The sequence below is a fragment of the Paenibacillus sp. FSL K6-2859 genome (assembly GCF_038008265.1).
Classification (GTDB): domain Bacteria; phylum Bacillota; class Bacilli; order Paenibacillales; family Paenibacillaceae; genus Paenibacillus_AQ; species Paenibacillus_AQ nitricinens.
Genome location: NZ_JBBOYU010000001.1, coordinates 4,781,852 through 5,012,537, shown reverse-complemented (window position 1 = coordinate 5,012,537; position 230,686 = coordinate 4,781,852). Strand labels below are relative to the sequence as shown.

213 protein-coding genes, 4 pseudogenes, 3 riboswitches and 1 other annotated feature (2 of these 221 cut by a window edge) are annotated in these 230,686 nt (G+C 42.8%); of the genes and pseudogenes, 178 read left to right on the top strand and 39 right to left on the bottom strand.

The annotated features are described in order from the left end of the window. Positions 1–1,188, top strand: partial view of a 5-methyltetrahydropteroyltriglutamate--homocysteine S-methyltransferase gene (gene metE / locus MHB64_RS22525; RefSeq protein ID WP_341135410.1) — the 3' portion only. 1,113 nt of this gene lie to the left of the window's left edge; 1,188 of the gene's 2,301 nt are visible here — the last part of the coding sequence; its start codon lies beyond the left edge, outside the window; its stop codon occupies positions 1,186–1,188. A 138-nt stretch (positions 1,189–1,326) separates the two neighbouring features. Here metE and MHB64_RS22520 read toward each other — a convergent pair whose 3' ends face one another. Beyond that, a complete protein-coding gene (locus MHB64_RS22520; RefSeq protein WP_076120659.1) occupies positions 1,327–1,479 on the bottom strand; it encodes a DUF1540 domain-containing protein in 153 nt (50 codons plus the stop codon). 374 nt (positions 1,480–1,853) lie between these two features. On the opposite strand from MHB64_RS22520, the gene MHB64_RS22515 reads away from it, so the two are divergent. Continuing rightward, complete coding sequence (locus tag MHB64_RS22515; protein WP_094878978.1) at positions 1,854–2,630, top strand: hypothetical protein; 777 nt, start codon at positions 1,854–1,856, stop codon at positions 2,628–2,630. A gap of 236 nt (positions 2,631–2,866) precedes the next feature. After that, positions 2,867–3,997, top strand: coding sequence for a DUF4349 domain-containing protein (locus tag MHB64_RS22510; RefSeq protein WP_179281774.1), 1,131 nt, complete (start codon positions 2,867–2,869; stop codon positions 3,995–3,997). Positions 3,998–4,169: 172 nt separating this feature from the next. Here MHB64_RS22510 and msrA read toward each other — a convergent pair whose 3' ends face one another. Both msrA and MHB64_RS22500 read right to left on the bottom strand, forming a co-directional pair. Continuing rightward, on the bottom strand, positions 4,170–5,156 hold the full coding sequence (gene msrA, locus MHB64_RS22505) for a peptide-methionine (S)-S-oxide reductase MsrA (protein WP_094873758.1): 987 nt from the start codon (positions 5,154–5,156) through the stop codon (positions 4,170–4,172). A 99-nt stretch (positions 5,157–5,255) separates the two neighbouring features. Then, on the bottom strand, positions 5,256–5,876 hold the full coding sequence (locus tag MHB64_RS22500; RefSeq protein WP_179281721.1) for a TVP38/TMEM64 family protein: 621 nt from the start codon (positions 5,874–5,876) through the stop codon (positions 5,256–5,258). Positions 5,877–6,040: 164 nt separating this feature from the next. Here MHB64_RS22500 and MHB64_RS22495 point away from each other — a divergent pair, with 164 nt between their 5' ends. The 9 genes from MHB64_RS22495 to MHB64_RS22455 all read left to right on the top strand — a co-directional run bounded on the left by MHB64_RS22495 (position 6,041) and on the right by MHB64_RS22455 (position 14,391). After that, complete coding sequence (locus MHB64_RS22495) at positions 6,041–6,976, top strand: Gfo/Idh/MocA family protein (RefSeq protein ID WP_341135409.1); 936 nt, start codon at positions 6,041–6,043, stop codon at positions 6,974–6,976. Positions 6,977–7,001: 25 nt separating this feature from the next. Beyond that, a complete protein-coding gene (locus MHB64_RS22490) occupies positions 7,002–7,325 on the top strand; it encodes a hypothetical protein (RefSeq protein WP_094873764.1) in 324 nt (107 codons plus the stop codon). 124 nt (positions 7,326–7,449) lie between these two features. Beyond that, entirely contained in the window at positions 7,450–7,767 is a 318-nt protein-coding gene (locus MHB64_RS22485; RefSeq protein WP_042129916.1) for a winged helix-turn-helix transcriptional regulator, read from the top strand. Between the two features lie 250 nt (positions 7,768–8,017). Beyond that, entirely contained in the window at positions 8,018–8,749 is a 732-nt protein-coding gene (locus tag MHB64_RS22480) for a hypothetical protein (protein ID WP_094873752.1), read from the top strand. Between the two features lie 197 nt (positions 8,750–8,946). Continuing rightward, entirely contained in the window at positions 8,947–9,696 is a 750-nt protein-coding gene (gene ric, locus MHB64_RS22475; protein WP_094873750.1) for an iron-sulfur cluster repair di-iron protein, read from the top strand. Positions 9,697–9,842: 146 nt separating this feature from the next. Beyond that, positions 9,843–10,553: a hypothetical protein gene (locus MHB64_RS22470; protein ID WP_341135408.1), complete on the top strand. Its 711-nt coding sequence runs from the start codon at positions 9,843–9,845 to the stop codon at positions 10,551–10,553. Positions 10,554–10,770: 217 nt separating this feature from the next. Next, positions 10,771–13,194 carry a nitrite reductase large subunit NirB gene (nirB, locus tag MHB64_RS22465; protein WP_341135407.1) on the top strand — a complete coding sequence of 808 codons (2,424 nt, stop codon included), beginning with the start codon at positions 10,771–10,773 and terminating at the stop codon, positions 13,192–13,194. A 32-nt stretch (positions 13,195–13,226) separates the two neighbouring features. Further along, positions 13,227–13,547 carry a nitrite reductase small subunit NirD gene (gene nirD / locus MHB64_RS22460; RefSeq protein WP_280786675.1) on the top strand — a complete coding sequence of 107 codons (321 nt, stop codon included), beginning with the start codon at positions 13,227–13,229 and terminating at the stop codon, positions 13,545–13,547. A 52-nt stretch (positions 13,548–13,599) separates the two neighbouring features. After that, the gene (locus tag MHB64_RS22455; protein WP_341135406.1) at positions 13,600–14,391 is read left to right on the top strand and encodes a formate/nitrite transporter family protein; all 792 of its coding nucleotides are present in this window, start codon (positions 13,600–13,602) and stop codon (positions 14,389–14,391) included. A 182-nt stretch (positions 14,392–14,573) separates the two neighbouring features. Here the strand turns inward: MHB64_RS22455 and MHB64_RS22450 are convergent, their stop codons facing one another. Next, positions 14,574–15,299 (bottom strand): Crp/Fnr family transcriptional regulator, encoded by a 726-nt coding sequence (locus MHB64_RS22450; protein ID WP_341135405.1) that lies wholly within the window; start codon positions 15,297–15,299, stop codon positions 14,574–14,576. Between the two features lie 418 nt (positions 15,300–15,717). Between MHB64_RS22450 and MHB64_RS22445 the strand changes: the two genes are divergently transcribed. The 26 genes from MHB64_RS22445 to MHB64_RS22320 all read left to right on the top strand — a co-directional run bounded on the left by MHB64_RS22445 (position 15,718) and on the right by MHB64_RS22320 (position 51,479). Then, on the top strand, positions 15,718–18,024 hold the full coding sequence (locus tag MHB64_RS22445; RefSeq protein WP_341135404.1) for a glycoside hydrolase family 65 protein: 2,307 nt from the start codon (positions 15,718–15,720) through the stop codon (positions 18,022–18,024). Beyond that, positions 18,021–20,297, top strand: coding sequence for a glycosyl hydrolase family 65 protein (locus MHB64_RS22440; RefSeq protein ID WP_341135403.1), 2,277 nt, complete (start codon positions 18,021–18,023; stop codon positions 20,295–20,297). The genes MHB64_RS22445 and MHB64_RS22440 overlap by 4 nt, the downstream gene beginning before the upstream one ends. Before the next feature lie 21 nt (positions 20,298–20,318). Continuing rightward, positions 20,319–20,957 (top strand): beta-phosphoglucomutase, encoded by a 639-nt coding sequence (pgmB, locus tag MHB64_RS22435; protein WP_094873738.1) that lies wholly within the window; start codon positions 20,319–20,321, stop codon positions 20,955–20,957. Between the two features lie 171 nt (positions 20,958–21,128). Further along, positions 21,129–21,356, top strand: a complete 228-nt coding sequence (locus MHB64_RS22430) for a hypothetical protein (protein WP_341135402.1) — start codon at positions 21,129–21,131, stop codon at positions 21,354–21,356. A gap of 191 nt (positions 21,357–21,547) precedes the next feature. After that, positions 21,548–23,341 carry a cache domain-containing sensor histidine kinase gene (locus tag MHB64_RS22425; protein ID WP_373455904.1) on the top strand — a complete coding sequence of 598 codons (1,794 nt, stop codon included), beginning with the start codon at positions 21,548–21,550 and terminating at the stop codon, positions 23,339–23,341. 19 nt (positions 23,342–23,360) lie between these two features. Continuing rightward, positions 23,361–24,689, top strand: coding sequence for a response regulator (locus MHB64_RS22420; protein WP_094873731.1), 1,329 nt, complete (start codon positions 23,361–23,363; stop codon positions 24,687–24,689). Positions 24,690–24,806: 117 nt separating this feature from the next. Next, complete coding sequence (locus tag MHB64_RS22415; RefSeq protein WP_094877975.1) at positions 24,807–25,727, top strand: carbohydrate ABC transporter permease; 921 nt, start codon at positions 24,807–24,809, stop codon at positions 25,725–25,727. 1 nt (position 25,728) lies between these two features. Beyond that, positions 25,729–26,601 carry a carbohydrate ABC transporter permease gene (locus tag MHB64_RS22410; protein ID WP_094873727.1) on the top strand — a complete coding sequence of 291 codons (873 nt, stop codon included), beginning with the start codon at positions 25,729–25,731 and terminating at the stop codon, positions 26,599–26,601. A gap of 132 nt (positions 26,602–26,733) precedes the next feature. Continuing rightward, positions 26,734–28,197 (top strand): ABC transporter substrate-binding protein, encoded by a 1,464-nt coding sequence (locus MHB64_RS22405; RefSeq protein ID WP_094877976.1) that lies wholly within the window; start codon positions 26,734–26,736, stop codon positions 28,195–28,197. Between the two features lie 401 nt (positions 28,198–28,598). Further along, positions 28,599–31,220: a bifunctional acetaldehyde-CoA/alcohol dehydrogenase gene (adhE, locus tag MHB64_RS22400; RefSeq protein WP_042129885.1), complete on the top strand. Its 2,622-nt coding sequence runs from the start codon at positions 28,599–28,601 to the stop codon at positions 31,218–31,220. A 252-nt stretch (positions 31,221–31,472) separates the two neighbouring features. Further along, positions 31,473–33,734 (top strand): formate C-acetyltransferase, encoded by a 2,262-nt coding sequence (gene pflB / locus MHB64_RS22395; RefSeq protein WP_094873721.1) that lies wholly within the window; start codon positions 31,473–31,475, stop codon positions 33,732–33,734. A 215-nt stretch (positions 33,735–33,949) separates the two neighbouring features. Continuing rightward, positions 33,950–34,687 (top strand): pyruvate formate-lyase-activating protein, encoded by a 738-nt coding sequence (pflA, locus tag MHB64_RS22390; RefSeq protein ID WP_042190523.1) that lies wholly within the window; start codon positions 33,950–33,952, stop codon positions 34,685–34,687. Between the two features lie 421 nt (positions 34,688–35,108). Then, positions 35,109–36,518 carry an extracellular solute-binding protein gene (locus MHB64_RS22385; protein WP_094873719.1) on the top strand — a complete coding sequence of 470 codons (1,410 nt, stop codon included), beginning with the start codon at positions 35,109–35,111 and terminating at the stop codon, positions 36,516–36,518. A 127-nt stretch (positions 36,519–36,645) separates the two neighbouring features. Further along, entirely contained in the window at positions 36,646–37,530 is an 885-nt protein-coding gene (locus MHB64_RS22380) for a carbohydrate ABC transporter permease (protein ID WP_094873717.1), read from the top strand. Continuing rightward, on the top strand, positions 37,530–38,360 hold the full coding sequence (locus MHB64_RS22375) for a carbohydrate ABC transporter permease (RefSeq protein WP_094873715.1): 831 nt from the start codon (positions 37,530–37,532) through the stop codon (positions 38,358–38,360). Before MHB64_RS22380 ends, MHB64_RS22375 begins: the two co-directional genes overlap by 1 nt. 28 nt (positions 38,361–38,388) lie before the next feature. Next, positions 38,389–40,245 (top strand): cache domain-containing sensor histidine kinase, encoded by a 1,857-nt coding sequence (locus tag MHB64_RS22370; protein ID WP_341135401.1) that lies wholly within the window; start codon positions 38,389–38,391, stop codon positions 40,243–40,245. Continuing rightward, positions 40,220–41,005 (top strand): response regulator transcription factor, encoded by a 786-nt coding sequence (locus tag MHB64_RS22365; protein WP_094873711.1) that lies wholly within the window; start codon positions 40,220–40,222, stop codon positions 41,003–41,005. Before MHB64_RS22370 ends, MHB64_RS22365 begins: the two co-directional genes overlap by 26 nt. Positions 41,006–41,106: 101 nt before the next feature. Continuing rightward, positions 41,107–41,334: a hypothetical protein gene (locus MHB64_RS22360; protein ID WP_341135400.1), complete on the top strand. Its 228-nt coding sequence runs from the start codon at positions 41,107–41,109 to the stop codon at positions 41,332–41,334. A 663-nt stretch (positions 41,335–41,997) separates the two neighbouring features. After that, a complete protein-coding gene (locus tag MHB64_RS22355; protein WP_341135399.1) occupies positions 41,998–44,235 on the top strand; it encodes a stalk domain-containing protein in 2,238 nt (745 codons plus the stop codon). Between the two features lie 203 nt (positions 44,236–44,438). Continuing rightward, entirely contained in the window at positions 44,439–44,900 is a 462-nt protein-coding gene (locus tag MHB64_RS22350) for a Fur family transcriptional regulator (protein WP_094874053.1), read from the top strand. A gap of 2 nt (positions 44,901–44,902) precedes the next feature. Next, positions 44,903–45,166, top strand: a complete 264-nt coding sequence (gene yidD / locus MHB64_RS22345; RefSeq protein WP_094874054.1) for a membrane protein insertion efficiency factor YidD — start codon at positions 44,903–44,905, stop codon at positions 45,164–45,166. A gap of 350 nt (positions 45,167–45,516) precedes the next feature. After that, positions 45,517–47,529 (top strand): methionine--tRNA ligase, encoded by a 2,013-nt coding sequence (gene metG, locus MHB64_RS22340; RefSeq protein WP_341135398.1) that lies wholly within the window; start codon positions 45,517–45,519, stop codon positions 47,527–47,529. Positions 47,530–47,748: 219 nt separating this feature from the next. Further along, positions 47,749–48,732, top strand: coding sequence for a metal ABC transporter substrate-binding protein (locus tag MHB64_RS22335; RefSeq protein ID WP_341135397.1), 984 nt, complete (start codon positions 47,749–47,751; stop codon positions 48,730–48,732). A 34-nt stretch (positions 48,733–48,766) separates the two neighbouring features. Next, the gene (locus MHB64_RS22330) at positions 48,767–49,516 is read left to right on the top strand and encodes a metal ABC transporter ATP-binding protein (RefSeq protein WP_094874056.1); all 750 of its coding nucleotides are present in this window, start codon (positions 48,767–48,769) and stop codon (positions 49,514–49,516) included. 356 nt (positions 49,517–49,872) lie between these two features. Then, a complete protein-coding gene (locus tag MHB64_RS22325; protein WP_179281736.1) occupies positions 49,873–50,676 on the top strand; it encodes a metal ABC transporter permease in 804 nt (267 codons plus the stop codon). An 89-nt stretch (positions 50,677–50,765) separates the two neighbouring features. Continuing rightward, positions 50,766–51,479: a cytochrome c biogenesis CcdA family protein gene (locus MHB64_RS22320; RefSeq protein ID WP_341135396.1), complete on the top strand. Its 714-nt coding sequence runs from the start codon at positions 50,766–50,768 to the stop codon at positions 51,477–51,479. Here the strand turns inward: MHB64_RS22320 and splB are convergent. Next, on the bottom strand, positions 51,476–52,552 hold the full coding sequence (gene splB, locus MHB64_RS22315) for a spore photoproduct lyase (protein WP_094874059.1): 1,077 nt from the start codon (positions 52,550–52,552) through the stop codon (positions 51,476–51,478). The two genes, MHB64_RS22320 and splB, sit on opposite strands and share 4 nt — an antisense overlap. Positions 52,553–52,745: 193 nt before the next feature. Here splB and mntR point away from each other — a divergent pair, with 193 nt between their 5' ends. The 3 genes from mntR to MHB64_RS22300 all read left to right on the top strand — a co-directional run bounded on the left by mntR (position 52,746) and on the right by MHB64_RS22300 (position 56,130). Next, complete coding sequence (gene mntR / locus MHB64_RS22310) at positions 52,746–53,171, top strand: transcriptional regulator MntR (RefSeq protein WP_094874060.1); 426 nt, start codon at positions 52,746–52,748, stop codon at positions 53,169–53,171. A 306-nt stretch (positions 53,172–53,477) separates the two neighbouring features. Next, on the top strand, positions 53,478–55,109 hold the full coding sequence (locus MHB64_RS22305) for a family 10 glycosylhydrolase (RefSeq protein WP_341135395.1): 1,632 nt from the start codon (positions 53,478–53,480) through the stop codon (positions 55,107–55,109). A gap of 91 nt (positions 55,110–55,200) precedes the next feature. Beyond that, positions 55,201–56,130, top strand: coding sequence for a patatin-like phospholipase family protein (locus tag MHB64_RS22300; protein WP_341135394.1), 930 nt, complete (start codon positions 55,201–55,203; stop codon positions 56,128–56,130). 80 nt (positions 56,131–56,210) lie between these two features. On the opposite strand, the gene MHB64_RS22295 is transcribed toward MHB64_RS22300, so the two are convergent. Together MHB64_RS22295 and MHB64_RS22290 are read right to left on the bottom strand one after the other, a co-directional pair. Then, positions 56,211–56,552: a hypothetical protein gene (locus MHB64_RS22295; protein WP_042190481.1), complete on the bottom strand. Its 342-nt coding sequence runs from the start codon at positions 56,550–56,552 to the stop codon at positions 56,211–56,213. A 7-nt stretch (positions 56,553–56,559) separates the two neighbouring features. Then, positions 56,560–57,507: a DUF1385 domain-containing protein gene (locus MHB64_RS22290; protein WP_373455847.1), complete on the bottom strand. Its 948-nt coding sequence runs from the start codon at positions 57,505–57,507 to the stop codon at positions 56,560–56,562. A gap of 207 nt (positions 57,508–57,714) precedes the next feature. Here MHB64_RS22290 and MHB64_RS22285 point away from each other — a divergent pair, with 207 nt between their 5' ends. The 4 genes from MHB64_RS22285 to MHB64_RS22270 all read left to right on the top strand — a co-directional run bounded on the left by MHB64_RS22285 (position 57,715) and on the right by MHB64_RS22270 (position 61,529). Beyond that, entirely contained in the window at positions 57,715–58,206 is a 492-nt protein-coding gene (locus tag MHB64_RS22285; protein ID WP_094878364.1) for a YqhR family membrane protein, read from the top strand. Positions 58,207–58,280: 74 nt separating this feature from the next. Further along, complete coding sequence (locus MHB64_RS22280; protein ID WP_094874066.1) at positions 58,281–59,351, top strand: M24 family metallopeptidase; 1,071 nt, start codon at positions 58,281–58,283, stop codon at positions 59,349–59,351. 45 nt (positions 59,352–59,396) lie between these two features. Beyond that, positions 59,397–59,954, top strand: coding sequence for an elongation factor P (gene efp, locus MHB64_RS22275; protein WP_042190473.1), 558 nt, complete (start codon positions 59,397–59,399; stop codon positions 59,952–59,954). A gap of 321 nt (positions 59,955–60,275) precedes the next feature. Then, positions 60,276–61,529, top strand: a complete 1,254-nt coding sequence (locus MHB64_RS22270) for an aspartate kinase (protein WP_094874067.1) — start codon at positions 60,276–60,278, stop codon at positions 61,527–61,529. A gap of 288 nt (positions 61,530–61,817) precedes the next feature. On the opposite strand, the gene MHB64_RS22265 is transcribed toward MHB64_RS22270, so the two are convergent. Continuing rightward, a complete protein-coding gene (locus MHB64_RS22265) occupies positions 61,818–62,684 on the bottom strand; it encodes a YitT family protein (RefSeq protein WP_081382878.1) in 867 nt (288 codons plus the stop codon). Positions 62,685–62,986: 302 nt separating this feature from the next. Between MHB64_RS22265 and MHB64_RS22260 the strand changes: the two genes are divergently transcribed. The 34 genes from MHB64_RS22260 (at position 62,987) to MHB64_RS22095 (ending at position 91,926) form a co-directional block, all read left to right on the top strand. Beyond that, entirely contained in the window at positions 62,987–63,250 is a 264-nt protein-coding gene (locus tag MHB64_RS22260) for a YqhV family protein (RefSeq protein ID WP_371915730.1), read from the top strand. 82 nt (positions 63,251–63,332) lie between these two features. After that, entirely contained in the window at positions 63,333–64,334 is a 1,002-nt protein-coding gene (spoIIIAA, locus tag MHB64_RS22255) for a stage III sporulation protein AA (RefSeq protein ID WP_094874068.1), read from the top strand. Then, a complete protein-coding gene (gene spoIIIAB, locus MHB64_RS22250) occupies positions 64,327–64,845 on the top strand; it encodes a stage III sporulation protein SpoIIIAB (RefSeq protein WP_341135393.1) in 519 nt (172 codons plus the stop codon). The genes spoIIIAA and spoIIIAB overlap by 8 nt, the downstream gene beginning before the upstream one ends. A 13-nt stretch (positions 64,846–64,858) precedes the next feature. Beyond that, on the top strand, positions 64,859–65,062 hold the full coding sequence (spoIIIAC, locus tag MHB64_RS22245) for a stage III sporulation protein AC (RefSeq protein ID WP_036682849.1): 204 nt from the start codon (positions 64,859–64,861) through the stop codon (positions 65,060–65,062). Positions 65,063–65,069: 7 nt separating this feature from the next. Next, the gene (gene spoIIIAD / locus MHB64_RS22240; protein ID WP_042129828.1) at positions 65,070–65,459 is read left to right on the top strand and encodes a stage III sporulation protein AD; all 390 of its coding nucleotides are present in this window, start codon (positions 65,070–65,072) and stop codon (positions 65,457–65,459) included. 42 nt (positions 65,460–65,501) lie between these two features. Continuing rightward, entirely contained in the window at positions 65,502–66,737 is a 1,236-nt protein-coding gene (gene spoIIIAE / locus MHB64_RS22235; RefSeq protein WP_094874070.1) for a stage III sporulation protein AE, read from the top strand. Positions 66,738–66,896: 159 nt separating this feature from the next. Continuing rightward, positions 66,897–67,658, top strand: coding sequence for a stage III sporulation protein AF (gene spoIIIAF, locus MHB64_RS22230; protein ID WP_341135392.1), 762 nt, complete (start codon positions 66,897–66,899; stop codon positions 67,656–67,658). A gap of 40 nt (positions 67,659–67,698) precedes the next feature. Then, entirely contained in the window at positions 67,699–68,340 is a 642-nt protein-coding gene (gene spoIIIAG, locus MHB64_RS22225; RefSeq protein ID WP_341135391.1) for a stage III sporulation protein AG, read from the top strand. A gap of 67 nt (positions 68,341–68,407) precedes the next feature. Continuing rightward, on the top strand, positions 68,408–69,304 hold the full coding sequence (locus MHB64_RS22220) for a SpoIIIAH-like family protein (RefSeq protein ID WP_341135390.1): 897 nt from the start codon (positions 68,408–68,410) through the stop codon (positions 69,302–69,304). A gap of 147 nt (positions 69,305–69,451) precedes the next feature. Continuing rightward, positions 69,452–69,961, top strand: a complete 510-nt coding sequence (gene accB, locus MHB64_RS22215) for an acetyl-CoA carboxylase biotin carboxyl carrier protein (protein ID WP_094878591.1) — start codon at positions 69,452–69,454, stop codon at positions 69,959–69,961. Between the two features lie 54 nt (positions 69,962–70,015). Further along, positions 70,016–71,359, top strand: a complete 1,344-nt coding sequence (gene accC / locus MHB64_RS22210; RefSeq protein ID WP_094874075.1) for an acetyl-CoA carboxylase biotin carboxylase subunit — start codon at positions 70,016–70,018, stop codon at positions 71,357–71,359. 114 nt (positions 71,360–71,473) lie between these two features. Then, complete coding sequence (locus tag MHB64_RS22205) at positions 71,474–71,890, top strand: Asp23/Gls24 family envelope stress response protein (RefSeq protein ID WP_036682829.1); 417 nt, start codon at positions 71,474–71,476, stop codon at positions 71,888–71,890. A gap of 74 nt (positions 71,891–71,964) precedes the next feature. Further along, positions 71,965–72,504 carry an alkaline shock response membrane anchor protein AmaP gene (gene amaP / locus MHB64_RS22200; protein WP_042129814.1) on the top strand — a complete coding sequence of 180 codons (540 nt, stop codon included), beginning with the start codon at positions 71,965–71,967 and terminating at the stop codon, positions 72,502–72,504. A 15-nt stretch (positions 72,505–72,519) separates the two neighbouring features. Beyond that, entirely contained in the window at positions 72,520–72,753 is a 234-nt protein-coding gene (locus tag MHB64_RS22195) for a DUF2273 domain-containing protein (RefSeq protein WP_042190453.1), read from the top strand. Between the two features lie 298 nt (positions 72,754–73,051). Then, entirely contained in the window at positions 73,052–73,504 is a 453-nt protein-coding gene (gene nusB, locus MHB64_RS22190) for a transcription antitermination factor NusB (RefSeq protein WP_042190451.1), read from the top strand. A 144-nt stretch (positions 73,505–73,648) separates the two neighbouring features. Continuing rightward, a complete protein-coding gene (gene folD / locus MHB64_RS22185) occupies positions 73,649–74,506 on the top strand; it encodes a bifunctional methylenetetrahydrofolate dehydrogenase/methenyltetrahydrofolate cyclohydrolase FolD (RefSeq protein WP_094873655.1) in 858 nt (285 codons plus the stop codon). A gap of 12 nt (positions 74,507–74,518) precedes the next feature. Next, positions 74,519–75,898: an exodeoxyribonuclease VII large subunit gene (gene xseA, locus MHB64_RS22180; protein WP_094873653.1), complete on the top strand. Its 1,380-nt coding sequence runs from the start codon at positions 74,519–74,521 to the stop codon at positions 75,896–75,898. Next, the gene (xseB, locus tag MHB64_RS22175) at positions 75,876–76,133 is read left to right on the top strand and encodes an exodeoxyribonuclease VII small subunit (RefSeq protein ID WP_042129807.1); all 258 of its coding nucleotides are present in this window, start codon (positions 75,876–75,878) and stop codon (positions 76,131–76,133) included. Before xseA ends, xseB begins: the two co-directional genes overlap by 23 nt. Further along, positions 76,120–77,067 (top strand): polyprenyl synthetase family protein, encoded by a 948-nt coding sequence (locus MHB64_RS22170; protein WP_341135389.1) that lies wholly within the window; start codon positions 76,120–76,122, stop codon positions 77,065–77,067. Before xseB ends, MHB64_RS22170 begins: the two co-directional genes overlap by 14 nt. A 99-nt stretch (positions 77,068–77,166) precedes the next feature. Next, positions 77,167–79,071 carry a 1-deoxy-D-xylulose-5-phosphate synthase gene (dxs, locus tag MHB64_RS22165; RefSeq protein WP_094873649.1) on the top strand — a complete coding sequence of 635 codons (1,905 nt, stop codon included), beginning with the start codon at positions 77,167–77,169 and terminating at the stop codon, positions 79,069–79,071. Between the two features lie 46 nt (positions 79,072–79,117). Further along, positions 79,118–80,020, top strand: a complete 903-nt coding sequence (locus MHB64_RS22160; RefSeq protein WP_094873647.1) for a TlyA family RNA methyltransferase — start codon at positions 79,118–79,120, stop codon at positions 80,018–80,020. A 138-nt stretch (positions 80,021–80,158) separates the two neighbouring features. After that, on the top strand, positions 80,159–80,605 hold the full coding sequence (locus tag MHB64_RS22155; RefSeq protein ID WP_094873657.1) for a hypothetical protein: 447 nt from the start codon (positions 80,159–80,161) through the stop codon (positions 80,603–80,605). 148 nt (positions 80,606–80,753) lie between these two features. Continuing rightward, positions 80,754–81,203: a transcriptional regulator AhrC/ArgR gene (gene ahrC, locus MHB64_RS22150; RefSeq protein ID WP_094873645.1), complete on the top strand. Its 450-nt coding sequence runs from the start codon at positions 80,754–80,756 to the stop codon at positions 81,201–81,203. Positions 81,204–81,251: 48 nt separating this feature from the next. After that, the gene (recN, locus tag MHB64_RS22145; RefSeq protein WP_094873642.1) at positions 81,252–82,979 is read left to right on the top strand and encodes a DNA repair protein RecN; all 1,728 of its coding nucleotides are present in this window, start codon (positions 81,252–81,254) and stop codon (positions 82,977–82,979) included. 138 nt (positions 82,980–83,117) lie between these two features. Continuing rightward, positions 83,118–84,230 carry a SpoIVB peptidase gene (gene spoIVB, locus MHB64_RS22140; RefSeq protein WP_445671644.1) on the top strand — a complete coding sequence of 371 codons (1,113 nt, stop codon included), beginning with the start codon at positions 83,118–83,120 and terminating at the stop codon, positions 84,228–84,230. Between the two features lie 199 nt (positions 84,231–84,429). Further along, a complete protein-coding gene (spo0A, locus tag MHB64_RS22135; RefSeq protein WP_042129795.1) occupies positions 84,430–85,245 on the top strand; it encodes a sporulation transcription factor Spo0A in 816 nt (271 codons plus the stop codon). A gap of 182 nt (positions 85,246–85,427) precedes the next feature. Then, positions 85,428–86,402, top strand: coding sequence for a tyrosine-type recombinase/integrase (locus MHB64_RS22130; protein ID WP_341136111.1), 975 nt, complete (start codon positions 85,428–85,430; stop codon positions 86,400–86,402). 459 nt (positions 86,403–86,861) lie between these two features. Then, positions 86,862–87,548 (top strand): YdaS family helix-turn-helix protein, encoded by a 687-nt coding sequence (locus MHB64_RS22125; protein WP_340392481.1) that lies wholly within the window; start codon positions 86,862–86,864, stop codon positions 87,546–87,548. Between the two features lie 51 nt (positions 87,549–87,599). Beyond that, the gene (locus tag MHB64_RS22120; protein WP_340392480.1) at positions 87,600–88,169 is read left to right on the top strand and encodes a hypothetical protein; all 570 of its coding nucleotides are present in this window, start codon (positions 87,600–87,602) and stop codon (positions 88,167–88,169) included. A gap of 382 nt (positions 88,170–88,551) precedes the next feature. Continuing rightward, positions 88,552–89,169 carry a hypothetical protein gene (locus MHB64_RS22115; protein ID WP_341135387.1) on the top strand — a complete coding sequence of 206 codons (618 nt, stop codon included), beginning with the start codon at positions 88,552–88,554 and terminating at the stop codon, positions 89,167–89,169. Further along, the gene (locus tag MHB64_RS22110; protein ID WP_340392478.1) at positions 89,166–89,900 is read left to right on the top strand and encodes a hypothetical protein; all 735 of its coding nucleotides are present in this window, start codon (positions 89,166–89,168) and stop codon (positions 89,898–89,900) included. Before MHB64_RS22115 ends, MHB64_RS22110 begins: the two co-directional genes overlap by 4 nt. Beyond that, positions 89,875–90,393, top strand: a complete 519-nt coding sequence (locus MHB64_RS22105; protein ID WP_340392477.1) for a hypothetical protein — start codon at positions 89,875–89,877, stop codon at positions 90,391–90,393. The genes MHB64_RS22110 and MHB64_RS22105 overlap by 26 nt, the downstream gene beginning before the upstream one ends. Before the next feature lie 112 nt (positions 90,394–90,505). Then, entirely contained in the window at positions 90,506–90,706 is a 201-nt protein-coding gene (locus MHB64_RS22100) for a hypothetical protein (protein WP_076193349.1), read from the top strand. A 59-nt stretch (positions 90,707–90,765) separates the two neighbouring features. Then, entirely contained in the window at positions 90,766–91,926 is a 1,161-nt protein-coding gene (locus MHB64_RS22095; RefSeq protein ID WP_341135386.1) for a hypothetical protein, read from the top strand. A gap of 505 nt (positions 91,927–92,431) precedes the next feature. Here MHB64_RS22095 and MHB64_RS22090 read toward each other — a convergent pair. Further along, positions 92,432–93,139, bottom strand: a complete 708-nt coding sequence (locus MHB64_RS22090; protein ID WP_341135385.1) for a hypothetical protein — start codon at positions 93,137–93,139, stop codon at positions 92,432–92,434. Between the two features lie 275 nt (positions 93,140–93,414). On the opposite strand from MHB64_RS22090, the gene MHB64_RS22085 reads away from it, so the two are divergent. Then, on the top strand, positions 93,415–93,807 hold the full coding sequence (locus MHB64_RS22085) for a DUF6979 family protein (RefSeq protein WP_341135384.1): 393 nt from the start codon (positions 93,415–93,417) through the stop codon (positions 93,805–93,807). 93 nt (positions 93,808–93,900) lie between these two features. Beyond that, the gene (locus MHB64_RS22080) at positions 93,901–94,632 is read left to right on the top strand and encodes a hypothetical protein (RefSeq protein WP_341136143.1); all 732 of its coding nucleotides are present in this window, start codon (positions 93,901–93,903) and stop codon (positions 94,630–94,632) included. A gap of 32 nt (positions 94,633–94,664) precedes the next feature. Here MHB64_RS22080 and MHB64_RS22075 read toward each other — a convergent pair. After that, positions 94,665–94,967 (bottom strand): annotated as a pseudogene (locus MHB64_RS22075) (BRO-N domain-containing protein); the annotation flags it as partial. Positions 94,968–95,002: 35 nt separating this feature from the next. On the opposite strand from MHB64_RS22075, the gene MHB64_RS22070 reads away from it, so the two are divergent. The 3 genes and pseudogenes from MHB64_RS22070 to MHB64_RS22060 all read left to right on the top strand — a co-directional run bounded on the left by MHB64_RS22070 (position 95,003) and on the right by MHB64_RS22060 (position 96,553). Continuing rightward, positions 95,003–95,641 (top strand): DUF1643 domain-containing protein, encoded by a 639-nt coding sequence (locus MHB64_RS22070; RefSeq protein WP_341135383.1) that lies wholly within the window; start codon positions 95,003–95,005, stop codon positions 95,639–95,641. 60 nt (positions 95,642–95,701) lie between these two features. Next, positions 95,702–95,968 (top strand): annotated as a pseudogene (locus tag MHB64_RS22065) (Rha family transcriptional regulator); the annotation flags it as partial. 45 nt (positions 95,969–96,013) lie between these two features. Beyond that, positions 96,014–96,553 carry a type II toxin-antitoxin system PemK/MazF family toxin gene (locus MHB64_RS22060; RefSeq protein WP_341135382.1) on the top strand — a complete coding sequence of 180 codons (540 nt, stop codon included), beginning with the start codon at positions 96,014–96,016 and terminating at the stop codon, positions 96,551–96,553. Between the two features lie 55 nt (positions 96,554–96,608). On the opposite strand, the gene MHB64_RS22055 is transcribed toward MHB64_RS22060, so the two are convergent. Next, complete coding sequence (locus MHB64_RS22055; protein WP_341135381.1) at positions 96,609–96,923, bottom strand: hypothetical protein; 315 nt, start codon at positions 96,921–96,923, stop codon at positions 96,609–96,611. Between the two features lie 161 nt (positions 96,924–97,084). Here MHB64_RS22055 and MHB64_RS22050 point away from each other — a divergent pair, with 161 nt between their 5' ends. The 7 genes from MHB64_RS22050 (at position 97,085) to MHB64_RS22020 (ending at position 104,902) form a co-directional block, all read left to right on the top strand. Beyond that, positions 97,085–97,291: a helix-turn-helix domain-containing protein gene (locus MHB64_RS22050; protein ID WP_341135380.1), complete on the top strand. Its 207-nt coding sequence runs from the start codon at positions 97,085–97,087 to the stop codon at positions 97,289–97,291. A 460-nt stretch (positions 97,292–97,751) separates the two neighbouring features. Further along, entirely contained in the window at positions 97,752–99,584 is a 1,833-nt protein-coding gene (locus MHB64_RS22045; RefSeq protein WP_341135379.1) for an AAA family ATPase, read from the top strand. A 50-nt stretch (positions 99,585–99,634) separates the two neighbouring features. Next, positions 99,635–99,991 (top strand): hypothetical protein, encoded by a 357-nt coding sequence (locus tag MHB64_RS22040; RefSeq protein WP_076193142.1) that lies wholly within the window; start codon positions 99,635–99,637, stop codon positions 99,989–99,991. A gap of 29 nt (positions 99,992–100,020) precedes the next feature. Further along, positions 100,021–103,011 carry a metallophosphoesterase gene (locus MHB64_RS22035; protein ID WP_341135378.1) on the top strand — a complete coding sequence of 997 codons (2,991 nt, stop codon included), beginning with the start codon at positions 100,021–100,023 and terminating at the stop codon, positions 103,009–103,011. Then, positions 103,008–104,027 carry a hypothetical protein gene (locus MHB64_RS22030; protein ID WP_341135377.1) on the top strand — a complete coding sequence of 340 codons (1,020 nt, stop codon included), beginning with the start codon at positions 103,008–103,010 and terminating at the stop codon, positions 104,025–104,027. Before MHB64_RS22035 ends, MHB64_RS22030 begins: the two co-directional genes overlap by 4 nt. 285 nt (positions 104,028–104,312) lie before the next feature. Then, positions 104,313–104,531, top strand: coding sequence for a hypothetical protein (locus tag MHB64_RS22025; RefSeq protein WP_341135376.1), 219 nt, complete (start codon positions 104,313–104,315; stop codon positions 104,529–104,531). Between the two features lie 218 nt (positions 104,532–104,749). After that, positions 104,750–104,902, top strand: coding sequence for a hypothetical protein (locus MHB64_RS22020; protein WP_341135375.1), 153 nt, complete (start codon positions 104,750–104,752; stop codon positions 104,900–104,902). A gap of 49 nt (positions 104,903–104,951) precedes the next feature. Here MHB64_RS22020 and MHB64_RS22015 read toward each other — a convergent pair whose 3' ends face one another. Continuing rightward, positions 104,952–105,206, bottom strand: coding sequence for a helix-turn-helix domain-containing protein (locus MHB64_RS22015; protein WP_341135374.1), 255 nt, complete (start codon positions 105,204–105,206; stop codon positions 104,952–104,954). A 156-nt stretch (positions 105,207–105,362) separates the two neighbouring features. Between MHB64_RS22015 and MHB64_RS22010 the strand changes: the two genes are divergently transcribed. From MHB64_RS22010 to MHB64_RS22000, 3 genes and pseudogenes are all read left to right on the top strand, one after another. Beyond that, positions 105,363–105,779 (top strand): hypothetical protein, encoded by a 417-nt coding sequence (locus MHB64_RS22010; protein ID WP_341135373.1) that lies wholly within the window; start codon positions 105,363–105,365, stop codon positions 105,777–105,779. A 331-nt stretch (positions 105,780–106,110) separates the two neighbouring features. Then, positions 106,111–106,335, top strand: a pseudogene (locus tag MHB64_RS22005) (sporulation initiation factor Spo0A C-terminal domain-containing protein); the annotation flags it as partial. A gap of 339 nt (positions 106,336–106,674) precedes the next feature. Next, positions 106,675–107,268: a hypothetical protein gene (locus MHB64_RS22000; RefSeq protein WP_094873638.1), complete on the top strand. Its 594-nt coding sequence runs from the start codon at positions 106,675–106,677 to the stop codon at positions 107,266–107,268. A gap of 206 nt (positions 107,269–107,474) precedes the next feature. Here MHB64_RS22000 and MHB64_RS21995 read toward each other — a convergent pair whose 3' ends face one another. Beyond that, on the bottom strand, positions 107,475–109,217 hold the full coding sequence (locus MHB64_RS21995; RefSeq protein ID WP_341135372.1) for an ABC-F family ATP-binding cassette domain-containing protein: 1,743 nt from the start codon (positions 109,215–109,217) through the stop codon (positions 107,475–107,477). A 310-nt stretch (positions 109,218–109,527) separates the two neighbouring features. On the opposite strand from MHB64_RS21995, the gene MHB64_RS21990 reads away from it, so the two are divergent. The 3 genes from MHB64_RS21990 to MHB64_RS21980 all read left to right on the top strand — a co-directional run bounded on the left by MHB64_RS21990 (position 109,528) and on the right by MHB64_RS21980 (position 110,565). Continuing rightward, complete coding sequence (locus MHB64_RS21990; protein WP_094873634.1) at positions 109,528–110,016, top strand: hypothetical protein; 489 nt, start codon at positions 109,528–109,530, stop codon at positions 110,014–110,016. Positions 110,017–110,019: 3 nt separating this feature from the next. Beyond that, complete coding sequence (locus MHB64_RS21985) at positions 110,020–110,145, top strand: hypothetical protein (protein ID WP_341135371.1); 126 nt, start codon at positions 110,020–110,022, stop codon at positions 110,143–110,145. Positions 110,146–110,274: 129 nt separating this feature from the next. Continuing rightward, positions 110,275–110,565, top strand: coding sequence for a MazG nucleotide pyrophosphohydrolase domain-containing protein (locus MHB64_RS21980; protein ID WP_094873632.1), 291 nt, complete (start codon positions 110,275–110,277; stop codon positions 110,563–110,565). 68 nt (positions 110,566–110,633) lie between these two features. Here MHB64_RS21980 and MHB64_RS21975 read toward each other — a convergent pair whose 3' ends face one another. Further along, positions 110,634–111,383: an SDR family NAD(P)-dependent oxidoreductase gene (locus MHB64_RS21975; protein WP_341135370.1), complete on the bottom strand. Its 750-nt coding sequence runs from the start codon at positions 111,381–111,383 to the stop codon at positions 110,634–110,636. 163 nt (positions 111,384–111,546) lie between these two features. On the opposite strand from MHB64_RS21975, the gene MHB64_RS21970 reads away from it, so the two are divergent. The 5 genes from MHB64_RS21970 (at position 111,547) to MHB64_RS21950 (ending at position 120,604) form a co-directional block, all read left to right on the top strand. Then, positions 111,547–112,458 carry a LysR family transcriptional regulator gene (locus MHB64_RS21970; RefSeq protein ID WP_341135369.1) on the top strand — a complete coding sequence of 304 codons (912 nt, stop codon included), beginning with the start codon at positions 111,547–111,549 and terminating at the stop codon, positions 112,456–112,458. Between the two features lie 118 nt (positions 112,459–112,576). Continuing rightward, positions 112,577–119,032, top strand: coding sequence for a phosphodiester glycosidase family protein (locus MHB64_RS21965; protein WP_341135368.1), 6,456 nt, complete (start codon positions 112,577–112,579; stop codon positions 119,030–119,032). A gap of 5 nt (positions 119,033–119,037) precedes the next feature. Beyond that, positions 119,038–119,199 carry a hypothetical protein gene (locus MHB64_RS21960; RefSeq protein ID WP_341135367.1) on the top strand — a complete coding sequence of 54 codons (162 nt, stop codon included), beginning with the start codon at positions 119,038–119,040 and terminating at the stop codon, positions 119,197–119,199. 317 nt (positions 119,200–119,516) lie between these two features. Continuing rightward, positions 119,517–120,176: a helix-turn-helix domain-containing protein gene (locus MHB64_RS21955; RefSeq protein ID WP_042190416.1), complete on the top strand. Its 660-nt coding sequence runs from the start codon at positions 119,517–119,519 to the stop codon at positions 120,174–120,176. Positions 120,177–120,295: 119 nt separating this feature from the next. Further along, on the top strand, positions 120,296–120,604 hold the full coding sequence (locus MHB64_RS21950; RefSeq protein WP_060622608.1) for a hypothetical protein: 309 nt from the start codon (positions 120,296–120,298) through the stop codon (positions 120,602–120,604). Between the two features lie 183 nt (positions 120,605–120,787). On the opposite strand, the gene MHB64_RS21945 is transcribed toward MHB64_RS21950, so the two are convergent. The 5 genes from MHB64_RS21945 to MHB64_RS21930 form a co-directional block, all read right to left on the bottom strand. After that, positions 120,788–120,961, bottom strand: a complete 174-nt coding sequence (locus MHB64_RS21945) for a sporulation histidine kinase inhibitor Sda (RefSeq protein ID WP_094873622.1) — start codon at positions 120,959–120,961, stop codon at positions 120,788–120,790. 220 nt (positions 120,962–121,181) lie between these two features. Then, positions 121,182–121,514, bottom strand: a complete 333-nt coding sequence (locus MHB64_RS21940) for a LytTR family DNA-binding domain-containing protein (RefSeq protein ID WP_094876428.1) — start codon at positions 121,512–121,514, stop codon at positions 121,182–121,184. A 21-nt stretch (positions 121,515–121,535) separates the two neighbouring features. Beyond that, positions 121,536–121,655: a cyclic lactone autoinducer peptide gene (locus MHB64_RS21935; RefSeq protein WP_341135366.1), complete on the bottom strand. Its 120-nt coding sequence runs from the start codon at positions 121,653–121,655 to the stop codon at positions 121,536–121,538. Beyond that, the gene (locus tag MHB64_RS33930) at positions 121,652–122,179 is read right to left on the bottom strand and encodes an accessory gene regulator ArgB-like protein (RefSeq protein ID WP_179283635.1); all 528 of its coding nucleotides are present in this window, start codon (positions 122,177–122,179) and stop codon (positions 121,652–121,654) included. The genes MHB64_RS21935 and MHB64_RS33930 overlap by 4 nt, the downstream gene beginning before the upstream one ends. Then, on the bottom strand, positions 122,160–122,825 hold the full coding sequence (locus tag MHB64_RS21930; RefSeq protein WP_094876426.1) for a hypothetical protein: 666 nt from the start codon (positions 122,823–122,825) through the stop codon (positions 122,160–122,162). Before MHB64_RS21930 ends, MHB64_RS33930 begins: the two co-directional genes overlap by 20 nt. 137 nt (positions 122,826–122,962) lie before the next feature. Between MHB64_RS21930 and MHB64_RS21925 the strand changes: the two genes are divergently transcribed. After that, entirely contained in the window at positions 122,963–123,481 is a 519-nt protein-coding gene (locus MHB64_RS21925; RefSeq protein ID WP_341135365.1) for a DinB family protein, read from the top strand. A 136-nt stretch (positions 123,482–123,617) separates the two neighbouring features. Here the strand turns inward: MHB64_RS21925 and MHB64_RS21920 are convergent, their stop codons facing one another. Beyond that, the gene (locus MHB64_RS21920; protein WP_341052618.1) at positions 123,618–124,187 is read right to left on the bottom strand and encodes a thymidine kinase; all 570 of its coding nucleotides are present in this window, start codon (positions 124,185–124,187) and stop codon (positions 123,618–123,620) included. Between the two features lie 158 nt (positions 124,188–124,345). Here MHB64_RS21920 and MHB64_RS21915 point away from each other — a divergent pair, with 158 nt between their 5' ends. The 3 genes from MHB64_RS21915 to MHB64_RS21905 are packed head-to-tail and all read left to right on the top strand — an operon-like array spanning position 124,346 to position 128,146. After that, positions 124,346–124,555 carry a hypothetical protein gene (locus tag MHB64_RS21915; protein WP_341135364.1) on the top strand — a complete coding sequence of 70 codons (210 nt, stop codon included), beginning with the start codon at positions 124,346–124,348 and terminating at the stop codon, positions 124,553–124,555. Positions 124,556–124,572: 17 nt separating this feature from the next. Next, complete coding sequence (locus tag MHB64_RS21910; protein ID WP_341135363.1) at positions 124,573–126,306, top strand: ABC transporter ATP-binding protein; 1,734 nt, start codon at positions 124,573–124,575, stop codon at positions 126,304–126,306. Beyond that, positions 126,287–128,146 (top strand): ABC transporter ATP-binding protein, encoded by a 1,860-nt coding sequence (locus MHB64_RS21905; RefSeq protein ID WP_341135362.1) that lies wholly within the window; start codon positions 126,287–126,289, stop codon positions 128,144–128,146. The genes MHB64_RS21910 and MHB64_RS21905 overlap by 20 nt, the downstream gene beginning before the upstream one ends. A gap of 173 nt (positions 128,147–128,319) precedes the next feature. Here MHB64_RS21905 and MHB64_RS21900 read toward each other — a convergent pair whose 3' ends face one another. Beyond that, on the bottom strand, positions 128,320–128,625 hold the full coding sequence (locus MHB64_RS21900; protein ID WP_042190393.1) for a DUF2627 domain-containing protein: 306 nt from the start codon (positions 128,623–128,625) through the stop codon (positions 128,320–128,322). A 167-nt stretch (positions 128,626–128,792) separates the two neighbouring features. On the opposite strand from MHB64_RS21900, the gene lpdA reads away from it, so the two are divergent. The 5 genes from lpdA (at position 128,793) to lipB (ending at position 134,652) form a co-directional block, all read left to right on the top strand. Continuing rightward, entirely contained in the window at positions 128,793–130,214 is a 1,422-nt protein-coding gene (gene lpdA, locus MHB64_RS21895; protein ID WP_341135361.1) for a dihydrolipoyl dehydrogenase, read from the top strand. A 130-nt stretch (positions 130,215–130,344) separates the two neighbouring features. Further along, a complete protein-coding gene (locus tag MHB64_RS21890) occupies positions 130,345–131,376 on the top strand; it encodes a thiamine pyrophosphate-dependent dehydrogenase E1 component subunit alpha (RefSeq protein ID WP_042190387.1) in 1,032 nt (343 codons plus the stop codon). A gap of 3 nt (positions 131,377–131,379) precedes the next feature. Beyond that, complete coding sequence (locus MHB64_RS21885; protein WP_042129758.1) at positions 131,380–132,366, top strand: alpha-ketoacid dehydrogenase subunit beta; 987 nt, start codon at positions 131,380–131,382, stop codon at positions 132,364–132,366. Between the two features lie 156 nt (positions 132,367–132,522). Beyond that, positions 132,523–133,884, top strand: coding sequence for a dihydrolipoamide acetyltransferase family protein (locus MHB64_RS21880; RefSeq protein WP_094872109.1), 1,362 nt, complete (start codon positions 132,523–132,525; stop codon positions 133,882–133,884). A 57-nt stretch (positions 133,885–133,941) separates the two neighbouring features. After that, on the top strand, positions 133,942–134,652 hold the full coding sequence (gene lipB / locus MHB64_RS21875) for a lipoyl(octanoyl) transferase LipB (RefSeq protein WP_094872111.1): 711 nt from the start codon (positions 133,942–133,944) through the stop codon (positions 134,650–134,652). An 82-nt stretch (positions 134,653–134,734) separates the two neighbouring features. Here the strand turns inward: lipB and prli42 are convergent, their stop codons facing one another. Then, complete coding sequence (gene prli42, locus MHB64_RS21870) at positions 134,735–134,836, bottom strand: stressosome-associated protein Prli42 (protein ID WP_094872112.1); 102 nt, start codon at positions 134,834–134,836, stop codon at positions 134,735–134,737. Positions 134,837–134,930: 94 nt separating this feature from the next. Here prli42 and MHB64_RS21865 point away from each other — a divergent pair, with 94 nt between their 5' ends. Continuing rightward, entirely contained in the window at positions 134,931–136,058 is a 1,128-nt protein-coding gene (locus MHB64_RS21865; RefSeq protein ID WP_094872114.1) for a tripeptidase T, read from the top strand. Between the two features lie 232 nt (positions 136,059–136,290). Here MHB64_RS21865 and MHB64_RS21860 read toward each other — a convergent pair whose 3' ends face one another. Continuing rightward, complete coding sequence (locus MHB64_RS21860) at positions 136,291–136,464, bottom strand: hypothetical protein (protein ID WP_179281665.1); 174 nt, start codon at positions 136,462–136,464, stop codon at positions 136,291–136,293. Between the two features lie 77 nt (positions 136,465–136,541). Here MHB64_RS21860 and MHB64_RS21855 point away from each other — a divergent pair, with 77 nt between their 5' ends. The 9 genes and pseudogenes from MHB64_RS21855 to MHB64_RS21815 all read left to right on the top strand — a co-directional run bounded on the left by MHB64_RS21855 (position 136,542) and on the right by MHB64_RS21815 (position 144,804). After that, positions 136,542–137,114, top strand: a complete 573-nt coding sequence (locus MHB64_RS21855) for an NUDIX hydrolase (protein WP_341135360.1) — start codon at positions 136,542–136,544, stop codon at positions 137,112–137,114. Beyond that, entirely contained in the window at positions 137,105–138,304 is a 1,200-nt protein-coding gene (locus MHB64_RS21850) for an endonuclease Q family protein (RefSeq protein ID WP_280786812.1), read from the top strand. Before MHB64_RS21855 ends, MHB64_RS21850 begins: the two co-directional genes overlap by 10 nt. A gap of 81 nt (positions 138,305–138,385) precedes the next feature. Next, the gene (spoIIM, locus tag MHB64_RS21845; RefSeq protein ID WP_094872118.1) at positions 138,386–139,036 is read left to right on the top strand and encodes a stage II sporulation protein M; all 651 of its coding nucleotides are present in this window, start codon (positions 138,386–138,388) and stop codon (positions 139,034–139,036) included. An 89-nt stretch (positions 139,037–139,125) separates the two neighbouring features. Then, the gene (gene fur, locus MHB64_RS21840; RefSeq protein ID WP_094872120.1) at positions 139,126–139,590 is read left to right on the top strand and encodes a ferric iron uptake transcriptional regulator; all 465 of its coding nucleotides are present in this window, start codon (positions 139,126–139,128) and stop codon (positions 139,588–139,590) included. A gap of 161 nt (positions 139,591–139,751) precedes the next feature. Further along, the gene (locus MHB64_RS21835; protein ID WP_042129742.1) at positions 139,752–139,985 is read left to right on the top strand and encodes a DUF4227 family protein; all 234 of its coding nucleotides are present in this window, start codon (positions 139,752–139,754) and stop codon (positions 139,983–139,985) included. Positions 139,986–140,143: 158 nt separating this feature from the next. Continuing rightward, the gene (gene xerD / locus MHB64_RS21830; RefSeq protein ID WP_094872123.1) at positions 140,144–141,037 is read left to right on the top strand and encodes a site-specific tyrosine recombinase XerD; all 894 of its coding nucleotides are present in this window, start codon (positions 140,144–140,146) and stop codon (positions 141,035–141,037) included. A gap of 227 nt (positions 141,038–141,264) precedes the next feature. Continuing rightward, positions 141,265–142,443, top strand: coding sequence for a phosphopentomutase (gene deoB / locus MHB64_RS21825; RefSeq protein ID WP_341135359.1), 1,179 nt, complete (start codon positions 141,265–141,267; stop codon positions 142,441–142,443). Positions 142,444–142,488: 45 nt separating this feature from the next. Further along, a pseudogene (locus MHB64_RS21820) lies at positions 142,489–143,312 on the top strand (purine-nucleoside phosphorylase). Between the two features lie 160 nt (positions 143,313–143,472). Then, positions 143,473–144,804, top strand: a complete 1,332-nt coding sequence (locus MHB64_RS21815) for a pyrimidine-nucleoside phosphorylase (protein ID WP_094872127.1) — start codon at positions 143,473–143,475, stop codon at positions 144,802–144,804. Between the two features lie 84 nt (positions 144,805–144,888). Here MHB64_RS21815 and MHB64_RS21810 read toward each other — a convergent pair whose 3' ends face one another. Next, complete coding sequence (locus tag MHB64_RS21810; RefSeq protein ID WP_094872128.1) at positions 144,889–145,923, bottom strand: serine hydrolase domain-containing protein; 1,035 nt, start codon at positions 145,921–145,923, stop codon at positions 144,889–144,891. A 373-nt stretch (positions 145,924–146,296) separates the two neighbouring features. On the opposite strand from MHB64_RS21810, the gene MHB64_RS21805 reads away from it, so the two are divergent. From MHB64_RS21805 to MHB64_RS21755, 11 genes are all read left to right on the top strand, one after another. Next, a complete protein-coding gene (locus MHB64_RS21805; RefSeq protein ID WP_256989916.1) occupies positions 146,297–147,433 on the top strand; it encodes a D-alanyl-D-alanine carboxypeptidase family protein in 1,137 nt (378 codons plus the stop codon). 175 nt (positions 147,434–147,608) lie between these two features. Further along, entirely contained in the window at positions 147,609–147,962 is a 354-nt protein-coding gene (gene spoIIAA, locus MHB64_RS21800; RefSeq protein ID WP_094872130.1) for an anti-sigma F factor antagonist, read from the top strand. After that, positions 147,959–148,414 carry an anti-sigma F factor gene (gene spoIIAB / locus MHB64_RS21795; RefSeq protein WP_042129726.1) on the top strand — a complete coding sequence of 152 codons (456 nt, stop codon included), beginning with the start codon at positions 147,959–147,961 and terminating at the stop codon, positions 148,412–148,414. Before spoIIAA ends, spoIIAB begins: the two co-directional genes overlap by 4 nt. A gap of 11 nt (positions 148,415–148,425) precedes the next feature. Continuing rightward, the gene (sigF, locus tag MHB64_RS21790; protein ID WP_042129724.1) at positions 148,426–149,181 is read left to right on the top strand and encodes an RNA polymerase sporulation sigma factor SigF; all 756 of its coding nucleotides are present in this window, start codon (positions 148,426–148,428) and stop codon (positions 149,179–149,181) included. Between the two features lie 100 nt (positions 149,182–149,281). Next, on the top strand, positions 149,282–152,215 hold the full coding sequence (locus MHB64_RS21785) for a PAS domain S-box protein (RefSeq protein WP_341135357.1): 2,934 nt from the start codon (positions 149,282–149,284) through the stop codon (positions 152,213–152,215). A gap of 40 nt (positions 152,216–152,255) precedes the next feature. Further along, complete coding sequence (locus MHB64_RS21780; protein WP_094872133.1) at positions 152,256–152,918, top strand: response regulator transcription factor; 663 nt, start codon at positions 152,256–152,258, stop codon at positions 152,916–152,918. 204 nt (positions 152,919–153,122) lie between these two features. Further along, on the top strand, positions 153,123–154,721 hold the full coding sequence (locus MHB64_RS21775) for a HAMP domain-containing methyl-accepting chemotaxis protein (RefSeq protein WP_341135356.1): 1,599 nt from the start codon (positions 153,123–153,125) through the stop codon (positions 154,719–154,721). 41 nt (positions 154,722–154,762) lie between these two features. Further along, positions 154,763–155,848 carry a chemotaxis-specific protein-glutamate methyltransferase CheB gene (cheB, locus tag MHB64_RS21770; RefSeq protein ID WP_179281666.1) on the top strand — a complete coding sequence of 362 codons (1,086 nt, stop codon included), beginning with the start codon at positions 154,763–154,765 and terminating at the stop codon, positions 155,846–155,848. A 372-nt stretch (positions 155,849–156,220) separates the two neighbouring features. After that, complete coding sequence (locus MHB64_RS21765) at positions 156,221–156,988, top strand: ABC transporter ATP-binding protein (protein ID WP_341135355.1); 768 nt, start codon at positions 156,221–156,223, stop codon at positions 156,986–156,988. Then, positions 156,978–158,981, top strand: a complete 2,004-nt coding sequence (locus MHB64_RS21760; protein WP_341135354.1) for an ABC transporter permease — start codon at positions 156,978–156,980, stop codon at positions 158,979–158,981. The genes MHB64_RS21765 and MHB64_RS21760 overlap by 11 nt, the downstream gene beginning before the upstream one ends. Positions 158,982–159,001: 20 nt before the next feature. After that, positions 159,002–159,223, top strand: a complete 222-nt coding sequence (locus tag MHB64_RS21755; RefSeq protein ID WP_341135353.1) for a hypothetical protein — start codon at positions 159,002–159,004, stop codon at positions 159,221–159,223. Between the two features lie 91 nt (positions 159,224–159,314). Here the strand turns inward: MHB64_RS21755 and MHB64_RS21750 are convergent, their stop codons facing one another. After that, positions 159,315–160,322, bottom strand: coding sequence for an ABC transporter substrate-binding protein (locus MHB64_RS21750; protein ID WP_341135352.1), 1,008 nt, complete (start codon positions 160,320–160,322; stop codon positions 159,315–159,317). Positions 160,323–160,523: 201 nt separating this feature from the next. Here MHB64_RS21750 and MHB64_RS21745 point away from each other — a divergent pair, with 201 nt between their 5' ends. The 6 genes from MHB64_RS21745 (at position 160,524) to MHB64_RS21720 (ending at position 168,387) form a co-directional block, all read left to right on the top strand. Continuing rightward, entirely contained in the window at positions 160,524–161,582 is a 1,059-nt protein-coding gene (locus MHB64_RS21745; RefSeq protein ID WP_094872147.1) for a FecCD family ABC transporter permease, read from the top strand. A gap of 2 nt (positions 161,583–161,584) precedes the next feature. Further along, on the top strand, positions 161,585–162,619 hold the full coding sequence (locus MHB64_RS21740) for a FecCD family ABC transporter permease (RefSeq protein WP_373455895.1): 1,035 nt from the start codon (positions 161,585–161,587) through the stop codon (positions 162,617–162,619). Positions 162,620–162,662: 43 nt separating this feature from the next. Further along, on the top strand, positions 162,663–164,378 hold the full coding sequence (locus tag MHB64_RS21735) for an ABC transporter ATP-binding protein (RefSeq protein ID WP_341135351.1): 1,716 nt from the start codon (positions 162,663–162,665) through the stop codon (positions 164,376–164,378). 42 nt (positions 164,379–164,420) lie between these two features. Then, on the top strand, positions 164,421–165,461 hold the full coding sequence (locus MHB64_RS21730) for an NAD(P)/FAD-dependent oxidoreductase (RefSeq protein WP_094872152.1): 1,041 nt from the start codon (positions 164,421–164,423) through the stop codon (positions 165,459–165,461). Positions 165,462–165,603: 142 nt separating this feature from the next. After that, complete coding sequence (locus MHB64_RS21725; protein WP_341135350.1) at positions 165,604–167,229, top strand: helix-turn-helix domain-containing protein; 1,626 nt, start codon at positions 165,604–165,606, stop codon at positions 167,227–167,229. 132 nt (positions 167,230–167,361) lie between these two features. Further along, on the top strand, positions 167,362–168,387 hold the full coding sequence (locus MHB64_RS21720) for an iron-hydroxamate ABC transporter substrate-binding protein (RefSeq protein ID WP_256990446.1): 1,026 nt from the start codon (positions 167,362–167,364) through the stop codon (positions 168,385–168,387). A gap of 71 nt (positions 168,388–168,458) precedes the next feature. Here MHB64_RS21720 and MHB64_RS21715 read toward each other — a convergent pair whose 3' ends face one another. Together MHB64_RS21715 and MHB64_RS21710 are read right to left on the bottom strand one after the other, a co-directional pair. Further along, positions 168,459–169,487 (bottom strand): ABC transporter substrate-binding protein, encoded by a 1,029-nt coding sequence (locus tag MHB64_RS21715; RefSeq protein ID WP_256989913.1) that lies wholly within the window; start codon positions 169,485–169,487, stop codon positions 168,459–168,461. A 103-nt stretch (positions 169,488–169,590) separates the two neighbouring features. After that, complete coding sequence (locus MHB64_RS21710) at positions 169,591–171,207, bottom strand: AraC family transcriptional regulator (protein ID WP_341135349.1); 1,617 nt, start codon at positions 171,205–171,207, stop codon at positions 169,591–169,593. A 112-nt stretch (positions 171,208–171,319) separates the two neighbouring features. On the opposite strand from MHB64_RS21710, the gene MHB64_RS21705 reads away from it, so the two are divergent. From MHB64_RS21705 to MHB64_RS21685, 5 genes are all read left to right on the top strand, one after another. Then, positions 171,320–171,679, top strand: coding sequence for a (2Fe-2S) ferredoxin domain-containing protein (locus MHB64_RS21705; protein WP_094872157.1), 360 nt, complete (start codon positions 171,320–171,322; stop codon positions 171,677–171,679). A gap of 168 nt (positions 171,680–171,847) precedes the next feature. Next, a complete protein-coding gene (locus tag MHB64_RS21700) occupies positions 171,848–172,057 on the top strand; it encodes a hypothetical protein (protein WP_094872158.1) in 210 nt (69 codons plus the stop codon). Between the two features lie 169 nt (positions 172,058–172,226). Continuing rightward, on the top strand, positions 172,227–173,381 hold the full coding sequence (locus tag MHB64_RS21695) for an AI-2E family transporter (protein ID WP_094872160.1): 1,155 nt from the start codon (positions 172,227–172,229) through the stop codon (positions 173,379–173,381). A gap of 19 nt (positions 173,382–173,400) precedes the next feature. Then, positions 173,401–174,873 carry a carboxylesterase/lipase family protein gene (locus MHB64_RS21690; protein WP_341135348.1) on the top strand — a complete coding sequence of 491 codons (1,473 nt, stop codon included), beginning with the start codon at positions 173,401–173,403 and terminating at the stop codon, positions 174,871–174,873. Between the two features lie 23 nt (positions 174,874–174,896). After that, on the top strand, positions 174,897–175,301 hold the full coding sequence (locus MHB64_RS21685) for a VOC family protein (protein ID WP_094872162.1): 405 nt from the start codon (positions 174,897–174,899) through the stop codon (positions 175,299–175,301). A 52-nt stretch (positions 175,302–175,353) separates the two neighbouring features. Here MHB64_RS21685 and MHB64_RS21680 read toward each other — a convergent pair whose 3' ends face one another. Both MHB64_RS21680 and MHB64_RS21675 read right to left on the bottom strand, forming a co-directional pair. After that, positions 175,354–176,850: an N-acetylmuramoyl-L-alanine amidase family protein gene (locus MHB64_RS21680; protein ID WP_341135347.1), complete on the bottom strand. Its 1,497-nt coding sequence runs from the start codon at positions 176,848–176,850 to the stop codon at positions 175,354–175,356. 207 nt (positions 176,851–177,057) lie between these two features. Next, the gene (locus tag MHB64_RS21675; protein ID WP_280786627.1) at positions 177,058–178,248 is read right to left on the bottom strand and encodes a substrate-binding domain-containing protein; all 1,191 of its coding nucleotides are present in this window, start codon (positions 178,246–178,248) and stop codon (positions 177,058–177,060) included. Between the two features lie 209 nt (positions 178,249–178,457). Further along, positions 178,458–178,606: riboswitch (FMN riboswitch) on the top strand. A gap of 126 nt (positions 178,607–178,732) precedes the next feature. On the opposite strand from MHB64_RS21675, the gene MHB64_RS21670 reads away from it, so the two are divergent. From MHB64_RS21670 to MHB64_RS21640, 7 genes are all read left to right on the top strand, one after another. Continuing rightward, complete coding sequence (locus tag MHB64_RS21670) at positions 178,733–179,692, top strand: DMT family transporter (protein ID WP_341135346.1); 960 nt, start codon at positions 178,733–178,735, stop codon at positions 179,690–179,692. Between the two features lie 302 nt (positions 179,693–179,994). Further along, positions 179,995–181,746 (top strand): sensor histidine kinase, encoded by a 1,752-nt coding sequence (locus MHB64_RS21665; RefSeq protein WP_094872166.1) that lies wholly within the window; start codon positions 179,995–179,997, stop codon positions 181,744–181,746. An 11-nt stretch (positions 181,747–181,757) separates the two neighbouring features. After that, a complete protein-coding gene (locus MHB64_RS21660) occupies positions 181,758–183,398 on the top strand; it encodes a response regulator transcription factor (RefSeq protein WP_280786810.1) in 1,641 nt (546 codons plus the stop codon). 109 nt (positions 183,399–183,507) lie between these two features. After that, entirely contained in the window at positions 183,508–185,211 is a 1,704-nt protein-coding gene (locus tag MHB64_RS21655; protein WP_280786626.1) for an extracellular solute-binding protein, read from the top strand. 237 nt (positions 185,212–185,448) lie between these two features. Next, positions 185,449–186,339, top strand: coding sequence for an ABC transporter permease (locus tag MHB64_RS21650; protein ID WP_042129685.1), 891 nt, complete (start codon positions 185,449–185,451; stop codon positions 186,337–186,339). Between the two features lie 24 nt (positions 186,340–186,363). Further along, positions 186,364–187,242, top strand: a complete 879-nt coding sequence (locus MHB64_RS21645) for a carbohydrate ABC transporter permease (protein WP_094872170.1) — start codon at positions 186,364–186,366, stop codon at positions 187,240–187,242. Between the two features lie 5 nt (positions 187,243–187,247). Further along, the gene (locus tag MHB64_RS21640) at positions 187,248–188,291 is read left to right on the top strand and encodes a glycoside hydrolase family 53 protein (protein ID WP_094876400.1); all 1,044 of its coding nucleotides are present in this window, start codon (positions 187,248–187,250) and stop codon (positions 188,289–188,291) included. 59 nt (positions 188,292–188,350) lie between these two features. Here MHB64_RS21640 and MHB64_RS21635 read toward each other — a convergent pair whose 3' ends face one another. Continuing rightward, on the bottom strand, positions 188,351–189,385 hold the full coding sequence (locus MHB64_RS21635) for a glycoside hydrolase family 53 protein (protein ID WP_094876399.1): 1,035 nt from the start codon (positions 189,383–189,385) through the stop codon (positions 188,351–188,353). A gap of 262 nt (positions 189,386–189,647) precedes the next feature. Here MHB64_RS21635 and MHB64_RS21630 point away from each other — a divergent pair, with 262 nt between their 5' ends. The 5 genes from MHB64_RS21630 (at position 189,648) to MHB64_RS21610 (ending at position 195,017) form a co-directional block, all read left to right on the top strand. After that, positions 189,648–190,310, top strand: coding sequence for a stage V sporulation protein AA (locus MHB64_RS21630; protein WP_094876398.1), 663 nt, complete (start codon positions 189,648–189,650; stop codon positions 190,308–190,310). Then, positions 190,307–190,732, top strand: a complete 426-nt coding sequence (locus MHB64_RS21625) for a stage V sporulation protein AB (RefSeq protein ID WP_042129676.1) — start codon at positions 190,307–190,309, stop codon at positions 190,730–190,732. Before MHB64_RS21630 ends, MHB64_RS21625 begins: the two co-directional genes overlap by 4 nt. 593 nt (positions 190,733–191,325) lie before the next feature. Beyond that, positions 191,326–192,978 carry a spore germination protein gene (locus MHB64_RS21620; RefSeq protein WP_341136110.1) on the top strand — a complete coding sequence of 551 codons (1,653 nt, stop codon included), beginning with the start codon at positions 191,326–191,328 and terminating at the stop codon, positions 192,976–192,978. Positions 192,979–193,105: 127 nt separating this feature from the next. Next, the gene (gene lysA, locus MHB64_RS21615) at positions 193,106–194,440 is read left to right on the top strand and encodes a diaminopimelate decarboxylase (RefSeq protein WP_341135345.1); all 1,335 of its coding nucleotides are present in this window, start codon (positions 193,106–193,108) and stop codon (positions 194,438–194,440) included. A 145-nt stretch (positions 194,441–194,585) separates the two neighbouring features. Further along, complete coding sequence (locus MHB64_RS21610) at positions 194,586–195,017, top strand: peptidylprolyl isomerase (RefSeq protein ID WP_042190291.1); 432 nt, start codon at positions 194,586–194,588, stop codon at positions 195,015–195,017. 58 nt (positions 195,018–195,075) lie between these two features. Here MHB64_RS21610 and MHB64_RS21605 read toward each other — a convergent pair whose 3' ends face one another. Beyond that, on the bottom strand, positions 195,076–195,834 hold the full coding sequence (locus MHB64_RS21605; protein WP_094870106.1) for a YwaF family protein: 759 nt from the start codon (positions 195,832–195,834) through the stop codon (positions 195,076–195,078). A 278-nt stretch (positions 195,835–196,112) separates the two neighbouring features. Between MHB64_RS21605 and MHB64_RS21600 the strand changes: the two genes are divergently transcribed. Further along, entirely contained in the window at positions 196,113–199,565 is a 3,453-nt protein-coding gene (locus MHB64_RS21600) for a collagen binding domain-containing protein (protein ID WP_341135344.1), read from the top strand. A gap of 109 nt (positions 199,566–199,674) precedes the next feature. Here MHB64_RS21600 and MHB64_RS21595 read toward each other — a convergent pair whose 3' ends face one another. Together MHB64_RS21595 and MHB64_RS21590 are read right to left on the bottom strand one after the other, a co-directional pair. Next, positions 199,675–200,778, bottom strand: a complete 1,104-nt coding sequence (locus MHB64_RS21595; protein WP_341135343.1) for a sensor histidine kinase — start codon at positions 200,776–200,778, stop codon at positions 199,675–199,677. After that, positions 200,775–201,485: a response regulator transcription factor gene (locus MHB64_RS21590; protein ID WP_094876362.1), complete on the bottom strand. Its 711-nt coding sequence runs from the start codon at positions 201,483–201,485 to the stop codon at positions 200,775–200,777. The genes MHB64_RS21595 and MHB64_RS21590 overlap by 4 nt, the downstream gene beginning before the upstream one ends. A gap of 523 nt (positions 201,486–202,008) precedes the next feature. Between MHB64_RS21590 and mscL the strand changes: the two genes are divergently transcribed. The 20 genes from mscL to glpK all read left to right on the top strand — a co-directional run bounded on the left by mscL (position 202,009) and on the right by glpK (position 221,032). Beyond that, a complete protein-coding gene (gene mscL / locus MHB64_RS21585; RefSeq protein WP_076284542.1) occupies positions 202,009–202,413 on the top strand; it encodes a large-conductance mechanosensitive channel protein MscL in 405 nt (134 codons plus the stop codon). A 318-nt stretch (positions 202,414–202,731) separates the two neighbouring features. After that, positions 202,732–202,907, top strand: a riboswitch (FMN riboswitch). 216 nt (positions 202,908–203,123) lie between these two features. Then, a complete protein-coding gene (ribD, locus tag MHB64_RS21580; protein ID WP_341135342.1) occupies positions 203,124–204,224 on the top strand; it encodes a bifunctional diaminohydroxyphosphoribosylaminopyrimidine deaminase/5-amino-6-(5-phosphoribosylamino)uracil reductase RibD in 1,101 nt (366 codons plus the stop codon). A 101-nt stretch (positions 204,225–204,325) separates the two neighbouring features. Next, positions 204,326–204,994 carry a riboflavin synthase gene (gene ribE / locus MHB64_RS21575; RefSeq protein WP_094870101.1) on the top strand — a complete coding sequence of 223 codons (669 nt, stop codon included), beginning with the start codon at positions 204,326–204,328 and terminating at the stop codon, positions 204,992–204,994. Between the two features lie 62 nt (positions 204,995–205,056). Then, a complete protein-coding gene (locus MHB64_RS21570) occupies positions 205,057–206,310 on the top strand; it encodes a bifunctional 3,4-dihydroxy-2-butanone-4-phosphate synthase/GTP cyclohydrolase II (RefSeq protein ID WP_094870100.1) in 1,254 nt (417 codons plus the stop codon). Positions 206,311–206,346: 36 nt separating this feature from the next. Continuing rightward, a complete protein-coding gene (ribH, locus tag MHB64_RS21565; RefSeq protein ID WP_036676377.1) occupies positions 206,347–206,814 on the top strand; it encodes a 6,7-dimethyl-8-ribityllumazine synthase in 468 nt (155 codons plus the stop codon). A gap of 135 nt (positions 206,815–206,949) precedes the next feature. Beyond that, positions 206,950–207,741, top strand: a complete 792-nt coding sequence (locus MHB64_RS21560) for a segregation and condensation protein A (protein WP_094876365.1) — start codon at positions 206,950–206,952, stop codon at positions 207,739–207,741. Then, positions 207,710–208,312: an SMC-Scp complex subunit ScpB gene (gene scpB, locus MHB64_RS21555; RefSeq protein ID WP_094870098.1), complete on the top strand. Its 603-nt coding sequence runs from the start codon at positions 207,710–207,712 to the stop codon at positions 208,310–208,312. Before MHB64_RS21560 ends, scpB begins: the two co-directional genes overlap by 32 nt. A 185-nt stretch (positions 208,313–208,497) precedes the next feature. Further along, positions 208,498–209,211 (top strand): DUF2953 domain-containing protein, encoded by a 714-nt coding sequence (locus MHB64_RS21550; protein ID WP_341135341.1) that lies wholly within the window; start codon positions 208,498–208,500, stop codon positions 209,209–209,211. Positions 209,212–209,295: 84 nt separating this feature from the next. Further along, positions 209,296–209,805: a GerW family sporulation protein gene (ytfJ, locus tag MHB64_RS21545; RefSeq protein WP_094876366.1), complete on the top strand. Its 510-nt coding sequence runs from the start codon at positions 209,296–209,298 to the stop codon at positions 209,803–209,805. A gap of 166 nt (positions 209,806–209,971) precedes the next feature. Next, complete coding sequence (locus MHB64_RS21540; RefSeq protein WP_094876367.1) at positions 209,972–211,171, top strand: D-alanyl-D-alanine carboxypeptidase family protein; 1,200 nt, start codon at positions 209,972–209,974, stop codon at positions 211,169–211,171. A gap of 35 nt (positions 211,172–211,206) precedes the next feature. After that, positions 211,207–211,872 carry a nucleoside recognition domain-containing protein gene (locus tag MHB64_RS21535; RefSeq protein WP_341135340.1) on the top strand — a complete coding sequence of 222 codons (666 nt, stop codon included), beginning with the start codon at positions 211,207–211,209 and terminating at the stop codon, positions 211,870–211,872. A gap of 52 nt (positions 211,873–211,924) precedes the next feature. After that, positions 211,925–212,413 (top strand): spore maturation protein, encoded by a 489-nt coding sequence (locus MHB64_RS21530; protein ID WP_042190265.1) that lies wholly within the window; start codon positions 211,925–211,927, stop codon positions 212,411–212,413. A 66-nt stretch (positions 212,414–212,479) separates the two neighbouring features. Beyond that, a complete protein-coding gene (locus MHB64_RS21525) occupies positions 212,480–212,824 on the top strand; it encodes a peptidoglycan recognition protein family protein (RefSeq protein WP_094870092.1) in 345 nt (114 codons plus the stop codon). A 20-nt stretch (positions 212,825–212,844) separates the two neighbouring features. Beyond that, entirely contained in the window at positions 212,845–213,603 is a 759-nt protein-coding gene (locus MHB64_RS21520; RefSeq protein ID WP_094870091.1) for a pseudouridine synthase, read from the top strand. A gap of 120 nt (positions 213,604–213,723) precedes the next feature. Then, a complete protein-coding gene (locus MHB64_RS21515; RefSeq protein ID WP_094870090.1) occupies positions 213,724–214,245 on the top strand; it encodes a redoxin domain-containing protein in 522 nt (173 codons plus the stop codon). Continuing rightward, positions 214,245–215,930, top strand: a complete 1,686-nt coding sequence (gene resB, locus MHB64_RS21510) for a cytochrome c biogenesis protein ResB (RefSeq protein WP_341135339.1) — start codon at positions 214,245–214,247, stop codon at positions 215,928–215,930. Before MHB64_RS21515 ends, resB begins: the two co-directional genes overlap by 1 nt. Next, positions 215,927–217,189, top strand: a complete 1,263-nt coding sequence (ccsA, locus tag MHB64_RS21505) for a cytochrome c biogenesis protein CcsA (RefSeq protein WP_094870088.1) — start codon at positions 215,927–215,929, stop codon at positions 217,187–217,189. The genes resB and ccsA overlap by 4 nt, the downstream gene beginning before the upstream one ends. A 77-nt stretch (positions 217,190–217,266) precedes the next feature. After that, the gene (locus tag MHB64_RS21500) at positions 217,267–217,983 is read left to right on the top strand and encodes a response regulator transcription factor (RefSeq protein ID WP_036676174.1); all 717 of its coding nucleotides are present in this window, start codon (positions 217,267–217,269) and stop codon (positions 217,981–217,983) included. Next, positions 217,984–219,420: an ATP-binding protein gene (locus MHB64_RS21495; RefSeq protein ID WP_094870087.1), complete on the top strand. Its 1,437-nt coding sequence runs from the start codon at positions 217,984–217,986 to the stop codon at positions 219,418–219,420. A gap of 118 nt (positions 219,421–219,538) precedes the next feature. Further along, positions 219,539–221,032 carry a glycerol kinase GlpK gene (gene glpK, locus MHB64_RS21490; protein WP_341135338.1) on the top strand — a complete coding sequence of 498 codons (1,494 nt, stop codon included), beginning with the start codon at positions 219,539–219,541 and terminating at the stop codon, positions 221,030–221,032. Between the two features lie 386 nt (positions 221,033–221,418). Here glpK and MHB64_RS21485 read toward each other — a convergent pair whose 3' ends face one another. From MHB64_RS21485 to MHB64_RS21470, 4 genes are all read right to left on the bottom strand, one after another. Beyond that, on the bottom strand, positions 221,419–221,787 hold the full coding sequence (locus MHB64_RS21485; protein ID WP_094870084.1) for a carboxymuconolactone decarboxylase family protein: 369 nt from the start codon (positions 221,785–221,787) through the stop codon (positions 221,419–221,421). Positions 221,788–221,797: 10 nt separating this feature from the next. Next, complete coding sequence (locus MHB64_RS21480) at positions 221,798–223,438, bottom strand: thiamine pyrophosphate-binding protein (RefSeq protein WP_341135337.1); 1,641 nt, start codon at positions 223,436–223,438, stop codon at positions 221,798–221,800. Between the two features lie 157 nt (positions 223,439–223,595). Further along, positions 223,596–223,691, bottom strand: a riboswitch (cyclic di-GMP riboswitch). Positions 223,692–223,881: 190 nt separating this feature from the next. Continuing rightward, positions 223,882–225,132, bottom strand: a complete 1,251-nt coding sequence (locus MHB64_RS21475; RefSeq protein WP_094870082.1) for a methyl-accepting chemotaxis protein — start codon at positions 225,130–225,132, stop codon at positions 223,882–223,884. Between the two features lie 122 nt (positions 225,133–225,254). Next, positions 225,255–226,211, bottom strand: a complete 957-nt coding sequence (locus tag MHB64_RS21470; protein WP_341135336.1) for a helix-turn-helix transcriptional regulator — start codon at positions 226,209–226,211, stop codon at positions 225,255–225,257. A 173-nt stretch (positions 226,212–226,384) separates the two neighbouring features. Between MHB64_RS21470 and MHB64_RS21465 the strand changes: the two genes are divergently transcribed. Then, on the top strand, positions 226,385–227,218 hold the full coding sequence (locus MHB64_RS21465) for an SDR family NAD(P)-dependent oxidoreductase (RefSeq protein ID WP_341135335.1): 834 nt from the start codon (positions 226,385–226,387) through the stop codon (positions 227,216–227,218). A gap of 72 nt (positions 227,219–227,290) precedes the next feature. On the opposite strand, the gene serA is transcribed toward MHB64_RS21465, so the two are convergent. Beyond that, entirely contained in the window at positions 227,291–228,883 is a 1,593-nt protein-coding gene (gene serA / locus MHB64_RS21460) for a phosphoglycerate dehydrogenase (protein WP_042190237.1), read from the bottom strand. A gap of 246 nt (positions 228,884–229,129) precedes the next feature. Further along, positions 229,130–229,360 (bottom strand) — a binding site (T-box leader). A 110-nt stretch (positions 229,361–229,470) separates the two neighbouring features. Continuing rightward, on the bottom strand, positions 229,471–230,382 hold the full coding sequence (locus MHB64_RS21455; protein ID WP_094870079.1) for a hypothetical protein: 912 nt from the start codon (positions 230,380–230,382) through the stop codon (positions 229,471–229,473). 115 nt (positions 230,383–230,497) lie between these two features. Between MHB64_RS21455 and MHB64_RS21450 the strand changes: the two genes are divergently transcribed. Beyond that, positions 230,498–230,686 carry the 5' end (the start) of a CPBP family intramembrane glutamic endopeptidase gene (locus MHB64_RS21450; RefSeq protein WP_042190233.1) on the top strand. The gene runs 405 nt beyond the window's last position, so 189 of the gene's 594 nt are visible here — the first part of the coding sequence; its start codon is at positions 230,498–230,500; its stop codon lies beyond the right edge, outside the window.

Below are 230,686 nucleotides of genomic sequence, written 5' to 3'. Positions count from 1 at the left end.
GAAGCTGCTGCTGCGTTGACAGCCAGTCGCGAAGCCCTTACTGCCTTCCGTTCGCTTCCTGAACGCGGCCGTAAGGATGTTGCGGAGCAAGTTCTTGGACTTGCAGATTTACCGGACCAACGCAGTCTACCGTTTGCTGAGCGCCTAAAGGCGCAGCAGGAGAAATGGCAGCTGCCACTTCTGCCAACGACAACGATCGGAAGCTTTCCACAGACCGTAGAAGTACGTCAGGCAAGGTTGAAATGGCGTAAAGGGGTATGGAATCAAGAGCGCTATGATGGGTTCGTACGTGAGCAGATCGCGGATGCAATTACCTTCCAAGAAAAACTGGGTCTGGATGTACTCGTGCACGGTGAGTTTGAAAGAACGGATATGGTGGAGTTTTTCGGGGAGAAGCTAGATGGTTACTTATTTACTAGTAATGGCTGGGTTCAATCCTATGGATCTCGCTGCGTGAAGCCACCGGTTATTTATGCGGATATAGCTTTTATTCAGCCTATGACTGTGAAAGAGAGCGTTTATGCTCAGTCGTTAACTGCCCTTCCTGTTAAAGGCATGTTGACTGGTCCTGTTACAATCCTCAATTGGTCTTTCGTACGTGATGACCTTAGTCGGGAAGCAGTAGCTAATCAAATTGCCTTAGCGCTCCGTCATGAAGTTAAAGCTTTGGAGGATGCAGGCATAGAGATGATTCAAGTAGATGAACCGGCTATCCGTGAAGGGCTTCCTTTGAAGGCTGAAGATCATGAGGCATACTTGAATTGGGCGGTGAAGTCGTTCCGTATCGCAACGAATCATGTGAAGGCTACAACACAAATTCATACCCACATGTGCTATAGCGAATTCAATGACATGATCGACTCCATTTCCGCGATGGATGCAGATGTCATCTCTATAGAAACTTCCCGTAGCCATGGGGAATTGATCGTTAGCTTTGAAGAACAGGAATATGATAAGGGAATCGGTCTTGGTGTATATGACATCCATAGTCCACGGGTTCCTGCTGTAGAAGAAATGACAGCTGCTATTGATCGTGCGCTGCGGGTGCTCGACCCTGAACAGTTCTGGATTAATCCGGATTGCGGTCTTAAGACACGTGGCTGGCAGGAGACGGAAGATGCACTTCGTAACATGGTAAAGGCTGCCGCTATTGCAAGAGAAAAGGCAGGAGTTAGTGCCTCCAAATAGCATTAGAGATATACAATAAATCATAGCCGGGGAATTTCTCCCTGGCTTTTTATTTCAGCCACTTGATAATAATTCTCATTCTTGATAGAATGAGAAAAGAAAAGAAGGAACCGTGGAGGGTCCCTTCAAATTATCACCTTATTTGCTTTCGAAAGTCTTGCAATCTGTTTCTTCTGCACGTGTAGGTTCTTGGGAGCTGTGGAAAGCTACAAAGATAGAATCAGCACTGCATTTGTTCTCTTCTGCCCAGTGGGTGCAGGAGTTAACTTCGCAAATTACGTCTTTTGCCATGAGGGTTCACCTCCCCTTCTTAGTAATAGACAGCATTATTAACAAAGAACTACTCTGTTCAACAAGGTGGAGCTTGTCCGAACAGAACCGCGCCCTACCCTCATTCATTATGAATTGAGGGTATTTGGTATTTTCTGTGTAGCTAGACGAGGTTATTGTACCAAATAAAGCGTTTGTAAGCAAATGGGTTATTCAATCACAGAAATATGACAAAGTTATACAAATAAATATAAAAAATTACAAAATACATTTCTCATTAACATACCAAAAAATACAAAATAATCCTAATTATCTATATAATTTTAAAAAATATCTGGTAATATTTTCGATAGGGAACGGCCGATCCTAATCTGAAATATTGGAGGATGAAATTGATGAAAAAGTTCTTACTATTCCCTTTTGCCTTAATGCTAATCTTGTGTTTACCTATTTATGCAGGTGCAGAAGGTGTACATAATGACGAAGCCCCTCAAAATAGTGAACCCGAAATCATAAAAGTCTACAAAACCTCACCTACGGGATTGTCAGAAATCTCAATAGAAGAGTACAATGATATTCTTGCGCAAGGACAAGCTTTAGAGGCTGCTAAAGAGGGATTGTTGCCAAGTGTGCCCCTGTTTAATACAGATTCTTCTTTTGAGAAAGCCTCTGTTATAGCTCCTAGAGATGCTTTCCAAACAACGATCTACTCTTACCAACAAAATGGTTATGTCTCCTATGTTACTAGAAGTGGCTTGACTAGAAAAATCTCTCAGGCTGTTTATAACAGTGCTTCTGGAAATTCGTTGTTAAACATCAGCTATTCGGTTTCTCAAGGTTATATTGCGAACACTAGCTTTGGTGTAACCGCAAAACAAACAGCTGTTAGTGCTGGCATTACGGGTGGCTCGTCGTGGTCCAATACTTATGGTGGCAGTAACACGACAACTGCATTAGTGAATCCTTACAATTATGCTTGGATGGAATATACGCCTATTATGAATAACTCATTTGGTGTGATCACAGAGAAGACTTATGCCAATGTTCAAGGGAATTCAGTTCTTGTAGGCACCACTAGTTATGATGTTGATATTTACATGGCAAGATTATTAAGCGGTTCGCTACCAGATGGCATTTATGTCATTAAACAAAGTTCTTCTAACCCAGGTTAGTGTTTGCACAAAAAATGATAGTTCGAAACCCCAAAGTCGCAGAAATGCGGCTTTTTTTCTTTTGAATATGTATGATTTAAAAGAAACTATTCATCATTCCATTTTTAAGTGCAACCTTCCAAGTTTTGGAACGTCATAGTAAAGAGTGACGGAAGAGATCTGCTTAGAACAAGACATTCCGTTACGATATGATGATCCGTGCAAGCGGTATCTACTACATTTTTGGAGGAATGAGAATGCGCAAATGGGGTCTGCATTACTTATGTTTATTAATTCTTGCGGTAGTCTTGGCGGGTTGTGGTTCAGCGGATAGGAATTCAGCGGCAGATAGCTCGGCAAAAGAAAATGGTAGTACGAGTAACAACGCAGCAGTAGAGGTACAATCGCAGAGCTCGCTGGCCTCAACAGCGGATAAAAGCACTTCGGCAGCCCCTGAGGCAGAAGCAACAGGCAGCGAGAACTTGGCTGTAAAGGGCTCCACATCAGAAAATACAGTTCAAGCAAGTGCAGGGTTTACTGGTAGCGATGTAGTAGCGGGCTTGAACAAGAAGCTGATCTATAAAGCGAATCTTAACATGGAAGTAGAAGACTATGGAAAAGCACAGACTGAAATACGTAATTTAGTAACCATGGCCAATGGATATATTATTGAGTTTAATGAAAATATGTCACAGTACGAGCAAGGTGGGACGTTTATCCTTAAGGTACCTGCCTCCGGATTCTCACCTTTTCTGAATAAATTAGAACAAGTAAAACACGAATCTCTACAGCGCAGCATTCAAGGTCAGGATGTCTCTGAAGAGTACGTTGATCTGGAGTCACGTTTGAAGGCAAAGCAGCTAATGGAAGCACAATATACAGAGTTTATGAAAAAAGCGACGAAATCCACGGATCTGGTCGCCTTCGCGAACGAGCTTGGCTCGATTCAAGAAAGCATTGAACAGATTAAAGGTAGAATGCGTTATATCAATCAGAATGTATCCTTCTCTACGGTAGAATTGAGAGTGTATCAGACGGATGAAAGCATTGCTGTCAAAGAGAAGAAGGAGCAAGGGCCGTTACTGGAACGCGCTTCAGATGCTCTAAATGGCAGCTTAAATGCGCTATCTGTGATGTTTCAGTGGCTTGTAGTTATCCTTGCAGGAGCGTTACCGATACTTATCGGGGCTGCCATTATATTAGCTATTGTATTAGTTTCCCGTAAAAATATCCGCGAGCGTCGGGAGCAGCAGACCGAGAGGATCCGTCAGCGCAATAAGGAGCTGAAGAGAGAGCAAATCATCCCTGCGGCAACAGAACCTAAGGAGGCAGTTTCAGAGGATGAGCCGAAGGCTAATAAGGACTCAGAGGACTCAAAGAAAGAATAGCCCCTCTAAGCATAAACGACCTCGGCGTCCTTATAAAGACGGTAAGCGTTTAAGCGAGAAATATAAGGATAATGTATAACGTGAAACTTATACTTTCTTATATTTTAAGAGAAAAAACGGTTGTCATCCTAAAAGGACGACAACCGTTTCTTTGTGTACTGAGGATTGATGTTTAGGCAGGCTGGAAGAGTACGCGGTACTCCCCGTATCCTTCCTTCTCCAAATCCTCTTTCGGGACAAATCTTAGCGCCGCCGAATTTATGCAGTAGCGCAAACCGTTTTCTCCGGGACCATCGTCGAAGACGTGGCCTAGATGGGAATCCGCTACTTTGCTGCGAACTTCAGTGCGGACCATCAAATGACTGAGATCCGTCTTTTCCTTCACAGCATAGTCCCGGATGGGACGAGTAAAGCTTGGCCAGCCGCAACCGGAATCGTATTTATCCTGCGAGCTGAATAACGGTTCGCCAGATACGATGTCTACATAAATACCATCTCCATGGTGATCCCAAAAATCATTCCGGAAAGGAGATTCTGTAGCACTGTTCTGAGTGACTTCATATTGAAGAGGCGTTAACCGTTCTTTCAAACTTTGTTTGTCCTCTTTATGTGTCCAGTGGGTTTCTATAAAATCCTCTCGTCCAGAACCTTTGCGATAACGTTTGTAGTGGCCTGGATTCTTATGATGGTAGCCTTGATGATATTCTTCGGCTGGATAGAAGGTGGATGCCGGGAGAATCGGGGTTACGATAGGACTTGAGAACCGACCGCTTGCTTGAAGAGCTGCCTTGGAAGCTTCTGCTTGTTCTTTTTGTTCCTCCGAATGGGTAAAGATTGCTGTACCGTAAGAAGTCCCGCGATCATGGAATTGTCCACCTGCATCGGTAGGGTCAATTTGCTGCCAGAACAGCTCAAGTAACTTGCTATAAGGGAAAATATCTGGGTTAAACGTAATTTGTACAGCTTCAACATGTCCTGTCGTTTCAGAACAAACCTCTTCATAGGTTGGGTTCACTGTATGTCCGCCGGTATAGCCAGAGACGACACTAATGATTCCTGGCAATTCTTCGAACGGCGAGACCATGCACCAGAAGCATCCACCTGCAAAGGTTGCTTTTTCCGTCTTGGTATTTATATGGTTAGTCTGATGTTCACTCATTGATATCCCTCCATTCACATAATGCAATTAAATAGATCACAATTTAATTATAAAGCAAATACTAACTGCCTGCCAGTTTGTAACCGATAAGTTCTTTCGCTATCTGTTATTCTTCGCTTCTTGAGCGCGCGGACGCAAGCTCAGTCCGGTAATAATTAGCACAGCGGCATAGGCGATGATGGCAATAATCGCACTTACAGGGTCCTGGAACAGATGATCCCCGAGGAAAGCGTATAATGCAATCCCTGGTATTTTTCCAATGCCGGAAGCTGCAATATAGCTCCAAAAAGGCAGTCCAGCAGCTCCAGCGTAGATGTTAACCGCTGTTTGGGGAATGATTGGCACGAGTCGTGCTAGGACAATCGAAGCGAAAGGTCGCCGCTCAATGCCTACTGTGAACTTTTCGAGTGCGGGAATGGAGGCTAAATAAGCTCTAGCTTGGCTTTGAAATAAGTACTTCACAATTCCAAACAGGATTGCGGCAGCCAAATTAGTAGCTAGCCAGCAAATCAAGGCTCCTACTAAACTTCCGTATGCATAACCGAAGAATCCGATGACAGCTTTATAAGGGACAACTGGAAACAAGGCCAGTAAAGTTGCAATCCCTATGGAACTGAAAAGATTATGATCCTCTTTCATCCAGCTTAGGATGTCATATCTGTAGATAAACGCAAGGATTGTACCCGAAACATAAAGAACAATCGAGAACCATTTCTTCATAGATAATATGCCCCTTCTTCCACTCATTCATCTCATCATACGGGATATGAAGTAAATATTGAAGCAAAGATCAATTGTCAGAGAATGAGAAGCAGGTATAATAGCATTTGTAGAGAACAAAGAGAAAAGATCGAGATATTGAAATGTTAGAGGGGGATGGATCAGTGATTGTACCTGAACGTAAAAGAGTCGCCATAATAGGAATCGGCAATATCGCCCGTAAAGTATATTTGCCACTGCTCTCTCAGCATGATTATGCCGAGGTAGTTGGTGTTCTCAGCCATTCATCGACAACGGTGGAGCAGGCTGTTCATACCTATCGTTTTCCTAAAGGGACGACGAATCTGGAAGAGCTGTTATCTTGGGATCTGGATGCAGTATTTGTACATAGCCCAACAACTACTCATTATGATATAGTAACAAAATGTCTCGGACGTGGGATTTCGGTATATGTAGATAAACCACTTTCTTATGATCTTGAAGAGTCCAGAAGGATGGCAGAGCTAGCACAAGATAAAGGGCTTTTGCTGGGAGTGGGCTTTAACCGCCGGTTTGCCCCTATGTATGTCACCGCCAAGCAATGGCTGGAGGAAGTCGGTGGAATTAGCCACTGCAGTGCGATTAAACATCGAACGAAGCTACAGACAAGCACCAGCCGCGAAACCGTGCATGATGATCTTATCCATATGCTTGATTTGCTGTTGTGGTTATGTGGAGATCAGTATGAACTGCTTCGTAGTCATCTTCAATCTAGTGGAGATGGTCGTCTGCTACAGGCATCTGGAATGCTAGCCTGGAAACATAGTGCAGTAGGGATGTACAGTATGGTTCGTGAAGCCGGTATGGATTTGGAGAAGCTTGAGCTGCACGGAAATGGTAGATCGGTGGAAGTAGTGGATCTAGACAAGGCCATTCTTTTTGAAAAAGATACCTTACCGCATATTCAAGGCTTTGGAAGCTGGGATACTGTACTGGATAGAAGAGGTTTTAGTGGAGTGGTGAATAATTTTCTTTGCAACATAAATACACCGGAGCTATGCAGCATTGCTGCTTCAGCGGTACTGCCTAGTCATATGCTGGCGGCACAGCTTGCTGAATGAGGTCTCTGAGAAAGGAGAAGAATATATGGAGGATAACCGTAAATTAGTGGAGGAACAGATCATCGAAAGCTATAAGCGCGAAGAAGAGATGATGATTCTTGTATTCGCTCAGTGGTGTGTGAATAATGGACTTGATCCACATGCGCTATACTTGCAGGCTTATCCGCAGCAGGAAGGGAATGAAGCCTTGCGTCAGGCACTTGCCCTCACGGTTTCCGCAGAGGAAGCGGGAGACATTTCTGATGACACCGTTCTGGGTGTACTTTCACTTTTTGGAAATGATGACTTGGCACAAATCGTAACTGAAGCGATTGCTCAAAGGGGATCTAAAGGACCTGTGGGGGATTGACATTGGGGATATAATAATAGAGTCAGATGAACTTTTTTCGGTAAACGATGTTCATCATGGTTAAAATGTGTTAATATTATATATACTAACTAATAGTAAGTTTCGCAAGTGAGAGGTGAGAACAATGGAAGAACATCAATTTGCGATGTGTCCCAGATTTGAAACAGCCTTCTCTTTCTTAGGCAAACGTTGGAATGGACTTATTATTCAGACATTGATGAGTGGACCGAAGCGGTTTAAAGATATCTCCGGCCTCATTCCTTCAATGAGCGATAAGATGCTGTCCGAGCGGATGAAGGATTTGGAAGGTGAGGGTATCCTGGTTAGGCATGTATACCCAGAAACACCCGTACGTATTGAGTACGAATTAACAGACAAAGGCCGTGCGTTGCAGCCTGTTATGCAGCAGATTCAGTCTTGGGCTGAGAGCTGGGTTGACTAAAATTCACAGTAATGTTGTGGCCCTTTTTCCGAAATGGTGGAAAAGGGGCTTTTCAATTTCTAAATATTAGACAGTGACAGTTGTGTTCCAATCCTTTATGCTTGAAAAAAACTTGCACAGTTTAAAAATAATTGTAATATAATAGAAAAACATTGTATGATCCTTGAATGGAAGCGCTCGCGTATTGGTTTTTGCTCAAATCTACTCAGCTGGAGTACAGGCATAGCAAAACTGTTAGGAGGCGAGGGAGATGAAGACGAAGACGACCCTATTTTCCCGGGAAATAACGTATGGAAAAAAGGATGTTGCTGAGCTAGAGAATGCTTCTATCAAAGTACAGCTCATCTATGACAAGACGTTGTTCATGCTGCATAGCCATCTTCCTGATTCCTTATGGGATGCGTGGATTGGCGTGCCTTACAGCATTATCTCTTCACTCTACAAAGGAAACAATGATAGTGGGACTATTTTTCAAAAATGGATTCAAAGTCCGACCGGCTGGAAGTGTATTGGTTGTGAACGGCACTGTCTGGAGTCCACGGAACCTCCACAAGATGTGAATGCGGCGAATCATGGGCGACAATATAAGTTTCATAACGGCATTCGCCAGAGTATGGTACTTCAAGCCTTAATTTGGTCCATGTACGAGAATATCGTATTATTCAAACCCTTTTTAGGCGATGAGCCTTTTTTTGACGATGATGATTTGCATACGATATCCTCTTATTTCGTTCCAACTTATCTGAATGAGTTCCACCTTATTGAGCGGTCTAAGCCATGTAAAGAATACAAAGATCAGAATATACGAGTCTTTCAGGAATGGATTTCCGCACCAGATCTTGTCCTCAAATGGAATGGTGGCTTGACGGAAGGCAGATGGATGACCGGTGTTTATATGGATCACTCCCGTTTTGCTGGATTGGGACCTTATTTGAAGGATTCAAAGGGACAGCGGACGTATATGCAGGCTTATGTGCAATAAAGTGAGTTGAAAAAGCACCTTTGTAGGCAAAGGTGCTTTTTTGCGCTTACTATGTATGTACATTCTCCAATCTCGTTCAAAAATAAGATACAATTTCCGTGCGTACAATCACAAGTCAAAGTTCCTTTCAGGGTTAAGGTGAAGAAGTGGATAAGATTTATTCAGAACCTAATCCCATAACCCAAGGAGGAGCTATAATGGAAACTAAACAACTTAATGATAGTATTTCGGATTCGAAACAAGCAGAATCGGTACAGGCTGGGTTTACCCCAGATGCACTGGTGAGGGATATTGTATTGCAATTCCCTAAAGCGGCAGATTATTTTAAAGCAAAACGGATTGATTTTTGTTGCGGTGGAGCTAAACCACTTGCTGAAGCAGCAGCTGAGCGGGGTCTGGATCACGAGATAATCATCGGTGATCTAAACAAGCTGTTCCAAGAGTATCCAGTACCCCAAGAGGAAATCGCTTGGAATACTGCATCCTCAGAAGAGTTAATTGCCCATATTATTAACAAACACCATCGTTATCTTCGTGAAGAGCTACCCCTCATTAGCCAAAATGTAACTAAGGTGTATCGAGTGCATGGTGGGGATTCTCCCCATTTGGTGGAATTATATAACTTGTTCAACACACTTAAGGAAGACTTACTTGAGCATACGGCTAAAGAAGAAGAAGATGAGTTTCCTAAGCTGTTGACATACGCTGCTAATCCTAGTGAAGAAGGCCTGACATCGCTTCGTGAGTCATTGTCTGAGCTGGAGAGTGAGCATGATGGTGCGGGCGATATTTTGAGAAAAATACGTAGTGTTACAGATGATTTCACTCCGCCGGCGCATGCTTGCACGACCTATCGATTGACATATGCCCGGCTGGAAGAGCTGGAGAGTATGACTTTTGAACACGTACATTTGGAGAATAATATATTGTTCCCTAGGTTTCAGTGATGATGAATAGTGTTCTAAAGAGTCCCTTAGGGGGCTTTTTTATTTGAGAACATGGCTTGTTTAAGTTATCCTTAAAAAGACAGTATACATAACTTTACAAGCCTGAGACGCTATATGGTCATTAGGCGGGACAAGGCGGTGTCAGGATGCCCATACGATCTTTGTGGAAATTGATGCTAGGTTTAGTCATCGGATTCACAATAGGTGGATGCTCTACTAACAATGACGGCAATAGTAATGCTAATAATGGTGCGGCAGGATTAGAGGGACCGACAATATCGATAAGGGTTGGAGATAATGAACTGCTTACTAAACCATCGGACAGGTTACTTAGCGGGAGTTATAGAAATGGAATATCGCTCATGGAGCTCCTGAAAGGTAGTAATATTGCCACATTTGCGGAGGATAACTCAAGCATTCTTTCGGTAAAGGATTTTTCGCTAGAGTCGGGATTGGTTTGGGAGCTTCAGATGGGCGGTCAAATCATTGGGAATGCGGATTGGAATAATACTGTAGGGTATGATTCACAGCTAGTCTTCACCGCGAAGTCGAAGGATCATCAAGCACCACTTCAAACAGTAAGGCTGACCTTGAACGGTGGAAGTGTAGAAGTAGACCTGCATCATACGTATATTATTTTATTTAGAGAAGATTTAACCGTAAGAGATTTGCTCAAAAGCTGTAGTAGGGTACAATTGGCGGATGATAATAAAAAGGTGCTTTCCGTCAATGATTATACCCCTCTAAGTAATGAAGAATGGAAGCTGAAGGTGAACGGAAAACAACTACTCGATGATGGAATGGATATGAAGCTCAGGGCTCAAGATGAATTGGAGATTTTATTGACTTTACGCTAAAAATCGTACATTAAGCCAGATTAACGGTTGTTCAGAATCGTTAATCTGGCTTTTTATGTGGAAAAGATATCTGACAATTATCAGCACACTAAAGTGTGAAAATATTCACAATTAAAGTGACTGCAATCACAATGATGACTTGAATTTGAAACGTATAATTCCAATATGTAGAAGAGAGATTGATCAGGTATTCATAAGCTTGAGGAGGCACCTAACCATGACAACGATAAGAGAAAAACTAGTATTAGTCGGCAACGGTATGGCAGGCATAGGTACGATTGAGCAGATATTGAAGCTGGGTGGAGCTTATGACATTACGGTTTTTGGAAGTGAACCTCATCCCAATTACAATCGGATCATGTTGTCTTATGTTCTTGAAGGAAGTAAGACCCTTAATGATATCATCCTAAACGACTGGAATTGGTATGAGGACAATAATATAACTCTACACACGGGAACAACGGTGACACGAATTGATGAAGGCTCGAAGCAAGTGGTTACGGATAACGGGATGATAGTCCCCTATGACAAGGTAATTATTGCGACAGGTTCGAATTCGTTTATTCTACCTGTACCTGGCAGTGATAAAGAGGGCGTTGTAGGATTCCGGGATATTTCAGACTGTGATGCGATGCTGTCAGCGGCCAAGCAATACAGCAAAGCAGCTGTTATCGGCGGGGGGTTACTTGGGCTGGAAGCGGCAAAAGGTCTTGTGAACCTAGGCATGGACGTTACCGTAGTTCATTTGATGGAAGATCTGATGGAGCGTCAGCTTGATCGGAATGCCTCCTCGATGCTTCAAGCTGAGCTGGAGCGTCAAGGTGTGAAATTTGCTATGGGCAAACAAACGGTGGAATTGACCGGGGAACAGAGAGTTAGTGGATTGCGCTTCAGCGATGGCAGTATGCTTACAGCGGATTTTGTGGTAATGGCTGTTGGAATCAAACCGAACGTGACGTTGGCAAAAGAAAGCGGAATCTCCGTAAATCGTGGGATCGTGGTGGATGATTATTTGCAAACCTCGATGCAGAATGTTTATTCCATCGGCGAATGTGCCGAGCATCGCGGTATGTGTTACGGGCTGGTGGCTCCATTATTTGAACAAGGCATGGTTCTAGCTAAACATTTATGTGGTAGCAATACCAAGCCTTATGAAGGTTCGATTGTCTCCACGAAGCTTAAAATATCTGGGGTGGATGTATTTTCAGCGGGTGAGTTTTTGGATTCCTCTGATCACACGGTGATCTCAAACAAAGATGAATGGAAGAGAACCTATAAGAAAATTCTGCTCAAAAATAATGTGATTGTCGGTGCAGTATTGTTCGGTGATGTGACGGAGTCCGCCAATTTGCAAAAGCTAGTAAAACAAAGCGCGATAATGACCGATGAAATTTATACAGAAGTCATGGGAACGGGCTGCTGCGGTGGCGGAGCAAAGAAGAGTACATCCGTAGAAGCTATGGCGGACGAAGAAATTGTCTGCGGCTGTAACGGTGTAACTAAAAAAGCGATCGTAGATGCTGTTACTGAACATGGTTTTACTACTGTGGATGAGATCAAAGCATGTACTGGCGCTACTCGCTCTTGTGGTGGTTGCAAACCCGTAGTAGAACAAATCCTGCAATTTGTCTTAGGTGACAGTTTCCAGCAAGCTGCTAAGCAAGGTATTTGTGGGTGCACAACGCTTAACCGTGATGAAATTGTTGCTGAAATCACAGCTAAAGGTCTTAAAACAACAAAAGAGGTCATGAATGTACTCGGATGGAAACAAGAGGAAGGCTGCTCCAAGTGTCGTCCGGCAATTAACTATTATCTAGGAATGATGAACCCTGATACCCATCAGGATGAGAAAGAATCCCGATTTGTAAATGAAAGAATGGGTGCCAATATTCAAAAAGATGGAACCTACACCGTGATACCACGCATGTATGGTGGGGTAACAACACCGGAGGATTTGAAGAAAATCGCCGATGTCTCCCTTAAATATGACGTGAAAGTTGTGAAGGTGACTGGTGGGCAACGCCTGGATCTGATCGGGGTGAAAAAAGAGGATCTGCCGAAAGTATGGGAAGAGCTCGATATGCCATCAGGTTATGGTTATGCCAAATCGCTACGTACGGTTAAGACTTGTGTGGGTTCACAGTTCTGCCGTTTCGGCACACAGGATTCGCTGGCAATGGGCGCGCTCATAGAACGTAAGTATGAACGTCTTGATTTTCCCGCCAAGTTTAAAATAGCTGTCAACGGCTGTCCACGTAACTGTGCGGAATCCTGCACGAAGGATATTGGCATCGTCGGTAATGATGGTGGTTGGGAAGTGTTTATCGGTGGTAACGGTGGGATCAAGCCAAGGATCGCTGACTCTTTCTGCAAAATTAAGACCGATGATGAGCTGATCGAGGTGTGCTCCGCTGTGATGCAATATTACCGTGAGACCGGCAATTATTTGGAGAGAACCTCCGAGTGGGTTGAGCGTATGGGACTTGAGCAGATTCAAACGGTCATTTTGGATAATGAAGATAACCGCAAAAAGCTGGCAGCACGGATTGACTTTGCTCTCACTCAGGTTACGGATCCTTGGAAAAAAATGCTCAATGACAGCAGCACTCGTACTGCGCTTTTTGAAGAAACAAGAGTCTAGCGGATATAACGCACACAGAAGGGGAGAGAGCAATGAATAAGACCACACAAACGTATGCAATAGGATCAGTACAGGATCTCCTGTTACAGATTGGCCGGGTAGTTGTGGCTGGAAATGTGGAACTGGCTGTATTTCGTACCTCTGACGGAGCGATTTATGCGCTTGAGAATCGGAGTCCTCATCCAAAAGGGGGGCCGCTTGCTGAAGGAATCGTTTCGGGTCACTTTCTTTATGATCCGCTGTATGATTGGAAAATAGATCTTCGCACGGGTGAAGTTCAGGCACCGGATCAAGGTATCGTTGTGACTTATCCAGTCTCCCTTGACGGAGACATTGTGACAGTGAGCTTGTAGACACCGAAGCTTGTAGTAAAGGATGAAATAGAAAACGGTGGGGTGGAGTATTATGTTTACTCAAAGTGTGGAGAACATTGTCGAGGCGGCAGTCAGTAAGCGTGACCAAATGAATGAAAGTTTACCAAGATATTTTCTGGCAGCCCTTTTGGCAGGGGCATATGTAGGCATTGGGATTATCCTTATTTTCTCGCTGGGAGCGCCTCTAGCGGCTGCCAAATCGCCCTTCCAACCCCTCATTATGGGTGCATCCTTCGGTATTGCCTTGACTCTTGTTGTGTTTGCAGGCTCAGAGCTGTTTACCGGAAATAATATGTTCTTTACGGTTAGTACACTAGCTGGTAGAACAAGTATCTGGGATACTGTTAAGAACTGGGTGCTTGTGTTTGTAGGGAATGTGGTAGGGGCAGTGATTTTAGCACTTTTGATTCGAGGAACTGGACTATTCAGTGCGGCTCCCCCAGAGCATCTGATCTTTGCGGCTGCAGCCAAGAAAATGAGCCTTCCGTTTTCAGAGCTTTTTTTCCGGGGGATTCTATGTAACTGGCTGGTCTGTCTAGCACTATGGATGGCCTCGCGCGCCAAAAGTGAAACGGCCAAGCTGGTTCTAATCTGGTGGTGTTTATTTGCCTTTATTGCGAGTGGCTATGAGCACAGTGTGGCTAATATGACGCTGCTGAGTGTTGCTGTGCTGCTCCCGAATCACCCGGAAACCGTTACAATTGCCGGATGGATACACAATATGATACCCGTTACGTTAGGAAATATAATTGGCGGTGGCGTATTCGTCGGTATGGCCTACTGGATGATTTCTCCCGTGCGTGGTGCTCAGACCAAACGTTAAGTTAAGAGCATATTTATGATTAAGAGCTGACCCGATTCGGGATCAGTTCTTTTTCATCATTGTGCTATAAAAAAAGACGCCCTCGCTAGGCGTCTTCGACCACTCTATTTTATAATGTGCAGAATAATTGGGTCATATATGTTTCATTGAGGAGAATAGAGGGTATATTATAAGACAGAAATTTAGATCCGGCAGATTTCGTTAGGACACATTTCGCAGTGGCAAATTTCCTGCAGCATGCCCAGATCCTTGATGACAATCATACCGTTCTCGTACTCAACCGCATTTTTTTTACGCAAGTCGCTCAACATCCGGTTCACACTCTCACGAGTAGCGCCGATCATGTTGGACAAATCTGTATGCGTAATTTTTTTGTTGATGAGGATATTCTCACCATCGCTGCTCTTCTCACCATAGGTGTTGCCGAGGCGAATGAGAGTGGAGCAAAGTGCGCCTGGTTTGCCGTACATCATCAGATCACGGAATTTCGTTTGAGTTAGACGGTGATGAATGCCCATCCATTTCATAAAGTCGATCGCAAAATCACAATGTTGGCAAATGAGAATTTCTAAATCCTTTTGCTCGATAACGCCAACTTCACTTTCTTCAATCACTTCTGCAGTAAAGCTGTGCTTGGTGCTGAAGAATGGGTCCGCTTGACCTACCATATCGCCGGCTTGGTACATATAAAGAATAAGTTCCTTACCTTCATCCGTTGATTTAGTTAATTTCACACGTCCACGTTTGATATAAAACAATTTATCCGAGTAGTCGCCTTCCCAGAAAAGATGTGAACCCTCTGGAACAACGCGTTCTTTCATCGTAACAAGAAGTCTGTTGAAATTCTGTTCGGAGAAACAGTTTGTATTTCCGTGGGCTTCGATGACATTGTAATGTTCTTTTAGCATAATCGACATCCCCTTTATTCCCTCAGTTTTTCAGTAAATTTTAAATTAATTATACCTCTAAAATCTTCGATTTGGTTAAGAAAAACCATTTAAAAGTGTCGAATTTTCAACATTGTGATTATTTTCACTTCAAAAGTGCAAGATGTAATATGATTTTTAACTAAAAAGGAGTAAGAAGTATATGTTCTTTATATATCAGCAGTGGCAATCCATTATTCTCAAATAATGGGTCTGTCACTGTTTATTTTGTTCTTATTAGATTCTACATAGTATACTGCAAAAATTCATGATATAGAAATCCATTCGATTTCAATTTCGTATAAATGCACATATCTTCATTAAGGTCAGACATTGGCGCAACGGGTATGGAACGATATCCTGAGAATGGAGCAAAAACCAGGAGAAGGGGAAATCATACATGGCTAAAGTGGCTGACAAATATCTTAAGGTAGATCCTTGGGCAATTATTGAAGAGGGCTTTGATCCAGAACGAAATCGGACCTCGGAATCTATTTTTTCGCTGGGAAATGAGTATATGGGTGTGCGGGGGTATGCTGAGGAAGGTTACTCTGGGGATTCCCTGCAAGGCAGTTATTTCAACGGGCTAAATGAACAATTGGACATTGGCAATCATTATAAAGGGATTATTCGCTCGCTGAGATATATGGTGAATGCGGTGGACTGGCTGTATACGCGGATCACTGTGAATGGTGAACAGCTCGATCTGGCAAAAAGTAAAATATCGGAATATGTACGCAAACTGGATCTTCGTAGTGGGACCTATCGGCGGGAGCTACTCTGGCACCTAGATGATGGGAAAATCTTAAAAGTTGTCTTTACTCGTTTGGTAAGTATGACGATGTCTCATCTGGGACTACAGCGGGTGGAATTTGAGCCCCTTAATTTCTCGGGCAGCGTGGACATTTGTGCAGGTCTTGATTTCAGCATTATTCATGAGGAACGCGGCGAATGTATGTGGAGTAGTCTCCGCAGTGGAGAACAAGGATCTGCCACAGCTATTATGGCGAGAACAGTGAATACAGCTAACAAACTATTCTCAAGCTTTTCGTTACAATCTTCACAGCCGCTTCAGCTTACGCGAGTTGAACATGATAAATTTATTGGACAAAGCTTTACTATGGATCTTGCTCAGGGAGAAGCGGCCCATTTTACAAAGCTGGTTATCAACTGTTCGGATAGTGAATCTGCCCATACAGCTGAAGAGCTGTGGAGCAAAGGGCTAGCTCTTGCTGAAAGTGTAAGCCAATTGAGTGATACTCAAATATTCGCGGATCAGACAGCATATTGGAATGGGATCTGGGAGACAAGTGATATTCGGATCGAGGGCGATCCTGAGAATCAGCAGGGCATTCGGTTTTGCATTTTCCAGCTTTATCAGACTTATCATGGGGATCATCCAGGGTTCAACATCGGCGCTAAGGGATTGACGGGAGAAGTGTATCGTGGTTTGGCATTTTGGGATACAGAGTCGTATTGCTTACCATTCTATATGTTTAATAATCCTAAGGCCGCCCGGAGCTTACTGGACTTTAGATATAAGACATTACCTCAGGCTATGCAACGTGCTAAAGATGTTGATTGCGAGGGAGCTTGCTACCCTATTGCTACTATAGACGGAACAGAAAGCTGTGATCTCTGGCAGCATTCGAATCTTCAGCTTCATGTAGGGACTGCTATTTCCTACGGTATCTGGCATTATGTCAAAAATACTGGGGATAAAGAATTCCTGCATAGTAAAGGCGCTGAAATGCTGATCCAGATTAGCAGATTCTATGCTACACGCGGTCAATGGGGTCAACAGAGTGGGAAATATGGATATTTTGGCGTAATGGGTCCTGATGAGTTCCAATTGATGGTGAATAATAACTGCTATATTAATTTGATGGCCCAAAAATCATTTGAATACACTCTAGACACCCTGAGTGAAATGAAAGAACAGGCACCAGAGGCTTTTGCATTGGTTGCGGAAAAGACGGGGCTCCGTAATGAAGAGCTTACCGATTGGGAAAATAAAGCAGACAATATGAAGATTCCTGTTGACGAAGTGACAGGCGTATTTGAGGAGCATGATGGATTCTTCGATATGCCGCATATTGATATTCATTCCATTCCTGTAACAGAGTTTCCGCTCTACTCGAACTGGTCGTATGATCGATTGTACCGTTATGACATGATTAAGCAACCGGATGTTCTCATGTTTATGTTCTTATATAATGGACAATTCACTAAAGCAGAGAAGCTGGCTAACTATGAATATTACGAGTCTAGATGTATTCATGAGTCTTCACTTTCGCCTTCGATCCATTCCATACTGGCAAGCGAAATCGGCAAGCCAGAAGAAGCGTATTCGTTCTTTGAATTTGCGACAAGACTGGATTTAGACAATTACAACCGTAATACACGCGAAGGATTGCACACGACTTCGATTGCAGCCGCTTGGATGAATATTGTGTATGGCTTTGGCGGTATGCGTTCAGATGGGGATCGGTTGTCCTTCCAGCCTTCATTGCCGGAGCGCTGGAGCGAGTATAGCTTCCAAGTGATGTATGAAGGGGTATTACTACGTATTTTGGTCAACAAGACTTCAGTAACGCTCACCGCAATTAATGGGGGGAGCACTGATATTATAGTGTATGGGCAGTCAATAACGGTGGACGCTTCCGGGACGACGCTTCCGCTAGGTGAAGGGATGTTGGCTCGATGAGCTGGGCGGTTAGGGATAGCTGTTTTGACAAGCAGCTTGTGACGACGAACGGGAACAAATATATGTTAGGCAATGGGTATATGGGATATCGCGGTACTCTTGAGGAATTCGGTAAAGCTGAGTTAGTTGCCGTAACTTTAGCTGGTCTATATGACAAAGCGGGAGATAAGTGGAGAGAACCCGTCAATGCTCCTAATGGATTATGGACCAAGATTGTCTGCAATGGTGAACCTTTAAGTGTGCTAGAGCGTGAACCTAGCTCTCATATGCAGGAGCTGAATATTCGTAGTGCCATTCATCATCGGAGTACTGGCTATAGTCTATCTGATGGTGGGACGTTGACATTTACAGCAGATCGTTTCGTAAGCCAGGACAATCTGCACCTCCTCGTTAGTAAATACACTATCCATAGTACACAGGACTGCCCAATTGTGATTGAGACCGGGATTGACGTAGATGTATGGGATATCAATGGTCCCCACCTCTATGGTCAAAAAGTACAGTCAAAGGGTGATGTACTAGTCTCTTCCTCCACTAGTGGAGAATTGAAGGTTCCGGTAGTTGTGGCGGAGAGAGCCGTATTTAATTTCGGAGATCAGCAACTGGATGAGGGCGCTAGTATTCGCCGGATTTCTTTTGAAGCAAGTGCGGGTGAGACCTATGAATGGTTTAAGTACGTTGCGGTGTATACTGGGCTTGATGTTAGTGAACCGGAGGCAGAAGCTGTGAAATCTGTCCGTGCAGCTGAGGCACTCGGTTATGACGAATTGTTCAAAGCTCACAACCAGCTATGGGAAGAAAGATGGTCACTTAGCGATGTCATTATCGAAGGCGACGAGGATGCTCAATTTGCACTGAGATACAGTATTTATCAGCTGTTAATTATTGCACCTACAGTTTCGGAAAAAGTTTCTATCCCGGCTCGAGGTTTATCGGGTCAGGTCTATAAAGGGGCCGTATTCTGGGATACAGAGATGTTTATGCTGCCCTTCTTCCTGCATACGGATCCAACGGTTGCTCGCAACCTGATGATGTACCGGATTCATACCTTGGACGGAGCTCGCCGGAAGGCCGCGGAATATGGTTTTCTGGGAGCATTCTATGCTTGGGAAAGTCAGGATACAGGAGACGATGCTTGTACTCTGTTTAATGTGAACGATGTATTTACCGGTCGACCAATGCGGACTTATTTCCGCGATAAGCAGGTCCATATCAGTGGGGATGTTGTACATGGGATCTGGAAATACGTTCAATTTACAGGTGACGAGAGTCTGTTGACTAGCGGAGGGGCGGAAGTGATCTGGGAATGTGCCCGGTTCTTCTACTCTTATGCCTACTATAATTCGGTAAAAGAACGCTTCGAGATTTTAGATGTTACAGGTCCAGACGAATATCATGAGCGTGTGAACAATAATGCCTTTACGAATGCTCTGGTGAAGGAGACCCTGGAGATAGCCCTGCGCACTGCAGAATTGCTGCAAGATAAGTATCCTGAAGTGTACAACCAACTGTCTACAGAGTTTAGTGAAGGTCCGTTTCTTACAGAGTTCAAAGCTATGCTGGATAGCTTCTATGTTCCGCAGCCAGACCCTGCCAGTCTTGTCATTGAACAATTTGACCGATACTTCATCTTAGAAGATGTTAGGCTGACAGAATTGAAATCCCGTGTACTTAATAAAAATGAGTATTTGGGTGGGGGTAATGGATTAGCTACAACGACAACCATCCTGAAGCAAGCAGACGTCGTGTTGATGTTGAATCTATTCAAACATTCCTTCACCAAGGAAGTGAAGCAAGCAAACTGGGAATTCTACGAGCCACGCACCGAACATGGGTCAAGTCTCAGTCCTTGCATCTATGCTTTGGTAGCTGCCGATATTGGTTCGCCGGATTGGGGATATCCATATTTTATGCGGACAGCTACTGTTGATCTTACAGGAGAATCTAAGCAGTATGTAGGGGATCTCTATATTGGTGGTACACACCCAGCCGCTAACGGTGGTGCATGGATGGCTGCGGTGCTTGGTTTTGCAGGGTTGGATTATGATGGAGAAACTGTCCATATCAAACCTTCACTGCCTAAACATTGGCAGTCTGTTGAGCTTCCGGTTACGCTTCGGGGAGATACCTTTAAACTGCGGATCAGCAAGGATGAGGTTACAGTTACCACAGCAGCTGACTACAGAGGGACTCTGGTGTTCTCGGTACAAGGGCGGGAAGGAAAGTCCTGTGGTGCAGGGGAGAGCTTGCGGCTAACCTTAGACATTAATTAATAACGGAGAGGAAGTAAATCGATGTTGCAAAATATGAAAGGCGCCATTTTCGATCTGGATGGCGTTATCGTAGATACAGCCAAATACCATTATTTGGCTTGGGCGAGTCTTGCTGACGAGCTAGGTTTTACATTTACAGAGGAGGATAATGAACGCCTTAAAGGTGTGAGCCGGATGAGATCGCTCGATATTCTTCTGGAAGTTGGCGGACTCCAGTTTGAAGAAGCGGAGAAGCTTGCTATGGCGGAGAAAAAGAATCGCCTATATGTAGAATACATCTCTAAGCTGGAGGCGTCAGAACTGCTTCCTGGCGTCAAAGAATACTTAACTGGACTTCGAACACGTGGGATTGGAATTGCGTTAGGTTCAGCAAGTAAGAATGCGGAGTTTATTCTGAATAAGCTGAACATTACGGATCTGTTCGATGCTGTTGTTGATGGGAACAAAGTGTCTCTTGCTAAGCCAGACCCAGAGGTATTCTTAATCGCTGGTCAGGAGTTAGGTTTACAGCCGGACGAATGTGTCGTGTTTGAGGATGCGGAGGCGGGCGTTCAAGCAGGTAAGGCTGCAGGTATGAAGGTAGTTGGTATTGGCAAGCCGGAAGTGCTGAAGGAAGCCGATATGGTTGTAAAAGGATTGTATGAGTTGTTGACAGACTAAAGCTCTAAATGAACATGGGAACGACTCCAAAGTAGTTGACGCTACTGTGGGGTCGTTCTTTTTTTATCTTATTTATTCTGATTTCCTACGCTCACGCTCTGAATTCAGCTGACAAGTACAGCTGTTTGAAAAAACCAACGTGCATCCGATGGCTCAACGTGATGATGCAGCATGGGAAGCTATTATACTCAAAAGATTCAAGAAGCTCAGAATTTCGGTAGAAGCTCAGAGGGAGTATCGGGTCCCAAAGCCCCACGCAGTGGTCTTTACGCCGCCCCCCCTTTTTTTCTGTTTTCGTTTTTTAAGAATCTCGGTGATGAAGTTGCGGAGTGGAGGTTTGGAGCTGGAGAAACGAAGTGGTCGCCTTTATCCTCGGATTTCTACCGCCAAGCGGTATAAAATCAGGAAATCTGAGGATAACAGCGATCGTAAGCCCAAACGCTCCACGCAGTGACGTCTATATCACCATGCTCTTATAATCCGCACAACAGAAAAAAACTACATACAAATGACCATAAAAAACTTTAAAATGAACATATGTAAGCGTTTGTCCCTTTGATATAGTTATTTAACCCGGAGGTGTGACTATAGTGTTGTCTAGGCTGATTAGATTGATTCGAAAGCTGAACGTGAAGCAGCAGCTCATCCTACTATTCCTGATTATGATTTCTCCTATTTTCTTTTTGAACATATATGGAAATTTGAAGGCAGAGCAAATACTGAAGCGCCATGTTACGAATGCATATGTGGAATTGAACAAGCAGAACTTTACGATCATTAACCGCGATATCGACACCGTAAATAAAATCACTACTACCGTGATTCAAAATCCTCTAATTCAGCAAATTAATATGACTGGCTCGGATACCATACTGGAGCGAGTCAAACGATATGAGACGATAGAGAAGCTATTGCTCAGTTACTCTCAGGGTGCTGAACGTGGTGACGGCATTTACTACTCTCTTTATATATACGATCCGACTGATTATTACTTTTTTGCTCCCAATTTTCCACAGGTTAAGAAGGCAGGAGTTTATTTCTTTTCTAAAGCCGAAGAGCCTTACTGGTTTGAGGAGGTTGTTCAGAAAAAAGGACGCGGCTCGCTGAAGTTCACGGAGAGGCTAAGTGCTCAAGCGGAGAATTTAAAGACACTTACTTACATGAGAGCTGTAAACAACATTTCTAGAAAAGCGGAGACTATTGGCGTTTTGGTCATCACCAAAATGGACTCTAAAATTGGAGAATCCCTCAAATCGATATCTTTACCTGACGGCGAAATTTACTTAACAGATTTAAACAACCGTGTTCTTGCCTCCACTACTAATAATACTGGGGAAGTGATTGCGTTGCCGGAGACGGTTGTTGCCGAGGATCTGGAAGGTACTGTGGATGTGATTACCTCCGATTTTATCTATGTGGTTAACAATAACCATGCGCTTGGACAAAAACTGGTCTACAAAGTTCCGGTGAAGGCGCTACTGCAGCAACAGAACGAAATGAAAAGTGTTATTCAATATATCACCGTGGCTTATGCGGTATTTGGACTAATTATGATTACATACTTCTGGCGTTCATTAATGACTCCTTTGCAAAAGCTGGCTTTTTTCGTGCGAAAATACGAGCCGGGTAATCGAGTTCCAGAGACACCACGGAGGGGGAGTAACGATGAGGTCAGTGTGCTGATTGCTTCTACCTATGATATGGCCCGAAGGCTGAACGGATTAATCACATACAAATATCAGATGGAGCTTAAACAGAAAGAATCCCAGCTTCAACTTCTATATCAACAAATCAACCCTCATTTGCTTTATAACACCCTAGAGAGCATTTATTGGAAAAGCTCTTTAGAAGGAAATGTCGAATCCGCCGAGATGATCAAGGAATTGTCCAAACTAATGAAGATCAGTCTTAGTCGGGGAAGGGAGCTGATCAGCCTTGAAGAAGAGCTGGAGCATGCAACAGCCTATATCAAGCTGCAGCAGCACCGTTATGATTATGTATTTCAAGTTGTGATGAATATTCACCCGGATACGAAAAGCAACCTAATTCCTAAAATCACGCTGCAGCCATTGATAGAAAATGCTATTATTCATGGGGTTAAAAATATGGGCGAGGATGGTGAGATCACCATCACTGCAGTATGTGAGGATGAAACCGTTAGGATCTCTATTGAAGATAACGGCTATAAGTCTGTTGACTATGAAGCCATAGAAGCTGTATTGAATGATGATAGCCCCAATCCTACTAGCGGTTATGGTATCCGCAATATTAACCAGCGTATTCATTTACATTTTGGCTCTGATTATGGCATCAGCTATACCCCTCGTACAGAAGGCGGAACGCTAGTAACGGTTAAGCTTCCGAAATCGGAGAATCAGGACTAAGGAAGGGGAGCGTGCAGATATGTTCAATATATTGGTTGTGGATGACGAACCATTGATTTGTAAAGGATTGAGCAATTTATTAGCTTCATCCGGGCTGGATATTTCTAATATCTATACAGCTAATAGCGGATTTGAAGCGCTAGACTGTATCCGTATGGAGGAGATTGATCTGCTCGTTACAGATATTCAGATGGGTGCGATGAGTGGAATTGATCTGATGCAGCATGCAAAACTGGCCAAACCATGGGTACAGACCATCGTGATTTCTGCTCATGAAACGTTTCAATATGCTCAAATGGCCGTTAGGCTCGGGGCAAAGGACTATTTAATCAAACCTTTAAATAGTGAGCAATTTTTGGATTCGGTCCGAAATGTGCTCCTTAAGATGGGGAAGCCCTCACCAGAACTAGATGTCTTTATGTCTGGAATTAACGAAAGCTTTCGACTGGAAGAGCCGCTGCCGGAATATAGTAAGTTCTTGAACGAATTGCTCATTGACCCTGGGGTTGTACTAGCTGAGGCAGATAACCTGCAGAAGCTGGATAACCTGAAGCTACAAGGGCCGTATTTTTCCGTATTAAAACTTAAGGTACCACTAACTGGAGTGAACCAGAATAAGCAGTATACTTTGCGGGACAGACGGCTTCTTTGTTATGCTGCGCTGAACATTGCCAAAGAATTAATGGATCAGGAATGGAACTCGATAGCCTTTTATGCGCCGGATGGAGAAATTACGATCATTATCCAATGGGATGAAAAAAGCTATGAGGATTCTTCTGCCGGCCAAATCAACAGGCTAGATATACTTGGTCGTAGTCTTCATTTTAATATCCATAAATATTTACATCTGAATGTGGTCATTGGCATTAGCCAGATTTTAAAGGGGCTTTCGTTTATGGCCGTTTTGAACCGTCAGGCCTCTAATGCAATTCTCTGGAATAATGAGCATAGTGACCATTACGTGTTCTATTATGGGGATTTCAACTGGAACAGCTACACGAGTGATCCTTCTGTAGAAGAACTACATACTCATAGCAATCTGATCGTACAAAAAGCAAAAGAATATATTGACGAGAACTATGCTCAAAAAGGACTTACTATTCACGATGTGGCTAAGAAAAATCATGTTAGCCCCAATTATTTGAGCTACCTGTTTAAGAAAAATACAGGTTATAACCTGTGGGAATATGTAATCAAGCTCCGGATGGAAGAAAGCCGGGAAATGATTTTGAATACCGATCTTCGCAGATACGAAATTGCGGAACGTGTGGGTTATGAATCGCCGGAACATTTTAGTAAAATTTTCAAGAAATATTATGGAATTAGTCCAAGCGAATTGAAGAAGTAAAAACACTCATGACTTCGGTAGATATAGACATGTTCAGTACAACCCTCATTTCCTACAATTTAAGGTAGGAAGCATTTTGCGAAAAATGCTGAAAGAACAATGGAATGAGGGAGCCTGATGAATCAAACCGCAGTAGTAACCGAAAACCCGGCGACGCTGAAGGGGACACCGTACAAGCAAAACCGCTGGAAGAAAAACTTTTGGGGATATATGTTCCTCGTACCTGCCATTATTATTTTTATAATGTTCTTATGGGTTCCAATTTTTAAAGGCTTACTGTACAGCTTCTACCATGTTGATTTTGTTAAAGGAAACAGCTTCGTAGGCTTTGAGAACTACAGTAGAGCACTTAGTGATCCAGATGTCCTGACCGCATTAAAGAACACTGGGTATTATATGTTCCTATGTCTTATTATTGGATTCTGGGTTCCGATTGCTTTTGCCATCATGATCTCAGAGCTGAGAAAGTTTGGGGGCTTTGTACGTGTAGCGGCTTACCTTCCTTTCGTAATGCCTGGTGTGGTTCTCTATGGACTATGGAGATGGCTTTATGATCCGGTCGGCCCAATTAATGCATTACTAGGCACGTTGGGTGTGGACCAGGTTGCCTTTTTAACAGATACAAGATGGTCGATGATTTCTCTTGTGTTTATGGAGACATGGCAACAGTTCGGATCAGGGATGCTAATATACTTGGCTGCTGTACTTAGTATTCCAAGAGATTGGTATGAAGCCGCTGAAATTGATGGAGCTGGTGTGTGGGCACGTATAAAGTACATCACCTTGCCTTCACTCCGTAATTTAATCTTTTTGATGCTAATACTACAAGTTATTGGTACTTCACAAGGGTATCAGTCACAGATGGCACTGCTTGATGGTGGGCCGAATAACACTACGCTTACCTATGCGCTGTTGATCGTAAAATATGCTTTTACAAGACTCGATTATGGAACAGCTACTGCGCTTGGCATGTTAATGTTCATTGTCCTGGGTGGTTTGGGCATTTTACAGTTCAAGCTTAACAAGGAGGACTACTAAGATGAAGAGCGCAGATAGAGGAATTCTTTCAGAACACGATTTGAAAAAAACAAGTAATAAGATCGTTTATGGTTTGATGTGCGTAGTCATTTTGGTTATGGTTTTTAGCATGCTGTACCCGATTTGTATGACGTTATTCAACGGGTTGAAGTCGAATCAAGAAGTGAATTCATTCCCGCCGCATTTTTTCCCTCAGGAATGGCACTTCAGTAATCTTAAAGACGCGATGAATTACATTGATCTACCCATGTTCCTTAGAAACACCATTTATATCTTTTTAGGGAATATGGTCGTGACGCTTGTCGTATTGGGAATGTCAGCTTTTAGTATTTCTCGTATGAATGTTCCTTACAAAAGAGCGATTTATTTCTTCTTTCTGATGACATTATTTATTCCGGCGACCAGTTACATGATTCCGAACTTTGTCAATCTGAAGGAGCTTGGATTGCTAAATCAGTACGCGGCCTTTTGGTTGCCAGCGGGAGCGAACACGTTTTACTTTCTATTACTGAAGAACTTTTTTGACGGAATTCATCCAGAAATCTTTGAAGCAGCACGAATTGATGGGGCCTCTGAGCCGAGAAGCTTTTTCTCCATTGCCGTGCCACTATCCGTTCCGATTTTTGCTACATTAGCAATCTTTATCTTTTCTACTGCATGGAACGACTGGTTCTGGCCATCTTTGGTTATGCACAGTGAAGAGAAATATACGCTTGCGACAGCCATTTATAAATACGTTATTAATGTGAAGGCACTCAATACTAATATTAAGTTTGCAATCCTGTTTATAGTATCCTTGCCTCCAATCCTTGTCTTCTTGATTTTCCAGAAATTCATTATGCGTGGGGTTGCTTTGTCGGCCGTGAAAGGATAAGCAATTATCGACGGATTTACCCATGGATCGTAAACATGCACATGAAAGGAATATAAATGCACCTCGTTTGTAAACGGTTTCTAATTTATGATCGATAGGTAAGATAATTATGAATTGAAAAGGGGAGTTTCAATGCGTAAGTACTCTAGCGTTCTACTAAGCGTACTTGTAGCCGGATCGTTGCTATCTGCTTGCAGCGGCAACAATAACGGAAACACAGCGGGGAACAAAGGCGGGGAAGCATCTACTGCGCCAACAAATGCGGTAACGGATAATACAGCAACTGCTACGGATGCGCCAGTGGAGGACATTACTCAAAGAAAAGTGACGATCAAGATCCACTATCCAACACCTGACTTGACTGAAGTGAGAGCGCAAGAAGATGACAAGATTAAGCGTTTCCAAGCTGAATATCCTAATGTTGAAATTGTTAAAGATGACTGGCAGTACAATGTAAGTGAAATCGGAATTAAAATGGCTGCGAATGAAGCACCAACCTTCTTTAACACCTACGCTACAGAAGCTAAATTCCTGGTGGAAAAGGGCTGGGTTGCTGACATTACGGATCTTTGGAACAAATATGAATTTAAGGATCAAATTAACCCAGTACTGCAAAATCAATTCATCATTGATGGTAAAGTTTTCGGCGTAACTCAAAAAGGTTATGTAACAACTACTATGATCAACAAAAAAATGCTGGATGACAAAGGCGTTGCAGTCCCACCAATGGATTGGACTTGGGATGATATGCTGAATACGGCTAAAGGCGTAGCTGATGTCAAAAAAGGCATTTCCGGTATTGCTCCAATGGGTAAAGGTAACGAAGCAGGCTGGAACTGGACCAACTTCCTGTTTGAAGCTGGCGGTGAAATTCAAAAGGTTGAAGGCGGCAAGGTTGTAGCTACATTTAATTCCGACGCTGGTGTTAAAGCACTGGATTTCTACAAAAAACTTAGATGGGAAGCTAACGCGATTCCTCAGGACTGGGCACTTGGCTGGGGCGATGCTGTAGGCGCATTCCAACAAAGTCGTACAGCTATGGTAATGGCTGGATCGGATGGCGTAATCGAGCAAGCACTGAATCAAGGCGGACTGAAACCTGAGGATGTGCTCACATATCCAATGCCTGCTATGGAAAAAGGCGGTAAGCACACCGGGGTACTTGGTGGTGATTACCTCGTTATTAATCCGAATGCAACACCAGATGAGCAAGAAATGGCATTCCGTTATATCACATTTGATTACTTCTCTGATAAAGGTTTGGAAGCCCTGGATGCAGTTCTTCAACAACGTACAGCTGATGGCAAATACTTTATCCCGCCACTCTTAGATTATTACTCAGCAGATTCTGAGTTTGGTAAGAAGACCAAAGCGGTTTATGACAAGTACACAAATGTATACCAATATAGCCCTGATATTATGGGACTTTTGGATGGTAAACCTGAAGCTCAATACAACACACAGGACTATTACGCAACTATGTCCAATGTTATTCAAGAGCTGTTCTCCAAAAAAGGAACGGATTCCAAGAGCCAGCTAGAAGCAGCAGCTAAAACAGTGCAAGAGAAATTCTTTGATACGATTAAAGCGGAATAGTCTAATGCAAAAACCGGCCCCTTTGGGGCCGGTTTTTTTGTTCTGAAGATTTATAAATTTATAAATCTTCAGAAATAGTGATAATCAATTGGAAATTATTTCGGTGAAGGAAAATCGTAAGGGACTGTGATGAAGAGAATTCATTTTTGAGTACTGATTTTAGATATATGGAATAAAAAGGAGCTAAAATTTTGCTTATTAAAGTATAATTCTAAGATTTAAAGGGTTTTATAACATAAAATATGGTAAAAACACTATAATATGATCGAATGAAAGCGCTTTGAAAACAAATCAAAAAAACTTTATACTTTGTGAAAGATTTCACTATACAAGGTAGAAATCATGTGATAAGATAAATGTGTAGAGAAAAACAACTAAAAATTGACAGGAGGACGAGGGAGATGGCAGTTAAGAACGAAGTCGCCGCCCAAGTTAAACAAGTTACTGCTGAAGAGTATATTCAGAATTTAGTGGATAAAGCAAAAAAAGCGCATGAGGCGTTCATGGCGCTAGACCAAGAGCAAGTTGACACAATCGTTCATGCAATGGCGTTGGCTGGACTCGACAAACATATGTACCTCGCAAAATTGGCCGTAGAAGAAACTGGACGCGGCGTATACGAAGACAAAATTACGAAGAACATCTTCTCAACTGAATATATCTGGCACGGAATTAAATACGATAAAACAGTAGGCGTTATTGAAGACAACGCTTATGATAGCTTCCAAAAAATTGCTGAACCCGTCGGAATTGTTATGGGTATCACACCGGTAACCAACCCTACATCCACCACGATGTTTAAAGCGTTGATTTCGATTAAGACACGGAACCCTATTATATTCGGTTTCCACCCTTCTGCGCAAGAGTGTAGTGCAGCAGCAGCCAAAATTCTTCATGATGCTGCCGTGAAAGCTGGCGCTCCTGAGAACTGTATCCAATGGATTGAAATGCCAACAATGGACAAGACAAACGCATTGATGAACAACCCAGACGTTGCTCTTATCTTGGCAACTGGTGGTTCTGCAATGGTAAAAGCAGCTTACAGCTGTGGTAAACCAGCACTTGGCGTAGGCCCTGGTAACGTACCTGCTTTCATTGAAAAGAGCGCGGATATTGATCAAGCCGTAACGGACATCATTCTTTCTAAGACATTTGATAATGGTATGATCTGTGCTTCCGAGCAAGCTGTTATTATCGAAGAACCAATCTTCGATCAAGTGAAGAAAAAAATGATTGCTAATGGCTGCTACTTTGTGAATAAAGAAGAAGCTGCCAAACTGACTAGTGGAGCAATGAACGTAGATAAATGTGCGGTTAACCCAGCAATCGTAGGTCAATCCGCAGTGAAAATTGCTGAAATGTGTGGCATTCAAGTCCCTGCCGGCACAAAGATTCTGGTAGCAGAACTTGAAGGAGTAGGCACTAAATATCCACTGTCCGCTGAAAAATTAAGCCCGGTTCTTGCTTGCTACAAAGTTAAGAATGCAGATCAAGGTATCGAACGCGCAGCTCAAATTGTTGAATTTGGCGGTATGGGCCACAGCTCGGCTATCCACTCCAACAATGAAGAAGTAATCATGAAGTTCTCTAACCGTCTGCAAACAGGACGTATTCTCGTTAACTCGCCTTCCACACATGGTGCGATCGGCGATATCTATAACACTAATATCCCTTCATTGACTCTGGGCTGCGGATCTTATGGTCGTAACTCCGTGTCGCAAAACGTTACAGCAATCAATTTGATCAACGTGAAAAGGGTGAATCGTCGTACCGTGAATATGCAATGGTTTAAAGTACCTGACAAGATCTATTTCGAAAAAGGCGCTACTCAGTACCTGACCAAAATGCCTGATATCACACGTGTCGCAATTATCACTGACCCAATGATGGTTAAGCTTGGATATGTTGAAAGAGTTGAACATTACCTGCGTCAACGGCAAACTCCTGTAGCTATCGAAGTGTTCTCTGAAGTTGAACCAGATCCATCGACAACTACAGTTGAAAAAGGTACTGCAATGATGAACAGATTCCAACCGGACTGCATCATCGCACTTGGCGGCGGTTCCCCAATGGATGCTGCAAAAGGAATGTGGTTATTCTATGAACATCCAGATGCAGACTTTAATGGTCTGAAACAAAAATTCATGGATATCCGTAAACGGGTATACAAATTCCCTAAACTTGGTAACAAAGCTAAGTTTGTAGCGATTCCAACTACTTCGGGTACAGGTTCGGAAGTAACATCTTTCGCAGTTATTACCGATAAAACAACTGAACAGCACACTAAATATCCATTGGCTGACTACGAGTTAACTCCAGATGTAGCTATCATTGATCCTGAGTTCGTATACAGCTTGCCAAAAACTGCAGTTGCTGATACAGGTATGGACGTATTAACACATGCTATCGAAGCTTATGTATCTGTTATGGCGAGTGACTATACTGATGGTCTAGCTATTAAAGCCATCCAACTGGTATTCCAATACCTTGAAAAATCGGCGCTGGAAGGTGACAGAGTAGCACGTGAAAAAATGCATAACGCATCCACACTTGCTGGTATGGCCTTTGCCAATGCATTCTTGGGTATTAACCACAGTTTGGCGCATAAATGGGGCGGACAGTACCACACTGCTCATGGTCGGACTAACGCGATCCTTATGCCACACGTTATCCGCTACAATGCTAAAAAACCTACGAAGTTCGCTTCGTTCCCTAAATATTCGCACTTCGTAGCTGATGAGCGTTATGCTGAAATTGCCCGTATTCTGGGATTGCCAGCCCGCACAACTGAAGAAGGTGTAACTAGCCTGATCAATGCTATTCGCGATATGAATAAAAAATTGGGCATCGAAGAATCGTTCCAGCAACTGGGCTTTGATCCTAAGGACTTCGAATCCCGCGTAGATTACTTGGCTGACCGTGCGTTTGAAGATCAATGTACAACTGCCAATCCTAAGCTGCCACTGGTATCTGAGCTTGCTGATGTATACCGTAATGCGTTCTACGGAAGATTTGATAATTAATAAATGGTTAAATAGAGAATAGGATAGTTGTGGAATTAGATAAAGGTGACAAATATCACTCGAAAGGTGATATTTGTCACAGTGTTTTTATAGAAAATAAACTAGAATGTTTATATAAACAACGGTCCCACATATGAAATGTTGATTGTGAAATTTGGAACAACCACATCTTTTGGGGATCACGAGACACGGGATCAACCTTCAAGCCCGCGATCTCTACAAATATAATAAATATAGATGGAGGGATTTAGCATGTCGGTGATTGAAAAAGAAGTAAATGAAGTGAAATCCGGTTGGAGAAGTTTTACAAAAGGTAAATGGGCTAAGAAAGTTGACGTTAACAACTTTATCGCTAGTAACATTAAGCCTTATGAAGGTAACGAAGAGTTCCTCGTAGGTCCTACTAGTAACACAACTGAACTGTGGAAGATTATTTCCCAACTGAGCAAGGAAGAAAGAGAAAGAGGCGGCGTATGGGATGTTTCCCTAGATACTGTCTCCACAATTACTTCACATGCTCCAGGCTACATTGACAAGGACAAGGAACAAATTGTAGGCGTGCAGACTGACGCTCCTTTCAGACGTTCCATTCAGCCATTCGGCGGGATCAAGATGATGGTCGATGCTACGAAGGCTTATGGCTTCGAGCTTCCACAAAACATCGTTGACATGTTTACGAACATTCGCAAAACGCATAACCAAGGCGTATTTGATGCATATACACCAGACATGAGAGCGGTGCGTAAATCCGGCGTTATCACAGGTCTTCCTGATGCTTACGGCCGCGGACGCATTATCGGCGACTACCGCCGCATTGCTCTGTACGGTATTGATTTCTTGATTAAAGACAAAAAGCAACAATTAGCTGAGCTTGAAGTTGATTCCATGACAGAAGAAGTAATTCGTTTGCGTGAAGAGCTGTCTGAGCAAATTCGTGCACTGGGCGAATTGAAAGAAATGGCTGCTGCACATGGAATGGATATTTCCAAACCAGCGACGAATTTCAAAGAAGCTACTCAATGGGTATACTTTGGATACCTGGCAGCAGTTAAAGAACAAAATGGTGCAGCAATGTCCTTGGGACGTGTTTCTTCCTTCCTAGATATCTATGCAGAACGCGATATTGAAGAAGGTACTTTGACTGAAGAACAAGTACAAGAAATTGTCGATCATTTTGTAATGAAACTGCGTATCGTGAAATTCTTGCGTACACCTGACTATAACGATCTGTTCTCCGGCGACCCTACTTGGGTAACTGAATCCATCGGTGGTATGGCTGAAAATGGAACCACTCGTGTTACCAAGAACAGCTTCCGTTTCCTGAACACCCTGTACAACTTGGGTCCGGCTCCGGAACCGAACTTAACTGTTCTGTGGTCCGAAAAATTGCCTGAAGGCTTCAAAAAATATTGTGCTAAGGTTTCTATCGAAACTAGTGCAATTCAGTATGAAAATGACGATCTAATGCGTCCGTACTGGGGTGAAGATTACGCTATTGCTTGCTGCGTATCTCCAATGCGTATCGGTAAACAAATGCAGTTCTTCGGCGCTCGTGCCAACCTGGCAAAAGCTTTGCTGTATGCTATTAATGGTGGTAAAGACGAAAAATCCGGAGCACAAGTTGGGCCGGAATTCCCAGCGATCACTTCTGAATATCTGGATTATGACGAAGTAATGAAACGCTTCAAACCGATGATGGAGTGGTTGGCTAAGACTTATGTTAACACTTTGAACATCATTCACTATATGCATGACAAATATTCTTACGAACGTATCGAAATGGCACTGCATGATCGCGACATTCTGCGTACGATGGCTTGCGGTATCGCTGGTCTGTCCGTTGCAGCTGACTCGCTGAGTGCTATTAAATACGCGAAGGTTAAACCAATCCGTAACGAAGAAGGTATTGCAATTGACTTCGAAACGGAAGGCGAATTCCCTTGCTACGGTAACAATGACGATGCTGTAGACAACATCGCAGTAGAATTGGTTGAAACCTTCATGTCTATGATCCGTAAAAACAAAACATATCGTGATGCTGTACCGACTCAATCGGTATTGACCATTACTTCGAATGTTGTGTACGGTAAGAAGACAGGTACAACACCTGACGGACGTAAAAAAGGCGAACCATTCGCACCAGGTGCTAACCCAATGCACGGACGCGACAAGAAAGGTGCACTGGCTTCACTGAACTCTGTAGCCAAACTGCCTTACTCCGATGCCCAAGATGGTATCTCCAATACGTTCTCCATCGTACCTAAGGCACTAGGTAAAGACGATGAATCCTGCAAGTCTAACTTGGTACACATGATGGACGGATACTTCCATAACAACGCGCAGCATTTGAACGTTAACGTATTTAACCGTGAACAGCTGATGGACGCTATGGATCACCCAGAGAATTATCCACAATTGACTATCCGTGTATCCGGTTATGCAGTTAACTTCATCAAGCTGACTCGCGAACAACAAATGGACGTAATTAACCGTACTTTCCATGGTTCAATGTAAGTTGTTTATATTTATAAAGATCTTTCATTGAGATATGCACTAAAATAATTGCAAGGAATTACCGCTCTTGTTTCAAGGGCGGTAATATCTTGTTTAAGAATCATTAAAATTTTAAATTTTACGGTCGCGTTTAAGGAGAACACAGTCTTATGGGCAGGGGTTCTTCTTCGTGAAAGATGGACTGTTAGTCAGTCGTGGAGAAAGGATGACATCCTATGATTAAAGGTCGCATACACTCCTTGGAAACCTTTGGAACCGTTGATGGGCCTGGTATTCGATTTGTCTTATTTATGCAAGGGTGCTTGCTGAAATGCCAGTATTGCCATAACCCTGATACTTGGGCTTTAGATGAAGGTAAGGAAATGACTCTAGAAGAAGTACTTTCGGAGATCGAGCCATATTTAAACTACTATCGTTCATCCGGTGGTGGGTTAACTGTATCCGGCGGAGAACCAACTTTGCAGGCACAATTTGTAAAGCAGTTATTTACGGAAGTTAAAAAGCGTTGGAATCTGCACACTACATTAGATAGTAATGGTTATAACGAAGGTGACAAGATTAATGACTTATTGGATGTTACGGACTTGGTGATGCTTGATTTGAAGCATATTGATGAAGAAGCACACATTAAGTTAACTGGTAAATCTAATGATCGGACCTTGAAGCTTGCGCGCTGGCTGTCAGATCATAACCGTAAGATGTGGATTAGACATGTATATGTTCCAGGCATTCATGACCGTGAAGAGGACCTTATCAATCTGGGTCGATATATTGGAACCTTAAATGGCGTTGAGAAATTTGAAATCTTACCTTATCATCAAATGGGTATCTATAAATGGGAAATGCTCGGCAAGGCTTATGAATTGGATGGAGTGCCATCCCCTACAGATGAAGAAGTTCAGCGGGCGTACCGCTTAGTCGAAGAAGGTCGCAAGCAGACAGCGTTGGTATAATTTATCTCTACATTAAGTGGAGCCGTTCCTTTAGTGATTTACTGCTGAAGGAACGGTTTTTTTGTTATGAGGGACGTCTGATGTCATTAAAAGGGGTAATTTTGTGTTTTACCTTTAAAAAAATGATATATTTCCAGCTATTAATTAAGGAGTTGGAAATAAATTATGATAGATTTTATGTCATTGAATTGAGTTTTTATTATTATTTTCTAAGTATATGTATGACTAATCCACGCTATTTAGCAGATAATCGTAATTTTTACTAAAATAAAGTTATGTTATATTACACGTTGTGTAGTTGATTCCGCTTTCATTAGAGATTTTTATCCCTATAGTGGATGAATCTTAACCTTACGAGAATGGAATCTGTTTTCTATAATAAGAAGTGTAAAGCACAACATTATATGGGGGGTCACAAGAAATGAAAAAAGGTATGACTTTGCTATTGTCCCTGATTTTTGTATCATCAGCTTTACTGGCAGGTTGCGGAAGCAACAACAATGCATCTTCTAACAAAGGAGATGGAAACGCTACCGCGACGAATTCAGCGGATGCTACAAATGCTCCAGCAACAGAAGAACCTGTAAGTAGCGAACCGTTCGAAATGACGATTCGTCACACTCAAATCGGTGCCGACAAACAGAAGCGTTTAGCAATTCTGCAAGAAGTAGTGAAAAAGGTAGAAGGCGATGTACCGGGTCTGACCTTTAAGCTTGATGGAGTAGATTCAGATGTAAACCGTAAAGAAAAATTACGTGGTGAAATGGCTGCAGGTAATCCACCAGAGATCTTCGATCTTTTCGGAAGCCCTGACTCTAAGATCTATGCTAAAGAAGGTAAATTACTCGATCTGACTCCAATCCTAGAGGAACTTGGAATTAAGGATAAATTCTCAAATCTTGATCCTTTCACTTATGAAGGAAAAATTTACGGATTGCCTATCGGTGGATCTGGTGAAGGTTTCTTCTACAACAAAGAGTACTACAATAGCAAGGGCTGGAAAGCTCCAACAACATTTGCTGAATTGGAACAACAATTGGCTGACATCAAAGCTGACGGAAAAGTACCTTTGGCTGGTGCATCTAAGGCTGGTTGGGTACCACTTATGCTAGCTAACCACTTGTGGTCACGTTATGCAGGTCCAGATGTAACCGCTAAGTTTGCAACAGGTGAAGCTAAATGGACTGATCCAAACGTTGTAAAAGGTTTTGCGAAGTACAAAGAATGGGTTGACAAAGGATACTTCAAAAAAGGCGAACTTGGTTTCGAGTATGCTGAATATACAACGCAATTCACTAGTAGTGAAGCAATCCTCTTGTATGATGGTACTTGGAAATCTTCCGTATTTAAAGAAGGACAATCTGGCGAAGGTTTGATCGGTAAAGTTGGATTCTTCAATATTCCTCCAGTTGATGGTGGCGTAGGCGACCAAACTGCATTGATGCGCGATGTAAACAATGGCTACGGTTTCTCTGCTTCTGCTGAGAAAGATCCACGTCAATTGGCTGCTGTGAAGTCATTTATCAAAAACCTATTTAATGAAGAAATGCAATTACGTGGACTGGTTGAAGATGGCGTATTGCCAGCAATGAAAATTGACCAAAACGTTCTGAACGAAAATATTACGGATGATCTGATGAGCGAAATCGTTGGTGTACTTAATAACTCACAATCTTCGTTCCCAGCATTTGATTCACTTGTTCAAGCTGATGTAACTACAGAAATCAGTAACATTCAAATTCAAAAGCTAATTGGTGGTCAGACAACTCCTGAGAAAATGGGCGAAGCATTACAGAAGGTACAAGAAGAAGCAAACGCAGCAGTTGAATAAGTAGCTGCAAATTGAATGTACCCTGGTGCCAGAACCAGGGTACATTTTTAAACTCAAAGAATTTATGTGTTTGCAAAGATCTAAAACATTCATTGTTCGCCAGATGTCAAAGCAACCGGAGGTAGTCATGAATAAAGCACTAAGAAATCCATTGGTATTTTTCCTTTTTATTCTTCCAGCACTGATTTTGTTCACGATGTTTTTCATCTATCCCATCTTTAGTTCAATCTATTACAGCTTTACTAGCTGGAACGGGGTATCTGACACAGTCAAGTCTGCCGGTATCAGTAATTTTGAGAAGGCATTAGGAGACGAACGATTCTGGATATCTGTCAAAAATAACGGTTTTTTCATTCTTTTCTCTTGTTTTGTACAGGTACCGTTAATCATATTCTTCTCGTTATTGATATCGAATGTAAAGAAACTGAAAGGCTTATATAAGACAGCGGTCTTCATGCCTTCCATTATGTCTACAGCAGTTATCGGTATTCTATGGGGCTTCATTTATGAGCCCAACATTGGACTTTTAAATAAGGTTCTAGGCTTAGTGGGGATTAATCCAATTTACTGGCTGTCGGATGAAAAATTCGCAATGTTATCGATCCTGATCACGAATGCTTGGCAGTGGACTGGATTCTATATCGTAATGGTACTGGCAGCTATTCTGTCGATACCAGGTGAATTGGATGAAGCAGCTGCCATTGATGGCGCAACTGGATTCCAACGTGCTACACGCATCACACTTCCGCTAATCGTTCCGATCATTTCTGTTGTAATCATGTTATCCATTGCAGGAGCAATGAAAGCGGCGGATATCGTCATTGTAATGACTAAGGGTGGACCTGCAGGTTCAACCGATGTAATGGCAACCTACATGATTAAATATGCAATTACGAACTTTAAATACGGGTACGGTAACACCATCGCAGTCCTGATCTTTGTATTTACATTGGTGGTTACAGCCGTTTATCAGCTGCTGATAGCCCGACGCACAGAAAGGATTGAATACTGATGCCACGCGCCCTGAAAAAAAGTCTGCCCCATGTCGCACTATTGTCTTATCTACTAGTTATTCTATTTCCTTTCCTGTTCGTGTTATTCTCATCTGTGAAAAAGGATAACAATGCGATAGCGCTTAACCCTTTTGGGATTCCAAAGGAGTTCGTTTTTGGTAACTACGTTGAAGCTTGGGTAAACGCCAAGATCAGCACCTACTTTTTTAACAGTTTGTACATTTCCATATTAGCTTCTGTAGTGTCTATCATTCTAGCTTCTATGTTTGCTTTTGCGGTAACACGGATGCGCCAAGGCAAATGGAATACGATTTTGTTCACGCTAGTTATGGTGGGAATGCTCATTCCAAACAACGCATTGATGCTTCCTATTTATACGATTGTACGCAAAATGGGAATTCTGAACACACACTGGGCGTTGATTATTCCTTATATCGCGAATGCAATTCCATTTACGATTATAATATTGGCTGCATTTATGCGTTCGTTACCTAGAGAAATTGAAGAGGCTGCGGTCATGGATGGGTTGAAGGCACCGGGTATCTTTGCTAAAATTATTGTACCTCTAACCGTACCTGCCATGGTTACTGTATTCATTGTTAATTTCCTGGGCAATTGGAATGAATTCTTGCTGGCAAACTACTTCCTATCGAATGACGAACTGCGGACGCTCCCAGTGGGTATGGTTCAATTCCGTGATCAATATCAGATGAACTATGCACAAATGTCAGCGGGTATCGTCTTCAGTGTGCTTCCAGTAATTGTTATTTATGCGATTCTACAGGAAAAAATTATTGAAGGCGTAACAGCGGGCGGCGTAAAAGGATAACTTTTTTCTCAGTCAGGAGCACTAGCCGATGAATTTGCGCTATAAATTATTTACGGCATTTTTGGGCCTGATAATCATTCCCTTATTTATTCTAGGCATGCTTATGTTCTTTGTGACTTATAACTCTATTGAGAAGAAGTACAGCCAGCAGTCGGAATACTCACTTAAAGCTATTAGTTATAGTATTTCAAATGTGTTAAAAGATATGGATAACGTTACAGACAACGGAATTGCTACCTCGGTTTTTCATATGGCACTTAGCGCCGAAGATCCTTCTAATCAGGATTTGACGGATGCTGAGCAACTCAGTTTGAATGCAAGCCAGCGCAATTTCCGTAGTCTGTTGTTTAACCATCCATCGATCAGTTATGCTTTTTTGTACAATTTTAACGGTAGAGGTAACTCTGAAATCGTGTCGCTTTTTAATAAGGAAAATTTCCGAACGCTACCCTATGATACTTTCAAAAAAAGTGATTTGTACCAGGAAGTAATGGATTTGAATGGCGTGCCGAAATGGCTGGCTCCTCATGAGTATCCTGAACTTACAGGAACTGAACCTGTGTTTACACAAATTCGACTCGTGAAGGAACTGAGCTTCTTTCAGAACATAGGTATCCTTGTTGTACAGATCAAAAATTGGGAGCTCGAATCGATATTTCGCAATTTAAAAATTGGGGATAGCAATCAGGATGTTTCGTTTATGCTAGTAAATGATGATGGAATGATTCTATTTGACCCAGATCAAAAGCTGGATGGGCAAGATATTCAGTCATTCGCGAATAAAGAGATTACCTTCAAAAAAGGGTTTCAGAGTTTTAAAACAGAGTATAACGGGGAGAAAAGTATTCTCTCCATGTATCATTTGAAGGATTATCCTTGGAGTCTAGTGTCTGTAACCTCATGGGACTCTTTATCTCGAGAAGTTACAGTATTTGCACGCTGGTTTGTTGGGGTAATCTTCCTTTGCTTTTTGGCAGCGGTGATCTTCAATCTATTCTTTATGAATCGTATTACTGGTGCAATAGCCGTAATTGTTCGTTTTATGCGACGTGTTGAGGATGGAGATCTAACTTCGCGGGTAGAAGTGAAGGGGAACGATGAGTTAACGCTTCTTGGTAAGGGCTTTAATGATCTTATGGATAAAATTAACCGGTTGTTTAACAGAATCCATTTGGAACAGCGTCGCAAGAATCAAGCCGAGATGCGTGTTCTGCAGGCTCAGATTAAACCGCATTTTTTATTCAATACGTTAGAGTCGATTAATGTTCTGGCTATACAGAATGAAGGCAAGAAAGTCAGTGAGATGGTCTACCGACTGGCAAGTATTTTACGTATTAGCATTCAGGATCGAGAAGAAATTACACTGGATGAAGAGATTAAACATCTGCGCAATTATTTGGATATTCAAAAATTTAGATTTGAGGATTTATTTGAATACGATATTGATATCCCACAAGAATTGATGAGTTGCGGTATTTTAAAGCTTACTTTGCAACCGCTTGTAGAGAATAGCATTCAGCATGGATTTGAGGGTATTGATTACAAAGGTCAAGTTTCTGTGAAAGTTTGGGAGAAGCAAGGGGACTTAATTTTACGAATTGAAGATAACGGTATTGGAATTACACCATCTCAGTTGTCTATTTTCCAATATATTGTGAATGATCCTGTGGAGCAAGAGGTTGAAGTTGAACGGGAAAACCGGATGAATCTTGAACGCAGAGGTCTTGGCATACGCAGTGTAGCGGATCGCATCCGCATTGAATACGGTGACAGATATGGAATATTTATTTGTTCCAGTCCAGGATATGGTACTATTATTCAATGTGTCATACCTAAATACGAGCAGGGGGAAGATCATTATGCTAAAAGTATTATTGGTAGATGACGAAGCCCCAATTCTGAATAATCTGAAAAGAGTGTTGCCATGGCAGGAGATGGGGATGGAGGTCGTCGGTATGGCGCGAAGCGGTATGGACGCCTTGCGCATTGCTGAAGAGGAGCAACCCGATCTTGTGTTGAGTGACATTCGTATGCCAGTGATGGACGGATTAACTTTTGTAGGAAAGCTGCGGGAATTGGGATTGGATAGTGAGGTACTGCTTCTTACCGGGTATCAGGAATTTGACTATGCACGGGAAGCGATCCGGCTCGGGGTAAGAGAATACATTTGTAAGCCGATACATTATGAGGAGCTTGGCAATAAGGTGCGTGAGATCGGAGCTAATATCCGTAGTAAACAGTTTAAGAATAAACTGTACAATAGTATCCCTCTATTTCAGGAGATTCCTGAAGTTGACAATGGTAAAAAAACGCCGGATCAGCTAATGAACTTGGCTGCTCAATACATCACTGAACATCTTCATTCAGATATCGGGATTGAGGAAGTGGCGAATAAGATCGGCATTAGCGGCAGTTACTTCTGCCTCTTGTTTAAGAACCGTTTTGCAATGACTTTCGTGGAATACGTAACACAACAACGAATTGAAGCGGCTAAGTTTATGCTTACTAACAGCGATAAAAGCATTACGGTGATTGGTTCCGGAGTCGGTTATCAGGAACGACGTTATTTCACGAAGGTATTTCAGAAGCAGACGGGGATGTCTCCTAAGGAGTATCGTGATCGGTGCCGGAGTGAAGTATTATGAGTCCGGCGGCGTGTGGTGAGGTTTAGGCTGGCCAGTATGGTGAGAGTCAGCGTCACTGCGAGGAATGTTTGGACTTCCGGTCGCTGTTATCCTCAGATTTCTTGATTAGAAACCGCTCTTTGCGGTTGAAATCCGAGGATAAAGGCGAACGCTCCGCTCCTACAGTTCCAAACTTCCTCTCCGTTCCTTCTCCCTCACCACACTTCGTTGTGGATATGGGGTCGTCCCACTCCTACGGACGTGGGGACTCCTTGGGGAATGCGAAGACTATCGACCAGTCTGCGGCTGTGATAGAAGGGCGAAGACTATCGACCAGTCTGCGGCTGTGATAGAAGGGCGAAGACTATCGACCAGCCTGCGGCTGCGATAGAAGGGCGAAAGACTATCGACCAGCCTGCGGCTGTGATAGAAGGGCGAGGGGCCTATTGGACCAGTCTGCGGCTGTGATAAAGGTACATAAGATTAAATGATTTAAAACATAGAGATGATTATTCTTAGTTATTAAGGATAATCATGTCTTTTTTTTATATAAATGGAATATGATCCCTATACTGCTATATCAATTACCAGAAAGGGATTCTAGGAAGTGCCTGGGTTGGGATAGCGAGCTTTTTGTTCTCAATGGAGGCAGCTTGGACCATTACAAGCACAATGCTTTCGTTCTTTGGAGTAGATCCAAATGAATGGTATTTATAGTCGCAGTATTAGCCGGGGATACTTGTGATAATAAAACTGTGGAATCTCATATTTTTCGGGTAGCGGATGAAAGGTTATTTTTGCTTGTTTTAATACTGAGTTAATCTTTCTTTACTTTAAAATGAAACTTTTTGCGGCCGGATGCGTCTAATACTATGTTTTGTTATAACGAACGTGGCAAAAAGCAATTCTTCCGCTCTGATGAGAGCGGTTGCGTTTTTGCGGGGAATATAAGAGGCGTATGAAAAAGACAGAGACCTACTTATATTTACAAATAGGAGCAGAGGAGTTATATCATGGATTTAAAGAAATTAACGTTAGTTGCTGTTTTGGCCGTATCGCAGGCCGCCTCGGCAGTGCCGGCTTTTGCTGAAGCTGTCAATAATACTTCAGGTAATACGAATACAGTAGGAACAATTGTTTCCTCTGTGACGGATGTAATGCCAGAAGCTACAGACCCATTGCCACCATTGCAAACTGAGGCTCCAGGGGGAGTATTATCACCTACACCAACTCCAATTCCTGCGGCAACAACTGAACCGACGACTGAACCTGCGACAACAACTGAACCTACATCAACAACCGAACCAACGGCTACACCAATTCCTACTGCAACACCTGTAACCACTACACAGCCTATACCAACGGATGGTGTTCGTGCTGCAGCTAGTAATCAGCTTGTTCTTATGATGAACAGCAACAAAATGTATCAAAACGGCGTTGAGTATTTAGCTAATCAGCCAATGGCCGTGAAGAATGGTGTCTCATACGTTTCGATCCGAGCTATGGTGGAACGCGTAGGTGTGAAATACATTTACGATTATAAAACGAAAGAGACCATTGTTACCAAAGGAACCGATGTAATGCGCTTTAAGACGGACAGTAAGATCTATTCCGTTAATGGTAAAAATGTGACGATGAAAGGTCCAGCTTACCAAACCAATGGTACATTCATGATTCCTTTGACGTCCATCACCGGGGCATTAGGCATTCCTTATACGGTTGATAATGTGCAAAAACGAGTGATTCTTACGTTGAACACGAAGCCTAAAGCTTCTTTTACAGGGCCAACTGAAATTTATGCTGGTGATCCTGTGAATTTTGTAACTTCCAGCTCTTCTCCGAATGGTACCGCTATAGTAGATGAACGTTGGGAAGGTAAGCAGGATGTTTATGATCAACCAGGAGTTTATGTAGTATCCTATTCTGTTATGGATGCAAGTGGACAGTGGAGTGATCCTTACTCTGTTACCATCAATGTACTGAAACCAAATACACCACCAGTCGCTAATTTTACGACAGACAAAGATTCTTACAAGATGGGTGAAATGATCACTTATTCGGATCTAAGCAGCGACCCAGACGGTGATCCAATTGAAGTGACTTGGACGAACAAAGCAGAAGCTTTCTTTACACCAGGTCCAGCAACAGTGGCTATTCAAGTCAAAGATTCACATGGCGCAATCAGCACTTTTGAGAAGACCATTAATATTTCAGATGAAGTCTTATACAGTAAAGAAGATTTCTATAGATTATTCGGTGCTCCAGGCAGCGTGTTTAACATTGATGGATCGATGGTTCCAACTTGGCAGAAGGTAGCCTATAATCTTTCTTCCGAGCCTTATAATCTTATCCGTAGTAACAGTCCGGAAACGGTGAATACGGAAGGGATTACTTACAAAGAAACTTCATTCGGCGGAACTCGCTTCTTAGTCCACCACAAGAATAATATGAATATTAAAACGAAGGTGTATGTGATTGCTAAGAATAACAATCTGTACCCTACGACAATTACAACTGAGTATGTAGGCTTTGGCGGTCCAAGTTCATTTCCGGAAGGCACTGGTAAAATGTCTGTGGAACGTTACTGGAAGTCTATGATTACGAGGGAACATTATAAGACAACGGTCCTTCAACCAGGAGAAAGTGTATCGATTCTTACGGATCTAAACAAAATTGCAATGAAACCAGGCGAGATTGTATCCCTCCAAGCGGATTTATTTAGTGATTATCCTATTGAATATAATGTCATGATGATCGATGCGAATAAAGATCCTCTAACTACACTTCCTACACTTCCAATATTGGATCGTGATGGGGTGCATAACCGGGGAACTTATGCTGATTCTACACGCATCATCACGGTTACTGACGAAGTAGGAACAACTCCTGTAAGACTTCTTCTCGGTGACAATTCGAGTGATTTGAATTTGACCGGTGTAGACCCAATGAATGGTACTGAAGCGTCTAATGCAGGTAACTTCGGCGTGTTGTACAAAATCAAATTCGATCGTGTTGCACCTAATTCATTGATTACATTTAATCCACGTGGCGGTAATTACATGGGACCTGTCATGGTTAATGGTCAAATCGTACAAATGCCGACTTCGGGAAGTCTCTCTAGTGCTGACATGAACAGTGTGATTTATCGTACTGGTGATTATGGCGGCTCCGTGGAGATTTTGTTCACAGCAGCTTCTGGTAGTAACTTGCCGGTGAATTTCCTGGTTACACCGCTACCAGCGAAGAAATAAAGCTTTTTGGGATTCACCTGAAATAAAAGTCCGGCTGAATATTCCGTAAAGGAATACTCAGCCGGACTTTTTGTATTTAAATGTATGAATTTAAACTGATGAGCGCTCATACGCTTGGTTGTTTCATTGACGGGGCATTTATTTTGGGGCATTATTAAGAGAGTGAATTACAAATGAACTGAAATGTTATGGGAGATGAGCGTATGCTGTCGACAGAACAAATATTAGAGGTCATGTCGGGGCAAGGTCTGCGAATCACCGACCAACGCAAAACGCTTGCCAAGTTATTCGGCGAGAATAAGGGTTATTTGTCAGCGAAGGATGTCTATGAGCATATGGGCCGCAAGTATAGCGGACTTAGCTTTGATACCGTGTACCGCAATCTGCGTGTAATGGAAGAGCTTGGTGTACTTGAGCAAATCGTCTTTGAAGACGGAGTGAAATTCAAGGGAAGCTGTAATCATCAGGATCACCATCATCATATGATCTGCCTTCAATGCGAGAAAACCTACCCGATTAATTTCTGCCCGATGAATTTAACGGATACACCTGATCAATTCCGGGTAGTCAAGCATAAATTTGAGGTGTTCGGTTATTGCAAAGAATGTGAAGAAAACCGGGAAGAAGAACTAATCGCAGCGGCAGATAGCAAAAAAGGGGTTTAGAAATGGCAACCCTACGTAGAACGATTCAGGCTCCCATTCGGGTGTACCGCAAGTACATTTCCCCGATTAAGCCTGCAACTTGTCGCTTCTATCCAACCTGCTCTGCTTATGCGCTTGAAGCTATTGAAGTCCATGGTCCTGTGAAAGGTTCGTGGCTTGCTGCCAAGCGGATTGCTAGATGCCATCCCTTCCATCCAGGGGGACTTGATCCGGTTCCGCCTCTTGAGGAACACCCTGCGAAGAAGGATTCTGCCCGTGTGACTTGACACAAGCCCATACCATTGGGTATATTCACAGATAATAGTATGAATTCCGAGGAACGGATAAGTAAATCGGTACGTCCATTACAGAGAGCCGGAACGAGCTGAAAGCCGGTATGGAGCGTTAGATTGAATATGGTCCGGGAGGAACCGTGTTCGAGCGGGAACTGCAATTGAGGTTCACGTAAGATAACGGCGTGTTCCAGCGTTAATGGACAGTTCCCGAGAGGGAACTGGCGAAGCCTGTTCTCTGTGAAGAGACAGGAAATTTGGGTGGTATCGCGTGAGTTATACTCTCGCCCCATGATAGGGGCGGGAGTTTTTTGTCTTTTTATGAAAGAAAGGATGATGAATCAATGAGTGAGAAGAAAACTTTTTACTTGACTACACCTATTTACTATCCGAGTGATAAGCTGCATATCGGACATGCTTATTCTACCGTAGCTGGAGATGCAATGGCCCGCTACAAACGTCTACGCGGCTATGATGTAAGGTATCTTACAGGTACAGACGAGCATGGTCAAAAGATTGAACGGAAGGCAGAGGAAGCAGGTAAAACCCCTCAGCAGTTCGTAGATGACATCGTTGTTGGCATTAAGGAATTATGGCGCAAGCTAGACATCTCCAACGATGACTTCATCCGTACAACGGAAGAACGTCATAAAAAGGTTGTTCAGGATATTTTTGATCGACTGCTCAAGCAAGGTGACATCTATAAAGGCGAATATGAAGGCTGGTACAGTATTCCGGATGAAACCTTCTATACAGAAACACAATTGGTTGATATTGTTCGAGATGACGATGGCGTAATCATTGGCGCAAAAAGCCCTGATAGCGGTCATCCCGTTGAACTGGTGAAGGAAGCGAGTTATTTCTTCCGGATGAGTAAATATGCTGATCGTTTGCTGCAATTTTATGAGGAGAATCCGGAGTTTATTTTGCCGGAATCCCGTAAGAATGAAATGATCAATAACTTTATCAAACCGGGTCTGGAGGATCTTGCAGTTTCCCGTACGACCTTCGATTGGGGAGTTAAAGTTAAAGGGGACGAAAAGCATGTAGTGTATGTATGGATCGATGCGTTGACGAACTACATTACTGCTCTGGGCTACGGTTCCGAGGATCGCAGTCTGTACGATAATTTCTGGCCTGCTGATGTACATATTGTGGGCAAAGAAATCGTTCGTTTCCATACGATTTACTGGCCGATCATTCTAATGGCGCTGGGTGAACCTCTTCCGAAAAAGGTGTTCGCACATGGCTGGCTGCTTATGAAGGATGGCAAAATGTCGAAGTCTAAAGGGAACGTAGTAGATCCAGTTACACTGATTGATCGTTACGGCTTGGATGCACTGCGTTATTATCTGCTGCGGGAAGTACCGTTTGGTTCGGATGGTACATTCACACCTGAAAGCTTTGTCGATCGGGTTAACTATGATCTTGCTAATGACCTTGGTAACCTGTTGAACCGAACAGGTGCGATGGTAGAGAAGTATTTCGGTGGAGAGCTTCCAGCGTATGAAGGAAATGTAACGGCATTTGACGGTGAGCTTCAAGCTGCGGCAGAGAATACTTATGCCAAAGTAGAAGAAGCGATGGAAAAAATGGAGTTCTCCGTAGCGCTGACTGCTATCGGGATCTTTATCAGCCGCACCAATAAATACATTGATGAGACACAACCTTGGGTGCTTGCTAAGGATGAGAGCAGAACAGCTGAGCTCGCTTCCGTGATGAGACATCTTGTGGAAGGTCTTCGTACCGCTTCCATTCTGCTGCAGCCGTTCTTGACGCAAACCCCAGCGAAGATTTGGGAACAGCTTGGCATTGAAGCAGGCGAGCTGACGACATGGGACAGTGGAAAGACTTTCGGTCTGATTCCGGCAGGAACGAAGCTGGTGAAAGGCAATCCAATCTTCCCGCGTCTGGATGTGGAGCAAGAGGTAGCTTATATCGCCGAAGCCATGGGCGCAGGTAAGTCGGCTGCTGAAGTAACTGAAACAGCCCCTGCTGCCCCTGCGGTATCCGAGCCTGAGGAAGAGCATAAAGAAGAGATCGGCATCGACGATTTCGCCAAGGCTGAGCTTCGAGTAGCTCAAGTCATTGCAGCTGAGCCTGTGAAGAAAGCCGATAAACTGCTGAAGCTGCAACTGGATCTAGGTTATGAGCAGCGTCAAGTCGTTTCTGGTATTGCGAAGTTTTACACACCTGAAGAACTGGTAGGACAAAAAGTGATTTGTATTGTGAACCTGAAACCAGTGAAACTGCGTGGTGAATTGTCGCAAGGGATGATTCTAGCGGCTTCTAAAGGTGATCAGTTAACTCTCGCCACAGTTCCAGACAGCATGCCAAACGGAGCTATTGTGAAGTAAGAGCGGTTATATAGAATATATAATTGCAATGGGTTATAAAAGAAAAGGAATGCTCCTTCAGCCAGTTAGGCTGTGGGAACATTCCTTTTTTCTAAGTAAAAGCAAGCAGGGATAAAGTGCTGGGTCATCTGATCTAGATGATTTATTATTGACTTATCGTAATAATTACTATTATACTTCTGATAGTAAAGATTACGATTTGAGAGGGAGATCCATTTAATGGTTGCTATGAAGTCACGAATAAGCCTACTCATACTTGCACTAGTGCTTGTATTTACACTTTCTGCATGTGGACCTAAGAGCAGTGGAAGTATAGTTGAAGGGAAAGTAAATGTTGTAACCACGTTTTATCCTATTTATGAGTTTACTCGGGAAATTGGTGGAGATGATATAAATGCCATTAATTTGCTTCCGGTTGGCGTAGAGCCGCATGATTGGACACCGCGCAGTCAAGATATTATCAATACCTCTAAAGCGCAATTGTTCCTGTACAATGGAGCAGGGCTTGAGGGATGGGTTCCTAATTTTCTAAAAGGACTGGATAGTAGCAGCAAGGTGGAAGCCGTTGAAGTAAGTAAAGGTATTGATTTAATAATGACCGATGAAGAGGACGGACATGATCACGGGGGAAGCAGTGAAGAAGATGCTGATCATAGTAGCCATACCTCTGGGGACAGTCTGCACACAGACCCACATACCTGGGTAAGTCCGAAATCAGCGATGATCATGGCTCGTAATATAAAAGAAAGCCTTCAGTCCGTGGACCCGGAGCATAAAGATGGTTATGAAGATCGTTACAATAAGCTTGCTGAACGTTTACAAGCATTGGATAGTAAGTTTGAACAGGAGCTTAGCAAGCTGCCTAATCACAAAATTGTAGTTTCGCACCAAGCGTTCTCCTATCTTGCCCGTGACTATAAACTTGAGCAGCATGCGATTATGGGATTATCCCCAGATGCTGAGCCGCGTGGACAGGATCTAGTCAAACTGGCGAAGATGGTTAAAGAGGAGAACATTCGGTATATCTTTTTTGAAGAACTGGTCTCCGATAAACTCGCAAAGACATTAGCAGCTGAAGCCGGTGTGTCCACTATGGTGCTTAATCCAGTAGAGGGTCTTACTGCGGAGCAAGAAAAGAATGGGGATAACTACTTCACATTGATGGAGAAAAATTTGCAAAATCTGATTATGGCTTTACAATAAAAAGGATAGTATAAGGAAAAGGCGGTGCTTAAGTATGCAATCGGTATCCTTGGACTGCCATCAGCATATCATCGATATACAGGATCTTTCATTTTCATATGGCGAACAGAAGGTGATCTCAAATCTTAACTATAGTGTAAGAGAACGAGACTTCCTCGGTATCATTGGTTCTAATGGCGCTGGTAAAACAACATTGATGAAGATGATCGTCGGTTTGCTTCCAGCCAGTAGTGGTGAAATCAAATTATTCGGAACGCCTGTCCGCAAGTTTAAAGACTGGGAACGGATTGGTTATGTTCCACAAAAGAACGCCTTCAATCCCCTGTTTCCAGCAACGGTGCGGGAAGTAGTGCTATCTGGTTTGTACAACAACAAGAATATTATTCGAAGAGTATCTAAGGCTCAGCATCGTCAGTGCGAAGATGCGCTGGAAGTGATGCGAATACAGGATATTGCGGAGAAAAGAGTAGGCCAGCTCTCAGGCGGCCAGCAGCAGCGTGTATTTCTGGCACGTGCGCTGATTAACCATCCGGATCTGCTAATTTTGGATGAGCCTACAGTCGGTATTGATGCTGAATCACAAGCAGGATTCTTTGATTTAATTACACATATGCATGCTCATCATCATATGACATTCCTTATGGTGTCGCATGATATCGACATGATTAAGAATTACTTAGGGAATGAACCTGTGCAAACGAACGGTAAGATTAACTTTTTCTCCCGTCATTCTCATGATTTGCAGAATTGTACGGAAGAGAATCTGCAGCACACGCTCTCTTAGTTCATATTTAAGCTCTAATCGCAGCATTTTCTGCGATTAGAGCTATACATAGCGGAGAGGGCGGGAGTTTGAGGTTTTCTCAATCTTTTAATTCTTTTCATGTTCAGCTTTTCCGTTTCCGGCCTTTCCGCATCTAGATACCGTAACACTGCAAGCGTGTCCCTTTAGGGACGAAAGCGATCTTTATCCGATTAATCTAAGTCCAGTAACACCAACGCCTACGCTAGTTGCACTTAACGGGTGTCCAGAGGGCAGAGCCCTTGGGGCCCTCCCTTGGAAGGGAGGGTTTGGGAGGGATCGAAAAGCTTTGAAAAAGGTTTTGCGAGTTTTGAGTTTTGAATGAAGGAGAGTTAAAGTTGGAAATTCTATTTAGCGATTTTTTTCAGCGAGCGCTTGCGGGCGGTCTTCTGATAGGTATTACAGCGCCGCTTATAGGCGTTTTTCTTGTGCTCAGACGTTTATCTATGATAGGGGATACGCTGGCTCACGTTACAATAGCCGGTGTAGCACTTGGCTTTTTAACAGGCTTCTACCCGCTGGGAGCCGGTCTTATTTTTGCAGTGGTGGCTTCCTTCGCGATAGAGAAGCTTCGCAAGGCTTATAAGAGTTATGCAGAGCTCTCGATTGCCATCATTATGTCTGGCGGGGTGGCTTTAGCCTCACTCTTTTTCACCTTAGGAAAAGGTTATAATGCAGATGTTATGAGTTACTTGTTCGGTAGCATTTATACGCTAAATAATACTGATTTAATCGTTGTGGGGATTGTGACGATTGCAGTAGTAGTAGTGGTTACGATGTTCTTTAAAGAGTTCTTTTTGCTTAGCTTTGAAGAGGATGCTGCAAGTGTAAGCGGACTGCCAGTGAAGCTGCTGAACATGCTAATTACCATTCTGACGGCGCTTGTAATCAGTACTGCGATCAAAATTGTCGGATCGTTGCTAGTATCTGCTCTACTGACCATTCCGGTGGCTATCAGCTTATTGTTATCTCGAAGCTTTAAATCCTCAGTCATTCTATCCGTCATCATTTCGGAAATAGCTGTTGTAGGCGGATTAGTAGTTGCAGGAGTCTGGAATCTGGCCCCTGGTGCTACCATTGTGCTTTTACTCATATCCCTATTAGTGTTGACTTTGATCGGTAAAAAGGGTTTGCCCGCATAAACAGCGAATAAAATATACGGTATGCGTTTTTATAGGATGGAGCTACAAATCCCTGAAGTGACTCGAATGCCGGAAGGAGAGCCGCTACCTTGTCTAATATCAATGCAGGAATAGCCTTAGCAGCAGGGGTAGCATCGTTTATATCCCCTTGCTGTTTGCCGCTTTATCCCTCTTACTTATCGTATATAACCGGATTATCTGTTCAACAATTGAAATCAGGTGCGAATACCAAAGAAATCCGTATACGCACCATAACTCATACATTGGCCTTTATTTTAGGTTTTTCAGCGGTTTTTTACACGCTGGGATTTGGTGCCGGACTATTCGGACAATTTTTTAATGGTCATCGTGATCTGATCCGGCAATTATCCGCGATTCTGATTATTGTGATGGGATTATTTCTGCTTGGGATCTTTCAGCCGCAATTTCTACTTCGCGAGCGTAAGCTTGATTTAAAATGGAAGCCGGCCGGATATATGGGTTCATTTATATTTGGGATCGGTTTTTCTGCAGGCTGGTCTCCATGTATTGGACCGATTTTGACCGCAATTATCGCACTTTCCGCAAGTGAGCCTGGCACGTGGTTCACATTAATTACGGCTTATAGCATCGGGTTCGCATTGCCATTCTTTGTCTTGGCCTTCTTTCTTGGAGGAGCCAGACGTATCCTTAAATATTCAAATGTGCTGATGAAGATTGGTGGCGTTCTCATGGTATTTATGGGCGTTCTGCTCTTTACAGATCAAATGTTTCGGATCACAGTATGGCTGCAGGGAATCACGCCAGATTGGCTCATTTTTTAGGTGAAATAATCAATTCCTGCTTCCGGAAAATGTTCGAATATCCGCTCTGTGATAAACTCTCGCAGGGCGGTTTGCTGTTCATCGGGATAGACATATTTATTTTGTCCCCAGCGTCCCCATTTCTTCTTACGCTTCTCCATGTCCATCTCTAGCTTGGATTTGGGGTAGCGCTTCTCTATAACCGTCTTGGCGGTTTTGGTGAATCGATGCTGAATCATTTCGAAGGTTAATCCTTTTCCAACTTCAGGGGGGAGGGTCTGGGCTAACTTGGCCAGTAGCTCTGCATAGCCTTCTTGCCAGCCGTCATACCAAATAATTGGGGCAATGATAAAGCCAAGTGGATAACCCGCCCTTGCTACCTTTCCAGCAGCCTCAATACGCTCCTCAAAGCGGGAGGTGGCAGGCTCGAAGTTCTTGATCACATAATCTGCATTCACGCTGAAGCGAACTCTGGTATGCCCGTTATGCTCCAAAGCAAGCAGGGGTTCAACATGTTGGTATTTGGTCACAAAGCGCAGACGGCCAAGGGGCTCTTTTGCCATAAATGTAATTAGTTCTGCCAGAGAACCAGTAATATGCTCAAGTCCCAGTGGATCTGATGTGCAGGCAGCTTCAAAGGTGGTGATTTCTGGATTACGCTCCTCAATATATTTTTTGGCAGCATCTATAATGTCACCTGTGTTTACATATACGCGAATGTAGGGCTTTGCTCCTAAGGTAGTCTGCAAATAGCAATAATGGCAGTGCCCCATACAGCCCGTGGCAATGGGAATAGCATAATCAGCCGATGGCTTGGATTGGTCAAATTTCAAAGTTTTGCGTAGGCCTACAACAAGCGTTCTTTTGGCAATTTTATATTGCTCGACTTCAGTTTCACCAGGGAAATTCATAATTCGATTATGTGATGTGGTCATACGATAAGGGATATTGTTAGCTTTTACCCATTCCATGATTTTTTCACCTTTAGGGTAATTTAAAGCATCCGGCTCGAAGAAAACAAGCTCTGGAAGAAAAAGCGCTGTAGGTTTTCTGGTTCTTTTTACAGTAGTGGACTCCGGCGTCACTATAGTCATACTTTCACGCTCCTTTGGAATGACGAGTATGTTTATTATGTCTAACTCAGCCCCAATAGAAGCATGGCAAACATGTGCAACTCCTCTGTAAGTTCCTTTGAAGGACTTGCCAAGGTGCGTTAGAAACATGTATCATTGTTAGAGCAAGGTTTGGCCCGGCGCCATGCTCATTATAGAAAAGAGGTAAAGTTTAATGCCAACACCCAGCATGGAGGATTATTTGGAGCGCATATACAAGCTCATAGATGAGAAAGGTTATGCGCGGGTCTCGGATATTGCCGAGGGACTGGAAGTACACCCCTCCTCTGTGACCAAGATGATCCAAAAACTGGATAAGGACGAATATCTCATCTATGAGAAATATCGTGGGCTTGTCCTAACCACCAAAGGGAAAAAAGTAGGAAAACGTTTAGTTGATCGTCATCAACTATTGGAGGAATTCCTCGGGTTGATCGGAGTACAGCAGGAATACATTTATAATGATGTCGAAGGAATCGAGCATCACTTAAGTTGGGATTCGATTACGCGTATTGAAACGTTGGTAGAATATTTCCGCCGCGACGAAGAACGTGTACAGACTTTATATGCGATTCACAACGAACTAGCAAGCGATTCTTGAAATGTTTTTTCCCGAAACGGATACTGTCCTAAAAGTTATGCGTAGCAAGGCTTTCTTGAGCATAGGCTGTGGATAGTATAGCCGTTTCTATTTTGTTTAGTGCAACCTTTTCCAGTTTTTAGCGTCAAAACGGATACAGTCCTTTTTAAAAATATAAGAGAGTATGAGCTTTATCCGATACTTCTTATATTTTTTGCAGAGACAGAGACCACCTTTTTAGAAGGAGGCACTCACTCATCTGCATGAAGGATTTATCCGTTTTTTTCGTTTTTTTGGATACATATTTTTTAGATTTGGGGAGGAATTATGAATTATCGTAAATGGATGTTGAGCTTGTTAGTAATTATGTTGTTTTTGCCTCTATGGTCACCTGGTGCACGTGCCGCAGCGGTGCAAATTACCATTGAACTGGATGGAGAGGCGCTGGTTAGTGATGTGCCCCCATATATCACAACTTCTAATGTAACGATGGTGCCCATTAGTGTGATCAGTAAAGGATTAAATGCCGGCGTAGTATGGAATCAAAATAGTAAAACTGTAACCATTACTCAAGGAGATATGCTCCTTAAGCTGACCAGTGGCCAGAAAAATGCAATGGTTAACGATGCTTCGGTAGCGCTGGATACCTCCGTACAGATTAAGCAGGGGCGGGTAATGGTACCGATTCGTTTTGTAAGTGAGCAATTGGGATTGCAGGTGTTATGGGATCAGGTCAATAAGCATATTTCTTTGATCTCAAACATTGAACCGCCACAATCTGTCGATCCAGAAAAACCAACGACACCAACGACACCAACCGAACCAACATTACCTACTCTCCCTGGTGGATCAACTAGTAAGGAGATGAAGGGAGCCTGGATCTCCACGGTGTTTAACCTAGACTGGCCTTCAACGTCTTCTGCAGGAAATGAAACGAAACAAAAGCAGGAGTTTGATAATTTGTTGGACAAACTCAAAGCTGTTGGCTTTAATGCTGTATTTGTTCAGGTAAGACCTTCAGCAGATAGTCTGTACCCATCGACTTTAGTGCCTTGGTCTAAGGTATTGACGGGTACACAAGGGAAGAATCCGGGGTATGATCCTCTAAGCTATATGGTCAGTGCTGCGCATTCCCGCGGCATGCAGTTTCATGCTTGGTTCAACCCGTTCCGTGCAACGACAGATGCTTCCACCTCAGCGTTAGCAAGTAACCATGTGGCAAAAGCACATCCAGAATGGATTGTGAATGCCGAGGGTAAGAAATACATTAATCCAGGTATTCCGGAGGCTCGCCAACATATCATCGACACGGTGATGGAAGTGGTTAAAGGTTACGATGTCGATGGTGTCCATTTGGATGATTATTTTTATCCTTCAAATGTTACTTTTGCCGATGATGCTGCTTATTCTACCTATAATACGAAAAAGCTTTCTAAAGCTGATTGGCGCCGAGATAATATTAATGAATTTGTCCGTCAGTTGGGAGAACAGATTCACAAGGTAAAACCTAAGGCTTCTTATGGGATCAGTCCATTTGGAGTATGGCGAAATATTAAAAATGATAGTACAGGTTCGGACACTAGTGCAGGGGTAACTGCTTATGACAGCATGTATGCGGATGTTCGGACATGGATTAAGCAGGGCTGGATTGATTATGTCGCTCCGCAAATTTATTGGAGTTTGTCCTTTAGCACAGCACGTTATGACAAGTTAGTAGATTGGTGGGTTAAAGAAGTCGAGAATACGAATGTTAAACTCTACATCGGGTTAGCCGGCTATAAGGTCGGAGCCAGTGATCAAAAGGCTGAATGGCAAAGTGGGGATCAAATTATTAATCAGCTCAAATATAATGAGAAGTACGAAGAAGTTGCAGGTAGTATTATGTTTAGAGCGAATGACGTCGTAGTCCGCAATCCGTTCGGATTGTCGAGCTTATTGACCTTTTATTTTAAGTCCTAATCGATTAGCAGTTATTCATAAGGAGTCATGAATGTTCCCCCGTGCTCATAGATAAGCAATAGAATCTATGGGAAACGGGGGATTTTTGTGTATGGAGATTAACGCAGTATTTGAAGGAGGAGGCGTAAAGGGGATTTCTCTTGCGGGAGCAGTTGAAGCTACAGAAAGGGCAGGCTGGACTTTTAAAAGGGTAGCAGGAAGCTCCTCAGGTTCGATTGTAGCCACTTTACTAGCAGCGGGCTATGAGGGGAAGGAAATGTGTCGGATCATCCAAGGCACATCCTTTTCATCGTTTCTGAAGCGAGGCCCCGTTTACAATACTGCTATCGTTGGTCCTGCGCTGCGAGTGTTATTGAAGAAAGGATTATATTCTGGGGAAGCCTTGGAGTCCTGGATAAGAGCATTATTACTGAAAAAGGGAATCATCACCTTCCGTGATCTGCCTGCAGGTAAATTATCTATCATCGCATCCGATATCACAAATGGAAGGATATTGCTGTTGCCAGATGGCTTGGAGCAGTATGGGATCTCTCCGGAACATTTTGAAGTGGCCAAGGCAGTGCGAATGAGCTGCAGCATTCCTTATTTTTTTGATCCTGTGATGTTAAGACTGAACGGGCAAGCAGCAAGAGGGAAATCCTTTACCGAGCAGTTTGTGTATGTTGTAGATGGTGGACTCTTGAGTAATTTCCCTTTGTGGCTATTTGACGGCAAGAATAATGGGAGTATACAACCTGGGAACAGAATTCCTACGGTAGGTTATCAAACGGTAGGTAAGACCGATCCACAGCCGCATAAAATCAGAGGGCCATTCAGTATGCTCCAAGCCTTGGTAACTACCATGCTCTCTGCTCATGATGAAAAGTTTATTGAAGGGGATAAATTTGTTCGCACGGTAAAAATTCCTACGCTTGGGATTGGGACGACTCAATTTGAAATTACAAAAGCGCAAAGCGATGAAATGTATGCTGCCGGACTCAAAGCAGGAGAAGATTTCTTTAAGGAGTGGCGACCAAGATAACGAGCGTGGTATCCATATGAGAAAAAAGCATCCCGCACGTTACTTAAAACGTGGAGATGCTTTTTGGAGTTCTTATGAAGTTAGTGATACTTCGGAAGCTGATCGTCATTTTTCCCTTTACTTCCTTCGATCACTTGGAAAGGATAGCTTTTGCGTTTGCCTGGTGCAGCTTGAGTCTTGCGAATTCCTGCTACCTTTGACATGGTCTTCTGGGAAGGCTTCACTTTAACCTTAGATCCACTGCTGCTACGAGCGTATTTGCCTGGTCCCATTTTTTTGTAAGCATAATAAATGATTGCTAACAGTACCAGGGGGAGAATCAGCTTCGACAGCGTAAAGAAGGGCTCAGTCAAGACTCCAATCACAAAACCGAAAATCGCAAGCGTAACCGTAATCCAAAAAATTAAAGCATGCCTGATCATAGATCACTCATCCTTTCGCAGGATCCAATATGCCGCCTGACACACTTGCCTCCGAATATCCTCTTGCTTCAATCGCAGCATCAAGCTCACGCATACGGTTAAAAGAGGCAATAGATACTTCTACCTGATCGTCTTTTGGCTCTTTGGTTGTAAGGAGTTGCAGCCACAATCCAGGGTAACCCAGATATTTAAGGCCTGGTACTTCTCTTACCGCATTGGTTCCCTTTAGAACTTCGAACGATACACCAATTACGACGGGTAACAAGATAATCCGCTGGATCACTCGTTCCCAAAGATTATCCCATGGGACTACGGAGTAAATGATCACACCGAGGATAATCGTCAGCATCATAAAGCTACTTCCACAGCGGTAATGCAGACGGCTGTATTTCTGAACGTTCTGAACAGTCAGTTCTTCACCCGCTTCAAAAGCGCTGATGACTTTATGTTCGGCACCGTGATACTGGAACAGTCGTTTGATCACAGGTGTTTGAGAAATCGCCCATAAATAGACCAGCAAAAGAATCATTTTGATGCCGCCTTCTATGAGGTTGTGCAGTACGTAGTTATCAAATACATTTTTAAATAAAAAATCCTCTACAAATACCGGAACAAGCGTAAAAATGAGCTTTCCGAACAAGAAGGAGAGAATACCCATTACAGCAACGCCAAAAATCATTCCAAGGCTCCAGCCCTCATCCTTTTTCTTCGGCTTCGCTTTTTCCTTCTCAAGATCTTCCGGTTCCAATTCATCTTCAGCGTAGGATTCGGCAGAATAGTTCAAGTGCTTAGAGCCTTTAGCGCTGGCATCTATAATACTGACAAGGCCGCGAAGCAGCGGAATCTTGCGCAGTTTCGTGACCCAGCTCTTATCGCTTTTGGGTACTTCTAAAAAAGTGATTTCCTGATTCTTGCGTCGTACGGCTGTTACATTGATATGCTTACCGCCGAACATGACACCTTCAATGACGGCTTGGCCGCCGTAACTGGGAGTTTCCTGGGACAACCAATTCACCTTCTCGTATTTAATATGATTTATATAATACATTGTAACTAATTTTTGAAGACATTACTAGTTGGATCGCCTTTTGCTGTACATACTATCTTCTAGAGAGAACGAGAGATAAATCGGCATTGAAAATAAAGAAAGCGAGGCAATTTCATGAGCAAATCTCATCAACAACAATCGGGGCATACAAATATTTGGCTTTTTGCACTCGAATTAGGTTTTTTTGCAGGATTAATTTGGGGTGGGCTTCATTGGCTAGTTTATTGGTTCAGTTTTACCCAAGTCAGCCCTGGCTTTATAGCAGAGCCTTTCTTCAAACATGCGTTTTTGACAACAGCATTTGGACATTTCGTGGGATATATGATGTTTATTGTATTTTCGGTCATCGCTTCTATGCTGTACGTACTGGTTCTCCGTAAGCTGAAGGGGCCTTGGCCAGGCCTAGTCTACGGCATTTTATGGTGGGTGATTATATTTATTCCTGGTTCTCAGATGTTTCTTATGCAGCCCCCATTCAAGCTGCCGTGGAACACGGTCATTAGTGAGTTCTGTATTTTTCTGCTATGGGGAATGTTCATTGGATATACAGCAGCAATTGAGTATACGGACGAACGGAAGCGTGAGCAAAGTACAGCGCTTGCCTAACGGCGCGAAAAAACTTCTCAAGGGGATATCCCTATGTTAAAATACAATGTGGCTATTTCGAGAGGAGAATGAAAATGGGTAACAAGCGTGTCTCCAAGCTGCGTAAGGTTTTGCAGGATCAAGGATTGGATGCAATGTTGATAACTAGCGGTTATAACCGCCGCTATTTAAGTGGATTTACCGGATCGTCCGGTTATGTACTGGTGACAAGTGATGATTGTTATCTGCTGACTGACTTCAGGTATATGACACAGGCCGCGGACCAAGCAATGGGGGTTAAAGTTGTAGAGCATACAACTAAATTCATTGATACAGTTCGCGAGCTTCTGCCTTCTGGTAAAGAGGTACGTATTGGTTTCGAACAGGATGATGTTTCATTCAGCGCGTACACCGCATATGCAGAAGCACTTAAGCCGGCAGTGTTAGTTCCAATTTCCAAAGCTGTGGAAGACCTTCGTATGTTCAAGGATGAGGAAGAGCTTGCCGTTATGCAACGTGCAGCAGATCTGGCCGATGCTACATTCAGTCATATTCTGAACGTGATCAAGCCGGGTATGACTGAGCGCGATGTTGATTTGGAAATGGAATTTTATATGCGTACCCATGGTGCAACTTCTTCATCGTTTGATACGATTGTTGCTTCAGGCGAACGTTCGTCCATGCCACACGGCGTAGCAAGCAGCCGCGTAATTCAAGGCAATGAATTCATTACCCTTGATTTCGGTGCATTACTTGATGGCTATTGTTCAGATGTGACAAGAACCATTGCACTCGGAGCACCGGATCCGAAGCTGAAAGAGATCTATGATATTGTGCTGGAAGCTCAGCTACATACTTTAGCGCATATCAAGCCGGGTATGACTGGACGGGAATGTGATGCCTTGGCACGTGATATCATTGCTAGCTACGGATATGGTGAACAATTTGGACACAGCACAGGCCATGGACTTGGAATGGAAGTTCATGAGTGGCCGCGTTTGTCTAAACTTAGTGACGATATTATGCAGCCGGGGATGGTTGTAACTGTGGAGCCTGGTATTTATTTGCCGGGCATTGGCGGAGTACGTATTGAAGATGACATTGTGATCACAGAGAGCGGAATATCACTGCTGACCCATTCGTCTAAAGAATATACAGTACTGTAAGTAAGCGTGATGTAGTAGATTAATTATAATTTTGGAGGGATTTTAGTGATTTCAGTAAATGATTTTAAAACAGGTTTGACCGTAGAGGTAGAAGGAGATATTTTTACCGTTATTGATTTCCAACACGTTAAGCCAGGTAAAGGCGCAGCATTTGTCCGTTCCAAGCTTAAGAACCTACGTAACGGTAATACAGTAGAGCGTACATTCCGTGCAGGTGAAACGATTGGCCGTGCTATTATCGAAAACCGTGGTGTACAATATCTCTATGCCAGTGGATCGGACCATGTATTCATGGATAACGAAACTTATGACCAATTCGAATTGTCCGAAAAGCAATTGGAATGGGAATTGAATTTCCTTAAAGAGAACATGACTGTAAACATCGTTAGTTATAAAGGTGAGATTCTTGGGATCAACCTTCCTACCAGCGTAGAGCTTAAGGTTGTTGAAACTGAGCCTGGCGTTAAAGGAAACACGGCTCAAGGTGCTACGAAATCGGCCAAGCTTGAAACCGGACACAGTGTTCAGGTTCCATTGTTCATCAACGAAGAAGACATCTTGCTCGTTGATACTCGTGAAGGTAAATATATCTCCCGCGCGTAGGAAATAGAACAATAACCTAGATATTACCAGAATAACCTAGATATTACCAGAATAACCTCCCCGTTTATACGGTGGAGGTTTTTTTATGAACAGTAACGGATAAAGATGCCATGGAAACCCACATTAAAATACTGGAAGTTGAGTAAAATAAGCACAGCTGAAGGGCGGATGCTGATCTTATCTTTTTTTTCGCAGCGGGGAATTTTAATAAATTTTTTATGAAACCATTAACGCAGGGCACTGTTTTCGTATTATACTGATTTAAAGCGGGAAACCGATTAGAAGCAACTACATAGACCGATATGGGGAGTGAATGGGACTTTGTCACTTTATGTTATGAAATTCGGAGGCAGCTCCGTCGGCGACACTGAACGAATGAAACGCGTCGCGGGGCGCATCGCAGACAAGCAAGATGAGGGACATCGCTGCGTTGTGGTTGTATCTGCAATGGGGGATACAACAGATGATTTGATCGATACGGCGAAGCAACTAAACGGGCAGCCGCCCGCACGTGAAATGGATATGTTGATGACGACAGGTGAACAAATCTCCGTCGCTCTATTGTCCATTGCCCTACATGGGATCGGGCGGAATGCTGTTTCTTATACAGGATGGCAGGCTGGATTCCGAACAGACGAAACTCACGGCAGAGCTCGTATCAATGAAATTGACCCGCGCCGTGTATTAGCGTCTTTGGAGCGTGAACAGATCGTGATCGTTGCAGGCTTTCAGGGAATGACTGTGGACGGTGAGATCACCACATTAGGCCGCGGTGGTTCGGACACAACAGCCGTAGCATTGGCTGCTGCTATAGAAGCAGACGTATGCGAAATCTATACCGATGTAGATGGTATCTACTCCACAGACCCACGTATCGTGAAGACGGCACGTAAGCTGAAGGAAATCTCTTACGATGAAATGCTGGAGCTTGCCAATTTGGGAGCAGCTGTATTACATCCACGTGCAGTGGAGTACGCTAAGCGTCATCAAGTTAAGCTGGTCGTTAGATCGAGCTTTAATCATAATGAAGGTACCGTTGTGAAGGAGGAAACAAGTATGGAGCAGGGAATCGTAGTTAGTGGTATTGCATTTGATAAGAATGTAGCACGTGTCAGTATTCTTGGAGTTCCTGATGTACCAGGTGTACTCGCTCAGGTCTTCGGCAAGCTTGCTGAAGAGGGCGTTAACGTAGATATCATCGTACAAAGTGGTGTACAGAATGAGCAGGCTGACTTCTCATTTACAGTTTCTCTTGATGAGCTGGATCGGGCGAAGGAAGTTATTAAAGAAATTCATAAAACATTGCCTTACCGTGAAGTTACCTCCGAGGATAACCTGGTGAAGGTATCCATCGTTGGTGCTGGGATGGTCAGCCATCCAGGGGTAGCGGCTCAAATGTTTGATGTACTCTCCCAAGAGGGTGTAAGCATCAAGATGGTCAGCACTTCTGAGATTAAAGTATCTTGCGTTATTGAATCAGGCAATTTGCCATCAATCATACAGGCGCTTCATACCGCCTACAATCTAGATACAACTGAGCAGGCTTTCGTCGGAGGTCCTAAAGATCGCCGATAAGAGCTGCTGAGTAAACAAAGAGGGATGCCTTACAGCCAGACGGCTGCGGGGCATCCCTCTCTTTGTCTTTTAAGCCAGTCTTGTTGTGGTATTCCTGCGGCGTTATGCCATAATGCTTCTTGAATAGATGAATGGTGATGAAATTACTAAGGAAGTGAATGACTGGTATATTTCAGCTAGTAAAAAATAAGAAAATAGCATCACTTATAGATGAAAAGGAACGCTGCAGATTTGAATGCAGCGTTCCTTTTCATCTATATAACAGTATGGGAGGTAAGTCCCTGGATTTTATCCTAATCGTTTGAACCGGCCCTGGATCTCTACAGTCTCCACAACATTGACGAAGGAGCTTGGGTCTGCCTCAAGAATAGTTCTCCGCAGATTTGCAAGCTCATACCGAGTCGTTACCGTCATTAGCATGGTATTTCCCTCATGACTGTATCCACCCTCTGCATTGACGACAGTGATGCCATGAGGTAACTCTCTGAGACGGGTTAGCATCATCTCCCGTTCTTTGGTAACGATGAAGCAGGTCAGCTTCACATGGCGAATATGGATCATATCGACTACTCTACTCTTTACAAAAATACAGAGCATAGCGTATAAGGCGGAATCCCAGCTTTTAAAGAAGCCTAAACTCAGAATCACTAATCCATCCATTAGGAACATGATATTTCCCATTGGAATATCACGCTTGCGAGAAATAATCGAGCCTAATATATCAAATCCCCCGGAAGAACCCCCTGTACGGAGAGAAAAACCAACGCCGCCAGCAATAATTACTCCGCCGAAAATACTTGCAAGAATGGGATCCTTGGTCATTTGCACCTCAGGAATAATGGTAATGAACCAGGTGGTAGCTACGACGGAAAGTAAGCTTAGTAAGATGTATTTTTTCCCCACTGCAATAAATCCCCAGACAATTAAAGGGAGGTTTATTACAAAATAAAGCTTAGAAATGTACTTCGGATCCGTTAAATAACCGACGACCGAAGCCACCCCTGCTACCCCACCGCTCAGAAGCTGATGAGGAATTAGAAACAATCGCATCCCGCTTGCAATTAAAAAGGCTGAAAAAATAATGATAGCTACTTCCTTGAGTGGTCTGACTACGGTCCGCATATTTTGCGGTAACCCGTAACTTCGAACTTGCATGACACAAATCCCCTCTTTTTCTTATGTCTTTATAGTCTGCTCTTTTTGAAAATATAAACCCACTATATTTCCAATTAACAAGGATACCACAGATGGAAGTGTTCGTAAAAAATAATTTTATCGTACTGATTATATTTATTTATATAGGTGTGTACTATGAACTCTTTCACAGTTGGACTTACAATTCTGTCATTTCTCCTTGTCTAAAGTGAGTAATTATCGCATATCCATGGATAAGAGAAGGACAAACAAGCCCTGAATATCATTTTGTATGAAATAGTAAAAGTTAGGAGTGGAGTGGATTGGACAAGTATGTAAGCTGGATGGCGACTCTTCGGCTGTTCTCGGGTAGTGCGGAGATTATAGCTGCGCTGATTATGCTGCGGTTGAATCAGGTAGACAAGGCGCTCGCAGTCAATTCTGGACTAGCTTTGGTAGGTCCGACGATCTTGATATTGACGACAGCGATCGGACTTACAGGGATGGCTCAGCAGTTGTCCTGGAGCAAACTGGGCTGGGTCGGTTGCGGTGTAGCCTTTCTCTTAATCGGGATTCTAAAAAAATGATAGATGATAGGCATATTGAGCGCGTACAAGCATAAATATGGAATAAAGCAATTAGATAGAGGACAACTTGGGGGTACTTTGTATGGCAGATGATTGGCTGCAATTGTTTCCTGAAAAAGTAAGAGCACTATTAAAGTGCCTTCCCCTTCCGCTACTTGGAATGGTGGAAGAGATTCGGGTCCGTGAAGGTCGTCCGCTGGAGATTAACTATTCAGGTAAATATCACTTTCTTAGAGCAAATGGCAGCGTAACGCAAAGGCCGGAAGAAGCCTATAGGCCGGATCGGGAGGACACTCATAGACTGCTAGATCTGATCAGCAACCATTCACTATATACGATGGAAGAAGAGCTGAGAAAGGGATTTATTACGATTCCTGGCGGCCATCGAATAGGACTTGCTGGTCGGACGGTGCTGAGTGGTGGTGGTGTGGAGCATCTACGCGACATTACAAGCTTCAATGTCCGCATAGCCCGTGAGGTTCCCGGAGTCGCGGATAAAGTGCTGCCTTATCTGCTGGACAAGGGGAGGCAGCGAATGATGCACACCTTGATCCTTTCGCCTCCACAGCACGGGAAGACAACACTTCTTCGCGATATTGCAAGACAAATCTCCTTAGGAGATTTGGGGAAGCGTGAAGGCGGAAGACCCGGTTTGAAGGTGGGGATTGTCGATGAACGTTCTGAGATTGCCGGAAGCAGACGCGGGATTCCTGCCTTTGATGTTGGTCCGCGCACAGATATCCTCGACGGCTGTCCCAAAGCTGAAGGCATGATGATGATGATTCGTTCCTTGTCACCGGATGTATTGATTGCTGATGAGATTGGTCGTCCTGAAGACGCTGAAGCAGTCACTGAAGCGCTGCATGCTGGAATATCAGTTGTTGCTTCGGCTCACGGTAAAGAAGTAATAGAACTGGCTCGTAGACCCGGGCTTGGCGGGCTACTGGAACAAAAGATGTTCGAAAGATACGTCATTCTGCACCGCTCAGAAGCAGGGCTCTCCTTTCGTGTTCTGGATGGACAAAAACGCGGATTACTTCTTATCTCACCCGGGGATCGATTAGGTGGTGATATACATGCTTAAGCTATTTGGTGCCGTTCTGATTGTGCTGGCTGGTACGCTGGCAGGGCTACAATTTGCAAAACAATATGCAGACAGGCCAAGACATATCAGAGGCTTAATAGCAGCGCTACAGCGGCTGGAAACAGAAATTATGTATGGCTTTACCCCATTGCCTGAAGCTATGCGGCGTATAGGGATTCAGTCGAAGGAACCGCTCAAAACGTTGTTTGTTAAAACAGCTGAGGAGATGAGCCCACCCCATGACCGAAGCGCCCAGGATGCCATTCAGAGGGCTATGGATTCGCATTGGAAGTCTACCGCATTGAAGGGGACAGAAAAAGAGATTCTCCGCCAGCTCAGTTGTACTCTCGGTACAAGCGATAGGTCCAATCAGAGCACTCATATCGCGTTAGCATTGCAGCAATTGAAGCAGGAGGAGTCGGTGGCCAGAGAGGATCAGGGCAAATATGAAAAATTGAGTAAAAGCCTGGGTCTGCTGCTTGGAGCATTGATCGTCATTTTGATCTTTTAGCGAGGTGCCAGGAATGAATATTGAAGTCAATGCGATTTTTCAAATTGCCGGCATTGGCATAATTATCGCCATGATACACACGGTGCTTAAACAGATGGGAAAAGAAGATTTCGCACATTGGGTTACCGTAATCGGGTTCGTCGTCGTGCTATTTATGGTTATTCGAATGCTGGACGGACTGCTGCAGGAAATAAAAACGATCTTTCTTTTTCAATAGGCGTGCTATGGAGATCATTCAAGTTGTTGGAATCGGGCTGATATCGACCATATTGATTCTCGTGCTGAAGGAACAAAAACCGATGTTTGCCTTTCTCCTCGCTACTGCCACAGGGATTCTGATCTTCCTGTTTCTAATCGGCAAGATTGGAATGATACTTTCCACACTGGAGCGGGTGGCAGAGTCATCGGGGATGGAAATGATCTATTTAAAGACCGTGTTCAAAATCATCGGAATTTCATATATCGCTGAATTTGGAGCACAGATCGTGCGTGATGCAGGGCAGGAATCGATTGCTTCCAAAATAGAGCTCGCCGGAAAAGTCCTCATTATGGTACTAGCTGTACCCATTATCAGCATCATTATTGAAACGGTCATGAAGCTGCTACCTGCTTAAAGCAATTGAAGGAAGCTAAGCAACGATTAGGGAGGAGAAGTTATGCAAGAGTGCAGTGTTTTTCGTCCTCCAAAATTTAAAATAATACTGTTGCTGCTCCCATGCTTCTTCATTCTATGGTTTGCAGGTACAGCTCAAGTGGCCATAGCTTCTCCAGCGTCAGGATCGGGCGTTAATGCCTCCCCGGTAGACCAGTGGGTCAAGGGTCAGGTGAACAATCTGCCAACAGATAAGGTGGAGTCGTACTGGGATCAACTGATGAAGGATTACGGAGGTTTTTTTCCAGACGGGGCAACACCATCACTTATGGACATGCTGCTTCCAGGGGATAAGGGACTCAGCTTGCAAGGTGTATTATCTGGGCTACTTGGTTTTATGTGGCATGAGGTGTTGTACAACGGAAGGCTGCTGGTCACGATTGTCATGGTCAGTGTGCTCAGCATGATACTGGAGACGCTACAAACCGCTTTTGAGCGAAAAACGGTCAGCAAGGTGGCTTATACGCTCTGCTATATGGTAGTGCTCGTTATTGCCGTGAACAGCTTCAATATCGCTATAGGTTATGCGAAGGATGCTATCGACCGGATGATTGATTTTATGATGGCCATGATTCCGCTACTGTTCGCGTTACTGGCTTCCATGGGGAACATTGTTACCGTCTCGGTCACACATCCACTAATTGTTTTTATGATTCATACCGTTGGCACACTGATCCATACCATTGTCTTTCCACTATTATTCTTTTCAGCGGTGCTACATCTCGTGAGTGCACTGTCGGAGAAATACAAGCTGACCCAGCTGGCGAATCTGCTAAGAAATATCGGAGCTGGATTACTAGGAGTACTGCTCACTGTGTTCCTCGGTGTGATTTCAGTCAGGGGAATTACGAGTTCAGTGACAGATGGGGTTACGATCAGGGCCGCTAAATATATTACAGGCAACTTTGTTCCGGTCATCGGAAAAATGTTCGCGGATGCTACAGACACAGTGATCTCAGCTTCACTTCTGGTGAAGAACGCCATTGGGTTATCCGGTGTCATCATCATTTTGTTCCTTTGTGCTTTTCCAGCGATCAAAATCCTGGTGCTTGCTCTGATCTACAATGTAGCTGCTGCTGTAATGCAGCCCTTAGGAGAGACGCCGATTGTGGTCTGCCTCCAGACGATCGGAAAAAGCATGGTGTACGTATTCGCAGCTTTGGCAGCGGTATCGTTAATGTTTTTTATGGCCGTCACGATCATGCTAACCGCTGGCAATTTAACCGTCATGATGAGGTGAATCTGCTGACAAAACTTAGCGGGTGCTTTCGGAGTGAGTTTTGTACGAAGTAAATTCGCGAAGGCTATGCTAACAAAACTTAGCGGGTGCTTTCGGAGTGAGTTTTGTACGAAGTAAATTCGCTGAAGGCTATGCTAACAAAACTTTTAGGAGGAAAAAATGAGCTGGTTAGGAGGATGGCTGCGGGAGATCATTCTTGTCGTATTGTTGGCATCGTTCGTTGAGTTACTCCTTCCGAGTAAGTCCATGGAGCGGTATGCAAGGCTGGTGCTGAGCCTCCTGATCTTACTTACCATGCTTAGCCCAATCGTTTCTCTCCTTAAAGGTGACGCCATAGCCGAGCTGAGTATAGCCATGGGTCGTCAGGAGAAAGAAGGAGGCTTGTTCACAGGAGGGGGAAGTGGAGATCCCTCTTTGGAAAAGATTCTGGCAGATGGTCAGAAGCTTGCACAAGGGCGCCAGGATCAAAGCCTAAAGCTGGCCGCAGAAGAGGTTGCTGAGCAAATGAGGGAGCAGATCATCAGCGAGACCGGAAAACGCGGGGTTAATGTCACTGTAACGCTCGGCATGGGGAAATCCGGCGGCTCTGGTAATGAAGATGTTCCTGTCATCTCCGCAGTGAAGGTCTCAATGTCCCAAGCAACAGTTAATTCTATAGGGGCTTCCGGTACTTCCAGCGCAGCCGCTGCTCCGCCAATTGCAATCGCTCCTGTAGAGCCTGTAGAAGTAAAGATCGGAACGAATCCAGAGAATGGATCAGCTTCTGCAGATGAGCCCAAAGCAGTGAACGGAAATGTAACAGAAAATAACACATCTTCAAGTGAAACGGAGTCCATCGTAAAGCTGTTGGAACAAAAATGGGATTTGGATCCCAAAGTAATCCAAGTGGATGGCGGCGTTGTGAATAACGTCAAGTTATGAGTCTGTAGCTTCTAAACGATCAAGGTTAGGAGGGATAGGAGTGGGCAATTGGCTGAAAAAGCTGGAGCAATGGGCTGGGGGTGGGGCTGGCAGTCCGAAGAGAAGTCATACTTTACGCTGGCTAATCATTCTGGGTCTGCTGGGCGCAGCGATTATGCTGTTTAATTCCTTCGTCAATGTGAAGAAGATTGATAACGAGAATACGGGGCGTGAGCCACCGCAGAATCAGTCTTCCCAAACGGCGCTGGTGCAGAGTGATCCAACAACAAGCAATTCATTCGAAAGCATTGAACTGGCGATGGAGAACCGAATGAAGGAGATTTTAGAGAAAATCGTTGGCGTCGGTACCGTCGATATTATGGTTACCGTGGAGTCAACAGAAGAAATTGTCGTGGTGCGCAATATGAACGACTCCCAGCAGCTTAGTGAAGAGACGGATGCCAGTGGTGGTAAACGTCACACGACGCAATATACAAGGGATGGCGAAATCGTAACCTACTCACAATCGGGCGATGAGACACCTATTGTGACGAAGCGGATTAAGCCTCAGGTTCGTGGCGTACTGGTAGTTGCCAAAGGGGCAGAGAACAAGGTTGTCCGTGGACTCATAGAGCAGGCTATCGAAAAAGGCTTGTATGTTCCGATTCAGCGGATTTCAGTAGTACCACGCAAACAAGAGTAGCAGGAGAAAGTCAAGAAGTGAGTGCTTCCGAAGCAGCCACTAGATTAAATTTTAGGAGGAATAAGAAATGAACGGCAAAAGACAAACAATATGGTTGGTTTCTATGCTCAGTTTGATGGTTGTACTCTCGGCATACTATTTATTTACTGAAGATTCAGGTGCATCGGTTCCAAAAGACACGGCAGGGACAATGCAGGTGGATTCTCTGAAAAAAGACACAGCAAACGCAGCGTTACCAACGGTTGGCGACAAAGGTATCGTAGTGAATGAAGTGGTTAGTCAAGGAGATGTAGTTGCTGATGAAGGCGTTGTAGATAGCGCTAGCAGCATTAAAGCCGCTGACGATAGTGCAACCACTGCAACTACTGATGACAGTGCAACTACAGCGGTTAAGGATGATAGCAGTAAAGCAGCAGACAGCGGTAACTCTGAGAAAGCTTCGACGGACACTGCTGCAAAAGACTCCAGTAAAACTTCTGAAACAGCAGCTAAGGATACAGTAACTAAGGATACGGCAGCTAAGGATACAGCGGCTACTACAACATCCAAAACCCCTGCTAAGAATGATAAAGAAATCCTGGATGAAGTAGCTTCACAAAGTGTATCGGCGAGCAGCATGTTCACTAACTACCTGTATGAACGTGAACAAAAGAATCTAAAGAGCCAACAAGACTTACTCGCTTTGATTAACGACATGGAGAAGACGCCTGCTGATAACGCAGTTGCTCAAGAACAGCTCCTTAACCTGGAAGAAAAAGAATCTAAAATTACGGGCATTGAAGAACAGCTTCAACAAAAATATGGGGAAGCCATCGTGAAGGAAGAAGCTGGGGACAGCTATAAAGTAGTCGTACTGAGTGAGAAGCTGGATGTAAAACAAGCGGTTAGCATCGTTGATCTCGTAATGAAAGAACTGAGTGTGTCTCAGGATAAAGTTAGTGTTCAGTATGTTTCCGAGAAATAATAAGACGTGAAATTATAGGGAATATGACGAAAGAGCTCGGGTTCTCCCGGGCTCTTTCCATTTCTAGCGTTTATGATATAATACATAAAGTTATCTTGTCCGCTTAAGAAGTGGCTTCGAGAGAAAGCTGAAGGAGTGAACTAATGTATGTTCAAGTTGAGCGAAATTAAGGAATTAATTAAATTGCTGGACCAGACCTCCTCTGTACATGAGTTGGAGATCGAAAGCGAAGGAATGAAGCTTGCAATTCGCAAACCGGATCGCCCTGAAGCTGATGGAACAGCAGTACAGGCGACTCCTTATAATGCCTATCCCTTTACGCCTGCCCCGCAGCCGCAGAGCGTGCAGCAAGTGTCCTATCCAGTAATCAGTGAGGTTCCTCCAGCGCAGCAGGCACAAGCCGCCGCAGAAGGCAAACTACATAAAATTGTATCTCCAATGGTGGGAACATTTTATAGTGCCGCTTCTCCGGAAATGCCGTCGTTCGTTAATGTTGGAGACCGTGTTGGTGAGAAAACAACGGTATGCATTATCGAAGCGATGAAGCTGATGAATGAGCTGGAAGCGGAGATTAAAGGTGAAATCGTGTCCGTACTGGCAGAGAATGGTCAGCTTGTAGAATACGGTCAACCCCTATTCTTGGTTAAACCGGAATAAATACCGCAGATTACTTATGGAGCGGAAGCTTCGCAAAACTTTGGGAGGAAACGCATGAACATTCAAAAAGTGTTGATTGCCAACCGCGGCGAAATCGCGGTCCGCATTATTAGGGCCTGCCGAGAACTGGGCATTTCCACCGTCGCGGTCTATTCGGAACCCGACCGGGATTCACTTCATGTCCGGTTGGCTGATGAAGCTTACTGCATCGGTCCGATGCCGTCCAAGGACAGCTATCTGAACTTTACAAATATTATGAGTGTAGCTACCTTAACAGAATGTGATGCCATCCATCCTGGTTATGGATTTTTAGCTGAGAATGCAGATTTTGCAGAGATTTGTGAATCTTGCAATATTATCTTCATTGGGCCATCTCCAGATGCAATCAACCGTATGGGTGATAAAGCTGTGGCGAAGGAAACCATGAAGCTGGCTGGAGTTCCGATCATCCCGGGCTCAGAAGGCCTTGTAGGTGATGTTGAGGAAGCCGTCATGCTGGGCCGTGATATCGGATACCCGATTATCGTTAAGGCTACCGCAGGTGGCGGGGGTAAGGGCATCCGGATTGCTGAGGACGAGGAATCATTGGTGAAGCAGATTACTGCTGCACAACAGGAAGCGCAGAAGGCGTTCGGCAACGCTGGTGTATATTTGGAAAAGTACCTTACAGGTATGAAGCACGTAGAAATTCAAATTATTGCAGATAAGCATGGTAATGTAGTGCATTTAGGTGAACGCGACTGCTCCGTACAGCGTCGTCGCCAAAAGCTGATTGAAGAGGCACCTTGTTCTGTACTTACACCGGATATCCGTGAAGCGATGGGGAATGCAGCAGTTCGTGCAGCACTCGCAGTGAATTATTCGGGAGCAGGAACGCTTGAATTCTTGCTTGGACCGGATGGACAGTTCTACTTCATGGAGATGAATACTCGTATTCAGGTAGAGCATCCGGTAACGGAAATGGTTACGGGTGTGGATTTGATCAAGGAAATGATTTCGGTTGCAGAAGGAAATCCTTTGTCCTTTACACAGGAAGATATCGAGATTAATGGCTGGTCGATTGAATGCCGTATCAATGCGGAAGATCCAGAGCGTAATTTTATGCCTTCACCAGGTAAAATCGGCTTTTATTTGCCGCCTGGAGGTCTTGGTGTTCGTGTAGACAGCGCGGCGTACCCTGGTTATACGATTTCCCCTTTCTATGATTCTATGATTGCAAAGCTGATTGTATGGGCACCCACACGTCAGGAAGCGATTGCAAAGATGAAGCGCGCCTTGGCTGAATTTGCCGTGGAGGGAATCCATACTACGATCCCTTTCCACCAGAAACTGTTGGAGCATCCTGTATTTCTGGATGGTAATTTTGACATCAAGTTTCTGGAAGAGTATGAAATTTAGGACGACTTCGCTTTGTTTGTCATAAAGTTCGTCAAATGATATAGTATGTTTAATAAGAGACGTGCTTTACGCTTGAATTTATGAGAATCTTTGTTGAAAGGTGTGAAGTCTAAAATGAGTACATTGCCGACAGAATACGAACGGACAGAAATCGGTGAGATCCAGATTGCTCCTGAAGTGATCGAGGTGATCGCAGGTTTAGCGACCGTTGAGGTTAAAGGTGTAGCTGGCATGAGCGGTGGTTTCGCCGGTGGTATTGTTGAGCTTCTCGGACGTAAGAACTTGTCTAAAGGAGTTAAAGTAGAGGTTGGACAACGCGAAGCTGCAGTGGATGTTTCTGTAATCATTGAATATGGTAACCGTCTTCCTGAAGTGGCTGCTGAAATTCAGCGTAATGTTAAGCGTTCCATCGAGACTATGACTGGTCTGACTGTTGTGGAAGTGAATGTGCATATTCATGATGTACAGTTCAAGAACAACAACACTGTCGACAAGAACGAGGAAGCTGAAACGATTCTTCGCGTGAAATAACAGTCGTCGTTCTTCCATAAACCCCCGACAGCAAAGTCGAGGGTTTACTCTAATTTAAGGAGGTTATGAGACTCGTGGCAAAAATTTTGGACAGACTTTTGCTGTTTGTCTACAGCTTAAGTATCGGAATATTATCTGTTATTGCCATCCTCCTCTTGAGCGGTGCTATTCCTAAAACTTTGGAGATTGAGAATGGACCAGCAGCTTATATTACTGCAATTGTAGTAGCAGTTGTCTTGTTCCTTCTGAGCATCCGATTTTTCTACATCTCTTTGCGTCGTGATCGCGCTTCTTTACCTTCTGTTGATCAGCGTACGGAGTATGGGGATATCCAGATTTCAGTGGAGACCATTGAGAATCTGAGTTTGAAGGCTGCCGGTAAAGTGAAGGGAATCAGAGATCTCAAATCGCGTATTCGCGTTTCTCAGGCGGGCCTTGAAATTACAATTCGCGCAGTAGTGGATGGTGAACATTCATTGCCGCTGCTAACCACAGAAGTGCAACGTCAGGTGCATGATTTTGTGCAGGAGACAACCGGTATTCCGGTTGCGGATGTGTCTGTATATATTGCTAACCTTACGCAGTCTCCAAGCTTCAAAAGTCGAGTGGAATAGAGGTGAATTTCCCTTATGTCTTGGAAAGAAGTATGGGAAAGTCACGGGGGTAGAATCGCCGGAGTGACTTTCGGCATTGGTCTAGGGTTGATATATTTAATTTGCGGTTTTTGGGATATGTTGTTCTTTGCACTGGTAGTGTTCATCGGATATACGTTCGGCAAAAGAAAGGATAACGCAGAGGCTCCCCTGTTTCAGTGGCAGGAGCTGATTACGCGTCTATCCGGACGCTGGCGTCCCTTCAAGTGAACCGCGATAGTCTTTTTCCCGGAGCAGGAAGCCGTAAGTTTGTGTTGTCCAATGCCCCTGGAAGAAAGACTTTGCGGTTTTTTTAATTGGAAAAGGTATCTTAAACGGACATCGGACAATAATCCTCTAAGGATTAGGGATAGAATTCGAAGGATTTGGGCTTAAAATAATTATAGGCGATGTGATTAAAGTCTGAATTATTATTACGCTTGAGGTGTGAAGTTATATGTATGGTTGCCCGACGTTATAGAAGTTTGAGTAAAGATGTTAATGCGATATAAGATTTTAGGAGGAACACATGAAAAGACGTATAGCGAGAGAGATTATTGTCCAAAGCCTGTATCAGATGGAAATGAACGATGTAGAGAGCGCAGAAGCCGTAGAGATGCTACTGGAGGAAGCTTCAGAGGAGAATGAAACCGAACGTGTAATTACGGACGAAATTCAGCTTAAGCATTATGTGGTGGAGCATGTAAACGGTGTGTGGGAGCACAAGGTTGCAATTGACGATATGCTTGAGCATTACTTGAAAGGCTGGCAAATGAGCCGTCTGTCACGTGTGGATCGTCAAATTTTACGTCTTGCGGCGTATGAAATGGTGTTCGCGAATGATGTTCCGGCTAAGGTTGCTGTGAATGAGGCTATAGATTTGGCCAAGCATTTTGGAACGGATGATTCCGGTAAGTTTGTAAACGGTGTGCTTGGTAAGATGATTCAGGAGATAGATACAATTAAAGCTGACCATTCTTAATTTTTATAAATATAAGTAAGTATAAGTTATTCACCTATTCTTTATGTTTTATATTTCTCGCATAAACGCTTACCGTTCTCATAAGGACGCCAAAGGCGTTTATGCTTGTACAATAGTAAAGTATATAAAAGGGGAGAGACTATCATGACAGCAGCAATCATCAGTGGTAAACAAGTATCTGAGGAAATTCGTATTGGTATTGCCCAGGAGGTTGCTGAACTGGCGAAACGTGGCGTGAAGCCCGGTCTGGCAGTAATTCTAGTAGGTGAAGATCCAGGATCACAAGTGTATGTTCGCAACAAGGAAAAATCTTGTATTAGCCTTGGTTTCCATTCGGAAGTGCATAAACTGGATGAGTCTACTACGCAAGAAGAATTGCTAGCTCTCGTAGCGCAGCTTAATGAACGCGATGATATTGATGGGATTCTAGTTCAACTTCCATTGCCTAAGCATATTGAGGAAAAAGCTGTTATTGATGCGATCTCCGTGGAGAAAGACGTTGACGGCTTCCACCCTGTAAATGTAGGTAACCTAGTGATTGGTGCTGACAGTCTGCTTCCTTGTACACCGGCAGGTGTAATTGAACTAATTAAACGAACAGGAACAGGAATGGCTGGTAAACATGCTGTGGTCATTGGCCGCAGTAATATTGTAGGCAAGCCTGTATCTTTGTTATTGCAACGTGAGAATGCTACTGTGACGATGTGCCATTCCCGTACAGCTAATATGCAAGAAATTAGCCGTCAAGCGGATATTCTAGTTGTTGCGATCGGACGCGCGAACTTCATTGACGCTTCGTACGTGAAACCGGGTGCTGTTGTCATTGATGTGGGTATGAACCGTTTGGATAACGGTAAGCTTGCAGGTGACGTTGATTATGATAGTGCAAAAGAAGTTGCCGGATACATCACACCTGTTCCGGGTGGGGTTGGACCGATGACGATTACAATGCTGATGAGCAACACGCTGATTGCGGCTAAACGCCGTCACGGCTTGGAATAGGGGTAGGAATTCATGGCGGCAGAGCGGCAGGTCTATTCGATAAAAGAACTCAACCGTTACATCCGCATGAAGCTAGACTCGGATAATTTACTTTCGGATGTATGGATTCGCGGAGAGATTTCCAACTTTACGCATCATGGTAGCGGTCATATGTATTTCACGCTAAAGGATGAGAGCAGTCGGATCAAAGCGATTATGTTTGCTTCTCATAACCAGCGCCTGCCCTTTATTCCGAAGGAAGGTGCTCGGGTAATTGCTAGAGGTAATGTGACCGTATATGAACGGGACGGGCAGTATCAGTTCTATGCCACACACATGCAGCCAGATGGAATTGGTAGTCTATATTTAGCCTATGAGCAGCTGAAGAGCAAGCTTGAGCAAGAGGGGCTGTTTGCAGAAGCGCGTAAACGCCCTTTGCCTCGCTTTCCAAAGTGCATTGGCGTGATTACTTCGCCAACGGGGGCAGCAGTACGGGATATCGTGATTACACTCCAGCGGCGGTTTCCGCAGGTGGCTATTGTAATCTATCCCGTACTGGTGCAAGGCAAAGGCGCCGCACCTTCGATTGTGAAGGCGATTGGAGCGCTGAACCGCATGGGTGAGGCCGACGTGCTTATCGTCGGCCGCGGCGGCGGTTCGCTCGAGGAGCTGTGGGCGTTTAACGAGGAGGAAGTAGCGCGAGCGATATCGGCATCAGGGATTCCGGTCATCTCGGCCGTTGGCCACGAGACCGATTTCACGATTGCCGATTTCGCCGCCGACCTCCGCGCGGCTACGCCCACAGCGGCCGCGGAGCTGGCCGTGCCACATGCCGGCGAGCTAGCTGCGCAGCTTCGCGGGCAGCAGCAGCGGCTGCGCCAAGCGCTGCAAAGACGCGCCCAGCGCGGACGCGAGCGTCACGCGGGGCTGGAACGCTCGCTGGCGCTGGCAGGCCCGCGCCGCTCGCTGATGCAGCACACGCAGCGGCTGGATCAGCTGCGTGAGCGGCTCCAGCGCTCAGCGGATGCACGGCTCAGCCGTTCCCGCGAGCGCAAAGCTGTGCTGCATCATAGTCTGCAGCGGTTCCATCCGCACGGCAGTGTTGCCGCTGCGCGTCAGCGCACTGAAAGCATGCGCCGTGAGCTGATGGGCGCTATGCAGGCCCGCCTGCAGGAGAAGCGAGCTCGCTATGTAGCGGAGATTCGTCATCTGGATGCACTGAGCCCTCTTAAAGTTATGTCGAGAGGCTACAGCTTAGTCTATGACGAAGCAGAAGAACATTTAATCAAATCGCTGACCGAAGTACAGCTTGGCGATCTTGTAGTGATAAAGATGAATGACGGACAGCTGAACTGCCAGGTATGGGGAATGAAGGAGGGTGGCAAAGACGATGACGAAGGAAGCGGAACTTGATTTTGAAGGCGCCATGGACCGGCTGGAGGAAATCGTACGTGAGCTTGAACACGGCGACGTTCCCCTGGAGAAGGCCATCGATTTATTTCAGCAAGGTATGAAGTTATCTCAGCTTTGCGGCAGTAAGCTTGAGCAGGTAGAGCGTAAGATCGAAATGATTACCCTAGAGGACGGAGAACTGCGTAAGAAGCCGTTTGGTGCACGTCTGGAAGGGGACGCCGATGACTCGCTTTGAGCATGAGCTTGAGAGAAGCTCTGAAGGAGAAACACTGCGTCAGCCACTGGAGGAATACATTGCGTCCTTAAGCGATCTAGTCTCACATGAACTAGAGGTTATTCTCCCCGCGCAATGGATGGTTCCAGAGAATTTGCAGCAAGCCATGAAGTATTCACTTATGGCTGGGGGCAAACGCCTCCGGCCACTGCTGGTGATTATCGCATGTGAAGCACTGGGAGGAAGTCGAGAGGCTGCCCTGCCTGTCGCTGCTGCTATAGAGATGGTACATACCTACTCGTTAATTCATGATGATTTGCCTGCCATGGATAATGATGATTATCGGCGCGGAAAGCTGACGAATCATAAAGTCTTTGGCGAAGCGACCGCTATTCTTGCGGGTGATGCCCTTCTGACCCATGCTTTCTACAGTGTGGTACAAGCCTCGCGTAAATTTGGTGTCCCTGCAGAAAGTGTACTATCCATCGTAGAGGATTTGGCGGAAATGGCAGGTCCTCGTGGTATGGTTGGCGGTCAGATTGCAGATATGGAAGGCGAGCAGGGTCTAACCGATCTTGCACAGCTGAAGTACATTCATCTGCATAAGACAGGGGATTTGATTATCTTTTCGCTGCTAGCTGGCGGTCGTATTGCAGGTGCTAACGAGCAGCAGCTTGAGGCTTTGCATAAATTTGGAACAGCCATTGGACTCGCTTTTCAAATCCAGGATGACATTCTAGATTTAATTGGAGACGAAGGTAAACTTGGCAAAAAAACAGGCAGTGATGTTAAGCAGCATAAAGTAACCTATCCTTATTTTATTGGCCTCGAAGCATCGCGAGAAGAAGTGAAGCAGCTTACTGAAACAGCCCATAATGCTGTTCTGAACGGTGGCTTTCATGATAGCCAGCGCCTGCTGGAAATTGCAGATTACTTAATGGCACGTGATCACTAATTATGAACTTTCGAAACGGCTGTATTTCGACAGCCGTTTCGTTTGTGTTATAATGGGTTTTATATAATTTACAACATCTAGGAAAGCGGGGAACTATACGTGCTGCTTCCACAAATAAATGATCCTGAGCAACTAAAATCATTGTCAGTCGATGAATTGACTACCCTAGCGGAGGAAATTCGTCGATTTCTGATTGAGAAGCTAACAGCAACTGGGGGGCACCTCGGATCCAATCTAGGAGTCGTGGAGCTTACCTTGGCTTTGCATTATTGTTATAACAGCCCTCGGGACAAAATGATTTACGACGTTGGGCACCAGGCATATGTCCACAAAATCCTGACCGGTCGTCAAGACCGCTTCGATACCCTGCGCAAATATCAGGGCTTGTGCGGCTTCGTTAAGCGCTCCGAAAGTGAGCATGATGTGTGGGAAGCTGGACATAGCAGTACCTCATTATCGGCAGCAATGGGAATGGCGATGGCCCGCGATCTCAAGGGTGAAGACAATAAGGTGATTGCCGTGATTGGTGACGGCGCTCTTACTGGTGGAATGGCGTTTGAAGCACTTAACCATATTGGCCATGAGAAGCGTAAGCTGATGGTTATTTTGAACGATAATGAAATGTCGATTGCTCCTAATGTAGGGGCCATGCACAATTATCTAAGCAAAATACGTTCGGATCGCCACTATTTGCGTGCCAAAGACGAGGTAGAAGGGCTGCTTAAGAAGATTCCGGCCATCGGAGGACGTTTAGCGAAGACTGCTGAACAGTTAAAGAATAGTCTCAAATATATGATGGTACCTGGCGTATTGTTTGAAGAGCTCGGCTTTACGTATCTCGGTCCGGTTGATGGACATGATTTGGAGAAGATGATTGATACCTTCCACCAAGCAGATAACGTGGCTGGACCTGTGTTGGTACATGTACTAACAACGAAAGGTAAGGGCTACAAACCGGCTGAGACCGATTTCTATAAATCACATGCCATTTCGCCCTACAAAATTGAGTCGGGTCAGGCGCTTAAAGCTGTGGGTCCTCCAATGTACACGGAAGTATTTGGCGAGACACTGATCGAACTGGGCCGGGAAGATTCCCGTCTGATTGCTGTTACACCTGCGATGCCAGGAGGCTCGGGTTTATTTCCTTTTGCTAAGGAATTTCCCGATCGTATGATTGATGTCGGGATTGCCGAGCAACATGCGGCTACGCTTTGTGCGGCTTTGGCTATGGAAGGGATGAAGCCGGTATATGCGGTGTATTCTACCTTCATGCAGCGTGCCTATGATCAGATCGTCCATGATATTTGCCGACATAACGCGAATGTTATGTTCGCCATTGACCGCGCGGGGTTTGTAGGTGCGGATGGTGAGACTCATCAGGGTGTGTACGATGTTGCTTTTATGCGCCATATTCCGAATATGGTGATGATGATGCCAAAAGACGAAAATGAGCTGCGTCATATGATGAAGACGGCGCTTGAATATAATGATGGTCCGATTGCTTATCGCTATCCGCGTATTAACGGTACAGGTGTAGCAATGGATCCTGAGCTGCGTACTATTCCAATCGGATCATGGGAACGACTACGTACAGGCGAAGGTTATGCTGTTGTAGCCTGTGGACCTATGGTTCAAGTGGCTGAAGAAGCCGCTGATTTACTGAAGCGGGAAGGGATTCAGGTAGGCGTCGTGAATGCGCGGTTCCTGAAGCCACTGGACAACTCCATGCTGCTTGATTTGGCTCACGCTGGAACCAACATGGTTGTTATTGAAGAGGCTTGCCAAGCGGGAAGTCTCGGCAGCTCGGTATTAGAATTCTACGCAGAGAATGAAATTTATGACGCTCGTGTACATCTGATGGGTGTACCTGACATCTTTGTGGAGCACGGCTCTATTAAAGAACAGCGCCAGGAAACAGGTCTTACTGTAGAAGCGCTGTGTGCACGTATCAAGTCCATGATGGCTTTGAGTGCATATAACTACAAAACAACTTCGTCTTCCTAAATGGAAGCCGGAAATTAGCAACCCTTTGAACGATCGGGAGATGACCATGGAACACCGTAAAGAACGGATAGATGTACTACTTGTTGAGCAAGGTTTTTATGAAAGCCGTGAGAAGGCTAAAGCAGCTATTATGGCAGGACTGGTGCTCGCGGATGAAGAACGCATTGAAAAGGCTGGTATGAAGGTGTCACGGGAGGCTACCCTTAAGGTTAAAGGCTCTGTGCATCCCTATGTCAGTCGTGGGGGACTAAAGCTGGAGAAGGCTCTACGCCAATTTAATATTGATCTTACGGGACGGACCATGCTGGACATCGGTGCTTCTACTGGAGGCTTTACGGATTGTGCACTTCAGAATGGGGTAAGCCATGTGTACGCGATTGACGTTGGCTATAATCAGCTGGACTGGTCGCTGCGTAATGATGAACGTGTTAGTGTGATGGAACGAACGAATTTCCGATATATGACGCCTCCAGATTTGGTGGGTCCTATTCCGGATTTTGCGAGTATTGATGTTTCATTTATCTCCTTAAAAATAATTCTTCCACCGCTCAAAGCTTTGCTTAAGCGCCCGGCGGATATTGCTGCGCTGATCAAGCCACAGTTTGAGGCAGGACGGGAGAAGGTTGGTAAATCAGGTGTAATTCGTGATTCTGCTGTTCATAAAGAGGTATTAATTAATGTACTGACCATGGCGGCAGAGCTAGGATACCAGCTGAAGGGATTAACTTTTTCACCGATTACAGGCGGGGAAGGCAATATTGAGTTTCTTGCTCACTGGAGACTAACACCTGAATTGGCGGAAGCTGAAGAAGGTATATTAGAGCCTTCAGAGGCTGTATCAACAGTCCTTCCAGTGGAGAATTTCCCATCCCTAGCGGATGAAGTGATTAAGCAGGCTACGGGTACTTTTAATGTAAATTCGACTCATGGAAACTCATCGCGCCGGTGAGTTTCTTTTTCCATATGGAAAATAACAATTATTCGGAAAGCTTCTAAAAAGACAGCTTAGAAGAAGGAATTGGCATGGCTTCACGCGAATAAATCACCGAGGTGATTGATAGTGGCGGGTAGCTCTGACAAGGTCGTCATGGCGTTTATTGGAGTAGCATTATCGATTTTTATAATTTATCGGATATATATATGGCTGCAAAGTTCTCCGCGTTCTTTCATGAAGGATCAGATCCCGTTTAATAAAGTGATTATTCCTCACCCATCTATAGACATACTAGAGGATGAAGGGTACGAGGTCGTTGGAGGGAAGCTCAAAATCCCGTTGTCCTTCAACGTAAACGGGGCGCAGATGTATAGCCGGTTATTTATAGATTATGTGGCGACTAAAGAGGAAGGATCAATATATTTGGTTATCCTTTCTAGACCACGCAAACCTTTGGATTTCACAGGCAGCGGCTTACGAGATACCTTGCTTCCTTACTTACTGATTTATCCGGAATGTAGCGGAGTTTTGTATGTTAATGTTGCTGCGGGATCTATTCAAGTGATTAGGCTCGGCAGGGATGACGGAGAATCAAACTGAGTCCATATTTAACTAGGTGTATGCTTCCGAAGTAGTTTTGCCGAAGCAATTCGGGGAGCATCGCTTACAAAACTAAGTCCATGCTTCCGATGTAGTTTTGTCGCTGCTAATCTGGAAGTGTCGCTTACAAAACTTTTAGGAGGCAACAATGAAGGGACAACGACATATTAAGATACGCGAGATTATTACGCAAAAGGATATCGAGACACAGGACGAGCTGGTGGAAGCCTTGCGTGAATCCGGTTTTCAGGTTACTCAAGCTACAGTATCTCGAGATATTAAAGAGCTATTGCTCATTAAGGTGCCTATGGATGATGGAAGATACAAATATTCGCTTCCAACGGATCAACGGTACAATCCAATACAGAAGCTAAAGCGCGTTTTGGTGGATAACTTTGTGCAGATCGATTCATCGGCTAATCTTGTGGTGATGAAATGCTTACCGGGTACGGCTAACTCAGTCGCTGCTTTGATTGATAATATTGACTGGCCACAAATTATGGGGACCATCTCTGGCGATGATACCATTCTTATTATTTGCCGCCAGCCTGAGGACAGCAAGAATGTAATTTCACAAATCATGGGTTACATTTCTTAATTTTTTATTCTATCAAATTCTTATCATCTTCTCGGAGGTGCTCTATTAGTGTTAGAAACCTTGTCTATCCGCAATCTAGCCGTCGTTGAGGCGGTAGATGTGCATTTTTATCCTGGCTTCCATGTGCTCACAGGGGAGACTGGGGCAGGTAAATCCATTATTATTGATGCGCTTGGACTGATTGCCGGAGGGCGCGGCTCCGCGGATTCTATTCGTTACGGTTGTGAAAAAGCAGAGATGGAAGCGCTCTTCAGCCTCCCAAGCGGTCATCCCGTCTGGGATACTTTAGAGCGTCTTGGCATTGAGGCTCAGCGTGAGGAGCATCTTATAATACGCCGTGAGCTCACCTCTCAGGGTAAAAGTACATCACGTGTAAACGGACAGATGGTCAATCTTACTATGCTACGTGAAATTGGCGAGCAGCTGGTTAATATTCATGGACAGCATGAACACCAAAACTTATTGAAGGCAGAACGACATTTGGGACTGTTAGATACATACGGAGAACCCATTATCGGGCCGCTAAAAGCGGTATATCAGGAAAAGTATTCCGCCTTTGCGAAAGTGGAGAAAGAGCTCCGAGAGCTGCAGGAATCCAGCCAAAAGGCTTATCAAATGCTTGATTTGTACCGTTTTCAGTTAGAAGAAATTTCATCTGCAGCATTAAAACCGGGAGAAGATGAATTACTTGCCGAAGAACGGGTCAAACTATCCCACAGTGAGAAAATGATGGATTCCGTATCCGGTGCATATGAGCTTCTCTACGATAGACAAGGCTTAGAATCCATCGGTAATGTCATTTCCAGACTCGAGGACGCGGTTCGTTATGATGAAAAGGGACTTAAATCCGTGCTCGAGCAGTTGCAGTCCTCTTATTATCAGCTGGAGGATGCTGCATTTCAGCTTCGTGATTATCGAGAAGAGATCGAATTCAATCCACAGCGGCTCGAAGAAATCGAGAATCGTCTCGATTTAATTACCGGACTCCGCCGTAAATACGGAGATAGTGTAGAACAGATTTTGGCTTATTATGAACAAATCCATCGGGAAACCGATCTGCTTGAGAATAAAGATGAATACCTGGAGAAACTGACGACCAAACGCGATGCATTGCTTTCTGTATTAATGGAAGCAGCTACTGAATTAAGTGAAGCACGGAAGCTGTGTGCGTCTGATTTAGCCACGCAAGTGGAGAGTGAGCTTAAAGATCTTCAGATGGAAAGAACCTCGCTACAGGTTAAATTAGACACGCTGGAGGACCCGCGTGGAGTTGAGTATAAGGGTCGGCGTATTCGTCTTACAAGACAAGGGATCGACAGTGCGGAATTTATGATTTCCCCTAACCCTGGCGAGCCGTTAAGACCCCTTGGCAAAATTGCCTCGGGTGGTGAGTTGTCGCGTATTATGCTGGCAATGAAGAGTATTTTTGCGCGTCATGATGCGATTCCAGTTCTAATTTTTGATGAGGTGGATACCGGTGTGAGTGGTCGGGCTGCTCAATCCATTGCAGATAAACTGTATAAGCTGAGCTCCACATGTCAGGTGTTCTCCATTACGCACTTACCTCAGGTGGCTTGTATGGCTGATCATCAGTATTTAATCCGCAAAAAGGTTGAGGACGGAAGAACCATGACAGAAGTGGAATCACTCACGAATGATGGACGTGTAATGGAGCTGGCCCGAATGCTGGGTGGAGTGGAAATTACCGAAAAAACATTGCACCACTCGCAGGAAATGCTTAATTTGGCCGAGGCAAGTAAGGCTGCAACAAGCTAAGCGGAACAATGATTGACAGTAATAAAAGCCTGGGGGCAAGGTTATCTTATAGGTACGCAATTGGCGACCACCTTTTTCGTCAAGCGAAAGAAGCAAAAGGGAGCGTGACAGCCATTGAAGCCTAACCTCAGGAAGTTAATGCCAGGCCTTTTATTTGCCTTCTTTCTTAGTTTATCGGGCATAACGGGAACCCACCAAAGTTTTGCCGCACCACTGAACAGTGAACCTGCCAAGGTGAGTGCGCATGGAATCAAACCGGAACTGAAGGTGATCCCGGGAGGTCAAACGATCGGAGTAAAGGTGAAATCAGCAGGTGTTCTGGTTGTTGGACATCATCTGATTGAAGTATCCGAGAAATCCAAGCTTTCCCCAGGTGAGATCAGCGGTTTGGTGCCAGGTGATTTGATGATCTCCATTGATGGAGAGAAGCTGGACGAGTTATCTAAGGTGGCCAAGCTTGTGGATCGTGCTGGAAAAGCGAATAATTCTCTGACGATTGTCTTTAAACGCGCTGGGAAAGAGCATACAGCCAAGCTCAAACCTGCGTATGATATTAATGACAAAGTCTGGAGGTTAGGCCTGTACATTCGAGATTCTGCAGCGGGTGTCGGCACGTTAACTTTTTATGCCCCGAAACAGGGGGTTTATGGAGCTTTAGGACATGTGATTACGGACATGAATACCGGAACACCAATTGTTGTTGGCAGCGGTCATATTGTTCAGTCCAGTGTAACTTCGATTTCTAAAAGCCAGGATGGCGATCCGGGTGAGAAACGAGCCCATTTCTTAAAAGAAAGCCAAGTGCTTGGTAATGTGGAGAGTAACACAGATTTTGGCATCTTCGGTAAAATGAGTCGTAATCCCGAGCATAGTCTTTATAAAGAACCTATTCCTGTGGCAATGAGCAATCAAGTCAAGGAAGGTCCAGCTGAAATTCTTACCGTTGTAGATGGGCAGCAGGTAGAACGATTTAAGGTTGAGATCATTCATGTGGCACATCAGCAGACACCCGCGACAAAGGGTATGGTCATTCGTATCACAGATCCGCGACTGATCGATAAGACAGGTGGTATCGTTCAAGGGATGAGCGGAAGTCCAATCGTTCAAAATGGACGGCTCATCGGCGCTGTAACTCATGTGTTTGTAAATGATCCTAAGTCCGGCTACGGTTGCTTCATCGAATGGATGCTCAAGGATTCTGGTGTAACCCTACAGGAGAATAGGTATCCATTAAATCTTAAGGCGGTTTAGCCTTAAGATTTTTTTGTCGAAGGATTACGAAGATCATCGAACTTTGAAATAAAATATTTAATTATAATCCATGCCAGAAAAAAAATAAAGAAAAATAATTTTCGACAGAAGGGAATTCAATCTCCATGTCGAAAATGTTAAGAGACAAGAAAAAAATGTTATTTTCGAATAGCAGATATAATTAAGGAGGAAGCAGCCAGTGCAGAATATTGAAGTGTTGTTGGCCGATGATAACAGGGAGTTTACGAATTTGCTTTCCGAATACATTTCTGAACAAGAAGATATGACGGTAACGGGTATCGCCTACAATGGTGAAGAAGTGCTTCAAATGCTAAGCGAAGCACGCAAAGTTCCCGATGTCCTTATTCTTGATATCATCATGCCACATTTAGACGGTCTGGGTGTCTTGGAACGTCTGCGTGATATGGATCTGAATCCTCAACCGAAGATCATCATGCTGACCGCTTTTGGTCAGGAGAACATCACTCAAAGAGCTGTACAGCTTGGTGCATCCTATTATATTTTGAAACCGTTCGATATGGAGGTCCTGGCAAATCGTGTACGTCAGCTTGTAGGGGTCCAAGGCAGCATGAGCTCATCCTCTAACATGTACAACTATTCGTCGACGTCCAGATCGAATGTAGTGCCGCTTACAAAGGGCAAGAATCTTGATGCTAACATTACCTCGATCATTCATGAAATCGGTGTTCCAGCACATATCAAGGGTTATCAGTACCTGCGCGAAGCGATCACCATGGTATATAACAATATCGAGATCCTTGGTGCGATTACAAAAACACTCTATCCAGCCATAGCAGAGAAATTCAAGACCACGCCTTCACGTGTAGAACGCGCGATTCGCCATGCAATTGAAGTGGCTTGGACCCGTGGCAACATCGACTCCATCAGCCATTTATTCGGCTACACCATTAATATCTCCAAATCTAAGCCTACTAACTCGGAATTTATTGCCATGGTAGCTGACAAGCTGCGGATTGAGCATAAGGTTAGTTGAAAGGGTTAGGGGCAGTGCGTGGTAAGGGATTGTAGGTACTGGTAGGTGTTTACAGGTAACGTAAGGATACCGATAAATATCCGAAATGGTGCATTTTAAACCGATAAATATTTTTGAGAAAAGCTATTTATAACCGCTGTTTATTGGGTTTCCAAAAATCCAATGAAGGGCGGTTTTTTGTTGTGACGGACTTCGAATTTCAAGTAGACAATTTCATGTTATTTTGTTCCTCCAAGAATCTTTCGCGTAAAACAATGGCAAGCTATGAACAAGCGTTAAAGCTCTTTGGTCAATATTTAAAGCAACAGTTCAAGATTGATGAAGTTACAAAGGTTCAGACTGGTCATATACGTCAATACATCAAGTATTTAAGGGAACGTGGTAAGTATACTGTCGTAAGCACTGAAGAATCAAAAGAAGTTAATCATCCTGAAAGTCGTTCAGATTTCAAGAAAGACATCTCAACGGCAACCATAGCTAACTATGTGCGGAATATCAAAGTGTTTTTCAATTACCTTCATGATGTTGAAAAGGAGATACCGAAGAACCCATTAACCAATGTGGAAAGTCCGAAAATCGAAAGGAAAATAAAAAAGACTTTAGCACCCGAGCAATTAAAAAAAGTCCTTTCCCAATTTGACCTTTCAACTTTTCATGGTTATAGAAATAACGTTATAATGCGGCTTTTGCTTGACACTGGAATGAGAATCGGAGAATGTCTATCGCTTCTACCAGTAAGCATCGATTTTAAACATAAAAGCATTCACATAATCAATACTAAGAATAAGCAGGAGCGATTTGTATATTTTTCTTATAAAACTGCTAATGAATTAAAGAGATGGATGAAGTATCGAGACAGATACTCGGATTCTCCATTCCTTTTTCCCACTATTAGAGGTACACAACTAGAGGTTAGAAATTATGAAAAAGCACTGCGTGACGCAGGTGCTAAAGTGGGAATACCTATTCATCCACACCAATTAAGAAACAACTTTGCCAAGTATTATATATTAAACAATGGTGACTGGTTTAGTCTGTGCAGAATACTTGGACATTCATCTGTTGAGGTTACACAGAAGGCATATCTCGATTTCACGGATGAAGAGATTGGAAAGAAGTATCAAAAGCATAGCCCACTGACCTTCATGGATATATAGAGCCTCAGAATGCACTAGAAACGATTTAATGGATAAGGTAGTGATTTAGTCAAGGAATGAACATTCGAATGCTCCCACGTTGTTCAGCTAGTGTCAGAAATAATCTGAAACGGATAAATGAAAAAGCAAATCAATTACGACGTCTTAGAATGGAAACATGAGTCTTGACATCATCTGGTTAAGTTGATTCATTAAATATCGCTTTAAAATGAAGGGAAGCCATGACCTTGTATAAGGTTCATGGCTTTTTTATGGATTTTTTTCACTCATAAAATCACTGTTTTCTGAATTCATGGTGCTCTGATTGTTTCTTAGATATTTGAGTGAGTAATTAGTTAGAGTAATAAAAATAAACTAGTTAATAATTAAACAAAATTAACATTTTTTATTTACAATTAATCATTATTCAGTTATTGTGTTCTTAGGAATATTAAATTAATAGATAAGGAGATGGGTAAAATGATTGGATTAGAATATACTTGTCAGGTTTTTAATGTGGAAAATAAGGATCTAGCGGAGAAATTAAAGATTTCACCTCCTAACATTAGTGCGTGGCTTAAGGGGAATAGAGAAATTCCAGCGAAGTATATTCCAGAGTTATCAAAAATTTTCAAAGGTCTTTCGATGGAGTATTTTCAAAAAGAACTCACATATATAGACGAGTTGAAAATTAAAATTCATCATATCGAAACGATGGAGTGGGATGATCGTATCGATGAATTACGGGTATACGATATGAATAATGGAGGGGAACTATTACACGATTTAGATGAGGATACGTACGAAGACGAATTGAAATTTTTATACTCTGAGTTAAACAAGGTTATAAAAATGAACTCTTACCAAGAAAGGGTTAGCCAATTACTAGAACGTGTTTGGGCATTAGACAGTGCAACAAAATACGAGATATTCAAAGATAGAAATCCCGAAGAGTTCATTGTGAGTAGATTAAATAATTACTTAGATTACGCAATGAAGTTTGAAGTTGGTGGTTTAAACGCATTGGAGAGCATAATCAACTATTTAAATTCTTATCATAGTGTTGATGAGGGGAATTGGGAATCTCAAGAACTTTTTCCTAACGAAAAGCTTCTTTCCTTCTATAAGGATTTGAGAGAAGTTTTAGTAAAGCATAAGGTGTTGTGAGTATAAATATAGATTGCTTAATGACATTAAAAAAACAGAAGGGTGATAATAATGAAATTAAAATTTCTGACTAAAGAAAAGATGAAGGAAATGAGCAAAGCTGATATGAAAGAGAGGGTAAGGTTTTTACGAGTAGAAGAAAGAACGCTGAAAAATTACATAAGCAACCATCAAAAAGCCATTAACAAGATACTATCGGATATGTGGCGAATAGGACAAGCCTTTGAATTAGATAATATACATTTTTATCTAAAGTTGTTAAGCAAAGAAAAGCATGTGCTTGAGGATAAACTATCTTTTATTAAATTAGAAAAGCAATTATTGAGATCGCATCTGAGTTTACATCAATATGAGGATACTGCAGATTTCAGAGAAATATTTGATACTTATGTAGAATCCTTCAATGAGGAGTTGGAAACATATCCGCTTGATGATGATACGGTTTGCCATTACGAGTTTGAATATGAAGGTTCACGTTTGACGCTTACTCGTTATTCAATTGAATTTGATATTACACCTATGAAACAAAAGAGATTAGATGATAGAGAAGCTGAAATGTTGGAAAACATAAAGAATAATAAAATATGGGGAAAGTATATGGTGGAAACTATAGGTGTCTAATAATGTAAAAAATTAGAAATGGTGAAAACCCAACAACTTATTATAAATTTACAATACTTGACAATCGAGTGGTTATATGGTATAATATAGATATAAGTCAAAGAGGGGCACTCTGTCTGAGTGCTTCTTTATTTAATTGGAGGAGATTGTAACAAATCTCCTTATTTCTGTTGCGAAAAAATGAAAGGAGAATGAAAGTGTCTGAAAAAGAAAAGTTTAGACTTCTGCGGCTGAAAAAGCGAATTACACTAACGGAATTAGCTAAGTACATCAAATGCTCAAGATGCCACATTGGTAATTACGAAAATCGAAGAGCAAATATGGACTACAAGAAAGTTAAAATGTACAAAAAATATATCCTAGAGAAAAGAGTTGATGAGAAATGAGTTTATGTATTGCGGTTAATAAACCAGGAAATTTCGTGATTATTAGTGGGGACGGGCGCATCACCAGTGGTAGTAGAATTGTAAGCGATTCACATAAGAAACTTACTAAGCTTACTAACCAAGTATCAATGTTCTGTTCTGGTGTGCAAGATTATTGTGAGATTCTACGTTCATTGGTAGCGAAGCAAGTAAATGAATTTACACCTATTGATCAGATTGCGAAAATCGTAGAAAGTGAATCTTTGAGAGTTCATGAACAATTCCTTATGGCTTATCCCACCTACTACGATGTAATGCCGAACGGAGCAAGTTTAGCTACTGTATTAGCTTTTTATGATCTAGATAAGAAAGAATGTGGGATGATTGAATATTGCCATAGAACTAGATTTGAGCCACGAACTATAGTCGGATCTGCGATGTCTGCACGAGGTATTGGACAAGATAGAGCATTAGTCTACCTACCAAAACACTTTGATTCTCAGAGTCCAATAGAGAGCGTTCTGGATACGTATAGGATCATAGGTGAGCAAGAACAAAGTGTAGGTGGAGATATTAGCATACACGTAATATCTGAAATAGGGACAAATGAACTGGTATTGGAAGGTGCAAAATGAATGTCATATTGAATTTAAATGATATAGCTAGTAATTCTAGCGGTACGACCTATGCAGCGTTTAACGGTGGGACTAAAGCTAGAACATTGAGGGGGATTGCTAATCTTCAGCTTGGTAGAAATGTGAAAATGGGACCTGATGCGACTATCGATTGGACGCAAGTTACAAATCAACCGCATATTCCAACTCTACCAAGCTATATAAGCGCTACTAAGATTACTCAAACAACAATTGAATCTCCTAGCATATTCGGAGGAACCATTTCTATAGGTAGTGGGAATAACGTTTTGAAAGCGGATTCTAACGGGGTTTACTTAGGTAATGCAACGTTTGCCAGTGCACCTTTTAAAGTAACAATGGATGGGAGACTGACCGCATTAGATGGTACGTTCAAAGGTATTATCGATGGTTCTATAATTACAGGTGGACTAATTAGAACGGCGGATTCAGGAACAAACAGGATAGAGTTATCTGGGAATGGATTAGTTTCTAGAAATGAGCTGAATGAAAAGAATGGAGTAGTTATTGATAGTGGGAACTTCTCAGCTGTTGACTTTTATTACAAAAATCAACATAGAGGTGGTTTGGAGCAGACAGCAGGAAATCTAGCTCTCACGACTACACAAGGCTCAATCATCATTGAAGCTGCTTTATATAGCAGTACCTTGTTTAGAGGGAAAGTAGATTTCTCAGGAGCTACCGTAATTGGCGTTGTTGCAACGTTTGGATGATTTATCAAATATACAAAGGAGAATATTTATGAAAGATAATACAAAAATATGCGGTAGATGTGATCAGCTTCTTCCACTAGGCAATTATTACAAACAATCTAATACAAAGGATGGGAAGGGTAACTACTGCAAAAAGTGTAAAAGTGAATATCAAAAAGAAAGAACAAAGATGTTGAAAGCTAAAGACCCAGCGAAATTCTTATTAAATGAGTCATGTCGTGCAGCTTATGAAAGAGGTGGAGCTACATATAAACGAAAAGGCTATGAACACGTTAGATGTAGTTTCGATAATGTGAGAGATTTTCAAGAAGCATTATGGGATGATGAGGTTTTCAGAAACGAGTGGATAGCTCAAACGGATGTGTATATAAAACTCAATAAGTACAAATATCGTCCAACATTGGACAGAATCAATCCTGAATTAGGTTATGAAATAGGTAACATAAGGATGCTGCCACAACGCATAAACGCATCAAGAGATAAAGCTGTTTGATAAATAAGTCAATTGTAAGTGGGTTTAGTATGAAATAGTAGTATCTTTTACATGTTTCCGTGAAGAGAACGGAAGCTTATTTTATTTGGACATTTATGAAAGGGGATAAGACATGTTTTCAGAAAATGAGTTTTTTTATTGCTATAGCATGAAGCTATTCAAGTTTCTACGTATGGATAGAGAGTTTAGTTTTATTTGTTCAGGGCTTCATGAGAAGACGATGCAGAAATTTTGGCAGTTCAAACGAACTGAAGAATTGAATAGAGCATTGTTGGAGTTCAGTCAGCGCCATTATTGTTCTAATGAACAGTAATGGTTAGTGGTCTTAGTGTTAGATTAATTGGTGTTAAATTATAAGGAGAAGTGAGAATTATGGGGAAGAAAGAAAATAAAGAAAATAAAGAAAATAAAGTACCATGGGTCGCCATGCCCATTCAGATGTTTCATTATGATAATACAAAGCTATTTATCCTGAAAGAAGATGACTGCGCTTTCAATTTATACTTTGAACTAGCAAAGCTATCGCAAAATCCCTGGATGTATGGGAGGACAGTCACTACAGTATCTCTACTTAGTGATCAAATGCCGCTAGTTGCAGATAAGACAAAGAATAGAGCAGAGCACAAGCGTTTGCTGGCAGTGCTATCAGATCGAGGTTATATCAAAATTAGTCCTACTAATTACAAAAACGATACACCTATTACAATTGAGGTGCCGAATGCCGCAGATACGATTCAGAAAGAAGAAAAAGACGATAAAGGGTATAAGTTTAAGTTCAATCGTTTCGTCCAAGTAACGCAAGAGGATTATGAATCCTGTCTAGGTAACGCTAGATACTTTAGAGCATGGATTTACGCTGAACATCGGATGTTTAGAGGAAAAGAGAATGAAGGTGAGTGGATTTTTTATAATGAAGAATGGCAAAATGTGATGGACATTCAAAGTAAGACTACTGTAGGTAAGATATTCAAGGAAATGCAGTCATTGAATATTATCGATAAGATTCAAGGCAAGACCTACACAGACAAAAATGGTAATGTGAGAACTGAAGGTAGCAGGTACATTCCAGTTAGTAAGGGAGTTCGTGAAGTTCGTCAAGAGCAAGTTGAAGGCAAAGAGAAAGACGAAACGTTAGCTAAATCTCAGAATCGGATAGTTGATGCATTGGTCTCAAATTTGGACGTTACTGATGAACGAGTTCATAAAACGAACCTGATGAACCCTGATAAGAAGGTCAAGTTAACAGGTGAAGACATTGCAATTTACTTAGACACTAATTGTGAAGCCACGAAAGCCCATGTTAAAAAGCGACTAGTTGCATTGGAAATAGCACATCCTGAAGCCTTCAAGAGCCTTATGGCGGCAGGACATAGGGAATACGAAAAGATGAAGCAAGAGCGTGCAGGTAAGAAGTGGGTTGAAGAAATGAATAATATCCAGTTGTCACAAGAAGAAATTGAATCTCGGAACAAACCCTTGGTGTATAAGAAGAAAAGTAATGGTGGGGTAGATTTATCAGATTTATTGGACTAGTTCATTTTAAGGATGAATTCATCTCATTATTGGACTAGGCAGGTTCGTTTTTAAGATGATTTCATCCTATTATTGAACTTACCTAGTCCATTTTTGGGATGAAAACGGGCTCAGGAATGGACAGTATAAACAAAAGAACTATAAGAAAGAAAAAACCTACCAGAGAGTAATTTTGGGTATGGGTGTTTTCGCTTACGCTCTCTGAAGTTCAAGACCTTAAAACCCTGTCGCTACGCTCCTGTCGTGCCGTTGGCACTCTCAGCATTAACATCCAAGTTAAGCTTTTGAACACAGTGTATATAAAATTTTTTGAATCAATCCATTCCATTTCTTTATTATTTTTCTGCTAAACAAACTGCTATTATCTTTGGAGAATTCCTTTGAATTTTGCTAAGGTGCATAGGAATACGGGATATATTGGAAAAATAATAATAACCATTTTGCACCATTTATCTACCAATGGGCAACTGTGTAACGCGTGTATGAGGAAGAGGACTCTTCGTTTTTACTTTGAAAATTTAGAAAATGCCCAATCGAGTGCTCCAAAAAAGATACCCATTAGTAATCCATAAATTGTGAATATATTCTTTAGTAATTTACTTGGAAAATAAGAATGAATATCTACATTAAATAAACGTTTAATAAGTTCGGGAACTCCAATTTCTAAAATTGTCGTAGCTAGTCCAAAGAACAATACAACCATAATCGCAGCTGCCCATTTGATTTTTGATAATTCAAAACTTTTTTGTGAAATGAAATCATCTACCTCTTTATTTCTTTCAAATTGCTCTAACCGTTTGAGAATGGTAAGGGTTGTTTGATTATTATGTTGCACAAATGGAAGTGGTGTATTTATTAATGTATTTTTTTCAGTTTTCCATTTATTAATTTTGTTAACATACATTAACCAGATAATGATGGTAGATACGACCATGACGATAGTGGCACTAAATAATTTGTGTTGTGTGTTTAAGAAATCCACAAAGCCAAAAGTGCAAATTGGCAGTGAACCGAAAATTATACAAAATTTAGGTATTGATGAGTTTTTATCGTGAAATAAGTAGAAAATAATGCCAAATATAAAAGTGAAGAAGAAAATGACTCCTAATGTAGAGTTGGATTTGAGTCCAACCACATAGCAGATGGTGATCAAACCACCAACAATAAGAAAAGCAATTACTAACTGAAGTAGAATGGAAAACAATTTTCTCATATTATTAATTCTCCTTAATAAATTTTCTATAACTCCGTGGCTATAGAATGTGAGGATAAGAACCAAGTCATAGGTATAAAGTCAATATCACAAGGTGTAATCAACTGTGTTGCGAGCTCTACTAATTAGAGTCTTTTTTGCGTCTTCTAGCCAACTTTTTGATGCTCCTATCAACTTGTATTATGGTAGTATGTATATAGGCTATTATAACTATAATTGTAGATTTATGGAATACAAAAAGATATATGTTAGCAGAATTCGAGGGGGAGTCGAATATGAATAAGTATGGTGTTGTCGCAATTAAGGCAGTTGAATTGATGAATGGCGAATTGTTGGAACCGCCTAATGCATGGAATAAGGCTGCTTCGGACATGTTCAGTGAAGGAACTTCATCTCAACGCAAAGGTTGCCCTAGGAATACATTCCTTGATTTGTGTGAGGAAGGGTTAGTCAGAGGCGTTCCAAAGGGGAATTATACGTATAGATCGGATAGCTTGAACAAGGCTTATGCTGTTGAAGCTGTAGAGTTGCTGAGGGGAAATCCTTTATTGGCTAATGATAAGAATGGCTCATGGAAAGAAGTTATGAAAGGCGTTAAGAAATCACATAACTCTCAAATGGATGTCGTGTTGGCTTTATGGGAGAAAGGGCTAATTGTGTTGGAGTGAAAATTAGTTGGTTCTATTCAATTTACAATTATTCTTAGTATAGATAAGCACGTTACTGAAATTTCAATTGAATTATTATAGGAGGGCGTTTTCGTGGATGAATCTCATGTAAATAGTCTCACATATAAATTGATTACAGGAAGTGATATTGAATATACAAGAGAAGCATTTATAGAACTTCATACAGAAGAATTTTATATGTCGATGAAAGATGGACTGTTAACTTGTGAAATGAAAAAACATTATTCTCAAGTTCAAGATGCTAGGAATACTATTGAAGTGTTTTTAAAAACTTGGGAAATCGATGTAGCTTTGAAATATGGTTTGGGTGAACTGGATTTCTTGTTTTTGTCGGCTGATGTCGTTTATAAAGATCCAAATTATTTCTATGTAGGGGAAATCAGTTTAAGTGGAGAAGGTGGGCTGTCTGCCAAGATGACTGTTGAAAGAGGAGCATATCCTACAATTCCTGCTGATTTTATAGCAACTCCTGATGTCGAATTACTTTGGACTAGGTACAAAATGTATCTTCAAGGAAGAGATCAGTTGCTTAGTATGGCATATTTTTGTTTGAGCTACATTGAGGGAATAGCAGGAGGAAGACGAATCGATGCTTCTAATAAATATGGAGTTAATAGAGATGATCTAAACAGATTGGGAGAATTAACGTCAGCAAGAGGTGACAAGTTATCTGCTAGAAAAGGAGTTAGAAATAACTTTCTACCTTTAACGGATGAAGATACATTATGGGTAGAGGGTTTTGTGAAATTGTTGATTCGTCGTATTGGTGAATATGAGGCTAGTATCGAAGAAGCAAAAGAATAATCACAAGTTTTACGGATAGACGGTATAACTTCATGTGTAATCCAGCGTTTGAAATCTTTAGCCTGTTTTTTACGACTACCTAGAATAATAGAATACAACCCATATTCATTAACGATATTTGTATCACCAGATAAGCCCCCTATGTTGAACATAGTCACCTCATCTTCATCTAATCTGCTGACAGCTTGGGTAGTATTACTAATTTCTAATACCTCACACACATCTTTTGCTACAAACCATGGTTCATTGTTAATCATTACGGTTCTAACATTACGATTACCGTAGGAGAATACGCTTGCTAATACATTTGATAGTGCTGATTGATTATTATTCATTCAGAGCGCTAAAAATATATAGGATGTGAATGGAAATGAAGTATCATGAGTCAGTTCAAAGTGTTGAGTGTAAATCAGAAATACTTATAAGTGGAATCGAAGCGAGGTACAGCTTGACGATAACATTGAACAATAAATATGAAAAAATGCTCACTTACATAATGATGAATCCAAGTATAGCGGATTTAATCCAATCAGATCAGACATTAAATCGGGTAATAGCGTTCGCTGCGAGTGAAGCTAATAAACCAAAAGAGATAGGGAAAGTGAACATTGTCAATCTATTTGGCTTATATGAAACCAAATCCCCCTCTTTGCAATCAATTATTGATCAACTTACTCCTATCCCAGGTTATGTAGATTATCTTAATAAAAATCGTAATAGTATTGAGGTAGGAATTTCAACATCAGATTATATTGTTTTGGCATGGGGAGATGTACCGCCAGGAATGAAAGCAAAGTTCCATGCTGTGGAAGTGAACTACGTTTATGATTGCATCATGAATAATAATAAAGGTGACTCATTATATATCCTAAATACATTAAATCAAAATCATAAAACGACATTGACCAAATCTAAACGTCCTAGACACCCAAATCGTATAAATTTTGATACATATGTCCCATGTACTCTATCAAAGAAACGAAATTTTCTTAGCATTATTCATGAATAGATGGATTAGTGAGAAAAGCATCGTAACCTAATTTGAAAGTTATATCAATTAGTAGTTGAACAAAATGGCAAAGCAGTAACGGATAGTTTGACAATAGCGGAAGTGTTTAGGAAAAGACATGCAGATGTATTACGTAGTATTGAATCACTTGATTGCAGCGAAGAATTTAGAGAGCACAATTTCGTGCCTTCCTCATACTCTAGTAAACAAAATAAGGAATTGCCTAAATACTACATCACACAAGATGGCTTCTCCTTCCTTGTCATGGGTTATAGCGGAAAGGATGCTGCTATAACAAAGGAGAGTTATATAATTGAGTTTCACTAAAAAGATTAGTTTTTAATTCCACTAATTTAGGGAGGATTTTGAAGGATGAATGATGAGATAAATGTTAGATATAATGCAGGGGATGTCATAAAAGCTTGGGATAGCAAATCAGGTTATGGACGTCCTTACTTAATTATCTCAAATGATAAAGCTGTAATTCAAGGAGATTCAGATTATATAGCACTGAAAATCACTTCTCAGGATAAAAGAACGAATTTCGATATTGATTTTAACTGGAAAAAAGCAGGACTTCTTAAAAAATCCATTATTAGATCAAATAAGTTTGACAGTTTATCAAAAGAAGATTGTATTGAATGTTATGGTAGTATAGAGGAAGAAACATTTAATGCTATTCTTGAAAAGTGTGGAACAATATTGATAAATGATAAGGATAGTGAATACAACCGAGCATTTAAGCAATGGTTAAAAGCATATAATATAATAAAGAAAACAAATCATAAATTAGATGACGCAACCCTCGATATTCGTGATAAATTTAATCGTGAGATTGCTATTTTAGATGGACAACTACGTATTGTTTTTCATCCTGATTACCTAGCAAGACAAATGAATAAGACTCAATGAGTCGGAATAGCCCTCCTACACCTAATATGTGTAGGAAGGCTATTAATCGTTTGCGTTATATCTTAAACAATCCGCTCTCCACGATGTCATACCTAGGCTCAATCCATTGAAAGAGTCCATCCCCGCACTCTATTGTCTCAGGCATATCACAACCGCTTGCACCTGCCCACCATAATACTTCATCACTATTAGCTATACGATAGTTTTCATGTTGTTGAGCTTCCTGTTTGTTGAATGTGATTGTTAGCTTCTTAGTCTTGATCCATGCTCCGTTGTGGAGAATTTCCTTTACTGTGCCCTTATAGGCATAAGCTGTTTTTGCATTAGGAAATGTGATCGTCATGTCTAATTTAGTTTCGATATTTATCATTATTTAATCCCTCATTTCATTATTGCCCCATATGTATCGGCTATATTATTAAACTTTGCGAGTTGACAAATAAGAATGTATACTAGGGCTGGCTGCTACAATATACCGATATGGGTATATTGTCAACTGCATATTTTCCAAAAAAACTAGGGGGAAAACATATGAGATTAAGGATTAAGCTTCAGGATATTCTTACTGAAAGAAAAATGACTCAGGTTCAGTTGTCCGAGTTATCTAATGTAACTCAAGCTAAAATTTCTAATTTATGTAATAACAAATTCAAGGAACTTAACATCGGAATTATTGAGCGAATAGCGGCAGCATTGGAGATAGATGACATATCGGTGCTAATGCAATTGGAGAAGTGAGAGTAGTTAAGGGGGATATTTATCATGCAGTGACCCTCCGCGCAGCAGTGTTATATATTCACGTTAACTTGTCCTATTTTAAAAAAAGAAAACGATGAAAAATCAAAAAAAAAATGCACTCTCTCGTTAGCGATTCAGCGGCAGAGTGCATTTTTTCGTTCTGCAAGGATTCTATAGGTTTATATTGGGTTTAGAATCAGCGTAAAGGTTAGTTACGTTAAATTAAACTATCAATAAGAATATGGGAAATGGATCCTCAGCTGAATAGATAGAATTCAAGTTTTATCTATGTTCAATTATACATTAATCTCTATATATTCAGTGAATACATAAAAGCTTACGAAATTTATCTATTTGATATTATGTTATAATGTGGAAATGTTGAGAAAAATGGATATGTTTGATTCTAAAAAATTCATTAAAATTAAGGAGCCGGATGATGTATATTATAAACTCTTTGTTGGTAGAAGAAATCAAAGATTATTACATCTTAGAATCTGAAGAAGAGCGTAAACTCGAAATTTTGGATAATTTATCTAAAATAAATATTTTTGTAGGGTCTAATAATTCAGGTAAAAGTAGAATGTTAAGAGAAATATTTAAAATTGGAACTAATTATATAAAAACAAATTTTAATTTATTAGAGTTTAATCATTTAGTTGAGGCTTTGAAAAAGAATATCCACGAGATTATCCTGAAATATAATATTGCTGATTACAATGGATTTTTGCAAGATTGTAATAATTTAGAAGAGATTGATTTTATTCAAGAGGACATCAATTTTTTACAACCTATTTTATCTTTTATAGTTAGATTGATCAATATGCAGGGACAAGGTTCTATTACGACTAGTAGTTACACTTCGACCTTTTATCAACATGAAAATTTAAATCGTGATCTTAATGAGTGTGGTATTAAATTCAAACTGGAACTTGAAAAAATTATAGGTGATGAACCTGAACAGTACAATTTTAAGAAAATATACATTCCTACGTTACGTGGCTTAAGACCGTTTGAGTCTGAAGATGATATATATCATCTTCGAACTAAAAAAGATTATTTCCGTGATAAAGAGCAACTTGATATATTTACTGGACTTAGTTTGTATAATGATCTAAAAAAATTGCTTCTTGGGAAATTAGCGGATAGAGAAGTGGTTTCGAAATTCCAAAAATTTTTAGGAGATACTTTCTTTGAAGGAAAAGAAGTTACCCTAATTCCATATATAGATTCAGATGTGGTTTCTGTTAAAATTGGTGATGAAAATGAAAAGTCAATCTACAACTTAGGTGATGGCATCCAATCTATTATTATTTTAACATTTCCATTGTTTTTAAATGAAGGTGAAAATATGCTTATTTTCATAGAAGAACCAGAATTGTATTTGCATCCAGGACTTCAAAGGAAATTAATTGAAACCTTTATGAAATTTGAAAATTTTCAATTTTTTATTACCACGCATTCTAATCATTTCCTTGATATGACTTTAGATATTCCTTATGTTTCAGTGTATACGTTTAAAAAAGAATTTGATGAATCTGTTAATTCCCGAGAGAAAGAAGCTAAATTCATAGTTGATAACGTTAGTAATGAGGACAGTAATGTATTGGAACTACTAGGGGTTAAGAATTCTTCAATGTTTTTAGCGAATTGTACTATTTGGGTTGAAGGGATTACTGATAGATTTTATCTGCGTAAATACTTGCAGATTTATCAGGAGTCTTTAGGTGCTGTAGACAATGATAAATTTCGTGAGGATTATCACTATGCTTTCGTTGAGTACAGTGGAAATAATATAACGCATTGGTCATTTCTTGATGATGAGGAAGCTGATGTCGAAAATATAGTAAAATCAATGAATGCTGAGAAAGTTTGCGGAAAGCTATTTCTTATTACAGATAAAGATAGTGACGTAAAGAAAGATAGGCAGGATAGGCTAAAAGAAAAGCTTGGAGAAAGATTCTATTGTTTAGAATGTAAAGAAATTGAAAACCTTCTTAGTGTTGATGTTCTGAAGAAAGTTGTAAGTGATTATGAGAGAAAATCAGCAGTATTTAATCGTAATATTAGTGAAGCAGACTACAAAAATAAATATATTGGTAAATATATAGACGACCATCTTGTTGACAAAAAAAGAAGAGGTAATTATGGAGATAAGTCAGGAACTATTAAAAATAAAGTGAACTTTTGTGAGAAAGCTTTGAGCCATATACACAGTATTGAGGATATGTCTGAAGAGTCGATAGCACTCGCTAGAAAAGTATATGAGTTTATTAAGGATAATAACCAATAATCAAGTATCATTTTTAATTTAAAACGAATGTAAAAGAGGGGAAGAAAAAAATGAGTTTATCAATGTCAGAATGTAAGGTTTGTAATGGATACACAGAATTTGTTATCTATACTGGAAAAGCTTTTAATTCACTTGATGATATATATTCATCGATTTTGGTTGGTTGCAATTTTTGCGAAAAAAGAGGGACAATAGATGAAAAGTTAAATACTGATTTGCGAGCAGATTTCTTTAAGGATCAAATAAAAGAGGAATACGGAGTATCTGCATACATTAGAGCGTTTGAACCTAAATATCCAACATTCAGGCATTATTATCTAACTATGATTCAACCAGCTATCCAAGCAGGCATTAGGAGCAAGCTAGAGTATGATAAATGGTATTCGGATAAGGATAATACTAAATAAATGAATAATAAGTATAAGGGAGTGATCATGTGTTAAGGGTAGTTCATCTTTCTGACTTCCATTTCTCAAAAGATTCTAAGCGTGACTTTGAACTATATTGTATCAAACCCCTAATTGAAGATTTAGCGAGAATAAATCAGGATAAAAAGATAGATTTAATTATTTTTTCAGGAGACTTGATAGATAAAGGTGGATTAAGCTTTGGGCAAGAAAAGATAGATTTAGCATTTTTAGAATTTGAAGACTATGTTATTAAACCAATATTAGAAGAATTAAATCTTTCAAGAGACTCTTTTTTATTTGTACCTGGTAATCATGATATTGATAGAAAAGCAGATACAGAGCGTATGGAGAAAGCTCTTAATGTAACTTTGACATGTACAGAAGATGTGAACAAATACATTGATGATGATGATCTAACAGACGGATCAAAACGAATCATAAAGTTCAAAGAATTTGAAAAGTCATACTATTCTGGAACAAGGCATGATATTAGTAATTTTGCATCGACCTTTAGATTTAATTTTGATGGTTTAAGAGTGGGGGTAAGCTGCTTCAATTCTTCATGGAGATGCTGGGACAGTGATAAAGATAAAGGCAAAATATTGTTGGGTGAGAGACAAGTTGAAAATGCTATTGAAAAATTAGAAGGACTTGATTTGAAACTAGCAGTAATTCACCATCCACTTGATTGGCTAAACCAGTTTGAGAAGAAAAACGTTGAGAATCTAATTCATAAATATTACAACTTAATGTTTTGTGGTCATGTACATGAAGGAGAAAGCGAATACAAAACTAATATGTTTGGAGGGACTCTCTTAGTATCTGTGGCTCCAGCAAACTGGAGTGGTGGAATTCGTAGCGACGATCGTGCGTATTCCAATGGTTATGCATACATAGACTATACATCCGATAAAGTTGTTCTTACTAATAGAACATATTTTCATACAAAGAAATCTTATGGTCCCAACATAGCGTTAGGAAACGATGAAGGAAAGGCTATTTACTATTTACCTAATACCACAGTATTAGAGTCATTGAATAGTGCTAAAGAGATATGTGAGACTATTCGTAATGAGCAATTTTCTCAGACTAGTGAACATTTACTAAGTTTCCGTACTGAAACTTTGGCACCTAAAGAGATAAATAAACTATTTGTATTGCCTTTACTTACTACACAACTGAGCAAAGATAAACAAAAAATCTATACGCTAGATGAAATATGTTCTTTAGAACATCATACGCTTCTCTCAGGACCTAAGGAATCAGGTAAGACAATACTTCTAGATAAGCTTATGATGGAATTCACTGATAATGTATTTAAGTATAAAAAAATACCAGTTTTTATTGATTTGGAAAATTCTTCTAGTCGAGTTGAGACTGAGATTAGTCGTTTTTTGAATATAAAAATAAGAAAAGTTGAAGAACTCTTAAATAATCATGAAATTGTATTATTAATTGATCAATTATCTACAATACCAAAAATAAAGACGAAATTAAATGCATTAAATCGATTTTTGGAAGAACACAAAAGTGTCCGTGTTATAGCAACTACTACTTCATTAATTAGTAGCGATATACCTATAGAATTTAAAAGCTATTCGGTACTTTCTCGTATGTTTTCAATACAAATCAATTTGTTTAAGTCTAAACAAATTAGAGAATTGACCAGTAATTGGTTCTCATTAAATCCTCATTATAATAATCCTGACAGTTTAGATGAAATAATTAAAGTTTTCAACAGATTAGATATTCCTAGAACTCCCCTTGCAGTCTCTATGTTTTTATGTATTTTTGAATTTCAACCTGGCATTTCACCTATAAATAACTCAGTATTATTAGAGAATTTTATAGAAATTCTTTTTGAAAAACATGCACCTAAGGAAATGTTTTCAGAAGAATTTAACTATAAAAATAAAATAAGACTCGTTTCAGAAATTGCCTACTTAATGTATGAGCTCAATGATCAAAACAAGAGGATTAACAGGATTCAACTTATTTCTTTTATACAGACCTACATGATCAACAGGAGGTTTGATTTTAAGGCAGATGAAATATTGATAGGATTAGAGAAGGTTGGATTATTTACTGAAGAATTTGATAAAGGTGAATATTATTTATCATTTCGATTCAAATGTTACTATAGTTTCTTCCTTATGAAGAACATGACCTTTAGAAGTGGATTTAAAGAAAAAGTATTTTCACAGGAAAGATATTTACATTTTATGGATGAAATAGATTATTACACTGGCGTGAAGGGTGACGAAGAAAATCTTTTATTAGAACTAAAGGACAGAATGCTAGAAAAATTCAAAGGCATTGTAGAAGCATATACTCCTTTAAAGAATCTTGATAGTATTTTTTTGAATTCAAACAATATACTTGCAGCAAACTTAAGTGAAGAATTTTTAGAAGTAATAGATACTACAAAAGATGATACAGAAGATTCTTTAGACGAAATAAATGATACAAGGCTGGAAATGTCAGCTTCTCTCCAAGTCTATAGTGAAAAAGAAAATATGGAGTTAACTCCATATCAACAAATCGAAAGGTCATTGATGATAGTTGCAAGAGTCTTAAAGAATACTGAAGAAACAACTGATGGTAATTTGAAATCATCTTGCTATAAAGAATTGATACATTGTTCTTCTGTTTTTATAAGTTTAGTAAGGTTATTATTAGAAGATAATAAATCGCAAAATACTGATGTTATAAATGATGAAGTGAAATTAAGTGAAATTGAGAATTTTTTAATAGATTATTTACCAGTAGGTTTGCAAATTTTCTTGCAAAATTTAGTTTCTTGCTCAAAGCTCTATGTAGTAATGGAGGATGATGTTAAGGAAAAGCTAAATTCACCTAATTTATACTCGGAACTTGAGACTATGATTTCTATTCTTTTATACTCGGATTCAAAATCAACTGCTAATTTGAAGTACTTAAAAGAGTTTTTGAAATTGCATAAACACAAATATATTAAAGAAAATCTTTTAATGAAATTAGAGAAGAAAATGAATTGAATTTAATTAAGCTCCTATGTAGCTATCTAGGGGGAGAAATTTCAAGATACATTTCTTATTGTTCCCATTGTGACATAATACAAGAAATGACTCAAGTTAATCAAATAAGCGAACTTGAATTAGGTGAAAAAGTATATTTTGAAGGGGCTTCTATAGAATCATTCTTAGAATTATGTGACATACCTAAAAAGTATCATGAACAAGTATTGCCATATCTGCATTGTAACGAGTGTGGATATGGGTATGATGAAAAGAAAAAAAGTCATCCAAAGGGAGTTTTTGATAATTCAATACTACTTTTTAATGAAGGTGATATTGATGAATACTTAAATGTAGATATGTCCGATTGGTATGAGTTTACGGTGAAATACGGCATTCAAATTAAATCTTTCGAGATAGTTAATTTTTTAACTACTATAAAAAAAAGTCCTTTGTTAGCATATAGACACTATGTTGGTGTAAAGCTTTTTGATTTACTAAGTCTTATGTATGAGCATGGTGATTATCTTTTGTTGAAGAATAAGAAACTTTTTAGAGGTAGAAAACGAATGCTAGGGACTGAAAAGTATGAAGAAAATCAAATGTGGGAGCCGCCATTTGGAGTTTCTACTCATGGAAGATACAATATTATAGGAACATCAGTATTATATTTAACGGATGATATCAAATACGTTCCTTACGAAGTGAACCTTACTAGTGAAGAGGAATTAGATATTGCAACTATAAAAATAACCCAACAACTAAAAATATTGGATTTGAGTAACTTTATGGGTGATTTCGGTAGATTTCTTTCTGAATCTCCACACGACCTAAAGACATTAAAATTCGAATATTTATTATCAAATTATATTTCGGATTGTTGCAAAGAAATAGGGTTTAATGGAATAAAATACATGGGTGTGAAAAAAGGTAATTATAATAATTATGCTTTGATAAATTTCGATAAGAAAAATGAATTGGAGATTGTTGCTGTTGATAATGTAAAGGTCGGAATTAGATATAGAATACTGGAGTAAAGAGAGCCTTCATAATGAAGGCTTTTTTTAGGAGGTGGGGGGGGGAGTTAAAACCTCTAAAATTCTTTTGATTACTCGTCAGGTAGGGGGCACTTCAGGACAGCGCAGATGAAAAATATTACATGGGTTATATTTACAATTAGATTCTTTTTTGATATAGTCTAGTTAAGAAATGATTATAAACTCAATATACTACCAAACGCAGAAGCACTGCTAATTCTTAGACTTTTAGTCTTTGATTTAGTATGTGCTTTTTTTTTCGTTTGTAAGGAAGGAGTGACAAAAATGATAGGTCAGAAGATTACAAGCAATAACGAGTTGCTACGATGTAAAGAACAGCAACAGATTTTAGAAATATGGATGAATGGCGAACTAGAGGAGAGATGCTTAATCGCCAGCTTTAACGCGGAAACAATTAAAACGATGCAAGGATGTTATTATCCGCGGAGTAATATTACTTTGCTAAAAGGTAGAGCGACGAAGGTCTATGAATTCAAAAAATGATAACATATTGAAACGCTGGATAAATATTGATCGTACCATAGGCATGGTTAACTTTAACAGTGGAGGAATGGAAATGAATAAACAATTAACCCCAAGAAGAATTATTGCTTTGATTATGATATTAGTAGGTTTGGTCCCCAGCAACTGAAATCATCAATAACCCTGAGGCTCTTCCAAACTTTGATGCTGAAACATATCTTAAAACTTCAGTATCTGGGATGATGGATTTGAGCGTAGATATGTTTAAATTTGCAGGTGAAGCAGAAACAGGTATAGGGGCGATCGCCGTAGGCTCTATTCTATTATTTGTCCGCACAACAGAATGGGAGAAAGAGTTTTATAAAAAAGTATCTTCGTTTTTCTTACCATAAAAAGATGGGAGAGAAGGCATTTAGATAAATCATCCGAATGCCTTTTTATTTAGTATTGTGTCCGATTAGATTGATTCTGTCTTTCAAATTCTATCTCCACAAGTCTCACTAAATCGGATGGCTTTATATCCAAGCCCCTAGCAATATCAAACAAGCTAGTTAAAGTTGGCTGGTATTTACCATTCTCAAGTTCTGAGATATAGCTGCGTTCCAATGTGCTATCTACAGCAAGTTGGGCTTGGGTGATGTTCTTATTAATACGAATACTTTTTATTACTTTTCCGAATACAGCTTCAAGTGGCAAAGGAAGGACTCCTTTTACACCTATTATCCGAAATATAGTATATAAAAAAGGTCTGGTATACTACACAAAATGGTTTAAAATAACATTTAAAGATGATATGATTGGATAAGATAACCTTAGTAAACTTAAAAACTGATTACACAAGGTGGAGAAGAAATGAAAATTGTACGTCAACAAAATGATTTTCTTGTAATATCTTGTACAAGGTGTTCACAGCAACATGTGATTGAGTATCCAGGCTTCAATAAAACGACACAAGGATACCAATTAGTGAAAACAGTTACTTGTAGATGTGGAAATATTTCAAATGCTGCCAAATGGGAGAAAGTAATTAGTAGTCGTACAAAAGATAGACTAGCTGATGCATACATAATGATAAAAGGGACTATAGGAATAATATTCTTTATAGTTGTCGTTATATTTGTATTCAAAGGTTGTTCAGCGATGATTGAACCTAATAATGAAAAAAAGAATTTCAATGACATAACGGAAAAGGAATATAATGATTTTATGAAATGGGATGCAAAAGAGCAGCAAAAAAAGAGAGATGAGTCTCCTGCGTTCGGGAAATAGATTTAAAGAATCTCAACAGTGGACAATATAGTTTTATTAGGGATCAGTAATTGCGCTTAAAGCAGCAAAGAGAGCAAGTCCTGTGTTGGTTTAAATTACATTAAGAAGTAAGGTAACTAAAGCTAAAGAGCTATGGATGATTCCATGGCTTTTTGTGTTGAAGTGAGGTGCGTTGTTCATAAACGCTCTCTTTTTCAAACATGATGGATATCATTAGGGGACTGGATTAAAAACATGTGATATGATACTCTGGTTTTGTAAATCGATAAAGGCAATAAATGTTAAGAAGGAAACCCGATAAATAGTGGAAATAGCTCAAAATAATATCGGTACAAAAACACTCTATCCAGCCATTGCTGAGAAGTTCAAGACCACCCCTTCACGCGTAGAACGCGCCATTCGCCATGCGATTGAAGTGGCCTGGACCCGTGGCAACATCGACTCCATCAGCCATTTATTCGGCTACACCATTAATATCTCCAAATCTAAGCCTACTAACTCGGAATTTATTGCCATGGTAGCCGACAAGCTGCGGATTGAGCATAAGGTTAGTTGAAAGGGTTAGGGGCAGTGCGTGGTAAGGGATTGTGGGTTGCTTGTAGGTGTTTAGGCTAAAACAATTTTGCCTACAAACTTCTTTTTTGGGTAATTTAAAGCCAATCAATTTCTTCTTTGTATAAGTATAAATTTCACTCCTTTATTGGGTTCGGTAAATCCAATGGAGGAGTGTTTGTTTATGGCTGTGTAAAATGAATTAGAAGCACATGAACAGTTAACTTTCTTCAATAGAGTTGATTATAGAGATTATTTAATGGAACAATTTAGCATCTGATAAAACAAATATTTAATTTAGAAGGAGACATATGAACTTGAAAAAATAGTGGGAGTGTGAAATGTGGAAAAAATATTATTGGTTTGTATTATGATAATGTTGATGTTAGCATCGGCTAATGGAAATGTTGAAATGACATCAAATCCAAATCCTTTTAGTGAGCCTAAATCTGAAACGGATGAGTCTATTATTCCAAAAAACACATCCGTATATTGTGCTCAAGAAAGTATAAATTTGGATAGTGAAACTGAAAAAGATTTCTATGGAACTTGGAAAGTTGCGAAGCTTTTAGGTTTTGCAAATTCATATAATGATGCTTCTGAATATCCAACAGGGCAAAAATTCATTGGCGATGAAATTATCATCAAAAAAGACTTTTTTTCATCAAAAGGACTTAAAAACTATAGTGTTTATCAATATGAACTAAAAAAACCATTATATGAGATTACAGCGACATGTTATAACTCTGACTCTTTTTATAGATTATATAAAATAGATATCCCAGACTTAAATATAAATGATGTAGTAAAAGTAATAAATATAAGTGACCCTTCTACAAACCTTGGAATACCTTTAAGTTTTTTTGTTGTTAATAACGATAGGCTTATCTTATTATCAGAGGCAACTATTTTTGAGCTTAAAAAAATTACTGATTAAATGAATGCGATTCTGAAAATACCGTTGATATGGAATGGCGTTTATTATTTGCGTTGTATTTTAAATTTGGTAGTAATTTAAAATGAATAGTTAGAAAATATTTCCTTATCAAAAAACGTATGCTCGGTATAATGCAGCAAAAAGACACTGAGATCTTATTCATCAGTGTCTTTTTTTTAGACATTTTCCCACCAGAGGGTTGTAGTTTAAAGCAGCTTAATCAGCTCTTCTAGCTCGTCAACCATACCTTTTGCAAGTTCAAAATTATTGTCTTTTAATGCCAATTCTATTTTCGTTTCAACTGCTTTTTTATTTTGTTCATTTTCTAAATAGTCTTTATCAAAATGACTGGCATAAATCATCTTTCTGAATTTTCGCATACTCATTTTTCTAATCGTCTTATCGTCAATGATTAATACATAATCCATACCATTTACTACAGAATAGAAATCATGAGAAATCATGAGAATCGCACCTTTATAATCTTCAATGGCTTTCTCCAGTGCGATTTGTGTATAGGTGTCTAAATGGCTTGTCGGTTCATCAAGAAGCAATAAGTTTGCTTTGCTAGCAGAAACTTTTGCCAATTGCAGTATATTTTTTTCGCCACCGGATAAAGATTCTACCTTTTGATTAAGAATTTCTCCTTCAAAGCCATAGTTTGAAAGATGTGCTCTAATCTCATCATAAGTTGCAAACCCAGCATCGATGAAGTCTTCTAGTATGGTATTAGAATCCTTTAGCACTTCGTCTTGAAGCTGAGAAAGATAAGCCACTTTAATATTAGAATTTATTTCAATTGAATCATGATTATTTTTAAAGATATCTCGGAGTAAAGTCGTTTTTCCGGTACCGTTTGGACCGATAAGGGCTACTTTATCTGTAGGTTTCATCTCAAAGTTAACATTTTCTAAAATCAACTCATCAAAGGAAACACTATAATTATTCACATTTAAAACAGTGATGTCTTCTTCAATTTCATTGTCCACACCAAAACTGATTTCCGGTTGCTTTATATCAACGAATGGCGCTTTAATTTTTCGCGCTTCCAATCTTTCTTGAAACTTAACCCTAGCTTTTAACGCTCTCCCTCTAGATGCTTCTGAATTATAGGTTGCGATCGCTCTAAGATTATCAATAATGTCATCGTATCTCTCAATTTCTTCTTGTTCAGCGACTGCGATTTCTTGTAACTCAATTTTTGTCTGAAGTAATGAGAAGTTATACTCAATATATCGCCCATCGAACTCTTGGATCTCCATGTTTTCAAGGTGTATAATTTTGTTAAAACAATGATTCAATAGATAACGGTTATGCGTAACAACTAGCAATATTCCTTTGTGAGCATTAATAAGATTTTTAAGTGCATTTAGATTTTCAAAATCTAAAAATACATCGGGCTCATCCATAATCATTAAGTCTGGACTAGTGAGCATTTCCTTCATCACTTGAATAAGCTTGAATTCCCCACCACTTAGGTCGGATACCCTAGCATCTTTTAGCTTTAAAAGGTTGGCCAAATTTAGTTTCTTATTAATATTGCTTTCAAAATCATTTCCATCCATTAAATCAAAGGCATCTAGAGCTAATTGATACTTTTCGAGTAATGAATCAATATCTGATGATGTTTCCATTTCACTGAGAATACCTGTTATTTCATTTTGTATCTTAATAAATTCTTCTCCTATATATTCAAAAACGGTTGTTTCTTTAGTTCTGTCTACTTGTGAGAACTGACTTACATATCCAATTTTGCAGGTTGGGTCAATTTCTAGCTTGCCTTCGAACAAATATTTTTCTGGATCCATCAGTATATCGATCAGTGTACTTTTACCACTGCCACTTGTTCCTATAAAAGCGCAATGTTGTGCTTCTTCTAACGTAAATGAAATGTTTTTATATAGTTCTTTTTGCGGAAATGCGAAGGATAAGTTATCAACTTTTATCATAGTATTACCTTTCTTTATAACTAAATTAGTGAATATGAATAGAAGGATTGAAGATCATAGATTTTGAGTTTACCGTTGATAGAGTAACACTGTTTACATACAACTTCAATCATTTCGAAATAAAGTTGTTTGTGAAATCGAAAAACACAACTTAGAAAAATAGAATCAGACATACTCAGATGGCTTCTTATAGCAAGATTACATACGGCCAGTAGTTGTGTTGGCTGTGGCAGAGTCTCTTAGTATATCTTTCATGTTACGAATCCATTGGTTATAATTGGAAGAATAATAAATTCAGGAGGTCGTAGACATGAAGAAGAAAATAGTAGGAATTGTAGCAGCCGCGTTGTTACTTGGTGGTTCAATAGGATTCGCAGCGAGCTCGTCGTTAATTGGCGCTAAAGTTTCCGGAATGTATACGATAAAACAAGACGGAAAGAAGATTGCAGATGCGATTGTAGTAAATAACTCGGCCTACGTACCTGTGCGCACGATGTCCGAAGCGACCGGAGCAGGGTTAACGGTTGAAGGAAAGACGATAATATTGGAGAGTAAGGAGACTGAGAAGGCAGCACTAAAAGCAAGTATTGCAGCTGCTAAACTCCGGGAAAGATTGGCAGGGGCAGAATCAAGCGTTCAAGTTCTCAAAGAAGCCATCCAACTGGTGGAAACTACTGCGGCCGACCTAACAAGCGCAGCAGACCAAGAGGCTCGAAGAAACTATATCGCGGAGTTGAATAAACGTGTTGCCTTCATGGAAACAGAAATTGCGCAGCTCAAGGAGCAACTTGGCGAATAATAAATGAGTAATGACGAAGAGTCTCGCCATTACTGGTGCGGCTTATCCGTACTCAAACATTCGACGACGAAATTGGCTGCGAACCTGCGGATTGTGTGGTGGAATGACCGATATATCAGGCGGAGTTAGACGCAATAATGGCGTTAATATCAGCGCGTTGAGGAGGTTGTGTTCTTTGACCAAAAGGATGATAATTAGAGAAATAGCAGAACTAATTACTTTACATAACTTTATACCCTAAAAGCGAGGCGTAACGAAATGAATACATCTGAGTTTCAACAGTATGTGAAGAAGTTCAGTGAAACCAAAGGTTTTGACACGAGCTCCATCGAGCAGAGAATGCTGTACTTAATGACTGAAGTAGGGGAATTGTCCAAAGAAGTGCTATCCGTATCCTTCGACCCCGGTGCAGAGAAGAAAGAAAACTTGGGATTTGAAATGTACGATGTAGTGTGGAATATTTTTGATTTAGCCAATAAGCTAGGCATTGATCTGGAGCAGGCTTTTAAACGTAAGCTTGAGATCAATGAGGAGCGGTCCTGGGAATAATTGAATACGATAAAAAGTCCAAGGACCTCCCTTGAAGGGAAGCCTTGGACTTTTTTGCCTAAAAAATTTTATTTAAATGAAGCATAACCTTCATCAGCCATTACAACACTACCGTTAATTGCACTAGCTTCTGGTAAGGAGAGCAAGTATACAGTGTCTGCAACTTGTTCAGGCAATGTTAATTTGTTACCCATTACTTTGCTCTTCATCTGGTCGACCATTCCTTGATCTTTATATCCTTGGATAATAGGCGTATCTACAGCGCCTGGCGCAACGGCAAGCACGCGGATGCCATGAACGGACATTTCAAGTGCTGCGGATTTAGTCATCATAATGACCGCACCTTTAGAAGCGTGATATGCGAATGTACCTGGGGAAGCTAGGAATCCAAATACAGAAGCTGTATTGATGATGACCCCTTTGATGCCGAGCTCACGCATTTTTTTACCTGCTGCGATAATACCGTGGGCAACACCATGCTGATTGACATTAATAACACTATGATAATCCTTAAGGTCTTGGTCTAGTACAGGAGTGACGCGGCCGATCCCGGCATTGTTGAACATAACATCAATTCTTCCATATGTGGCAATGGTTTTCTCAACCAGTGCTTCTACCTCTTCGTATTTTGAAACATCCGTTTTTACGAAAATAGCTTCGCCACCATCCTTGATAATCTGTGCGACCGTTTCTTCACCTAATTGTTGATTGAAATCGGCAACGACCACTTGATCACCTTTACTTGCAAATTTAATTGCGGTTTGTTTCCCGATTCCACTGGCTCCACCTGTAATTACGGCTACTCTTTTGTCTGTCATTTGGGACTCCTCCTCGAGAAATATAGTTATACTAGAAATATAGGTTTATAAGGTGAAAAGGTTATTTACTAACTTATTTACATTGTAGCACTTGTCTAAATTAATTAAAATTTAAGTAAATTTAATAGGTGTTAAGTAAATATTAACTTAGGGAGTGATTCAAATGAATTTAGAGCAATGCGAAAATATCGTAGAAGTCGCAAAGATTGGTTCACTAACCAAAGCTGCTCAGAATCGTCATATTACCCTGTCTGCCATAAGCCAGTCCATAACACTGCTGGAAGCGGAGCTTGGAGTTACTTTGTTCATTCGTTCGCGAGGCCAACGAGCAGTTCCTACAGCAGAGGGACAAGCTATTATCAGCAAAGCAAATGAAGTCTTGATGAAAGTAAATGAATTAAAAGCTGAAGCACAGATCTACAGTGATGCGCTTAGTGGTCATTTGAAGATTGCTACGATTCCGGGACCTATGCACCTAATCGTGAAGGTCGTATCCGGTTTTAAAGCGGATTTTCCAAATGTGAATATAGAGATTTTTGAAAAGGGACCTAAAGAAATTCTGGATAATGTGCTTCAGGATGAAATGGATATCGGACTGATGGTCTCGCCAGAGGGTTTATCAGAGAAACATAAAGGGGTCTTATTCGAGGAATTAATGGAAGGTAAGATTGTTGTAGGCGTACATCCTCAATCACCACTAGCTTTAAATACAATAATTACGCCCGAACAGTTAGTAGGCCAGACGTTGGTTTTATACGATGATCATTACATACAGGACTTTGTGGAGCGTTATTTACTGAAAGTCGGGCCGATGAATATTCTTTTTACAAGCAATAACACCCGTGCCATTGACAATGCAGTGGCGTCAGGACTCGCGATCACGATTGGGATGGATTATTCTTTTCTAAAAACATTTGAGGGTTCTCAGAAGATTATGAAGACAATCGAGCTACGATCACCAGATCATAATACTCCGGGGTCCATTGTTTCAGCTTCTAAACAAGGATCGAAAACGGTCAGAAGATTCATCAACAGGTTGAAACATGAATTTGAGGAGGGGATTAGAAGAAGTTAACAGTATGCCTTGGTAAATTTTATCTAACCTTTACGCTTCCTAGTTAATATAAACCCTATGATGTTGTCCAAGCTCAGAATAGTTATTAGGACAGCCAAGTGGGGAGGATGTCAACACAGTGAGAAGGTATCTAAGGCAAATTAATATGGCAGTTATTTTTGTTTTGTTGATTTCGTTGTTGCAGCCGGGAGTATTTGTTCACGCTTCCATTTCTGATTTACCAGCAACAAACTACGGAACCGTTATTGATGTGCGGCAAACAGAGCTTGCACCTGGGGCGATGTACACCTGGATGGATCTTCAGAATGAACGTGGTTTACAAAAGATTCATGCAGTGGAGTTCAATCCAGGGCAAGGCCATTTAGAACTGCGGGCAGGTAAGAAGGATGGAAAGGTATACGGTATGAAGGGTGTTACAGAAATGGCCGCTTATGCGGATTCGCCTGGAAACCGGGTGATCGCAGGAATTAACGGTGATTTTTATGAAATCTCCGGTTTTGCCACAGGTGTTCCGAATGGATTATTTATGGACGATGGTGTAATCCTGAACAGTTCGATTTCAGCTTTTACTTTCGGTTTAAAAGAAGATGGCAGCTCGATTTATGGGGTGCCGAAGCTGACCAAGAACGTAACGATTAATGGAAAAACAACGAATTTAACCAGCATCAACCGATATCGGAATACGAATGAGCTGGTTCTTTATACGGAAGATTATAATACAACTACAAAGTCGACCAATGAGGGTGACGAGGTTGTTCTAGATATTGTCGAGGGAGAAGTGAAGAGCGGCCAGACCTTGAAGCTGAAGGTATCTGAGATTCGCAACAATCAAGGCAATACGCCGCTTACCAAAGGAAAAGTAGTTTTGTCTGCTAACGGAACGTCTCGTGCTGTTCTGCAGGGGTTATCGGTTGGCGATAACGTTACTGCGACCTTTGCGCTTAGCGGAGAATGGAATGATGTGAAGGTAGCCATTGGCGGCGAGGGGCCGCTGGTAAAAGACGGAATAGTTCAACAAGGTGTAGGGCCTTTAGGAATTCATCCACGTACAGCCATTGGGACAAAAGCGGACGGAAGTCTCGTTCTATTCGAAGTGGATGGAAGATCTCCAGGTTTTAGCGAAGGTGTAGATACCGATGAGCTAGGCTACATTCTGAAGGATATGGGCGTAGTGAACGCCATGAATCTGGATGGAGGCGGCTCTTCTACTTTTGTGGCCAGAATGCCGGGTGCACCTGGTGTCAAAATGATGAATCAGGGCTCTGATGGCTATGAACGTAAAACCGGCAACGGTTTGCTGGTCGTCAACACAGCCCCAGAGCAATTTACAGCTTCTAAGCTGGTTGTACAGCCGAATGCGGAACGTATTTTGCAAGGCTCCAGCTTAATGTTCAAAGCAGCAGGAGTGGACGAGAACGGCCATCCAGCACCTTATTCGGGTACTTTGAATTGGCAGGTGGACGCTAACCTTGGTACTGTCGATGCGAACGGAGTCTTCACCGCAGGAACCACTGCCGGCATAGGGACGGTAATTGTAGAGGCTGGGGCAGTCAAAGGCAGTGGGGAAATCGAAGTCGTGGATAAGCTCACAGACCTTAGTTTTCCTGATGAGATCAAAACTTATTCTTCAGGTGCTGCTGCGCAATTAACTGTGAAGGCGCTACGGAATGGACAGGTAATTCAAGCCGACAACCATAGTTTTGAATGGCGGGTTGAGGGCGAGATCGGAACTGTAGATGAGAAAGGTCTGTTTCAAGCGACGAGTGAAAACGGGAAGAACGGGAAGATTTATGCTAAGTACGGGGACGCCCAGACCTCTTTTGAAGTAAATGTGGGGTTGCCGCCTGTAATGCTGGAGGATTTTGAGAATGGCATTGATAAATATATTGCCTCCAGTGCAGCAGCTAACAGTGTAACAATTCAGGAAGTGACAGATCAGGATTTTGTCCGCAATGGGGCTAAAGCCTTGAAGCTGGAATATGATTTTGTTAATAAAACGGGCACATCGGGTGCTTATTTAGCCGCAGGCTCAACTGCCAATCGGATTCAGATTCCGGGGTATCCTGAGAAAATTAGTATGTGGATCTACGGAGATGGCAAAAAACACTGGCTGCGGGGACAAATTCGTGATGGCAATAATGCAGCAGTGCCCGTGGATTTTACCGATCAGGTAAATGGTGTGAACTGGACGGGTTGGAAATACGTCGAAGTATCCGTGCCTAAGGGGAAAGCCACCCCGTTAACGATGGATATGCCTGTCCGCTATATGGAGACAAGCAATCTTAACAAGAGCGCGGGTGCTATTTACGTTGATGATATTCGTGCCATTTATGGTCCGATAGAGGAGGATAGAACACCTCCTGTGCTTAAAGATGCCTATCCTGGCGTGAACGAAATTGTCAAAACAGCTTCGCCGACTCTTTCCGTCAATGGTGAGGATGATGGTTATGATCCAGTGGTGCATCCGGGAACGACCTTAATCGATCCGGACAAAACACGAGTGTATGTGGACGATCAATTGGTGGAGCATGGCTTTTATCCTCCAAAAGGTCAGATTACTTATAAACCAAAGGTTCCACTTACAGAAGGCCGTCATAAAGTGAAAGTTGCGATTCGCGATTTGAGCGGTAACCAGACGATAAAAGAATGGTATTTCACAGTAAATTTGGGCTCTCCGTTCTATGTGTACAAAACACCAGAAGTAGTATATGCCGGGAATACTTACACTTTGGACGTAACGGCTGAGAAAGCGGGCAAGCTGAAGGAAGGAAATCTTACGTTTGCTTTTAATCCGGCTGCAGTTAAAGATTTGCAGGTAATTCGGGGGGATAAGGTATCAGAAACGCAAATAGAGTCGATCATTGATCCAGCTTTGGGCACAGTGCGTCTTAACTTAACGAATATCAATTCCTCTAATTTAGGAGATATGGATCTAATCGGACAAATTCAATATACGGTTCGAAATGATTATGCGGGTCCTTTTACTCAGGAGCAGCTGGCTGGGGATACAAGCAAACCTTTTGTAATTGAAAATACATCCGGTTCTGTAACTTCGACAGAAGGTACCGGGGTTCCTATTTCTTTTATTGGAGCGGCTGTTGAATCTGTTGTAAAGACACAGTTGATGCTCACTTGGAACCATTATGATCTTGCGAAGGGCTTTGATGCGTCTTTTGCGGTAAAAGATCTGAATGGAAGTGTTGTTGAAGGTGCGAAGCTGCTGTTCGATGGATTGGAGGTACAAGGCGCAACTTCAGGGGGAAGTGGGACACTTACAACTGGCTTTGTCACTTCAGCTGAAGGAACTTTTAAATTGCAGGCGGTAAAAGGAAATACTTATAGTCCTGTAATGACGTTCAAGGTTGCTTCATATGACGGTACTGCTGCTCCTCGTAATGTTAATGTTACGATGGGTCAAGATGCAGCGACTTCTCGCCAATTCACTTGGCAGACAGAACCGCTAACCGTGAATACTGTAGTAGAACTTGTGAAAAAAGCAGAGTTCACAAGCTTTCAAGCCGCGAATGTAACAAAAATTACTGGCAGCAGTTCTATCTACAACACCAATAATGATGGAACCATGCGAGTGCATAAAGCAGAGGCAGTAGGGCTTATCCCTGGAACAGAATATGTATACCGTGTGGGGGATAACGAGTTAAATGTAAGTGAGCAAGGATCTTTTGTTACAAGTGGTGGTGAGGACACTTCTACAAAATTCCTGTTTATCGGAGATTCCCAAGCAGATTCTAAAGCTGGATTTGGTCTTTGGGGCAATACGATTGAGGCTGCTTTTGCCTATATGCCGGATGCTGAAATGCTGGTCCACGCTGGAGATATGGTGGATAAAGGCTTTGAACAAGAGCAGTGGAACTGGTGGTTCGATGCAGCCCAAAAGCAGCTGATGAATACCACGCTTGTTCCGATTATCGGGAACCATGAAGTGATGGGAACCAATGGCGATGGGGATTACCTGGCGCAATTCAATAACCCGCAAAACGGTGCGGCGAGCGTAAAAGGTACGAATTATTCTTTTGACATTCAGGATACACATTTTGTGGTTATGAATACAGAGCATTCAGGTGCTCCATACACTGAACAGGCAGAGTGGCTGGATCAGGATCTATCCGCTACAGATAAAAAGTGGAAGGTGATTTTTTTCCATCAAGGGCCCTATGGCAGCATCTATTCGAATGAACAGGTGCAAGCAAAGTGGGTGCCGGTGTTTGATAAGCATAATGTGGATCTAGTGATGAACGGTCATGATCATATTTACTTGCGAACTTTTCCAATGAAGGATGGTAAGCAGGTAGCAGAAGGCGAAGGCACACGATATGTTATCGGCGGTTCCTCCGGTCCTAAGTTCTATGCGCTGACGCCACGTTTTTGGCAGGAAAAAATATATGACGAAGATGAGCAAATCTATACGGCTGTTGAGATTGGGAAGAACGAGATTACGGTTACGGCAAGAACGGTAGACGGTGTAGAAATTGACCGTTTAGTGATCGGAAATTTTGTTCCAAAATCCATTACGCTGGATCAAACAGCTATTGAGCTTGAGCCTGGTGCTAGTCTGCAATTGCAAGCTAAGGTAGTGCCGGATGAGGCTAATCATCTGATAAAACTGTGGTCCATCGTTCCTGAAAGGGCAGAATCAGTAGTTACCGTAGATGGAAATGGCTTGGTTACAGCGCTAAAACCAGGGACAGCTAAGGTGAGAGTCACAGTGGCAGGTTACCCGAATATTTTTGCGGAAAGTAAAATAACTGTAGATGTGCTACAAGCGATTAAGCTTCAGGGCAAGGGACAACTTAAACCAGCAGAGGCCGACCAGACAGTCACTGAAGCTGTCTATGCATCCGGTAAACGAATCCCAATATTGGATGGACTTCAGTATTCCAGCTCGAATGAGCATATTGCTACAACCAATGAACAGGGCTTGGTCCAGGCTCATCAGGAAGGCTCCACTGTGATCTCAGTAACTTACAGGGAGTTCGCCTCGGAGTATAGTCTCGTCGTAACAAATGATGAGGCTCCTATTCTTACAGAAATAACGATAAAAGGGCCGGATTCGCTGGAACAAGGAAATAAAGGCTCCGTTGTTGTTCAGGCGGTATATAGTGACGGGAGTAAGCAAGAATTGGTCGAAGGCGTAAGGTATGATACATCTGATCATTCTATTGCAATGATTAGTGAGAATGGGGAGCTTCATGCATGGAGTGCTGGTATAACAAAAGTCAGCGCTGTTTATAAGGGGTTCAGCACTGAATATATTTTGACAGTGACTGAAAGCACGCCAGGTACGCGTCCGACACCAAGCCCAGAGCCAACACCGGAACGAACAGCGGAACCAACACCAAGTCCAGAGCCAACACCAGGAGGCTGGGTGCCGGGACCTGCGGTGACACCAAAGCCGACTGCTACACCGACACTAACTCCGTCGGCATCTGCACAAGCGGGTGTAGTAACCATAACAGCCTCTCAGCTGTCAGAGAACAAGAATGCTCAAGGTGAAGTTGTGGTTTCAGTTGCCGGTTCGGTTACGGAGTTGCTTTTACCAGGCAATGCAGCAGAGCTACATGGACGCGCACCGCTTAGAGTGGTTATGCAGGATTTATCCGTTACGATTCCTGCTTCAGTAATGACAGACCTAAGTAAGCTAGTCTCAGCTGAGGCTCTTGCCAAGAGTACGATTTCACTACGGTTGAACACTTTAGCTAGTAATACAGCCGTGGATCTGTTGGATCGTGCAGGAACTCTAGCTGGAGCACAATTAAGAGCGAAAAGTGATCTGCGAGAATGGTCGCTCAGCATCCTCACAGAGAATGGCCAGTCCTTCTCATTAAGACAGTTTGCAGAGCCGATCACGATTTCATTTAAGGTCGGTGCGAATGTAGAGCAAAGCTTACTGGGTATTTATTTTATGGATGATGCTGGCAAGTTGGAGTATATGAGCAGTACATGGATGAATGGTTATCTATCTGCTGCTGTCAGTCATTTTAGTAAATACGTTGTATTAGAATATGAAAAAACATTTAATGATCTGAAGTCGGATCACTGGGCTTACTTTACTGTGAAGCAGCTTGCGGCAAAACAGCTTATACAGGGGGTAGCTGTGGATCGTTTTGATCCAAACCGTGCGGTTACACGTGCGGAGTTTACAGCGATGTTAGTCCGTGCGCTTGGCTTAAAAGGTCAAGCAGAAGCTGGATTCACTGATGTATCTGCTGATAAATGGTATGCAGAAGCAGTAGGGTTAGCAAAACAAGCTGGAATTGTTAACGGTCAGACCGCTTTACTGTTTGAACCGGATGCCAGGATCTCTCGTCAAGAGATGGCAGCGATGCTGGCTCGTGCATATGCATACGCCAAGAACAGCGTATCTGTAGCTAGTCTTAACGTTTCAGCATTTAATGATATTGACACTGCACCGCAATGGGCTCAAGAGGCTATCAGCGAGGTGTACAGACTTGGATTGATGCAGGGACGTGCTATAGCGCAATTTGCTCCGAAGCAAAACGGCACACGTGCTGAAAGTGCACAGATGATCCTCAATCTGTTGCGTGTTATGGAGTAACGATTATGGCCAGTTCCAGGATGTTGGGACTGGCTGTTTTTTTACAAATTGGATTAGCTGGAAGCACACAATGGTTCGCAGACAGTAGATGGTTTGGGATCGTTATGGACTGTATTGCAGCTATTTCAACTTCTTGGTCTCTTTTTCCAATTTTTCGGACATCATAACTCTTATTGTCATACTTTTGCACCGAACCGTAGTATATTTTAATGAACAGTTGCATCTGAGTCCGATCACTTAGCAAAATGGCCGAAGTTAGCTTAATAAGGTCTCCTCGGTCCGATTCGCTGTAATTCCCAAGGAACGTTTACAAGCCAGTGCCTGGCAGATGAGCATCAAGTCTATCCGATCTTTGGAAATATAGTATTATATTGGGTTTGTTGTGCTAAGAATTACCCTTTAGAGGCAAGTAATTACTAGTATTAATTGTTATAAGCCAACACAAATTGTTATGTTGTGTTATGATAGTAGGGAGGTGACTCCCATGAATGATTTTGAGAACTATCCCGATGAGCTGGGTAATTTCATTCGGCACATCAGAAAGACGAGAGGGTTAACCTTAAGAGGACTGGAAGAAAAGAGCGGCATAAGTTACTCACAGCTTAGCAAGATCGAACGTGGAGAGAGCATTCCGCTAAAAGACAATCTGGACAAGATCATCGAAGCACTTGGAACAGATCTGAAGAATCGGATGTATCATTTGGCAGACTATATGCCAGATATTGAATATATCAAGACCTTAAAGCATGGTTATGAGCTGCCACAGCTTAAACAGTCTCAGGACTACATTTATGAGACGGCATTTAACAAGCTTAAGGAATTCAGGGCAAAGGAAGGTAAAGAAACATCTTACGTTTCCTTTGATTCTAATGAAGTCATAGTTTATGAAACGGAATATGGGGCAGGAATGGTAATAGAGAAGATTGAGAAATACAATCTTACCGACGTCCTGAACGATAAGTTTGAGGGTTGCCTCGACTCCTTAAGAAAGAGCCCTCGGAAAGGGCGTCAAGCCTTTCTATTTGGCGAGTGGTTACGGGAGTGCGTTTATGAGCTGAAGGAAGAAGAACAGGATCAGGTCATACAAGCGCTCAAAGAATTTACGCAATTTAAAGTACAACAGATAAAGGGTGCTTATAAATAATGTATGTTTCATAAATGATCTCAAAAATGAATAATGTTGCCCTTTCTTGCAGCCATCTATTCATCTTGATCCATAAACTAACAACTAAAAATGGTTTGACAGAAAAGGGGATATTAATAATGAAAATTAACATGAAGTTTACCAGCAAGGGAAAAGTCGCTATAGAGAATTTTAATAACGAGGAATTGCTGGAGATCTTCGCACGATACATCAAGACATTATCCAAAAAGTATGATATCGAAGTTGATGTTCCTCTTGATGAGAATCAAAATATTGTTGGTGATGGCGCTGTAATTGCGACTGCACAAAATGTGAAATGCGATGTAGAAACTTTTTTCAAAGAGCTGGGTAGAGATATTAAAGTTCCTTTGAAGAAAAGACTTGGCGGAAAATTGGAAAATGTATTTAAAACGGAAATTACGGAGTAGAAGATTACTCTATTTTAGGGAGTAGTCCTTACTGCACATAAAGAAGGTAGGGCCTTCAGGAGGCTCTACCTTCTTTATGTTGATGATGTTAACATGAAGACAATCTAGAGAACACTCGCAGTGAAGCCATGGGAAGTTATATTATTATGTAATAATTTGTGAATTAATTTGTTTATGGGGATGTTATGATTTTTCAGTTTGTATGAGATCTCTACTGTCTAAAATCTCTCTAACAATCGCTATGAAATCTGGTAAAGCTTGTGCCTCAAGCGCTAATTTATAGATGTTAAGTAATTCTTCATCAGATATCGATTCAAGAGATGAGGGGCGTGGTGAGGGATGAAAATAGTAGTTCATTTGGTTCCTCCATCATATATTTGTTTTTATTACACATTTATATATATGGTATCATTTGGAATACAATCCGTCTCCTGTCATTCATCTTACGAATTTTTCTTTACATCTTAGGGTAATTATGGCATAATGGCTATTTTTATGTGGTTATAGCAGCTTGGATTAGTTTGAATTTTAATAAACAAAAACAATCCCGACATGTACACTACATGTCGGGATTGTTTTATTCGGAGTTTTTCTTAAGAATAGATAAGTACTTCTTTAGGCGAGGTTCATTGGATTCCGATACAGTAGTGAACTGCTTGCCTTGATTAAAGCATACAATCTTCCGCTCGGGATCGTAGCCTTCTATGTTGTTAATATTGACGACATTGCTGCGGTCAAGGCGTTCGAATCCCTTACCCTCATACGCTACGGAAAGATCGGAGAGCGTGGTGGGGAGAATAAATTCGCCTTCTTTCGTATGGACGAATATTGTATTTTTATAATTCGAGAAATACAATATTTCTTCCTCTAGAATATCACTAGAGGAACCGTCTTTCTGTAAGACACGCATCTTTTCCCCATCCTTGTTTAATTACTTGCGTAGTTCTTTTGGAATTTCAGGGCTGTAAGCAAATGGTTTCAAAACCGTTGCAAAAACAACAGCGGAAGTACCTAATATGTTAGAAACATAGCGAGCTAAAGTTTTTTTCATCTGATTGGCCTCCTTTGCAATGGGATTATAACTGTAAAGGATTGAACTAAAAATGCCAATCCAATGACAGGCGAATGGAGCCAAAAATTCAAAGAAACCAGAATTATGGAAATGATCTTGAAACCCGAATACCATTCTTTGGGTATTTGTGCATTAGCATCAGGATTTGGAGCACATAAGATCATTACAAGTAAAGAAAAAAGATTAATCCAAAGGATATGGTTATGTATTAGAGAAGTGATATGAGGGATCAGTGAACAGATAAAGATAGATACAATATTGCAGGACCTTGCGGATTTTAAATGTACCCCACCGGATGCCATTCTTAGGAGTATGAAGCTGAATAAGGCTAAGAATGTTTCCTTTAGCTGTCCAGTAAGCCCGCCAATGCATAACGAAGTTATAATAATGAATAAAGTATTCAAAATAATGTTAAGGGCATAATGCATGATTTCAATGGAATGCGTTTGCTCTGGATTACTTTTCTTAATGACCTCAACAATTTTAAAAGTTAAATGACTCATAATTATTTCTATCCTTTTTGTAGGAGAAATATAGATATCCCCATAATAGTATTCCATAGAAAATTGGGATCAAATAAAAGAAATTAGATTCAATAAAGTAGGTGAATAAAGTAACGAGAATTACTGTAGGGAGATTAAGAGCGAATAATATTTTTTCGCTAGTTGTTGGTTTAACTTTTACATCGGGTCTATCAGGTACAAAGTCAAATCCAATACGTTTATGACCCACATATATACCAATTAGAATCGCGGCTAATGCTGATAAAATCTGCATTGTCATTATGTTTTCTGTAATCGGGTCCGAAGTATTTAGAGGTATGTTGATTACAGAGTGTAATAAATACACAATACTGGCTTGAATCACCGAGTAAGCTTGATAGGTCATCCCGGTTAATATGGAAGCGTAGAAGGGATGAATCCGGAATAACATCCACATAAAACCAAACATTAGTGCATATTGTGAGAAAATATCTAATGAAGCTATTCCATAGTTAATTCTAAGAGTATAAGAAAAAAAGCCCATAATAAAACCAGCAAACACTATCTCTTTATGATATAAGTCAATTTTGAAGATTTTGAAAGCCAGAAAGAACATTGCGTAAGTCTCTAATATTGAAAATATCATAAAAAGAATAAAATCTAGCATGCCTACACTCCCGATGACTTATAGTGTAACTAACCATATTAATGCAAGTATCGTATATAATGAACTAAAATACAACAACTACAGCATTATTTTCCTCCTATTTTTTCGAAAAAAATCAAAATGAGAGGGGTTTAGACATGGATCAACGCCCAGAAAGCAGTGAGTACCTTCGTGAATTATCAAAGTATGTCGATTTAGTGCCAGTTGATGGGGACATTTGTACCATTTTTAGAGAGCAGACGGATGAGATTTGTAGCTTTATTTCGCACCTTACAGAAGAACAAGGAGAGCATCGTTACGCTCCTGACAAATGGAGTATAAAGGAAATGGTAGGTCATTTGGCGGATACCGGAAGAATTATGTCCTATCGTTTGTTGCGTGTGGCAAGAGGAGATACGACCCCGCTGGCGGGCTTTGATGAAAAGGACTATGTGCCTACCGCAAATTTTGAAGCGCACACGCTAGAAAAACTCCTGGCTCATTACAAGCTTGTCCGAGCGTCAACGCAAGCTCTTTTGGACATTTTGCCGGAAGATGCATGGATTCGCGAGGGAACGGTTAACAATGCAACCATTTCCGCGAGAGCAGTGGCGTGCGTAATGATTGGGCATGATCATCATCATTTGAATATTCTTAAAGAAAGATACCTGGTTTAATCGAGTTTTATTTAAAAAAAGCATTCCTGAGGCCATCACGGCTTCGGAATGCTTTTTTAGCTAAAGGTATATATTTTGTGCCCCTCGCAAAGTAGCTGAGTAAGCTTCGAAACAAAGCCTCACTTTGGGGTATATTTTAAAGTGGAGGATTCTTGTGGCATTTACGGCACACCGGATAGTAAGCTTCGTTGCCGCCGATTTGGATTTGCTTGCCGCTGTATACAGGCTTACCATTTTCTACTCTTAGAGCCATCGTTGCTTTGCGCTCGCAGAACCAGCAAATGGTCTTCATTTCCTCGATTTTATCAGCATAAATCAGCATGTATTTGCTGCCTTCAAATAGCTGGTTCTGGAAATCATTTTTAAGTCCAAATGCCATAACTGGAATGCCTAGTTCATCCACAATCCGTACTAGCTGAAGAATGCAGTCCTTGCTTAGAAATTGACATTCATCAATTAGTACACAGTGGGGTTTGGGCTGGTTACTGCTGACGATATTATAAATATCGGTTTTCTCGTCGACGGGTATGGCCTGTTTCCGCAGCCCAATACGGGAGGAGATAAAACCAACTTCGTCCCGATCGTCTATGGATGGAGTGAAAATGAGCACTGATTTCCCTTGCTCTTCATAATTATGCGCAACCTTGAGTATCTCAATAGATTTACCGCTGTTCATTGCTCCGTATTTGAAAAACAACTGTGCCACTTCCATCTATCCTTTCGTATAAGCAAATAATCTAATTTTAAAAATGCGACCTTATTAGAGTATCATATTCGTGTCAGCTGTATCCAGTGAAAACATTGCGATAGAATTGAATGTGGTATGATAAAAGGAATCATGTGATTGGAAAGGAAGTAATATGTGTGACTGAAAAAATAGACGAATACAAGGAACGGTTAGCTCTGTTTCAGCAGAATGGAAATCTTTCTATCGAGGCTGAGGCTTTGCTGGAAGAGATGATGGCAGATTTGGTGGAATTTAATCGAAGCAATAAAGCGCTGCGGCGGGCAATAATGAAAACTGGGCAGGCCTCCACAATGTCGACTCGTTTAAGGGATGCACTGTACGAATAGAAAAAGAGGGTATGCGAATGGGTTTGATTTTCTCTTTTCTCAAAAAATATAAAGTCGCTGCAATAGCTGCCCTAGTGATGATGCTTATTGAACTAGCGGTGGAATTGTCACAGCCTTTACTCATTTCCAAAATTATTGACCAGGGTATTAAAGAACAGAATTCCTCTGTAGTATGGCTCTGGGGCGGTGTATTGATCGGCAGCGCGGTAGTTGCGTTTATAGCTGGGGTATTAAGTTCTTTTTTTGCTGCCCATGCGAGTCAGAGCTTTGCGTTTGATCTTAGGGACAAGTTATATGAAAAGGTACAATCCTTTACATATGAAGTATTCAACCGGTTTGCTACTTCTTCGCTGATCACTCGTCTTACCGGCGATGTATCGCAGCTGCAGGACACTATATTTATGAGCCTCCGCTTTATGACACGGGTGCCACTGGTTGTGGTGGGCAGTGTGATTATGGCATTGGTTGTTCATGTGAAGCTGGGATTATTTCTCACTGTAGCTCTACCTTTGTTGCTTCTCTTCCTTTACTTCATCATGAGAAAAGCTTCTTTGTTATTTCGCAACGTACAAAATCGGCTTGACGGTGTGAATGGTGTAATTCAGGAGAATTTAACGGGAATCCGCTTAATTCGTGTGTTCGTGCGCATGGGACATGAGATTGGACGTTTCACGGTCTTTAGCGGGAATTTGATGAAATCCACGGTATCGGCGCTACGTTTGACGGAGACAACGATGCCATTTGTTATGCTTATTGTGAATGCAGCGATTATGTCGATCCTATGGTTTGGACGGATTGAGATTGCAAATGGGGATGCTACTTTAGGAGAAACTGTTGCAGTTATTAATTACTCATTACGAACCATAGGAGCGTTGTCAGCTATATCTGGACTTGTCGTTACAATTTCCCGAGCACGTGCCTCCTCCCAGCGTATTACAGAAGTGATGTCAGCAGGCGCTGGAGTTAAGGAAGGCGGAACCGCAAAGGGCGAACCGATACAGGGTCACGTCCAATTTGAAGACATCAGCTTCAAGTATCCGGAGAGTGATATTTCGGTGCTAGAGGATATTACTTTTGAAGTTGCTGCTGGTGAGCGGGTAGCGATTATGGGAGCCACCGGATCAGGAAAGTCTTCTCTTGTCGGTCTAATCCCGCGTTTATATGAAGAGACAGACGGTATCATTCGCATTGATGGGCAAAAGAGCACCGACATCGATATTTCAAGATTGCGGCGATCAATCGGTTACGTTCCTCAAGAACTGCAGCTCTTCAGCGGATCGATTCGCGATAATATCGCTTGGGGCAATGAATATGCCACACAGGAACAAATCGAACACGCAGCAGCTGCCGCACAAATTCACGCAACAGTGATGGATCTGCCTAAAGGTTATGACACCATGCTTGGTCAGCGGGGGGTAAATCTGTCTGGTGGGCAAAAGCAACGCTTGACCATCGCCCGGGCGCTTGTGAGGAAACCTGCTATTTTGATCCTCGATGACAGTACGAGTGCGCTTGATGCTGTGACAGAAGGACTTTTGCTGGAGGCACTGAAAGAGATTTCATGTACAACCTTCCTGATTACTCAGAAGATCAGTTCTACTGCATCTGCAGATTTGATTCTGCTGTTGGACGAAGGACGCTTAATCGGTAAAGGAACACATGACGAGCTTATGACAAGCTCGGCGCTGTACCGCAAGATTTATGAATCACAGGTAGAGGAGGCGAAGCAGCATGTTCAAAGCAATTCTTGAACCCTTTCGTCACCCAAAACCCGTCATTGAGCTTGGAGCAGGAAGAAGCCTTGGTTCAGCTGCTGGAGGGAAGCCAAAAGCAAAGGCAAAGGATTGGGGCGGCACGCTCATACGGATTTGGAGCTACCTTGCCGAGCGTAAAGCTAAGCTTTTTCTCGTTCTGTTAATGGTAGTCTTCAGCTCGGCTTTAGCACTGCTCGGGCCTTATATGATTGGTAAAGCCGTGGATGATTATCTGGAAGGTGCAGGCGGACGATCGTGGACGATTTTTCTGACCAGCCTAGCTAGTGTTTATATCTTCTATTCATTAACTTCTTGGCTGCAAAATATATGGATGATTGAAATTGCCCAGGAGACCGTATTTCGGATGCGCACGGAGTTGTTTTCCCATCTTCATCGGTTGCCCATCTCATTTTTTAATCGGAGACAGCAGGGCGAAATTATGAGTCGCCTCACCAACGATATTGAGAACGTCAGCTCTACGCTGAATAGCTCAGCTATTCAGATCTTTTCCAGTGTTTTGACATTGCTCGGAACGGTGGGGGTAATGCTCTGGCTCAGTCCTCTACTGACGCTGCTCACGTTCCTGGTTGTGCCGTTGATGTTATTAGGCATGCGCTGGATTACTCGGCGTACGGGTCCGCTTTTTAAAGAACGTCAGCGCAATGTGGGTGAGTTAAACGGTTATATAGAAGAGACGTTATCCGGTCAACGGATTATCAAGGCTTTTTCACAAGAGGAACGGGTCATCGCTGGTTTTCATGAACGCAATGAGCGGATTATGCTCTCTGGATACTGGGCACAGTCGATTTCTGGCTTCATTCCTAAGCTGATGAATGGACTTAATAATTTGAGCTTCGCTATTGTGGCTGGAGTCGGTGGTTTGTTAGCGATTCGCGGAGCGATTACGGTCGGTGTGATTATTGTGTTTGTAGAATATACGCGTCAATTTACTCGCCCTCTTAATGACTTAGCGAATCAGTGGAATACACTACTGTCAGCGGTTGCGGGAGCGGAAAGAGTGTTTGAAGTGCTGGACGAAGAGACGGAAGCTAAAGATGAAGGTGCAGCCACTTCGCTGGTTAAAGTTGAGGGTGCAGTGAAGTTCGAAAAGGTATCTTTTTCATATGACGGAAGTTTTAACACGCTGCATGATATTAGCTTTGAAGCGAAGCCTGGTGAGATGATCGCCTTAGTAGGACCTACCGGTGCCGGCAAAACAACACTTATCGGGCTGTTATCTCGTTTCTATGATCCTAATCAGGGTAAAATTACGCTGGATGGCTTAGATGTCACTTCGATTCGGCGTGAAAGCCTGAGGAGCCATATGGCGTTTGTGCTGCAGGACTCCTTTTTATTCAAGGGCAGCATCCGCGATAATATTCGTTACGGTAGACTGGATGCTTCCGATGAAGAGGTCGAGGCGGCGGCCAAGCTGGCTAACGCTCATTCTTTTATTATCCGAATGCCGGAAGGTTATGATCGAATGCTCTCTGCAGATGGTAGCGGCATAAGCCAAGGACAGAAGCAATTGCTATCCATTGCAAGGGCCATTCTTGCCAATCCTTCGATGCTTGTTCTTGATGAAGCCACTAGCAGTATCGATACGGTGACCGAAATCAAGATTCAGGAAGGACTTCAGGCGCTAATGAAGGGACGGACCAGCTTCGTTATTGCCCATAGACTGGGCACCATCCGGGCAGCTGATCGAATTCTTGTTCTTCAAGGGGGCAGATTGCTGCAGCAGGGCTCCCATGAGGAGTTGTTGAAGCAAGGTGGCTTGTACAGTGAGTTGGTGCAAGGCGGTCGTAGAGAAGGACTTGATAAGGCTAGGCTTTAAGCTGTGCATAAAAAGGCGGGAGTTTTCAAGGAAGCGCAGGTCGCGTCCATGAAAACTCCCGCCTTTATGTAATGTGTGGATATTCATTATACATTTGAAGTGAGTTGTCGGATGGTTTAATTGCAGAATGTGCAATAGATTTCGATTGTACAATGAGGGGATGATTATGCTGCTTATGAGATCGTTTCTTGCGCTGCAGCTTGTTTCGCTTTTTGTTTCTCTTTGAACCGAGGGCCAACATAATTACGTTTGCGGTCTCTTGCTAGAATCCAGCCGCCAAGGAAAGTCATGCCTGCTGCAAAGAGCAGAAACCCTCCGCCGAAATGCAGCCAAGCGAAATCTGGAACAACGGAGTCATCTCCATGCATAGAGATATAATCAAAAATATCGTCCTTCATCATTAAGAAGCCCTTCATTGCGATTAAACCGGGAAACACAAGAATAAGGATGGCAATGAAGCGTGAAATTAATAGTTTCATAAGTGTCTCCTACCCCTCTTAGCCCAATGGATTCAACCATATGATAACGCTTTAGTAAGAAAAAGTCCATTTGGATATGATGTTTATAAGTTTTGTAATACGCTAAAAAGAGAGTACAATATACAATGTAAAATGAACTTACGTGTAATGACTGGAGGATACATATCATGACAATTTCATGTGACGTGGCCATACTTGGCGGAGGAACCGGGGGATATGTGGCAGCCATTCGCGCTGCACAGCTTGGAAAGTCCGTCGTCGTCATCGAAATGGACAAACTGGGAGGAACCTGCCTGCACCGTGGCTGCATTCCTAGCAAATCGCTGCTCAGAAGCGCAGAAGTATATGCTGAAATCATCGAGAGTGAGAGCTATGGCATTGAGACAAGCGGTGTACAGCTCGTATTCCCAAAAGTACAAAAGCGCAAGGAAGCGGTAGTTGAACAACTTCATCAGGGCGTACAATATTTGATGCGCAAAAATAAAATACAAGTCATTAAAGGCAAGGGGCGCGTGACGGGTCCCTCTATTTTTTCCCCGCGTAGTGGTGCTGTTGCTGTGGAACTAGAAGACGGTGAAATGGAAACAGTGCTCTCGAACCATCTTATTATTGCTACAGGATCTCGTCCGCGTGTATTACCTGGTCTGGAACCAGACGGGAAAGTTATTCTTAGCAGTGATGAAGCACTCACGCTCGACGAGTTACCTTCTTCCATCATTATTGTTGGAGGCGGAGTCATTGGGGTGGAATGGGCCTCTATGCTGGTTGATTTCGGAGTACAGGTTACGGTAGTTGAAGCTGCTAGTCAGTTACTACCTCAAGAGGATGAAGAAGTAGCTAAAGAACTGCAGCGTCTACTTAAAAAACGTGGTGTTAAAGTACTGACTGAAACTACAGTGGATGCTGCAACCTGCAAGGTAACGGACGATGGAATTTCGATCGATGCCCGTAAGGGAGAGCAAACCCAAAGTCTATCCGCAGAAAAGCTGCTTGTATCCGTAGGGAGGGTAGCGAATATAGAGAATATTGGTCTGGAAAATACAGATATTCGCTTTGATAAAGGAATTATTGCTGTAAATGCTAGTATGCAGACGGCTGAGCCGCATATTTATGCGATTGGTGACTGTATCGGTGGACTACAACTAGCTCATGCCGCCAGCCATGAAGGCATTATGGCGGTCAACCATCTCGCTGGTGAGAAGCTTCACCCTTATCAGACACATCTTGTACCGCGTTGTGTCTACACACGTCCTGAAGTTGCGAGTGTGGGTCACACTGAGAAGGAAGCTAAAGCCTTGGGACATGATGTAGTAACTGGTAAATTCCCCTTCTCGGCCATTGGCAAGGCGATTGTGTACGGCCAGAAGGACGGGTTTGTTAAAGTTGTGGCGGATCGAAGCAGCGGAGATATTCTCGGTGTGCAGATGATAGGTCCGCATGTTACGGATCTCATCGGGGAAGCTGCATTAGCTCAACTGCTGGATGCAACACCTTGGGAGGTTGGCGAGGCTATTCATGCTCACCCTACACTTTCGGAGATCATTGGAGAAGCAATGTTAGCTGTAGATGGAAGATCTATCGGGATTTAGCTTTTCTTTTTGGGTAGAAAGGGATTATAATAAACTCAAGCCAAGTCTTAGTACCAGGTTTTAAGATCAGGATACAATTGGTCTTAAATCCTGTAAGACTCAGGCTTTATGAATAAGGAGGTATCTCTTTATGGAATCCCAAGATACTGTAGAAACGATTAACAGACATAAGCAGCTTGGACTAAGTGACGGCCAGGTCATCGATATGTACAGATATATGCTGCTCGCACGTAAATACGACGAGCGCAGTCTGCTGCTTCAGCGCGCTGGCAAGATTAACTTTCATGTCTCCGGCATTGGCCAGGAGGCGGGTCAGGTAGCAGCAGCATTTGCGCTGGACCGGCAGAATGATTATTTTTTACCTTATTACCGTGATTATGCTTTCGTACTCTCCGTGGGTATGACTACTCGTGAATTGATGTTGTCTGTGTTCGCAAAGGCAGAAGATCCAAACAGTGGTGGGCGGCAAATGCCAGGTCACTTTGGTAGTAAGCGTCTGCGTATTGTGACAGGCTCAAGTCCTGTAACCACGCAGGTCCCTCATGCGGTTGGTTTTGCTTTGGCAGCCAAAATGCAAAAGAAAAAATTCGTCTCATTTGTAACCTTCGGGGAAGGCTCTAGCAACCAAGGGGATTTTCATGAAGCTTGTAACTTTGCCGGAGTGAATAAGCTACCGGTTATTATCATGTGTCAGAATAATCAGTACGCGATTTCTATTCCTGCTCACAAACAGCTTGGAGGTAAGGTCAGCGACCGTGCTCTGGGTTATGGGTTTCCAGGGGTGCGTGTAGACGGCAATGATCCACTGGAAGTATATCGTGTCGTTAAGGAAGCTCGGGAAAGAGCACTTGCGGGTGAAGGTCCTACGTTAATCGAAGCCATGATGTACCGTTTATCTCCACACTCCACCTCGGACAATGATTTGGCTTATCGGACCAAAGAAGAGGTTGATGAGAATTGGAAGAAGGACGGTGTAGCAGGATTCCGTAATTACCTGATCGGTCTGGGACTTTGGAGTGACGAGCAAGAACAAGATCTTATTGCTGAATGCAATCTTGAGCTTAAAGCAGCTATCGAATATGCTGACAACGCTCCGTTCCCGAAACCGGAAGATACACTGCTGCATGTTTACAGTGATTCCGACCTGAAAGGAGGAGCATAAACCATGGCTATAATGGAATATATCGATGCCATTCGGCTCGCGATGAAGGAAGAAATGGAACGCGATGAATCCGTGTTTGTGCTTGGCGAGGACGTGGGTCTCAAGGGTGGCGTATTTACCACAACAAAAGGTCTGCAAGAACAGTTCGGAGAAGAGCGTGTACTGGATACACCGTTAGCGGAATCAGCTATTGCTGGTGTGGCGATTGGTGCAGCTATGTATGGTATGAAGCCGATTGCTGAAATGCAGTACTCTGACTTCATGCTTCCAGCAACGAATCAAATCATTAGCGAAGCGGCCAAAATCCGCTATCGTTCAAATAACGATTGGAATTGCCCGGTTGTCATTCGTGCGCCTATCGGCGGCGGTGTATTCGGCGGTCTGTACCATTCTCAGTGTCCGGAATCGATTTTCTTCGGTACACCAGGCTTGAAGATTGTCGCACCTTACTCTGCTTACGATGCAAAGGGACTATTGAAGGCAGCCGTACGTGATCCTGACCCGGTTTTATTCTTCGAGAACAAAAAGTGCTATAAGCTGATCAAGGAAGAAGTGCCAGAAGGTGATTACATCGTTCCAATTGGCGAAGCTAATCTGCTGCGTAAGGGAACAGATATTACGGTTATTGGTTATAGTTTGCCATTGCATTTTGCGATGCAAGCAGCAGAAGAATTGGAGCGCGAAGAAGGCATTACAGCGCATATTCTGGATCTGCGGACCTTGCAGCCTCTTGATCGTGAGGCGATCATAGCTGCTGCTCGTGAGACAGGGAAGGTTCTTATTGTGCACGAGGACAATAAAACGGGCGGTATTGGTGGCGAAGTGGCGGCAATTATCGCTGAGCATTGTCTATTTGAACTAGACGCGCCGATCTTCCGTCTTTGTGGTCCCGATGTTCCGGCGATGCCAATCAGCCCACCAATGGAGAAGTTCTTCATGCTTAGCAAGGAAAAAGTGAAGGCAGAAATGCTTCGACTGGCGCAATATTAAAATAGTGGAGTGGACGCGAAGCTTCGTAAAACTTAAAGATTATGCTTACGAAGTGAGTTTTACTTCGTAAAACATAAGCGAATGCTTACGATGCAAGTTTTACTGCGAAGTATTTCTAAGAAGCGAAGCTTCGTAAAACTTTTAAGGAGTGAAAAGATGTCTGACAACCAAAAGTTGACTGACGTGATCATGCCGCAGCTGGCGGAATCGCTAGTATCGGCGACGATCGGCAAATGGCTGAAGAAACCGGGCGATCCGGTAGAGCAATACGAACCAATATGTGAGCTTATTACAGATAAGGTAAATGCTGAATTGCCTTCAACGATAGATGGAGTTATGGGTGAACTATTGGCGGAAGAAGGTCAGGTTGTCAATGTCGGCGAGGTCATTTGTCGTATTGCCGTGCCTGTGACTGCACCTGCTGCTGTAAACGTGACTAACACAAACACAGTTGCAGCTAATAATGCTGCGGGTCAAAATGCGAATTCAACTGCTAGCGATACGATGCGTGCACGCTACTCTCCTGCGGTGCAGACTTTGGCGGCTGAGCATAACATCGATCTGAATTTAGTTTTGGGTACTGGTATGGGCGGCCGAATTACCCGTAAGGATGTGCTGACCTTCATCGAAAGTGGCGGAGCTACATCTCCAGCTTCGATTTCTGCTAGTCAACCTGCACCAGCGGTGTCACAACCGCCTGCTCCTCAGTTCGTTCAAGCTGAAAAGAAGAAGACGGAAGAGCCTCTTCGCCAATCGGGTTTACATTTGAGTGAATCTCCGCGTATTCCAACAATTGAAGTCGAGGGTGGCCGAGGCAGCAGTTCGGAATACCTGATTGATGTAACACCAATTCGGAATACAATCGCTACAAGAATGCGCCAAAGTGTCTCGGAAATTCCGCATGCTTGGACAATGATTGAGGTAGATGTGACTAATCTGGTCGCACTGCGCAATAAACATAAGGATGAGTTCAAGCGCAAAGAAGGTATCAATCTAACCTATCTGGCTTTCATGATGAAGGCTGTTGTGAGTGCGATTAAGGATTACCCGATTATGAACTCTGTCTGGGCTGTAGACAAAATTATTGTCAAACGTGATATCAATATCTCGTTAGCGGTAGGTACTGAAGATTCGGTTATCACTCCTGTAATTAAGAAGGCTGATCAGAAAAATATTGCCGGGCTGGCACGTGAGATTGATGAATTGGCACAAAAAACCCGCGAAGGCAAACTCAGTCTGGAAGATTTGCAGGGAGGAACTTTCACTGTAAATAATACCGGCTCATTTGGCTCCATTCTTTCTTATCCAATCATTAACTATCCACAGGCAGCGATTTTAACGTTTGAATCGATTGTAAAAAGACCTGTGGTCATAAACGATATGATAGGTGTGCGATCAATGGCTAATATTTGTCTGTCGCTGGATCATCGGATTCTGGACGGAGTAATTTGCGGTCGTTTCTTGCAACGCGTTAAGGATAACATCGAAGGATATACCCCAGATACGAAACTTTACTAAAAAATAATAACGAGCCAAACTGTGCAGGCATGAGACTGAAAAAGGGGACCTGACGGTATGAATATTTCGGATAATCGTAAGCTGCAGATTTCATATGACCCTATTATGGAGTATGGGGAGGCATGGGATCTGCAAAAGGAAAGTGTGCACGCCATTGATGCTGGTGAGCAACCGGAACGATTGATTCTTTTGCAGCATCCGCCTACCTATACTATTGGTTCACAGAATCATCCCGAACATCTTCTTCTAGATGAAGAGCAGCTCAAAGAAAAAGGAATTGCGCTGTTTGAAATCGACCGGGGAGGAGATATTACATATCACGGACCGGGTCAGCTAGTAGGTTATCCGATCCTTATGCTCGGTGAAGAAGGTAAGGTTGATTTACGCGGGTACTTGCGCAGTCTGGAAGCAGTGATTATTGATTATTTGGCATCCTACGGAATTGTAGGGGAACGGAAGCCGGAGTATACAGGGGTATGGGTTGGCGACGAGAAAATCTGTGCCATTGGTGTCAAGTTTAACAAAAGCAAATTCCGAAGAGGGTTTGTAACTAGCCATGGTTTTGCCTTTAACATTTCTGAAGGGATATCTGGACACGGCTTTCAAGGAATTATTCCATGCGGTATCACTGAATTTGGAATAACCTCCCTAGAAGAATGTGCAGGTCGTCGTTTTGAACTTCAAGATGTGGCCAAAGAATTGGTTCCGTATTTTCTAAGACACTTTCCTTATGAAGAGCAGGATGAGTTCTTCGGCACTATGGTTTAAGGTTGAATAACGAACTAACAGGCAAGCCAAATAGCGGCAAGGGAGTCCCTAGCCGCTATTATCAATGTTCCTTGTGTAGATATTAACCTGCAAGGAAAGGCTCGATAACCATAAAGAGCGTAGAGGCAATCATGGCGAACAACATGACGTAGATGAAGATTTTGAACCATTTATTACGTTGCATGAGTAACTCCTTTAGATTTAGTTTAAGTTAATTGCATGAAGATGGTCTTTCTGTACAACCATTGTAACGTATTCACGAAAGAGAGGGAAGTCCAGTGATTTCACAAGACAGATTGATTCAAGAATTTATGGAGCTTGTCCAAGTTGATAGTGAAACAAGAAATGAACGGCAGATTGCCGATGTGCTCAAGAGCAAATTTAACGCTCTTGGCTTAGAAGTTACCGAAGATGATTCCCAGGAAAGAACTGGACATGGAGCGGGTAATCTGTTCATTACCTGGCCGGCTGTGAACGTTGGATCTGCACCAAAGCTTCTGTTCACTTGCCACATGGATACGGTTGTCCCTGGACAAAATATCAAGCCTACGCTCGGCGCGGATGGATGGATTACAAGTGACGGCACTACGATTCTTGGTGCAGACGACAAAGCGGGTCTAGCTGCACTGTTCGAAGCGATCAGAGTGATTCAAGAGCAAAAATTGCCACATGGTCAGATTCAGTTCGTAATTACTGCGGGTGAAGAATCTGGATTGCTGGGTGCACGCTCGATGGATCCGAGTCACTTGGATGCAGACTTCGGTTTCGCACTCGATTCTAATGGTGAAGTCGGAGCGATTGCAGTTGCGGCACCTACACAAGCTAAGATTACGATGCAAATCTTCGGTAAATCTGCTCATGCAGGTGTTAATCCAGAAGACGGCATCAGCGCGATTCAAGTAGCAAGCAAAGCAATCGCTGCCATGAAGCTTGGACGGATCGACAACGAAACGACTGCGAATATTGGTAAATTCGCTGGCGGCGGACCTACGAATGTGGTGTGCGATCACGTTCAATTGGATGCAGAAGCACGGAGTATCGTGCAGGAAAAGGTTGGCGATCAAATTGCTTCGATGCGTGAAGCACTGGAGACCACTGTCCGCGAATACGGTGCAGAATGCGAATTCCGCAGTGAAATTATTTATCCAGCTTTCAGCTTTAATGAAAATGATCCATTGGTACAGCTTGCACAACGGGCTATCACTTCTATGGGTCTTACACCGCGTCTGTTCCACTCTGGTGGTGGAAGTGACGCTAACGTGTTCAATGGCTTAGATGTTCCGACCATTAACTTAGCTGTAGGATACGAGCATATCCATACCACTAAGGAACGGATTAAAGCCGAAGATATCGTTAAAGTGGCTGAGCTTGTAGTGAGTATTGTTAAAGAAAGCGTAAAGGGATAACCGTCTTATAAAATAGCAGAGCAGTGATCCTACCGAAATGGAGGATTGCTGCTCTGCATTTTTTATGGGGAGTTTAATACAGCCAGATTTAGCCTTATGAAGAGGTGCGTATAGGATTTAAAACATAGCTCAAAAAAAAGACTGAGGTGCCCCAGCAGCCATTTCTTGGCTTTTGGGACACCCCTATATTCGGATGCACATGTATGATTAAATCCTAAAGGAAAGAATGAATTTACCCTGCTTTGGTTGGAATGAACTTGGATTGATCCTTTAGGGAGAGAATGTAGGAGAGAGGCATATCGGGCCCATACCGCTCTATCCACCTAGCTAAGATGGCTTTGATTTCCTCCGGTTTACCTACCATTGTAACTGCGGCTGAGCTTGTACGGCTGAAGATTTCGTTCATCTGAAATTCCTTCTTTCCCTTTAAGTTTGCTATAATACACCGTATGCACAATAGAGAAAAAGGAGACCAGAAACTTTATGGGAGAACAACATTTGCACACCAAACCCGAGCTTGATGAAGTGACATTGTCTACCCAGCCTGTTTTTGATGGGAAGATTATTTCTTTACAGGTGGACACAGTGAGACTGCCTGATGGAAATACTGCCACACGTGAAGTTGTGAAGCATCCCGGCGCCGTAGCGGTGCTTGCTTTAAACAACAACAAAATGCTTGTTGTAGAGCAATACCGTCAGCCTATGCAACGCACTGAAGTAGAAATTCCGGCAGGGAAGCTGGATAAAGGTGAAGATCCATTAGTTGCGGCTGGTCGTGAACTTCAGGAAGAGACTGGCTTTCACAGTGGAGATCTGAAATTGCTTAAATCCTTCTATACTTCTCCCGGCTTTGCCGATGAGATTATTCATTTGTATGTGACTACTAATGCAAAGCCAGGGGATATGTCCCTGGACGAGGACGAATTTCTAGAAGTTTCGGAGCTTACCCTGGAGGAAGCGTATCAATATATGGCTGACGGGCGCATCGCGGACGCGAAGACGATGATGGCAGTGTATGCTTGGCATCTATACACGCTGACTGGCCAATGGAATTAATAACTGAACTGAAGAGCTTCTATTGCGATTTGCATGTTCATATTGGACGAACGTCGGAAGGACAAGCGGTCAAAATCAGCGGCTCCCGCGAGCTTACCTTTGCAGGCATTGCCAAAGAGGCTGCAGAGCGCAAGGGACTGGAAATGATCGGTATTATTGATAGTCATTCACCAGGCGTTCTACGTGATATGGAGCGTTCCTTGGAATCTGGAGAGATGACGTTAGCTGAAGGTGGAGGGATTGCTTACCGAGGGACTACGATCATTCTGGGAACAGAGATTGAAATCCGCGAGCCTGGGCGAAAAGAGTGCCATGTGCTTGCCTACATGCCGGACTTGGAGCGCATGACCGATTTTAGTGCGTGGATGAGCCGCTATATGCGGAATGTGAATCTAAGTTCTCAGCGCCTGTATGCTCCGGCTAGGGAGCTTCAGGATGAGATTTATGGGCGGGGAGGCATTCTTATCCCTGCACATATTTTCACGCCTCACAAGGGCTTGTACGGCTGTGCAGCGGAGCGTATGGCAGACATCTTTGATCTGGATCGCATAGCAGCAGTTGAGCTAGGGCTGAGTGCAGATTCGGAAATGGCGGGTTATCTTTCTGAGCTGGATGACTTTACATTCCTAACGAACTCTGATGCGCATTCACTGGGCAAACTAGGCCGTGAGTATAATGTCATGGCGTTGGCACGACCTTCTTTTGCTGAACTACGACTCGCACTAGAACGTAAGGAAGGGCGGAAGGTAACTGCCAATTTCGGACTTAACCCCCGGCTTGGTAAATACCACCGAACCTACTGCGGAGGTTGTGGCAGTATTATTGACGAAGCTTATGTCACATCGGAACGCTGCCAGTATTGTGGCAGTCTTAAGCTGGTTAGAGGTGTATTCGACCGGATCTTAGATATTGCGGACCGCAAGACACCGATAGTACCTGCTGATCGTCCACCCTATCATTATCAGGTTCCGCTTGAATTTATCCCGGGGTTAGGGAAGGCGAAAATGAACGCGTTACTGCAAGCGTTTGGAACTGAGATGAACATTTTACATGGTTGTGGTGAAGCGGAAATTGCCAGCGTTATAGGTGCGGATTTGGCGTCGATGATCGTCCAAGCCCGCTCTGGAATTTTGGAGCTCTCGGCAGGCGGTGGAGGAACATACGGTAAAGTCGTACAACCTGGAAAGTAAAGTTACTGTCCTAAGGACAAGTCATATCGCGGGACGTTTTCTCATATGGTGTAACATGTAACCGGAAAGGGGAACGTCTCGATGCGTAATTTAAGGCTGATGATGAAGGAACAGACGCCTCTGTATATTTTTGTCGGCGTATTATTTCTGGTAGGTGTTGTATTTGGAGCTCTTATCGTTAGTGCGCTTACGATGGATCAGCAACAGGAGCTGGGGGATTATCTAGGGAATTTCTTTGTAACGGTTGATCAGCAGGGTCTATCTGCAGCACCTGATTCGTACTGGAGTATAGCGGCCTTAAACTTAAAATGGATTGGGCTGATCTGGATCCTAGGATTATCAGTCATTGGGTTGCCGGGAATCTTGATTCTTGATTTTTTAAAAGGGGTACTGATCGGCTTTACAGTCGGTTGTCTAGTCAGTCAATATTCTTGGCACGGGATGCTGTTCGCACTAGTCTCTGTGGCTCCGCACAATCTGGTACTGATCCCTGTGTTGTTAGTAAGTAGTGCAGCAGCGATCGCCTTTTCCTTGCAGATGATTCGTAGCCGAGTGTTAGGACAACGCCGGACGCCAATAACTCGGCCTTTTACGATGTACACGATATTGTCACTTGTGATGGCTCTGTTGATTCTGGGCATTTCTAGCTTTGAGACCTATGTTACGCCGATCATGATGCGCTGGGTTACACCTTCACTTGTACAAGCAGTGACTACCTTGGGCTTGCAGTAAAAGCGTTTGACTTCTCAAAGCGACACCCCCTATAATGGAAGAAGTGGTTTGAAGACCGGTGAGGTAATTTTCCAAGGGGGAGGGAGACAATGGAAGCTCGAATAGACAAAATTAAGCAACAGTTACAATCCCAAGGATACAAGCTTACACCCCAACGGGAAGCGACCTTAAGAGTGCTGCTGGAGAATGAGGAAGATCATCTTAGTGCAGAAGATGTTTTTATGCTCGTGAAAGAGAAAGCTCCCGAGATCGGTCTTGCGACTGTATATCGTACCCTGGAACTTCTTAGCGAGCTTCACGTCGTAGAAAAGATTAACTTCGGTGACGGTGTCGCCCGTTATGATCTGCGAACAGATACTGCGAAGCACCATCATCATCATTTAATTTGTGTGCAATGCGGTAGTATGGATGAGATTCGCGAGGATTGGCTAGGTCCGCTAGAAGAGCGATTGGAGAAAGAATTTAATTTCTCAGTGCTTGATCATAGACTTGATTTTCATGGGATATGCTATCGGTGTAGCGATAAGAATAATTCAAACGGAAATCCGTCCTAAGTCATCTTATAATGAAATTCACTTCATAAGCTCTCCCCGGTTTTTTTACCGGAGAGAGCTTTTTAAATGATTGGTCTATTGGAGGTATACATATCAGTCCGTTTTAGTGCATAAGGTGAAGGACGAGCAGATCTTACTGTATGTTAAAGGGAGGCGTCCTTATGATCGTTTCTGTGCCCAAAACCGTTCGAAAGCTGTATTTTATGATCATGTTTGTAGCTCTAAGCTATTTACTTTACAGTGCTATGAGCTGGCTTGGTGAATGGATCAGTCCGATAGAGAATTATGGAATTCCTGAAGGCACTGCTGTTCGGGCTTTTGATCATGCCGATCGTGGTGATGATGGTCTGGATACAAGACAGCGTTTGCGCTTCTATTACTGGTATGGAGAATGAAAGCTTCTTAGGAAGCAGGAACAAGCGAGAAGAATGTCGAAGAAAACAAGGTGGATTCATGCAGCGTATACTAAATGTACACATCTGCAGAGCCCTCATGCTGAATGTGCTGCAGGAAGTCACTATGAGTAGCTGCGCCAGGACAGGAGCGTGAAATAATGAAGTCACACTTGCAGCCGTTTTTACATTATTTGTCCGGAGATAAAGGCTTGTCCCCGAATACCCTGGAATCTTACGGTAGGGATGTATCGCAGTTTCTGGAGTTCGCTGAAGAGCGGGGGGCTAGTCAGCCTGATGAGATCCGAAGATCGCATGTGATATTATATCTTGGCTCATTACGCGGAGCTGGCCGAGCAACTGCAACGTTGAACAGGAACGCAGTGTCCCTCCGTGCTTTTTTTCATTACTTGCTGAAGGAACGTTTGATTGAGCAGGATCCAACACTGGACATGGAGACCATGAAGCCTGATAAGAAACCTCCTATGGTGCTTACCATTTCGGAAATAGAGCAATTATTGGCTGCGCCGGATGTAAGTACGCCACAAGGGATGCGCGATAAGGCTATGCTGGAATTACTCTATGCAACAGGTATTAAGGTCTCTGAATTAATTTCACTTAACGTGGATGATGTGCACACGGATATGAAATTTGCACGTTGTACAGGAACTTCTGGAAAGGAGCGGGTAGTTCCCATTGGCACCCTTGCAGCTGAGAGTGTATCGGCTTACACTTCACTTATGCGGGACAAGCTGCTTCGTGATCACCAGGAGGAACCAGCCATGTTCCTGAATAGTCTAGGCGGAAGATTAACCCGGCAAGGCTTTTGGAAAATCATAAAAAAATATGCGCGGGAAGCAAACATTGAGCAGGATATTACACCGCATACACTTAGGCATTCCTTCGCAGCCCATTTACTGGAAGGCGGAGCAGATTTGCGTTCCGTACAACAAATGCTGGGTCATGCCGATATTTCGACGACTCAGATTTATAACGGTATAGCCCGTAAGAATATGAAGGAAGTATATGAGAGCCACCATCCTAGAGCTCGATAATTCTGCAGTAAAGATGCTTTTTGTGAGTAAGATGGTTATGATGGAATCATACTGAAAGGATAGACTGGGGAATGATCCGCAGGTTATCTTTTAGCAGAAACGGATACCTGATAAGCGGTACATTGTATCGCTAGCTTCGGAAGCGTATGTCTTCTGGAAGACGGTACAGCCGTTTCTTCTTGTTGGTACGAAAGAATATCTATACTAAAAAAGGAGTGAAGACAACAATGTCCTCATTTAAACGAATTGGTTTTATTGTTCTAGATAGTGTTGGTATCGGTGAAGCACCAGATGCTGCGAATTTCGGTGATGCTGGGTCGCACACGCTTGGTCATATATTGGATCGTGTTCCTGGTTTGAAGCTTCCTAATCTACAGAAGCTCGGGTTAGCTAATATTGCTCCGTTGCCACCACTAGAGCCTGTAGCTTCACCAACAGGGTACTACGGAAAAATGCAGGAAGTATCTGTAGGCAAGGATACGATGACCGGACACTGGGAGCTAATGGGGCTGAAGATTGAGGTTCCTTTCAATACGTATCCTGATGGTTTTCCAGCAGAGTTGATTGAGAAGTTCGAAGCGGCAACTGGTCGTAAGGTAATCGGTAATAAACCAGCTTCCGGTACGGAGATTCTTGTTGAATACGGTGAAGAGCAAATGAAAACCGGTGTTTGGATTGTCTATACCTCTGCGGACAGCGTGTTCCAGCTTGCTGCACATGAAGATATTATTCCGCTTGAAGAACTATACAGTGCTTGTAAAATAGCCCGTGAGCTGACAATGGCTCCAGAATTCTCGGTGGGTCGCGTAATTGCTCGTCCGTATGTTGGAGAACCAGGGAACTTCGTTCGGACACCAAACCGGCATGACTATGCGGTGAAGCCGCCGGAACCAACGGTAATGAACGCGCTGGCTGATATTGGTAAGGATGTTATAGCGGTTGGTAAGATCAACGATATCTTTACAGGAGAAGGGGTTACAGCTTCTTATCCAACGAAGAGCAATGAACATGGAATCGAAGTTACTATTGAGCAGCTTCGTCAACCGTTTGACGGTTTTCTGTTTACGAATCTGGTGGATTTTGATTCTTTATATGGACATCGTCGGGATCCAGAAGGTTATGGCCGTGCACTGGAAGTATTCGATCAGGCGTTGCCTGAGATTCTATCCACGCTTGGTGAAGATGATCTGTTGATTATTTCTGCAGACCATGGTAACGATCCGATCCATAGTGGAACTGATCATACCCGTGAATACGTGCCGCTCTTAATCTATAGCCCACGGTTTAAACATCCGGAAAGTTTGGGCATTCGTGAAACCTTCTCTGATGTAGCTGCAACCATTGCTGATAACTTTGGTGCAAAGGCGCCGCAGTATGGGACAAGCTTTTTAGCGAAACTGCAATAAAAGGGTTGCGGGTTGCTCCGCAACATCAATGAAGGAGGATCATCCATGAGCGCGTTAACACAAAAAGAAATTCAAGAAGCAGCCATTTATATAAAAGACAAATGTCCGGTGGCTCGGAAATTGGATTGATCCTTGGTTCAGGTCTCGGTGTGCTAGCAGACCTTATTACTGATGGAGTAAGCATTCCATATGATGAGATTCCTCACTTTCCGGTATCTACTGTAGAGGGACATGAAGGCGAACTATTAATTGGTATGATCGAAGGCCGCCGAGTTGTGATGATGAAGGGCCGCTTTCATATGTATGAGGGGTATGGGCCAGAGGTAACGGCATTCCCAGTCCGGGTTATGAAAGAGCTTGGTATAGCCAGTTTACTAGTGACGAATGCAGCTGGTGGAGTGAACACTGATTTCACACCGGGTGATCTTATGCTTCTTACGGATCATCTTAATATGACTGGACGGAATCCTTTAATAGGACCTAATGATCCTGCACTTGGTGTGCGCTTCCCAGATATGTCGACCGCCTACAGTCGCCGCCTGATCCAGGTAGCGAAGGAAACGGCAGCTCAGCAGAATTTCGAGTTCAAAGAAGGCGTATATGCAGGTCTATTGGGCCCTTGCTACGAAACGCCTGCTGAAATCGTAATGCTTCGTACGCTAGGCGCCGATGCTGTGGGCATGTCTACTGTATCGGAGACCATTGTTGCTCGTCATGCAGGTATTGAGGTATTGGGCATCTCCTGTATTACTAACATGGCCGCGGGAATCCTGGATCAACCACTCAATCATGAAGAGGTGATGGAAACTGCAGAACGTGTGCGTGAACGTTTCTTGAAACTGGTCTTAGGCTTTATTCCGAAAATGTAATTTGGGATACTTCATATTGAATTACTGGAGGTCATATCTATGATTCAAGAAATTATGATTGAGCCAATGACGCATGAACAGGTTGTAAAAGTACTTAATTTGACGAAACCAAAATATATCGGATTTGCTCGCGCAAATGTCCGTGAAGAGCAGGTGTAAGATGAGAGCTGTCGATATTATTCAGAAAAAAAGAGACGGTGGAGAGCTTAGTCGTGAGGAAATATCCTTCCTAATTCAGGGTTACAGTAAAGGTGAAGTTCCTGATTATCAGCTTTCTGCTTGGGCCATGGCGGTTTATTTCCAAGGTATGAACGCACGGGAGACCGGTGATCTAACGATGGAAATGGCGATGTCCGGTGATCAAGTGGATTTGAGCCCAATCGCAGGCATTAAGGTGGATAAGCACTCCACAGGTGGAGTGGGAGATAAAACAACCGTGGTGCTTGCACCGTTGGTAGCCTCTGCTGGAGTACCCGTAGCGAAGATGTCCGGCCGCGGACTTGGGCATACAGGAGGTACACTTGATAAGCTGGAGTCGATCACTGGTTTTTCTGTAGAGATGGATCGCGAGCGATTCTTCGATCAAGTAGGGGAGATCGGAGCTGCCGTGATCGGCCAGTCGGGCAACATTACACCCGCTGACAAAAAGCTGTATGCCCTTCGGGATGTAACAGCAACTGTTGAATCCATCCCTCTTATTGCAAGCTCAGTGATGAGCAAGAAGATTGCAGCGGGTGCAGACGCCATTGTACTGGATGTCAAAACCGGCAGCGGTGCTTTTATGAAGACGCTTGATGATTCTATTGCGCTTGCCCAGGCTATGGTGGATATCGGCACCCATTTGGGTCGTAATACCGTTGCGATCATCAGTGATATGGATCAGCCACTGGGTTACGGGATCGGAAATGCGCTGGAAATTAAGGAAGGAATCGAGACCTTGAAGGGTCATGGTCCTAAAGACTTGCAGGAAGTATGCCTTATTCTGGGCAGCCAGATGCTTGTTCTTGGCGGTAAAGCCAAGGATGAAGCGGAGGCTCGTTCGATTCTGATGACACATATTGAAGATGGCACAGCGCTGGAGAAATTCAAACAGATCGTGAGTGCGCAAGGCGGAGATGTTTCGCAAATCGATGATCCGGAGAAACTCCCTGCTGCTAAACGATTCATTGAAGTGAAAGCGAAGACTAAGGGTTACATTGAGGGGATTCAAGCAGAAGAAATCGGCATTGCTGCTATGTTGCTTGGTGCAGGACGTGAAACCAAGGAATCTGTAATAGATTTGGCTGTAGGTATTCAACTCTCTAAAAAAGTTGGAGATGCTGTAGAGATTGGGGATACACTTGCAGTATTGCATATCAATGATGCCAGTGATAAGAAAGTAGAGGAAGCTGAGGGCAAGGTATTAGAAGCTTACCGCATTACTTCTGAATCGGTTCCACCATTACCACTGGTATTCGCGCTTGTTACGAAGGATGGGGTAACACGGTACTAGCCAAGGAAATATAATTATTGTCATGACAAAGACCTGAAATAGACAGTAAAACAGCGAGCCTCCCGTAATAGGAGGCTCGCTGTTTTATGTTTTTGACGGAGCAGCTACAAAATGCTTATCGATAAGATTGAAAATCTGAGAAGCCCCGCTGCTTGTATTACATAATACGACCACAGTCTCTCCACTAGCCGGATAGATAGCCGATCGGAAGGAAACGCCGGGATCGTAGCCCATAATGTGAAACTTGAACACTTTTTCTTCTCGGAGGGTGATCCATACACCATAACCATAATAGCCTTCACCATCCACATGTATGTGGGGAGTAAGCAACAATGAAGTGAGTACTGGACTCAAAAGGGTATGGTTCATTAGCGCGTTCCAAAATAACTGCATGTCGGGAGCGGTAACGAAAGCTCCACCGTCAGCGCCTCCTTTTACCGGGATTGAATAGATGTTGCTTCTCCAGCTACCGTTCTCTTCCTCTATGTATCCTAGTGCACAGTTGGCTGGTAAGGCATCTGACGTAAAGTAACCGGATTGCTCCATTCCGCAAGGCTTAAAGATGTGAAGCTCCACATAATCGGAAAAGGACATTCCACTTAAATCCTCCACCAGAAGACCTAGCACGATATATCCGGCATTGTTGTAGTGGAATCGTTCACCAGGGGTCCACATCATGGGGAGGTTTCGAAACATCGGTACAAAGTCTTCCAGCTGCCGTAAAGTATACATAGGTTGTGTCTTCCACAATTCTTCGAAGTCATCCATGATTGTTTCATCAAAATAATCTGGAATCCCAGAGCTATGCGTAAGCAACTGATGTATGGTGATTTCAGAACTAAAGAGAGGGAACTCTACCTTTTTCAGATAGTCTGATAATCTGCTTTCGAAAGAAATCAATCCCCTTTCGACCAGTTGAGAGACGGCAATTGCTGTGAATATTTTACACCCGGAAGCGATCCCGAACCGAGTATGAATATTGTTTTCGCGCTTATCCGACTTATTGGCATAACCGTGACAGCTGCTGGCGATTTCTTTATCATATTGTTTTGCTAGTACTACGCCTGAGAAATCGTTCTGTTTTGCTTCTGTTTCAATATAAGTTTCAAGTGGGTTCATTCGTATTTCTCCTTTGTAAGACAGTTATAGGTTCATAGATAGCATTCGTGAAAGCCTACGATTTACCTTTAAAAGTCCTAAAATGAGAACGAAAAAAATGGGAATACTTTAAATTTGAAATATTATTTAATCTCCCCTATAATAAAAATGCTCTGCAACTGCTGCTGGGCTTTTTTTAATTGATGACATCCTTCCTTCTTGAGATAAATAATTGTGGTTATTTCCTTAAAAATGGAATAATTTCCACCCTTTCTGACGAAACTGGAACACAGTACCTGTGATATGAAGGTTAACGTTCAGGAGGGGAACCATTGTGAGAAAAATGCGTTTTGCTGTGCTTGTGGTCTGTATCGCTGTATCGGTTCTAGGACCTATGTCAGGCGCTTATGCAGAAGAAAAAACCAAGGACTCTGGCAGTAATGCTGCCGCTGTAGACCTCGCACCGGGAGCACGTTCTGCTATTTTGATGGACGCTGGTACCGGAACCGTTATTTATGAGAAGAACAGCCATGATAAGCTGCCTCCCGCAAGTATTACGAAGATTATGACGATGTTACTGACGGTGGAAGCGCTGGATGAAGGAAGGCTGCAGCTGACTGATAAGGTGAGAACAAGTGAATATGCGGCTTCTATGGGCGGATCACAGATTTTTCTGGAGCCTGGTGAAGAAATGTCGGTAGACGATATGCTCAAAGGTATCGCTATGGCTTCTGGTAATGATGCTTCTGTGGCGATGGCGGAGAAAATAGCTGGTTCAGAGAGTGCTTTTGTCGATCTGATGAATAAACGTGCAGAGGAGCTGGGTCTAAAAGATACCCATTTTGCCAACTGCAACGGTCTTCCAGCCGCCAATCACTATTCCTCAGCTTACGATATTGCGGTCATCAGTCGTGAGCTTTTGAAGCATGATCAAATTATAAAATATACCGGTTCCTATCAGGATTACTTACGTAAGGATTCAACCAAACCGTTCTGGTTGGTGAACACGAACAAGCTGGTGCGTTTCTACACTGGTGCTGATGGTTTGAAGACAGGTTATACTGCAGAGGCAAAATTTTGTTTGTCTGCTACAGCAGCAAGAGATGGTCTACGTGCTGTCGCTGTTGTACTAGGCGAGCCGAACACAAAGACGCGCAATAGTGAAGTCTCAGGCATGTTCGATTACCTGTTCTCGCAATATAAAGTACACACGATCCACAAAGAAGGGGATGCGATCGGCACCCTAAAGATTGAAAAGGGCGTAAAATCCGAGTTACCGATAACAGCCAAAGAGACGTACAGTGTTCTTTTGAAAAAAGGTGTGACTCAAGAAGGCATCCGCCACGAACTAGTATTACCGGAAAGCGTGAAGGCTCCAGTAGCTGAAGGTCAATCTGTGGGTAAGCTGGTGGTCTACCAAGGAACCCAAGTGATTAAGGAATATGATTTAAAAGCAGGGGAAGCTGTGGCGAAAGCGGGCTGGTGGAAGCTCTTTAAGCGCACAACAGGCTCGATGTTCGGCGTAGATTAAAAACAGTTTTTTTGTAGATTACCCCCATGTACTCTGTAGATTCATAGGGGTTTTCTTCTAGTTTTGTCGTGAGGCAGGATTCCTGATTTGCCGCGTAGAAAACCTTGTCCTTGAAGGGAATAGGTACTGTCTTTCAAGGTCAGTTTTCAAAGCAACGAAGAGGAGAGTGGCAAGCATGAATTCTCATGTGGAGATGGAGCATCACAGGGGTGTGTTGATTGTCCGTTTATCAGGGGAGTTGGATCATCACGCAGCCGATTTTGTAAGAATGGATATGGATGAAGCGATTATGCGTGGTCAGGTATCGCATTTAGTTCTTAGTCTTAAGCAACTGCAGTTTATGGACAGTTCAGGCCTAGGCGTAATTCTGGGAAGGTATAAACTGATCCACAGTAAAGGTGGAAAAATGGTTGTGTGTGATGCAACGGCACCTGTGAAGCGGCTGTTGGAAATGTCTGGCCTGTTCAAAATCATGCCCCTATATGACGACGAGAGTACTGCACTCTCGGATTTGGAGGTTGCGTTATGACAAATAGTAAGGCTGGTAACTTCATGAACGTGCAGTTCGCTGCACGCTCGGAGAACGAATCGTTCGCGCGTGTAGTCGTAGCGGCGTTCGTTTCCCGGCTTGATCCTACGATGGACGAGCTGAATGATCTGAAGACAGTCGTGTCGGAAGCGGTCACCAATTGTATTATTCATGGGTATGATAGTGATCCGGAAGGTATTGTGACCATTTCGGCATCGTTGGACAACGAAACGGTACATCTAACCATTGAGGATCAAGGACGTGGCATTGAGGATTTGGAGCTGGCGCAACAGCCGCTGTATACCTCTAAGCCAGAGCTGGAGCGGTCGGGCATGGGCTTTACTATTATGGAGAATTTCATGGATGAATTTGAAGTCACTAGTGAACCGGGACACGGTACTTCTATCTCAATGAAGAAAACCATCGTCTCGAAAAAAGCTTTATACAATTAGGGGTTGGAGCCATGGATGCAGAGTCAAAAAAAGCTCCGCCGACCTATTTGGACGATGCGGAGGTCAAACGTCTTATCGCGCTCAGTCAGGCCGGAGATAGTCTTGCCCGCGACACGCTTGTAAGCTGTAATATCCGACTGGTCTGGTCGGTGGTGCAGCGGTTTATGAACCGCGGGTATGAGCCTGACGATTTGTTCCAGATCGGTTGCATTGGACTCCTGAAGTCCGTTGATAAATTTGACCTCAGCTATGAGGTCAAGTTCTCCACTTATGCCGTGCCGATGATTATCGGTGAGATTCAGCGTTTCCTTCGTGACGATGGCACCTTGAAGGTCAGTCGCTCCCTTAAGGAAATGGCTAATAAAGTTCGTAAGATGAAGGACGAAATGTCTAAAACGCTTGATCGTCTGCCTACGATTGGTGAAGTTGCGGAAGCGCTAGGGGTTACACCCGAAGAAGTGGTATTCGCCCAAGAAGCCAATAAGCCACCGACTTCTATCCATGAAACGGTGTTCGAGAATGATGGAGATCCAATCACGCTGATTGATCAAATCGCTGACGAATCACAGGAGCGTTGGTTCGATAAGCTGGCATTAAATGAAGCTATCGGAGGCCTCAGTGAACGTGAACGTCTGATCGTCTATCTTCGCTACTATCGTGATCAAACGCAGTCGGAGGTGGCCAGTCGTCTAGGGATCTCTCAAGTGCAGGTATCCCGGCTGGAGAAGAAAATATTGCAGAATATCCGTGAGCAGATTGCTCAATAGTAGGATAAAGTTATTCATGTAATGACGCTTGTAAATTAGCGAATTAGAACAAAAAGCCGCCCCGAAAAGGGGGGGCTTTTTATGTGGAGGTGATCTCAATATGGATTCACTCGGTGACGAGAATGTGATCACATGGTCTTTGGATATGGAAGAAAATCTGCTGACGATGTCGAATATTTTAGAGGAATGGGTTGGTTGCACAAGTAAGACTAAACCGCACAACCCTAATTTTTTGCGGGAACTTGTGAATGTAGCGGATCTTGATCGATATGATGCCTACATGGAAAGATTAAATGCTGGTCATATCAGTTGTCTTGAGTATCGGATGCAACTACCTGCTAAAGGACTGAAGTGGGTTCAAAGTATTGGCACGCCAATCCTGAATAAGGAGAGCAAGGTTTGCCGAATAGATGGAATTATGCTGGACATTACTGAACAAAAAACGGCGCAAATTCAATTAGAAAGCACCTTTTCTTTGTATCAACAGATGTTCTCTAACCTTGACGTGGCGATTTGGTCTTTTGATTATGTTGCAAAGAAAGTATTGTTTGTATCGGATGCGGTTCACAATATCACTGGTTATTCCGTTGAACAGGCGAAAGAGGATGATTTTTGGTTCCGTATTGCGCATAAAGAAGAAACCCCCCTGATTCAAGAGATAATATCATCGGTTGGTCAAGGGATTCCACAACTTAGTGAATATCGGATTATCCACGCAAGTGGCGAGCCTCGATGGCTACAGGTCAGAATCATACCCAGTCTAGATGAATCCCAAGCGGTTGTTCGGCTAGACGGGATCTTGGCAGATATCACTGAAAGAAAGTTAATGAAGGAGGCATTACTCAAAAGTGAACTGCGCTATAAATCCTTATTTGACTATAACTCAGACGTCGTATGCGAGGTGAATCTGCAAGGTAATATTTTGGCAATCAATTCCGCAGCAGAGCAAATTACTGGAGAAGCTTTAAATATGGTCGGAGAGAACTTGTCCATCATGAATCTATTTGGAGTAGAAAATATACTGAGGATGTCGGATTTTTTTGAAAGAACAGTACGGGGATCTGCTCAGCACTATGTTGTTGCCTCTTCGCGTAAGGATGGAACAGTGAGCCACTGGACTATGAAAAATATCCCTATTTATGTGAATAGTCGTATTGTGGGTGCTTTTGTGGTCGCTAAAGATATAACATCAACAGTAGAAGTAGAACATAAGCTGGCACAGCGTGAAGCAGAGTACAGACTTATTATTAATAACATGAAGGATATGATGGGGGTACTGGATCAGAAAGGAAATTTCATTGTAGCCTCGCCTTCCTGCGAAACCCTAATCGGTATTCCTGTAGGGCTAATCAAAGACACTACCATACTTAAGTATATCGATCCAGATGAGCAAGAAAGCTTGCGTGAACAGATATCAAATATTTTTCGGACAAAAGCAAGCAAGATGTTTTACAATCGTTTTATTCACTCAAAAGGTTATATCTTAAATTTAGAATGTCTTGCTACTCCCGTTCTAGGTGAGGATGGAGAAGTAATGAGCATTGTAATTGTAGCAAGAGACATCACTAAGAGAGTCCGGATGGAAAGAGAATTAAGGGAAAGCGAGGAGCTCAATCAGCAGTTGATAAAGATGTCGCCCGAAGCGGTCGTTCTCCATAGCGATTATAAGTTTGTTTATGTGAATTTCTCCTGTCTTGGTTTATTTGGCGTTTGCGATGAGAGTCAATTGATTGGTAAAAATATTTTCAATTGGGCACATCCGGAGTATCTGTCGCTGACGAAAGAACGCATGCATGAAATCTATAAAGAACCTTATAAAATCTTATTTCCTGTTGAACAAAAGGTCGTACGTTCGGATGGAATGATCATCGATGTGGAGGTGACAGCTAGCTCCATTTTGTACAAAGGAAAAGTCGCATGTATCTCTGTATTTAGGGATATTAGTGATCGGAAAAAAGCAGATGAGGACAGAGAACATACAGAGAAGATTATTCGTGAGAGTGAGGAACGGTATTTTCGCTTGCAAATGAGTCTGGATCAGTTCTCCCAAGATCTTTTTGGTGTGATGAAGATTAGCCATATGGAACAGCGGTTGCTTAGAGAAGTCAGAGATACCCTGCAGATAACAAATATTGATTTTATTGCAGTTGAATCTAATTATGATAAATTATGTGAAATTATCGAGACGGAGCAAGGGTATTCACTCAAGATCGGGGAGTCCCGCGGAAAAAGCTACTTGCTATCGATTAACGAGAAGACGCTTTTACTAGAAATAAGCTCTATTCGAGTATGGCTTGAGACGATTACCCGTTATGTCAGTGTTCTTTTTGATCATTTTTTGCTTATCGAAGATTTAACGAAGGATCTTGAGCTCGCAGCTTCCAAGCAAGTGGCTCCTACATGGCTGCTCCGATTTATGTTTAATTTATCCGAGAATGAGCGAAAAAGACTTGCTCAGGATTTACACGACTCAGCGCTTCAAGAACAGATTATCTGGTATCGTAAGTTGGATCTACTGTTAGGTGAAAAGTCCATCAATGGGGATCTTAGGGAACTGCTAGAACAGATTGCAGAAGGGTTACTAGATGTTATTTATCAACTGCGGATTATTTGTAACGAGCTCAGACCTCCTGCATTAATCAATGAAGGTCTTATCTCCTCGCTGGAGACGTTGTTTGAATTTACGCAGCTACGTACCAACTATCAGATTTATTTCGAGTCTGAAGGATTCACACATAAGTTAGATGATGAAGTGCTTATAGGCCTGTACCGTATTGTGCAAGAACTTTTGGCTAATGCAGCAAAGCATTCTTTTGCGACAGAAGTACGCATCACCTTAGCTAGTGAAGACAATCATATTCATTTGGATTATATAGATAACGGAATCGGAATGAATTTATTTGGTGAGGATTCACTTACAAGTATGGGGATTTATGGGATGAAGGAAAGAGTTCGAAGTATGGATGGGACAATAGTATTTCACTCGCCAGATAAAAAGGGATTAGCGGTCAATATATCTATACCTGCAGATTAATCATGCGGCATAACAATTGGATAGAGGGGTAGTCATAGGCATGATTCAAATTTTGTTAGTGGATGATCATCCATCTGTTATGGAAGGGACTAGAATGATATTAGAGCAAGAGGGAGACATGAAGGTTACTCTAGCTAATTCAGCGAATGAAGTGCTTGAAATGGTGAGTAGTCATTCCTTTGACGTAATGTTATTTGATCTTCATATCGCGGATGTGAATGGGATTGATTTGGCGAAGCAAGTATTAATAATGAACGCGGATGCGACTATCTTAATCTACACCGGATATGAATTTACTAACAAATTTAACCTGATGATCGAATCGGGGATCTTTGGGTTTATTTCAAAAACAACCAATAGAGAGCAGTTGATTACAGCGGTACGATGTGCATTAAGAGGGGAAGTCATTCTACCGCGGACCTTAGTAAAGCAGTTAAGAAAAGTACCTCCTAAAGGTTTAGAGATCAATGATGAACAAGCAACCTCCATGATTAGCAAAAGAGAACATGAAATGCTGACGGAAATTGCAAAAGGAAAAAGTAATAAGGAAATAGCGGAGATTGTGCTTATGAGTCAGCGGTCACTAGAATATAGTTTAACGAATTTGTTCCAAAAGCTAAATGTGAAATCTAGAATTGAAGCGGCTATAAAGGCTAAACGGCTCGGAATATTGAAGGAATCAGATTTTACTAATTCATTGTGAAAATACGTAACAACCCTATAGATTGAAATCCCGATCACTAGATAGTGAGGCGGGATTTTTTGTTTTGCGCTTCATTGCGGAGGTGCGCAATAATTTTGCGTGCTCACGCCATTTATTTTCGGTTACCATATTCTGCTTACCGTTTATGATGAAATAGTTCCTAAGAATTACTAAAAATTGACTAACGTAATGAGGTGCAGAAGGATGAAATGGTTTTATAATTTGAGAACAGCAGTGAAGCTAATCTCAGCATTTGTGTTGGTATCAGTCATTTTATGCTTTGTAGGATTCTATGGAATAAGTAATTTGAGTAAGATGGATGAGTCCATCGAGGATATGTATAAAAATCGCTTAACACCGATTGCCTATCTCGGTGAAGCGAATGAACTTTTTTTAACGAATAGAATAAACATCCGGGATATAAATACAATGGCCCAAACCGAGGTGAAGAAAAAAGAATATCGGGATAAATTACATAAGAATGTCCAAAGCATTGAAGACATCATGAGTAAATATAGTAAGACAAGATTGAGAGAAGAAGAATTAGAGAAAATGAAGGATTATCCTGAGATCTGGCAACGCTATACCACCAGCGTGGATCATGCAATTGAATTGGATAAGAAGATCATTAGTAATGAAGAATATACGAATTATTTGCTGACAGGCGATTTACAGCTGGCCACTACGGAGATGACGAATTTCTTGCAAGGTTTAATTGACATCAATATGAAGCAGGCACAGGAATCCAGTGATAATGCGAATGAATTATATCAATCCTCTCGGTTGATTACCTTTAGTGTTACTATCATTGCACTTTTAATCAGCGTGGGTTTTGGCTATCTAATCTCGCAAATTATAGCACGGCCTCTTAATCAAGTGATGCGCCTGCTAGGTAAAGTAGCCAATGGAGACTTAAGCGAAACATCGAATCTGAATTCTAAGGATGAGATCGGCAAACTTGCGAATTCTGTGAATGAAATGGTTCTGAACTTAAGGCATACTGTGGGGGGGATTTTGTCCTCTGCAGAAAGTGTCTCGGCGGCAGCACAGCAAATATCAGCAAGTACTGAGGAAGTAGCTAGCGGCAGCATGAGTCAAGCAACTGCAGCGCAAACAATGAATGAGTTGTTCCGAGAATTGTCTGAAGCGATTAATTCAGTAGCTCAGAGTGCAGAGCAAGCCTCAGAGCTGTCAGATCATACGATGCGTATTGCTCAGGATGGAGGTGCGGTGGTTACTGACTCCATTCAAGGGATGACGTTAATTAACAACCAAATGTCTAGACTAGAAGAAGGCTCAGATAAAATTGGTGAGATCATTGCGGTCATTGATGATATTGCAAAACAGACAAATCTGCTGGCTCTTAACGCAGCTATAGAAGCGGCTCGTGCTGGTGAACAGGGCCGAGGTTTTGCCGTTGTAGCGAATGAAGTAAGAAAGCTAGCAGAGCGGAGCAGTGAGGCTACTAAGCAAGTCACGGACATTATTAAAGAAATGCAGAAGAATACGCAGCATAGCGTGAAGGCTGTAGTCGAAGGTGTAGCTTTTTCACAGAAAAATGGGGAAGCCTTTGATCATATTCTCTCTATGGTGAACGATACCGCACATAAAGTAACAGAAATCGCTGCTGCCAGTGAAGAACAGGCCGCGCAGTCATCAGAGGTGTTGTACTCGATCGAGAGTATATCGGCAGCAACGGAAGAAATGGCGGCAAGCAGCAGTGAAACGGCAACAACGGCTAATGCGTTAGCACAGCTTGCGGAGGAACTAAATGCACTCGTATCTATTTTTAAAGTTAAATAAACAGTGTCATGGGGATCATCATTGATAGGAGAGGAGAAGTAGTGCAAAAGTTAAAGGTGCTCGTTGTAGCTACTTCAGTAATGATGCGTAAACAGATCTCGAACCTTATTGCGGAGGATTCAATTATCGAGGTCATTGGAGCAGCTCGAAATGCATCCGAAGCGGTTAGCATGGTTCAAGAACTTAGGCCTGATGTCGTGACGATTGATATAGAAGTGCCAGAATTGAATAGTTTAGTAGCGCTCTCTAGTATTATGTCACAACGTCCAACCCCTATCCTTATCCTAAGCTCAGGATCAAAGGATGGAATAACAGCAACTATCACAGGTCTACAGAACGGAGCTGTAGATTTTATATCCAAGCCCACACAATTCCATGGGCCTGATTTATCCCAAATAAAAGACGAGCTAATATTCAAAATCAAACAAGCTGCTCAAATTCCTTTGAGAACCCTTATTCTTAACAATATTACTGTTTCGAAAGTGATGACAGGACAACAGGCAGAAGACAATTCTAAGAACGGGTGTATGGAAGAATTCGATCAAATCGTAGCCATAGGATGTGGAGTTGGTGGCCCGAAGGCGCTTGAAATTGTAATTAGCTCGCTCCCAGCAAACTTCCCATATCCTTTGTTAATCGTTCAGCATATGCCACCCAAGTATACGAAAGTATTAGCAGAACGATTGAATCGATTCTCAAGTGTACGGGTGGTTGAGGCGAAAGATGATCAATTGGTACATGGCGGAACGGCATATATTGCACCTGGTAATTGTCATATGACCGTAGTTCAGCAAGGACAAGTATGTAGAATCAAACTTCACAAGAAAGCCCCAGTGAACGGATACCGTCCATCCATTGATATATTGTTCGAATCGATTTCTGGACTGAAAAGCTTGAAGCAGCATTTGATTCTAATGACCGGAAGGGGAAGCGATGGCTCGAGAGGCATGCTGAATGCCAAACATGCTGGCGCCCAATCTATTCTTGTAGAATCGCAAGAGACTTCGATTGTAAATGAAATGCCTGAAGCGGCAGTTGAGCTCGGGTGCGTGGATTATGTAGTTCCTTCGTTCTTGTTAGCCTCGAAGATTATGGAGGTTACGGGGATGTTGGACGAACAATTTTAATGAATAAATTATTACCAAAGGCGTTGGTAGGAGGAAAATCCACCAACGCTTTTTTATGTAAACCTAGGGTTTCATCCCAAGTGGGTTGTCTCGAATGGTCAGAAGATGGAGGATGAGTGTGCTTAAAATAGGTGCACTGATGATGGGATGCTCTAGTTTGTTGCTTATATAAGAGCTAAATGTGGATGCGACGCATCTGCTGGGCGCGCGGAATATTTTAACGCTATCGGAAAGGATAGAGGAGGAATCAAGTTTTCTTGTTCTGTGAGCAATCTAACAACCGTTCTCTTCACTTAGTTTTATAGTATTTACAGGAATAACATAATTCCATTTAATGTTAATCCTACAAGCTATGAAGGGGACGGTGCGAGCATGCCTATTCTAGAGGTAGAGAATCTCTCAAAAGAATATAAAGGCAAGGGTAAAATGAATGTGTTTCGGGCGCTAAACGGCATAAGCCTGAGTGTGGACAGCGGAGAGTTTGTAGCGATTATGGGGCCTTCGGGGAGCGGTAAAACGACACTGCTGAATATCCTTAGCGGGATCGACACGGAATATAGTGGGGTAGTCCAGATTGCAGAGACTAGTATAAGCGAGATGTCTAAGAACGAGCTTGCACTGTTTCGCCGGCAACGAATGGGGTTCGTTTTTCAAGATTACAATTTGCTGGATAGCCTGACCCTTCGGGAAAATATAATGGTGCCCATGGTTCTGGATGACCAAGAGGCAGACGACATCAATACCAAGACAGATGAGACGTTATTACTCTTTGATCTGGGCGAGGTGAAGGATAAATATCCGTATATGGTTTCAGGAGGACAGCAACAACGAGCGGCGATTAGCAGAGCGATTATTAATGATCCGGAGGTGATCTTTGCGGACGAGCCAACGGGGAATTTGGATTCCAAATCCTCCAGTATAGTGATGAAGACCTTCGCCAAACTGAATGCTCTGAAAGGAGCAACAATTGTGATGGTCACACATGATCCTTTTGCGGCCAGCTATTGTAATCGCGTGCTCTTTATCAAAGATGGGAAGATGCTATTAGAGATTACTAGGGAAAATAAAGAGCGGAGCGCATTTTTTGATAGGATTCTGGAGAATCTGGCCTTCATTGGAGGGGGAGAAGATGACCTTTAGGAGAATGGCTTTTCAGATTTTCAAGGCGAACCTTAGAAGGTATTTGTTATTTTTCCTATGCAGCAGCTTTACGATTATGGTATTTTTCGCCTTTCACTCCCTGTATACGAACCCTGATTTTAATGACCCCTATCAAGTGAATGGGATGGTGTCCGGTAATTTATATGCTCCTTTCTTGGTTATGAGAGTGTTTGCTGTTCTATTTATTGGATATGCGCAAATGGCCTTTTTGAAATTTAGAAAAAGCGACTTTGGGCTGTTAATGATTCTTGGAATGACGAGCCACAATATCCGTAAAATTATTTTATTAGAAAATAGCATGATCGCATTAGCTTCGATTCTCACGGGTTTAGGTGCAGGGTCGGTCTTCTCCGGTCTTTTCTTTCTCTTCATCTCGTTGTTTGTTAATATAGGGGACAGCTCTTTTTCACTTACGCTGGAAAGTTATCTGTATACCATTAAATTCTTCGGGATTATTTACATAGCTGTGATTGGAATCCAATTATTATTAACGCTGAGATACAACATTGTACGCCTTCTAAAAGAATCCAGAACCGCAGAACGTAGCCTTCTTCATGGTAAAATCACAGGGATCATCGGAGTTGTACTACTGGCGATCTCCGTTTATGAGATGATTACTCATTACAGTCCTGATAATACCCGTATGATGTTAATCAATCTGGGCGTAAGTATGGTGGGGATCTATTTGCTGCTGTCAGGTCTTGGTGACTGGATGAAATTCATCTTTTCGCGATCTACGAAAGCTTATCATAAGCATTTAATGTTAAGCTCCGATTTGAACTATACTCTTGGACGCTCCAAAATAGTACTTTCTCTCATCACCTTCCTCGTCTTCATTACGGTTTTTCTAAGTGGCATTATCTTTTATATTACTTGGGATGCTGAGAATATTCCTGTAAAAAACAACCCTTATGATATTGCCTATGCAGAAGTATTCGGGAAAAACAGCCTTCCATCAGAGATACTCAGCGAAATCACGGATCATGGGGCTACACCTCTGATTTCACATCAAAGGCTTGAATACATTGATTTGTTCTATTTCAAAATATTTTTGGATCAAAACATCAACACATTAATCGGCAGTGATTATCATGTGGAGAAAGATCATTTTCTTAATCTTGCCTTAGGTGCTCAAGGAGAAGAATGGAAGAATCAAAGACCAGAGATGCCCACCTTCGAAATGAAGCTTTCTTCTGGAAATCATACGTTGTACTCACAAGGACTTATATTTAAAATGGTATTTAACCCTGTGCCGAATCTTATGAATGGTCTTCATGTTATTGTAAACGAGGATGACTATGTGGCGCTGAAAGTGGAGAATATGGATGCGATCGGGAATCTTCAGCTCCTCAATTTCAAGGATTGGAAAAAAACTGCAGATATAGATACCAAGCTAAATGCGGTTTTAGCCAAATACAATAAGGACAATACGAAGTCCTGGTATGGCAATGAACGGCATGAGGCGCTCGTATTTTCCACAAAATCTAGAATAAGTGAGTATTTACAGTTACAGGAGTCCGGTCGATTTGGAATCTTCGTCATTACCTTTGTTGGTCTAATATTTTTTGGTGCCTCTTGTATAGTGCTGCATTTCAGTATCCAGACCGATTTAGAGCGGGAGAAGATCAAATTCGGGAAGTTGAATAAGATTGGAATAACTTCTAAAGATGTGGCTCAAATGATAGGCGGTCCTTTAAAAGTATTATTTTTTCTTCCTTATGTATTAGGTATTGTGCTAGCCACTGTGTATGTTGTCAGCTCTTCAAGGTTTGAGATGTCCGTAGCTCTGGCGCCATTTTGGTTTTGCTTGTTAGTAGGAGGGGGCTATCTTTTATTTCAAGTGCTCTTTTATGATCTATATACCAAAGTATATACTCGCAAGATGCTGGCTCATATCGAACTGCTTGATGTTCCCACAACGAATAATAGGAGTTGTGAATTTAATTCCAATTATGATAATATTAACAAATAAAAAACGTAGGGGGCTCCATTTTGAAAAAGATTTTATCCAGAATTGCAGTGGCATTGTTGATCTTAACCCTAGTTGCTATTGTCACTTGCTTTTATATTGGTGAATTCACCTATGCGTATGGATTAATTTTGGTGCTGTTTTTCGTATTTGCGGGGATGGGGCAGCTCTATAAGCTTAAAAATGATGAGTATATGTACAAAAAATTAAATAACACCGATGAGTATAATGAATATACTAGATGATATAAATTTAACAGAAACTTCTTATGTATAACCAAAACACCCCACTTTAAGCGATGCCTAATAAGTGGGGTGTTTCTTTATGGGTCTATTCTTATTTCTTACCGTTGCGCTCAAGAATCATATCAACGAACAGATCAATCTGTGCGGTAATCGCAATAGGATCGTAGCGATAGAAGGTATCAAAATCGTTGTAAAACAGATGATCATTCTTCGCAGCAGCGAGTCCGTTCCAAACGGGTGATTCCTTCAGCTCTTTCAGCTTATCACCTTTTTTATCAGGATCATAAGTAGTTAGGAACATGTAATCCGCTGCATATTCTGGCAACAGCTCCATGGATAGCTGTAGTGTTTGGTTGTCATTGCTGTTCTTAGTAGGCATTTTCAGCTTAAGAGCATTATAAAGGGCTTGTCCACCACGGCCCGCATTGTTACCGAAGGTCCATAGCTCACCTTTGTCAGTCAGCTCATATATTCCGAATGTATCATTTTCATTCACGACATCTTTAAGCTTTTCGCGGCCTTCAGCAGCCTTTTTCTCAGAATCAGCAATGAATTGCTCAGCTTTATCAGGTGCTCCCACGATATCTCCAAACAGTTTTACGGTTTCATAGATGTTAGTAGCAGTTCCGTATGGAATATGAATGGTTGGAGCGATTTTGGATAAAGCATCATAGTTGTCATCGTACATAACTACAATTAGATCAGGTGCAAGTTCTAGTGCTTTCTCAGCGTTGACTGGAGCGCCAACATCTTGTGTGTTTTTGAGCAGGTCTTTCAAGAAGGGGTTATCAAAAGTACTAGGTTCAACGCCTATGACGTTAGCTCCAACGGAGAGTAATTCCCCACCATAATAATCTGTAACGATACGCTGAGGTTTAACTGGGATTTGAACAGTACCTTTAGTAGTTTCATAGCTGCGCATTTCGGCAGCGGAAGCATCAGGAACAGCCGTTGCCTCTGCACTCGGGGCTGTTGTTGCTTCAGTTGTCGCTGTTGGTGTATTAGATGAAGCATTGTTGTTTCCCCCGCAAGCCGTCACAAATACAGACAATAACATTACGAGTGCAAGGATGGGGAAAAGGGACTTTCTTTTTAGCATGGTAAACCTCCCTAAGTATATGTAGCAATTGATAATAATGAGAATCATTATCATTTTGAACTGTATCAAAGCTTAGAATTTCTGTCAATGCAATAAATTAAATGGTACCAATTAAATCTATCTATTGCCAAACCTAGGAAATGTAATTTACAATAGTCTAATGATAATGAGAATCAATTTCATAGAAATAGGGTGGCATTCATGAATCAACAGATAACTACCAGGATAGGAGCCGATAAGGGAGTAGTTAAACGAGAATTTCGTTCACGTCCTTGGGCGGCAACATTCATCTTGGTCGGCGGTCTGGCGCTATTATTATTAGGAATTGCTGTTTCCGTCTCCTTCGGCGCAGCAGATATTAAGCTGTCTGTGGTGTGGTCAGCTGTGTTTCACTTTGATCCAGAGATCATGGATCATCAGATTATTAGAGAATTAAGATTACCTCGTGTACTTGGCGGGGCAATGGTAGGGGCCAGCTTTGCAGTTGCAGGTGCCATTATGCAAGGGATGACGCGAAATCCATTGGCTGATTCAGGTCTGATGGGTATCAACTCAGGCGCAGGATTTGCGCTTGCACTATGTTTTGCTTTTTTTCCAAATTTATCGTTTATGTATTTGATTCTATATTCTTTCGTGGGTGCCGGCGTAGGCGCGGGTGTGGTATATGGAATAGGATCACTTGCTAAGGGAGGATTAACGCCTGCTCGTTTGGTGCTGGCCGGTGCGGCTTTTAGTGCACTTTTGTCGGCGCTGAGTGAAGGGGTAGCTTTATATTTTCATATCGGTCAAGATTTAGCTTTCTGGTACGCGGGAGGCGTGGCTGGAACGAAATGGATTCAACTCAAAATCATGTTCCCTTGGATAGGGGCCGCTTTAATTGGTGCAATGGTAATCTCTCGATCGATCACGATGCTCAGTTTAGGTGACGATGTTGCGAAAGGTCTAGGTCAGCGTACAGGGCTTGTGAAGTTGGCAGGTGCATTAATCGTATTGATTTTGGCTGGATCATCGGTTGCCGTAGTTGGTGCAGTGGGTTTCATTGGACTAATTATTCCGCATTTGACCCGCTTTTTTGTAGGTGTGGATTATAGATGGATCATTCCTTGTTCAGCGATCCTCGGCAGTTTACTTGCTGTATTTGCAGATTTAACTGCGCGGATGATTAATCCACCTAATGAAACGCCACTTGGCGCTATTATTGCACTGATTGGTGTACCTTTCTTCCTTTATCTTGCACGTAAAGAAAGGAGGGAGCTGTAATGATGGAAAAGACGACATTCGGTTCCTTCGAAGCCGCCAAAAACAAACGGGGCTTAATGATCATGATTTTGTTGGCTGTACTGATTGTGATTGCTTTTATTATTAGTATGAATACAGGTTACATACGTTTGACTCCTATGGAGTTGATTAATACATTGTTCGGTAAAGGAACCGACAAGCAGGAGTTAATCTTGTTTCAGTTTCGGCTGCCACGTATTGTGATTTCCGTTCTAATTGGGGCAGGTCTGGCTGTATCCGGTGCTGTGATGCAGGGCGTCTTTCGTAATGCGTTGGCGGACCCTGGTATTTTAGGGATTAATGCTGGTGCAGGAATCATGGTTATGCTGTTAATTTCTTTTTACCCTACGGCAACCGCGGCTCCAGTGTATCTGCTGCCAATGGTAGCGTTCGTCGGTGCAGGGTTTACAGCTGCCTTAATCTATGCTCTAGCTTATAAGCGACACCAAGGAATATCGCCTATGCGCTTACTGTTGACTGGTGTAGCTGTCGCAGCTGGGATGAGTGCAGCTATGATCGTGCTTACGCTAAGACTTGATCCAGAGAAATATCAATTCGTCGCTACCTGGCTGGCAGGCAGCATTTGGGGAACAAGCTGGAAGTTTGTACTGTCACTCTTACCGTGGATTCTAATTCTGGTGCCTTATGTCATCTATAAGGCAAGGGTGATGAACGTACTGAATCTAGGGGAGCAGACGGCTGTGGGACTTGGTGCCGCAGTAACGAAGGAACAATTCCGGCTTCTTGCGGCTGCGGTAGGATTAGCAGCGGCGAGTGTAGCTGTCAGCGGTGGGATTGGTTTTGTGGGATTGGTCGGACCCCATTTGGCGAGACGGTTAGTTGGGCCGAAGCATCAACTCATGCTTCCAACCTCGGCACTGCTTGGATCACTACTCGTTATTACAGCGGATACCATTGGGCGCTGGATTCTTCAACCGTCTGAGATTCCTACGGGTATCGTTGTAGCAGTAATTGGAGCACCATACTTTTTATATTTATTAGCCCGTACGAAATCTTGATGAAAGTAGGCTGATCTCTCACCAGAAGGAGCGAATCATTAACATGTTGCGTCGTTTTTTTGCTTACTATAGGCCCTATAAGGGATTGTTTATTCTTGATTTTTCTTGTGCTATTGCTGCTGCACTACTTGAACTGGTCTTTCCGTTAGCCGTTAACCGGGTTGTAGATGATCTACTGCCAAGCGGCAATTGGAGATGGATACTCTATTCATGCCTCGGCTTGCTGGGGATATATATTGTCAGTGCCTTTATGCATTTTGTCGTCACTTACTGGGGGCATAAGCTGGGGATTAATATCGAGTCGGATATGAGAAAAAAGCTTTTTGACCGAGTTCAAAAGTTATCTTTCAATTTCTTTGACAACAACAAGACCGGTCATCTAGTATCCCGGATGACAAATGATTTGATGGACATCGGTGAAATTGCCCACCACGGGCCAGAGGATCTCTTTATAGCAGTAATGACGCTGCTGGGTGTGTTCGGCATTATGCTCAGTATCAATTGGCAATTAGCTATTCTGACGTTTGTGATCGTTCCGCTTATGATTTATTTATCCATGTACTTCAGCCGGAAAATGTCTAAAGCCTTCCACATCATGTTCACGGACATTGCTGACTATAACGCACGCGTGGAGAACAATGTAAGCGGCATCCGTGTTGTGCAAGCTTTTGCTAATGAGAATCATGAAATTTCCCGCTTTGCAGTCAATAACGAACGCTTCCGTATAACGAAGCTGATGACTTATCGAATTATGGCTTGGAATTCATCCTTTAGCTTTGTTCTCATGAAACTGGTCTCGTTATTCGTTCTCGTATGCGGAACATATTTTGTAATCCAGAAGCAAATGACTTATGGTGAATTTATCGCTTTTGTGATGCTGTCCAATGTATTTTTAGGACCATTACAACAAATTAACTCGGTCATTGAGACCTATCCCAAAGGTATTGCAGGTTTCAAACGTTATCTCGAACTGCTGGAGACGGAGCCGGATGTTGATGATGCGGTAGACGCTAAGACAGTTCATGATCTTAAGGGGAATATAACCTTCCATGATGTGGCTTTCGCATACAGCGATAAAGAAAACGTACTCCAAAATGTGAATCTATCGATTCAAGCAGGAGAGACCGTTGCTCTGGTCGGTCCATCAGGTGCGGGTAAGACAACGCTTTGCAGTCTACTGCCCCGCTTTTATGATGTAAGTGAGGGCAACATTAGCATTGATGGAATTGATATTCGTTCCATGAAGCTTGAATCTCTTCGTTCACACATCGGGATTGTACAGCAAGATGTGTTTCTGTTTGACGGAACCATCCGTGAGAATATCGCTTACGGGCGGCTTGGAGCCTCCGATGAAGAAATCTGGGAGGCAGCACGGCGCGCCCAACTGGAAGAGTTGATCAAATCCCAGCCTGCTGGGCTGGATACTATGATCGGGGAGCGCGGCGTTAAGCTCTCTGGAGGTCAGAAGCAGCGGCTGTCTATTGCTCGGATGTTCCTGAAGAATCCAACGATTCTCATTCTAGACGAAGCCACATCGGCGTTGGATACCGAGACGGAGTCCGCGATTCAGGAAGCACTTGCGGAGTTGTCACAAGGTCGTACGACGCTTGTTATTGCTCATCGATTGGCAACGATCAAGAATGCCGACCGTATTGTTGTCGTTGCGGAAGGTGGTATTGCTGAGCAAGGCAGACATGAAGAACTGCTACAGACTGCCGGAATTTACAGTCGACTACATGAGGCACAATTTGGAGCGTAAGAAGCTAAAGGCATCAATAGAATATACTTTTGGAGGGACATAATGAACAATCAACTGGAATTATACGATGTAACGATTATTGGCGGCGGACCTGCTGGGATGTATACAGCTTTTTATAGTGGTATGAGAGATTTGAAGACGAAGTTGATTGAAGCGAAGGATGAGCTTGGAGGAAGAATGCTCGTATATCCTGAGAAAATGATCTGGGATGTAGGTGGGGTAACACCCGTACTATGTCGTCAATTGATAGATCAGCTTGCTCAGCAGGCACGGACGTTTGATCCTACGATTATTTTCGGGCAGCAGATTACGCATCATGAGCGTCTGGAAGATGGAACTTATATGCTGACCTCGGCTACTGGTGAGCAGCATTGGACTCGTACGGTCATTTTGGCTATTGGCTATGGGATTCTGCAAATGGCAAAGCTGGAGATTGAAGGTGCCGACCGTTATGAGGTAACGAATCTTCATTATACAGTTCAGGAGCTGGAGCCTTTCCGAGGTAAAAAAGTGCTGATTTCTGGTGGAGGTGACTCCGCTGTGGATTGGGCAAATGAACTGGAGTCCATCGCAGCAAGTGTGACCATTGTGCACCGTCGCGAGCAGTTCGGCGGCCATGAGAAAAATATTGTGCGTATGAAGGAATCTTCAGTCAATGTTCGCGTGCCTTTCGCAGTAAGCCAATTACACAGCAGTAATGGGGAGACCATTGATCAGGTTACGATCAGCCATATCGAAACAGGTGAGAGTGAACAGTATGAAGTAGATGCTGTTATTGTTAATCATGGTCTGAAAAGCGATTTTGGCCCATTACGGGAATGGGGCATTGATATGGGCGAGTGGTGTGCGAATGTGAGCGGAAAGCTGGAGACGAATCTTCCAGGTATTTTTGCAGCAGGTGACTTTGTGGATTATAGCAGTAAGGTCCGGTTAATCGCTGGCACCTTTACCGATGCAGTTCTTGCGCTGAACAGCGCTAAACTGTATATGGACCCCTCTGCACCTAAGGCTGCATATGTTTCCTCTCATAATGAGCGGTTCAAGGAGAAGAATAAGGCGCTTGGTGTCGTTGACGACCATTAAGGATAGAGGCTTTTCAAACTATAAAATCTGAATTTTATATGAAGCGTATAGGGTATCTTATCCATTTCGAGCGGAGAGAAGCCTTATGCGCTTTCTTTATATTTCAAGGTTTAATAGCCTGATGATCTGGAAGGGAGCAGGAATGAAGTTATCTAATAATAGCCCGGTTCACAGAATTTATATGTTAAAAGAGGCTGGGAGACGCCAATCCGGCGGTGGTCACATCCGTAATCTCCAGATTGCCCAGTCCCCACTCTTCCTGACACCCATAGAAGCTGCTGTTCTAATAACTATTGAAGGAGAGACTGTAGCTCTTAAAATAGGTGAAATTCTTTTTTTAAGTGCAGGCACGACTTATCAAATTGATGTGCCAATAGAGACGGTTATCTCCATTCACGCAATTTCTTATGAGATATACGGGCTAAGTAATAGCACTGAGCAAGAACTCATCTATGGACTTTGTCGTGAAATTTTCCCAGCGAACGGGATCTTACCTATACGTACAACGAACAAAATAACCCGCTTATTTAGTGAATTGGAAGGCGTTGCTGCCAATAATTTAGAAGCACAGTTAAATAGAATTCAATCCTTGCTGCATCAGCTACATCAACTGGTCGTAGAGGCTGATGCTGAAGCAGACATTACGGATAATTCATATTTCAGAATGCTCTCTTATATTCACCAGAACATCCAAAGAGAGATCACGCGAGAGATGATGTCAAAAATGATGGGATTTAATCCTCGCTATTTCTCAGTATGGTTCCGCAAGCAGACGGGGTGGAGCTTCACCGAATATGTAACTCATCTAAGAGTGAATAAAGCGAAAAAATATTTGATGTCCAGCCAAGTAACAATCCAGCAAATTTCTCAAAAAGTAGGCTATTCAGATGGACTATATCTGAGCCGAAAATTCAAGCAAGTCACCGGGATGACTCCAACAGATTTCCGTTTGCGTCCCAAACCGAAGCGGATAGTAGCGTTGCAATTTTTCGGGGATTTACTTGCGCTGGGTGTTAAGCCTGTCGCGGTTGAAAAAGATGTGATGAACTACTCATTACTTTTGCAGCCTGAACTGGCGGATGTACAATCGTTTGAATTGCAGGGATGTCCGGCGGAAGCCGACTTGTCTGGGCTGGAAGCCGATATAGTCATTGCACCGACCTATCTGAGCCCCCGTCAGCTTAAATACATGGAAAAGTTGGGTCCACTAGTTACGGTGGAATGTGATGAGATGGACCGCTTAGAACAGATTCGTTTATTCGGCAGACTGCTGGGAGAAGAGGAGAGGGCAGAGGCATGGATAAGGCACTATCATTTGAAAATAGATTTGGCCAAGCAGCGCTTATCCTCCCTAATTGAATCTGGTGAAACGGTAGCGGTGTATGAGATTAGGCAAGATAACGGTATTTATATCTGGAATCATACAGCCCGAGGTGTGTACAATCTGTATCCAATGTTAGGGTTAGCTCCACCGGACAAGGTAAGGTCAGATGTTCTGGAGCGGAATGATCATCTATGCATCTCACTTTCGGAATTGCCAATATATGCGGCTGACCATATGTTTGTGGTTGTATCAGGACGTGAGGACTGGATGTCCAGAACACGTAAACGCATTAGCAAAAGTACGGTTTGGCGCAATCTTACAGCATACAGGAATGAACGCATATATTACCTAAAGCTTGAGGAATTTTGGGGCAGCGAAGGGCTTGCACTCGAACGTCAGTTGGAGATACAGACAGATTTGTTAACCGGCCATAAATTAAGCTGACAATCGTCCATAGCCAAATTGATGTATTAGCGTGTATATATGTTTTCCCACCGAGACGGTATATTAAACAAGGATATAAATGATATTGATTATCAATATCATAATAATATAAAGTCTCAAGGAGGATTTACATTGTACAGAGTAATATCGTTAGGAAAAACAAGCATGATAGCCGTTGTGCTTACGCTGGTGCTACTGTTGAGCGCATGCGGACAAGCTGCTAATCAGGGGAATGCTCCAGCTAGCACGTCTGCTGATGTGGCTAAAAGCACTAATGATTCTGTAGTTGCCAGCACGGAGCCGGCTGCTGATGCAGAGTACTGGACATACGAAAGCGACAAAGGTCCGGTGCAGATCCCACGCAATCCACAAAGAATTGTAATTCCGGTACAAGACTTTATTGGTGATCTTCTGACACTGGGGGTGACGCCCATTGCCGTAGCTGGGAATGATATCTTGAACCATCCATATTTCAAAGAGGCGCTTACAGGTGTAGAAGTAGTGGGCGATGACATGACGGTGTCCCTGGAGAAAATAACGAGCCTGGAACCGGATTTAATTATCACTTATCAGGAAGATACCTATGAGCAAATCTCCAAGATTGCTCCGACTGTCTTTATTCCTTGGGGTAAATACGACTATAAGGAACGATTGATTGAGATCGGGAAAATCTTGAACAAGGAGCAGCAGGCTGTAAAGTGGGTGGCGGATTTCAATCAGAAGCTGGAAGCGAAGAAAGCTGAGTTGGCCGATCTGATCGCAGCTGACAAAAAGGTGGCAATCTTTGAAATTGCCGGTAAAGAGCTGTATCTATACGGTTCGTCATATGGGCGTGGTGGAGAGATTATATACAACGGATTGGGGCTGCATGCACCTGATCTTGTCGAAGAGGTAGCCTTTAAGGAGGGCTGGGCTTCCCTTTCTCTCGAAACGCTGCCCGAATATCTAGGAGAAGCTGATTATATATTCCAAGGCTTCAGCCGTGGTGTGGAGCAGGATAAGCTGGACATTCTGGACAGTGTCTTTTGGAAAAGTCTACCTGCTGTTAAGGCGGGTCATGTGTTCACATACGATCTCAAAACTTATTATCTCTCTGATGCTTATGCGCTGGACAAGCAGTTGGATGAGATAGTTACGTTGTTGAAGTCACTACAATAAGTTAAATTTGAAGCGTGAGAAGGGATGTCCGCTTAGCCGCTATGGCTTCGGACATCCCTTTTCCTCATGCATTATTTATTATTTATTAGCCAATCGGCCAGCTCTTCGGTCTGGGTTAATACGGCGATAGGGTCATAATACCAGGAACGTTCTTCTTTCCAAACATAGAGGTGTCCATTTTTGACAGCAGGAAGGTTGCCCCAAAATGAATCAGCCTTGTAATCAGCTTCTGTAAGGTTATTTGAGGTTAAGATAATATAATCTCCGGCATACTTAGTTAACGCTTCTTTAGATATTTCCGCCCATTGCTTCTCCATAATCTCCGCTGCTACTTCTGTAGGCGGCTTGCGACCAAGCGCTTGATAGATGGGCTGTCCGCCTCGTCCAAAGTTATCGCCATAGACCCAAATGGATTTTCCGCCGTCTTCCATGATGGAGAAGGTTGCATCTGCCGGGAGGACCTTGTCCACTTTTGCTTTAGCTTCGGCTATCCGTTTGTCATAATCTGCTAGCCAATTCTTTGCTTCTTGTTCCTTTCCAAGGAGTTCTCCGAAATAGGTTAATTCTGCATGAGCATCTTTTAAATCCCCGTAAGGCACAATGATGGTAGGAGCAATTTTGCTAAGCGTTTCATAGCTTTCTGCTTGTCCCGAAATAATCAAGTCAGGATTTAGTGCGATGATTTTTTCAGGTGACATTTTACCGTACGCTCCTGTGTCTGTAACACCTGTAAGAGCCTCCTTATAATACATATTCTCTAAGGTCAAGCCTGGAGCCCCGATAGGAATGGTATCAAGAGCTATTAGACTTCCCAAGTATTCCTCAGCGACAATTCGTTTAGGATGAACAGGGATTTCAACATCACCTTTTACGGTACTGACTGTTTTGACAGTAGGGGTTTCAGCACTTTCTGCTTCTTGACTAGTTTCGGTTGGTGCTTGTGTTGCTGCTGTTGTATTACTGGTGTTACTGGTACCACCTGTATTCTCCACCGTAGTATTGGAATTTCCACAAGCTGATAGGACTAGAATTAACGTCAGCATGAAGGGAAATAGAAGCCAATGATTCTGTTTCGAAGTATTCTTGTGTAGATTATACAATTTGTTGTTCCTCCTATAGTAATTGATTATCATTCTCAATAAGAACTTTACAATCTTCTCTGGTTATTTACTATGGACGAATATGATCTTCGTTTGTGCATATTTATGATGTCATCACACGTAGCAATTCTTTAAGCTGTGCTTGAGAAGACAGCGGATCAAATCCATAGAACATGTCACCCTTGTTCAGGATGTATACCCGATTGTTACGGACTGCATCTAACTGCTTCCAATCACGAGAACGCAGAAGGCGAGAGAGGCGTTTTCTTCCCTCAGAAGATGATGGGATGCTAGTGATAATAATATAGTCTGCAGGATAGGTTCCGATTTCCTCAATAGATGACACTAGATACCCTGAATCCATTATTCCGTTCTCCATAATGATGGATGGTGGCTTGAATCCAAGATCTCCGTACAAAATCTGACAACCCCTACCGTAACTGCTACTGAAACAATAAGCTGCTCGGGAACTAAGCTCCCAAACGATGGCTGTCCCTCTTTCCGATCCTATCGAATGGTTCAGTTTCTTATTGGCCGCATGGCAGAGCCCGTCGTAATGACCTAACCATTCTTCCGCTCGCTGTCGCCGATTAACCACATCAGCGATCAAACCAAATTGCTCTCGCCAGCTCATTTGCATAAAGGGTAATTCAATGACCGGAGCAACTGGAGTCAGGATCTTATTCTCCGGAATATTGTAGCTGATAATAATATCAGGCTCTGCTAAAGCTATCGAATCAAATAGGGAAGAGCTACCTTCGTTCATCGCTAGTTGCTTGGAGGCAGGCACTTGCTCCAAGCTCCGATGCCAATCCGAATAAACACCGAGTTGGGGCATGATTTCCAGTACTCGTAGGATAGCTGTGTGATTGTAGTTCAAAGCAACAATTTTTTTGTTCTTATTCTGATAGGCTGTAGGTGAAAGGCCCACAAGCTGCTTGAATTTACGGCTGAGATAAGTCCCTTCTTCATAGCCAACCTCTTGCGCCAGAGTTGTTAGATTGGGAGAACTGGTGAGAATTCGTTGCTGCGCTCTGCGGATTCTTAACAGTGTAATATAAGCACTGAAAGTTTGACCCATAATTTTACGAAAGGTACGTGAGAAGTGTTCAGGGCTTACCCCAGCTAACGTAGCCATCTGCTCCCGAGTGATATCTTCGTTGTAATGCGCTTCTATGTATTTAAATACATGTTCAAGCCAGCTTCCTGATGTTTCCTTTGTTGCAGCCAGCTCATGATGAAGATTCACGATCAATTGAGTGAATAATTGCTGGACCTTAAAAGGCTTCCGATTATCGGGTTGTATCCAAGCACTATAAAGCTCACCTGACAGTGCTATCAATTCTGTGGAGGCATGGTGTAAGGAGGAGCTGTCATTTAGATAATAATCCTCTTGATTACGGTTGGCCGTACTGGCGTACTCTATCCACATCCCCTGTAACTGTTGCTCAGTTTCTAGCTTTAAATTAGAAGATGCAGCAAAATTCTTGATGCTTCCGGGTTTGAGGTTGTGAGGTTCGCCATCTATCTCAAGCTGCCCCTTACCTTCCCAGACAATCATAATACAGGAATTCGTAGCCGGGATGTTATCGGTTGTGTAGTGGGAAAGACTTGTTAGGCTACTAATCTTAACAGGCATATAAAAAGGATGGGAATGATGTGGCATCCCGCCGGATTGGATGGGCATGGTAGAAATGATCCCCTTTTCAATGATAATCATTCTCAATTATAGTATACCAGTCTTTCTTTCTATTGACTATAATAGCTCTTATGATAGTGTTTAGAATAATCCGCTAACGGGATATTTTAGGCATGAAAGGAATGGGGATTTCATGACAACTTGGAATTTACAAGGAACCGTAAGTCACTTGTTGATATGTAATGGTAGCAGCTGCAAGAAACACAAAGGTGAAGAGGTAGCTGAAGCGATAGAAGATGAGATTGAAAAGCAAGGTGCACAGAGTCTTATACATACGACGGTAACCCGTTGTAATGGTAGATGTTCAGATTCCTGCGTCGTGATCGCTTACCCTGAAGGCGTGTGGTATAAAGAGATCACACCTAAATCAGCGAAATCGCTAGTACGGAAGCATTTACAGGGCGAGAGACTTGAAGATCATCTGCTGTATTCTTATGATGGTCAGCTGATGGCTGCAGATGACAAGGGAGCTAAAGGGAAGAAGAAAAAATAGCTGTCCATAGATTGAAGTTTCGCAGCTGAGTGGAATCTAAGCAGAAATGATTGAAGTACCGTCAATGCGCTGGCGGTATTTTTTTGTCTTTTCAGGAAGGCAACGTTGTTTCTTTTAGTTCAGCAGAGGATCATGATTGAATGAAAGGAAGATCTAGGGGGAATAGACATGTTTAAGAGGTTTACAGTGGATGATCATGCAGAAACGGCGCAGTTGTTTGCGGAATCTTTTTGTGAATTAGATGAACAAACTTTTCATACATATATGAAGCTTGAGGCTTATCACTGCCTTGTCGTAAAGAAGCCTGCAAACGTTGGAGGATATTTACGGCTTGCGACTGAAGAATACAGTACTACGATTACAGAACTCATGGCGTAGCGGATGCCAAAAACCCGGATTCTAACAAAGTATATCAATCGATTGGTTTTGTGGAGGCGGGCAGAATTACAGATATCAAATTTGACTTGCGCCCCTAACGTTGACTATGCTATTAAAAAGTGAATAAAATAACACTTCATATAAGGTGGCGCATGGGGGAGAGGGTTCGATGGAGAGGCTGCAGGTGTGGCCGGGGAAGTTTAAAAAGTTTTTTCTGAACAATAAATTTGTGGTAACGTTACTTATTTTATTGTTAACTGGGGTAACTATCCTGGTGTTTTCAAAGATACCGTTTATTTTTACGCCTATATCTGTATTACTGCACACGGTGGCGGCACCATTGTTACTATCTGGTATCGCTTATTACTTGCTGAATCCGTTAGTAGACCTAATGGGAAATAGATTCAGGATGAAACGTGTGTATGCAATCATCATTCTCTATCTGTTAATTGCGGGTATTATTACGTTGATTCTGGTGATGGTGATTCCGATTCTTCGAACGCAGTTATCTGGTTTGATTGACGATTTTCCAAGGTATAGTGACTTGATCCAGGAACGATTTATGAACCTGACGGGAAGCGAATTCTTTGGTCAAGTTCAAGACAGTATAGGAACCAACCTAAGTGAAATTACCAGTAAAATTACGGCTTGGGGCACTTCTTTTCTGAATAATGCGCTAACAGGCGTAGGGAGCTTCGTCGGAGCCGTTACGGAAATTGTGCTGGCGGTGGTGACGACACCGTTTATTCTATTCTACTTGCTTCGTGATGGAAAAAGATTGCCAGATTACATTTTGAAATTTGTACCTACCGCGCTGCAGCCGCAGACTCGGATGGTAATGTCGGAAATGAACGCGCAAGTATCTTCCTATATTCGAGGGCAAATAATAGTAAGCTGCTGCATTGGTGCGCTGCTCTATATTGGCTATTTGATTATTGGTCTGGAGTATTCACTTGTTCTTGCCATTGCCGCTGCTTGTACAGCAGTTGTTCCCTATTTGGGTCCGGCAATTGCTATTACACCAGCCTTAATTGTGGCCATGGTCACTTCACCATTTATGCTGCTGAAGATGATCATCGTTTGGACGGCTGTACAGCTGATTGAAGGGAAGTTTATTTCTCCGCAGATTATGGGCAAGACACTGAAGATTCATCCGATCACGATCATTTTTGTGATTATTTTTGCCGGTAAAATGTTCGGCGTTCTTGGCATTATCCTTGCAGTTCCTGGTTACGCGGTGCTCAAGGTTGTATTTACACATATTTTTCAATGGTTCCGGTTCCAGTCCGGATTGTATAAGCAGATTGAAGAGAATAAGGAATAATGTGGAAGGGTGAAATGTAATGGTAGGACCGATAGCAGTAACCTCTTACGGTAAGCTTCAAGGACGAGAGGAGGATGGCGTGAACGTTTGGCGTGGAATCCCTTTTGCCGCTCCACCAGTTGGAGAGCTTCGATTTCGTGCGCCGAAGCCACCAGAAGCTTGGAGCGGAATTAGAGATGCTTCTGAATTTGGTCCAGTTAGCCATCAGCCAGCGGATACGAGAGGTACGCGTTTCGGTGGATTAACACCTCGTCATTCTGAAGATTGTTTATATTTAAATGTATGGTCACCTGCATCCCCAGGCGAGGCACTTCCTGTAATGTTCTGGATTCACGGGGGGACATTTGTGACAGGTGCGGGAAGTCAGCCACAGTTTGATGGCACTAGCTTCGCGAAGAATGGAAATGTAGTCCTGGTGACGATTAATTATCGACTGGGACCGTTTGGTTTTATGCATCTGTCTTCGCTTGGTGATGGATTTGCGTCTAATCAAGGCTTGCTGGATCAAATTGCCGGGCTGGAATGGGTAAAGCATAATATTGCCGCCTTTGGAGGCGACCCTCAGCGAGTTACGGTATTTGGAGAATCAGCTGGCAGTATGAGTATCGCAGCCCTTCTGGCTATGCCTGCTGCAAAGGGATTATTTGCTGGAGCGATCATGCAAAGTGGGGCTGCTCAAACTTTGCCAAATCAGCAAGGAAAAGATATTGCTGTAGCATTACTTACTGAACTAGGCATTTCCCCTGATGGAGATACTAGCCTACTTAATACTTTCTCAGCGGAACAAATTATAGACGCAGCCACAAGAATGACCATTAAATTAACGGGTGGTTCAATAGGCATGTTATTTCAGCCTGTCATTGATGGGGATACGCTTCCTATAGATCCTGCACAGGCTGTGGCAGAAGGATCGGCCCAGGGGATTCCGTTGTTGATTGGAACCAATCGAGATGAGGGTAATTTATTTTTCAGGGGAGAGACACCAGGTGCAGACTTTGATGAATCGCTCAAGGCGCTGGAGCAGATGATGGGAACTGGAAGTCTGGCGGAGGTTGCCAGCCACTATTCTTCTACATGGGAAGGACAGGCGGAGATTCTAACGGATCTATATTTCTGGGGTACTTCTATATCCTTAGCTGAGAATCAATTGGCCTATGCGCCTGTGTGGATGTATCGTTTTGATGGGACGGTCCCTGGCCATCCATTGTTAAATAAAGCTGTACATGGTGCGGAAATTGTCTATGCTTTTAATAATTTGTCTCATGTAACTCGCTTGGGCGCGGAAATTACACCGGGGATGCAAAAATTGGCTAAAAGTATGCATGCGGCATGGATTGCCTTTGCTCATCGTGGAAACCCAGCTACATCTGAGCTATCATGGCCTGAGTATAATCTGGAAGAACGTCCTACACTGATCTTTGATGAGGAGATGCGAGTTACTCAAGATCCCGATTCAGAGAAACGCAAGAGAATTGTCTCTATTCTGGTTTGAGAAGTCTGAGGGGATGAACGGGGATGAAAATTCAAGGATTTAATCATGTGACGGTAAATGTGAGTGATTTATCACGTTCATTGAATTTCTATACGGGTATTTTGGGTCTTCAGCTAATTCACAAAGGGAATACAGATGCTTATCTGGAATGGGGGAGCGCATGGATTTGCCTCATTGAAAAGCCAAAATACATTGAATTAATGAGCAATGTAATTGGGATAGACCACATTGCTTTTAGTATAGCGGAAGAACATTTCGAGGAGGCAGTACAGGTACTCCGTACCCACGAAGTACGAATCATTAGAGGACCTGTTAAAAGGGGAGTAGGCAGGACAGTCAACTTTCTCGATCCAGATGGGATTCAGTTAGAGCTGCACACTTCTAATCTAAGAGAACGAATGAGTGTTTGGAATAACAAACATGAATAAATAGAAAGAGGAGCTTCAAAGCCAATTGGTGGCTTTGAAGCTCCTCTTTTTTCTATTGACCAAAATATTCCTTTATCCCTAGAACTACTGCTTCGGCTATCCTATTCTGTACATCCACGGTGAAGAGTAATCCTTCGTCCTTGGTATTACTTAAGTAACCACATTCTAATAAAATGGCTGGCATTTTAGTTTCTCTTGTTACATGATAATTCGCTTGACGAACCCCTCGATCCTGAAGACCTGTAGCAACAGTAAGATATTTATGAACGGTTTGCGCGAATAATAAACTATCTTTACGTGTGTAATAGGTCTCTGTACCACTAGGATTGCTCTTACTGCCCACTGGGATACTATTGGCATGAACAGAGATGAACAAATCTGCTTTTACCTTATTGGCGAGGTTGGATCTGTCCTGTAGGGTCGGGTATGTATCATCACTTCGAGTGAGCACAACCTCAATATTTGGCTCTTTCTTTAGTAGTTCTGCAATTTTCAGTGCTGTTGGCAAGGTGAAATCCTTCTCTTTTCGGTTACTTCCGGTGCCAGGATCTTTCCCACCATGTCCTGCATCAATGACGATTATCTTCTTGTCTGTGTTGCCGGTTGAAGGTGGAGGCGTTGTAACCGGTACTTCTGGTACAGTGGTTGCAGGAGGCGTGGTGCTTGTCCCATTTAGATCCACTATAATAAGTCCATCGTTAGCATTTGTTACACTGTAGTTATTCGCGCTGTTCAGATCAATCACGATCCGGATCGTAGAGGGAGAACTACTGAATAATGAATAACGAATGGTTGAGACGTTAGGATATTCGGTAATCGTCAACTGCCCGCTTTGGTTTTTTCCGACAGAAAGGTTCTGATGAAAGCTGTCGCCAAAGCTGGTATTCGGTAAATCTACGACAATTCGGTCTTTATCTGTCATTGTGAATACATTAGGTGTTAAACTACCGTTCACCGCAACGATTAGTTTATTATCAACGAAGCTAAGATTTGTGACTGCAGCCGTTGAGGAATTTCCGTCGGTTGCTGTGTTACCGTTGGATCCATTATCAGAGGGTGCGGTTACAGAAGTGTCTGGAACTGTAATTTCTGGATCGCTTCCGCCAATCTCTGGCACTGGAGAAGTTAAGTAGACCGTTTTGGTCACATTATCCCAACCTACAGTAGTTCCTGTCTGTTCACCAACAAATCTTAAAGGAACGAGGATCGTGTTGCCACTTAGAAAAGGAGGGTTGTCCAGTTTCACCTGTTTCCCCGAAGCCTCTGCCATCGCATTATTCACGATAAGCTTTAATGTCGTTCCCTTTTGCTCAATGGTTGCAGTCTTGGTCACATTATCCCATTTCACGGTATAACCAAGCTGCTCCGTAACGAGGCGAAGTGGAACCATCACGCTTCCATTTACAATTTGAACTTGTGCTTCTTTAGAAATCTTAAGATCATTGCCGTCTAGATTGATGTGTGTCTCTGCAGAGCCGGCATAACCAGTTCCTGGATGAACCAGCACCAACAAAAGCAGCAGTAACGCCAAAAAACCAAACTTCTTCATCTGCAATCCCTACCATCCCCGTTTCTTGGTTTCTAGCAATTCTTACTTGTTCTTCCTTTGATGCAGTTTCAGCGTATATAATTCTTAAACGACAATAGTTTCCAAAAGTTGCGCTCTTTTAGAGTGAAAAAGGAAAAATTTCGGTAGAAAAAGCGAAAAGAGAGCTTTCCCAAACATTTGGGTTAGCTCTCTTTCCCTAACAATATTTTATTTCAAAGAAGTATAACCCGTTTTTTCTACCAATTCCTGACCCTGAGCAGATTGCATCCAATCTAGAAAGGGCTGAATATTGGGGTTGTCACTTCCGGCAGTCACAGCATAAAATTCTGTAGCCAAAGGGTACTGTCCACTACGAATACTTTCTTTGTCGGGCTTAACACCATCTATGGCGAGTAGTGCAATTTCCCCGCTTTGATTCATTTCTGAGGCGTAGAATAAGAAGCTGTACCCGAGTGCATTTTTATAATTGCGATAGCTGGATGTTTGTTTAATGATTCCGCTCATAATATCTGCGACGTCTTCCTTAGGTGGTGTCATGAGTATGGTATCTCCCATAAACTTTTGCAGCATCGTCTGGCTCCCACTATCCTCTGGCCGTTGAAAAGCGCGAATACGGTTATTAGCTCCGCCTACATCTTTCCAATTGGTGATCTTGCCTGCGTAGATATCTTTAAGCTGGGCGGTAGAAAGTCCAGTCACTTCGTTTCGTTTATTCACAAAAAATACGAAAGCCTCGCGCCCAATAGGTGTGAGCTTCAGCTCGACGCCTTTTCGCTTCGCATGTTTTTGCTGAGCAAGAGAAGGAGCAGCCACAAAAATAATATCGGTTTCACCTTCAATTAGTCTTTTGTAAGCTTCCGGTGTGCTGCTGCAAATTACTTGGCCGATTTGAAAATCATATGGTTTATAATTGCCCGCAGGATAAGCAGATTGCACGAAAGCTGAATACAGTGGGTAAAGTGCGGTTGCACCATCCAGCTTGGGTGGATTGCTATCGATACTATAGGCAGAAGGTTTGTCTAATTTCACTGCTTTCGTATTCTCAGCAAAGGGTTCATATTGTACGAGATTGACCTCCCGATCATCGACCGTGGCAATGCTGTTAGTATATGCTTGCTTGATCTCATATCCTGCGGTTACGAGCACACTAAGTCCGAGGATGGATAGCAATATTATATTGCTTGTTTTTCGGGACAACAAATCAAATATAAGGAGTACAACGTAAATGGCTATTACCACAGATAAAATCGCCACAAGAGGAGTATAAAAGATAAGCCCCCCGAAAAGCGCAGTAATTATCGAACCTATGAATCCTAAAAAAGCTATGACTCCGACCGCAAAAAAGGAGAACAATAGCTTCGTCCAGAATGACTCCTTCATCCAAAATGATTTCTTCATAACAACCTCCTTAGAAAAATTCCTAAACTATGGAAAAATAAACATAATTTCATTATACAGATTTTTGTGGATGAGACAGTAGAACAATAACGAAAAAAATATGTAATAAAAAGCTGTAATACATGAAAATTTTATGTATATTTTCATAAAGTACTGGACGAATGGCAAGAAGAGGTTTATTCTGAGATTGTGAAAAAAACAACGGAATACAAGATTCTCGGGGTAGGGTGAAATTCCCAACCGGCGGTAATGTTCAAAGCGAACTAAGCCCGCGACTCACTTGTTCTGCTTGCAGAGAAGTGACTGATCTGGTGTGAATCCAGAGCCGACGGTAAAGTCCGGATGGGAGAGGATCATAAGATAAAGGCGCTAGGAGTCTATCCTGTACGTCTTTATTGATAATGCCCCCGAGTCGACCTTTTATGGTGATTCGGGGGTTTTTGGTCTCTTATCGAGGGTTTGTATCGACAAGGAGAATGGAATTATGAGTAATGTAACAGCTTCAACATCAGCTAATAAGGTAAGCAGCACGTCGCCGTTACGCAGTGGTTTTTGGCTCGTTGTGTTCGGTGCAGCACTATGGGGCGTGGATCCGCTCTTTCGTATTATCCTCTTAAAATCCTTGACCTCATCGCAAATTGTTCTTTTGGAGCATGTGGTGCTTTTCTTGGCTGCTTCCCCTGTTCTTTGGCGTCACCGGGCGGAGCTAAAAGGTATTGGATTCCGCCAGATTGGAGCTTTGCTAATTGTTTCCTGGGGAGGTTCTGCCGGGGCAACAATTCTATTTACGATGGCACTCTCCAGTGGGGATTTAAATGCTGTGCTGTTGCTGCAAAAGCTTCAGCCGATATTCGCTATCGGTCTTGCAGCCTTAATTCTTAAAGAACGTCTGCCTAAAAATTTCGGGATCCTCATTACTGTGGCTCTGGTAGGAACCTACCTGCTGACCTTTGGCTGGAGTATTCCATTCGGACATGTGAACAACTTTATCGGTGTTAGCAGTCTGATGGCCTTAGGAGCGGCCGCATTATGGGGTGGCTCGACAGTAATGGGACGTTATCTGCTTGGGTCTATGAAATATGAGACAGTGACTTCCCTAAGATTTATAATGGCGCTGCCGCTGCTTTTCGTAATCACCACATTAGAAGGGGCTCCTTGGCAGATTAATGGTGGATTTGGTGCATCTGCTGCCATAGGCATTAATTTGTTGCTGCAGGCTTTGCTGCCAGGACTGCTCAGTATGCTAATGTATTACAAAGGACTCAGCACTACCAAAGCTTCCTTCGCTACATTGGCTGAACTAAGCTTTCCTATGACGGGAGTAATCATTAACTGGATCGTATTCCAGCAGCTCGTCACCCTACCGCAAATTATCGGGTTCGCGTTGATCTGGACTGCTTTATTCTTCATATCGAGTCAACAATCAAAAGCACAAACGCTCTGAACAGACTCTGATTGTATAGATTGAACTAAATAAAGTATAAAGGGATGACTGAATGCCTAGAGGCTTTCGGATCATCCCTTTTTGTATGTCTCAACAATACATTAGACTGCAAAAACTGCAGAAATGTTTCGTACGTAGCATATAGCGTAATAATTTAAGCCTTTACAATAGAGAGGACGATAACAGTGCTTGAACAAGCTATCACCTGTCTACCTCATTGTGCGGGGAGAAATTATCTATGCGTTAATGAAGATTATTTGTACAATAGAGGCTATGACATTTGAGTCGGAGTGTGAAGGAAAGTGTATAGATATAATTTATTTACCAAAATCGTAAGTATCATGGTCATCATGCTGATTCCTATTACGATCCTCTATTTCTATTCCAATAAGACGACCACGGATGTGCTACGTACGGAGTTAAATACTTCGAACAGCAATCAGCTCAGTTTTTTTCAGAATCAAGTCGAGAGTAATATGGAGCTGTTGTCCTCCTGGCCGATCCTGCTCATTCATGATCCTGATATTTTGAGCTTAAAGGATACTTATTTGAAGGGGACACATTTGAACCTGGATGCAATAAATCTGATTAAGCGGATTCAGACCAAAATCAGTATTCAGGAAAGCTCCTCCAACTGGAAGAGTAAGTTGTATCTATATTCACCGTCGATCCACCGAATGGTGTCAGAGAATGATGCTTTACCATATTCGGATGAGGATTTGAAGCGGGAAGTAAAGTCAGGCTGGCATGTAGAAAAGATCATTGAGCAGGATGGCGACCATTTTGTGTTCTCTTGGTTTTCTTTTACCCCCTTCATGTCAGAGTTCACTCCTGAAAAGGCCAATACGATTATGAAGGTGGAGTTTGACAGCCGAAACATTGAAGATATGCTGGATAAATTTAAAAGTGATGGCAGGAGAGATCCTTTTTATTATAAACAGGGTACTGGACTTATCTTTAACCGTAGTGCTGACAAGCTGCTAGCTAATGAATTGGTAAATAGGCTGGAGCAAGAGCAGTTGAAGCAAAGCGAAAATCGTACAGTGAACATTAATGGTGAGTCCTACAGTGTAAACATAGTCTTTTCGGATAAAATGGGCTGGTATTTGATCGACTATATGCCGCTGTCAGAAATACTGCATCCAATCCAAACCTCCAATCGCTTATTTTATTTTGCTATTGGTGCATTGTTATTAATGAGCTGTCTCGTAGCCTATCTACTATATGTGCAGGTGCAGGTGCCCGTTAGATTATTGGTTGGAGGCTTCCAGAGGTTGAAGCAAGGAGACTACTCTGCGCGGGTGGAGATCAAAGGTAAAAATGAGTTCAGCTTCCTGTCCGGAAGGTTTAATAGCATGGTGGAACAGATTCAGAAGCTGATCGAGAATGTGTTAATGGAAAAAATCCATGTTAGGGAAGCCAGATTAAAGCAGCTTCAATCTCAGATCAATCCGCATTTCTTCTATAATTGCTTCTCCTTTATTACGAGTATGGCGAAGCTCGATAATATGGGTGCTGTCGTCGGTATGTCGCATAATTTATCCCGGTATTACAGATATACGACCCGCCAAGAACGCGATCTTGTCGCTTTATCTGAAGAAACGGAATTTGTGACTCACTATCTAGAGATCCAAAAAATGAGGATGAGCAGACTTCAATATGAAGTTCTTATCCCACCGCAAATGCGGAAACGGGATCTTCCTCCGTTGGTTCTTCAGCCTTTGGTCGAGAATGCGGTTATCCATGGAATTGAGCCTGTCTCTAAAGAGGGGCTGGTGCGAATTACGGGCACATGCAACGGAAGAGTTATGACATTAACGGTTGAGGATGACGGAAAAGGCATGACCCCGGAGGAAATTATCGTATTGGAAAATAAGCTAGGCAAAGCGATGGATGAAGAAATGGGCTGCGGGCTTTGGAATGTGCATCAGAGAATGCGGCTGCGTTTTGGTGAGGATGCAGGATTGACGATTGCACCATCATCACTTGGAGGACTACAGGTTAAACTTCAGTGGTTGCTACCGCTAACTGACAATAATATGGATGACATCTAGGAGGGAATATGTTGATAGAGATATTGTTAGTCGATGATGAGCCTTATGTAACAGAAAGTCTGGCCCGCACGATTCCGTGGGACGAGATTGGCGTAAAGCAAGTGCATCAGGCGGCATCAGGTGCTGAGGCTCTGGAAATATTGGAACAGCAGGATATAGATATTATGGTTACTGATATTTCTATGCCGGGAATGTCCGGGTTACAATTAATTGAAACAGTGAGTGAGAAATGGCCGGATATCCGTTCGATCCTACTGACAGGTTATTCTGATTTTCAGTATGCTAAGAAGGCGATTCAGCTGCAGGCCTTTGATTATATTTTGAAGCCGGTAAGTGATGAAGAATTTATCAATAGTATCTCCGGAGCGATTGAGTCGCTAAAAGATGAATGGGAGGCACATGATAAATACCATTTGCTACTCTATAATCGGAAAGCCGATTACAGTGTTTTACGGGCCAACTTGATGCATGAATTACTACTTGGTAGAGTACTGTCTGAGCGGACACTTGCTTTAAAGCTAAAGGAATATGAAATCTCTTTCGAATCAGATGTGGAAGCGGCGATGTTATTGATTCAGCTGGGTAAACATTATGCCGCGATGGATCATCATTCGGTTTCCCTAATGGAATATGCCATCGGCAATATTGCCGAGGAGCTCTTTAAAGAGCAGTTCCATGTCTGGTTTTGCAAAGCACCCCATGATTGTTTAATTTTGCTTGTCGAGCTGAAGCCAGTCATCCAGCGGGAGTTAGAGAAGTCGAATAATTACGATGCTGCGAGACAACAAATCCTTAAGTCAGCGATCGCTAACTTCAGAATTAGTGTGAGTAACTACCTGAAGGGTGAGATATCGCTTATCGTTACGGAGTGGTTTGCTTTTCCCGAAGGGATGACGGCTGCCTATCGAAGTGGCTTAAGTTCAATGTTTTTGACAACACATAATGAAACAGGCTCGGTACTTTATCTGGGGGATCGTCATCTTCAGGAGATGATGAGCATCAAATCACTCGAAAGCCTTTACCGTCCGCCAACGCTTATTCATTTGCTGGAATCTAAGCAATGGGATACAGCCCGCGAGAAGATCGCTGATGTGTTCCGAGATATGGAGAATGCGCGATTTTCAAGTGAGCATCTGTATGAAGTTTTTTTGTCCATTACTAATGCGTTCATGTACATTGCCCACAAAGGGGGGCAGTTCATCTCACAAATCGACCAATATGCGTTCGATCCGATGTTGACTCAGAGCATCATTGTTTCTTTTGACAAACTGAAGGACTGGGCGTTCGATATGCTAAACAAGCTTCAGAAGGAACTCTCAGAAAGTGATCAGAATACGAAAAGTTACATTATTAAGCAGGTGCATGAGCTGGTAGGGAACCATTCCGGACATGATTTGTCGGTCAAGACGATAGCGGATCATGTGTATCTGCACCCCGTATACTTATCTAAAATATATAAGGCAGAGACAGGAGAAGGGCTCGGAGACTATATTATCCGCATGCGGATGGAACGTGCACTTTATCTGCTTAAGAATACGAATAAAAAAATCTATGAAATCACTACCGAACTCGGATATCAAAATCCGCAATATTTCAGCAAAATGTTCAAAAAGCATTACAATATGACACCAAATGAATTTCGTGACGGATAGAGAGGTTGAGAAAGGTGCAGAAACCTTGTTTAAATGACGTATTCGACATCATCTTCGTTCCCTATAATTAAGTCATAACCAACACTTAAGGAATCTAAGGGGGAACAAAATGAGCGCGATGAAGAGAAAAAAATGGCTGCCGCTCCTGTGTATGAGTATGCTTTTGGTAGGTAGTCTCGCAGGTTGTTCGAGTAATAATGCTGCTGATGGAAAGAATACAGCCGGTGATTCGACTACCAATACAACATCTAATTCTGAAAACGCCTACAAGGATAAATATGATCCTGAGGTAACCATTACAACGGTATGGGGTGTTGACCCTGAGCTTAAATTCAAGAATGGGGAAAGCATTGAGAATAACGTAGCTACGAAGTGGACAAAAGAAAAGTTCGGCATCAATATTAAATCACTTTGGTCCATTACAGATACGAATGGCGCTTTTGGAACCAAACTACGCCTGTCGATGTCATCTGGTCAGGAAATGCCCGATGTTGTAACGATCGGTACGGGGGATAGCACGATTGCTCAGGATTTGATTGATTCCGGTATGTATGCTGAAGTGGGAACACTATTTGATAAATACGCCTCAGCTACTTGGAAAGAAGCCATGGCACAGGATCCGAACGTATGGAACCAATACAGCCGTGATGGCAAAAGAATGGGTCTCCCTGTACTCGATTACGCATACAACCATGATTACATTCTTTGGATCCGCCAAGATTGGCTGGACAAGCTAAATATGCAAGCTCCTAAAACGATTGATGAGCTAGAAAAAGTTATGGATGCATTCAAGAATCAGAACCCTGACGGCTTGGCACCAGATAAGGTGACTCCGCTCAGTATCGGCTTTAAGACATCAATGAACACTTGGATGGGCGATCCTTCTTGGATCTTCGGTGCTTATGGAACGCTTCCGCAGCAATGGAATCTTGATGCTGATGGTAAATTGGAATACGGCTCTGTAAATGCAGGTATGAAGCAAGGGCTCGAAAAAATGAAGGAATGGCTCGCAAAAGGTTATATTCCTCAAGAAGCAGCGCTTTGGGATGAGAACAAAACAGCTGAGCCAGCAGTGGCGGGCACAGCAGGTATTCTCCCAGGACCATACTGGATGAGCGGTTGGCCGCTTCAAGATACTGTGAAGAATGCTCCGGATGCTGTATGGGCTCCAATTGAAATTCCAGCAGGACCAGATGGTAAAGTTATGCGTCATGGAACACAGTTCACTAACGGTGTAACTCTGATTAGCACCAAGATGAAAAATCCAGAAGCCTTCTTCACCTATCAAAACTATCTGTTCGATAACTTTGCTGATCCTAAGCCTGGAAGCGAGCTAGATAACGGCCTCTTTGCAGGATATGACTATGAACTAGATGCAAACGGTAAGATGATTGAAAATGATAAAATTGCTGGTGGTTATGTAAACAGTGTTCGTTATATGCTGGTTCGTGACGGCGCCCGGATTCCAGATGCCCAAATGAAAGCCCTTCTTAACCTTGCAGATGGTGCTGAACCAACCACTCGTTTGGAGAAGGATGTAGCTGTGAACTATGGTAAGGATACTCCTGCAGCTGCAAAGGTTCTGCTGGCACAAGAGGATAAATCCTTCAAAAATATGTTCACAGGCCCTACTACTGAAACTATGAAATCGAAGATGGATTACCTGAACAAAATCGAGAACCAAACGTTTAATGAGATCATCTATGGCAACAAGCCACTAGAAGCTTTCGATACCTTCGTAGCGACCTGGAAATCAGGCGGCGGCGATCAAATCACTAAAGAAGTAAATGAATGGTATGACAGTGTAAAATAATGCTCTGTTAAGGGTACAATTAGGGACTGTTTTCTCAGCTGTTATTTAGCTGTGGAAACGGTCTCTTTTTGCGTTAGCGGTTATCCGAATTTGTATAAATTAGCTTCTGTTTCTATACGGTAAAGAGATTGGTTTTGTACCATATATATTGGTTTTGCTCGCTATTTGGGGAATCCTGTCGTTGCTATAATTTGAGTATGGTTACAGAAGAACTTGACACGATATGGGGGACCAAGGATGAGAACACTTAAAAAAACATGGCCATTTCACTTAATGTTGCTGCCGGCGATGATATTCCTGATCATCTTCAGCTTTATACCGATGGGCGGAATTGTGATGGCGTTCCAGGATTATAAGCCATGGCTAAAAATTTCGGGATCAGCGTGGGTTGGATTAGATAATTTCCGCTATCTATTTGAACGTAATGACAGTATGCAGGTCATTTGGAACACATTGATTATTGCCGTTCTGAAGATGATCTTCAATCTGGCTGTGCCGTTTGTGTTCGCCATTCTGTTGAATGAGATTCGCAAGGTTTATATACAGCGTACAATTCAGACACTGGTTTATTTACCTCACTTCTTGTCTTGGGTCATCCTTGGCGGGATCTTGCTGGATTTGCTTGCTACAGACGGCTTCGTCAATCAGATTCTCGGCAGTATGGGGATTAAACCCATCTTTTTCTTAGGAGATAATAACTGGTTCAGGTTCACGGTCATTCTCACGGATGTATGGAAGGAATTTGGTTATAACACGATCGTTTTCCTGGCTGCTCTAGCAGGAATTAACCCTTCATTATATGAAGCTGCTGAAATAGATGGTGCAACCCGCTGGAAACAGACACGTTTTATCACAATGCCTTCTCTACTGCCAATGGTTGTTGTGGTAGGTACCCTGGCTCTTGGAAATGTATTGAATGCAGGGTTTGACCAGATCTTTAACCTCTATAATCCGCTGGTCTATCAGAAAGGCGATATTATCGACACCTTCGTATACCGTACAGCTATTCTGAATGGTGAGATGGGGTTTGGTACAGCAATCGGACTATTCAAGTCAGCCATTAGTATGGTCCTAATCCTTGTATCGTACAGTCTGGCTAAAAAATGGGCAGGATATCGCATTTTCTAAACTACCAAAGGAAGAGGGAGACCTATGTATTACAAAACTAGAGGTTATCGTATTTTCAACATATTCAATACTTGTTTTCTGATCATACTCGCACTCATGTGTATTGTTCCTCTGATTCACGTATTAGCTGTGTCTTTCAGTGCCAAGTCTGCGGCTGATGCCAATCTGGTAGGCCTGTGGCCAAAGCAGTTCTCTCTGGAAGCTTATAAAAAGACAATGAATAATCCGATATTCCTGCACTCCATATGGGTATCCGTACAAAGAACCGTACTCGGAACCGGACTTACACTTCTGATTACTTTTCTGGCGGCTTATCCCTTATCTAAGGAAAACTCAGTTTTTAAAGGTCGGAATGTGTATTCCTGGTTGTTCGTTTTCAGTATGGTGTTCAATGGTGGACTGATCCCTTTCTACATTGTCATTCAAAAAATTGGCTTAATGGATTCCTTCTGGGTACTCGTTCTGCCAGGTGCAGTAAATACGTTCTTGGTCATTCTGATGCTGAACTTCTTCCGTGGTATTCCTAAAGATCTGGAGGAAGCTTCACTAATAGACGGTGCCGGACATTTCCGAACCTTATTCAGTATTTACTTACCGATTTCACTACCATCGATTGCGACGATTGCACTGTTTAGTATGGTGTTTCATTGGAACTCCTGGTTCGATGGACTGTTGTACTTGAACAATTCCAAGCAGTTTCCGCTGGCGACCTTTCTGCAGACCGTTATCATTCAACGGGATATGAGCTCCATGAGCATTAATCCGAAGGAGATGGAATTAATCTCGCAGACAACGGTTAGAGCCGCGCAAATCTTTATCGGGGCTGCTCCTATTCTAATCGTATATCCATTTTTGCAGAAATATTTTGTTAAAGGGATGACACTTGGTTCTGTAAAGGAGTAGGGATGATGATAACGACATTTATCAATGGAATGGATATCTCGTTTTTGGATGAAATAGAGCAGAGTGGAGGCAAGTTCCACAGTAGCTCTGTTCGGAGCGCTGAGGAAGGTGAGGATTTACTCCACATCCTAAAGGACAATGGAGTGAATGCCATCCGGCTACGGATTTGGAATGACCCTCCAGGCGGTTTCTGCAATTTAGAACGTACACTGGTCATGGCTAAGCGAATCAAAGAAGCAGGGCTTAACTTTTTATTGGATTTTCATTATTCAGACAAATGGGCCGATCCGGCTAACCAATGGAAGCCAAAAGCTTGGGAGGCACTTGACTTCAGTGGTTTGACATCCGCCGTGTATGAGTATACACGCGAGACCCTCGAAGCTTTACAGTCCCAAGGCACACTGCCCGATATGGTGCAGATCGGTAATGAAATTACGCCAGGCATGTTATGGGGAGAAGGCAAGGTTGATGGAGATTGTGATACTCCGGAGCAGTGGGAGCAGTTCACTACGCTAGTTAAAGCGGGTATAGGGGGTGCGAAATCCGTCGATTCTGACTTGTCCATTATGATCCACATTGACCGGGGAGCTGATCATCCGGCGAGCCGTAACTTTTTTGATCGTTTCTTAGAACATGGCGTAAATTTTGATGTTATCGGATTATCATTCTACTCTTGGTGGCATGGTACTTTGGACGACTTGCAGCTTAACCTGAACGAATTAGCGCTGCGTTATAACAAGGATATCATTGTGGTGGAAACAGCCTATCCATGGACACTGAATGCACCTGAAGGATTTCCAGTAATTGTGAATGAGGAAGCCCAGCTCCATGAAGGTTATCCAGCCACAGTAGAAGGTCAAGCTAAGTATATGAAGGATTTCATAAACGTAATTGAGAACACACCTAACGGAAAAGGAATCGGCTTTTATTACTGGGAGCCTGCATGGATTCCTTCGCAAAAGGAATGGTCTGTTGGGCATGAGAATGGGTGGTCCAATTTAGCTCTGTTTGATTTTGAAGGTAAGAAACTGGATTCGCTCCATTTCTAAAGATTATTAGGATAGAAAAGAAGACAGCCAATGGTTAAGCACCGTGGCTGTCTTCTTTTTTAATTCAAAAAGGCATCTAAAGCCACCGTAGGCTTACCAGATGAATCAAAGGCACCTTTTGTGTAAGCGTACCATGTACCATAACTCTCCGGTTCCCAATAGAATACGCCAAGCCCTTTGCCGCCACTTACCGATTTTGTTTTGCTAATGATGTCCGTAAGAAAAGCTTTAGCCGTTGTTGGAGCACTAACATCCATTCCGACCTCTGAAATGATCACCTCTTTACCATACCGGGCAACCATATCATTCATATTCGTTAATGTCTGAGCATTCAGTGTAGACCAGTTGCTTGTAGTTGGATAGAGTGACATGCCGATCACATCATAGTTGGCACCGTTAGACTTCAGACCGTCAAACATCCAGCGGAACAAGGAATTGTCGTAGCCGTTAGAGAGGTGGACGATGACTTTTGAACTACTACTGACCGCTTTTACTGCACTATAACCTGAATTGATCAACGCGGCAAAATTACTCATACTTACAGAAGCTTTTCCATCCTCCCACAGCATTCCATTATTCGTCTCGTTCCCTACCTGTACCCATTCCGGCGTAACACCGCTAGCTTGGAGAGTATTCATAACATCATAAGTGTGGTCATATACCGCTGTCTTTAGAGCTGTAAAGTTCTTGCTGGTCCAGGCAGCAGGTTTCTTCTGATTGCCAGGATCTGCCCATGTATCACTATAATGAAAGTCAATCATGATTCGAAAACCCATGTTCTTGGCGCGAACGGCCTGTTTCACAACATCGGCTTTGTTGGAGAAATTAATGGAGGGGTTGACCCAGACCCGAAGTCGAATGGAATTCATCCCGTGGTCTTTGAGGATTTGCAGTAGATCTTGTTTCACACCGTTATCATTATAAAAAGACCAATTATAGTACTCCATCTCCGATAGCCAGCCTACATCCGCCCCTTTTGCAAAAGTCGCAGCAGCCTCCGCAGGTTTGTTATTCACAAAGTTGAAACACATACTAAACACGAGAGACAGGCAGATGAACAATTTGAACATTGTTTTTGAGCTTTTTTTACTCATGATAATAACCTCCAGATTAGGGTTTTAACAACAAGTGCTCATTAAATCGCGATGTTTGTATCCGCTTACATAAATGCCTCCCTTCGTCTTTTATAACAAGATTGTAAGGTGTGATAAGTCTTCCCGATACCTATAAAGAATCAACATTTCAGCATCTTTGGAAATTGATTCAGAGCTTCAAGAGTAAAAATAAGGCTTTACTCCCATACTACCGTTATCTTGCACCGGAGCTATTTGACCACAACCTTTAGGAGGAATGCGGATGAAACAACATTCTGCTCCCGCCATCTATATACAGCTTAAGAACCGGGTGACGGTACCCAAAGGTAAAGGTGTCACATTGGGTGATATTGCATTTTTGATCGCGGAGCCAGAGCTGAAAGAGTCCTTGGAATCTATTTTGCTAATGAAGCCAGAGCAAAGTGACGGCAATCTGATTTTGATTGATCTTCTGATGGTTATTCCCCGCATTTATGAGCTGGTGCCCGAAGCGGACATTGAGCCGATCGGTGAAGGGAGAACGATTGTGCAGATTGAAGGTCCGGTGGAGAGGCGGAAGCCCTCAGTAGCGATGTTTGTTTTAGTGTGGCTGCTGCTGTTCTTCGGGTCTGCGCTGACCATTATGAATTTCCATGCGGATGTAAACATGCAGGAGGTCCAAATCCGAATTGTCGAGATGATAACCGGTCATCGGGATGAGCATCCGGTTGTCTTTCAGATTGCGTATTCTGTAGGCATCGGTTTTGGGATGGTCATTTTTTTCAACCATTTATTTAAGAAAAAGTGGAATGAGGAGCCAACACCGCTAGAAGTGGAAATGTACCTGTATCAGAAAAATATCGATCAATACGTCATCAATGAGGAGTATAGCAAAATGAGGCGCCGTGGAGAAAATCAACCAGAGAACGTGGAGGACGGAAGATGACGGCACCTATAACACTAGGGTTGAATTTGCTGCTGGGGATTGCAGGGGGTATCGCTGTAGGTGGCGGTGTGATCGCTTTATTTGTGGTTCTTGACATGGTGCCCCGTCTGGCCCAATTAACTTCTTCTTACGATAAAGTACATTGGTACGAGGGTGCGATGGTAGTCGGATCATTGGTAGGAACCGTAAGTGATTTTTGGAATTGGAAAATATCTTCAGGTCCTTTAGTTGAACTTGGTATAGGACTATTTGACGGGATTTTTGTCGGGATGCTCGCTGCAGCATTGACCGAGGTATTAAATGTGCTGCCTATACTCGCGAAACGCTTGAATATGACACATTATCTGTTCGGGCTGTTAATGGCGATGGTAAGCGGGAAGGTCGCGGGTTCTTTGTTCGACTGGTTTGTATACCGACAGTAAACGGGGGTTATGGAATGAGCAAATTTATTCATAGCGGTGATTCTGTGCCAGAAGAGGATCATCAGGAAGAAAACGCTGCGGCTGCCGCAGCAATGAAGAATACCGCAGAGGATCTGGTTGATGATCATACTGAGGCAAACGGAGCTTCTATGAACAGTGAAGACGCAGATCCGGCGGAAAATACTACAGCAGCTGATCCGAGTCAAGAGCAGCAGGATGCAGAAGCCTCAGATGAGCTAGGGTCAGAAGAGCAAAGCGCTGAAGCATCAGCACAACCGGATTCCGGGCAGCAGGATGCAGAGGCCTCAGATGAGCTAGGGTCAGAAGAGCAAAGCGCTGAAGCGTCAGCACAACCGGATTCCGGGCAGCAGGATGCAGAGGCCTCAGATGAGCTAGGGTCAGAAGAGCAAAGCGCTGAAGCATCAGCACAACCGGATTCCGGCCAGCAGGATGCAGAGGCCTCAGATGAGCTAGGGAATCAGGATCAGAATGAGCCTAGTAAAGGATTTTTTGCCAGATTATTCGGCTTAGATTCAGACTCTGAATCCGAAGATGAGGCGCAAGATCAGAATACCCAACAAGCAGGCGGGTCATTGTCTGCAACAGAGTCAGGGGAAGAATCGCAAGCCAAAGTGACGCCAAAGTCCAAACTATCTAAGAAGCAAGCACAACAAGAATCACAAGACAGTAATCAAAAGGGAAGCGGCGGGCTACAGAAGAAACGAGACCGCGAGCACTCCAACTCGTTAAAAGAATCCGTCATTTACTGGCAAGGTAATGATGAAATCCCTATGTCCCTGCAAGATACGAAACAAACACTTACTGAGGTAATGGGACTTGGCACAAGCTTTGATGTGACGTTTAGACAGATGTCCTTTGGCGGACATAAGACAGCTCTACTCTGTTTAAGTGGATTTACTAATACAGATGTGACCGATGATATTCTGAAACGTCTGACCTATCTCACATCTGAGAATCTGTCAACGGGTGTGCTGTCTAGCTTTATGAATGAATATGTCCCTCACATTCAGGTGGAAGAGGGAAATTCTTTAAGTGAAAGTATCGAGAAAGTACTAGAAGGCTTGAGCGTGCTATTCGTCGAAGGTGAGAACAAAGTTATCATCATGGATACTCGTTCTTATCCTAGTCGCAGTCCAGCCGAGCCCTCGATTGATCGGGTGGTGCGCGGTGCGCGCGACGGTTTTACAGAGACTTTACTGAGCAATATCTCGCTTGTAAGAAGACGGGTTCGTGATCCAGGGCTGAAATATGAGCTATTTCGGGTTGGACGACGGACACAGACAGATGTCTGCGTGGCTTACATTGATGATATTGTTGATAAAACACAAGTTAAGTCTGTTATCGACAAAATCAAAAGCATTGATATTGATGGTATTCCTCTGGCAGATAAACAATTAGAGGAGGCAATTATCGGCGGTGGATGGAATCCATATCCTATGGTGCGTTATTCTGAACGCCCTGACGTCGTAGCTTCCAATTTATTAGAGGGACGGGTAATACTGTTTGTAGATACCTCACCTATTGTTATTGTTCTTCCAACTACTTTTTTTGATCTTTGTCAGCATGCAGAGGAGAATCGTCAGACTCCTTTTATGGGAACGTACTTGCGGTGGGTCCGTTTCATCGGTATATTTGCGTCCATGTTTCTGCTGCCGCTATGGATGTTGCTTGTCATTCATCCAGAACTAAAGCCGGCTGTGCTGGATTTCATTGGACCTCAAAAGACCGCCAGAATTCCAATACTCGCCCAGTTTCTAATTGTGGAGCTTGGGGTTGATTTACTGCGGATGGCCGCAGTACACACACCAACGCCTTTAGGATCAGCGATGGGTCTGATTGCTGCCATACTGATTGGTGATATAGCGGTACAGAGTGGTTTGTTTGTAAATGAGGTAGTTCTGTATATGGCTGTTGCCTCCATCGGTATGTTTGCAACCCCGAGTTATGAGCTGGGTCTTGCGAATCGAATAGTCAGGCTTGTGTTATTAGTAGCCGTTGCGGCATTCCAGGTGCCAGGATTTATGATTGGCACGACGTTACTGACTATTTTCCTAACTACCCATCGGTCCTATAACTCCTCTTATATGTGGCCGTTTATACCTTTTAATGCAAAGGCAATGAGTGAAATTCTAGTGCGCAAGCCAGTCTTAAGCTCGAAGAATAGGCCGTCTTTCAATAAAACTAGAGACAATACAAGAGTGCCGCCTACTCAAAAGAATGATTAACAATCGTAGGAAAATACAAAACTACTGCAAATTAGTCCATTCAATGGAGTTCCCACTGTCTGTTATACTGAATACACTAAAGACAGGGTGGAACCTTGATATTCCACAGAAATTGGAGGACTAAAGAATGTTTCTACACGGTACTAGCCGAATTAACGATGCTGGGCATTTGGAGATCGGCGGATGTGATGTAACTGAATTGAAGGCGGAATATGGAACCCCGCTATATATATTGGACGAGCAATTGGTGAGACAACGTTGCCGGGAATATATGGATGCTTTTAAATCCTCTGGACTTGGGTTCCAAGTAGCTTACGCAAGTAAGGCGTTCTCAGTAATGGCTATGGTTCGTTTGGCTGATGAAGAAGGCTTGTCGCTTGATGTTGTATCGGATGGCGAACTTTATACTGCTTTGCAAGCTGGCTTTCCTGCAGAACGTATTCATTTTCATGGCAACAATAAGACGTCAGAAGAGATTGAAATGGCGATTGATGCCGGGATCGGCTGCTTTGTCGTCGATAATCTGGTAGAACTTAATCTTTTGCAGTCGATTGCATCACGTAAAGAAGTTAAGGTTAACATCTTATTACGTGTGACACCAGGTGTCGAAGCACATACGCATGAGTATATTACAACAGGCCAGACCGATTCCAAATTCGGATTTGATATCGGTAATGGAGCAGCTTATGAAGCAGTTAAAGCAGCAGTCAGCAAAAAGAATTTAGTGCTGCTTGGCGTACACTCCCATATTGGTTCTCAAATTTTTGAAACGGATGGATTTCAGCTTGCTGTTGAACGTGTAGCGAGTTTTGCTCGTAGTGTTAAAGAAGGTTTGGATGTGGACTTCCGTGTAGTAAACCTAGGTGGAGGTTTCGGTATTCGTTATGTTGAGGGTGATACCCCGTTACATGTTTCTGAATATGTAGGTGCAATTACGGATGCCGTGAAGACTCATTTTGCTGGAATTTATAATGCTTTGCCTGAAATTTGGGTGGAGCCGGGCCGCAGTATTGTTGGAGATGCAGGGACTACACTTTATACAGTAGGTACGAACAAGGATATTCCAGGCGTGCGTAAGTATGTTGCTGTTGACGGTGGGATGACTGATAATCCACGTCCTGCATTGTACCAATCTAAATACGAGGCATTACTTGCTAATCGTGCGAATGAAGAGGCTACAGAAACTGTATCCATCGCTGGTAAATGCTGCGAGAGCGGAGATATGCTGATCTGGGATGTTGAACTGCCTGAGGCTGAAAGCGGTGATCTGTTGGCTGTAGCCTGCACAGGCGCTTACAATTACTCGATGGCGAGTAACTATAACCGGCTTCGTCGTCCGGCCTTAGTGTTCGTTCAGAACGGACACAGCGATCTTGTAGTGCGCCGCGAAAGCTATAATGATCTTATTGCCAACGATATTGTTCCTGAGCGTATCGCTAAACAAGCTGCTGTAGCTAAGTAACAGCCGTTAATGTTAGGTAGGGAAAACTGGTAAGGCATAGAGAGCAAGCAGGAATTACTCCTGCTTGCTTTGCTTTGTGCGTGGTTTCATAGTAATATAATTGAGGTATTCTAAATTTGTTAATTTTGAAAGGGGTCATTTACATATGGCAAAGCAAGCGAAAATTACTCTTGAAAATGGCGGCGTAGTGCTGATCGACTTGTTCGATCAAGATGCACCAAACACTGTAGCTAACTTTGAAAAGCTAGCAAAAGATGGTTTCTACAATGGATTGACATTCCACCGTGTTATCCCTGGTTTTGTAGCTCAAGGCGGATGTCCTAACGGAACTGGATCTGGTGGTCCAGGATACACAATCAACTGCGAAATCAACCCAAACAAACACGAGCGTGGAACACTTGCTATGGCACATGCGGGTAAGAACACAGGCGGAAGCCAGTTCTACATCTGCTATGCACCGCAACCACACTTAGATGGAGTTCACACAGTATTCGGTAAAGTAGTTGAAGGTATGGATCTTGTTGATACTTTCAAAGGACGCGACAAAATGACTTCGGTAGAAATCATCGAAGCTTAAGAATTCTTAATTTAAAAAGGCTAGTCTCCAGATTATCGGAGGCTGGCCTTTTTCTTATTTAATAAGGAATCCGGCTTATTCTTTTACGTCTCGATTTACGCTGCTCTGGCACCCAGAAGAATACCAAATACATGAGCAGAAACACAAAGAAGGCAAACAACTCTTCAACAAGCAGGTAATAAGGATAAGGTCCGAAATAATCCAATACAGAATAAGTGCTGGGCTTATGAGATAGGAACATGTAGTTAGACCCTAGGATGTAATTGGCGATCCACACACAGGCGGCCACAATGTTTAGTCCAAACAGGGTGAACAGGAGAGATTTCCAAGTGGGCTTATAGCCCTCAATCCAGGTCATATAAAGAGAAGCCAGAACAATACCACCATGTGCTATAAAGAACAGTAGAAATCGGAAATGAGGGAACGGATAGACCAGATTCGGTGTGAGTAAAGCAATGAATGCTCCACCTATCCCAGCAAAATATAGAAAGGAGTAAAGTGTTCGGCTGCGAGTTATCAGCATGATAACAGATAATAGTAAAGTAATTCCGCATAGTTCGAATGGGAGTGAGCTGCTGGATTGCCATACGCCTTGAGAGAGGTACCATATTTGAAGTCCTGTTTCTGAGAATAAAAGTATAATGATCAGCAGCAAACGCACACTTTGCCGAAGTCTCACATCAGTCCGAATCTCGAATCTTAAACTGTAAAACAGTATACAGACCAATGTAATGATAGACAGAGCAATCCAATGTGAAGGGGAGAACATAATGAAATCCTCCGTACGCTGTCGATCAAAATAAGATGAAAGATGCATGAACCAACCTCCTTCGTACCTGAAAAGTACTTCAAAAAACAAATTTATAAACATTAATATTTTCTGTTTCTGAACATCCATAAAATGGTTAAATATGTATGGATTCTGTCAACTGCCCACAAAAGGATGTCTTTTCATTATTTTAACATAAGATGGGGCGATGGGCGCGGTATTACATAAGAAGCAATCGAGCATGCGGAATGGCAGAGATTACGCTTCAAGTGGGGATACAAACACAGAAAAATCAAATTGGAAAAGGAATTGGAGGCTATAGGATAATGTTAAAGAAAAGAATAAGTGTGATGATCGTTATTCTGTTGCTTGTAGCGCAATATGCTTATGGCATCGGGTTCACTCCACAAGTACAAGCAGCGGCAATCGATCAAGAGCGGAATATCATCACCAGTGTCTCAATGGCTGTATATGGTGCAGACGGGCAGACGGTTACGGATAGCGTCTATGAACAAGATGCTAATGTAACATTAGATTATGCGTGGTCTCTTCCTAAAGCTCATCAATACAAGCAGGGAGATACCTTTACCTTTCAGCTTCCAGAGCAGTTTCGGCTTTTTAATGATATTAACGGTGTGTTAGTCTCAGAGGATGGAGATGTAGGAACTTTTACAGTTGAGCAGTTATCACATCAAGTAACAATGATCTTTAATGACTACATAGAAACGCATGATGACGTGCAAGGAACGCTTCGGATTAATACTAAGTTTGATAAACAAAAAATCTCAGGAAGTACTATTCAGCAGATTTTATTTCCGGTAAGCGGTGGTGTTCAGACGGTTACTGTGAATTTTAAACCAAATGTAGGATCGACCATTGAGAAGAGGGGGATTCCTCAGGGTTTTAATGCAGACCATATTCTATGGTCGGTTGACGTAAATAAATCATTAAAAACTGTTGGAAATGCAGTTGTAACGGACCCTATACCATCAGGTTTGTCACTTAGCACTCCGGTTACTGTGAGTGTGTATCAACTGAGTATCCAGTTGGACGGTTCGGTAACGCAAGGAGCACTACTCGATACCAGTAAATATTCTACAGCGTTCACTGGAGGAACGTTAAATGTTCGTTTCACTGATCCTGCGATATCGAGTGCTTACCGTATTGAATACTCCACAGCTATTACTGATGAGCATCGGCTAAGCTTCACGAATACAGCGACTTTTGCAGGAGAGGGGCAAGTTCCAGTAAGTTCCTCTGCTACTGTTCAAGTAGAACGAGGAGGAAGCCTGAATAAGTACTCCAGCGGATATGACTGGAGTAATCAAATCATTTCCTGGGCAATCGAATATAATTTTAATGAACAAAAGATCTTGCAGGGAGATGCAAAACTAGCGGATTTATTTGATGATTCTCAAGCGTTAGTAGCGGATTCGTTAAAAGTGTACAAGGTGCAGTTGGATTCAACGGGTGCACCAACGTTAGGAAATCTTTTGAAAAAGGATCTTGATTACACTGTAGTTGCAGCTTCAGACGTGAGTAAGACGGGGTTCTCCTTGCAATTTAATCAGGATGTATCCTCCCCCTTTCGAATTGAATATAAGACTAAAGCAGTAAACCGTGTGTTTGCAGATACTACAATCACGAATACAGTTACGGATAGTACCTACACTGAACAGGCTACTCGTTTAATACGTTCAGCCATTCTGTATAAGAATTTATCAGACGTAAATTATCAGAATAAAACGGTTGGATGGAAAGTCACATTAAACAGTGATAACTATCCAATGGACCGGGTTGAAATTACAGAAACGTTCCCGTTTGGTGGATTGAAATTCATCCCAGAATCGCTTGTCATTAGAGATTCTAAAGGGTCCGTATTGAATCCTTCCAAATATAGTTTGGTTTACAATGCTCCTGTTCAGTTCAATAAAGGATTCAAGGTGGTCTTTAATTCGCAGATTACTGGTCTTTATACGGTTAGCTATACAACGGAATTTAATAAGGAATGGATTTGGTCTAATACTGAAAATTTCAATAACAAGGTTAGGATGGAATGGTTAGACACGTCCGAAATTCCTCGCAGAACAGAAGCAGAAGGGCTATTTATTCCAAGAGCCGAAGCGAAAAGCAATGGTTTGAAGTTTGGTTCTTATAATGCTTCAACTAAAGAATTAGCTTGGACATTAGGGGTCAACTATAATAGCAAAACGGTTGCAGAGTCAGTGGTCGTGGATATTTTGAAATCGGGTCAAACCCTGGTTCCTGGATCGCTGAAAGTGTACACCATGAATGTTGCTAAGAATGGAGACCCAACGAAAGGTGTCGAGGTAAACAGTAGCAAATACACTTATAGTGTCAGTGCTACTAACGAGTTGAAGGTCTCTTTTAAAGACAGCATTCATTCCGCTTATTATATCGACTTTCATACAAGTCTTGAAGGCCAAGTCATCGGTACTTCTATTGAGAATAAGGCCAATCTTTATGATGGAATAAAGAAGGCTTCCAAGGATTTAAATGCTTCTGTAACGATCCCTCATGGGGATGAATATCTCTTAAAGGATGGTGCTCAGAAAGGTGATAAAATAGATTGGAGTATTCAAATCAATAGCGGTCAGTCTACGGTGAAGAATGCTGTAATCAAAGATACGCCTAGTGCTAATCAGATTTTACTGCAGGACTCCTTCCACTTGTATCCAACAAGCGTAGCAGAGAACGGGGACATAACCAAAAGATACCCTGAATTGATTCAGGGTATCGATTACAGCCTAGAAATAAAAACGGATGTAGACGGCAAGCAGTCGTTTGATTTAAGCTTCGCCAAGGAGATTAGTAAACCTTATATTCTCGACTATCAATCCCTGATTATGGCGAATACAGGAGATAAAGTTACTAATACTGTTCGTTTCAGTGGTCATAATGTTAATGAAATTAGTAAAGATTCTTCTAAAGAAATTATCGTCGGTGTGTCGAGTGGATCAGGATCAGGTAGCGGGGTTAGAGGCTCCTTAATGATCAAGAAGCTGGATGCAGAGGACAACTTGAAGACGCTGGGAGATGCAACTTTTGCACTCTATCGTCTAAACGGCTCAGACCGGGTATTTATGAATAGCTTAACCACAGATTCCACAGGTACAGCAACATTCAATAAATTATGGTTGGGTAACTACGTATTGATTGAGACGATAGCTCCTATTGGCTATGTACTTGATCCTACAGAGCATCAAGTGTTCGTTCAGTCTTCATCAACGAATCAACTCGTAATTACAAATCAAAAAGCAATTGAGCCTACGCCTACTGCAACACCAGAGTCAACTATAGCTCCAACAGCAACACCGACACCGACCTCATCAGCTTCGTCGGAACCAATGGTTACTCCGTCAACAGATCCGACTGTAGCACCAACTTCAACACCAATATCAGGAATCCCAGGAGGCCCGGTGACACCAACATCCACGAGTTCGCTGGTGCCGGCAGTAATCATCAATGATCCGGCAGTACCTGCTGGCCCTGGGAATACGACCAATCTGGAATCCACGACATTAGAAGAAGTGGGAACTCCGGATTTAGTTATTACAGATGAAGATGTTCCGTTAAGAGAAGTCGACATTGTTGATGAGGAAGTACCGAAGGGGCCGGTGAACAACAGCACTTCAAGTGCTCCTCAGCTTCCTAAGACGGGAGAAAGTAGCTCTGCACCGCTTTATATGATTGGTATTGGATTAATAGCCATTGGCTTTATTCTAAACCGTGTGTTTAAACGGAGGGGAAACAGGTAGCAAGTCTTTGTTTAGAGTATGAACAGCGATTGAAATAAAAAAGCATCCGGCAAAAAATTGTCGGGTGCTTTTTTACGTTTGCCCAAAACTCAAAACATCCCCACAAACATCAATCGATCGCTGGGAAGGAAGTCTCAAATTCAGTTTGTTTGGGTGTGCTTTTGGCAGAAATAGCCCCACCGTGGAGCTCTGTGATGCTCTTAGCAATCGCGAGTCCTAATCCGCTTCCACCAGTCTCTCGGGAACGTGATTTATCGACGCGATAAAATCGCTTAAATAAGTGGGGGAGATCCGTGGCAGGGATCGGGTTGCCGTAATTCTTGCATGTAGCAATCACTCTATCGTCTGTTCTATAAACTGTAATATCTAGAATCTTACCTTCTTTACCGTATCTAACCGCATTGGTAAATAGATTCTCATATAATCGAACTAACTCATCCGCATCACCAAGGATAACCAAAGGGCCCTTATCCGTATGAATACGATAGGTCATATCCGCTTGCTCAAGTACGGGAGCGAATTCCTCGACAAGCTGTTCAAGCAGCTTTCCGAGATCAACAGGCTCAATATTAAGGGGGAGCCCGCTGCTGCTAACTCGTGTATATTCGAATAAATCGTCGATTAGCTTTTTAAGAGTCAGAGATTTCTCATAGGCAATATTCACATAATAACGAAGCTCGACCTCGGTCTTATAACGATCCTTTTCTACATACTCCAGAAATCCGAGTACAGAAGTTAGAGGGGTTCGGAGATCATGTGATACACCTGTAATTAGGTCGTTTTTGGCTTTCGCAGCTGCTCGTTCTTCCTCTATAGCAGATTTTAGCTTGCCAGCCATGAGGTTCATATTTTCGGCGAGTTTACCAAGTTCATCCGTACCTGATACCGGTACCTGGAAAGATAAATTGCCGTCTGCAATAGCTTGAACCCCGCTCGTAATGTTTTGAAGATTACTGGTTGTATTTCTGGATAGTTTAAGGATGAAAAAAATAAATAAAGGAATTCCAATAAGAATCACTACAGGAATAGACCCGATGTTATTGATTACCCAGTGGATGAGTCTAACCCCCCAGAAAGAACGAGAAGGGTTTAGCCATAGCAATAGGGATATACCATAATAGCCGACCAATACGATTGCTGCTGTAAGTGCTAGACTCGTTAGGCTGAAGCCAACGATTTTCCAGGATAGGGTATCGAATCGTTTAAAGTTCAACTAGAAGGACCTCCTTTCTCCAATTTGTAGCCAACGCCCCATACCGTCTTCAAATATTGTGGTTTTCTCGGATTAGCTTCAATTTTTTCTCTGATTTTTCGAATGTGAACCATGAGCGTATTATTGCTTTCGAGAAATTGTTCTTTCCATACCTTAGCGTAAATTTGCTCCATGCTTAGTACTTGTCCCCTGTGACGGGCGAGCAGCTCCAGAATTGCAAATTCTCTCGGAGTAAGTTTTACTGGCTGATCATCCACGCTAACTTCATGCGTAACCGAGTTAATAACCAAGCCATCAATGATGATTTCATCCTGTTTGGCACTTAGATCTAACATGTAATTCCGGGTTCTACGCAGCTGAGATTTAATGCGGGCGACAAGCTCCAACGGACTAAAAGGCTTCGTAACAAAATCATCCGCACCTACACTGAGTCCCGTGATTTTGTCTAGTTCCTGACCCTTAGCAGATAACATAATAATTGGAAATTTATGTGTTTCGCGAATTTTAATACAAGCCTCGATACCATCCATGTTGGGCATCATGATATCTAGAACCATTAGGTCTATAGTTTCATTGTTGATAATTTCAAGTGCTTCCAGCCCGTCACGGGCAGTGAATAGACGGTATCCCTCGTTCTCCAGATAGATCTGCATGAGTTTAATAATCTCTGCTTCGTCGTCAACTAAAAGTACTGTTGCGTTGTGCATTACTCAGCGTCCTTTCTTGTAAAGCCTCCTTACTACAAGAAGTATACATTTCCGTAAAACATTCAGGCAAATGGCAGATCACGTGCTGAAAGACTAACAACGATCCAAGAGAAACTTAAAGCTAGAATATAGCCGCCTGCATAACAGAGATGCGGATGCCAAAAAGTACTGATAGCTTGGGAAAGCTGTCGGTACAGCCCCAATTACCCAAATTACTCGAAGCACCATTCTAGGTTGTTATTTCCTTTAGCTTGCTCCCATCGAAGAGCCTCAATCCATGTTTGAATCTGTGCAGAAAGAACGAGCTGGGGCTTGGAATGCTTTTTTTTAAAAGTTGAAAAAGTTCCCATGTTAGGAATCTTCCTTTTTGTAGTTCGTAATCCTTATTTAACATGAGATTTCTTAACAACGGTGGCAGGCAAAAGTAAAGGTAAACTTAATAGTTTCTTAACAAGTCTTAAGATTTGGGAAGCGGCTATGCTATAATAATTTCAAATTCAATAGGTTGGAGGAGAATTGGAAGATGTGGAAAGAGTTTAAAGCTTTTGCCCTGAAAGGAAATGTACTAGATTTAGCCATTGCTGTCGTTATCGGAGCAGCTTTTGGTAAGATTGTGACTTCATTAGTATCTGACATCATTACGCCAATTGTTGGCTTGATAACAGGTGGTATAGATCTGAAGGATCGGGCTCTAAGTGTTATGGTTATGCATAATGAACTGATTATTCCTTATGGGCAATTTTTGCAGGCGGTCGTTGATTTCTTTATTATTTCTTTCTCAATCTTTATGGTGATTAAACTGGCTAATAAATTCCAGCGCAAAGAAGCCGTTAAAGTTGAAGTGGTGGAGACGCCAGCACCCGCAGAAGATATCGTGTTGCTAACGGAAATTCGTGATCTATTGAAACAACAAGAACGTGGTTTGTAATTGAAAAGGAAAAGAAGCGCCTGGAGATAAAGTCCTGGCGCTTCTTTGTTTTCTTCTTTTTATGAAATTATGGAATGGATTATAACTGTACCTCCGTTGGCTTTCTATAGCCCAATAAAAGGGATGGATGTGTAAGAGAGAGACGAATTCTTATAAAAGTTTGTTAATATAAAACCATATCGTTTCTTCTTGTAATCACCATACCTCTCAGAATCAAGTTACAAATTTTAAGTAAATATATAAAACGCACTTGCATTTCGAAGGTGTAAGTGATAATTTTGTTAGTAAGGAAAACTTGAACCTCAATTAAATAAAGGATCAATCCTTCAGGGCAGGGTGTAATTCCCTACCGGCGGTGATGTTGTTGTAGAGTGCTTATTTCTTAAGTTTATCTACCACACTTAGTCCGCTACCCGGCTCGCGTTGTTGACGCGAACGGTGGACCCGGTGAAATTCCGGGACCGACAGTATAGTCTGGATGGAAGAAGGAGAGGTTAACCGCTTGTCTGTTTTAGACAGGTGGACTGCAGTGTTTTCATTTATTATGTGCGATATTTCACAATTACCGTCGTTTGACGGTTATTTACGCACACTTTTATTTGGACTGCCGCTAAACTCTCGCATAACCCATCTTTACTCCTCCTGGAGAATGAGATGGGTTTTTCTGTTTTTATGCATCAGATAGACAGTAAGTGGATAGGAGGAACGAGATGGACAACATGAATGACGAGTTTTATATGTCGCTAGCGCTGGATATGGCAGAACGGGCCCAAGGACAGACCGGAATTAACCCAGTTGTTGGCTGCGTGGTTGTAAAAAATGGAGCGATGATTGGGCTTGGAACTCATTTGCAGCGCGGAACGGGTCATGCTGAGGTGCATGCCTTGAACATGGCGGCTGGTCAAGCTCAAGGCAGCACTGCCTATGTAACACTCGAACCGTGTAGCCACTATGGTAAGACCCCGCCCTGCAGCCAAAGGCTGATCGACGAGGGAGTAGCCAGAGTGGTAGTCGCTTGTGAAGACCCTAACCCTCAGGTGGCGGGTCGTGGGGTTCAAATGCTGCGTGAAGCTGGTATTGAAGTAGAGGTAGGGTTGCTGCGTGATCGTGCGTTGCGGCTGAATGAGCGGTTTATCAAATATATTTTGACAAAACAGCCGTTTGTTACACTCAAGAGTGCCAGTACGCTGGATGGTAACCTAGCTACCAAATCTGGTGACAGTAAATGGATTTCGAATGGAGAAGCGCGGGAGATCGTACATACACTGCGGCATCGGCATCAGGGAATTATGGTCGGTGTGAACACAGTCATTGCAGATAATCCTTCACTGACCACAAGAACGGAAGTGCCGGGCATTAGTCCGATACGGATTGTAATTGATTCTGGACTACGTATTCCATTGGATTCAGCAGTTGTAAGTGACGGTCTAGCGCCTACTATCATCGTGACAACTGAAGCTGCAGATGCTGAAAAGAAAGCAGCGCTTCTTCAAGCAGGTGTGCAAATCATTGTTAGCGGAGCAGGACCACGCGTGGATTTGAAGGCTGCTATGGTAACGCTTGGTGAAATGGAAATCGGATCGATTTTACTTGAAGGCGGAGGTACGTTAAATGGAGCGATGCTGGAGAGTGGGCTAGTTGATCGAGTGATTCTCTTTTTCGCTCCAAAGATTGTTGGCGGTGGTGCTGAAGCGAAAGGGACGTTTGTATTTCCAGGTGGAGAGTTAATGAAGGATGCGATTTCTCTGGAGGGATTGGAAGTAAAAGTGCTCGGAGATAATGTATGTATCAGCGGTACTCCGGTACGCTAAAGTGAATGGTTACAAAACTTAATCGTGTGCTTCCAGAGCAATTTTTGTTCGGAGAGATAGCGGAGAAGTGTTACTCACATAAAACTCCTAGGAGGGAAAGCATGTTCACTGGATTAGTCGAAGAAGTTGGCACTCTGAGAAGTGTCTCCGCCGGTGGAGAAATGATGGTGCTGAACATTGCCGCTTCCGTCATCATGGATGATTTGAAGATTGGTGATAGCGTATCGGTTAATGGCGTCTGTCTTACAGCGACAATTTTAGGCGAGAACTATTTTACTGTGGATGTCATGCCTCAGACCTATCGAAACAGTAATCTGAAGGAGCTACGTCCTGGCAGTAGGATGAATCTGGAGCGAGCAATGGCTGCCGGTGGTCGGTTTGGAGGTCATATTGTTCAGGGACATGTAGATGGCACTGCTGTCATCAAAAGCGTAAAGCGTGATCAGAATGCAGTAGTCTATGAGATTGCGCCGGATCGCAAATCGCTGTTTAAATATATCATCCCTAAAGGGTCGATCACGATTGATGGCATTAGCTTAACAGTAGTAAAGACGACGGCTTCATCGTTTACTGTATCCATTATTCCGCATACGCTAGGGGAAACTGTGCTAACTTATAAGCGGGCAGGGGATAGTGTAAATATTGAGTGTGATGTCCTGGGCAAATATGTAGATCATCTTCTGCATTATGGCTCTGCTGCACAGGATGAAGAAAATGATAGCAGCTCCGGGATTAGTCGTGATTTCTTGGCGGCAAACGGATTTGTATAAATAATGAGTAAGCTTACGAAGATGGAAATAACCCTTCGTAAAGCTATTAGGAGGATAGGATCATGAGCGAACAATCGAAGAAGGATAGTGTCTTGGATCCGATTGAAGAAGCGATATATGATTTAATGCGCGGCAAAGTCATCATCGTCGTGGATGATGAAGATCGTGAGAATGAAGGGGATTTTATAGCTCTTGCTGAACGGGCGACACCAGAAGTCATCAATTTTATGATCACTGAGGGACGTGGTTTGGTCTGTATGCCAATTACCGCTGAACGTGCGGAAGAGCTTGAACTACAGGCTATGGTCAGTCACAATACAGATAATCACGGCACAGCCTTTACTGTATCCGTTGACCATATAGATACAACTACTGGTATATCAGCGGGGGAAAGATCCTTGACTGTAAAGGCCATGATTGACCCTAAAGCGAAGCCGTCTGATTTCCGTAGACCTGGCCATATGTTCCCGCTGATTGCGAAAAAAGGCGGCGTACTGCGCCGTTCCGGACATACAGAGGCTGCTGTTGATTTAGCCCGTATGTGTGGTGCATATCCGGCCAGTGTGATTTGTGAAATCATCAAGGAAGATGGCACGATGGCCCGGTTGCCTGATCTGGTTGAAATTGCGAAGAAGCATGATTTGAAGTTGATCAGTATCAAGGATCTCATTCACTATCGTAATGAAAAGGAACAGCTCGTGAATCGTGAGGTATCCGTGCGTCTGCCTACCGATTTCGGTGAGTTTCAGACCATTGCGTATACGAATGAAGTGGATGATAAAGAACATGTAGCTTTGGTGAAGGGCGATATTTCTGGTGATGAGCCCGTATTAGTACGAGTACATTCCGAATGCTTGACGGGTGACGTATTCCACTCCCATCGCTGCGATTGTGGTCCCCAGTTTGAAGCAGCGCTTCGACAGATCGAAGCTGCTGGTAGAGGCGTATTGCTCTATATGCGCCAAGAAGGCAGAGGTATCGGTCTTATTAATAAGCTTAAAGCTTATAAGCTTCAAGAAGAAGGACTCGATACTGTAGATGCCAATCTAAAGCTTGGTTTTCCAGCAGATTTACGTGATTACGGGATCGGTGCACAGATTCTGAAGGATTTAGGGATAAGCCAAATTCGTCTCTTAACCAACAACCCGCGTAAGATCAAAGGGCTGGAGGGCTATGGACTGGAAGTTGTTGAACGGGTGCCAATACAAATGCCGGAAAATAAAGATAACACCAATTATCTCCATACAAAGCAGGCGAAGCTTGGACATTTGCTGTCTTTTGACGACATTGAACAAAATGAGGATTCCAAAGTATAATCACACACAATAAAAAACGAAGGGTAGATGAATGATATGCCGAAATATTTAGAAGGACATTTAGTTTCCGAAGGCTTAAAATACGGAGTTGTAGTAGGACGTTTTAATGAATTTATTACCAGTAAGCTATTATCCGGTGCACTAGATGCCTTTAAGCGCCATGGTGTTGGTGATGATGAGGTGGATGTAGCTTGGGTTCCAGGTGTGTTTGAAATTCCGTTGATCGCTCAAAAAATGGCGGAAAGCGGTAAATACGACGCTGTAATCACTTTAGGAACCGTTATTCGTGGGTCTACAACGCATTATGATTATGTATGTAATGAAGTCGCTAAAGGGGTAGCTGCTATTAATCTTAAAACCGGCGTACCGACAATTTTTGGCGTAGTTACTACTGAAAATATTGAACAGGCCATTGAGCGTTCAGGAACCAAAGCAGGAAATAAAGGCTGGGATGCTGCGACTGCTGCGATTGAAATGGCGAATCTTAACAAACTGTTTAAGTAAGACAGCTATTGACGAATCAGTCGAATTCGTGCTTATTTATAGTATAAGAAGAAAGCATGGATTATAGAGCCCTTTCTACTTGTGTAGCGTCCATTTGGGCGCTGCACTTTACTTTTTTTGGCGGGAGGATGCTTCGTGACTGTATTGTACAAGCTGGAAACGTTTGAAGGTCCGCTGGATCTGCTATTGCATTTAATTGATAAGGCGGAAATCGACATCCAGGACATTCCGGTCGCCGAGATCACCGAACAGTATATGGAGTACCTGCGAAGTATGCAGGAGCTTGAACTGGATATTACGAGTGAATTTCTCGTGATGGCCGCAACCCTATTATCTATAAAGAGCAAGCTATTGCTGCCCAAACCACCGGTCATTGAGATCGATGATTTTGAATATTACGAAGAAGATGAATTTGATCCACGAACTGAACTCGTTCAGCGACTGATTGAGTATCGTAAATTCAAGAGTATTGCTGTTCATTTAATGGATATGGAGAGCGAGCGGAGCTTGATTTTTACGAAGGAGCCGGAGGATCTGGGGCCATTCGTGCCAGAAGAGATTGACCATACGCTAAAAGGATTACATACTTCCGACCTTATAGCTGCTTTCCGTAAAGCACTAAGTAAGGCGGCAAGAAGGTCATCTTACCAGCGGATCACCCGGGACGAAATATCGGTAAAAGATCGTATACGTGATGTATCGGATGCGCTGCAGCGCAGAGGAAAGGGCGGAAGGCTCCACTTCTCAGCACTGCTGCACGATGAAATGGCGCGACACGAGATCGTAGTTACTTTTCTTGCGATTCTGGAACTGATGAAAATGAAGGCGATATTGTGCTACCAAGAGAAATTGTTTGATGACATCGTAATGGAGTGGAGAGGAGGAGAACACTTCAATGGATTACAAAACGCTGAAATCGATTATTGAGGGCCTGTTGTTTCTATCAGGTGATGAAGGGATCTCTGTGCGGCAAGTTGCCGAAATTACGGAGCAGCGTCCAGAGCTAGCGGCTGGAGCATTAGAAGAACTCAAAGAGGATTATGTAACACAGGAACGGGGGCTGCAGGTAGTCCAAATTGCTGGGAATTATCGGCTGGCAACCTTGCCTGAGCACGCCCATTATTTTGAGCGTTTGGCTTATTCCCCTTCCAGATCAACGCTGTCTCAGGCTGCATTAGAGACATTGGCGATCGTGGCCTATCGTCAGCCGATTACACGGGTAGAGATCGAAGAGATTCGAGGCGTGAAATCGGAACGTGCCATTCATACGCTGAATAATAAGGATTTGATTCATGAGGTAGGTCGTGCGGAAGCCATAGGGCGCCCAATCTTGTATGGGACGACGAAATCATTCTTGGAGAGCTTTGGTCTCGCAAGTCTGAATGAGCTGCCTGAACCATCAAACTTCGAATCCACTGATAATTTGGAAGAGGAGACACAGCTATTGTTCAATAAGCTGGATACCCAAATGTCGTTTGAGGATATTGAGCAATCATAGCTTTTTTTGTTATTCCGCAATGATTTGTATTGCTGGGACAGCCCATAAACCATTGATATGGTTTATGGGCTGTCCCTATTTTTATGAATGGCCACATTTTTTAATCAAACCCCGAATTTTTTCCAGCATAAATTGCCATACTAAACCAAAGGTTCCCATAATTAAGGTTTCTTGGAGGTAAATACGTGACATTATGGCTTGGAATTCCCCTCGGATTGCTGGTAGTGGCAATGATTCTGCTTTTGTCTTCATCTATTGATTTCCGCATCCGGTGCTATAAACATGACAAAAATGATCTGCTCGAGTTAGATGTTAAAACTCTTTTTGGTCTGATCAAACTCCACTATGAGCTGCCCCGATTGGTCTTTAAGGGATTGGAGCAAGGCGTGATTGGGAAGTTTAAGGAAACGGGTACGGCAACAACAGGTGTCGATACTGTAAAGGAAGAGCATTTCGATAAAGAGAGAGTAGAACACTGGCGGGAAAATATACAGCTAGCAGTGAGATCTACACGTGGATTGAAGAAGTGGTTTAAGGAAACCGTATCTCATGTCAAAATATCAAAGCTTGACTGGTCCACGGACTTCTCACTAGGTGATGCAGCAGACACAGCCATAGCATCAGGAGTCGCCTGGGGATTGAAATGGAGCATCGTAGGGTTTATTTCGCAGAGGGTTAAATTGAAACATAATCCACGAGTGTTTGTGAAGCCTGTTTTTCAGGATGAGCCAAGTTTTTCAATGGAGTTGGTATGTGAGGGGAAAATGTCCGTTTCCTATACCTTATACGCATTATTGCGGCTGCTTCTACGTGTCTTGCGAGTGTCGGGGGGAATCGGTAAGTGGAGAAAGTTACTAAAACGGATGCGAAGGGAACCTCACGGGCAAAGTTTAGAATGAAAGTTACATACAAATGTGTGGAAGTGGGGATGATAAGCGCTGTAGAAGCAAGAGTAATCGTACTCAATCAAAGGAGGAAACAATATGAGCGACCATCCTATTCAGGGCCTAATGCAAACAGCGATGGAAAATATTAAGGGTATGGTAGATGTTAATACGATTGTTGGAGATCCAGTACAAACACCTGATGGTAGTATTATTCTGCCGATCAGTAAGGTGGCTTTTGGGTTTGCTGCAGGGGGTAGTGATTATCGAGTGGAGGATTCTATAAGTGGATCCAGCTCCCAAGGCGGCGTCAAAATGCTTCCTTTTGGTGGCGGTAGCGGGGGTGGTGTTTCCATCAGACCGATCGCTTTTCTAGTGGTTGGTAAGGATGGGGTGAACATTGTGCCACTCGACAATCAAACACATTTGTTCGAGAAAATCATCGATGCTACACCAGGGCTCATCGACAAAATCCAGACGATGTTCCAAAGCAGCAGTTCCTCAAGCCAAGCTGGGACACCCGCTGCTCAAGCTTCACAACCACCAGCTCAAGCCTCACAAGCACCTGCTAAACCCGATCCAAGTACATCTCAATCTTCAACACATTAGATACACATAATTGTTCAAATAGCCTCGGGGATATCGCCATACATCAGGCGGTGTCCCTTTTTGTGTGGAGAGGACATACCCTAAGGCTGGTCCGCATACACTTGTACAACATAGGCATGAAATGAATCACTCTACTTAAGAACCGATAAGAATCCGGAGGATAAATATGAAGACAATAACCCGTAAATTTCCAATCGCCTTATTACTGAGCATTTTGCTGCTGTTTCTGACACCGCTAACGTTGATTCATGCGGAGAACAGCTCCATATCTACGCATGCAAGGGCAGCGGCGCTGATTGATGTGGAATCCGGGCGTATTTTGTATAGCAGTCGAGGAGATGAGCCTATGCTTATTGCCAGCCTGACTAAAATAATGACCGCCCTCGTTGCTATTGAGAATGGTGATTTAGCCTCAAAAGTCAAAGTTGGTAAAAATGCTTTCGCCAAAGAAGGCTCCTCTATTTATTTACAGCAAGGTGAAGAGATGACGCTGGAAAATATGCTGTATGGTTTAATGCTGCGCTCAGGGAATGATGCGGCAACAGCGATCGCTGAACATATCGGCGGTTCTGAAGAAGGGTTTGTATACCTGATGAACAATAAAGCTGAAGAGCTCGGATTAAAAAATACTCATTTTGCTAATCCGCATGGTCTAGATGCTGAAGGCCATTATTCGAGTGCTAATGACTTAGCTGTACTGACGGCGTATGCTCTTCACAATCCTGTATTTAAGCAAATCGTGAAGACGCAGGAGAAAACTGCTGACAATCCAAATGAGAAATGGGATTACAAGTGGAGAAACAAGAATAAAATGCTGTACTTATATGAGGGTGCTGACGGTGTGAAGACAGGGTATACCAAAAAAGCGCTACGATGCCTTGTCAGCTCTGCGACCAGAAACGGACAGCAGCTTGTCGCAGTCACCATAAATGATGGAGATGACTGGAATGATCATGCCTCACTGCTGAACTTTGGGTTTAATCACTACCCACTAAAAACAATGATCGAACGCGGGGACCCCGTGAGCGGTTATAACTTCGTGACAGCTAAAAAATTTGCCTATCCGCTCGGACCAGGCGAGCAGGATAGAGTGACCACCAAACTTGTCTTAAATCAAAAGATTACCGAACCCGCTCAAGCAGCAAGATCGAACTTTGGATTGCAAGGGGTTCTGGTTCTAGATCTCGGTGGCAAGGAGATAGGCCGGGTTCCAGTGTATACACGAGAGTCCTTACCTCCTGAGGAATCTGCTTATACTAAAAAATATAGTACAACGCAAGCGCTAACTTATCCTGCCGATAATTGGTTTCAGGCTATAGGGAGTGCACTGAAGGCGTTATTTAAATTGGGCGAAAGTTCCAAGTAAGCAGATAGCTGATTAATGAAGAGGGAGGCGTATCCATGATTAACGGGATCTGGCTAGGAATGATCATCATCGGTTTTCTGTTCGCCGCCGTTAACGGCAGAATGGATGAATTTACAGCCGCCGTATTCGACGGAGCCAAGAGTGGGGTTACAGTAAGTTTCGGCTTAATAAGTGTACTTGTATTCTGGCTAGGAATCATGCGGATCGCAGAGGATGCTGGTTTGCTTAAAAAAATAGCCAAGATTCTTGGGCCAATCGTAGCCTTCCTCTTTCCAGATGTGCCAAAGGGTCATCCTGCAATCGGATATATTCTCTCCAACATGAGCGCTAATTTGCTTGGACTTGGCAATGCGGCTACACCTATGGGGATCAAGGCGATGCAGGAGCTGCAGAAGCTCAATCCGGATAAAGAAACGGCCACACCAGCCATGTGTACCTTGCTAGCGCTTAACACAGCAAGTATTACGCTGATTCCCGCGACCCTAATTGCGATCCGATTGAATTATAATTCGACAGATCCTGCGGGGATAGTCGGCACAACCCTTGCTGCAACAGCAGTGGCGACTCTTGCAGCGATTGCGGCGGACCGTTTTTTCCGAAGGTTGACATTGTTGCGCAAACCTCCAAAGCCGCCGTCAGCCAAGTCTGGTTCTGTTCCAATGGCGAAGACTTCGCTGCCTAATTCTTCATTGAAAGGGTGAACATGACTTGTACCAGTTAATCAGTCTCATATCGGCATGGGCGATTCCGGTCATGATTACGTTCATCCCGCTCTATGCTTTTACGCGTAAAGTCCCAGTGTATGAGTCATTTGTTGAAGGGGCAAAAGATGGATTTGGTACGGCAATCGCGATTATTCCTCATCTTGTAGGTATGCTTGTAGCGATCAGCGTCTTTCGCGCATCGGGCGCACTCGACTTCCTAATGGGATTCATATCTCCTGCGCTAAGGGGGCTTGGTGTACCTCCAGAAGTGCTGCCACTAGGCCTTCTGCGGCCTCTCACAGGGACAGGCTCTCTTGCTTATACCACGGATCTGATTCGCGTTCATGGACCAGACTCTCTAATCGGCATGATTGCCTCTACCATACAGGGCAGCACGGACACAACACTTTATGTATTAACAGTTTATTTTGGAGCTGTAGGTGTGCGTAACGGCCGTTATGCGCTTAAGGTAGGTCTCTTCTCCGATGTCGTTGGCTTCGTCGCCGCGATCGCGGTCTGCCTCCTGCTTTTTGGGTAGTCGGCGTCACCCTCAAACCTCCCTCGACATATGCTATTGCAGCAATGTGGAGGGAGGCAATCCGCTATGAACTATAAAGGTTTTATCCTGCATCAGTCTCGCTGTACTTCCATAAATGGCAAAGGTTTTGATTTTTGGGTTGGTGTTGAAGGAGCCATTTATGCAGCACCGCTGCTGACCGATCCGGAGTATATTCACATTTGCTTGGAAGGTGATTTCAGCCGGGAAGACGGCACCCCTCCATTATCTGGAAGGAAAGAGCAGCTATTTGCCACAGATAAACTCATTTTAGAACTGGTAGAGCGCTACCAAATCTCCCCTTTAATCATCGAACCCCACAATAATTACTGCCCAGGAGCATTTTTTCCATGGAATGAACTTGTGATTTATCCCTCTGATGGTTATCATTAATCTGAGGTGACTAGTCGAAAATGGAAAGATTACAGAAAATTTTGGCGCAGGCCGGTGTGGCGTCCAGACGTAAGTGTGAAGAAATGATTTTGGCCGGTAAAGTGGAAGTCAACGGGGAACTCGTAACTACGCTTGGCACGAAGGTGGACCCCGCAACAGATATTATTAAAGTCTCCGGTAGACTGATCCGGGGCGAGAACAAAATCTATATTATGTTCAACAAACCTAAAGGCGTTATTACAAGTGCTTCCGATCCAAAGGGTCGCAAGGTTGTAACAGACTACCTTAAAGGAATTACAGAACGGGTTTACCCTGTAGGCCGTCTGGATTACGATACGGAAGGACTGCTGCTGTTAACGAATGATGGAGATTTCGCTAACTTGCTTACCCATCCTAAGCATCATGTACCTAAGACGTATCATGCAACGGTCAAGGGTATTCCGCATGGCACCGCATTGGACAAGCTAAAAGCCGGCATCAAGCTGGAGGATGGCATGACAGCGCCTGCTGAGGTGGAGTACAAGGATATTGACGAAGCGAATAAAGAAGCAGTAATCAGCATAACGATTCACGAGGGACGTAACCGTCAGGTACGACGCATGTTTGATGCGATTTCACACCCCGTTATCCGTCTGAAGCGGATTTCTTTCGGGGATATTATGCTGCAAAATCTTAAACGTGGCTCCTATCGTCATTTGACCAAAGATGAAATTAACCATCTGCAGCAAATTGCCAAAGCAGGATTACTCAAAGAAAGAACTCCACGTAAAGAGTCATAAAGACACACAATATTCACAATTAAACCCCCTAATGCTGTGACGAAATTCGCTATAATGTTCATAGGATGTTCACACCTTACAACATAAGTATGAGTTGCGTCACAGAAGGGGGCTTTACATGTGGGTAAAGCGAGAAAACCAATTCAAATCGTAATTCTGTTTCTAATCGTTCTAGTGGGTGGTTATGCAATTGGTTCCTCTGTATTTGGTGGAAGCGGAAAACCAGAGGAAGGTAGTAAAGCGCCTGCCATTGATTTGCTGGGTCTTGATGGACTGGGGCATACATTAGACGAGTATAAGGGTAAGACTATTGTGCTGAATTTCTGGGGCTCATGGTGCACGCCTTGTGTAAAAGAAATGCCGGCTCTCCAAGCACAATGGGAAAAATGGAAGGACAAAGATGTAGTCGTTATTGGAATCAACGTAGGTGAAGATCAGATGACTGTTGAAAATTTTGTGAAGCAAGTCGATATTGATTTTCCGATTTTGATGGACACGGGACGAGACGCTGTACGAAGTTATGGTATTTCTCCACTCCCCACTACTTTTTTCATTAATGCAAAGGGTAAAATTGACAGCATTCATATTGGCCAGCTTGATTTAGATTCACTAGATGATCAAATTGGGAAGCTGGTGGATTGATGAGTGAACGCGAGGCTTTTATAACCAATACCAAATGTGAATGTGGCCACCAGAACCCTGTAGGCACTGTTCTATGTGAAGCATGTGGAAAGCCGCTTGGCAAAGAATCGGACTGGGGCGAGAATCTGGAAATGCGTTATGATGGTGTAGCCCGTCGTTCGCAGCGTGTTAATCCAAGCATTATTGATCGAGTTTGGAACTTTTTTTCATCTGTAAAAATAGCCATTTATCTTATCGTTTTGACACTGTTAGGCTCTATGCTGGGAACCGTTTTCCCACAGGAGAGTACTTTTCTTAATATTGATGCATCGACTTATTATAAGCAGGAGTACGGAACAGCTGGGGACATCTACTATAAACTTGGACTTTCACATACATACGAATCCTGGTGGTTTGTGACTCTACTCGTAATGATTGGCGCTTCATTAGTCATTTGTAGTTTGGACAGAGTACTTCCGCTGTATAAGGCATTAACTAGGCAGAAGATTCGGAAACATCGTCAGTTCTTAATCCGGCAAAAGGCTGTGCTAGTTACTGAATTGCATGAAGAACCAGAAGCTTGGGTTGCTCGGGTGGTTCAGCCTATGCGTAAAAAGGGCTACCGAGTCAAGACGGATGGAGGAGCGCTGCTGGCAGAGAAACACCGCTTCAGCCGCTGGGGACCTTACGTAATACATATTGGTTTGATTATTTTTTTACTTGCTGTACTGGCAAGAGGATTGCCGGGTCTCAACATGGATCAGCATCTTGCTTTCCCGCAAGGGGAGATTACACAGATTCCGGATACCACCTACTATTTAAAAAACGAGAAATTCACCGTAGAGTTCTACACAGATGAAGAGATGCCTGAGGAGTTTCGGGGCAAAAAAATCCTTCCAAAATTATTCCAAACTAAAGCAGTGCTATATAAATGTACCGCGGATTGCGCAGATCCTACTAAGGAACCGCAGCTTACCGAGGTGACAACACATGATATCCAAGTAAACTCACCTTTGGATTATAAAGGATTGAAAGCGTATCAGTTTGATTATGATCTAACACCTGTACTGCGTTCTGTACAGCCAGTGCTTAAGAACTCCACCACTGGGGAGTCGTACGGTAAATTTAAACTGGATATGAAGAATCCGCAGCGTACAATTACAGCGGGACCCTATACGATGACTTTAAAAGAAAAGTATATGGATTTTGGACTCAATGAGGATGGTCAGCCGATATCTAAGTCGCCTTATCCGAATGCACCAGCATTCTTATTCTTGATTCAAGGACCGGATTTGCCAGCAGAAGGGCAGCAGTACTTCTATTTTCCTAAGCAGGTGGATAAGTCTCAGTTTCAGCAGGTGGCTATTAACGATAAGCTTGGTGGCAACAATAGATTTCTTGAGCTTGAAGTGGACAACATGAGCGATGTTGATTTTTCGGAATCGACTACATACTTGAATATACGTATTGATCGTGCAATGCCTTTTGTATGGTTAGGTGCAGCAATCGTGATGCTGGGTTTAGTCCTTGGATTCTACTGGCAGCATAGACGCATCTGGCTTACCGTTGTAAACGGAGAGCTAATACTCGGAGGACATACGAACAAAAATTGGTTCGGTTTCCGTCGTGAGATCGTTTCTATTTTAGAAAAAGTAGATATGGTAGTCGATGAAAAATCAATAGATAATGGAGGAGGCCTAACATGAGCTTGCTCGATATCAGCAGCGCTGTCTTTATTGCCGCATTCTTATTATACAGCGGGTCGTTTATGTTATTCACTATCGCTATCATGGGTCGCAAGTGGTCGGGCCGCAAGCCAGAGGAACATACTGCTCGATGGGGTAAAATAGCTTTTATTGTTTCTTCTATAGGTCTTATCTTTCATCTTATTTATTTCTTTACACGTTGGTTTGGTGCAGGACATATTCCAGTCAGCAATATGTATGAGTTCATGACTTTCTTATCCATGATGGTTATGGTAGCCTTTACAGTGATATACGCGATCTATCGCAAAGTTATTCTCGGTCTGTTTGCAGTTCCAATTAGCATTATTGTGATGGCGTACGCAGCTGTATTTCCACAGGAGGTTCAGCCGTTAATTCCATCCCTGCAATCGAACTATCTCAAGATCCACGTAACACTGGCAGCACTGGGTGAATCCTTTTTCGCGGTAGGATTTGCGGCAGGGCTGATGTATCTGCTGCGGACTGTTAATTTTGCAAGTAAAGAGAAGGCGGATCGTAAGCAACAGAGACTGATTGAATTTACTCTCTTTTCAATCATTGTTATAATTGGGTTTCTGGGTTCAGTTTTTGCTTTCCGCGGAGCAGGTTACGAGACTGTTTTTGTCCGTCACAACGTTACGATTGACAGCGCAGGGCAGGAAAATAGTACAATAGAGAAAGTGAGTTATCGAATGCCGCCGATTGTGGCTCCTCACAATAGCGAAATTGAAAGCTTCCAGTCGTTTCTTGGCATGAAAGAACCTCTCTTTGAAGCTCCTTCATGGATGAATGGTGTGAATGCTGGCCGGAAGTTTAATACTGTAATCTGGTCGATTCTTTCCGGATTACTCCTTTACGGAATTCTTCGCTTGATCGTACGCAAGCCGCTAGGCGCAGCGATTCACCCGGTTATGGAGGGGATTGATGAAGGCGATCTAGATGAGATAACGTATAGGGCGATAGCCATTGGCTTTCCTATTTTTACATTAGGCGCTTTGATTTTTGCAATGATATGGGCGCAAATAGCCTGGGGAAGATTCTGGGGATGGGACCCCAAAGAGGTCTGGGCACTCGTTACTTGGCTCTTCTATAGTGCTTATCTTCATTTACGATTGGCTCGTGGATGGCAAGGGCGAAAATCTGCCTGGCTTGCCGTTCTAGGTTTTTTGGTCGTAATGTTTACCTTAGTTGGCGTTAATCTAGTCATCGCCGGACTTCATTCTTATGCGGGGACGGACTGAGCATAGTTTACCTGCTAACACAGCACAATGGATTTAAGGTTACGTTCTACTGTATTTGATGAAGGGGTTGTTGTGAAATGGCAGATCATTTAAACAGAATTCTGGTAGTGGATGATGAGGAACGCATTCGCCGCCTGCTAAAGATGTATCTTGAAAAAGAAGGTTATGAAATCGACGAAGCTGAAGATGGCGAAATTGCTCTTCGTAAAGCAACAGCAAATGACTACGGTCTAATTTTGCTGGATGTTATGCTGCCTGGCATTGATGGAATGGAAGTGCTGACCCGACTCAGAGGGGTCAAGTCGACACCTGTCTTAATGCTTACAGCTAAAGGTGAAGAGATTAATCGTGTACAGGGCTTTGAAATGGGCGCGGATGATTATGTCGTGAAGCCATTTAGCCCTCGCGAAGTGATTTATCGCGTGAAGGCTATTATGCGCCGTTCTTCGGCAACAGCATTTTTGTCCAAAGAGAGCAACTCCAGTAATAACATTGTATTCACTCATCTTATTATTGAGCATGACGCACACCGGGTTACTGCTGGTGGTGAAGAAGTGAGTCTGACACCGAAAGAATACGAACTGCTGCATTATTTGGCGATTTCACCGGATAAAGTGTTCTCTCGTGAAGAACTGCTTAAAGATGTTTGGAATTATGAGTTTTTCGGAGATTTGCGTACAGTCGATACCCATGTTAAGCGTCTTCGTGAAAAACTGAATAAGGTTTCACCGGAATCCGCGGCGATGATTACAACTGTATGGGGTGTAGGTTATAAACTTGAGGTACCTAAATAAGTGAACTTCTGGAGAAGTCTTGTCGGCAAGCTGTGGGTCACGATCATCTGCCTGGTCGCTGTCGTGCTGATTACACTCGGGTTGTTTCTACTTCCCTATATCGACAGCAACTTTGCTAATTCCGGCGATATCAAACGTTTATTTATGTATACGTGCATGATCGGATTTTCCTTGACGACATTCTTCGCATTGTTCTTGTTCACCAAGATCACTCAACCGATGCAACGTGTCATCGAGGCTGCAAACAACATTCGACGTGGTGAATACGGAACAAGGCTGACGCTTGTCACAAGCGATGAAATTGGCCAATTGGCAACTTCCTTTAACCATATGGCTGAGGAGTTGGAAGAGAATATTCGCAGTCTGCACCATGAAAAGGGTCATCTATCCAGTGTATTGCGTAGCATGAGTGATGCTGTAATCACCTTTGATACCCTAGGCCAGATTATTCTGACCAATCCGCATGGTCAATCGCTACTTGAGAGCTGGAGCGATTTAGAGTGGGAACAAGAGAGCGACATTGAACCTCATACGGAAACGGCTGAGAGTAATGTTCCACCTCCCCTGCGTCCTTTATTTTTGAGCACGTTGAAGCAAGGCGGCGATGAGCGCTCGAATGTACATGTCCGGCAGGGCGTGTGGTCAGTGCATATGGCACCTTTATACTCTGAAGGAAGCATTCGTGGGGTGGTTGCTGTTCTGCGTGATGTGACTGAAGAGGTACGGCTCGAGAAAATGCGCCGTGACTTCGTGGCAAATGTTTCTCATGAGATTCGGACTCCGTTATCGATGATGCAAGGTTATAGTGAGGCTTTACTTGACGGTATGGCTTCTTCACCAGAGGAAAGCAGTGAACTGATTCAGGTCATTCATGATGAATCACTCCGTATGGGACGTCTTGTAAAGGATCTGCTCGACCTTGCGCGAATGGAAGCTGGACATACGGATATGTTGAAGGCAGAAGTAGATGTGAACGAACTGCTGGAACGAGTGTATCGCAAATTTTCCGTACGTGCGAAAGAGCGTGATATTCATCTGCAGCTAAATAAAGACAGCGATGTTCTTGTTCTTAAAGCGGCGGATGAAGATAAGCTTGAGCAGGTCTTAACCAATTTGCTCGATAATGCTTTTCGTCATACGCAGGGTGGCAAGAAGATCACAGTTCATACAGGAACTTGTGTCTTAGAAGGGCGTCGCTATTTTGAAATTAAAATTCAGGATGAAGGCGTCGGCATTCCGCAGGAAGATCTGCCGTATATATTTGATCGTTTCTACAAAGCCGATAAGGCACGTGTACGGGGAGAATCAGGTGGAACGGGACTTGGGCTTGCGATTGTTAAAAATATTGTTGAGTCGCATCACGGAACCATTTCAGCTTCCAGTAAGTTGGGCGAAAGTACAACCTTTACCCTAAGACTTCCTGTCGAAAAACAGTAATTCCAAACACAATGTGTGATAGCGCCTCTGACAGCAGAGGTGCTTTTTGTTGAAACAAACACATTAATCTTGTTCATCGTGGAACATATCTCATTGTTTATGCTTGGGAGGCCAGCAAATGATTTTATCTTTAGACCAAGGGACTACTAGTTCACGAGCCATAGTGTTCGATAAGGACGCTAGAATCGTCTCACAAGGGCAATACGAGGTTAAACAATCTTTCCCACACCCTGGCTGGGTGGAACATGACCCAGAGCAAATTTGGGCGTCACAGCTTGCAGCTGCAAGAGATGCGATTACTCGGGGCGGGATAACACCTCAGGAAATATCTTCTATTGGAATTACAAATCAGAGGGAAACGGCCCTAATCTGGGATAGAGCAACGGGTAAGCCGATTTATCCTGCGATTGTGTGGCAGGACAGACGTACTGCAGAGCTGTGTGAAGAGATCAAGAATAAGGGATTAGAGGGACTCATTGCTAGCAAGACTGGACTCGTTGTGGATGCTTATTTTTCTGCAACTAAATTCTCCTGGATTCTTGATCATGTGGACGGCGCACGAGAGCGGGGGAATAATGGCGAGCTACTAGCTGGGACCGTAGACAGCTGGCTAATCTGGAAGCTTACTGGTGGAGCTGTACATGCTACTGATGTAACTAATGCTTCGCGTACAATGCTATATAATCTACATAAGCGCTGCTGGGACGAAGAGCTGATGGAAGAGCTTGGTGTACCCCGCTCCATCCTGCCGGAAGTGAGAATGTCCGGTAGTGAATTTGGAGCAGCAGATGCGCAGTGGTTCGGGGCAGAAATACCTATTCACTCTGTATTGGGAGATCAGCAGGCTGCTTTGTTTGGACATACTTGTCTTGAACCCGGAAGTGCCAAAAACACATATGGAACTGGATGCTTTATTCTAATGAATACAGGTACAGAAGCTGTAGTCTCCAGTCATGGATTGTTGACCACTGTAGCTTGGGGAATGGGGGATGAACTCTACTATGCACTCGAGGGCAGTGTGTTTGTAGCCGGAGCGGCTGTACAATGGCTTCAGGAGGGGCTAGGCCTCATAGCGGAGCCAGCAGGCTCAGAAGACAAAGCGCGGGAAGTGGAGGACAGCGAAGGGGTTGTGGTCGTTCCTGCTTTTACTGGACTAGGTGCACCTTATTGGGATATGTACGCACGTGGAGCAGTCTTCGGTCTGACAAGAGGGACGACCTCGGCACATTTGGTACGAGCAACGTTAGAGTCGCTAGCATTTCAGTCTAGAGATGTAATTGGGGCGATGGAAAAAGACGCAGGCATGCCATTGACCGGACTTCGTGTAGATGGGGGAGCTGTTCGTAATGATTTGCTGATGCAGTTCCAGTCTGATATCCTCGGGAGTGAAGTGACTCGAACTACATATGCGGAGACGACTGCGCTGGGGGCAGCACTTCTGGCTGGATTAACCTCAGGAGTCTGGACAAGAGAACAACTAGAAAGCTTTAACAAAGCTGAGAGGGTTTTTTCACCTGAAATGGGTATAGATGAGCGTGAACGACGTTACAACGCCTGGAAAGACGCTGTAGCGCGTACCATGGGTTGGGAAAAACATGAAAGATATCAGTAATCAGGGAGATGCATATGTCCATGGTTAACGGAACAGAATCTGAGCTACCGAGTGGACTTTCAAAGCCTGCACTTCGGGCACTCCATGGGATGGGACCAAAAGGGCTTGATGAAATAAGGTGTGCGCTAACTGAAAAGGGGTTATTCTTTGCTAGCGAGTCCTAAAGACCAGATCAACATAAAAAGCGGCAAGCTAAGGTTAATCCTTGGCCTGCCGCTTTTTATGTTGTAACGCTTGATATTCAATAACAAATGTTACGTTTTTCCATCCAGCGCCCACTGTCCAGGACAGAACTTTATCTCCACGTTCGATCTTTCCTATAGTAATCTATCTTCTTAAATCACAATAATAAAGACGAAATGTGTATATTTATGTCGAATTATTATTTATTGGATCTCTTCTATGGTTTCAAGAAGAATATTAAAGGCTGTGATGATTCTAGGTGCCCCTATAGCGGGTACTAAGTGTAGTAGAATCCCTTTGAGCTGTTCTACAGTAACTCCTACACGAAGAGCCATAACATAATGAACTCCTAATTGATCGAACTGGCCCATTGCAATTAGAGCAGAAATAACAGAGACTTCCTTCCAGTCAGCTTCAATGGTATTGCGTTGAAAAATATCTCCATACGCATTACCCATGATGAATTCTGCCAAGTCAGGGAAATGTTCCTTAATCGGAGCTAGTGCTTTAGCGCCATAGTCTCCTGAGAGATTCGTGAAGTGGTTCAGACCACTGTTAACATTATCTTTCATAGTGAGCCTCCTAATTTAGGTTCAAAGTACGGTGTGCAGTCGGAGGGACTTCATCACGGTCTGTTAATAATTCAATAACTGCAACACGGTTAAGAGCAACGGCGTCCTTAATTGCAGTCGAGAATTGTTCCGCAGTCTCACACTTGTAGCCTGTCGCTCCTAGAGACTCGGCAAATTTCACAACGTCCATTGGGACTTCGTATATCGTTCCATCAATACGGCCAGTAGTTTTTTCCATCCCTTTAAGCGCCATATCGAGTTGCTTATTATTTACTACGATAAAGATGACAGGGATATCTTTGCAGACGGCGGTGTTTATTTCTGTACCTAGCATCATAAAACAGCCATCACCTGTAATACAGAAGACAGTTTCTTCAGGAGCTGCAACCTTTGCACCAATAGCCATACCGATAGAATTACCCATGCAAGCAAAATAAGCATCAAATACAAAACTGCCTGGTTTCTTAACCTTGTACCATTTAGCAGCATTGAATCCATGACTGCCGTCATCAACAAATACTGTATTATTGTCAGGAATCAGATCACTCATCGTGCTCATAATAGACGCAAGGGAAAGATTCTTCAGACTGGGAAGCTCTTCTGAATAATCTACATAAGGGATAGCTTCACGTTTAGTAATATGATTAGGATCAATATGATTTAGGTAGCACACTAGGTTATCACGTAGATCACCAGTGACTGGTATCGTTTTGGAGAACAAGATTTTTCCAACAAAGGTCGGATCAATATCAAATTGAATTAATGTTGTCGGGTGATTCTCCCGTTTTAGGTTACAGACGGTCATATCACTTAATCGTGATCCTAGAACTATAAATAGATCACTTTTATTCAACAGGTCATCCCCGTGGTTGCAACCTCCAACACCAATAGGACCATGATAGAGTGGGTGATCCCAAACCATAGCCCCTTTACCACCAGGTGATGTTACTACTGGTATATTAAAAGTTTCAGCGAGCTGAATAAGCTGGCTATGCGCCCCAGATCGATTGACCCCTTTACCCGCAATAATCAAAGGATTCTTTGAGGCATTGATAGCATCAACTACTCTGTCGATATTCGCTAGACTTACTAGAGATTCGCGTTCGGGAATTACAATATTGCACTCTTCCAATCCTTCTGTCTGTACATCAAACGGCACACAAAGATGAACAGGCCCACGTTGGTTAAGAGCAATTGAAATCGCATGATTAAAAATAGTACTAAAGTGATCACCGCGTTCAATAAGTTTACTGAACAAGGTGGCAGGTCTGAACATCTCCGCTAAATCAGCTAAGTAAGAGGAAGAGTCCTGACATTGGGGGATTCCAAGCTCTTTAATAGATTGGTGGCCCGTAATAAACAGCACTGGCAAGTTGTTGGCTTTCGCATGTGCTGCTGCTGTAAGCAGGTTAGTTCCGCCTGGACCAGAAGTACCAAATGCTACGCCTAGATTACCAGTTTTCAGCGCGTATCCAGCTGCTGCGAATCCGGAGCTGGATTCATGTCTCCCTGGAATAAATTCAATACCATAGTCTACCATCTTAAGAACTACGGGACAAATCGATTTACCAATGATCCCAAAAGAATGGGTCACTCCGAGGTTACGTAGTGCTTCCGCCATATAATCTGCGACTGTCTTCAAAAGATACACCTCACAAGTTGATTAATATTTATTATGTTATTGATCTTTCGAAGTGATCTGATTGATCAATAAACTCAAAAATAGAAAACCTGTGCTCCGAAAAAGGGCACAGGTTGGTGGCGTAAATCGCCGTAAAGACTGAACAATAGTTCAGCCGTCCCGGGTCCTTAGCAACCTGGCAATCATGGCCTCAGAGTAAAAATGAGGCTGTAGATCCATGGTTTTGCGTCATCCTCTTTCGAAGATTTTGCCTATATTAATTTAAAATTTATAAGAAGAATTTTCCTTTACAATATATTCCTTGGGATCATCCTTTGTCAATATATTATCGCAAATTAACTCGAATTTTGACGAAAGTCTTGTCAAACCTATGAAATAATAGAAAATAAACCGTCCCCTAAGACAAACTTAGAGGACGGTTTATGGCTTGGTTTATTCGTTATGCAAGTTGTTTAAAACTTGAAGATATGGATCGTTTTCTGTAGATTAAATACGGCTTGAGTCATTTTCTCAGTTTCTTCTGCGACGGACTGCAGGGCATTAATTTGTTCATTCATTGCAGCCGACACTTCTTCGGTGCCAGCAGCAGTTTCCTGAGTGATTGCAGATATATTTTCTATTGCACCTGAGATTTTCAAGGCACTTTCCAGCATAAGATCACTTTCAGAAGAGAAGGAAGAGATCTGCTCGGTAATATACTGCACACTTTGTACAATTTGAGCAAAGATATGAGCAGATTGAGTGATCATCTCATTCTGTACCTGTACGACTTCTTCGTTGATAGCGATATTGTCAATCGCTTGTTTAATATCAGTTTCAATGCTCCGAACTAAACCAAAGACTTCCTTTGTTGAAGCCGTTGATTCTTCGGCAAGCTTACGGACCTCCTGTGCGACTACTGCAAATCCTCGACCATGTTCTCCGGCACGTGCTGCTTCGATAGAGGCATTCAGCGATAACAGGTTAGTCTGTTCAGCGATCTCAGTGATGGTCTTTGTGATCATCGTTATTCCGCGAGCATTATGAGACAAGGCCTCGATAGTATCCGCTACTTTTTGAGTAGCCTGGATGTTTTTGCGCATGCCTTCAGCTTGAGTATCTACGGATTGGCGCCCTTGTTCAACCAGTTCTAATGTATGTATTGAACGTCTGTTCATTTCTTTCGTTGAGTTCGTATAATTGGAGACTTTATTCTCAATATCTTTAATAGATTCTGTCATTTCAGCGATATCCGTAGATATTTCATTTGCCCCAAGAGCTAGCTCATTTGACGAAGAGGCTACCTGTGCCATGACAATTTTTAAGTTCTGATTCTTATCTTCGATTCCACGGCTTGCATCCATAACCTGGCGCGTGATCTGCGATGCTTCTGTTAAAATCTTCTTGAGCTTGTCAATCATAGTATTAAAGGAACGACTTACGTCCCCCATAGACCCGTTCTCGTCAGCTCTACTAGTAAAATCCCCTTTAGAAATACTATGAGATACATTCGCGATGTCATCAAAAGAAGATGTAAGCGTTCTCTCGATAAAGCGGGCCACGGGTAAAGTTAAAGCAGCAAGAACAACGATTAGAACAATACCCAAAATAATGTTGCCTAAGATCATAAAAGTAACTAAAACAGGAATGGCAAATAGTGCGGCAATGAGATAACATCCGGCAACAATTCTTTGTTTTAACGGAAGTTTATGCATCCAGTTCATTGGTATAATGTCCTCCTTATTAATATTATGTATTGGTGTTATTATATGGGATTTAAAGGTGATTGGTCTATAGTAAGAACTGACATAAATCTTCTTTTAGGAGTAGTTCTTTAGATTTCGTGTCAAAAATCCTCATAAATAGCGGAAATTTTTGTGATAGAAGACTTTACCATCTCTAAAAGTTCTTGTGGTGAAAGTACAATAACTGAGGGACTAAAAGAAAGGATTATCCGGCAGGCAGACTCGATCGTATTAAATTCGGCATCTATGTTCACCCACTCTGCATTGCTGGTTGGCTCTATCAATTGGACAGAGACGAATCTTTCTCGCTGTAATTCTTTTAAGACAGATGTTCTAACCCTTAGCTTTACTTGATACTTTGGCAGTGCTGCTTTAAAGGCCATGGTGGACTCTTCCCAGTACTGTTTTAAATCAAAGTCATCAGGTCTTTTAAACCCCTCATGAGTCTCCTCAACGTTAACTAATCTGGACACACGAAAGGTTCTTAGTTCATCCTCGCTTTTGGCTACGACATACCATACACCGCGTTTTGCAACCAACCCAAGAGGATCAATGAAACGGACTGTAGTCTCATTACTCCGGAGATAAGTGATTTTAACTTTACGGTCCTCCCAAAGTGCTCCCTGCAGTACAGAAAGGAACGGATAAGTCTCATCTGAAGGATGCCAACTAGCACCATCAATATGAATACGCTCGCTTAGGTGATGTGCTGGGTTACTAGTTCGGTGTGAGGATGCAGCTTCTAGTTTGAGAACAGCGGAAGAGAAATCGTCTTGTATCCCCAGATCCTTCAATATAGATGCGTCAGTGGACAGAAGCAGTGAACCAATCTCTTGTGGCTTCATTCCCGTTAGGGAGGTTCGGTACCCTTCAGTTAGCATCCAGCCTCCTTCACGGCCACGTTCAGCTAAAATGGGTATCCCTGAAGCACTTAATGCTTCCATATCACGAAACACAGTTCGTTCTGATATCTCGAGTATTTGGGCCAGTTCTCTAGAAGTCATTTTTCCGCGATTTTGTAACAGAAGCAATATAGATAACAAACGGTCGGCTCTCATTAGGCTATTGTGCCTCCTCGAATTAATTATTGGACGATCACCATTAATCTTTTCTAAATCATGATTATATTATATATGTCAGTTGATGTCATATATACGGGCTATACTTATAAAACGTAAGGAATGATCACAGAATATTGAAATCCGAATTTATGTGGAAAGGGTTGAGGGCTATGACATTGAAAGGGAAAGTCGCTTTGGTTACCGGGAGCAGCAGAGGTGCAGGGAGGGGAATCGCTTTAGAATTAGCAAGAAGAGGCGCTTTTGTCTATATTACAGGGAGGACCACAGATATATCCGCCACAGAACATACTAAGGGGAGTATAGATAGTGTACTTAGAGAAATAAAAGAGAGTGGGGGTTCTGGTGCGGTAATACGATGTGACCATACGAAGGATCAGGAAACAGAAGCAGTGATCCGTCAAATCGCTGAAGAGAAGGGGCGACTCGATATCTTAGTTAACAATGTATGGGGAGGCAATGATTTAACTATTGAGCAGAAGCCTTTTTGGGAGTTACCTACAGCTCATTGGGACAATATGTTTAATGCCGGTGTGAGAGCACAAATGATCACAAATTATTACGCAATCCCCTTCATGCGCAAGGCAAAAACTGGTGGTCTAATTATCCATACAACCTTCTGGGATCATTATAAATATTTAGGCAACTTTTATTATGATCTTTCTAAAAATGCACTTTTACGTATGGCTTTCGGATTGTCGAAGGAGTTAAAGGATGACGGCATTGCGGTTATTCCACTTTCACCTGGATGGATGAGAACAGAAGCGGTTCTAGAAGCCATGAATACAGATGAGGAACATTGGCAAGAAGTTGAGGAACTGAAAATGAGCGAATCGACGAGATATATTGGTCGAGCAGTGACTGCACTAGCCGCTGATCCAGAGGTTATCTCTATGACCGGTGAGCCGCAGGTGGTTGGAAAGCTTGCTGAAAAGTATGGCTTTACTGATATTGATGGAAGGATAATCCCTTCGTTCATAATATAGGAAGAAAAAGATTCGTTAAATTAAAGAAAGGCCATTCCAGTACGTTCTGGAATGGCCTTTCTATATTATAGATTAAAGAAGGATGATTTCTTCAGCAGTATTAATTTCTGGTAATCCAGCGAGTTTCACAAGGACATGCTTAGGAACAGCTTTGTCAACGGTCAGCAGCATGATTGCAGCACCTCCAACAATTTTACGTCCTACTTGCATGGATGCGATATTTACATCATTCTCGCCAAGCAATGTACCCACGAGTCCGATAATCCCTACTTTGTCGTTATGGGATACAAAGATTTGATGACCTTCAGGAGCAATATCAACTGGGAACTTATTCACTTGAACAATTCGTTCTCCATAGCCTTGCAGCAGGGTACCGGCAACAAGATACTCTTGGTCACGATCAGCTTTTAGAGTAACAGTAATCAGATTGGTAAAGCCTTTTGTTTTAGAAGCTTTAGTTATTACTACGTTCACATCTCGTGTTTTCGCCAAATGCATGGAATTCACAATATTAACGTCCTCTGCAAAGTGGCGGGAGAGCACGCCTTTTACAATGTAGCGGGTTAGTGGTTGGGTATCAACATCCGAAAGATCACCGGCGTATTCCACATGGATCTCACGGATAGCAGCAGCTGCAATTTGGGTAACAAAGCTACCCAGTTTTTCCCCAAGCGTGAAGTAAGGTTGAAGCTTATTCATTACACTTGGAGCCACTGGAGGAATGTTTACCGCGTTAATGAACGGTTCATTACGCAGAATATGCAATACTTGTTCTGAAACATCGATCGCCACATTTTCTTGAGCCTCAATCGTAGAAGCGCCAAGGTGAGGCGTCACGATGATTTTTGGATGAGATAAGAAGGGGTGATCCGCTTGTGGCGGCTCTTTTTCGAATACATCAAACGCGGCGCCAGCAACGATACCGCTATCTATAGCTTCTACTAACGCCATTTCATCAATTACACCACCACGGGCACAGTTGATGATGCGCATGCCCTTTTTCATCACCTCGAATTGTGGGCGAGAAATCATATGGCGTGTTTCCGGAGTAAGTGGAGTGTGCACAGTAATGAAGTCTGCTCCGCGAACAACATCGTCTACGGAAGCCAATTTCACTTCCATCTTTTCAGCACGTTCAGCTGTTAGGAAAGGATCAAAAGCAAGAATTTCCATACCGAATGCTTTAGCACGTTTAGCCACTTCACTACCAATTCTGCCCATTCCGAGTACACCTAAAGTTTTGCCGCGAAGCTCTACACCAACGAATGTTTTTCTATCCCAGGTTCCGCCAATTGTTTTTGCATAAGCTTGTGGAATATGACGGGCTAGAGCCATCATCATTGCGAAGGCATGCTCACAAGTCGTAATTGTATTTCCATCAGGAGCATTGATTACAACAATACCACGTTTTGTTGCAGCATCCAGTTTGATATTATCTACACCAACACCTGCACGACCAATTACTTTTAGGTTTTTTCCTGCTTCGATGATTTTGTCTGTTACAGTAGTTTGACTGCGGACAAGGAGGCCATCGTATTCACCGATAATTGCAATGAGTTCGTCTTCGCTGAGTCCTGTTTTTTTGTCAACAACTACATCTTCTGCGTCCATCAATTGCTGAATGCCCAAATCACTGATTGGATCCGATACTAATACTTTAAACATGGTTTCTTATCCCCCTTAAAGTTGAAAAGCTTTATATGTCGAGGACGCCTTTTTGGGCAATCCACAATACCTGAAGATTCACGAACTAGTAGAGAAAAAACATGTGATAATAGTAGATCAACGCGGTGTCGCATAAAAGAAGTTGTGTGCAGAAGTGCCGCGGAATCGGTAACTTTGGGCAAAAGGATAGTATAGATTAGGTATTTAGAAATTAAAAAAACTCCCGACCCCCATACTACTGCCGTAGTAAGGGACGAGAGTTATCTTCGTGGTACCACCCTAATTCACTGCAACTTGGAAGAAGCAGCCTCATTGGCCTGCAAAGGCCACACTGGTAACGGAGTTGATCCGATTGCACCTACTTTAAGGTTCGATACAATATCTCAGGAGCGCTAAAGACATCTGTGTGTCACCGGTTTGCACCAACCACCGGCTCTCTGAAGACTTCCAGAATCTTTGTTCCATCATCGTTTTTGATTGATTAATTTTTTCATAATGTAACACGGTAATGTAGATGTGTCAATAGGCTTTGAAAGTAAGCTTTCTTGAAGTGAACTTCATTTTTCGTTATGATTCAATGACTGGTTCTATTCATAAAAAAACGGGAGCTGTGGAATCGTCTCCTTGCTGTAGTACTGCTCTCGCCACTTCATAAAATCCTCTACCTGTATAGCACCTGTGGAAATAAGCAGGGTTACTGAGGACTGAACATCTGTAAGATTCAATGAACTGGCTGTACCAGAATGAATCAAATCGTCTATTTTTGCGGTAATGTCCTGAGGATCATAGGCTGCAAAAATTCCGCGATTTAACATCATATCTGCAATGGATGCGTTCTTTTGAAGAAGAGGCATTTTTTTCCACTGTATAAAGGACATGGTCTTAAGCTCACCAGCATCAGAAGGAATTTTCTGGTTTGTCTTAGAGCCCCACTTTAGCATAGAATCATAAAAGTTCTTTTGAGCGAGCAATCCGAATTTAACCGCACCGGCAGTATAAGGATCATTTTTCAGCAATTTTGCCGTCTCTGCACCAGATGCACTTGCACTTACTTCACCAGAAGCTTTTGAGAATAAGGTTAAGCTTTTGAGTATGTTTAGCTGTGATTGATGTAATAAGGGAGAGTCAGAAAAGATAGAGTCCTGGTTAACTCTTTCATATTGTTTATCTGCTAAAAGGCTAAGATTCTTCATAGCTGCTGCATTTACACGGGCATCTGTACTGCGTGCCAGCTTGTCCACTTGAGTGTTCCAATTCTGCTTGAATTCCCGATAAGGCAAAAATACGTTATGATAGAAAGTAACAAGATCCTTCTGTTGGTAAGAGCCCGTGAATTCTTCTAATCCATATCCATTACTGCTCTTTTGTTGCTCATATTTAGCTTCCGTTTTGTCTGCGCCAACCTTGACGCCTGTGAAAAATGCGGCGAAGGCGCAAATAAGGAAAAACAAAAAAAATAGAGTGTACAACATTTGTGTACGGGAGTTACGTTGGCTCATAATAAGTGCTCCTTTTTCTGGGGGAATTATCCTATGTATTATGTATTGATAGCAACATTATGGACGGTTTCTCTTTCGGAGCTGCCCCAAAAAATTAAAGAACAGGCAGGTCACGATGAAAAAATTCAAATTTGGCGAGATTAAGATAAAAAAAGTAGAGCCAGGTCAGTTAACAGACCGTCTTCTGCTCCTCAATCTCTACATTACTCAGGGGCTTACATTAATTATCGGTTTGATATGGATATTATTTCAGAAAAGAAATCCTTTTCAGCTATTAATTTTTCCAGAAAACGTACATTTTGTG

What these genes read in the sequence shown, in the direction of transcription:
- MHB64_RS22485 (WP_042129916.1), top strand. Translation starts at nt 7,450, where the DNA reads ATGGAAGAACATCAATTTGCGATGTGTCCCAGATTTGAAACAGCCTTC.
- MHB64_RS21745 (WP_094872147.1), top strand. Translation starts at nt 160,524, where the DNA reads ATGAATCAACAGATAACTACCAGGATAGGAGCCGATAAGGGAGTAGTT.
- msrA (WP_094873758.1), bottom strand. Translation starts at nt 5,156, where the DNA reads ATGAGTGAACATCAGACTAACCATATAAATACCAAGACGGAAAAAGCA.
- MHB64_RS21630 (WP_094876398.1), top strand. Translation starts at nt 189,648, where the DNA reads ATGAAACAACATTCTGCTCCCGCCATCTATATACAGCTTAAGAACCGG.
- MHB64_RS21835 (WP_042129742.1), top strand. Translation starts at nt 139,752, where the DNA reads ATGATCGTTTCTGTGCCCAAAACCGTTCGAAAGCTGTATTTTATGATC.
- MHB64_RS21855 (WP_341135360.1), top strand. Translation starts at nt 136,542, where the DNA reads ATGGGAGAACAACATTTGCACACCAAACCCGAGCTTGATGAAGTGACA.
- MHB64_RS21600 (WP_341135344.1), top strand. Translation starts at nt 196,113, where the DNA reads ATGTTAAAGAAAAGAATAAGTGTGATGATCGTTATTCTGTTGCTTGTA.
- folD (WP_094873655.1), top strand. Translation starts at nt 73,649, where the DNA reads ATGACAGCAGCAATCATCAGTGGTAAACAAGTATCTGAGGAAATTCGT.
- MHB64_RS22405 (WP_094877976.1), top strand. Translation starts at nt 26,734, where the DNA reads ATGCGTAAGTACTCTAGCGTTCTACTAAGCGTACTTGTAGCCGGATCG.
- MHB64_RS22055 (WP_341135381.1), bottom strand. Translation starts at nt 96,923, where the DNA reads ATGATAAATATCGAAACTAAATTAGACATGACGATCACATTTCCTAAT.
- MHB64_RS22040 (WP_076193142.1), top strand. Translation starts at nt 99,635, where the DNA reads ATGAGTTTATCAATGTCAGAATGTAAGGTTTGTAATGGATACACAGAA.
- MHB64_RS22280 (WP_094874066.1), top strand. Translation starts at nt 58,281, where the DNA reads ATGGGTAACAAGCGTGTCTCCAAGCTGCGTAAGGTTTTGCAGGATCAA.
- MHB64_RS21970 (WP_341135369.1), top strand. Translation starts at nt 111,547, where the DNA reads ATGAATTTAGAGCAATGCGAAAATATCGTAGAAGTCGCAAAGATTGGT.
- MHB64_RS21645 (WP_094872170.1), top strand. Translation starts at nt 186,364, where the DNA reads ATGTATTACAAAACTAGAGGTTATCGTATTTTCAACATATTCAATACT.
- MHB64_RS22480 (WP_094873752.1), top strand. Translation starts at nt 8,018, where the DNA reads ATGAAGACGAAGACGACCCTATTTTCCCGGGAAATAACGTATGGAAAA.
- MHB64_RS22450 (WP_341135405.1), bottom strand. Translation starts at nt 15,299, where the DNA reads ATGCTAAAAGAACATTACAATGTCATCGAAGCCCACGGAAATACAAAC.
- ric (WP_094873750.1), top strand. Translation starts at nt 8,947, where the DNA reads ATGGAAACTAAACAACTTAATGATAGTATTTCGGATTCGAAACAAGCA.
- MHB64_RS21635 (WP_094876399.1), bottom strand. Translation starts at nt 189,385, where the DNA reads ATGAGTAAAAAAAGCTCAAAAACAATGTTCAAATTGTTCATCTGCCTG.
- prli42 (WP_094872112.1), bottom strand. Translation starts at nt 134,836, where the DNA reads ATGCAACGTAATAAATGGTTCAAAATCTTCATCTACGTCATGTTGTTC.
- xseB (WP_042129807.1), top strand. Translation starts at nt 75,876, where the DNA reads ATGACGAAGGAAGCGGAACTTGATTTTGAAGGCGCCATGGACCGGCTG.
- resB (WP_341135339.1), top strand. Translation starts at nt 214,245, where the DNA reads ATGAGTGAACGCGAGGCTTTTATAACCAATACCAAATGTGAATGTGGC.
- spoIIIAF (WP_341135392.1), top strand. Translation starts at nt 66,897, where the DNA reads ATGAGCTGGTTAGGAGGATGGCTGCGGGAGATCATTCTTGTCGTATTG.
- MHB64_RS21975 (WP_341135370.1), bottom strand. Translation starts at nt 111,383, where the DNA reads ATGACAGACAAAAGAGTAGCCGTAATTACAGGTGGAGCCAGTGGAATC.
- ribH (WP_036676377.1), top strand. Translation starts at nt 206,347, where the DNA reads ATGCCGAAATATTTAGAAGGACATTTAGTTTCCGAAGGCTTAAAATAC.
- MHB64_RS21990 (WP_094873634.1), top strand. Translation starts at nt 109,528, where the DNA reads ATGAAGAAGAAAATAGTAGGAATTGTAGCAGCCGCGTTGTTACTTGGT.
- MHB64_RS21735 (WP_341135351.1), top strand. Translation starts at nt 162,663, where the DNA reads ATGTTGCGTCGTTTTTTTGCTTACTATAGGCCCTATAAGGGATTGTTT.
- MHB64_RS21680 (WP_341135347.1), bottom strand. Translation starts at nt 176,850, where the DNA reads ATGAAGAAGTTTGGTTTTTTGGCGTTACTGCTGCTTTTGTTGGTGCTG.
- MHB64_RS21910 (WP_341135363.1), top strand. Translation starts at nt 124,573, where the DNA reads ATGGGTTTGATTTTCTCTTTTCTCAAAAAATATAAAGTCGCTGCAATA.
- MHB64_RS21690 (WP_341135348.1), top strand. Translation starts at nt 173,401, where the DNA reads ATGGTAGGACCGATAGCAGTAACCTCTTACGGTAAGCTTCAAGGACGA.
- spoIIIAA (WP_094874068.1), top strand. Translation starts at nt 63,333, where the DNA reads ATGGCAGATGATTGGCTGCAATTGTTTCCTGAAAAAGTAAGAGCACTA.
- MHB64_RS22100 (WP_076193349.1), top strand. Translation starts at nt 90,506, where the DNA reads ATGTTTTCAGAAAATGAGTTTTTTTATTGCTATAGCATGAAGCTATTC.
- accB (WP_094878591.1), top strand. Translation starts at nt 69,452, where the DNA reads ATGTTCAAGTTGAGCGAAATTAAGGAATTAATTAAATTGCTGGACCAG.
- ribD (WP_341135342.1), top strand. Translation starts at nt 203,124, where the DNA reads ATGGACAACATGAATGACGAGTTTTATATGTCGCTAGCGCTGGATATG.
- MHB64_RS21985 (WP_341135371.1), top strand. Translation starts at nt 110,020, where the DNA reads ATGAGTAATGACGAAGAGTCTCGCCATTACTGGTGCGGCTTATCCGTA.
- MHB64_RS21700 (WP_094872158.1), top strand. Translation starts at nt 171,848, where the DNA reads ATGTTTAAGAGGTTTACAGTGGATGATCATGCAGAAACGGCGCAGTTG.
- MHB64_RS21625 (WP_042129676.1), top strand. Translation starts at nt 190,307, where the DNA reads ATGACGGCACCTATAACACTAGGGTTGAATTTGCTGCTGGGGATTGCA.
- MHB64_RS21805 (WP_256989916.1), top strand. Translation starts at nt 146,297, where the DNA reads ATGTCAGGCGCTTATGCAGAAGAAAAAACCAAGGACTCTGGCAGTAAT.
- MHB64_RS21705 (WP_094872157.1), top strand. Translation starts at nt 171,320, where the DNA reads ATGACAACTTGGAATTTACAAGGAACCGTAAGTCACTTGTTGATATGT.
- deoB (WP_341135359.1), top strand. Translation starts at nt 141,265, where the DNA reads ATGTCCTCATTTAAACGAATTGGTTTTATTGTTCTAGATAGTGTTGGT.
- ahrC (WP_094873645.1), top strand. Translation starts at nt 80,754, where the DNA reads ATGAAGGGACAACGACATATTAAGATACGCGAGATTATTACGCAAAAG.
- MHB64_RS21570 (WP_094870100.1), top strand. Translation starts at nt 205,057, where the DNA reads ATGAGCGAACAATCGAAGAAGGATAGTGTCTTGGATCCGATTGAAGAA.
- MHB64_RS22470 (WP_341135408.1), top strand. Translation starts at nt 9,843, where the DNA reads ATGCCCATACGATCTTTGTGGAAATTGATGCTAGGTTTAGTCATCGGA.
- nusB (WP_042190451.1), top strand. Translation starts at nt 73,052, where the DNA reads ATGAAAAGACGTATAGCGAGAGAGATTATTGTCCAAAGCCTGTATCAG.
- xseA (WP_094873653.1), top strand. Translation starts at nt 74,519, where the DNA reads ATGGCGGCAGAGCGGCAGGTCTATTCGATAAAAGAACTCAACCGTTAC.
- spoIVB (WP_445671644.1), top strand. Translation starts at nt 83,118, where the DNA reads ATGCCAGGCCTTTTATTTGCCTTCTTTCTTAGTTTATCGGGCATAACG.
- MHB64_RS22160 (WP_094873647.1), top strand. Translation starts at nt 79,118, where the DNA reads ATGGAACACCGTAAAGAACGGATAGATGTACTACTTGTTGAGCAAGGT.
- MHB64_RS21775 (WP_341135356.1), top strand. Translation starts at nt 153,123, where the DNA reads ATGAAATGGTTTTATAATTTGAGAACAGCAGTGAAGCTAATCTCAGCA.
- MHB64_RS21650 (WP_042129685.1), top strand. Translation starts at nt 185,449, where the DNA reads ATGAGAACACTTAAAAAAACATGGCCATTTCACTTAATGTTGCTGCCG.
- MHB64_RS22440 (WP_341135403.1), top strand. Translation starts at nt 18,021, where the DNA reads ATGAGCTGGGCGGTTAGGGATAGCTGTTTTGACAAGCAGCTTGTGACG.
- MHB64_RS22290 (WP_373455847.1), bottom strand. Translation starts at nt 57,507, where the DNA reads ATGTTCGGCGGTAAGCATATCAATGTAACAGCCGTACGACGCAAGAAT.
- accC (WP_094874075.1), top strand. Translation starts at nt 70,016, where the DNA reads ATGAACATTCAAAAAGTGTTGATTGCCAACCGCGGCGAAATCGCGGTC.
- MHB64_RS21725 (WP_341135350.1), top strand. Translation starts at nt 165,604, where the DNA reads ATGAAGTTATCTAATAATAGCCCGGTTCACAGAATTTATATGTTAAAA.
- MHB64_RS22265 (WP_081382878.1), bottom strand. Translation starts at nt 62,684, where the DNA reads ATGCAAGTTCGAAGTTACGGGTTACCGCAAAATATGCGGACCGTAGTC.
- ytfJ (WP_094876366.1), top strand. Translation starts at nt 209,296, where the DNA reads ATGAGCGACCATCCTATTCAGGGCCTAATGCAAACAGCGATGGAAAAT.
- spoIIIAB (WP_341135393.1), top strand. Translation starts at nt 64,327, where the DNA reads ATGCTTAAGCTATTTGGTGCCGTTCTGATTGTGCTGGCTGGTACGCTG.
- pgmB (WP_094873738.1), top strand. Translation starts at nt 20,319, where the DNA reads ATGTTGCAAAATATGAAAGGCGCCATTTTCGATCTGGATGGCGTTATC.
- MHB64_RS21905 (WP_341135362.1), top strand. Translation starts at nt 126,287, where the DNA reads ATGTTCAAAGCAATTCTTGAACCCTTTCGTCACCCAAAACCCGTCATT.
- splB (WP_094874059.1), bottom strand. Translation starts at nt 52,552, where the DNA reads ATGACTATAGTGACGCCGGAGTCCACTACTGTAAAAAGAACCAGAAAA.
- MHB64_RS21955 (WP_042190416.1), top strand. Translation starts at nt 119,517, where the DNA reads ATGAATGATTTTGAGAACTATCCCGATGAGCTGGGTAATTTCATTCGG.
- spoIIAA (WP_094872130.1), top strand. Translation starts at nt 147,609, where the DNA reads ATGAATTCTCATGTGGAGATGGAGCATCACAGGGGTGTGTTGATTGTC.
- spoIIAB (WP_042129726.1), top strand. Translation starts at nt 147,959, where the DNA reads ATGACAAATAGTAAGGCTGGTAACTTCATGAACGTGCAGTTCGCTGCA.
- MHB64_RS21860 (WP_179281665.1), bottom strand. Translation starts at nt 136,464, where the DNA reads ATGAACGAAATCTTCAGCCGTACAAGCTCAGCCGCAGTTACAATGGTA.
- MHB64_RS22060 (WP_341135382.1), top strand. Translation starts at nt 96,014, where the DNA reads ATGAATGATGAGATAAATGTTAGATATAATGCAGGGGATGTCATAAAA.
- mntR (WP_094874060.1), top strand. Translation starts at nt 52,746, where the DNA reads ATGCCAACACCCAGCATGGAGGATTATTTGGAGCGCATATACAAGCTC.
- lipB (WP_094872111.1), top strand. Translation starts at nt 133,942, where the DNA reads ATGAATATTTCGGATAATCGTAAGCTGCAGATTTCATATGACCCTATT.
- MHB64_RS21890 (WP_042190387.1), top strand. Translation starts at nt 130,345, where the DNA reads ATGGAATCCCAAGATACTGTAGAAACGATTAACAGACATAAGCAGCTT.
- MHB64_RS21995 (WP_341135372.1), bottom strand. Translation starts at nt 109,217, where the DNA reads ATGATAAAAGTTGATAACTTATCCTTCGCATTTCCGCAAAAAGAACTA.
- MHB64_RS21590 (WP_094876362.1), bottom strand. Translation starts at nt 201,485, where the DNA reads ATGCACAACGCAACAGTACTTTTAGTTGACGACGAAGCAGAGATTATT.
- MHB64_RS21535 (WP_341135340.1), top strand. Translation starts at nt 211,207, where the DNA reads ATGATTAACGGGATCTGGCTAGGAATGATCATCATCGGTTTTCTGTTC.
- MHB64_RS21935 (WP_341135366.1), bottom strand. Translation starts at nt 121,655, where the DNA reads ATGAAAAAAACTTTAGCTCGCTATGTTTCTAACATATTAGGTACTTCC.
- pflA (WP_042190523.1), top strand. Translation starts at nt 33,950, where the DNA reads ATGATTAAAGGTCGCATACACTCCTTGGAAACCTTTGGAACCGTTGAT.
- MHB64_RS21655 (WP_280786626.1), top strand. Translation starts at nt 183,508, where the DNA reads ATGAGCGCGATGAAGAGAAAAAAATGGCTGCCGCTCCTGTGTATGAGT.
- MHB64_RS22155 (WP_094873657.1), top strand. Translation starts at nt 80,159, where the DNA reads ATGGCGTTTATTGGAGTAGCATTATCGATTTTTATAATTTATCGGATA.
- MHB64_RS21785 (WP_341135357.1), top strand. Translation starts at nt 149,282, where the DNA reads ATGGATTCACTCGGTGACGAGAATGTGATCACATGGTCTTTGGATATG.
- MHB64_RS22090 (WP_341135385.1), bottom strand. Translation starts at nt 93,139, where the DNA reads ATGAGAAAATTGTTTTCCATTCTACTTCAGTTAGTAATTGCTTTTCTT.
- spoIIIAE (WP_094874070.1), top strand. Translation starts at nt 65,502, where the DNA reads ATGCAAGAGTGCAGTGTTTTTCGTCCTCCAAAATTTAAAATAATACTG.
- MHB64_RS21470 (WP_341135336.1), bottom strand. Translation starts at nt 226,211, where the DNA reads ATGAGAGCCGACCGTTTGTTATCTATATTGCTTCTGTTACAAAATCGC.
- MHB64_RS22170 (WP_341135389.1), top strand. Translation starts at nt 76,120, where the DNA reads ATGACTCGCTTTGAGCATGAGCTTGAGAGAAGCTCTGAAGGAGAAACA.
- MHB64_RS22380 (WP_094873717.1), top strand. Translation starts at nt 36,646, where the DNA reads ATGAATAAAGCACTAAGAAATCCATTGGTATTTTTCCTTTTTATTCTT.
- sigF (WP_042129724.1), top strand. Translation starts at nt 148,426, where the DNA reads ATGGATGCAGAGTCAAAAAAAGCTCCGCCGACCTATTTGGACGATGCG.
- MHB64_RS33930 (WP_179283635.1), bottom strand. Translation starts at nt 122,179, where the DNA reads ATGAGTCATTTAACTTTTAAAATTGTTGAGGTCATTAAGAAAAGTAAT.
- MHB64_RS22125 (WP_340392481.1), top strand. Translation starts at nt 86,862, where the DNA reads ATGATTGGATTAGAATATACTTGTCAGGTTTTTAATGTGGAAAATAAG.
- serA (WP_042190237.1), bottom strand. Translation starts at nt 228,883, where the DNA reads ATGTTTAAAGTATTAGTATCGGATCCAATCAGTGATTTGGGCATTCAG.
- MHB64_RS22420 (WP_094873731.1), top strand. Translation starts at nt 23,361, where the DNA reads ATGTTCAATATATTGGTTGTGGATGACGAACCATTGATTTGTAAAGGA.
- MHB64_RS22020 (WP_341135375.1), top strand. Translation starts at nt 104,750, where the DNA reads ATGATGGATTTGAGCGTAGATATGTTTAAATTTGCAGGTGAAGCAGAA.
- MHB64_RS22385 (WP_094873719.1), top strand. Translation starts at nt 35,109, where the DNA reads ATGAAAAAAGGTATGACTTTGCTATTGTCCCTGATTTTTGTATCATCA.
- MHB64_RS21640 (WP_094876400.1), top strand. Translation starts at nt 187,248, where the DNA reads ATGATAACGACATTTATCAATGGAATGGATATCTCGTTTTTGGATGAA.
- MHB64_RS21960 (WP_341135367.1), top strand. Translation starts at nt 119,038, where the DNA reads ATGGCCAGTTCCAGGATGTTGGGACTGGCTGTTTTTTTACAAATTGGA.
- MHB64_RS21670 (WP_341135346.1), top strand. Translation starts at nt 178,733, where the DNA reads ATGAGTAATGTAACAGCTTCAACATCAGCTAATAAGGTAAGCAGCACG.
- MHB64_RS21925 (WP_341135365.1), top strand. Translation starts at nt 122,963, where the DNA reads ATGGATCAACGCCCAGAAAGCAGTGAGTACCTTCGTGAATTATCAAAG.
- MHB64_RS22490 (WP_094873764.1), top strand. Translation starts at nt 7,002, where the DNA reads ATGGAGGATAACCGTAAATTAGTGGAGGAACAGATCATCGAAAGCTAT.
- MHB64_RS22025 (WP_341135376.1), top strand. Translation starts at nt 104,313, where the DNA reads ATGATAGGTCAGAAGATTACAAGCAATAACGAGTTGCTACGATGTAAA.
- MHB64_RS21520 (WP_094870091.1), top strand. Translation starts at nt 212,845, where the DNA reads ATGGAAAGATTACAGAAAATTTTGGCGCAGGCCGGTGTGGCGTCCAGA.
- MHB64_RS22300 (WP_341135394.1), top strand. Translation starts at nt 55,201, where the DNA reads ATGGAGATTAACGCAGTATTTGAAGGAGGAGGCGTAAAGGGGATTTCT.
- MHB64_RS21695 (WP_094872160.1), top strand. Translation starts at nt 172,227, where the DNA reads ATGGAGAGGCTGCAGGTGTGGCCGGGGAAGTTTAAAAAGTTTTTTCTG.
- MHB64_RS21810 (WP_094872128.1), bottom strand. Translation starts at nt 145,923, where the DNA reads ATGAACCCACTTGAAACTTATATTGAAACAGAAGCAAAACAGAACGAT.
- MHB64_RS22110 (WP_340392478.1), top strand. Translation starts at nt 89,166, where the DNA reads ATGAATGTCATATTGAATTTAAATGATATAGCTAGTAATTCTAGCGGT.
- MHB64_RS22430 (WP_341135402.1), top strand. Translation starts at nt 21,129, where the DNA reads ATGGGAAGCTATTATACTCAAAAGATTCAAGAAGCTCAGAATTTCGGT.
- MHB64_RS21475 (WP_094870082.1), bottom strand. Translation starts at nt 225,132, where the DNA reads ATGAACTGGATGCATAAACTTCCGTTAAAACAAAGAATTGTTGCCGGA.
- MHB64_RS22455 (WP_341135406.1), top strand. Translation starts at nt 13,600, where the DNA reads ATGTTTACTCAAAGTGTGGAGAACATTGTCGAGGCGGCAGTCAGTAAG.
- MHB64_RS22510 (WP_179281774.1), top strand. Translation starts at nt 2,867, where the DNA reads ATGCGCAAATGGGGTCTGCATTACTTATGTTTATTAATTCTTGCGGTA.
- MHB64_RS22330 (WP_094874056.1), top strand. Translation starts at nt 48,767, where the DNA reads ATGCAATCGGTATCCTTGGACTGCCATCAGCATATCATCGATATACAG.
- MHB64_RS22445 (WP_341135404.1), top strand. Translation starts at nt 15,718, where the DNA reads ATGGCTAAAGTGGCTGACAAATATCTTAAGGTAGATCCTTGGGCAATT.
- MHB64_RS22050 (WP_341135380.1), top strand. Translation starts at nt 97,085, where the DNA reads ATGAGATTAAGGATTAAGCTTCAGGATATTCTTACTGAAAGAAAAATG.
- MHB64_RS21930 (WP_094876426.1), bottom strand. Translation starts at nt 122,825, where the DNA reads ATGCTAGATTTTATTCTTTTTATGATATTTTCAATATTAGAGACTTAC.
- nirB (WP_341135407.1), top strand. Translation starts at nt 10,771, where the DNA reads ATGACAACGATAAGAGAAAAACTAGTATTAGTCGGCAACGGTATGGCA.
- MHB64_RS22515 (WP_094878978.1), top strand. Translation starts at nt 1,854, where the DNA reads ATGAAAAAGTTCTTACTATTCCCTTTTGCCTTAATGCTAATCTTGTGT.
- MHB64_RS22120 (WP_340392480.1), top strand. Translation starts at nt 87,600, where the DNA reads ATGAAATTAAAATTTCTGACTAAAGAAAAGATGAAGGAAATGAGCAAA.
- nirD (WP_280786675.1), top strand. Translation starts at nt 13,227, where the DNA reads ATGAATAAGACCACACAAACGTATGCAATAGGATCAGTACAGGATCTC.
- MHB64_RS22295 (WP_042190481.1), bottom strand. Translation starts at nt 56,552, where the DNA reads ATGATCAGGCATGCTTTAATTTTTTGGATTACGGTTACGCTTGCGATT.
- MHB64_RS21710 (WP_341135349.1), bottom strand. Translation starts at nt 171,207, where the DNA reads ATGATTATCATTGAAAAGGGGATCATTTCTACCATGCCCATCCAATCC.
- MHB64_RS21685 (WP_094872162.1), top strand. Translation starts at nt 174,897, where the DNA reads ATGAAAATTCAAGGATTTAATCATGTGACGGTAAATGTGAGTGATTTA.
- xerD (WP_094872123.1), top strand. Translation starts at nt 140,144, where the DNA reads ATGAAGTCACACTTGCAGCCGTTTTTACATTATTTGTCCGGAGATAAA.
- lpdA (WP_341135361.1), top strand. Translation starts at nt 128,793, where the DNA reads ATGACAATTTCATGTGACGTGGCCATACTTGGCGGAGGAACCGGGGGA.
- lysA (WP_341135345.1), top strand. Translation starts at nt 193,106, where the DNA reads ATGTTTCTACACGGTACTAGCCGAATTAACGATGCTGGGCATTTGGAG.
- spoIIIAD (WP_042129828.1), top strand. Translation starts at nt 65,070, where the DNA reads ATGGAGATCATTCAAGTTGTTGGAATCGGGCTGATATCGACCATATTG.
- ccsA (WP_094870088.1), top strand. Translation starts at nt 215,927, where the DNA reads ATGAGCTTGCTCGATATCAGCAGCGCTGTCTTTATTGCCGCATTCTTA.
- MHB64_RS22220 (WP_341135390.1), top strand. Translation starts at nt 68,408, where the DNA reads ATGAACGGCAAAAGACAAACAATATGGTTGGTTTCTATGCTCAGTTTG.
- MHB64_RS22375 (WP_094873715.1), top strand. Translation starts at nt 37,530, where the DNA reads ATGCCACGCGCCCTGAAAAAAAGTCTGCCCCATGTCGCACTATTGTCT.
- yidD (WP_094874054.1), top strand. Translation starts at nt 44,903, where the DNA reads ATGGCAACCCTACGTAGAACGATTCAGGCTCCCATTCGGGTGTACCGC.
- MHB64_RS21610 (WP_042190291.1), top strand. Translation starts at nt 194,586, where the DNA reads ATGGCAAAGCAAGCGAAAATTACTCTTGAAAATGGCGGCGTAGTGCTG.
- MHB64_RS21525 (WP_094870092.1), top strand. Translation starts at nt 212,480, where the DNA reads ATGAACTATAAAGGTTTTATCCTGCATCAGTCTCGCTGTACTTCCATA.
- MHB64_RS22350 (WP_094874053.1), top strand. Translation starts at nt 44,439, where the DNA reads ATGCTGTCGACAGAACAAATATTAGAGGTCATGTCGGGGCAAGGTCTG.
- MHB64_RS21465 (WP_341135335.1), top strand. Translation starts at nt 226,385, where the DNA reads ATGACATTGAAAGGGAAAGTCGCTTTGGTTACCGGGAGCAGCAGAGGT.
- MHB64_RS21980 (WP_094873632.1), top strand. Translation starts at nt 110,275, where the DNA reads ATGAATACATCTGAGTTTCAACAGTATGTGAAGAAGTTCAGTGAAACC.
- MHB64_RS21950 (WP_060622608.1), top strand. Translation starts at nt 120,296, where the DNA reads ATGAAAATTAACATGAAGTTTACCAGCAAGGGAAAAGTCGCTATAGAG.
- MHB64_RS22010 (WP_341135373.1), top strand. Translation starts at nt 105,363, where the DNA reads ATGAAAATTGTACGTCAACAAAATGATTTTCTTGTAATATCTTGTACA.
- MHB64_RS21900 (WP_042190393.1), bottom strand. Translation starts at nt 128,625, where the DNA reads ATGAAACTATTAATTTCACGCTTCATTGCCATCCTTATTCTTGTGTTT.
- MHB64_RS21530 (WP_042190265.1), top strand. Translation starts at nt 211,925, where the DNA reads ATGATTACGTTCATCCCGCTCTATGCTTTTACGCGTAAAGTCCCAGTG.
- MHB64_RS22085 (WP_341135384.1), top strand. Translation starts at nt 93,415, where the DNA reads ATGAATAAGTATGGTGTTGTCGCAATTAAGGCAGTTGAATTGATGAAT.
- MHB64_RS21850 (WP_280786812.1), top strand. Translation starts at nt 137,105, where the DNA reads ATGGAATTAATAACTGAACTGAAGAGCTTCTATTGCGATTTGCATGTT.
- MHB64_RS22205 (WP_036682829.1), top strand. Translation starts at nt 71,474, where the DNA reads ATGAGTACATTGCCGACAGAATACGAACGGACAGAAATCGGTGAGATC.
- MHB64_RS21605 (WP_094870106.1), bottom strand. Translation starts at nt 195,834, where the DNA reads ATGCATCTTTCATCTTATTTTGATCGACAGCGTACGGAGGATTTCATT.
- spoIIIAC (WP_036682849.1), top strand. Translation starts at nt 64,859, where the DNA reads ATGAATATTGAAGTCAATGCGATTTTTCAAATTGCCGGCATTGGCATA.
- MHB64_RS22070 (WP_341135383.1), top strand. Translation starts at nt 95,003, where the DNA reads ATGAAGTATCATGAGTCAGTTCAAAGTGTTGAGTGTAAATCAGAAATA.
- metG (WP_341135398.1), top strand. Translation starts at nt 45,517, where the DNA reads ATGAGTGAGAAGAAAACTTTTTACTTGACTACACCTATTTACTATCCG.
- MHB64_RS21675 (WP_280786627.1), bottom strand. Translation starts at nt 178,248, where the DNA reads ATGAAGAAATCATTTTGGATGAAGGAGTCATTCTGGACGAAGCTATTG.
- MHB64_RS22195 (WP_042190453.1), top strand. Translation starts at nt 72,520, where the DNA reads ATGTCTTGGAAAGAAGTATGGGAAAGTCACGGGGGTAGAATCGCCGGA.
- MHB64_RS21880 (WP_094872109.1), top strand. Translation starts at nt 132,523, where the DNA reads ATGTCTGACAACCAAAAGTTGACTGACGTGATCATGCCGCAGCTGGCG.
- MHB64_RS21740 (WP_373455895.1), top strand. Translation starts at nt 161,585, where the DNA reads ATGGAAAAGACGACATTCGGTTCCTTCGAAGCCGCCAAAAACAAACGG.
- MHB64_RS21765 (WP_341135355.1), top strand. Translation starts at nt 156,221, where the DNA reads ATGCCTATTCTAGAGGTAGAGAATCTCTCAAAAGAATATAAAGGCAAG.
- MHB64_RS22285 (WP_094878364.1), top strand. Translation starts at nt 57,715, where the DNA reads ATGAGCAAATCTCATCAACAACAATCGGGGCATACAAATATTTGGCTT.
- MHB64_RS21485 (WP_094870084.1), bottom strand. Translation starts at nt 221,787, where the DNA reads ATGAAAGATAATGTTAACAGTGGTCTGAACCACTTCACGAATCTCTCA.
- MHB64_RS21885 (WP_042129758.1), top strand. Translation starts at nt 131,380, where the DNA reads ATGGCTATAATGGAATATATCGATGCCATTCGGCTCGCGATGAAGGAA.
- MHB64_RS21940 (WP_094876428.1), bottom strand. Translation starts at nt 121,514, where the DNA reads ATGCGTGTCTTACAGAAAGACGGTTCCTCTAGTGATATTCTAGAGGAA.
- mscL (WP_076284542.1), top strand. Translation starts at nt 202,009, where the DNA reads ATGTGGAAAGAGTTTAAAGCTTTTGCCCTGAAAGGAAATGTACTAGAT.
- MHB64_RS22410 (WP_094873727.1), top strand. Translation starts at nt 25,729, where the DNA reads ATGAAGAGCGCAGATAGAGGAATTCTTTCAGAACACGATTTGAAAAAA.
- MHB64_RS22520 (WP_076120659.1), bottom strand. Translation starts at nt 1,479, where the DNA reads ATGGCAAAAGACGTAATTTGCGAAGTTAACTCCTGCACCCACTGGGCA.
- MHB64_RS22305 (WP_341135395.1), top strand. Translation starts at nt 53,478, where the DNA reads ATGAATTATCGTAAATGGATGTTGAGCTTGTTAGTAATTATGTTGTTT.
- MHB64_RS22500 (WP_179281721.1), bottom strand. Translation starts at nt 5,876, where the DNA reads ATGAAGAAATGGTTCTCGATTGTTCTTTATGTTTCGGGTACAATCCTT.
- MHB64_RS21945 (WP_094873622.1), bottom strand. Translation starts at nt 120,961, where the DNA reads ATGAACTACTATTTTCATCCCTCACCACGCCCCTCATCTCTTGAATCG.
- adhE (WP_042129885.1), top strand. Translation starts at nt 28,599, where the DNA reads ATGGCAGTTAAGAACGAAGTCGCCGCCCAAGTTAAACAAGTTACTGCT.
- MHB64_RS22370 (WP_341135401.1), top strand. Translation starts at nt 38,389, where the DNA reads ATGAATTTGCGCTATAAATTATTTACGGCATTTTTGGGCCTGATAATC.
- MHB64_RS21540 (WP_094876367.1), top strand. Translation starts at nt 209,972, where the DNA reads ATGAAGACAATAACCCGTAAATTTCCAATCGCCTTATTACTGAGCATT.
- MHB64_RS21760 (WP_341135354.1), top strand. Translation starts at nt 156,978, where the DNA reads ATGACCTTTAGGAGAATGGCTTTTCAGATTTTCAAGGCGAACCTTAGA.
- MHB64_RS22355 (WP_341135399.1), top strand. Translation starts at nt 41,998, where the DNA reads ATGGATTTAAAGAAATTAACGTTAGTTGCTGTTTTGGCCGTATCGCAG.
- MHB64_RS21815 (WP_094872127.1), top strand. Translation starts at nt 143,473, where the DNA reads ATGAGAGCTGTCGATATTATTCAGAAAAAAAGAGACGGTGGAGAGCTT.
- MHB64_RS22335 (WP_341135397.1), top strand. Translation starts at nt 47,749, where the DNA reads ATGGTTGCTATGAAGTCACGAATAAGCCTACTCATACTTGCACTAGTG.
- MHB64_RS21780 (WP_094872133.1), top strand. Translation starts at nt 152,256, where the DNA reads ATGATTCAAATTTTGTTAGTGGATGATCATCCATCTGTTATGGAAGGG.
- MHB64_RS22095 (WP_341135386.1), top strand. Translation starts at nt 90,766, where the DNA reads ATGGGGAAGAAAGAAAATAAAGAAAATAAAGAAAATAAAGTACCATGG.
- scpB (WP_094870098.1), top strand. Translation starts at nt 207,710, where the DNA reads ATGGATTACAAAACGCTGAAATCGATTATTGAGGGCCTGTTGTTTCTA.
- MHB64_RS21730 (WP_094872152.1), top strand. Translation starts at nt 164,421, where the DNA reads ATGAACAATCAACTGGAATTATACGATGTAACGATTATTGGCGGCGGA.
- pflB (WP_094873721.1), top strand. Translation starts at nt 31,473, where the DNA reads ATGTCGGTGATTGAAAAAGAAGTAAATGAAGTGAAATCCGGTTGGAGA.
- MHB64_RS22415 (WP_094877975.1), top strand. Translation starts at nt 24,807, where the DNA reads ATGAATCAAACCGCAGTAGTAACCGAAAACCCGGCGACGCTGAAGGGG.
- MHB64_RS22115 (WP_341135387.1), top strand. Translation starts at nt 88,552, where the DNA reads ATGAGTTTATGTATTGCGGTTAATAAACCAGGAAATTTCGTGATTATT.
- MHB64_RS22365 (WP_094873711.1), top strand. Translation starts at nt 40,220, where the DNA reads ATGCTAAAAGTATTATTGGTAGATGACGAAGCCCCAATTCTGAATAAT.
- ribE (WP_094870101.1), top strand. Translation starts at nt 204,326, where the DNA reads ATGTTCACTGGATTAGTCGAAGAAGTTGGCACTCTGAGAAGTGTCTCC.
- glpK (WP_341135338.1), top strand. Translation starts at nt 219,539, where the DNA reads ATGATTTTATCTTTAGACCAAGGGACTACTAGTTCACGAGCCATAGTG.
- MHB64_RS21500 (WP_036676174.1), top strand. Translation starts at nt 217,267, where the DNA reads ATGGCAGATCATTTAAACAGAATTCTGGTAGTGGATGATGAGGAACGC.
- MHB64_RS21750 (WP_341135352.1), bottom strand. Translation starts at nt 160,322, where the DNA reads ATGCTAAAAAGAAAGTCCCTTTTCCCCATCCTTGCACTCGTAATGTTA.
- spoIIM (WP_094872118.1), top strand. Translation starts at nt 138,386, where the DNA reads ATGCGTAATTTAAGGCTGATGATGAAGGAACAGACGCCTCTGTATATT.
- fur (WP_094872120.1), top strand. Translation starts at nt 139,126, where the DNA reads ATGGAAGCTCGAATAGACAAAATTAAGCAACAGTTACAATCCCAAGGA.
- MHB64_RS21455 (WP_094870079.1), bottom strand. Translation starts at nt 230,382, where the DNA reads ATGAGCCAACGTAACTCCCGTACACAAATGTTGTACACTCTATTTTTT.